The following is a 230,686-nucleotide window of genomic DNA, read 5'->3' as shown; positions in this document are numbered from 1 at the left end:
TATAGACCAAGTTACATTAATAATCCACATTACTACAGCATCTACTTTTCCGCCAAAATATCCAGCGAGACTCCCCATAAATATCCCAAGGATTAATGAGATAAAAACAGCTACAAAACCTATAAAAAAAGAGATTCGGGAACCTACAACAACACGACTTAGTAAATCACGCCCGTATTTATCAGTTCCAAATAAAAAAGATTTACTAGATATATATGGTGTAACATCATTGTTTGGGAAAACACTTAAAGCAATTGTTTTCTGTAAACCCTCCAAACCTTCACTTGCATATTCTACATACTCTAAAGTTGTATTTGAAACCTGGTAACTTGTAATAGGAATTTCGGTATCACTATTTATAGTTCCAAAAAAAGTTTTAGAGAAAAAAGACTGTTCATTAATAATTTGAGAAGGTACGGTTAACATCTGTACGTTAAAACCAGGACTTTTAGAGTGGATAGACAGATGCATTTGATTTGCGTTTTGCGAGTTATCTGGCGCGATAACGTAAGCAAAAACAGCTACCAATCCAATACAGATAATCATCCCCAAACTTAAAACGCCCCAAAAGTTCTTTTTAAACTTTTGGAGCGCTAATTGTGATAATGAATTGCTTTTTTTAGCCATTTATATTATTCCTTAACTGCAGATACTGTTTCTTGTTTTACAGTGTAAGTTGTGTTTAAATCATTTAAAACATTAACAGCTTCTTCCATGTACACATCTTTACTTAAACTCGTGTGCCAACGGTCTCTTTTTTGTTTTAATACAGAATCTTGAGCCATTAATTTGTTTTCATAGTTTAACGACTTGTATGTTAAGTTTGTTTTATATTCTGAAATTTTATCAAAACGCTTAGCCTCTTCTTCATTAACTGTTAAAGATGCTTTATAGTCTGAGTAGTTTAAAGAATATTCGTTTTTATCTCTAATTTTCTTTAACCATTGTGCATTGGCATCAATTAGTTTTAACTGTTCATTATTAGCCATACGCGCTTTACTTTTGGCAATCGTACCGTCATAATCATAAGAACTTTCCCAAGTACTATATTCAACAGCATCAATTTTATCCCAAGCTAATGGGTTTTCTTGATCTTTTTCACCAATATCAATATAGCTATAACGATCTGGAACAACAACATCACTTTTTACACCTTCTAGTTGTGTAGATCCACCATTAATACGATAAAACTTTTGAGTTGTAAATTTTAAAGCACCCATATCTCCGTTAGAGTTATTCTGAACCATACGGTTAAGATCTAATACATTTTGAACGGTTCCTTTTCCGTAGGTTTGTTTACTTCCAATGATAATTCCACGTTTATAATCTTGCATTGCTGCAGCTAAAATTTCAGAAGCAGATGCCGAAAGTTCATTAACAAGAATAACTAAAGGCCCGTTCCAAACTACAGATTTATCACGATCATTTAAAATTTCTTTAGGTTCTCCAGCAGTTTTAACTTGTACAACTGGGCCATCTTCAATAAATAATCCTGCCATATCTACAACTGTTTGCAGAGATCCACCACCATTATTTCTTAAATCTAATACCAATCCTTCCATACCTTCTTCCTTCAATCTTAAAATTTCTTTTTTGATATCTGAAGCGGCATTACGTTTGTTATAATTTTCAAAATCAACATAAAACTTAGGTAAGTTAATAACTCCAAAAGTTTTATCTTCTTTAACTACGATTGATGATTTTGCATATGTTTCTTCAAGTTCAACAATATCTCGTGTAATACTTACGTCTTCAATAGTACCGTCTACTTTTTTCAAAGTTAAAATGACATCTGTTCCTTTAGGACCTTTTATAAATTTAATAGCATCATCTAAACGCATACCAACAACACTTACAGCTTCTGGCTCATCACCTTGTCTTACTTTAAGAATTTGATCACCAACTTCAAGTTCATTTTGTCTCCATGCTGGACCACCACTAATAATTTCGTTAACAAGAATTCCATCCATTTTCTTTTGAAGTCTTGCGCCGATACCTTCAAAGTTACCAGACATAGCGACGTCAAAACGGTCTTTATCTTCTGGTGCAAAATAGAATGTATGCGGATCAAACTCTTCTACAATAGCATTGATATATACTGAAAACCAATCTTTACGTTGGCGATCATTAATATAATCATATAATTCGTTAAGTGAATTTTGAGTGGTTTCTCTAGCTTCTTCTTCAATTGCTTTTAGTGATTTCTTTTTAAATTTCACCTCACTATTTTCAGCAGCATTTTTTTCGTCTGTATTTTGAGTTTCAATTAAATCGTCATAATTTGCTATCGTTGAGAATTTAAGTTGTTGTCTCCAACGTTCTTTCATTTCTTTTTTAGAACTCACATATTCTAGATCTTCGTAATCTGCTAAAAAGGCTTCCTTTTTAGAAAAATCAAACGAATGTTTCAAAACCTCTTTATAAAGTACTTGAGATTCTTCAATACGTTTTAATAAACGATTATGTGTTAAGTTGAAAAATGCTAAATCGTAAGTTTTTATTTGATCATCTATTTGATCTTTATAAGCTGCAAACTCTTCGATATCTGAAGCATAAAAATAGCGTTTAAAAGGATCTAACTGATCTAGATAATCATTAAAAACATGTTCAGAAAAATCATCATTAATATCCTTCGGACTAAAATGACCTTGTTCTAAAACATAGCTAATTAACTGTATTAATAAACGGTCTTTATCTGGATCTTCAAATTTCTTTGATGTAAAACTACAAGACGCAAATGCAAGCATTAAAACGAGTAGTAAAATTTTATAATTCCTTTTCATAATATCTTTCATATTTTCAGCTAAAGTGGGGAAACCTTAAATGGCAGGTTATATTTTTCACTAAAGTAAAAGAAAAAACCATGCCAATAAAGTGTATCGCTACTAATTTTTTGTTAAACCCAATTTCATAAGGCTATAAAACGTATTTTATGTATTTTAGTGGTTGAAAAATTACACACAGATATGGCAAAAAAACCTCTTATCCTTGTTACTAATGACGACGGTATTACAGCACCAGGAATTAGAACTTTAATTGATGTTATGAATACTATTGGCGATGTTGTAGTTGTAGCGCCCGATAGCCCACAAAGCGGTATGGGACACGCTATAACTATAGACTCTACATTATTTGTACAAAAAGTAGTGATAGATAATAATAAACAAGAAGAATATAGTTGCTCTGGCACACCTGCCGATTGTGTAAAACTTGGGATTAAAGAAGTCTTAAAACGAAAACCAGATTTATGTGTTTCAGGAATTAATCATGGATCAAACGCCTCAATAAACGTGATTTACTCCGGTACAATGAGCGCTGCAATTGAAGCTGGTATTGAAGGTATTCCTGCTATTGGGTTTTCGCTGTTAGATTACAGTTGGAATGCTAATTTTGAAAGTTCTAAACCGTTTATAAAAACAATTGTTGAAAACACTTTAAAAGAAGGCTTACCAAAAGGCGTTGTATTAAACGTAAATATCCCTAATTTACCTATAACAGAAATTAAAGGGATTAAAGTTTGCCGACAAGCAAAAGCAAATTGGGAAGAAAAATTTGATAAACGCCAAACACCACAAGGCAGAGATTACTATTGGCTTAGTGGAAAATTTGTAAACTTAGATAAAGGTGAAGATACCGATGAATGGGCATTAAAAGAAGGTTATGTTTCTGTTGTTCCTGTTCATTTTGATTTAACAGCACATCATTTTATGCAACATTTAAACACCTGGAATTTAAATGACTAAAAAACACATTATTATTGGTTTTGCTTTAGGGCTTGCCACAACTATTTTAGGAAGTATCGTTGGAAGTTTAGTACTAGGAAATGGTGTAAACATTCCTGATATTATAAGACGTATTATCGCTAAAGGTCACATTACCAAACTTGCCAGTTTTGCAGCTGTTTTTAATATTGGGTTATTTTACTTTTTTATTACCAAACAAAAAGAGGACAAAGCTAAAGGTGTAATTATAGCAACTATCTTAATGGCTTTAATTACCTTTGCAATCAATTATTTGTAAGCTAAAACTAAAGATTAATGAAGTATTACATTATTGCTGGAGAAGCCTCGGGAGATTTGCATGGTTCAAACTTAATGAAAGCATTGCAAAATACAGATCCAAATGCCGAATTTAGGTTTTGGGGTGGCGATTTAATGCAAGCCGTTGGCGGTACTTTAGTGAAACATTATAAAGAACGTTCTTTTATGGGGTTTATTGAAGTGTTAATGAATATCACCGCGATATTTAAAGACATTTCATTATGTAAAAGCGACATTGAAAGCTACCAACCCGATGTTATTATTTTTATTGATAACTCTGGGTTTAATTTACGTATTGCTAAATGGGCAAAATTAGCTAATTATAAAACACATTATTACATTTCTCCACAAGTTTGGGCATCGCGAGCAGGTCGTGTAAAAGCGATTAAAAATGATGTAGATGAAATGTATGTGATTTTACCTTTTGTTGAAGCATTTTACAAGAAATATGATTACGATGTGAATTTTGTAGGTCATCCACTTATTGATGCCATTGCAAACCGAACTCAAGTTGATGAAGCTACTTTTAGAGCCGAACACCAATTGAGCGAAAAACCTATTATCGCTTTATTGCCTGGAAGTAGAAAACAGGAAATAAAAAACATGCTTTCGGTAATGCTAAGTTTAGTTAGTGATTATGAAGACTATCAATTTGTAATTGCTGGAGCGCCTAGTCAGGATTTTGAGTTCTACCAAACTTTTATGACTTCGGAAAACGTAAAATTTATTTCGAATAAAACCTACGATTTACTTAGCCTTTCTTATGCTGCTTTGGTAACTTCTGGAACAGCAACCTTAGAAACTGCTTTATTTAAAGTACCGCAAGTTGTATGCTACAAAGGAAGCGCAATTTCTTATCATATTGCAAAACGTATTATTACATTAAAATTCATCTCACTCGTTAATTTAGTGATGGATAGAGAGGTTGTTACCGAATTAATACAAGGTGATTTCAATAAAAAACGTTTAAAATCAGAATTAGAACGCATCTTGAATCCTGAAATTAGAACAGAATTATTTCTACATTATTTTGAATTAGAACAAGCTCTTGGTGGAGATGGAGCAAGTAAAAAAACAGCTGAATTAATTTATAATTCAATTAAACAGTCATAATATATTATATGAAAAAAATTATAATCCTTTTAATCGTCCTTATCAGTTTTAGTAGCTGTAAATCATCAAAACGTGCTAAAAGCAGATCTTCGAGAACGACTAAGATTATAACTAAAAAATCGACTAAAAAGAGTTCTAAAAGTTCAACAACAAATACAACACCAAAATCTGTTAATACTTCTAGCAGCAATACAACTAACACTTACAGCAATGCTACTGCAGATGCGGTTGTAAAAGAGGCTGAGAAATTTAAAGGCGTACGTTACAAATATGGTGGTACAACAAAAAAAGGAATGGATTGTTCTGGCTTAGTTGTTACCGCGTTTGGTAGTGAAAATATTTCGTTACCAAGAACTACAGGAGATTTATCTTCATCGGGAGATTGGATTGATTTGAAAACAGTAAAAAAAGGAGATTTATTATTCTTTGCCACTAGAAAAAACAGTCGACAGATAAATCATATTGGTATTGTGACCACCTCACGAGATGGTTATGTGGATTTTATTCACGCAAGTTCAAGTAAAGGTGTTATGATCTCTAATTTAGCCGAACGCTATTGGTATTTTGCATTCGTACAAGCAAGACGCGTACTGTAAATCATTTTATTTTAGTAACTTACTACATGAAGTTACTAAATTTTACATTTATAAAATTAACACTTTGCTTAACAATTGGCATCTGTATTGGCTATGCGTTTACAATTCCACTACGTTTATCTGTTTATATAAGTGGCTTACTTCTTTTTACGCTTTTTATAAGTTATTTAATAGCAAGACATCAATTTACTAAAACCATTTGGTTTGGACTTATCTGCTATATCACTACAATTAGTATAGGAATTTCTACCTGTAATCTTCATGACCAAAAACAATTTTTAAATCATTACACAAAATACATTGCTGTAGATGAATCGGTATCAAAACCTATTATGCTACGGGTAAGAAAACAGCTTAAATCTGGAACTTACTATCATAAATATATTGTTGATGTTTTACAAGTAGACGCACAAAACACACTTGGTAAAACCTTGTTAAATATACAAAAAGACAGCTTATTTAACAGACTTGAAGTTGATGAGATTATAATCACAGAAGCGACGATTAAAGATTTAATTTCACCATTAAACCCTAATCAGTTTGATTATAAAAATTATCTAAAAAAGCAATATATCTACCATCAAATTTTTGCTGAAAATTCTGCCTTGTATAAAGTTAAGAATAAGCCTCACACCATTTTTGGATACGCAGCAGCATTACGACAATTAATAAACATTAAACTAAAAGCCTACAATTTTAACCCCGATGAGTTGGCCATTATAAACGCTTTAATTTTAGGGCAACGACAAGATTTAAGCAAAGAAATTTACAATAATTACACAAATGCTGGAGCAGTACATATTCTAGCAGTTTCAGGGTTACATATTGGGATAATCTTATACATTCTCAACTTTCTTTTTAAACCTATTGAATATCTAAAACATGGTAAATTTCATAAAGCTGCATTACTCGTTCTCATCTTATGGGTATTTGCAATTATTGCAGGTTTATCGGCATCTGTAACACGAGCAGTAACCATGTTTAGCATCGTTACTATTGCGCTACATTTACAACGGCTCACTAATATTTATAACACTTTAGCCATTTCAATATTTGTATTACTACTGTTTAAACCTTTATTTTTATTAGATGTAGGGTTTCAAATGAGCTATTTAGCGGTTATTGCAATTGTATATATACAACCATTACTTTATAAATTATGGATTCCAAAATATAAAGCTGTCAATTTTATTTGGAATATTTTCACGGTAACTATTGCAGCACAATTTGGAGTTATCCCAATTAGTTTATACTATTTTCATCAGTTTCCGAGTTTGTTTTTTATTTCAAACCTATTAATCATTCCGTTTTTAGGACTTGTTTTAGGCTTCGGAATTTTAATCATTGCTTTAGCCTTATTAAACGCACTTCCTAATTGGCTTGCATATACTTATGAAACTATTATAAGTTGGATGAATTGGATTGTAAAATGGGTGTCGCATCAAGATGATTTTTTATTTAAAGACCTCCCTTTTAATCTACTACAAGTGATTTCGACTTATATTTTTATTCTATTTTTCATGAAATGGTATAAACACAAAAAACCTATCTATTTAAAATACACATTAGCGGCAACACTACTTTGCCAGGGTGTTTTCATTTATACAATGCATAAACATTCGTCTTCAGAATTTATAATTTTCCATAAAAGCAGATATAGTATGCTTGCTCAAAAAAGAGGAAGAAACTTAACCGTATTTCATAATTTAGATAGCGTAATAAAACCAAAAACTAATATTATTAAAAATTATAACGTGGGTAATTATATTGATACTGTTTCTGAACGCACAGTATCTTCAGTATATCTAATTTCAGAAAAACCACTATTAATTATTGACAGTTTGGGCGTGTATAATGTAAAGTCTTTTCAACCACATTATATCATGCTAAGAAATTCGCCTAGAATAAATTTAACCCGATTAATCGACTCCATAAACCCTAAAGTTATTATTGCAGATGGGAGTAATTACAAATCATATATTAAACGTTGGAAAGCGACTTGTAAAACAAAAAAAATCCCTTTTCATCAAACGAGTGAAAAGGGAGCATTTATTATAAAGTAAGCAATTATTAGCTTTTAAATTCTGGTTTAAAAGCTTCAAAATATGCATCAAAATCTTGTTGAGAATTCATATTTACATGTTGGTTATCTTTAAACAACTTTAAATATAATTCTAATTGTTGTGGTTGTTGATATCCTCTTAAAGGTGTTAAAACCTTAGCATCTTCACCAAAAAACACAATAGTAGGATAAGCATCAACCTGTAAGTAATTAGCTAATGGGTGTGCACTATTTCTACGGTTTGCTAATTCTGGTTTGTATCCTGTATTTTCAAAATCTTTACCATCGTAAGTTACTTTCTCATTACCTTCTCCATTAAACTTTACAGCGTAATAATGTTTGTTAACATAAGCTGCAACATCTTTATTTTGAAATGTATTCTTATCTAACATTTTACATGGACCACACCAATTGGTGTACACATCCATCATAATTTTCTTAGGTTCTTTTTTCTGAAGTTCTAAAGCTTCTTCAAAAGTTACCCAATTAATCTCCTGAGCGATACTATTAACCGTTGTTAATAGAGCTAATACTAATATAATTCCAAGTTTCTTCATAATTCTTTTGTAGCAAATGTTGGTCCGAACTTACAAAAAATGCACCAAAAGAGGTGCATTTTTAAATTACTTTAACGTTTTACGTACTATTTTACACCGTGCATTAATTTTTTAAGTAACGGATTTAAAACCATCGCTAGAAGTCCTATAGCCGCAGGAACAAGTGTAAATATTAAGAAGAAAGTACTCAGTGAGTATTCTGCTGTAATCTTATCAATCATACCTCCCATTGTACCGGCTGCTTTTTGACCAATTGCAATAGCTAAATACCAGATACCAAACATAAATCCAATCATTCTAGCTGGCACTAATTTACTTAAATAAGACAATCCTACTGGCGAAATACAAAGCTCTCCCATTGTATGGAGCAAGTATGCTAAAATTAAAAACGCCATGCTTACAGAGGCTGTTTTTGCGCCTTGAGGGATTCCTAAAGTTCCAAAAACTAAAACTCCAAAACCAAGTCCTAATAATATTAACCCAATACCGTATTTCATTCCGGCACTTGGATTGTACTTACTTTCCCACCATTTTGAAAAAACAGGCGCAAGCGTAATAATAAAGAACGAATTTAAAATACCAAACCATGTTGCTGGAACATCGGTAGAATCTTTACTAAATTCATTGCTAATTTTATAATATACAATGTACCATAAGAACGCAAATGATATGGCTAAAATGATATTTGAATATGGAATTTTTGAAAAGGTCTTTTTGAATAATAAGAATAATACCCAAGTGATAATTGCTAATGGTGTAACAGTTAAAATTAAATCGATAATTTTAAATATCATTGCTGAATTTCCTGTTAAAGCTCTATCTGTATAATCACGAGCAAATAAAGTCATTGATCCTAATGATTGCTCAAAAGCAGCAAAAAAGAATACTGTAAAAATTCCGAAAATAGAAACCGCAATAATACGATCTCTTACAATTCTTGAATATCTAGAAATTCTAGAAATAATTAAGAATAAAAATAGCGCTAAAGATGTTAAAACTACCACATTTGATCCATCTAAACTTCCTATTGAAAATGGCAATAAATTGATGTCACCAATTTTAGATAACGGATCATTAAACAAGTAAAGTACACCACCTAAAGCCGAAAGTATAATTAGAGCGACATCTACATTTGTAAAAGGGTTTAATTTTTCTTTTATAGAAGCTGTTTTTACTTCAGAATGTTCGTTGATATTTTGAGGTAATTCTACGTCATGAACTTTTGATGGTTTATCACCAATTTTTCCGAAGAAATCTTTAGATAACCAAAACTGAATTAATCCTAAAAGCATAAAAATACCTGCAAGACCAAATCCATAATGCCATCCCATATTTTCTGCTAAATAACCACAAAGCATCATTCCAAAAAAGGCTCCAGCATTTACACCCATATAATAAATAGTGTATGCTCCATCTTTTTTAGATTCTTTACCTTTATACATTTCAGAAATCATAGAAGTCATATTAGGCTTAAAGAAACCAGTACCTATAATTAATAAAGCTAATCCTAAATATAAAGACCAAGGCGTATCAAAAACCATAGCGGCATGACCAAGCATCATAATAAAGCAACCAATAATTACAGCCCATTTATATCCTGAAACTTTATCTGCAAACCAACCTCCTACAATAGGTGTTAGGTATAAAAGTGATCCATAAGTTCCAATTAACGCTAATGCATTTTCACTTGGCCAACCCCAACCTGGATTATCACCAAACATTGGAGCAGTAAGAAACAATACTAAAAGAATACGCATTCCGTAGAATGAAAAACGTTCCCACATTTCAGTAAAAAAGATGATAAACAATCCTGCTGGATGCCCAATCACCTTATCTTTAAATAGATTTTCAATATCAGTATTCATATAAAAAATGTTTAATTATAATTAAGAAAAACCCTCCAAAAGAGGGTTTTTCTTGTGTGTATTTGTTTTTTTAATTATCAGCTAATTCGTAACCTTCTGCTTCTTCAGTTGTCATTTCAACCTCATTATCTTCAGCTCCGTGAGTTAAACGTTTTAATGGTTTTAATAATGCAATTACTAAAAGACCAAAAGTTACTGTAAAGATTACAATTCCTGTGAAGATGGCATATTCACCAAATTCTGAAGATTTTTCACCTAAAATTCCTGCTACTTTTCCACCAAGTCCTGTTGCTGCAAAGTATAATCCCATCATTAATGAGGCATATTTTACTGGAGCTAATTTAGTTACAAAAGATAATGATACTGGTGAAGAAGATAATTCTCCAATTGTATGGAATAAATAAGCTAATACTAACCAGTACATTCCTGAACTTCCGTTAGCTTCATATTCTCTTACAGCAAAAATCATAAACACGAAACCTAATCCCATGATGATTGTTCCGGTAGCCATTTTAAATAATGATGATGCTTCTTTATTTTTAAGTTTACGTTTTGCCCAAATGTTAGCAACCCATACCGCTAATAAGATAATAAAACCGGCATTTAATCCTTGAAACATTGGTGTTGGTACTAACCAACCAAACAACATTCTATCTGTTTTTTGTTCTGTATAAACACTCATTAACCCTCCTGCTTGCTCAAAAGCTCCCCAGAAAACGATTACTAATAAAAATGATAATAATAAGACTAAGAAACGGTCTTTAAGAATTTGAGTTTCTAAGCTTTTAAAGATCATCATCATTAATCCTACCACAAAAGAAAGGAATATAAATAAGGCTCCGTAACCCCAATGATCAACACCATCTTTAGTAAATCCAACATATATTGAAAATGCTAATAGCACAACAAATATGGCTAACTGAACTGGTGATTTAAAAATATTAGAGAAGGTTTTCATTATAGAAACATCTTCTTTTTTATCTTCAAAAGTTGGTTTATTTCCAACGTGTGAAATATATTTTTGACCAAAAACATAAACTACAAGTCCTAATAACATGGCGATACCTGCGAGTCCAAAACCTGCATGCCATCCCCATTTTGCAACAACAACTCCTACAATTGAAGTTGCTAAAAGTGACCCTAAGTTAATTCCTATATAAAAAATACTAAATCCTTTATCTCTTCTAATGTCTCCTTTTTTGTAAAGTCCTCCAACCATTGTTGAGATATTTGGCTTTAAGCAACCAACCCCTAAAATGATTAATCCTAAACCTACAAAGAATGCCCAAGATGCTTCAATAGCTAAAGTTCCGTGCCCTAGCACCAAAATTATGGCTCCCAGCATGACGGTTTTCTTCTGACCTAAAACTTTATCTGCCAAAATACCTCCTGGAATAGAGACTACATATACTAACATTACATACCAACCATACAATTGGTAAGCTTCTAATTCTGTCCACCCTAAACCTGGTCCATCTTTATGATTTGCTTGTGCAATCATATAAATTACAAGTAGTGCACGCATTCCATAGTATGAAAAACGTTCCCACATTTCTGTGAAAAATAAAACATACAAACCTACCGGATGACCGAATAGTTCTTTTTGATGCGGCTTAACAGCTGTTCTTGACATAAAATTATAGTTATTTAGTTAGTTTAGTTTAGTAAGGCGTTTTTGATAAAACCTATTGGTTATCCCCTAGTGTTTTATGAATAAAATTCGTCATTTTTTTATATAAATGTAATCTAGTATTACCTCCATAAATTCCGTGATTTTTATCTGGATAAATCATCCATTCAAATTGTTTATCGGCTTGAATTAAGGCTTCAACCATTCGCATGGTATTTTGTACATGTACATTATCATCTCCTGTTCCGTGAATTAATAAAAAGTCACCTTTTAATTCATCTACATGATTAATTGGAGAATTTTCATCATATCCTGAAGCATTTTCTTGTGGCGTTGTCATATAACGTTCTGTATAAATTGAATCGTAAAACCTCCAACTTGTTACAGGAGCAACTGCAATTGCCATTGCAAACGTATCGTTTCCTTTAAACAATGCATTACTACTCATAAAACCACCATAGCTCCAACCCCATATACCAATTTTATCGGCGTCAATATACGATAATTCTCCTAATTGTTTTGCTGCAGCAATTTGGTCTTCAACTTCGTACTTTCCTAATTCATTTTGAGTTACCTTTTTAAAATCGGCACCTTTAAATCCTGTTCCTCTTCCATCTACACAAGCTACAATATAACCTTGTGCTGCCAAATGTTGATACCAATAATCGTTGGCGCTGTTCCAAGTATTTGCTACTTGTTGAGATCCTGGTCCAGAATATTGATACATAAATAATGGATATGTTTTAGTAGCATCAAAATTTGCAGGTTTAAGTACCCACATATTTAAATCGTTTCCATTTACGTTTATCGTACTGAATTCTTTTTTAGATAAATTATAGTTTTTTAATTTTTCTGTTAAGGTTTTATTATCCTTAATTTCTTTTATAAGTTTCCCCGTTTTTGTAGCATTTAAAGTATACTGTGGTGCTGTTGTAGCACTAGAAAAACTGTTTATAAAATACGTAAAATCTGCACTAAAAGATGCTGAGTTTGTTCCTATCTCGGTAGATAATCTTTTTTTACGTTTTCCGTTTAAGGCAATACTATATACGCTTCGGTTTATTGATCCATCTTCGGTAGATTGAAAATAAATACGTTTATTCTTATTACTATAACCATAATAACCAGTCACTTCCCAGTCGCCTGAAGTCACTTGATTAATAAGTTTTCCACTTTCAGCATAATGATAAATATGATTAAAACCATCTTTCTCACTCGTCCAAATAAAACTATTATCGTTTAAAAATGTTAAGTTTGAAGTGACATCTATATAGGCTTTATCTGTTTCTGCTAACACGATTTCTCCATTTAGAGTTTCGGCATTTACAAACCACAAATCTAGTTCGTTTTGATGTCTGTTCATGTATTGTGCGGTTAACACATCGTCTTTTTTAGACCATTCAATTCTTGGAATATAAAAATCAGAATAATTTTTACTTGGCATAAACTCTTTTGAAACTTCGCTATCTAAATCATAAATATGAAGTGACACTACTGCATTGGCTTCACCTGCTTTTGGATACTTAAATACATGTTGTGTTTGGTAAAGTCCGGTTCCATAAACATCCATTGAAAATTCTGGAACTTGCGTTTCATCAAAACGGATAAATGCAATTTTATCACTTGCTCCATTCCATTCAAAAGCACGAACAAAACCAAATTCTTCTTCATAAACCCAGTCTGTAATTCCGTTAATGATTTTGTTTTTATCACCATCAAACGTAATTTGAGTCGTTTTTCCTGAAATTAAATCTTTTACATATAAGTTATTATGAAGTCCGTAAGCCACCTTAGTTGCATCTGGAGAAAAAGTAGGTTCTTGTATTTTTTCTTCGGAAATAAGCGTTACACTTTTCGATTTTGTATCGTAAACATAGAAAGTTCCTAAAGACGAACGTCTAAAAATAGGCGTCACATTTGTAGCTAGCAACACTTTACTTTCATCATCACTAAAGGTGTAGTTTGAAAAACGATCAACCGCATCAATAGTATTAGAATTTAATAAAGTACGCTGTTTAGACAATGTTTTGTAATCGTAGATATCAATTTGAGAGGCACCGTCTTCAAAATTTAAAACCGAATATTGTTGTCCGTTTTGCATTGAGTGTAATGCAAACATACGTTCTGTCCTAAACGTACCATCCCAGATTTCTTCGAGAGAGATATCCTTATTTTGTGCTGATGTTAAAGCGGTTACACAATATAAAAATAGCGTGAAGAATTTTAATGTTTTCATAAAATTATTTTTTCAATAAAATAATGTCAAGTTTACTAAAAATTCAGCAAAAAACAGTAACAATTAACAGTTAAATACGGTTTATTAGGATACTCAAAGCTTTTTAAAACTAAGAATAGTATCTTTGTACGTCTAAATAAAAGTTAATGAACAAAACGATTAAAGGGTTTTCTAAATTATCTAAATCTCAAAAAACAGATTGGATTGTTGAGACGTATTTTACAAATAAAGAAGCTGCAAAAACAGTTTTAACCCAATATTGGAATTCTAACACTAAACTTCAACAGCTACATGATGAGTTTATTGAAAACACAATTACCAATTATTATTTACCACTTGGTGTGGCGCCAAACTTTTTAATTAACAATAAAGTGTACACCATTCCTATGGCTATTGAGGAAAGCTCAGTAGTTGCAGCGGCTAGTAAAGCTGCTAAATTTTGGTATGATCGTGGTGGTTTTAAAACCGAAGTGATTTCGACTGAAAAAATCGGACAAGTTCATTTTATTTATGAAGGTGATTTTAAAACGTTACAAGCTTTTTTTAATACTATAAAGCCTCAAATTCTTGAAGATGCAAAGCCATTAACCAAGAATATGGAAAAACGCGGTGGCGGAATTTTAGATATTATTCTGAAAAACAAAACAAGCGATATCCCTAATTATTACCAACTACACGCTACTTTTGAAACCCTAGATGCTATGGGTGCCAATTTTATTAATTCGTGTTTAGAGCAGTTTTCAAAAACATTAAAAACAGAAGCCGAACAACAATTAAGCGCGCCATTACAGGTAGTGATGAGTATTTTATCTAACTACGTGCCGCAATGTTTAGTACGCGCAGAAGTAAGCTGTACTGTTGAAGAATTAAACGACAACCCCAACATAACGCCACAAGCATTTGCTGATAAATTTGTACAAGCCGTACAAATTGCAGAAGTAGAACCTTACCGCGCCGTAACCCATAATAAAGGAATTATGAACGGTATTGATGCTGTAGTTTTAGCTACCGGAAATGATTTTAGAGCTGTTGAAGCTGGTGTACATGCTTATGCTGCCAGAAACGGAAGTTATAGTAGCTTATCGCACGCTAAAGTTGAAAATGGCATATTTACCTTTTGGATGGAAATACCTTTAGCATTAGGAACCGTTGGAGGTTTAACCAATTTACATCCGTTAGTAAAATTAGCTTTAGAATTGTTAGACAAACCTAGCGCAAAAGAACTCATGCAAATTGTTGCCGTAGCAGGATTAGCACAAAACTTTGCCGCTTTACGTTCACTAACAACTACAGGAATACAAGAAGGACACATGAAAATGCACCTAATGAACATACTGAACCAATTTGAAGCTACCGAAGCCGAAAAACTAAGTATTGTTACGCATTTTAAAACACATACCGTAACACATAGCGCCGTTGTGGAAGCTATTGAAAACTTAAGACGCTAATGGACACTTTTTTTAGCCACGGAAAATTATTACTTACCGGAGAATACGTTGTTCTAGATGGCGCACTTTCGTTAGCTGTACCAACTGAAGCAGGACAATCTTTAATTATTGAAGCTTTTGATGAACCTTTAATTATTTGGAAAAGCGTTGATGATACCGGAAAAACTTGGTATGAACATGAATTTGCTTTTGATGATATTGATACAAAATACAATACACGAGGTGATGAATTAACCGCACGTTTATTAGATATTTTTTATGGAGCAAAACAATTAAATCCTAAATTCCTTACAGGAAAAATGGGATATCAAGTCGCGACTTTATTAGATTTCTCAAGAGATTGGGGATTAGGAACTTCGTCTACATTAATAAATAATATTGCAAATTGGGCAGAAGTAGATGCCTATAAATTATTAGAACTCACTTTTGGCGGAAGTGGCTATGATATTGCCTGTGCCCAAAATTTTTCGGCATTAACTTATAAAATTGAAGCAGACAACTCAAAAACTGTGACTACGGTAGATTTTGATCCAGAATTTAAGGACAATTTATATTTTGTATATCTAAATAAGAAACAAAATAGTAGAGATGGTATTGCACAATACCGAAAAAACAGTACTGATAACGCTACAGCTATTGCTGAAATTTCGGCAATTACCACACAAATTACAACTTGTAAGACGCTCGAAACATTTAATAGTTTGATTGACAAACACGAAGCTATTATTGCAAAACTAATACAACAAACCCCTGTAAAAGAATTACTTTTTAGTGATTTTAATGGAAGTATTAAAAGTCTTGGTGCTTGGGGAGGCGATTTTGTATTAGCAACAAGCCAAACCAATCCAACTGACTATTTTAAAGCAAAAGGCTTTGAAACTGTAATCCCATATAATGAAATGGTTGTAGAAGATGATATTTTGAACCTCATTTAAACAGCTAAATATCAGAAAAATAGACTTGTATTTTGTTAATAGTTTTTTTTTTTTAAGTTTGACTTATCGATACTTATAAGTTATTTGCAAAAAACTTACAACAAAAACTAACTAGTCAATAAAAAACTTTACAACTATGACAAAAATTAAATTTTTAACACTATTAATTGTTGCTACTATTTTAGGAGCTACATATTCATGCACTACAGAAGATCAAAATACTCAAGATGACTTATCATTAAATGATATTTCATTTGATATTAACATAGACATGACAACAACATTAAAAAGAGAAGGCACAGACATTGATGCACTATTATCTGATATTGTTGATGAACTTTATAATACTGAATTATCAGAAGTAAATGCTTTAGCATATAGAGTAGATTCTAACACACAAGAACAACCTTATATTGAGTTTCAAGTTCTTATTAACAAAGATAACATAACAATTACCCCTATTGAAGGTACTGAGCCAGTTAATCCTGATGGTGACAATGAAGATTGTGGCGGAAGAAAAGGAGATGGATGGAAACTTTATGGGTCTTGCATGTCAGAAAGTTGTGTCAAGAAAAAAGCAGAAAAAGCTACAGCAGAATTAAAAGATGGATTAGGAACTGGAAAATGTCTTGACATTAGAGTTAAACGTAATGCTTTAAACGCAAAGGTTTGTGGAAGGATTATTAAATATTAAATATTTTTTTAGAATAAGTTTATTCTAAAAAACACTATAAACGTCTTATTTTAAATAAATAAGACGTTTTTTTTATGCCAAAATTTTATTGTAAGTTTAATGCACTAATCATAAAAAATATAGATCATGAAAAAACCAAGTCTATCTATGCTTCTATTTATAATCTTAATACTAACATTAATGACATCTTGTGGTGAAAACAAACAAGAAGAAAATACCAATACAGAATTGAATCTAGAAAACATGGATTTAAGTTTCGATTTTGACATCGATTTTAGTGAAACCTATAAACGTGAAAAAAATAACAAACAGGAGCTTTATAAAGAGCTAACTGAAGCCATATATCATGGAGATTTTTCTAAACGTGATGAAGATTCCAAAAACACACTGCCTTATTATGGGTTTGATATTGTTTTAACTACTGAAGATTTTACAGTAACACCTTTTGAAACTGAAAACTCAATAAGTGATGCTATTGAAAAATGGGAATTTAATACCAGTTGTGACACTAAAGACTGTGTAACTGATGCATTACAAATACTCACTAAAAAATTATCAGCAGAAATAACTAATAGTATTTGCGCAAGCATTAAAGTTGAACATAATGGCACACATACAAAACTATATAGCTTAACTAAATCATGTGAGTAATAAGATATTCAATACATAAAAAACGTCTTTAGAAAATGATCTAAAGACGTTTTTTTATTCTAACAAATGACCTTTAAAAGTAATTATAACCTAAAAAAGGGCCTAAAAAAAGCGTCTCACAACGTGAGACGCTTTATATTATATAAACCGTTTCTTATTAATAGAAAGCTGGTCTGTTATCTTCAATCTCAGCAGCTTCTTTAAGCGCGTTGTATGCTTTTGTTTGCACACCACTTGCTCTTGTTAAGCTTAATCTGTTTGCCATTGGTTGGTAGTTATCTAATTTTGCAGCTGGTGTAATTTTAGAAACTTGTACTAAATACACACCTTTAGTTCCAACAACTGGTTTAGACACTATTCCTTCTTCTAATCCAAAAGCAGTACCTACAACTTTAGGTTCAACACCTGCTCCAGATAAAGTTGGGTTTTGCATATTTACAGCTGCTGCTGATGATACTGAAACACCATTATTTGTAGCAACCTCTTCTAAAGTAGTTCCTGATATTTTATCTAAAATTAATTTAGCTTTCTTTTCGTTTCTAATTTCTGCAATTGCAGAAGCTGAAGCGTTTTCAGCAGACATTAATCCTGCTTTGTTAGCTTTCACTAATTGAATAACAGCATATCCTCCACCTGGCATTGGGAAACGTTTTGAATCTCCAACATTAGTTCCAGCTTCAAAAGCCCAACGAACAATTGTTCTTTGACTTCCTAATCCTGGGATATTTTCGTCTAATACTTTTAAACTAACTGGTTTTACAACGTAGTTGTTTTCTTTTGCTACATCTTGAAAATTTGCATCTTGTATAGCTACTTCAAATTTAGATGTTGTATTAAATACATTATCAATAGTACGTTCAGAAGGCTCAATTACTTGAGCAACTGTAGCTACTTTGATTGCTTTAGATTTATTTTTTTGATCTAAAATTTCAATAACGTGGTATCCAAAGATGGTTTCAATAACATCAACATCACCAACATTGTTTTCAAATTCAAAATCATTAAAAGCTTTTACCATTGTATTGTAAGGGTGAAAATCATATTCTCCTCCTTTATCTACACTTCCTGGATCTGCTGAATATTCAGTTACTAATTCTGCAAATTTAGAATTGTTGTTTTTTACAACACCTGCAATACTATCTGCTAATTTTTTAGCAACTTCTATAGTTTTAACTTCATCAGGTTGTGCGTTTCTTGCTCCTGCATAAGTTATTAATATGTGTCTTACTTTTACTGAATCTGGTATTTGTTTTACAGCAACAACTTTACTTAACTTGTAGTATCCGTTATCTTTATATGGTCCGTAAAACTCACCTTCGCTTAAGTTATAAATTTCATCTGCTGCTACCGTTGGTAAAGCTGATTTTGCAACAAAAGCATCGTTGTATTTAAGATCTGAATTTGAGTTTACAAATCCTTCAATGTCTTTAGTGTTTTTAAATCCTAAAATAGTTTCGTTTGCTTTAGTTGTATTATTAAACTCAACACGGTCTTCTAATAATTTAGCAACACTATTTTTAATTTCAGTTTCATCTTCAACAGTTGCAACTTCTTTAAATTCCACAAAAGCAATATCTCTAGTTGCTTCTACTTCATATTTGCTTTTGTTATCATTAATGAATTTTGAAATATCAGATTTAGACACTTCAACTTCACTATCAGGGATAGATGTAAAAGGAATATTTACATATTTCAAGTCTCTAGTATTTCCTTGTAATAAATAATCTGTTTCAGCTTCGTTAAGTGTACTATTTACACCAGCTCTAATCATTGTAAAGTATGATTGCTCATTTGCACGTAATGCAATAGCTTCTTCATTGTTTACCCATTCTGCATAGCTAATTTGGAAGCTTCCAAGAACGGCTCTGTTTTGAGCGGTATTTTGAATAGCTTTTAGGTTGGCAATAAATTCGTTTAGTTTATTTTCATCAAAAGTACCCGCTTCATTATTAAACTCTGCATAAGCTGAAAAGTTTGTTTTTAACAAAGCTCTCATTTGGTCTTGCTCTACGCTTAGACCTAAGTTTTCTAATTGCGCTTTTAAAATCGTATTTCTTACTTCTTGATCATAAACTCTGTTCATAACTTGAGTGGTAGATTGCCCTTGAGCTTGTCTTTGAGCGTTATCAACCTTAACCATAAAGTCTTGACGATTAATATCTGTACCATCTACTGAAGCTACTACATCTTGTGAAGCACCTGATAATGCACTACTGTTTCTGAATAGATCTGAAAGCACAAATGCGAATAATGCTAATGCAATGATTAGGATTAAGAAAAGTGAACGTTGTCTAATTTTATTTAAAACTGCCATTTTTGTTGTATAAGTTTATAAAATATAAGTGCGCGAAAATACCATTTTCTATCAAATAATAAAAGCCGATGCACACATTTTATTTGCAATATAGCGTTTATTCTTCTTCTAAAATCTTGAGAGACACAACATCTATTTTTGTTGAAGACACTTCGAGAATGGTAAATAGGAAATTTTGGATGATAATTTGAGTATTTTCTTGAGGAATTTCTTCGGCTTTATCTACAATCAATCCTCCTAAAGTTTCGTAATTTTCACTTTCTGGGAGGTTAATTTTATAAGTTTCATTAATATAATCTACTTCTAATCGTGCTGAAAAGGTATAGTTATTATCATCAATTTTTTCTTCAATTAAAGCAATAGTATCATGCTCATCTTCAATTTCTCCAAAAAGTTCTTCAACAATATCTTCAATAGTCATTAAACCCGAAGTTCCACCATATTCATCAATAACTACGGCAATACTTTTGCGTTTTTTAGTTAGAATACTCAACACATCTTTAACTAGCATGGTTTCCGGTACAAACTCAACCGGCATTGTAATTTCTTTGATGGTTTTAGGCTTTTTAAAGAGTTCAAAAGAATGTACATACCCAACAACATCATCAATACTATCTTTATAGATTAATATTTTTGACAATCCTGAAGCGATAAATAAACCACTAATATGTTTTACCGAATCGCTAACATCAACTGCAGTAATTTCGGTACGCGGCACCATTACCTCTCTTGATTTCACTTCGGAAAACTCTAAAGCATTTTGAAAGATTTGAATTTCGCTATCTACTTCATCGTCTTCTTCAACAGACTCCATTTGCTCGGTAATATAGTTTCCCAATTCTACCTTAGTCATCGCCAACTCTACATCATCACCTTCTGTTTTAAAGAATAATTTTAAGATATTGTTTGAAATCCAAAGTATAAATGAAGATAATACCCAGAATAAAATATAGAAGATGTATGCAGGTAAAGCAAATATTTTTAAAAATGAATTGGCATAGATTTGAAAAAACACTTTGGGTAAAAACTCTGCAGTAATAAGAATGACTATAGTTGAAATGATGGTTTGTGACAACAGACTTAAATCGGTTAGTAGATACTCTAAAACCGGATAATCAACAACTAAACTTGCAAACCAACTCACTAATACGTCTCCCATAACAAAACCGTATACTACTAGTGCTATATTGTTTCCAATAAGCATTGCAGCAATATATTTTGAAGGTTTCTCAGTAAGACGTTTAAGTATGTTTGCTAAAAAATCGCCTTGCTTCTTCTCTATTTCAATATGTATCTTATTTGATGATACATAAGCAATTTCCATTCCTGAGAAAAAAGCAGAGAGCAATAACGATAAAATAATAATCCCTAAATCCATTGGTTATTTAGAATTATCATTCATTTTTTTACGGAAACGTTTTCTAAAGAAAAACATAAATACTGCTAAAACCGCAAAGAAAAAAGACAAATAAGCTTTATTAGGTTCTTCTGCAAATTTTGTAATACCGTCATAAATAAATAGGATTGCAAAAATGAGATATGCGTATTGAAATACGTTTAAGATTTTCATTAAGTATAATTTAGAGTACAAAGATAACTAATTATTTATCTGTACTAATATGTATTTTAATTTTTGGTGAAGTTGTTTTAAACCTAAAGATTTAAAGTAATAGTAAGTGCTTTTCTACTCGTCTAGATAACGGATTGCAGTAGACTCAAATATTTGAAGATTGTTAAAATCTGAATCGGTATCTAAACCATTACCGTTAATTATTTCTGAACCCGAACGTAATGTAAAAGGTTTGTTTGTAAAAATCCATTCGCTTTTTTGATCGTAATATAATTGATCTGTAAATAGCGTATCATTTTCACTTGTTGCTAGCACAACATTTCCTTGTAAATCTACAAGGTCTGTAGCATTGTAAATAATAGCGTAGTCTGAAATGATTACCGTTTTATCCCCATTATCATCGTAAGTTGTGAGGTGAATACCTTGAGGGAATTCTGAAAACGCAAAATCTCTATTAGAATAATCTAACATTTCTGGGCTAACCAAATTGGCTTTCAATCTTGCTGTGTCTTGAAGTTTTTCGGTATATTTTAAATTAATATTTTCAGCTATACCTATAGGTTCGTTTTGAAGGATTCCTATTTTTTGAACTTCATTGTAATTATTTTTACATGAAAAAACCGTAGTCATAGCAAAAGCTACAACTACGGTTTTAATTATATGTAAATTTAGGTTGCTCATTATAAACTTGGTACAATTACACTACCACCAATCCAACAACCAATAGTGATTGTTTCTCCTGAGTTTCCTTCACTAAAAATCTCAGATCTTTGAGGTGCTCTACCATTATAGCTATCAGCTGTTTTTTGAGCTGTAGATTTTAATCTAGCATCCATTCTTCCTGCTTTTAAAGCTTCTTGAGCAGCATACCAGAACACGGCTCTTTTGTTAAAGTTTGTAGTACCACAACTGTTTGCACTTGCTGCATACATTGCTGCGATAGATAAATAAGGACTTCCATCAGATGGATTTAATTTTACAGCATTTCTGTAATATCCTCTAGCTTCACCGTAACGTCCTTTATTTTTTAAGATACCACCAATACGTTTTGCTAATTTTCCTTTTTTATAGTTATCAGATTCTAAATCGTAAGCTTGTTTTAAGTAGCTTACTGCTTCAGTATCTTTATTTTGTTTAAACAATACTGTTGCTACAAAATACTTAGTATCTGCAGATGGCGCTGTTGCATCATAAGCTTTTACTAATTCAACATATAAAGGATCGTCTGTACATTCTTTGTTAAACATTCTGCTTACAGCACGTTTTAACCAAACAGCATCGTTTTTATTTGCTTCAAAATCTTTAGTGTATAATGGAATTAAGTTTTCGCAATTTGCTAACTGACCTAATTTACTATCAATACTACCTCCAATTTTATCGTAATTTAATAAGTAAGAGTTATAAGATTTTTTACTTCTAGTTTCTTTACTACTTAAAGCTTGTCCTGCTTCTTCTTTTTCAGCTAATTTATTTAACTTCTCAGTATAGTTTTCTACTTCAGTATCAATTTTATCAGATACATCATCATACTTATCAAATACATTTTGAATTTCAATTGTTCCTTCATTAAATAAATCTACTGTTGAAGAAAAGTATAAGTATAACGCTTTTGGATGTGTAAAGTGACCTAAATCTTCTTTATACGCCACATCAAACATATCAAATAATTGTTGTTTTGTGGTTCCTAACTCATCTCTATAATCGTACATTAATAATCCTTTGTCTGTAATAACTCCAGATTTTGTGTACTTATTAGGGTAGTTTGCAACACCTTCATCCCAAACTTTCATTAAGTCGTTTATAAAAGCAATTTGCTCTGCTCCTGTTGCGTTTTTTATTTTATGTTTAAGAATTCTTTCACCATAAGCATAAATAGCATAACTATATTTAGGACATTTTGTTCTTACTGCCATCCAAGGCTCATATGCCTCATCGTATCTTTTGTTCTTTGCGTAATCGGAAAAGACAGTCCCATTAGTCATGCATTCTTCGTCTTGCTGAGCATAACCGAAATTTACGCTCAAAAATAAGGCTGCAATTATTAATGTAATTCTCGTTTTCATGTTGTATTATTTTTACCGTTAGTTATATTTTATTTTTTGGAACCATCTATCGTTTAAAGATAGACTTAACTGGAAGTTTACAAAGTTCTCTTGTATTAAGTTTTGGTTAGTTGTTCCACGTTTACCAAATTCTACACCTAGGTTTGCATTAGAGAATAAACCTCCCATTGGTAATCCTGTTCCAAAAGACATGCCAAACTCTCTTATGTCTTCATTATTTATTTTTAAACCGGTATGTTCAAAGTGAACACCCGCTCTATATGTTACTCTTTTCCAGTAGTTAGAGAACGAATCATACTCTGGAACAAAAAACCCACCAAGTTTAAAACTCGAGGCATCTACAAAGGTTGCATTGTCAATAGTAAAGATTGGATTAGAGAATTGACTTGTTTTTTGAGATGAATATTCAGCACCAACAAACCATTTTCTTGGTTGTCCAATACCTGCTCCAAAAGAAATTTTGGATGGTAATGTTAAATCTGTATTACTTAATTGTTCTACATCTAGCGTATTTACAACAAATTCTTCGCCACTAAAGCTATTAATAATTATTGTTGAATACTCTCTTGTGTTTTTTGACACTAATTCGCTTGATGGTGTGTAGGTAAATCCTGTTGTTAATTGTAATTTATCGCTAATCATAGTTTTGTATGATAGTCCTAAATTAACATTTAAACCACTTAAATCTGATCGGTTATTTTCGCGAGTTTGATATTGTACTAAGTTTCCGTCTTCATCATAAATAAATTCGACCACACTATTTTGAATGTTTCCAAAATTGTAGCTTGCCTCAGCACCAATACTTAATTCTTCGGTAATTTGATAACCTAAACCTAAAAAAGCACGATTTAATCCTCCATCACCAGTATATCGGTTAGTTAAAAGCTCTTCATCATTCATAGATTGTAATTTATACCCTACAGAGCTGTATGGCATTAATCCTAATGCTAAACCAAATTTACCCATTGGTACATTTAGTGCAAAATAATCAAAAGTTGTAGTGCTTGTTCTGTCACTAATATCTGAATTTTCAAGTTTTACACTTGAGTAAGTTCCTCCAACGGTAAACTTTACTGGTCTACTTTCGTTATTAAAACTTTTAAGATTGTTACCAGTATATCCTGCTGGATTACTTAAGTTAACATGGATGCTATCTGTATAAATACTTAGCCCACCCATACTTCGGTTTTCGACGGTTCCTTTAAATTTTAAACTTCCAATACCAAAAAAAGAATAAGGCGAAGCAGTTCCTTCTTGAGCGAATGATTGTAGAGTAAAAAAAGTTATGAAAACTATTACAAGTTTTTTTATCATTAGTTTGAATTAAATTCTAAAATAAAGTTTAAACCTTCTAAAAGAAAATTATAGTTGGCAAATATGCCATTTTTTAATTGCTTAGACAAGAATTTAGCATCACCTCCTGTTAAAATAACTGTTAAATCTGAATATTTTTCTTGATATTGGTTTACAATTCCATTAATTTCATTTAAAACACCATTAACAACTCCAGAGTGAATTGCATTTGCCGTAGAGTTACCTATCATACTATTAGGCAACTGCGTGTCTAATAACGGTAATTTTGCTGTTAAATTGTTTAAACTCTTATAACGCATTCTAATCCCTGGTGAAATTGCGCCGCCTAAATATTGATTATTTTTATTTATAAAATCGAAAGTCATACAGGTACCAGCATCAATAATAAGTACATTATTATCTGGAAATTGCGCTACCGATGCACAAACAAGTGCTATACGATCTACCCCTAAAGTTTTTGGAGTTTCGTACAAATTACTAAACGGCAAACTTGTATTATGGTTTAACTCTACTGTTTTTAAGCGGTTTTTAACCAAATTAATAGTGGTTTCTTTTAAAGCTCCAACAGATGAAATGATACTTTTATCAATTTTTGGATAGGTTTTTAAAATTTGCTGAAATTCTTTTTCAAAATCTTCAAGTTCAAAAACAAGCTTATATTCCATTTTATCTAACTGAAATACAGCAAATTTTACAAATGTATTTCCAATATCTATTATTAAGTTCATATTTAAATTTTAAAAAACAAAGGTACAAAATGAAATTTTTACATTTTACGTTTGGTAATATTAAAAAAGGTAGTATATTTGCAACCGCAATAAGCGACTGGTGCCTTAGCTCAGTTGGTAGAGCAAAGGACTGAAAATCCTTGTGTCCCTGGTTCGATTCCTGGAGGCACCACCAGCAACCCTCAATAACTTTTGTTATTGGGGGTTTTGTTTTTTATAGACTTTTCTACTTTTAGCCATTTAAAAAACAGCACACAATTTCCTTTTTACAAACCCCGGCAACTTAAAACAAGTTTCTTTTTAAAATTTATTTTTTATAAAAAGCATAACCGTTTGGTAATACTAAAAAAGCGTTTATATTTGCAACCGCAATAAGCGACTGGTGCCTTAGCTCAGTTGGTAGAGCAAAGGACTGAAAATCCTTGTGTCCCTGGTTCGATTCCTGGAGGCACCACCAGCAACCCTCAATAACTTCTGTTATTGGGGGTTTTGTTTTTTATAACACAAAGCAATCTTAATCCCTTAACTTTCTTTTTAGTTAAAGCTTATATATTAACTAAATTATACTTCATTTTTTTATTTAAAAAATCCTTTTGATAGTTGACAATAAAGTAAGTATATTGTTATCAATAAGTTGAGCACCTTATTAATATAATATAGAACATTCAATAATATATTATAACTAAGTTGTACATAATGTCACAAAATCGTAGAAAAACAAATGAAAAATCTGAGTGGAACTTGGTTAATATTAAAACAGAAGACAACTATTGTCCTCTCGAATTTATTGAATTCAATAATAACCAAATCATCCATTTTAAACTTGAATCAAAAAACGGAAATGAATTATCAAAAGCCAGAACCGAATGGAACGAGAAACTATCCGAATCAAAACACGAATTTGTAAACGACAATCGAATAAGAATATTCAGAATAGGAAAAACCCTATGAAATTAAAGCTGAATATGGAGTTTTTGAGAAAGTAAATGAAAAATAACAGTTTGAATTTAATACATACACTGAATAACACATGTAAAAATGAACAAATCAATAACAAACAGAACCTTTATAATTGCAAATTTTTCAATTGTATTATATTTTACACTCATTTGGTTAATTAACTTTTACAAGATAGATTTTGTCTTAATTGGAGTTTTTAGAGAAATATTCACGCTCCCCTTTTTGATAGCACAAATTGTATTTTTAGTTATAGGAATAGGCTATTTGATAAAAAACAAAAGAAATCTTCTGGTAATAATCAGTTTTTTATCATTAGTAATTTGTTCAGTTATTACAATTGGAAGTTTCTTTTAAATTTGAATTCAATAAAATCAGGACTGAAAACCTTTAAAATTTCATAAAACAAAACGCATTACAAATGAAGTTCACCACTAAATTCACTTTACTCCTAACAACACTATTTTTATTAAACTGTTCCCCTAAAAAAAATCAAATTTTACAAATTGATGGAAAAACTATTGGGACAGACACAAAATCAATCATTTTAGTAAAACCTAATCAAGACACAAGATTCGACTCTTTAATTGAAATTCCGGTTATAGACGGTAAATTTCATTATGAATCTAAACTTGAATATCCAGAAGCTGTAGATCTTTTTCTTACTAAAGAACTAGGACGGTTTATGCCTTTATTTTTAGAGAATGAAAAAATAGAATTAACTATTTATTCTGAAGATGAATTTGACAAAAATATAGTTGAAGGAGGAAAACTAAATGCTGAATACAAAAAATTTACTCGAAATTTTGAAGATACTTTTAATGACAGAATAAAACCACTACAAGACAGTATTGACAAACTCTCTAAAAACGACGAATACTTCAGTGATAAAGCAAAATTAATTTACACAGAATTAAAAGAAGCAAAGAATCAAGAAGCAAAAATAGTTATTTATAAAAAGCTGGAGGCTTTAAATGAATCAGGTGAGAACTTAAGCCCTAAAGTCAGAAAATTAGAGGATAAAAAACAACCTATATATAAAGAACAGAAAATATATCAGGAAAACTATATAAAAAATAACCCCACTATTGTATCTTATTCATTTTTACTAAGCAACTTAATTTACGATAAAGAAACAATTGATATTAATGCTGCGAAAAACAGTTTTCAAATACTTTCAAAGGCTAACCAAAATCATCCGTATAATAAATTAGCTTCTAATTTAATACATGCTATCGAAAATGTTAAAATTGGAAAAAAATTTATAGATTTTTCAGCACCAGACTTAAATGGAAACACCATAAAATTTTCAGAAAAAATAAAAGGAAAAATTACGTTACTAGACTTGTGGGCAACATGGTGTGGACCTTGCATAGCAAAAAGCAGAACAATGGTGCCAATATATAATGAATACAAAAACAAAGGTTTTACAATTATTGGAGTTGCTGGGGAATTTAAAAACACCGACAAATTAGTTAGGTTTCTTGATAACGAAAAATGGGAATGGTTAAATTTAGTAGAATTAGATAGACAAAATGCCATTTGGGAAAAATATGGTATTAATGGTGCCGGCGGAGGCCTATTTTTAATTAATGAAGAAGGAATTATTATAGCTAAAGACCCAACTGCAGAAGAAGTGAAAAAAGTATTAAAATCTTACCTGAAGTAAAAAAAACATAAACAACAACAACAACAACAACATACAGATTAATGAATCTATGAAAAAAATAGTATTAATAACACTTCTAGTCGCATCAAACGTCATTTTTGCTCAAAAAAATGAATGGATAGACTTTTCAAAAGAAAAAACAGAAAGATTAAAAATAGATAAAACAGGCATATATAAAGTACAAAATTACACATTTGACGTTATTTGGGATGAAAAATTAGACTACTCAAATAACATAGGTTATTATGGAGGAATTAAAAAAATGACAATTTATAAAGACAACAAACAGATACAAGTACTAAATGATATTGAAGACACTATTGCTTTAGGCGAGATTAATTTTTGTTTTTATGACTATAATTTTGATGGAGAATTAGACTTCACTATACCTATTAATTACAAATGGTTAAGGTATTATCTTTTTATTCCAAAATCGAATAAATTTGAAAACTTGAAAGATTGGGACTATCTAAAAATTCAAAAAGTAGATAAAAAAAATAAAAGGATTTTAACTCATCCTGATGGAAATGCCACTGTAGATAACAGAAAAACATATAAAATAAAAGGATTAGATATTATTAAAATATAGAAAAGCACTAACTAATGAAAGAAACAAAAGACAAAATCGCTCAGTTTAAAACAACTAAAACAGTAAGAATAATTGCTTTTTTAGGCGCGGTAATTTTCTCTTTAGCGCTTTCAATTGAACACCTACAGCATCTTGGTTTTTATTTTCTTGTAACTATATATTTTTGGGTTTATATAACTTTTCTATACTTTGAAAGGAAATATTATAAGCTAACTCAAAACAACTTTTTTAATTATTTATCAAAACACCCTTTATCAGCCATAAGTGGATTATTACCTATTGTAATTTTCACTTTATACAAACTAAAAACTATATAATTATACACTCAAATTAAATAACTCCCCCTTCTTTCTAAGGCTTAAACTCAGTTCTTTTTTAATTTTGTTTAACTTTAACTAAAAAAGATTAAACATTTTGTATCTTTATAAAAAAAAAGATGTTCGGACTATTCAAAAAGAAATCAGAAAAAGAAAAATTACAAGCACAATATCAATCACTTTTAAGTGAAGCACACCGGTTATCTAATACCAGTAGAAAAATGAGTGATCAAAAAGTTTTTGAAGCTGAAGAAGTTTTAAAAAAATTAGAAAAACTCACCTAATCACAACAATATGGACAAAAATAAAAAGCCAGATAATGTTGTTTTTAATACCGAAACTCAACAATACGATGCTGCATTAAAACCCTATGCAACCTCTGTAAATGCTCCCATTATTACAACAACAGATAGCATTGCTTGGAAAAACAGAAGCATTAATAAGGTAAACCATAAATTAAAATCGAGATATACCGAATTAAAAGCTGAGTACGAAAAAATGATGCAAGAGTTTGAATACAATAAACTTATTTTTAGTGCTAAATTCACTTTTGAACCTATTACTGGAGAGATTTATCATTTATACAAAAAGGATAATAACGAATCATTTCTTTCTATTATCGCACCAAACGAATGTAATTTTCATGCTTTAGGTAGCTTTTATTTAAATGCCGATCAAATTTGGGAAAAAATATAATCTCACTATGAAAACAGAAACCCCACAATTTACCGAAAGACAACTAGATCGTATTATAGAAATGGCTTGGGAAGATCGCACACCATTTGAAGCAATTTTATTTCAGTTTGATTTACCAGAAAAAGAAGTAATTAAATTAATGCGAACAGAACTTAAAACGGGAAATTTTAAGCGTTGGAGAAAACGTGTTAATAGCGGCGTAAGCACAAAACATTTAAAAAAGCGTAATACAGATATTACTAGATTTAAATGCAGTAGACAAAGTGCTATTTCAGGAAATAGAATAAGTAAAAGATAAGCAATTCATTTATAATCTAATTTTCTAAAAACTTCACAGAAATACACGATTTTTCACATATAAATAACATTTCATAATGATTTACACTAAAAAAGATATCAGTGAATTGGATCGTATTACGCGATTAAAAATCATAAATTCAGTAAGTGGTATTAAACCTGCAAATCTTATTGGTACGATAAACAACCAAGGTAAAACTAATTTAGCTATCTTTAGTTCTATAGTTCATTTAGGAAGTGATCCTGCATTATTAGGTTTTATTTCTAGACCTGAAACACCAGAAGTTGGTCATACATTACGTAATATTAAAGCAAATAAAGTGTACACCATTAATCACGTACATTCTAATTTTACAAAAAATGCGCATTATACTTCTGCTAAATTTGATGCTAATATTTCGGAATTTGAACGTTGTCATTTATCCGAAGAATATGTTAACAATTTTGAAGCGCCTTTTGTAAAAGAGAGTCATTTTAAATTAGGCATGCGATTTAAAGAAGCTATTGATATTAAACTTAACGGTACAACTTTAATTATTGGAGAAATAGAACAACTTATTATTCCGGATTCTGCAATTGTAGATGGAGATATTAATTTGGAAGCCACCGATAGCGTAGGGATTTCTGGATTAAACAGTTATTACAGCTTAAAAAAAATTGCAAATTATCCTTATGTGAGAGTACATGAGGTTCCAGAATTATAACGAATATAAAATGTAAGATATGGAAATTAAAAAGAAAATACTACTTACGGGAGCAACGGGATACATAGGTAAACGTTTTCTACCAACACTCATAAATAAAGGGTATCATGTAATTTGTGGCGTACGAGATATCAATCGGTTTTCTCCACCAAAAGCTTTAAAAGCTAATATTTCGGTTATAAAATTAGATTTATTAGACCCAAAAACATTACAAAATATCCCAAAAGATATAGATGGTGCATATTATTTAATTCACTCTATGTCTAATGCTAACAACTATGAAACACTAGAGTTGGAATGCGCTAAAAACTTCAGAAGTGCATTACAAAACACAAACATTAAGCACTTAATATATTTGAGCGGTATTGTAAATGATAAAAACTTATCTAAACACTTATCATCAAGAAAAAATGTTGAAAATGAATTAGCTAAAGGGGATTATCATTTTACAACATTAAGAGCCGGAATTATTATTGGATCAGGAAGCGCTTCATTTGAAATTATAAGAGATATCGTTGAAAAATTACCTATAATGATTACTCCAAAATGGCTAAACACAAAATGTCAACCCATAGGCGTTTCGGATGTGATGTCTTTTTTAGACCGTTCATTATTTAATGAAGCCGTTTTAGATAAAAGCTTTGATATTGGAGGCGCAGATATTTTATCTTACAAAGAAATGCTTCTTGAATTTGGACGTAAAAGACACTTAAAACGCACCATAATTACCGTACCAGTAATGACGCCAAAATTATCGTCTTATTGGTTATATTTTGTAACCTCAACTTCATATAAATTAGCTTCTGCGTTAGTGAGTAGTATGAAGGTAGAAGTAATTTGTGAGAATAATGATCTTGCAGAAATTTTAAACATCAAACCACTTTCGTATAGAGCATCATTAGATAGAGCATTTGTTAAAATAGAAAGTAATCAGATAGTATCTAGTTGGAAAGATGCTTTTATTAGTGGCGAAATGAATATCGAAATTTCAAATTTTATTGAAGTTCCAACTCACGGATGTTTTATTGATAAAAGAGCCAAAACCTTTAAAAACCGAGAAGAATCTTTATCCAAAATATGGCGTATAGGTGGCGAAAACGGATGGTATTATGCAAATTGGTTATGGAGATTACGAGGTTATATTGATAAAGTTTTTGGTGGTGTTGGCTTACGTAGAGGACGTACCAATCAAAATGCTTTAATTACTGGCGATTCAATAGATTTTTGGCGTGTATTATACGCTAATAAAGAAGAAGGACGCTTACTATTATTTGCTGAAATGAAACTTCCTGGAGAAGCTTGGTTAGAGTTTAAAATGGAAAATGACAAATTAGTACAAACTGCTACATTTAGACCATTAGGTTTATCTGGGCGTTTATATTGGTTTTCGGTATTGCCATTTCATGGTTTTATTTTTAAGGGAATGCTAAAAAAACTCACCTCTTAAAGCTAAAAGCTATAAAACTTATTATATTTTAAAAGATACAATTCCGCAATCCATTTCAAATATTTGTCCTGAAAATGCTGCAGCTTTATCCGATAATAAAAATTCAGCAGTTGCTGCAACTTCTTTAGGATTTAAAAATCGCTTTAACGGATGGCGTTGCGTGATATTTTCAACCATTTTATCATTTCGTAATAATTTTGAAGCCAAATCGGTATCAGTTACTGTTGGCGCAATTCCGTTCACTCTAATTATAGGAGCCAATTCTGCACCTAAGGATTTTATTAAACCTTCAATTGCCGATTTTGATGTTGCTACACTAGCGTGAAATGGCATTCCTAATTTTGATGCCACGGTACTGAATAATAAGATAGATGGATTATTACCTTGTTTTAGTTGTGGTAAATATTTCTGAACTGACTTAACAGCTCCTATAACATTAATTTCAAAATCTGATCTAAAATCATCTAAACTTAATCTCGAAATTGGTTTTAAATTTATACTTCCAGGGCAATACACTAAACCATCAACATGCTCTAAATCGGGTAATTCATCAGTAAGAATATCACAATTAAAATGAACTAAATTAGCGTGTAAAACATCAGGAGCAGTCCTACTTATATTAATCACTTTATGATGCGCCAACATGATGTTTACGATCTCTTTACCAATACCTTTACTTCCGCCTATTATCACTATAGTTTTCATCGCAATTGTTTTAAATTAATATTATCAGATGTTCTGAAATTAATTTTTAGTTATATTACAAATATACTATTTTGTTTATTATTTAACTTAAAAAGTTAAACAAAACTATTTACGTTTCACATAAACATTAAGTAATAACCCTAAAACAATTAGGACAACCCCAATAACACTCCATAAGGTGTAAATTTCATGAAACCAAATAACACCAACAATCATGGTAAAAATAACCTCAGCATATTTAAACGGCGCTACTTGATTGGTTTCAGCTAACTGAAATGCTTTTGTCATATACAACTGAGCAAAGTAACCAAAAGATCCAAAAGTAAGCAGTAATACCCACTCTAATCCTTCTGGATTTCTCCAATGATTTATAGCTAACACCCCTCCTACTATTGCTGAAATTACCATAAAATAGTTAACCACAACTACAGGATGTTCACTATCACCAATTTTTCGGAGTACATTATAAACTAAACCAGAAAACACTGCCGAACACAATGCTAAACTTAATCCAGTAATATTTATTTGGGTATCAAATCCTTTTAAAACTAACACACCTATAAAAGCAATTAAGAAACAAAGCCATTGGCTGTTTTTAATTTTTTCTTTTAAAATGAATATAGCAAAAACCGTTGCAAATATTGGGGCAATATAACGTATAGAAACTGCAGTTCCCATGGGCAAAAATTTTACAGATGCAATAAATAGTGTCATAGAAATTAACCCCACAACACCTCTTAAAAAAAGTAGTTTTTGATTATTCCCTAAAGGCGGAATTTTATGTTTTATTATAAATGGAATGGAGAAAAAAAGAGATCCTAAAGCTCTAAAAAAAACAATTTGATAGACGTTAAAATCAGAAAGATACTTTATACATGTATTTAATAATGTAAAAGCTAATGCACATATAAGCATGTACTGAATCGCTTTTTTAGGCATAATTTAGGGATAATATTACATGGCTTTTAAGAAATTTTCAAATCTATCAATGTAATGTGTGGTTAATAATTAAGTATTATCACTGCAAAATTACTCGTTTTTTGTTTCCTAAGCGCTGATGTAAAACAATTAGCTCATAATTATTAACACAGCAGTCTAAAATATGATTTCATTTTAACGTTCTTATTTTATAAAAATCCACACAACTACTACATTGTCAGTTTTTTAACAAACAACAATCCGTACTATAAAATTTACAAAAAAAAAGCCTACCAGTACGGTAAGCTTTTTTTTTAAAAAATATGTATTATAAAACTATTACATATCTGCTTTTAAAACTTTTAAAGTAGATAATAATAATTCTTCACTTAATCTTGTTTTGTAGTTAGGGCTGATATACTCAAATAAGATATCTCCTTTTTTGTTTAAAATCATTACAGTTGGTACAGGTAAAATTTCTGTAGCATCCATTTCTGTTTTCTTAACAATGTAAGATTTAGTTCCATCTCCTGTTTTAAAACCAATTCCAACTTCTTGAATTAATTTTGCTCCTGGATCAGAAAACACTTTATAGTTTACTTCGTTTTTTTCTTCAGTAGATTTTAATCCTTCGTAATGATCAGGACTTACTGCTACAACTTGGTAACCTAACTCAACAATCTCATCTGTTGTTGTTGCTAAAGCTGCTAATTGTTTATTACAGTATGGGCACCATCCTCCTCTATAAAACACAAGTACTGTTGGTTTTTCACTGATAATATTTTTTAATTCAACAGTTTTACCATTGCCATCTACCAATTCTGCATTAGGTAAAGTTTCTCCAATTAATAATGGACTTACGTTTTCTGGTTGGTCTGCTACTTGAGCGTTCATTGCAAATGAAGAAATGAATACTGCTAAGATTAATAATTTTGATCTCATTAGATGTGTTTTATTTAATTTTTAAACATTTATTTCCTCTTTAGTAAACAATACACACAAAACCTTACAAAATTTAACTTGATTCTTTATTTTAGTTTAAATACATTTGAGTCAGCATAAAAACAAAAACATTATGATTAACAATATAAACGAGACAGTAGACTATTTAAAAGATAAGGGTTTTGACACTCCTGAAGTTGGAATTATCCTTGGAACCGGACTTGGTTTACTTTTAAATGAAATTGAAATACTGAAAGAAGTTAGCTACAATCATATTCCTAATTTCCCCACAGCAACAGTAGAATTTCATAAGGGAAAACTTATATATGGAATGCTTGAAGGGAAAAAAGTGATTGTAATGCAAGGTCGTTTTCATCTATATGAAGGTTATACACTACAAGACATTACGTATCCTATAAGAGTTATGGAGAAATTAGGAATTAATACTTTATTAGTTTCAAATGCTTCTGGAGCTGTAAATCCTGATTATAAAAAAGGAGAATTAATGCTTATTGACGACCACATTAATTTACAAGGTAATTCGCCATTAGCATTTAAAGGCGTATCTTCTTTAGGAGAACGTTTTGCCGATATGAGCGCGCCTTACGATACTATATTGAATAAAACATTTAGTGATATTGCAAAAACCAATAATATTACATTACACAAAGGTGTTTACACAAGTGTTGTTGGACCACAGCTTGAAACTAGAGCAGAATACCGAATGCTAAGAATATTAGGTACAGATGCTGTTGGAATGAGCACTGTTCCAGAAATTATTGTGGCAAATCATTTAAAATTGAAAGTCGCTGCGATTTCTGTATTAACAGATGAATGTGATCCAGATAATTTAAAACCTGTTTCTATTGACGAAATTATAGCTACAGCTGCCATTGCAGAACCTAATATGATTACCTTATTTAAAGCACTTATTAAAGGTTTATAAAATTAAAAATCCAAATTGAGTTGTCTTATTATGAGACTATTCACTTTGGATTTTTTATATTTCTATATTAAGAAAACACGTAATATCAGCTCCCAAATAACCGCTATCACAATTAAAATTTGCAATAACTAAAGGGCTTCCTAAAACAAAAAACTACATATCGTCTTCCTCTTCTGCAATAGCATCAGGATCTTGCACGGCATCAGGATCATTATCTTCGAAATCTTCATAATCATCTTCGTCATAATTTTCCATCGTAACTTGAAGTTTTGTACTTACTTTTACTAAATACTTAGTGTCTTCAGTAGTTACCTCTACAGTCTCAACAATTTCATTTTTAGCATTTTTAAAAGCTATAATTTGATCGTCATCATATCCATCAGGATATTTTTCAACTAATAAGGCTAAAATTTCGGGAGTTAATTTTTTAAAATCAACGATAACTCTTTTTAAGTTTGCGTCTTTACGTTTCATTTTTTATAATAATTGAAGCTAATTAATTCTAAATATAATATTTATTTTTCTACACGAACAACATTATACATATCTTTTCTTCGATCTTTTAAATTTTTAACCGCACCAAAAGAATGAAGCTCTCTCAACAGACTCAGGTCCACGTCTGCAACCAATATCATTTCAGTATTAGTTGTTGCTTCTGCTTTTATCCCATTACTTGGAAAAGCAAAATCACAAGGTGTAAACACAGCAGATTGCGCATATTGAATATCCATATTATTTACGTTTGGTAAATTACCAACACTTCCAGCAATGGCAACATAACATTCGTTTTCAATAGCTCTTGCTTGCGCACATAAACGTACTCGAGAATAGCCATTTTGAGTGTCTGTTAAAAAAGGAACAAACAAAATATCCATACCTTCATCAGAGAGTAATCGTGATAATTCAGGAAATTCAGAATCATAACAAATTAATATTCCTATTTTACCAGCATCAGTTTCAAAAGTATTTAATTTATGCCCTGGTTGCATTCCCCAAACTTTAGCTTCATCTGGTGTAACATGTATTTTTTCGTAACGTTCAAAACTTCCATCTCTACGACACAAATACCCAACATTAAATAACTTATCATCAATTAATTCAGGCATACTTCCGCTAATAATATTAATATTATATGAAATTGATAATTGCTGCATTTTTTCAACAATAACCTTGGTATATTTTGCTAATTCTCTAATCGCATCTGGCTCGTGCATATGATTGTACTTCGCCATTAACGGAGCATTAAAAAACTCTGGAAATAACGCAAAATCCGAACGATATGCCGCTACACTATCTACAAAATATTCTACCTGTTGCATCAACTCATCCAAACTATTATAAGTTCGCATTTGCCATTGAATTAACCCTAATCTTACAATCGTTTTTACAGCACTTGCCTTTTTACTTTTTTTGGTATAATAAATATTATCCCATTCCATTAAAACAGCATATTCATGAGAAGCAGTATCGCCTTCCAAATACCCTTTTAAAACACGTACTGGATGAAAATCGTTAGATATCTGAAAATTTAAAACAGGATCATGAATTTCTTTACGCTTTACTTTTTCAATATATTCTTTTGGCGTTAAATCTTTATACTTGTGGTAATTTGGCATTCTTCCTCCAAATACAATACCTTTTAAATTTAAGTTTTCGCAAACTTCTTTTCGGTAATCATAAAGACGTCTTCCTAATCGTAATCCTCTATATTCTGGTTTAATAAACACATCAATTCCATAAAGCACATCACCATGCGGATCGTGATTTTTAAAAGAATCGCCTCTAATAATATCTGCATAAGTATGATTATCATCAATATTATCGTAATCTACAATAAGTGACAATGCACACCCAGCAATATTGCCATCAATTTTAATTACAACTTGCCCTTCTGGAAACATTGTTGTTAATCGTTGGATGTGATTTTTTTTCCAATAGGAATCTAAAACACCGCCATAAGATTCAAGAGTTGCCGATTTTAATTCCTCAAAATCAGCAACTGTTAAATACTTTAATTCTATATTTTTAATATGATGATCTTCCATTACATATCTAAAAGATAAGCAAAAATTAATGGCGCTACAATTGTGGCGTCACTTTCAATAATGAATTTTGGTGTATCAATATCTAATTTTCCCCAAGTAATTTTTTCATTTGGTACTGCTCCAGAATACGAACCGTAACTTGTTGTTGAGTCACTAATTTGACAGAAATAACTCCAAAATGGTGTTTCAGGTTTTTCCATATCTTGGTATAACATTGGTACTACACATATTGGGAAATCCCCTGCAATTCCTCCTCCAATTTGAAAGAATCCAATTCCGTTTTCAGAATTATTTGTGTACCAATCTGCTAAAAACGTCATGTACTCAATTCCAGATTTCATTGTTGAAGCTTTTAGCTCTCCTTTTAATACGTACGATGCAAAAATGTTACCCATTGTTGAATCTTCCCAACCCGGACAAATAATTGGCAGATTTTTTTCGGCAGCAGCATACATCCAAGAGTCTTTTAAATCAATCTCGTAGTATTGCTCTAAAACTCCAGATAGTAATAATTTGTACATATATTCATGAGGAAGGTAGCGTTCGCCTGCAGCTTCAGCATCTTTCCAAATTTTTACAATATGTTCTTGAATTCTTCTAAAGGCTTCCTCTTCTGGAATACAAGTATCTGTAACACGATTTAAACCTTTCTCTAACAAATCCCACTCATCTTGAGGTGTTAAATCACGATAATTAGGCACACGTTTGTAATGAGAATGTGCTACCAAATTCATGATATCTTCTTCTAAATTTGCTCCTGTACAAGACACAATTTGCACTTTATCTTTACGAATCATTTCTGCAAAAATCTTTCCTAACTCAGCAGTACTCATTGCTCCTGCTAACGATACTAACATTTTAGCACCATTATTAAGTTGCGTTTCATAGCCTTTTGCAGCATCAACTAACGCTGCAGCATTAAAATGTAAATAATACTTTTCTATGAATTGTGAAATTTGTCCTTTAGTTGTCATTGTCGTCATTAAATTTAGAAAATTTGTTTACTCCTGTGTTGTTATCTTTGAATTTGTTATCGTACTCCTGCTCTACATTTTCTTCTAGAAACTTATAAGTTAGCATTTTGTAATACAGTTTTGCAGCCAAGAAATCTGATGATTTATCAATGGTATTAGGACATAATTCCATAATATCAAAGCCAACCACATTACGTTCTGCAAATACTTGTTTTAAAAACTCTAATGTTTCATACCAAAGCATCCCTCCTGGTTCTGGTGTTCCTGTACTTGGCATAATTGAAGGATCAAAAGCATCTAAATCGAAAGTAATAAATACGTTTTCGGTCATTTGATCTATTGCTGAATCCATCCAAGTATCATCAACCGCCATTTCGTGAGCAAAATAGGTTTTTTCGGTATCCATAACGGTTTTTTCCATCACATCCATCGAACGAATTCCTACTTGGATTAAGTTGGTATTTTGACTTGCCTCATAAAGTGCACAAGCGTGATTACATGTTGAACCTTCGTAAGTTTTACGTAAATCGGCATGTGCATCTAATTGCAATACCGTTAAGTTATCGTAACACTCATTAAAAGCACGAATAGTTCCTATTGACACAGAGTGTTCGCCTCCAAAAACAGTAACAAATTTATTGCGTTTAATATATTTTTTTGTGGTTTGATGAACTGCTTCAACAACGGCTTCTGGAGATGAATTTTCAGTAATTGGATCCACCAAAAACACCCCTTGCTTATATACTTCGGTATCCGTTTCAATATCATAAAGCTCCATGTTTTCTGAAGCATTTAAAAAGGCATCTGGTCCTTTATCTGCTCCTTTTTGCCATGTACTTGTACCATCATAAGGTACCGGAATTAGCACAATTTTAGAATTGTCTAATTTAGAATACGCTTCTTGTATTCCAGCATATGTTTTAGTTTCCATAACCTAATATTTTAAGTAAGTCTTCACTTTTTTGTTGTTCGCTAAATAATTTTGTAGTGATGTTTCCATCGTCATCTTTTTCTATTAAAATATGTTTTGGTGAAGGAATTAAACAGTGTTGTAATCCTCCAAAACCTCCAATAGATTCTTGATATGCTCCAGTATTAAAAAACCCTATATATAAAGGTTTGTCTTTATTATATTTTGGTAAATAAATGGCATTCATGTGTTGCTCGCTATTGTAATAATCGTCACTATCGCAAGTTAACCCTCCCAATAGTACACGCTCATAACTTTCATGCCAACGGTTAATTGGTAACATCACAAAACGTTTATTTATCGCCCAAGTATCTGGTAAAGTTGTAATAAATGATGAGTTAATCATATTCCATTTTTCACGATCATTTTGTTGTTTTTGATACAACACTTCGTAAATAGCACCACCACTTTCTCCAACTGTAAAGCTTCCAAATTCTGTAAAAATATTTGGCACATCTACACCTTCTTCTTCACAGATAAGATTGATTTGATTAATGATTTCATCAACCATATATTCATAATCAAATTCAAACCCTAAAGAGTTTTTAATAGGAAAACCGCCACCAATATTAAGGCTATCTAATGTAGGACACACCTTTTTTAAGCTCACATATACACGTAAACACTTGGTTAACTCATTCCAATAATAGGCATTATCTCTAATTCCTGTGTTTATAAAAAAATGAAGCATTTTAAGCTCAACTTTTTCGTTATCTTTTATTTGCTTGTTGTAAAAAGGGACAATATTTTTATACCCGATTCCTAGTCTAGATGTATAAAACTCAAATTTTGGCTCTTCTTCCGAAGCAATTCTAATTCCTACTTTATATTTTCCGTTTATTTCTTCTGAAAGCAATTCAATCTCTTCGTAATTATCAATAACAGGAATACAGTTTTTATGTCCGTTATTAATTAATCGTGCAATATTAGTTACGTATTGCGCACGTTTAAAACCGTTACTAATTACGTAAGTATCGTCTGTTATTTTCCCTTCTGCTTTTAGGTTTTCAACAATATCAATATCAAAAGCCGAAGAGGTTTCAATGTGAATATCATTTTTTAAAGCTTCATTTAAAACATGTTTAAAATGCGAACTTTTTGTACAATAACAATAGTTATATGCGCCTTTGTAATCGTGTTTTTTAATCGCGTCTGCAAACCATTGCTTTGCACGATTAATGTTGTTTGAAATCTGTGGTAAATATGTAAATTTTAATGGTGCACCGTATTCTTCTACTAGTTTCATAAGATTTACATCATGAAATTCTAGTGTTTTTTCTTCTAGTTTGAATTCCGGTTGAGGGAAATCGAAAGATTGTTGAATGAGGTCAATATATTTGGTATTCATCTGTTATTGTATTCTTTATAGGATATAAAACGCTATGAACACTTTGTTTTTTATGAAAAAAAAAGCATACATATCCTGTTTTAAAAGTTTGTTTTAAATTTTAAAATCGTGAATTATACGGTAATTCGTTATTAAATTAATAACAAGAAAAGAATATCATACCTGCAGTTGAGGATGAGTTGTAGGGATAAAGCCATACAAATGTTGGCTAGATCTTATGTAGTAAGCGGAAGTTAGCTCTAAAATTCGGTTACTTAATCTATAAGCTGCTCTTGAATATGACTTCCTAATCCTCAAGTGCCCGAACATATAAACAGATTTCAATTGTTCAGCTAAAAAAGTGAGCAACAAATGTAATTTATTTTTTGACACGCAAAACTTTTTTGTGATTTTTTGAAAAAATATTTTTAAATCAACCACTTCACTCATCCAAAAGTAGCGTTCACTAACTCAAGTAAACCCTTTACTAGACTAGTATTGTAAGGGATACATAATGATAGTAAGTTTGATAGAAATAAAACTATAAATTATGAAAACACAAATCAAAACACCTCAAAAAAAGACATTAAACACCTTAAATTTTATTGGATTAATGGTCATTTTCCTACTTGGAAGTCCAATTATTAATGCACAAACTGAAAAAAATGTTTTAATTAAACAAGACGCAAATACCTTAACTGTGAAAGGGGTAATTAGCGATGAAACTGGAATATTACCAGGTGCAAATATCATATTACAAGGTACAAATATTGGAACTGCTTCAGATAAAAATGGCGCATACGTATTTCCACGTGCTTTAAAAGCAGGTGATATTTTACTAGTGAGTTATTTAGGTTACACTACGCAACAACTAAAAGTAAAAAATAACACTACAATTATGAATGTTTTTTTAGCTATTGATGCCCTCGATATGATTGGAGATTTAGCAACCGAAACAGTTTACAAATCTAAGCGTAGCGAATAAAATTTAACCTTGTATGAAATATTTAATACTTATCAATATCTTTATTTTTACTATATGTAGTAATGCACAATCTTCTGATTTTAAATCGATAAAATTTAAAACAGCAGATAGTATTGCTATGTTTTATAAAGGTGAAGATCTTGATAATTTACCACAACTCGCTTATAAATTGACAGCAAATTTAACTACAGATGTTGAACGTTTTAGAGCAATTTACATGTGGGTTTGTACAAATATTTCAAATGATTACAAATCGTTTTTAAAAAACAAACATAACCGAATTAAATATCAGAACGACAGTTTAAAACTACATACTTGGAATACTAATTTTAGTAAAACTCTTTTTAAAACCCTACAAAAAAGAAAGCGAACCGTTTGTACTGGTTACGCCTATTTAATACGAGAATTAGCCAATTTAGCACGTATAGAGTGTGAAATTGTACAAGGTTATAGTAAGACAAGTATTACAGATATTAAAGCCTTAAATAGCCCTAATCATTCTTGGAATGCTGTAAAACTTAATAAAAAATGGTATTTATGTGATGCCACTTGGGCTAGCGGTAATTCAAATCCTAAAACAAATGAATTTGAATTTCAATATAATGATGGGTATTTTTTAACCGCAGCAAATCTTTTTGCTTTAAATCATTTCCCTACAGATACAAAATGGTTATTAATAGCAAATAACAAACTTACTTTTCAAGAATTTATAAATACTCCAATTGTATACAGTGGCACATTTACTGAGCTAAAATCTTATGATTCACCTAAAAAATTTCATCAAGAAATTTTAATATATCAACCTATAAAATTTAGTTATCAGTTAAAAAAAAGCATATTAACTCATGGTGTTTATCTAGTTATTGATAATGGAGATTACTCTAAAAAAACAGAACCTTCAACACTTAAACAAGAACAAAACAAACTAGAATTCTCTTACCAATTTACCAAAATAGGTTTTTATGATGTGCATGTATTTATTAAAAACAAATTGATAGCTACACACACTTTTAATGTTAGCAATAGAGTAGCAGCTCTTAATTATTAGGCATAAAAAAATCCAATTGCGTAAACACGTCAATTGGATTTTTTATAAAAAGCTTTAAAGTTATTACAACATTTTAAGCGTATTAATTTCTTGGATTGTTAGGTGTTTCCAGTGACCTCTTGGAATATCTTTTTTAGTTAAATGTCCAATAGCAACACAGTCAATTTTAACAAGCTCATATTTTAAATGATCAAAAATTGAACGAATAATAGTATTACCAGTATTCTTTATTTTTAATCCAATATAGTTTTTACTTTCGCCTTCGATATAGCTGATTTCTTCAACATTTATCATTTTACCTTCAATTTTTATTCCATTTTGAATCGTTTTTAAGTCATCAAACTTAAGACTCTTATCTAATTCAACTTGAAATAACCTTGACACACCGTTTTTAGAATTGGTGAATTTCTTAGCAATAGATTCATCATTAGTAAACAATAATAACCCCATTGAGTTTCTTCCTAAACGACCTATTGGTTTAATTCTTGAAGTTGTTGAGTTAGCTACTAAATCCATTACCGTACGGCCTTTACCTTCACTAGTAGTGGTTGCAAAACCTTTTGGCTTGTTTAATAAAACGTAAGCTAATTTTTCTGGATTTACACGTGCACCATCAAAACGAACTTCGTCTTCAAGTTTTACACGGTATCCCATTTCTGTAATTATTTTTCCGTTTACACTCACTAAACCTACAGCAATATGCTCATCAGCTTCTCTACGTGAACACACACCAGAATTAGCGACATATTTATTTAAACGCATTTCTCCGGCAACGGCTACTCTTTTTACAGGAGCTTTCTTTACTGGTGCATCACTATCGCGTTTTACTGTTTTTTTATTAACAGGAGCATTTCCTCTTGCATTACTTTTTTTGGCATTTGTATTTCCACCACGTCCAGACGTCTTTCCTTTTTTGTTGCCTCCTTGTTGTCTCGTCATTACTTAATATTTTTTGCAAAGATAGTTGATAATTCGTTGCTTAGCTAATTAATACAATTTTATTAAGCACTAAAGAAATATCAATAAGAGGAATGCTCAATACACCCATTAAAATTATGAATTTCAATATATTATGCAGAATTAAATACTGTGATTTACTATTAGATTTCCATAGTAAAAATTGAAAAATAGCAAGAAATAAAATAGTTAAATAGAAAAAATACGCCATATTACCAACCTGAAACTTACAAATTAATAAAAATTGCGGAATTAAGGTTAAAAGCCCCAAAACAGTAAGCATAACCTTTGATGCGCTTTCTCCGTAAACAATAGGAATTGTATGATAATCATTAGCCAAATCACCTTTTATATTCTCTAAATCTTTAGTGAGTTCGCGCATAGAAATTATTAAAAATAAAAACATCGCGTGTACAAAAACTACATATTCGAAATTTTTGTAATGAATAAAAATTATAAAAAAGGGGGTGATTGTTAATATTGCTGAAGTAAAATTACCTATAAATGGTAGTTTTTTAAGCTTATGAGAATAAAACCAAATTGAAAAAATATAGATTGAAAAGAAAACTACAGCTTTAAAAGATACAGCACTAGCCAGAATAACTGCTGCAAAATTAAGCACAAAATAGAGTGACAATTTGGTATTTTGACTCACCAAACGATCTAACATTGATTTTTGTGGGCGATTAATTAAATCTTTTTCCGAATCATAAAAATTATTTATAATATATCCAGCAGCAATAGTTGCAGATGATGCCATAACAAGCAACAACAGATTAAGATCTGTGATAACTTTATTTACAGGAATATCATATGCTAAAATATATATTGAAGCTAAATATTGAGCCACAACTATAATAAGAATATTGTAACCGCGTACTACAGAAAACATACTAAAAAACTTTAGCAGAATGTGTTTTTGCTTACGGGTAAACATAACTTTTATGTTTTAGAAATTGTAAACAACTTCCAATTTATGAGCAGAAAGTGATTGTTGTGCTTTCTCAAAATCTTCAGTAAACCCTAAAATATAACCTCCACCACCAGAACCACAAAGTTTTAGGTAATATTCGTTAGTATCTAGTCCTTTTTTCCAAAGTTCATGAAATTGTGCAGGAATCATTGGTTTAAAGTGACTCAACACAACTTTTGATAATTGTTTTGTGTTTGTGAATAACGATTTTATATCTCCTTTTAAGAAATCGTCAACACAAGCATCGGTATGTTTTATAAATTGATTTTTAAGCATACTACGAAACCCTTCTTGTTTCATATTTTCCATAAAAATACTCACCATTGGAGCAGTTTCTCCTACAATGCCACTATCTAATAAAAATACAGCACCTTTTCCATCTGTTTTTTGAGAAGGAATACCAGCTGCTTCAATATTATCTTTTGAATTGATAAGAATTGGAATACTTAAATAACTGTTTAATGGATCTAATCCTGAAGATTTTCCGTGGAAAAAAGATTCCATTTCAGAAAAAACAACTTTTAATTGTAATAATTTTTCACGCGTTAAGTTTTCTAAAACGGTGATTTTATCTTGTGCATATTTATCGTAAATAGCAGCTACTAAAGCACCACTACTTCCAACCCCATAACCTTGAGGAATAGACGAATCAAAGTACATACCTTCGGCAACATCTTGCTTTAAGGTTGCAATATCAAAGGTTACTAACTCTGGGTTAATATTTTCTAGATAAGCGACATAACGTTGTAAACTCTCATTAGAATTTACAGCCGTTTCCGTATCTATATCTATCTTTTTTAAAGCGCCATTATAAAAGTTATAAGGAATTGATAATCCCTTAGAGTCTTTTATGATTCCGTATTCTCCAAAGAGTAAAATTTTCGAGTAAAATAAAGGTCCTTTCATATGCTTTTTGGGCGTTTGCGTATCAAATATACGATTTATTCTTGTATTTGGTTCGCACCAAACCCAATTTGGTCGCAAATATATTGTTCGTTTTGGCAATATGCAACTAACTCGTTCTTAATAAATTCAAGAATTTTAGGTGCTTCGTCTTCGGGATATAAAACATGAACATTAGCTCCGGCATCTAAAGTAAAACTAATATGTAATCCTGTTTCTTGTCTGAATTCCCATATTTTATTAATGATTTGCAACGTATTAGGTTTCATTAAAATAAAATAAGGCATGCTCGTCATCATCATAGCATGTAAAGTTAACGCTTCACTTTCAATAAGCGCGATAAACCCGTTAAGATCACCTGATGCTAATATTGGCTTTAACTTTTTAAGGTTATCATGAGCTTGTTGAAAACGATTTTGCGCATAAGGATGTCCGTGCATTAAGTTATGCCCAACGGTACTACTTACTTGTTTTTCGCCTTTATCAACTAATAAAATAGTGTCTTGATAATTTTTAAAAACAGCGTGAACTTCATAAGGGTATTTTACTCCAAATAAATCACTACTTCCTTCAACAGTCTCATTTTCTCCCCAAACAATGAGGTCGCCTTCAATACTTCGGCAAGCACTTCCTGACCCTAAACGTGCTAAAAATGAGGTTTTTTGGTTAAAAAATGTTTGGTTAGTAAGTAATATATCATCTGTTGCTACCAGCATTTTTTCAATACTCATTAAACATAATGCTAAAGCACTTAATCCGCTAGCTGAAGAGGCAATACCTGAACTATGTGGAAATGTATTTGACGTTTCAACCTTAAAATGATACAATTTTAAAAACGGTAAATATTTTTCAATACGTTTAAAAAAGGTTTCTATTTTGGGTTTAAATTCGTTTTTTTCTTCACCATCTAAAAACACATCTAAGCTAAATTTTGAAGTCTCGATTTTTTCCGTAAAGGTCAATTTTGTATGTGTTTTACAATTATTAAGCGTAAAACTTATAGAAGGATTTTCGGGAATTTGATATTCTTTTTTTCCCCAATATTTAACAAGTGCAATGTTACTTGGTGATTGCCAAGAAACGACTCCGTTATTAACGGTTATAGAATATGGTTTTGGAATAAATACTGTATCGTTCATACTATTTGTAGATCATCAATTGACAAAGATAACAACTTTACTATTTATTTTAATAATTGCACTAAAAACTTAACTACTCATGTTAAAATGAAATAATTATTCCTTTTTTTAAAAAAAATTGTAGTTTTACACGACCCATGTTTATCTAACATCACACCCTCTCTCTAATGCGCACTAAAAAAATAAAGTTAGTTTATACTCTATTAATCTTTTTCATAGTATTCACTGCTGCTTATAAAACATCTTTTAGCGCCCCTTTTTTAGTACAAAAAACAGCTAGACTAAGCAGTTTAATGGCTAATGACAGCGTATATAAAGCTACTGTTTTTATTAATCAAAACATTCAGAATGCATTAGAAAATAATGAAACCGAAATACTTGCCGATAATTATTACGCCTTAGGAAATGTATTTACAAAAATTGGAAGTCATACTATTGCTAATAACAACTACAACAATGCTTATAAGATTTATGAATCATTAGATGCGATAGAAAAAATAGATTTTGTACTAGCGCATTTAGCTGAATCTTACCTTTACAGCAAAAACTACACCGCTTTTGATAGTATTGCGCCTATTGCTTTAGCACACTCTAGATCAATAAACAGTGTTAATATTTTAGTTAATTTAGAATCCCTTGTTATAAAAAATTACTACGTTTTTGAGAGTGAAAAGGTTATTAAATATGCTGATGAAGCTTTAGCTATTCTTAATAATCCTGATTTTATCTATACAAACAATGAAGATAAACTTACAAAGGCACATTTAAAAACTCTTTTTAATTATTACAAAGGAATTTCGCTAACTAAAACTTCAAATAAAGCAGAAGGCTTTAAATTATTATTCGCTATTGATGACGGTTTATTATACAATAGATCCGAACAAAATCATAAACCTAAAAACAAACTTGCAACTTTAAACTATTACAAATATCTTTACTATACTACGGTTGAGAATAACTTAGATTTAGCTAACAAATTTTTATTAATTTCTGATTCTTACAAGTATTATGCTATTAGAGATCTTGAAATTAAGTCGGCTACAAATGGTGATTTAATTGCAAAAGTAATTAACACCGAAAAACAACTTAACCTCACTCATAAGCTTATAGAAAAGGATAAAAAAATCTATAAAAATTTCATCATTTCTACCATTATTTTTGGCTTATTATTTCTTGTTTTAGGAGGATTTTTATTTCACTATTACACTAATAGAATTAAAATTAAATTTATCAATTCTAAACTAAAAGCATCAAACAAAAAACTATTAGAAATAGATAAAGAACGCTTAGAGTTTTTCTCAATTTTGAGTCATGAGTTAAGAACCCCTATTTATGGTATTAGTGGTTTAGCAAATGTGATAAAGCAAGAACAGTCACAAGAAAAAAAGGAAGATTACCTCAATGCTTTATTATCATCAAGTAATTATATTTCGTTATTAATTGACAATGTACTTCAAGCTTCAAAATTAAAATTCGAAAAAAAGACCTTGCAATTAAAGTCTAATAAGCTTTCAGAGATTATAAAAAACACAACAAACACCATTAATATTTCGGCTATAAATAAAGGTTTGCAGCTTAAAACATCGGTTAATATTAAAGGGAGCGATTGTGTATTAATAGATAAAGTATTATTCAGTCAAATACTTATTAACCTAGCTTATAATGCCATTCGTTACACCAAAGAAGGTAATATTTCTATAAATGTAACAGAGAAAAAACGTACAGAAGAAGATCTTACTATACTTTTTGAAATTAAAGATACTGGAATTGGAATTAAAGAAGAGCACAGAGAATTAGTATTTAATGCTTTTGAAAACAAAACGTTTTTAAAGAATAATAGTAGCGGATCTGGTCTTGGCTTATACATTGTAAAAACACTCTTAAAAAGTCATGATTCTGATATCAATTTCACATCAAAATCGGGAGAAGGTACCAACTTCTTTTTTACGATAACATTCAAACTATCTGAAGGAATCGAAAAAAGTCATACATCTCTACTTTTAAAGAAAGAAGACAATTACAAAATACTAATTGTTGATGATAATAAAATCAACCTATTAGTGACTCAAAAGAATGTTGAAAAAATTAATAATTGCGTCTGTGAAACTACAAATAATGGTTTTGATGCCATTACAATTTTACAAAATAATCATTACGACCTTGTTTTAATGGATATAAATATGCCAGGAATTGATGGTTACAAAACCACTGAACTTATACGAGAGTTTAATAAAGAAATTCCAATTATTGCACTTACAGCATTAAACTCAAATGACACCAATGAAAAGATTTTTGTAAGCGGCATGAACCATATCATTACTAAACCTTATGATTTTAATGAATTTCAGGAAATAATATCTAGCTTATTAATGAAAAGTAGTGAGATATAGCATCGTTTTGTAATTTCTTGCTGTAGAATTTATTTTTAGCTTTTTCTCAAAAAAACGGTTATTAAATTTCGCTTTCCCATAAGCTACAGAGCTATAAAAATAAATACATTTTTCTCTAATTATTACAGTTTCATTAGGATGAGAAATTACCGAAAACTCTTTTACTAAATCTGCATTTGGAGTATTATAAAACAATATAAAATAGCTGTTTTGTTTCACCTCTTCATCAAAAGGACAATCATCTAAAACTGATTGCAACTCCTCAGTAGTAGTTATTAAAACAGGCACTTCAAAACCAAAATCACTTAAAATAATGTTATGAATATCCTGCTCTAATTTCTTAATATTTTTTTCTTCGGAAGTAAAAAACACATTCCCCGATTGTATATAGGTTGCTACATTTTTTAACCCAAAATCACTAAGTGCAGTTCGTAAATTGGCCATTTTAATCTTTTTATGACCACCAACATTTATACCTCGTAGTAAAGCGATGTAGTTTTTCATTATTTTGAAATAGCTTTGGCTGCAATAAAAGCACCAGTCCAAGCATTCTGAAAATTAAAACCTCCAGTAATGGCATCAACATTTAAAATTTCGCCAGCAAAATACAGGTTTGGTAATTTTTTACTTTCAAAAGTTTTAAAATTAATCTCTCGTAAGTTAATTCCTCCTGCAGTTACAAACTCTTCTTTAAATGTGCTTTTTCCATCTACATCAAAAACTGCCTCTGTACATTGTGATGCTAAGGCTTCTAATTGTTGTTTATTAAGATCTGCCCAACGGGTGTTTTCGTCTAGTTGTGCAGCTAAAACCAATTGATGCCACAAACGTTTTGGCAAATCAAATTGCGCTTGCTTAATCACTGTTTTCTTTGCAAAGTCAAGCTTAAAAGCCTTTAAAGACTCTAAACAGTTCTCAAAAGATTGTCGGATAAAATTCACTTCTATTTTAAATTTATAATCACGTTTTGCCAATTCAATAGCTCCAAAAGCCGAAAGTTTTAAAATTGCTGGTGCGCTCATTCCCCAGTGGGTAATTAACAACGGACCTTCACTCCATAAATCGGTATCAACTACTTTTATTTCGGTATTTAAAGCCACTACTCCTGGAATTTCTTTTATACGATCATCTTTTATATTGAAAGTAAAAAGCGACGGAACAGCAGGTGAAACCGTATGTCCAAATTCTTTAAGTAAACTCCAAACTTTGGCGTTACTTCCGGTAGCAATTAATAGTTTTTCGGTAGAGAACAGATCAGTTTGTGTTGAGACTTCAAAATTTGCATTTGGTACACCTGAAATAGATTTTACAGTCTGACTATACCATACATCAACCTTATGTTTTTTGGCTTCATTTAAAAAACAGTCAATAATAGTTTGCGAAGAATTAGACACCGGAAACATACGTCCGTCATCTTCAATTTTTAATTCTACACCACGCTTTTCAAACCACTCAATAGTATCTCCCGTCATAAATTGATGAAAAGGACCTAATAATTCTTTTTCACCACGCGGATAATTCAACACTAATTCTTGCGGAATAAATTCGGCATGTGTTACATTACAACGTCCGCCACCAGAAATTTTCACCTTTTGTAAACCTTCTTTACCACGTTCTAAAATGGCTACTTTAAGTTGAGGATTTTGTTCTGCAATGTTAATTGCTGCAAAAAAACCGGCAGCTCCACCACCTACTATTATTACGTTATATTGTGTCATATTTTGTCTGGGACATCCGAAATAATTCCGTTTACACCATAGCGTTTCATTCGTGCTATCGTTTCGGGATCATTTACCGTCCATGTATTTATTGCGTAACCTTCTTGTTGAGACAACTTTACGTTATCTTCGGTTAGTAATGCAAAATTAGGATGAATTATTTTAGATTCTATTGTTTTTGCAAATGTAATTGCATCGGCAACATTAGCTTTTGTTAAAACTGCCAATGGAATATTTTTATCAATTTGGTAAACTTTTTCTAATTCTTTCTGCTGAAAACTAGAGAGGATAAAATCTTTATAACTCCAATTATTTTCGGCAATTTCAAAAGCGATAACTTCACAGGTTTTTGCGGCTGTAAATTTTCCTTTTAATTCAATATTAAGAATACATTTTTTATTGATTACTCTTAAAACTTCGGTTAATGTTGGAATTTTATATCCACCAACAACTGTTAGCTCTTTTAATTGAGAAAGTGTAAATTTTGCGACTTCTCCCGAGCCATCGGTTATTCTATCTAAAGTAAAATCATGAAAAACCACCAACTCACCAGATGCACAAACATGCACGTCAATTTCTATAGCATCCACACCAAATTCTAGCGCCTTTTCAACAGATTGAATAGTGTTTTCTGTTACATAATTTTTAGCACCTCTGTGTCCTATTTTTAAAACTGAAGTTGCCATTTTTACTTTTTTATTGGTCGCATTAAGCCTTCTTGAGTTACTGATGCTACAAGTTTACCATCTCTTGTAAAAATATTACCACGTGCAAAACCTCTAGCGTTAGACATGTTTGGAGATTCAATAGCATATAATAACCAATCATCAAGATCAAAATCTCTAAAAAACCACATAGAGTGATCTAAACTTGCCGTTTGGGTATTTCCCCAATTAGCTTTACTTGCATGACGATTCATCGCTGCAGATAAAATATTATAGTCAGAAACATAGGTTAATATTTGCTGTTTTGCAGCTAAATCTAATCCGCTAGTATCGCCTTTCAACTTAAACCACATATTAGTAAATGGTGGTAAATCTTCTTTATTAAACGGGCTAACAACCTCAACAGGTTTAAATTCTATAGGTCGATCAATTTCAAGAAATGCTTTTGTAGCTGCCGGAAGTACGTCGCCAAATTTAGCCAATATATCCGTCCAACTTAATAACTCTTCGGGCAGTTTTACTGCATTCATTTCTATTTGATGATTATAACCTTCTTCTTTTTTATGAAATGAAGCCGATAAAATAAAAATGGTATTTCCATTCTGTTCGGCTGTAACACGTCTTACCGAAAAACTACCGCCATCTCTCACCAAACTCACATTATATGTAATAGGTAATTTTAAATTTCCTGCTTCCAAAAAATAAGCATGCATAGAGTGTAAAACACGATCGTTTGTAATGGTACGTTGTGCAGAATTTAATGCTTGCGCCAAAACCTGACCTCCAAACACTATAGGACTTCCAATAGTAACATTTTGTCCTTCAAATTGCGTTTCAGAAAGCGTATCTAAATGTAAATGAGATAATAAATCGGTTACTGTAATCATAGTCGTTTTATTTTATCATTCAAAACTATAAAATTACAAACGGTATAGCTACACATTTTATAAATAGTTTAAGATATAAAGTTTTAATTTTACAGCTTAAAGCGGTATACTTACTTTAACCAAAACTCTTACAGATGTCATTTCAAATTCATAGTTTTACACTTTTATTTTTAATATTTTTATCGTGTTCTACCGGAAAATTAAGCGTCATAGCAAACGCACCAAGTAGTTTAGAAGAAATTTCGGCAGCAGAAACAACTTCAAAATCTGCTTTAATTTGGGTAATTGAAGATGCCGGAAATAAAAATATTCTTTACGGTTTAGATACCTCCGGAACTATTAAAAAAGAACTTAAAATTACAAATGCCGAAAATAAAGATTGGGAAGATTTAACCTCTGATAGTTACGGAAACATTTACATTGGAGACATTGGAAACAATAAAGAAAACCGTAATACTTACACCATTTATAAAATTGCAAATCCAGAAAACAGTACTGAAACTACTACTGCAGAAATTATAGAGTTTAAGCTTCCAAAGAAAATGAAAGAGAAAGATTTTGAAGGTTTCTTTTTACACGACAACAACTTTTATTTGTTTAGTAAAGAGACTAAAAACTTTAAAGTATTCTCAGTACCAAATACTATAGGTTCACATAAAGCGACATTGGTTTCAGAATTTAATTTAGAAGGGAAAAACAACAAAATCACTTCTGCAGACATTAGTGATGATGGAAAAAAAATAGTGCTTTTAAACCATGAAAAACTTTGGCTACTAAGCAATTTTGAAGGTGACAACTTTTTTGAGGGTAAAATCACCCAAGTTCCTTTTAATCATGATACACAAAAGGAAGGTATTTGCTTTAAAAATGACACCACCGTTTTAATTACTGATGAGCAGCACAAAAACGATGGTGGTAATATTTATGAATTTAGTTTGAATTAAAACTTAAACCCTAACCCAAAAGCAAAACGAAGTCCGTCATTACTATTAAACAGTGAAAAGTCACCTGTAATAGTTTCGGCAGCCATCACTAAAAATCCACCTCCATAAGAGTTGTGCCATTTATTTGAAGGATCGTCTTTTAACCATACCCTACCGTAATCAAAACCTCCGTACATTCCTAAATTAACAGGAATTAACCCTGTTTTTTTCTTCTTAAACATGTAACGCACATCGGTAAGATTGTAGTAAGAATTTTTACCTGTAAAACGTTGATTTCTGTAACCTCTTAAGCCATCACTTGCACCAATTGATGCTGCTTGATAAAACTGAAAACCATCACCAATATTAAAATGGGCTTTAAATTTTGTTGCTAAAACCAATTTCCCTGAAGGCTCTAACCTGTAATTAAATGCAACACTAGGAATTATATATCCAAAATTATCAGCAGTATTAACATTGGTTTTATACCCAAAAGCTAAATCGGTTTCCACGCCTAATGTAGGGAATGCTTTGTTGTCTTTATTTTCAAAATGATGAGAAGCTTCCGCACCTATAAAACTGTCGCTATTTTCAATAAGTGTAGAGAGGTAATAGCTATTTATAAAACGTCCTGAAGTTTTTTCAACCTCAACAGATTCATAACTTACACCAAATTTCCACTCGCTACCTAAATCGCCTTTTAACACTAAACCGGGTGCAAATTTTAATCTACTTAATTTTACACGATTGTAATCTTTATCAAAAGCATCATCATTTTCTGCATTAGGATTTATAGTTTCGTTTCCGTAGCCAAAAAAGTTAACACTGTAATTAGGACTTGTAAATCGGGCGTCTAAAATAAGATTTAGATTCCCAACTACATTGGCAAATTCTCCGTTGTAACCAACATCAAATCCTCCTGTAGACGCATAATAAGATGCTGAAAATTCATGTTTTGAACGAAACGGATTTTCATTAAACCCATTTACGGTATAGGTATCTATAATTCCGAAGTTAACACCATCATCTGGATTAATTCCTAAAATTGGAAATACTTGATTACTGTTATATTTTAACTTCTTATAATTGTAAGTATTAATATCATAATCATCGGTTAAATGTATTTTACCAGCGTCGGTTTTAAACGTGTTTTTCTTCGACTTATAATCGTAAACATGCACTTTTTTACCGTTTTCAATAGTGTAAATATCATTATTTTGACCTCCAATTAATCGTAAAGTAATTAACTGATTGCCTTCACCAAAAACATGAATTTCATCATCGTCATCAAAAGCATAAATCCATAATTCTTTGGTATCTTTTTTAGAATATGTACGTTCATGAAATTTATCCTTTTTCTCGCCACCTTTAATACGATAAGCGGTCACTTTTGTTTTGCCATTAGGCAAACGTTCAATATCAAACCAATCATCTTTATCGGTTCCTTTTACTACGGTCGTTTTATTAACTACTTTAAAATAAGTATCAGAAATCTTTTGAAGATTAGAACGTCTTTCAATTAGTTTCGTTTTAATTTCGGTAATGGTTTCTTGGTTAAGTTCCTTCGGAAATTCATTAAAAGCAGCATCAATAACTTCATCTGTAAGTTGTGTTGTAATAATTTTTACCTGAGCATCCCAAACCGATTTATCCATCTGTCCCATTAAGGAAACATCTAACGGATAAGGTTCAAAATTAAACCATTTTACATCTTTTAAATCGCCATCATATCCTTTTAGCATACGCGCCACCGGAACAAGTTTTGTAGCAATATCAAATAACAAACCATCAGCCATATTTGAGAATACTTGATCACGATCTCTAGGAACCGGCTGGTATACGGTTTTTCCATCTTTTTTAGTTTCAGCCCAACGCCATTGATCATAATGACGATCCCAATCACCTAAAAGCATATCAAATAAACGCGCACGTACATAAGCCGCTTCGTTTATAATAACATCTTCATCCGATCTAATTTCAAGCAGCATATCATCTGTTCCAATTAATTCATTTGAATAAGCAAAACTCGCTTTATCACCGTGATCATCGCCAGTATGTGCTTCAATCATGTATAATTCGTCACCAAATGTATCATTGTATGGTTCAATAGTTTTTTGATGTGGCACATAATATAATTTAGGCGTGGTGTGCAATACATTAACAGCATCAGATAAAGTTGCCGTTACAAAAGGCGCATAAGGATACGAGCCTGTAAACACGTGAGCTACCAATTCTTGAGTTGCAGTATCGTTAAATTGCCCTTCTACATATTGGTCTTTAAACATGAAAAACTGAATGTAATTAAGTGCATTTTTTCTCAAACCTCGCATTACATATTCTTTTCCGTCAGCATCTTTTAATCGTAAAGAATTAGATTGTGTACCACCTCCTTTTCTTACCGGTGTTAATCCGCCCATAAGTGTATCTAACATTACGATTTTAGCTTTAATTTTTGCACTAAAATCTTCAGAATAACGTGCTCCCCAAAGCGTGTTATAAAACTTACTCTTGTTAGTTTCTTCTGAAGTATAAATTGATGTTGAAGTATAATTTGGAAATGATACTTGGTAATTTTTTTCCTCTTGAATACGTTTTGGATAGACTTCACTTCTAAATAAGACTTCTTTATTTTTAGCTGCTATAAAAACAACTTCAGATGAACCATCTTCAAAAACATCTAATCTAGAAAAACCAGGTTCACTTGATGAAAATAATCCACCACCTTTATTTCTTGTTGCTGTAGATTTTGACCCCGAACCACTAACAATTTGGGCTAAATTATCTTGAACAATGTATTGTAAATTATGATCGTGACCAGACACAAAAATAACACGATCATTTTCTTGAGCGATAGTAATAATACGTTTTCTAAGTTCGTTGTAACGTTTGTGCTGTGTATCTTCTGGACTAATTCCTGTAGTGCGACGCAATACATTTTTTAAAGTTCCTAAAATAGGTAACGGACTTAAATGGCTTTTCGCCGAATATTGCCCGCCATGAGATCCGTTTGTAAACATTGGGTGATGCATGGCTACAATAGTAGTTTTCCCTCTAGCCTTTTTTATTCTACTTTCAAATTCAGATAAAAAAGCTGCACGTGTTTTAATATCACAATCGTCATTTATTGTAGGGTGATTGTCCCAATTAGCAATATACCATTTGGCATCTACTAAAATCAGTTCAATATCATCATTAATAGTTTCGTTTTCAATACCACAACCATGTTCTGGTAAAAAAGAATTTTTCCCTAAAGCATCATCTATATAATCTTCTTGCCTTTTTAAACCTTTTAAACCTCCAGAATACCAATCGTGATTTCCGGGTAAGAAAATAGTTTTTCCTTTAAAATCTTTAACCGCATCAATTTGCACATCTAATTGATGTTTTGCAAATGTATAATCCTCACTATCTTCTTTTGGTAATCCGCTTGGATAAATATTATCTCCTAAAAAGAAAGCTGTACTATTTTTATCAGCTTTAGTTACACTTTCTTCAAAAGCTTTTAAGGCATCTGTTTTTGTTCCGATAGGTGAATTTCCCGCATCTCCAATTAAGTAAAAAGAATGTGCAACCGGTTTAGTTGAAGCTTCTTTTTTAAACTCAGCATTTTTGTATTGCGTTTTAAATGTTGCACAACCAAAAACGGTAAGCAATAACACCATCACATATATATTTTTAAAGCGCTTTCTCATAACAATAATCTATTATTTTAAAATTCTACAGTTGTAAATACCTTCTAAAATTTACTATTCTATTTTAATTTTACGAACTACAAGACAATGCAGAACATCCTACTTTATAACGTGCCCATTCAGGACGTTTAGCAAACCATTTTTGATATTCTGGCTGCTCATCATAAGGTTTTTTAAGTATTTTAAACAGCTCATCAATTAATGTATAATCGCCTTTATCGGCAGCATCAATAGCTAATTGTGATATATAGTTTCGTAATACATACTTAGGATTTATGGTATTCATTTTCAGTTGTCTTTCGCTATCGGTAATAGATTCTTTTTGTAATCTTTCGGCATAACGATTAAACCAAATATTCCATTTATCTTCAATAGCTCCCGAAACTTCAGATGGCATATAAAAAGCCTCAAAAATCTGTTTTACACCTTCGGAAGGGTTTTCTTTTTCAAAATCAGATAAATTTCTAAAGAAAATAGTCATATCTGTTTCTGTAAGTAATAGTAAATCTTCTAAATCTTGAATCAATAATTCGTCTAATTTTTCTTCAGAATTAAGTCCTAATTTACCACGCATCATTTGTAGCGATTGCTTATCGAAGTCGGTTTTATAAGTTTCTAAAATATCTTCAATAGGTGCCGCATCTTCAATTAAGGGATATAAAGCATTGGCAAGTTGGTATAAATTCCATAAGCCAATATTTGGTTGATTTCCGTAACGGTATCGTTTATGTTGATTATCTGTAGTGTTTGGTGTCCATCCGTAATCAAAACCTTCCAACCAACCATAAGGTCCGTAATCTATGGTAAGCCCAAGGATAGACATATTATCTGTATTCATTACACCATGCACGAAACCTACACGTTGCCAATGTACAATCATAGTTAGGGTACGTTGCGCAACTTCAGCAAAAAACTGCAAATATGTTGCTTTTGAAGGTGTTCCTAAATGTGAAAAATGCTGTTTTATAGTATAATCGACTAATGTTTTTAATGTAGTGATATCTTGTCTAGCTGCAAAAATCTCATAATTTCCAAAGCGTAAAAAACTTGGAGCCAAACGCGTTACAACAGCTCCTTTTTCGTAATCTGGATGTCCGTCATACAAAATATCTCTAAGTACATTATCTCCCGTTAAAGAAAGGGATAATGCTCTAGTAGTTGGCACACCTAAATGAAACATGGCTTCACTACATAGGTATTCTCTTACCGAAGATCGTAAAACAGCTAATCCGTCGGCAGTACGAGAATATGGTGTTGGTCCTGCGCCTTTAAGTTGTACAGCCCAATGTGTGTTGTCATGATTAATTTCAAATAAATTTATCGCTCTTCCATCACCTAATTGTCCTGCCCAATTTCCAAATTGATGTCCTGCATAACACATAGCATATGGCCTAGTGTTTTCAAAAACTTTATTTCCGGTGAATACTTTTAAAAATTCATCGGTTTTAGAATCGGTTTCTGTGAGGCCTAAATTTTTAAGCATCTCTGGAGATACGTGAAGTAATTTAGGCTGTTTTGTAGTTTTTGGAGTGACATAAGAAAAACAAGCATTTTCTACTTGTCTCCTGCTATTTTCTAGATTAAAATCGGCAGGTAATTCTTGTGTGAATGTATTATTTATATTTAATTTCATTGACGTATAAGTTAGGGAATTAAAAACATCTAATGCATCTTTATACTACTTTAATTTATTAGCATGCATATGTCGTAATTTTGCCAATTTTGGAGAAATCACCACATTACAATATCCTGCATTGGGGTTGTTTTCAAAAAAATCTTGATGATCATTATCGGCAGCATGAAATTTTTCTGCAGCAGTGATTTGTGTTACAATAGGACTTTCAAAATAAGGAGAAACTGCATCAACCACGGTTTTTGCTATTTGTTTTTGACTATCATCATGATAAAAAATCACCGATCGATATTGCGTACCAACATCTGCACCTTGACGGTTTAATGTTGTAGGATCGTGACTTGTTAAAAAAATAATGAGTAATTCTTTATATGAAATTTCATTAGGATTAAAAGTCACTTGAACCACCTCTGCGTGTCCTGTTAACCCAGAACACACCTCTCTATAAGTAGGAATTCCGGGAACGGTGCCCCCCATATATCCTGTTTCGGTTTTCTTAACACCTTTTACTTGATTAAAAATGGCATTGAAGCACCAAAAACAGCCACCGCCAATGGTCATTATTTCTAAATTATCTTTCATAATAATTACAATCTAACGAGTTGTTGTTTCTAAAATCATAGATTCTGAATTTACGCAATAACGTAAACCACTTGGTTCTGGTCCGTCAGGAAAAACGTGTCCTAAATGGGCATCGCAAGTGTTACATAAAATCTCTACGCGCACCATACCAAAAGTTACATCTTTATGATATTTTACCGCTTCAACCTGTATGGGTTGTGTAAAACTTGGCCACCCAGAACCTGAACTAAATTTTATTGTAGAATCAAATAATGGCGAATTACAACATACGCAATTATACTTTCCTGTTTCAAAAGCGCTACATAAATCACCTGTTCCAGCCATTTCTGTTCCTTTTTTACGGGTAATTCTAAATTGTTCAGCAGTTAAAATCGCTTTCCACTCTAGCTCAGTTTTCTCAACACGAGCCGCTGGTTTTGGGTTTCCGTTTACACTGAATGCAATAATATCTTTCCAAGTTAACATGACTTATTGTTTTGATTGTTAATAAAATAATAGGTTTATGAGTAAATGATTTTAAAGGCACATTTCTACTCATTTTTAAATAACTTACACACGTTGAAGCGCATGTTTTGTCGAGTTTTTTCTTTAAAACTTACAAGAATACAAACCGTAAGAACTCGTTTATTACGGTAATTTTTTAGTAATTTGTACGTCTAACTTTTCATAGTTTCAAATTTATGACAAATATTGTAGAAAAAGCCGAAGCATTTGTTTTTGATTTATTAAAAAACGAACTCGCCCCAACCTTTCTTTATCACAATTTTACGCACACCAAACGTGTATTAAAAAGTGTAAGAGAAATTATTGCAGACAGCACTATTAGTGCAGCTGATACTGAAATTTTAGAGCTTGCTGTTTTATTTCATGATACAGGTTACATTAAAGTTAGAGACGGCCATGAAGAAGAAAGTGTTAAAATTGCAACTGCTTTTTTAAAGGATGAAAATATAAACAGTGACACAATTTTAGCGGTTTGCGAATGTATTTTAGCGACTAAATTCTGCGGAACACCAAGCTGTGACCTTGGAAAAATCATTAGAGATGCCGATGCGTCTCACTTTGGAAAAATATACTTTAAAGAAACTAGTGAATTTTTAAGAAAAGAGTTAGAGCTACAAGGTGTCGCTAATTATTCACCTAAAAAATGGCGAGAAGAAAACATAAAAGTACTTACCGAAAAACATTGTTTCTATACTGATTATGCCTTAAAAAACTGGCAATCACAAAAAGAAACAAATCTTGCGAAACTTATAAAAAAGAAGAAAAAAAGCAAAGAAAAACTAAGTACCGAGAAGTTAAAAGCAAAATACAAGGCGCAATATAAAAATGAAAGTCCGGAGCGAGGCATACAAACTTTTTATCGTGTGGCTTTAAAAAACCATATTAAATTGAGTGATATTGCCGATACAAAAGCCAATATTCTACTCTCTGTAAATGCAATTATTATTTCGTTAGTGCTTTCAAATTTAATGTCTAAATTAGATAGTCCATCTAATGCATACTTAATAATACCCACAGCTATTTTTACTGCATCTAGTGTGATTTCAATGATTTTATCAATCGTAGCAACAAGACCTAATATTACCAGCGGGGAGTTTACTAAAGAAGATGTTAAGAATAGAAAAGTGAATTTAACGTTTTTTGGAAATTTCCATAAAATGGGACTAGATGAATACCAATGGGCAATTAATGAACTGATACAAGATAAAGAATACCTGTATAGTTCATTAACTAAAGATTTATATTTCTTAGGAAAAGTATTAGATAGAAAGTACCGTATTTTACGTTACACCTATACCATATTTATGGTTGGAATGATTATTTCTGTATTTGCTTTTGCTATTTCTTTTAAAACGCAACAGCCTAAAAAAGTAATAGGTGATATTATAGGAGGTGTACATACTCCACCTTCTTTATCTCACTCAAATACAGCAACTTATTATTGTTAATTTTTAAGTGTTTCCATTAAATCATCATAACTGTAAAAATTTTCACCGCTAGTTGTGTGATACAAAATATTTGCTCTTATGGCTTTTAATCCAGTAACACCTTGCAAATCTTCTAATTCTACAATTTCAACATCTCCTAAAACAGATTTAGATTGTAAGAAATTAATATAACGCATATATTCCATTTCGTCTTCTTTTTGAGAAAACACAATAGCAATTTTACCTTTATCGGTAACACGTTGTTGTGTGCCTTTTATATACGCTTTATCTACTCGTTTTTTTACAACTTCGTAACGTGCATTGTAAGTACCATCAACATCAAACTGTTTTTCATCCATTCTAAATCTGATAGATAATGACTGATTAAATACTAAAATCATAGACGCTACATCTAACGATAAAGGGTATTCGTGTTGATTATTATAAAATGCGTTTTCCATTTCGCACATTACTTGTAATTGCCACAATCTTAAATTGTATAAATAAATAGGATTAAAACTATTTTCTTTAGTTATAGATTCGCCAATATACATATTGTGCTCTACACCATCTGTTTTAAAACGTTCAAAGAAATGCGGATACATTTTCTGTGCTTCTACCTGCTTTTTATCTAACATGTTAGACATGTTTTTATTGATAAGCGTAATGGTATCGTCATAATTTTTTCTGTAGAAATAAATTACACCTACTTTATCATCTATTTTACTAAAATAATTATCAATATCATCAGATAACTTAGGGATAGATTTCTTTATAAATTTAAATAGAGGCTCAATATCATCATGAAAAAATGCTGCTATTTGATGTTCGCTATCTACTTTAAAATCTTGCTCTACTTCTTTAACATAATGTTCTACTTGAAATTTTATTTGTTCAAAAATTGGAAGATTTTTATTGTCGGTAATTTCATCAAAAATCTTTTTAATTAAAGATAATTGTAGCGATAAATCTTTTTGGGTAGAGAGATTTCTTGCTTCAGAAGACCCTTTAACATCAATTTGCCCAAATAAAGGATAGACGTTTTCAAAGATGATTTTATTAAAAGATGTTTTCTTATCCTGAAGTATATTTTCGTTAATAAATATCTCTGCAGCTTCTTTGAAACGCCAATGTACACTAGAGTGAATTGAAGTACATTCTTGTTGAATAACCGCTTCAATTAAATTTTCATGTTCTTTTTTTGATCGTTCAACAGCAGTTGCTATGTACGGCATGATATCTACCAATTTACTAGCATTTATACTGTTTAAAACTTTTGGTGTTTCAGAAACTAATTCCAAAATACCTAATAAACCATCGCGACTATTAATTGGTGCAAAAATGGCACTTTTAATACCTTGTTCATGTAGTATTTTAACATGAGGTATTTCGCCTTTTGTTTTTTCAAACATCTTATCAACATCAGAAATCGAAAAATATTTATTTTCCTTTAATAGTCTGTTATAAGACCATTTACAAAGTGCATCTGAGCAACTTGCTATTTCTAAATTATGAAGCAAAAAACTATGCATACCTTCTCCGTGTACCCGGTGAAAAGTATCATTAGTTTTACTATAGGTTGAAAATCCAACTTTTAAATCTGGAATATTAAAAAACGAGTTAAATATCTTTTGAAGATTTTCAATAAAATTCTCGTCCTTTCTTTTGCCTTCAGCTATTAAATTAGATTTGATTGCCGAAATTGTTTGATCGTCTGTAACATCAAAAATATTTGAAATAGCAAAGCCTTTAAATAAGTAACTATTTGCTGGAAATTTAGTTTTCCATAACTCTATATTTTCAAAATTATCTAAAAGGTGATCTATATCCTCATTTGTAATTTCGGGAGCATCGTCTGCTTTTGTAACATCAATAAAATCGGCATTATATAAAATTTTATAATACCGCAGAACTCCTTTTTCATCAGGAATTTCATAAAAAAACGGACGCTTAACATTCAATTCGTAACCGTAATAAGAATTAAGAATAGTGATACATGTAATAATATAACGATCGTTTTCTGGAAGGTTTTTTATTTTAAGTTCAAAACCTTCACCTGCATTTTTAATGATATTTTTAAATCGCTTTGAAGCATTAAATACTACATTTTCAAAAGGTATTGAGGCTATTTTTATTTCATTTTTAGTCAATACAGGACTAAAAGCATCACGTAAAATGATATCAATTTCTTTTTTGTAGACTTCTAATATTGAGTAATCCGTAAAACCTTCTCTTAAAACAGGATGCTTATTTCCTGCTTCTAAAACATACTTTGCTTTAGCAACTAAAAACTCATCATCACTATCTAACAGCGCTTCATAATGTCTTAATATGGCATCAAAACTAATTTGAAGCGCAAATGGCAATGCGATATTATCATTAATGTCTTTCATACTGCAAAATTACAAATTATAACTTTAGTCGTTATTACAACTTTAAAATTACATATATCAAAATTGTGTTATATCATATTACTTTTTTATTAAACTCATTGCAAGCCCTCCACCTGAAGCAAGATTAAATTCTATTTTTGAAGTGTTATCTACAGTAATTTCTTCAATATCTAAAGCTGTTGGATTTTTATCCCAATCGGCATCTTTTGCATCTTTATATATACGTGTTGTATATGTTTCTCCTGTATCTAAGAAACTAAAATCAATGGTGATAGTTCTATTTTCTTCATTAGTAATACTTCCTAAAAACCAATTTTCGGTTTCACGCTCTTTTCTTGCTATAGTAACATATTCGCCAACTTCACCATTTAAAACCTTCGTAGTTTCCCAGTTTACACCAACATCTTTTATAAATTGTAATGCTTTTGGGTTGGCTTCATAATGCTCTATCAAATCTGCTGCCATTTGTACCGGACTATAAATGACTACATATAAAGCCAACTGTTGAGCCAATGTAGTATTTACCTGATTATCGGGTTTGTACTCGTTAAATTTTATATTAAAAATCCCCGGAGTATAATCTATTGGACCTGCAAGCATACGTGTAAAAGCTACTATTGGTAAGTGTTCTGGCGGGTTACCTCCATCACTTGCCCAAGCATTAAACTCTTGTCCTCTTAAACCTTCGCGAGAAATTGTATTGGGATACGTGCGTCGTAATCCTGTAGCTTTAATAGGTTCGTGAGCATTAATTGCAACTTCATATTTAGCTGCTTTTTCAACCGCATTATTATATTGATTCACCATATATTGCCCGTGATGATATTCTCCTTTCGGAAGAATTTTACCCACATAACCGGTTTTTACAGTATGCATTCCTAAGCTTTGCATTAAAGCATAAGCTGTGTCTTGTTGTTTTTCATAAGTTTGGGTAGCTGCAGAAGTTTCGTGGTGCATAATAATTTGCACGCCTTTTTCTTTTCCGTAACGTACCACTTCATTAATATCGTAATCTGGATATGGTGTTACAAAATCGAAGACGCCTTCGCGGTCTTCAAAACCAATCCAATGTTCCCAACCAGTATTCCAACCTTCAACTAAAACACCTCCAATATTATTTTTGGCAGAAAAATCTATAAATTTCTTAACGTTTTCGGTAGTGGCACCGTGTGTTCCATTTGAGGTTCCTCCATCTGTCCAAGTACTCATGTTTTGTTTCATCCCATAATCCCAAGATGATTTTCCTAAATGCATTTCCCACCAAACACCTGTATATTTCATAGGTTTAAACCAAGAAACATCTCCTAGTTTGTTAGGCTCATTTAGATTTACAATTAAATTAGAAGTAATTAAATCTGGCGCATTATCGGCAATTTGGATGGTTCTCCAAGGCGTGTTAAACGGAACCGTTTTTGCGACTTTGAAATCTCTATTTTCAGAGCCTACTAAAACACTTTCAAAACTTAAGTTTTTGGTATCAACCTGTAAAGTCATTCCTGAATAATCAACCAAAGCGGCTTCATGAAAACTTAAATGTAATCCATTTTCTCCAACTAATGTTACTGGTGTATTTACGGCATTATTAGGAATATAAGTTTGTGCCAAATTGGGGTGATTTTGCTTACTTAAAGCATCAATTTCCGATAATTTAGTGGTGTTGTATAAATGCTCATAAATATCCCAATCTCCAGGAATCCAAAACGTTTTATAATCTTGAGTTAAGTTAAACTGTGTATGTTCTTCGGTAATTTCAACCGTTTTTAAATTGCTTTGTTCAGGAAATTCATATCTAAATCCAACACCATCATTATAAACTTTAAATACAATATTTAAAAACCGTTGTGACGCAGCTTGTTCTTGTAACTCAATTTTTAATTCGTTATAATGATTTACAACATCCAATTGTTCTCCCCACGGCATTTGCCAAGTTTCATTAAAAGTACTAACTGTTGTATTTTTTATTTTGAAATTCTTATCAAAAGCAGCAGCGTTTTTAAATTCAAACCCTAAATATGACGTGTCCACAATCACATTATTATTCAAAAATACTTGATAAAAAGGTGCTCCTAAATCGTTCACATTAAAATCGATTGAAATGGCCGCATCAGGAGAGGTTACTTTTATTATTTTTTCTTCGGAATTTTGGCAAGATACCAACCCTAAAAACACGAATAAAATAGCTAACTTTTTCATAATTTATTTACTTTCTAATAAAACAATATTAAAATCTGATGTGAAGGTAACCATTCCGTTTTCCACTACCATATCTTTATTAGAATATGCATCGTGAAGTGATGTTCCATCTTTAAAAACTGAAGATACATTTAGCGTTTTTTCACCTGCAACAAAATCTAAACCAATAACAACGTCATCTTTAAATTCGTCTTTTAAAAACGTACGACTAAACGTATAAGGTATTTCTGAAATCATATGATGAACTCCTGCTCCAACCGCTGGATGTTGCGCTCTAAACTGCCCTAATTTTTGCCAATGTTTTAAAACAGACTTTATATGTGCATCATTTTTTATGGCGTCCCAATTCATATTAGATCGCAATGTAGCGTCACCAACTGTACCGTCAATAATTAAAGAACGTGCAGACTCATCGCCATAATATACTTGAGAAGTTCCTGGTGACAATAATAGCATTGTAGCCGTTTCAAATGGTTTTTCCCGTGAAGCATCAAAAGGTTGTCCGTCATCATGAGAACTTAAATAATTAAGAATTCCATAATCTTTTAATGGGCCGTTTAAAGTATCTGAGTAGCGACTAAACACGTCCTCTTTTGTTTGCTGTGCTGCATTATATTTTAATTCAAAATTAATAAGACTATTAAACGCTTTATCAAAGTAGTTTACTTTCTTATCTCCAAAATCATAAGCTTTACCTGCCGAAATTCCGTAATTATAAACTTCACCAACTAAGTAAAACGCATTATCATCTAACACTTTTTCAGGATGTGCAGTTTTCCATTGTGCAAAAGCATAATCACATTCTACTTTAAATTCTTGCCATACAAATTCTTCGGTATGCTTTACGGTATCAACTCTATAACCATCAATTCCAAATTCCGAAATATAATCAGTAAGCCATTTCATAATATAAAAACGTGGTGCTCTTGGATGACCAGTTCGTTTAAAAAAGGCATCTAGTTCTGCTATTTCTTCATTATAACGTCCTTCGTTTTTCCATTTTTCAACCAATTGTTGTGGTAATGCTGTATCTGCATTACTTTCAGTTTTAATATCCGGAAGGTTTTTAACCAACGTACATGTTACTGTATTTTCATAAGAATCATAAGTACATTGAGGTTTGGTACGTACCCAATTTTCATCCCAAACAGGATCTTTTTCAGTTACAGGACCTGTATGATTTATTACAGCATCCAAAACAACACGAATCCCTTTACTATGTGCGACTTTTACTAAGTTTCTTAAATCTTCTTTAGTTCCAAAATTAGGATCTAAATTTGTCCAATCGCTTGTCCAATAACCATGAAAACCATAAGATAATCCGGTACCTTCATCTGTTCCACCATGAATTTGCTCAACAATTGGAGTCATCCAAATGGCGTTAATTCCTAAATCAGTAAAATATCCTTCTTCAATTTTTTGAGTGATTCCTTTAATATCACCACCTTCAAAACCACGAAGTTTTCCTGAGGTTTTAGTACGCTCAAAATTCACATCATTAGTCGTATCACCATTATTAAAACGGTCGGTAAGCATAAAGTATAAATTAGCACCTTCCCAAACAAAAGGCACTTCTGGTTTCTCAGCTTTAATTTCTTTTTTTTCTGTGGAATTACAGCTTAAAAACAAGCCGCATATAGTGATTAAAACAAGTAATTTTTTCATACTATTTTTTCAATTTTAAAATTAGAGATTGTAAAGGTTGCAAACTGATTTTGGCTGCTGCTTTATCAGTTTCAACAGTTATTTTGGTATTATATTTATGATATAACTGATCGTTTAGTGTATATGAAGTTCCGTTTTCTAAATTCCAAGTGGTGATAATATCCTGAGGAATTTTTAAGTCGAATTCATAACCGTTTTCAGCATCAAAATTAGAAATCACAATTAGTTTTTCGTCATCAGACCAACGTACAAAAGATAAAACTTTATCTGTATAATTATTAGTAGATTTTCTATTATAGGCATGTATATCTTGATACTCTCCCATCAATGCTGAACTGTTAATTGTAAAATTAAGCAGACGTTTATAAAAATCTCTAAGCGCTTTTTCATCATCGGTTAATTGGTCGCCATCAAATTGTTTATTATTTACCCAACGTTGTACGGTTGGCACTCCAATATAATCGAAAATTGAAGTACGACTTGGCGTTCCGTATCCTGCCATTTCCGATCCATCTTCCCCTAATTCTTGTCCAAAATACACCAAAGTTGGCGATGTACTTATGGTTGAAGATACTACCATTGCTGGTTTTCCTTTCATAGCGTTACCTGCAAATTCTGGACTAGCAATACGCTGCTCATCATGATTTTCTAAAAAGTGTGCCATATGATGTTCAATAGCTTTTAAATCGTCTTGAATTTGTGGAATATGATCTGTTTTCCCATGACCTTGCATGATATGTTTTATCGTATCGTACAACTGTACTTTATCATATAAATAATCCATTTTTCCTTTCTTTATATAATCGCGATATAAACTCGGATTGTACACTTCAGCTAAAAGAAAAGCATCTGGATTTTCCATTTTAATATGCGAATTCATATAGCTCCAAAATTCAACAGGTACCATTTCAGCCATATCATAACGAAATCCATCAACACCTTTTGCCGTCCAATACAAAGCAATATCTTTAAATTTTATCCAAGAATTTGGTACCGTTTTACCTTTCCAAAACTCAAAATGCACTTTATAATCTTCGGTATCATAACCTTCAGGCAATTCGTTAAAATCTTTTTTTCCGTCAGGAGAAATTCCGTAATTCACTTTTACAGTTTCGTACCAATCATACATATCCGGTTGTGCAGCACGCGAACCATTACCGGTCCATTTTGCTGGGTTTTCATCAAACTTACCATCAATCATAGCTAATTTTTCGCCACCTAAAACTTTATAATCATCTCTCCAATTTGGCACTTTAAAAGCTTCGTTTGGCGTGTAATAAAAATTATTATTTACATCGTAAACTACGTTAGTATTATCTTCTGCACCAAAATCTGTAGTTCCTTTTGGATGAGATAAACTTTTATAATTACGCGCCACATGATTTGGCACAATATCAATAATCACTTTTAATTTGGCGTTATGAGAACGCGCTATTAAACTTTCAAATTCTTGCAATCTGTTATCTACATTTTCGGCCAAATCCGGATTTACATTATAATAATCTTTCACCGCATAAGGCGATCCTGCGCGTCCTTTTACAATATCTGGATCGTCGTTTGAAATCCCATGTTCTGTATAATCTGTAATCACATCATGGTGCGGCACTCCGGTATACCAAATATGTGTAACTCCTAAATTTTCAATCTCTTTTAAAGCTTTATCTGTAAAATCATTAAACTTCCCAACACCATTTTCTTCAAGTGTTCCCCAAGGTTTATTTGTAGTATTTGTGTTTCCAAACAATCTTGTAAACACTTGATATACTACTTGTTTTTTAGGTAGGCTTTCTATTTTTTTATCTACTGAAGTTATCTTGACTTTTTCAACGTCATTTTTACAAGAAAAAAGAACAACTACAAGTCCTAGCAAAAGATATTTATATTGAAATGTCATAAGCTATTGTTTTAATTTTATTTGAATTTTTAAATCTTCGGAAATATTCCAAATCATAGGAATTGTAATAGTTTGGCGTGTTTGATTCCAAATTACATCTACTTTTTCACCATTAACTTTAATACGTTTTGGGTAATTTTTAATATTATGAATCACTAAATTTATTTGCTTTTTTGAAGTTGAATAATTCTGACCAACTTCAGCATTAAAGTTAAAATTCAACTTCTTTTTTTTGCTTTCAGCATTAAATTTTAAAATTTCGAAAGCCCTTTTTTCAAAAGCATTTGCTAAAAGTCCGTCATCATTATAAAGCTCATAATTACTTTTAGCCACCGTATCATCAAAATAGTAATGCATGTTTAAAACATTGCCTGAATATGCTTTTGTAGACTGCATTTTTTTGGCTAAAGGAATAAACGCTCCACCACGTACAAACGTAGGAATTGTACTTTTTGTAGTGGCGACTTGTTTGGTTTGTCCGCCTACAATTTTCTCATCAGTATAAAAATCAAACCAATTTGAGCCTTTTGGAAAACACACGGTTTGCGCGGTAATTCCTGCTTCTAAAATTGGAGTGATTAAAAATTGATTTCCCCAAAAATAAGTGCTCGAGACGGTTTGAAATTCCGCAGTATTATCTTCAAAAAACAACGGTCGCATTAATGGCGCTCCTGTTTGATTATTCTGAAATACTAAATTGTAATTATAGGGTAGTAATTTGTAACGTAATTCAATTGCTTTTTTTGCTAATCCTTTGGCTTTATCACTTCTAAAAACGGGTTCACTTGCCACATCTTCTTGTGCATGCGGACGATAAATAGGTTGAAAAACGCCATACTGTAACCAACGCGCATATAGCTCATCATCTAGATTTGCGCCTGCAAAACCACCTAAATCACTATGCATATATCCTAAACCTTGCATTCCCATTTGTAGGGCAATTTCTGGTTGACTTTGTAAACCTCCCCAAGTACGATTAACATCTCCAGACCACGGCACTAAACCGTAACGTTGCGATCCCGAATAACCAGCACGCATTAAAATAAACGGACGCTTATTTGGGTTGGAATCTTGGTTTGCTTCCATTACTAATTTTGCCCAATCGTGACCATAAATATTATGCACCTCATTGGCAGTTCCGGTAGCATGAATTAATTTTGAAGGATGCACTTCTGGTTCACCTAAATCTCCCCAAAAACCTGTTACACCAAGTTGCGATAAATTTTTATATATTTTTTTAAACCATGTATTTCCGGTGTCGCTATAAATATCTATAAGTCCTGTGTTTCCGAAGTAAAAATCATAGGTAAACAGATTTCCAATACTATCTTTTGCCAACACTTGTTTTTGCACCGCTTCGTCCCAACGTTTGGAAGTTGTCAATACAAAAGGCTCAGTAATTAAAATGGTTTCTACGTTATCATTACGCAACTCTTTAATCATTTGCTTTGGATTTGGAAACGAATCTTTATCAAACGCAAGATTTCCCATCGTGCCTTTTACAGTTTTTCCAAACCAATATAAATCTAGGATAATAGCATCAACAGGAATACTATCTGCTTTAAATTTTTGTATCGTTGCTAATGTTTCTTTTTGCGAATGATACCCAAAACGGCTAGAGAAATTTCCTAAAACCCAACGTGGTAACATAGGTTGTTTTCCTGTTAAATTGGTATAATTATCAACAATATCTAACCAAGAATCACCTACAATTATTTGATAGGTTTTGCGTCCAGAAATTGTTTGATAAGTTAATGTATTATCCTTTTTGCTATCTAAATCTAGATATCCAATTGGCGCATTATCAAAATGCACCATATATTTTTTTGACGACATTACAATTGGCAAAGTAAAGTTCATGAGTTCGCTATGCGTTTCATAACCATAATGCGCTTTATTGTAAAGTTGTAATTTGTATCCTCGGCGATTCATCCCTAAAGCTCTCGCTCCACCGCCATATAAAACTTCGTCTGGAGTGATATTGAATTGAATATTTTCTCCTGAATCGTCTTTTGAATAGCCTTCTTTTTCAGAAATTATAAGCTCATTTTTGTAGTAATAAGCAATCTGAAAAGGTTTTTTAGTGATAGAAACAGTAATTCCATCGGTAATAATTTTGGCTGTATTATTATCTTCTTTTAATAACGAATATTCAATATTAGAAGTTTTAATTACAGCATGAGAGTTGGTGTTTTCAGTTTCTCCTGTAGGAATAAAAGTAGTCTCGATAGTTTTTGCATCATAACGAGAAATCAGATATTTCCCATCATTAACATTTACCTGAAAGTATGTGTTTTTATCTTCAATATTTTTAAAAATACGATCTGAGTTTTGTGCAAAAGCATAAACCGTTAAAAAAAAAGCAGCAACTAAAAGTTTAAAACCCTTCATATTAATATTATTTTCTATTTAACTATGAATCACATTTTGGAGATGATTCCTTTTTTAAGTTATAAAAGAATAACGCTTCTCGTAAACAAATTTGAGAAGCGTTATCTAAATTATAATTCCTTAAATTTAAACTGTCGCTAAATTATTAGGTGTTATTGTTACTGTTTTCCCGTTCACTTTAATAGCTAAATCTTTGGTGCCTTCTAACTCAAAACTTGTTGTGTTTTGAGTAACATTTACTTTTACAACTTGACCTCTAAAGTTCACTTTAAAAGAGTAAGCATCCCATTGTTGTGGTATTTTGGGTTCAAAACTCAAGGTGTTTTCTTTCACACGCATTCCTCCAAAACCTTCAACAATACTCATCCAAGTTCCAGCCATAGATGTAATATGTAAACCTTCGTGAACTTCTTTATTATAGTCATCTAAATCTAAACGAGAAGTACGTAAATAAAATGTATACGCTTGTTCCATACGGTTTAGTTTTGCTGCCTGAATACTGTGTACACAAGGTGATAATGAACTTTCGTGAACGGTAAATGGTTCGTAAAAATCAAAATGACGTTCTAATTCTTCGGTTGAAAAATCGTCTTCAAAAAAGTAAAATCCTTGAAGTGTATCGGCTTGTTTTATATATGGCGAACGTAAAATTCTGTCCCAAGACCATTTTTGATTTATTGGACGATCTGCTTTTGGTAAATCGGCAACTGTGATTAATTCTTTATCTAAAAACCCATCTTGTTGTAAGTATACTTGATGTGCTTCGGAATATGAATAATACATATTTTCGGCAACGGCTTTCCATTTAGATAATTCGTCTTCAGATAATTTTACCTTATCCATAATACGTGTATAATCTGAAGTAAATTCTGTCTTTACTTTCTCTATATTTTCTAAAGCATATTTAATACACCATTGCGCAATATAATTGGTATAGAAATTATTGTTTATGTTATTTTCATACTCATTAGGACCTGTAACTCCTAGAATAACATATTTGTTTTGAGCTGTTGAAAACGTAGCACGTTGTTGCCAAAAACGAGCAATTCCTATTAAAACTTCTAATCCTTTTTCAGGAATATAGCTATAATCGTTGGTGTATCTGTAATAGTTAAAGATTGCAAAAGCGATGGCACCGTTTCTATGAATTTCTTCAAAGGTAATTTCCCACTCGTTATGGCATTCTTCACCATTCATGGTTACCATTGGATATAAAGCTGCTCCATTTTTAAATCCTAATTTCGCCGCATTTTCAATGGCTTTATCTAAATGATGGTAACGATATTCTAGTAAACTGCGTGCTACATTTTGATCTTTTGTCGCCATGTAAAACGGAATACAATAAGCTTCGGTATCCCAATAAGTACTTCCTCCATATTTTTCGCCTGTAAACCCTTTTGGACCAATATTTAAACGTGCATCGGTTCCTAAGTAGGTTTGATTGAGTTGAAAAATATTAAATCTAATACCTTGTTGTGCTTTAGTATCTCCATCAATAGTGATATCTGCTTTTTCCCAAATTTTAGCCCAAGCATTTTTTTGTTGTTCTAAAAGTGCTGCAAATCCTATTTTTTTAGCAGTTTCTAATACTGTTTTTGAAGCATCTACTAATTGTGTAGTTTCATGGTTTGTATCTACAGTATAACCACCAAACTTCTGAATTGTAAACGTTTGGTTTTGTTTAATTTCAGCAGTATATGTAAAAGTGATTTTAGATTCTTCTTTATTAATTTCTGGCGTAATATCACATACTTTTTCGTTGATAAAACATTGTGATTCCATAAACGTACAGGTTCCAAAATTGGTTTTCATAGTACGTGCTTCAATAAAAGCTTGATGCGAATTGTGAGAAACTTCGGTAGTATTCCAAAATTTATCATCCCAATTGGTATCTTCATTTGTAATTCCTGAATCTATATATGGCGAATAGCTAATTTTTGCATTGGCATTTAGCACTTCAATTTGATACTCAATAGCACCAACCTCATCAATATCTAAACTTAAAAAACGTTTTGTGTTCACTTTAACGTCCAATCCGTTTGGCATTGTTGCTATAAAACTTCGCGATAACCAACCTTCTTTCATGTTTAATTCGCGTTTAAAATTTTCCACCTTTTTACAGGTAAATAAATCTAAAACTTCGCCATTAACAGTTACGTTAATTCCTATCCAACTTGGCGCATTTAATACTTTAGCAAAATATTCTGGGTAACCATTTTTCCACCAACCTACACGTGTTTTATCTGGATAATAAACGCCGGCGATGTAACTTCCTTGAAATGTTGCACCAGAATAATGTTCTTCAAAATTAGCACGTTGCCCCATGGCGCCATTACCAATACTAAACAAACTTTCTGAAGATTTTACTCTACTCGCATCGAACCCCTCTTCGATGATTGACCAATTGTCTGGTTTTATATAATCTTGATTCATGTTGTGCTTTTATAAGATGTAGAACTTATATGTTCACCTTTTAGAAGTGAACTTATGTACGTTCTGTAATTTATTATTGTTGAATTAGTGCTATTGAATTGTCTTTAGATTTTAAAAAGACCTCTTAAGTATTCAATTTATTTTCACCAGTTCATTTATCTGTTTATTAATTCTTGTATAAATTCGATTGAAATTTCAGTAAAATCTGAAAACACATAATCTGCTTCATGTAAAGTTTCTTTATCTCCAATACCTATTGAAATCATATTGGCAGCATTTGCAGCTTTAACTCCAGCAACAGCATCTTCAAAAACGATACAATCTTTAGCTTCAATTTTCAATAATTTGGCTCCTGTTAAAAAAACTTCGGGATCTGGTTTACCTTTAGTAACACTATTTCCGTCAACAATCGTATCAAATTTTGAAAGCAGATTTACTTTTTCTAAAATTGGACCTGCATTTTTACTTGCTGATCCTAAAGCAATGCCTTGTTTATTTTCAATTAAATAATTTAATATTTTTGGAACATCAGGCAGAATTTCAGTTTCATTCATATCGTTTATATGTCCTAAATAATCATCGTTTTTTGATGCCATTAAACTTTCAAACTCATCTTTTGAAATTGTTTTTTGTCCCCAGTTTAATATTTTCTCTAATGATTTTACTCTACTTACACCTTTAAGTTGTTCGTTTTGAGTTTCGGTAAAATCTACACCTATGCTTTTAGCCAGTTTTTGCCATGCTAAAAAATGGTATTTTGCGGTATCAACGATAACACCGTCTAAATCGAATATAAATCCTTTTGTGTTCATTTTATAATTCTTCTGCTTGATATGTAATTGCGTTTTTGTTTGTAATTAACAGGTTACATAAACCAGCTATTATTAAGCTAATTCCTGCAACTGTCATGGCATTTATAGCCTCATCTCCTAATAATCCTGAGATGTAATTGATACCTCCTAGTGCTGCGATAATTTGCGGAATAACAATAAACATATTGAAGATCCCCATAATTACACCCATTTTTTTAGGGTCTACCGAACTTGATAGCATAGCATAAGGCATTGATAAAATACTTCCCCAAGCAAAACCTATTAATACAAAACAGTATTTAAGGTGCTCTGGAGAGGCGTAATTCATATATAAAAACCCTAAACCTCCTAACATTAAAGAAAACATGTGTACTAGTTTTCGGTTAATGCGGCGTTTTGAAGTATATAATACAAGTAGTAGAGCGAATGCCATTGATGATAATCCGTATACTCCCATTGCTGAACCTACAGCGTTTGATGATTCTTGAAATGCTGTATTGGCCACATTAAATGCTTCGGCTTGTACAGTATTTGCCATATCATATGCTGATTGAATTGGTGCTGGTGTGTGAAATACATGTTCGGTAAGTGCTGGATTTGCTAAACTCCACATCGTAAAAAAGGCAAACCATGAAAAGAACTGAATAAGTCCTAATTTTTTCATGGTAAGTGGCATATTTCCAATATTATTTAAAATATCAGGTATAAATTCATTTTTCTTAGCTTTTTCGGCATTAAATTCTTCCATATCCTCAGGAGGATATTCGGTAGTTGTAAACACTGTATACAAGATACTTATTAAAAATACAAATGCTCCAATTGCAAATGCGATTTTTACTGAATTTGGAATCACGCCAATATCGGCAGAATCACTCACTCCAAATTGCGAAACCAACCAAGGTAAATTACTTGCTACCCAAGTACCAATACCTATAATTAAAGTTTGCACAACAAAGCCGTAAGAGCGTTGCGAATTGGGTAATTTGTCTGCCACAAGCGCTCTAAAGGGTTCCATAGACACATTTATAGACGCATCTAAAATCCACAGAAAACCTGCTGCAACCCATAATGTTGGAGAATAGGGTACAAAAAACAAAGCGATGGAGCTTAAAATAGCACCTATTAAAAAATACGGACGTCTTCGTCCCCATTTTGGACTCCAAGTACGATCGCTCATATAACCAATAATTGGTTGCACGAGTAATCCGGTTAATGGAGCTGCAATCCATAATAATGGAATAGCATCTTTTTCGGCGCCGAGTGTTTGAAATATTCGAGACATGAAGCCTCCTTGTAGGGCAAAGCCAAATTGAATTCCTAAGAAACCGAAACTCATGTTCCAGATTTCCCAAAAACTTAGGGCACGCTTTTTCATCGTAATAGTATGTTTTAATTTATACTATTCTGATAAGCTTCTTTACTTATCAAAACTTAAAGGTGAGATGTGAAAATATAAGTTTTGATACTGCAAAGATATAAAAGATATTTAAATAAGCGTGTTAATTTTTTATTTGGTAGACTCGCGTTCTACTAATGTGGTTTCTAAAACGACGGTTTGGTATAGTTCTTCTTCGGTAACCTCTTCTAATTTATCTATAAGAAGTTCAGCAGCTTTTTCTCCCATTTGTTGGGCATGTTGACTTACTGTTGTAAGTCCTGGTGTAGCATGTTTAGACAACACTCCATCTGTAAAACCTACAACCTGAATATCTTCGGGGATACGCCTATTTAATTTTCGAGCTACTTTCATTGCGGTTAGCGCATAAAGTTCGTTCACTGCAAAAACAGCATCTATGTCTTTATTTTCAATAAGTAACTGCTCTACTTCTGCTTCTAAAGCATCTAAATGATCTTCGGAATCTAATTCTTCAACAATTTTCAAAATTAAATTAGATTGTGCTTCTATTTGATGATTTTCTAAAGCTTCCAAATACCCTTGAGTTCTTAATCTACCAACACTTACGTAATCTTTAGTAGTAATAATTGCGATATTTTTACAGCCATTTTCAATCAATTTTTCAACTGCTTTTTTAGAGCCTTTTAAATCATCAACAATTACTTTATCACAATTTACCTCGTTTACAACACGATCAAACATTACAATAGGCATTCCTTGATTGATAGTTTCATGAAAATGATGATAATCTTGCTGTGCTAATGTTTCTTTTGAAATTGATAAAATAAAACCATCAATACTTCCATTAGCAAGCATTTCCATATTAATAACCTCTTTATCAAAGGATTCGTTAGACAACCCTACAATTACATTATACCCTCTATTATTAGCAACTAACTCAATACCTCGAATCACTTTTGCGAAAAAATAATGTACAATTTCAGGTATGATAATCCCTATAGTTTTTGTCTTTCTATTTTTTAAACTTAATGCAATATTATTGGGACGATAGTTATAAAGTTTAGCAAATGCTTGAATTTTTTGTTTAGTATCATCACTAATTTCTGCACTATTCTTTAAAGCTTTTGAAACTGTAGAAATAGAGACATCAAGTTCTCTTGCAATTTGTTTTAAAGTAATTTTTCGTTTCATTATTGTAGATAGATTAGCTAATAAAATAGTAATTATAGGCTAAATTAAACTTTTTAAATATATAATCGAATTCAACACCTAATAATAAAGATGCTTTATTATTACATATTTGATAATTTGAGCTCTGTTTTAATTAATTTATATCATTTTTAAAAAAGTTTTTAACACGAAAACGTTTTCGTAACTTAAATAAATATGCTCATGTTAAAATCTATATAAAATTTACATAGATTTAACATCGAGAAGTGAAAATATAACTATAAAAGTTAACAAACTAATTTAAATGTATTGTATGAAAACAACGTTAAATGGCTTATTATTTCTGTTTTTTATTTTGCCAACATTTATGTTTGCACAAGTAAAAGTTTCAGGAACAATAACTGAACAATCCTCATCATTACCGTTACCTGGAGTAAATGTGATTATCAAAAACACAAGTACAGGAACAGCTAGTGATTTTAATGGAAAGTACCAATTAAATGCTAACAATGGAGATATTATTGTATTTTCTTACCTCGGTTATATTACTCAAGAAGTAACATATAAAGGACAAGCAACTATAAATATTAGATTAGCTGATGACGCTTCGGCATTAGACGAAGTTGTTGTAATTGGTTATGGTAGTGCAAGAAAAGAAGATTTAACAGGTGCTGCAGATTTAATTACAGCAAAAGACTTTAACCAAGGTCCTGTTGTATCTGCTCAACAACTTATTTCTGGTAAGGTTGCAGGGGTTTCTGTAACTTCTGGAAGTGGAGCACCTGGTGACGGGCAAAATATCCTTATTAGAGGAAATGGATCTTTATCATTAAGTAGTAGTCCATTAATTGTAGTTGATGGTTTCCCTCTTGATAATGGAGGTGTTGGTGGATCTCGTAATCCATTAAACATGGTAAATCCTAACGATATTGAAAGTATGGTGGTACTAAAAGATGCATCGGCAACTGCAATCTACGGATCTAGAGCTGCTAATGGTGTAATTTTAATTACAACTAAAAAAGGTAAAGACACAGGTTTTAAATTCAACATAAGTTCATCTGCAATGATATATACTCCTGTAGATTATGTAGATGTATTATCTGCTGAAGAATTTACTCAAATCGTAACCTCTCACCCAAATGCTACTGCAAGTACATTAGCATTATTAAAAGAAAACAATACCAACTGGCAAGATGAAATTTATACAAACGCTACAGGTTTTAACCACGCGGTAAGTGCTAGAGGTGCTGCTTTTGGTGTCCCAATGCGTTTATCTTTAGCGCATACAGACCAAGATGGTATTTTAAAACGTGATAACTTTACAAGATCTACCGGATCTTTAAATCTTATGCCATCATTTTTTGACGACCATTTAAAGGTTGAATTAAACGCAAAAGCATCTTATACCGAAAATAAATTTGCAAATAGAGACGCTATTGGAGCCGCAACTAGTTATGCGCCAACAGAAGCTGTATTTGATCCAACAAACACTCAAAATGGAGGATATTCTGGATGGTATAATTCAGCTGGATATTTACCAAACTTAGCCTCGGCTAATCCTGTTGCTCAATTAAATCTTAAAGATGATTTAGCTGAAGTAAGACGTTTAATTACTAATGCTAAGTTTGATTATAAGTTACACTTCTTTGAAGATATCACTGCAACAGTAAATGTTGGTTTTGATAAATCAAACAGTCATGGAAGAACATTAGTTTCAGAATTAATGCCAACATCAGATCCTACTTGGAATGGATCTAGAAGCACATACAGAAACGAATCTACAAGTAAATTATTTGATGCATATTTAACTTACAACACATCAGTAAACGAAATGCATAACTTTAAAGCTGTTGCAGGATACTCTTACCAATCATTTGAGTACAACAACTACAGTTATAATAGTGAAAATGAGGAAGATGGTGTAGATTTTGAATTTATTGATAAATCTAAAAACGTATTATTATCTTACTTTGGTCGTTTAAACTACGATTATGATGGTAAATATTTACTTACAGCAACATTAAGAGCTGATGCCTCTTCAAAATTAAATCCAGATGATCGTTGGGGAATTTTCCCATCTGTATCTGCTGCATGGAATATTGGTAAAGAAGATTTTCTTGCTAATACATTTGTAAACGACTTAAAATTACGTGTAGGTTACGGTCAAGTTGGTAACGTAAACGGTTTAGGAGATTATAAATTTTTAACACGCTACACAGGAAGTCAATCTTCTGCAAACTACCAATTTGGAAATTCATTTTACCAAACTTACAGACCAGACCCAATTAACACAGATTTAAAATGGGAAATTGGTAACACACTTAATGTTGGTGTAGATTACAGTATGTTTAATCGTCGTGTGTCTGGTTCTTTAAATGCATATATCAAGAAAACGAAAGACTTAATTGCTTTTTCTGATGTAGATCCATTTACAAACTTTGGAAGTTCTATTGAAAAAAACATTGGTGATATGGAAAACAAAGGAATTGAATTTCAATTAAACCTTATTCCTGTAAAAACTGATGATTTTGAATGGTCACTTAGCTATAACGTAGCATTTAACGATAATAAAATTACACGCCTACCATTTGATCAACAAACGGGAGGAATTACTGGTGGTACTGGTAATAATGTACAATTACATAAAGAAGGTTATGCACCATATAGTTTTTATGTATACCAACAAGTTTACAATGCAGAAGGCGCTCCAATTGAAGGTGTATATGTAGATCGTAATGACGATGGTACAATTAACGACGCCGATAAATACTTTAAAGGAAGTCCTTATGCTGATATCCTTATGGGATTAAACACAAATATTAATTATAAAAAATGGGATTTAGCCGTAGTAACAAGAGCAAACATAGGAAACTATGCTTACAACAATGTGGCTTCAGCAAATTCAGCTTTAACATCTGTAGTTCCTGCTACAGGAGATTTCTTATCTAACATTCATTCAGATTATTTAAACTCAGGCTTTGTCAATCAAACTGAAGGAAATTTCCTAAGTGATTATTACCTACAAGAAGCATCTTTCTTTAAAGTAGATAATATTACTATCGGATACACATTAGATGACGCTGTAAAAAACACCTCTTTCAGAATCTACGGTTCTTTACAAAATGTGGCAACTATTACAGATTACGACGGGTTAGATCCTGAAATTACAGGTGGTATTGACAATAGTTTTTACCCAAGACCTAGAACGTTTGTTTTAGGTGTTAATATTGACTTTTAAAAAATTTAAATATGAAAAATAGATTTAAACAACTCATTTTCATGGTAGCCATTTCATCATTTATGGTGTCTTGTCACGATGATTTAGATCAAAGTCCAATTGATCCAGATAGTTTTACTGAAGAAGACGTATTTGCAAATGCTACCGAAGCAAAAGGTGGATTAGCAAAATTATACGCTAGTTTAGCTTTAACAGGTCAAAATGGTGGAGATAGTGGAAATCCAGATATTAGTAATATCGATCAAGGATTCTCTCAATATACACGTATGCTTTTTAATCTTAACGAACTTACTACAGATCACGCAGTAGTTGGTTGGGGAGATTCTGGTTTACCAGATTTACACGGTATGTATTGGTCTGCTGGAAATGATTTTTCAGGAGCAATGTATTTACGTTTAGCACAAGAAGTATCATTCTGTAATTCATTTATAGAAAACGCATCACAATTAGAAGGAGAAGAAGTACAGTCTTTTATTGCAGAAGCGCGTTTTTTAAGAGCTTTTGCATACTATAATCTTATTGACTTATTTGGTAACGTACCTTTAGTAACTCAAATTACTACAGCATTACCAAGCCAAAGCCCAAGAGATATAACCTTCAATTTTATTGAAACTGAATTATTAGAAATTCAAGATTTATTACCAGAAAGTCAAGCTAATGAATATGGTCGTGTTGATAAAGTAGCAGCATGGGCATTACTATCTAAATTATATTTAAATTCTGAAGCTTGGACAGGTAGTCCAAAATACAATGAAGCTGTAACATTTTCAAACCATGTAATCAACTCTTCTTATAGTATTAATATGAATGACGCCAACGGTAACGGATCTGCTTATGATGAATTATTTTTAGCAGATAACAACAGTAACGGTGCCCAAAACGAATTTATATTCCCTATCAATTTTGATGGAGTACAATCTACCACTTACGGTGGAAGCACATTTTTAATCCATGCCTCTATTGGAGGAACAATGGATGCAGCTGCTTCTGGAGTAAACGGTGGTTGGGGAGGAATCCGTACTACTAAAAACTTAGTTAATAAATTTGCAGATATCAATTCATTAAACTCCAGCTTAGGTTCACTTTCAGATTGGGGTCTTGTTGGTGATGCTACTGAAAATGCTTGGGATGGTCCAGATATGGAAATGTACCAAACAGGAAGTAACCAATACGCACTTTATGCAAACTTAACTGCTGGAGAATTCAAGTTTCGTTTTAATGAAGATTGGGGACAAAATTATGGTGATGATAATGTTGATGGAACATTAGAATCTGGAGGACAAAATATGGCTATCACAGCCGAAGGCACTTATTATATCACTTTAGATTTAGCAACATTAACTTACACTGCAGATCTTTACGCAGGTGATAAAAGAGGTATGTTTTACTCAGACGGACAGAGTTTAGAAATTGAAACTATCCCTCCTTTTGAAAATGGATACGCTGTAACTAAATTTAAAAATATCGATTCTAACGGAAATCAAGGAAATGATTCTTCAGGAGACTTTACAGATCCAGATTTAGCAGTAATTCGTTTAGCAGAAATTTATTTAAACTATACCGAAGCAACCTTAAGAGGTGGTGCCGGTGATATGAATACTGCCGTAACATTAATTAACGAATTAAGAGTTAGAGCATACGGAAATACTTTAGGAAACATTAACGCCAGTGATTTAACTCTAGATTTTGTTCTAGATGAACGCTCAAGAGAATTATACTGGGAAGGACAACGTCGTACAGATTTAATACGTTACGATTACTTTACAACAGATAGTTATCTATGGCCATTTAAAGGAAACGAAGCTTCAGGAGTATCAGTTCCTAGCTACAGAAAACTGTTTCCTATTCCAAGTAATACGCTATCAACTAACCCTAACCTCATCCAAAATGACGGTTATTAATATCGAATTAATATGAAAAAAATAATTAACACATCAATTTTAGCATTATGCGCTTTGCTTGTTTTTACAGCTTGTGACGATGTTGAACTTGTACAAATAGATCCCAATGCAAATGTTACAGTAATGCTCTCTGAAACCACTGTAACACTTACCGAAGATACTGCTACAGATAACACTGTAGTTGTATCTTGGGATGAACCAGATTTTGGCTTTAACGCAGCACCTACCTACAACATTTTAATAGATGTTGAAGGTGGTGATTTTGCTAATGCTCAAATTATTCCTGTAGCAACAGCAACAGAGAAAACATTTACAGTTTCAGAATTAAACAATAAATTATTAACACTTGGCTTAACACCTAACACTGAAGATAATGTAAATATTAAAATTGAAGTTACTTTAAGTGATTCTCAAAAAATTTACTCTAACACAGCAATATTAGCAGTAACACCTTATTCTTCTCTTTTAGATTTAACATCTAGTTGGGGACTAGTAGGAAGTGCAACTCCTGGAGCTTGGGGAACCGAGAATATTCCAGATTTACCACTTTACACAACAGGTTCTGCTGGGGTTTTAGTTGCTTATGTTACGTTAAGAGATGGTGAAATTAAATTCAGAGAAAATAATGAATGGATTAATGATTATGGTGATACTGACGCCGATGGATCATTAGATGCTGGAGGAACAAACATTCCTGTAACTGCAGGAACTTATAAAATAACCATGAATCTTAACGACTTTACTTGGAGTATGGAAGATTATACTTGGGGACTTGTTGGAGACGCAACTACAAATGCTTGGGATGGTCCTGATATGATGTTAGCATACAATCCGTACCAAGACAATTGGAAAGCTGTAGTAACTCTTGGAGATGGTGAGTTTAAATTCCGTTTTAATAACGATTGGGGATTAAATTACGGTGATGATGGTGTTGATGGAACCCTTGATAATAATGGAACTAACATAACTGTTACTGCCGGACATTATCTTGTAACTTTAGACTTAAACGCACTTGAGTACACGTTAGAACCAATGGATGTTTGGGGACTTGTTGGAGATGGAACGGTTAACGCTTGGGATGGACCAGATCAAAAATTTGTACCAGATTTCGGAATTAATGAAGGTACATTTTACATTAACGGAGCTGTTTTAACTAATGGATTTGCAAAAGTACGTCAAAACGATGCTTGGGCTCTTAATTATGGTGACGATGGAAACGACGGAACATTAGAGGTTGGAGGAGCAGATATCCCTGTAACTGCCGGAACGTACAATATCACAGTAAATTTCGCTGTTGAACCACCAACAATAACAATGTATCAGTGGCAATAAAACACATATAATTAACTTAAAAACCTACAAGAAACAATTGCGTCTTGTAGGTTTTTTTTTCAAACAAATAAACGATATGAAAAAATTATTACTATTACTCATTCTAGTTATTTCTTCAAACAGTTTTGCTCAAGTATCATGGCAAGGAGGGGCAACACCTAATCAAACCGATTCAGCAACAATTTTATTTGATAAAACAGGTACTGGATTAGAGTCTTATACCGGAACAATTTACGCACATACAGGCGTTACAACCGATGACACAAATCCTTGGCAAAACGTTATTGGAGATTGGGGAAATACCAACCAACCAACACTAACATTAGTTTCAGGGAATATTTACAAGTTAGATTTAACACCAACAATTGAAGATTTCTACAGTAATCCTTCAGGAAGTATCACAGCAATAAACATGGTATTTAGAAGCGCTGATGGCTCTCAACAAACTACAGACTTAGAGATTAGCGTTGGTGCCTTTCAAGTCACAATGATTAATCCTTCGCCTAGCGAAAACGGTATTGTACTTGTAGGCAGCAGCAGTTCTACGCAAGTATTAGCACAAAACACTAACGGTCCTGCAGATTACGCTTTGTATGTAAACGGAAACACAATAGCTATTCATACACAAAACGGTACTACTTTTTACAACGGATATCAGTTTACAAATTTAACTGAAAATCAATATTGTGAATTAGTTATTACTCAAAATGGAACTTCTATTACACGCACATTTTTAATTTTAGTAAACGGTACAGAATTAGAAGATCTACCTTCAGATTTAGAAGACGGAATTAATTATAACACTACAGATACTACTAAAGCAACACTTGTTTTAGATGCACCAAACAAAGATTTTGTTTACGTTGCAGGAAGTTTTAACAATTGGACACCAACTTCTGGTTATGCCATGAAAAAAGATAATACTACAGGTAAATTTTGGTTAGAGCTAACAGGTCTTACCACTGGAGATATTGAAACATACCAGTATTGGGTAGCCGATTTATCTCCTATTATAAACTCACCTAAATTAGTTAAAACTGCCGATCCTTATTCAATACTAGTATTATCACCTTTTGATGATCCTTATATTTCTGCAGATACTTACCCAAACCTTCCTACATATCCTGCTGGTCAAGAACGTGAAGTTACCGTATTAGAAACTGGAAAAACAGCATTTGATTGGCAAGTAACAAATTTTGAAAAACCTAAAAAAGAAGATTTAGTAATTTACGAAGTACTCGTTAGAGATTTTGATGTTGATATGAACTTTCAAGATTTAATTGATAAAATTGCTTACTTCAAAAACTTAAATGTTAACGCTATTCAATTAATGCCAGTAATGGAATTTGAAGGTAATGAAAGTTGGGGCTACAACACCTCTTTTCATATGGCTTTAGATAAGTTTTACGGAACAGAGGACAAGCTTAAAGAATTTATTGATCTATGTCATCAAAATGATATTGCAGTCATTTTAGATGTCGCACTAAATCATGCTTTTGGTAGAAATCCTATGAACAGAATGTGGATGGATGATGCCGATGGCGATGGATGGGGAGAACCAAGTAGCGAAAATCCGTACTTTAATCAAGTGGCAACACATAGTTATAGTGTAGGTAGCGATTTTAATCATCAACAACCAAGAACACAATACTACACACAGCGGGTCATTAAACATTGGATTGAAGATTTTAATATTGATGGATTCCGTTGGGATTTAACAAAAGGATTTACTCAAAATTGTACAGGTAGTGATTCTTGTACCAACGCTTTCCAACAAGATCGTGTAGATATTTTAAAACAATATGCAGATTATTCTTGGAGTTTTGATCCTACGCATTATGTGATTTTTGAACATTTGGGACAAGATGACGAAGAACAAGAATGGGCAAATTACAGAGTTAACGAAACCCTTAGTAAAGGAATTATGCTTTGGGGAAAAATGACTAGTGAGTACAACCAATTAACCATGGGATACAATTCTAGTAACGATTTTACTCGTATGGGGCACCAAGCTAGAGGTTTCACAAAAGCACGCGTTGTTGGGTATGCCGAAAGTCATGATGAAGAACGTTTAATGTACAAAAATCTACAATATGGGAATGCCACAAATGCCGCACATAATGTAACCGATTTAAACACTGCTTTATCAAGAATGTCTGCTTTAGGCGCTGTAACACTTACAATTCCTGGTCCTAAAATGATTTGGCATTTTGCAGAATTAGGAATGGAAAATTCTATTTTTACGTGTAATAATGGTACCGTAAATACAGAAGATGGAACAGACGGTAATTGTAAGTTAGATACAAAACCTCAACCACAATGGTCAAACAACTGGTTAGCGGACGCCAATAGAAATCAGATATATAATGATTGGGCAAGATTAAATGCTTTAAAAATTAATGAAGCTGTTTTTGAAGGTGATTATACAATTACTTCTGGAAATTTAACACCTAGAATTGACATTTACGATACTTCTTTACCAACTACTGAATTAAGAAACGTAATTGTTTTAGCTAATTTTGATGTGATTGCACAAACAGTAAACACCAATTTTCCTACAACAGGAAACTGGTATGATTTAATGGATGATTCTGGAGCAACAACTTACAGTGCTGCAACTATTGAGCTTGCACCAGGACAATTTAGAATCTTTGGAAACACTTCTTCAACATTAGCTATTGAAGATGCTACGCTAGCTAATGCTTTTTCAATCTACCCAAATCCTGCAAATAATTCATTTTCTATTACTACTCAAATTACGCATTTACAAATTATAGATATCACAGGAAAACTAATTAAAGATATTAAAGGTGATTTCCAAAAAGGACATACTTTTGATATTTCAAGTCTTCCAAAGAGTATGTATATTGTAAAAGCCGAAAACAGTTTGGGAGCTACAGAAACCACAAAACTTATTAAGTTTTAATACGCTTACAATTTATATTCAAACAAAAAGGTTCAACATAATGTTGAACCTTTTTTATTATTCAATAGCTAATAACTATCACATTTTTAGTAGAAAACTCTTATTCTTACGTGATATTTGACAGCAACCATCTAAATAATTAAAGTATATTCTTTATTTAAGTATAAAACACAAAAAAAGCCTCTTATAAATAAGAAGCTTTCTGTTTGTACAGGCGGAGAGACTCGAACTCTCACACCTCGCGGCACTAGATCCTAAGTCTAGCGTGTCTACCAATTCCACCACGCCTGCAAAAGGACTGCAAATATATAAACATATTTTAATATACAAGCATTTATTTCAAATAAATTGTCACACTTTTTGTACTTTTGAATGAAATACAAACAATAGACTATGAAAAATATACAATCTTATGTTGAAGAACATAAAGACCGATTTTTAAGTGAACTTATCGAACTCCTTAAAATACCGTCTGTTAGCGCAGATTCAGCTTACAAAAATGATGTTTTAAAAACAGCAGATGAAGTAAAAATCAGCTTAGAAAAAGCAGGTTGTGATTTTGTTGAAATTTGTGAAACAGATGGCTATCCAATTGTATATGCTGAAAAAATAATTGATAAAAACCTTCCAACAATACTAGTTTACGGTCATTATGATGTGCAACCAGCAGATCCTATTGAACTTTGGACCTCTCCTCCATTTGAACCTGTAATTAAAAATACAGAAATTCATCCTGAAGGTGCAATTTTTGCACGTGGAGCTTGCGATGATAAAGGACAAATGTACATGCACGTTAAAGCCATGGAGCTTATGACCTCTACAAACCAATTGCCTTGTAACGTAAAGTTTATGATTGAAGGAGAAGAAGAAGTAGGAAGCGTTAACCTTGCAACTTTTGTAAAAAACAATCACGAGAAACTTAAAAATGATGTGATTTTAATTTCTGATACAGGAATGATATCTAAAGATGTACCGTCAATTACAACAGGTTTACGTGGTTTAAGCTACGTTGAAGTTGAAGTAACTGGACCAAACAGAGATTTACACTCTGGTTTATATGGTGGTGCTGTAGCTAACCCAATTAATGTGTTAACTAAAATGATTGCCTCTTTACATGATGAAAACAATCATATTACTGTACCTGGTTTTTATGATAAAGTTGAAGAATTATCAGCAGATGAACGTGCACAAATGGCAAAAGCGCCATTTTCTTTAGATAAATACAAAGAAGCTTTAGATATAGATGCTGTTTACGGTGAAGCAGGATATACTACAAACGAGCGTAACTCAATCAGACCAACATTAGATGTTAATGGTATTTGGGGTGGTTACACTGGTGAAGGTGCAAAAACGGTTATTGCTAGTAAAGCTTATGCAAAAATATCAATGCGATTAGTACCAAACCAAGAATGGGAAGAAATTACCGAATTATTTAAAACACACTTTGAAAATATCGCTCCAGAAGGTGTAACAGTTGTTGTAACACCTCATCATGGTGGACAAGGTTACGTAACTCCTATTGATAGTATTGGTTACAAAGCTGCAAGTAATGCGTATGCTGATACTTTTGGAAAAACACCAATACCACAACGTAGTGGAGGGAGTATTCCTATTGTAGCTTTATTTGAAAAAGAATTGAAAAGTAAAACTATATTAATGGGATTTGGTTTAGATAGTGATGCCATTCACTCGCCAAACGAACATTTTGGAGTATGGAATTACCTTAAAGGAATTGAAACTATTCCGCTATTTTACAAATACTTTACTGAGCTTTCTAAATAATATTAGAGCTTAAAAACAAAGATTAATCCACATAGTTATGTTCTATGTGGATTTTTTTTGGCTAAAAAACACGCTCTACATTTGTAGAACTTAAATATTTACTCTACATTCGTAGAACAAACTCTAAAATTGTAGAACATGCAACTTACAAAAACAGAAGAAGAGCTAATGAGCCACCTTTGGAAACTTGAAAAAGCTTTTATGAAAGATTTATTAGAAGCTTATCCAGAACCAAAACCAGCAACAACAACAGTCGCGACACTATTAAAACGCATGTCAGGAAAAGGATTTGTAGGTTACAAACTGTACGGAAAATCTAGAAAATATTATCCACTTGTAAAAAAACAAGACTATTTCTCAAAACATGTAAATGGTATCATTAAAAACTTTTTTAATGATAGTGCATCGCAATTCGCTTCGTTTTTCACTAAAGAAACCCATTTAACAAAAGCAGAATTACAAGATTTGAAAACTCTTATAGATAAAGAAATTAAAAACAAATAATTATGCTCATCTATCTTATAAAATTTAGCGCGTGTTTAACCATTTTTATGGTCTTCTACAATCTGTTTTTAGAGAAAGAAAACATGCATGTTTTTAAACGTATTTACTTATTATCTGTAATTATTTTAGCGTTTTCAATACCATTAATAACATTTATAACGTATGTAGATCCTGTTTATATTTCTGAAAATATTGAAGCAGCAACACCTCTTACGCTTTTAAATGCCAATGCAGAAATTACTAAACCTACAAATTATTTACCGCTAATATTATGGACATTATATACGCTTGGTGTTTTTATCTTCGGAATTAAATTTATTAGAAATTTAGCACTCATTATTTTAAAAATCAAAAGAAATCAAAAGCAGCAACAAGGTCAATTCACCAATGTATTATTAAATAATGAAAGTGTTCCTCACACATTTTTAAATTTTATATTTCTGAATAAAAACAGCTTTGAGAATCAATTAATTCCTACCGAAGTTATATTACACGAGCAAACACACGCTAAACAAAAACATAGTATTGATATTTTATTTATTGAATTTATACAAGTTGTATTATGGTTTCACCCATTGATTTATCTGATAAAAAAACAGATTAAATTAAATCATGAATTTCTAGCAGACCAAGCCGTGATAAATCAAGGAATATCAAAATCAAACTATCAAAATTTAGTACTAGCATTCTCATCAAGTGCGGCAAATACACCATTTGCAAATGCTTTTAATTATTCATCAATCAAAAAACGTTTTACAATTATGAACACACACACCTCAACACAGAAAATTTGGTTAAGAACATTATTGATTCTACCACTAATTACCATGTCACTTTATGGATTCAGTCAGAAAAAAGAAGTCGTAAAAGAAACTAAAATTACAGAACAGCAGATTAATTCGCTCACGACCACACAACAAACTCCTTTAGATTTTGTTATTGATTTGGCAAAACAGAATACAAAATTCTTTTATGCTGATAAAGAAATATCATCAGACAAAGCCATAGCATTAATTAAAGAAAATGAAGATTTATCTATCAATGCTCAAAAAATTAAGACGAAACAAATACTGGTTTACATCACAGAAACACCTGTTATAATTCCAAACAATGGTAAAAGTGATGATGCTATTTTTATTAACGGGACAAAAATAGATCCTACAAAAGAAATAATATTAAGTAAAACAGCGCTTTCAAACTGTAAAATAACCACTAAAAAAGGAGCTATTAATCAGTTTAAAATGAAGATTCCAGGGAAACCTACCGAAACAATAAACGGAAACAAGCTTACCAAGAAAATGAAAAAATTACTTGAATCATCAAAAAGTGGAGATGTGATACTTTTTTTCATGATTAAAGACAGTGAATCTTTTATGCTTTCTCCAATTAGAATAACAATAGAATAGCATAAAAAAAAACCCAAAAACAGCTATCCGTTTTTGGGGTTTTATATGTAAAATAGCTAAAATTTGCTATTATAATTTCTTAACATATTTAGTAATAATCACAATTTGTTGTGGCCCTACTTTACCTTCAATAAATTCTGCATTTTCATGATCAACACGAATATTTCTTACTGCAGTTCCTTGTTTTGCTACTAAACTAGATCCTTTTACTTTAAGATCTTTCACTAACACTACCGAGTCTCCATTTACTAAAATCACACCATTAACATCACGGTGAATAATTTTTTCAGAGTCATCTTTATCCTCTCCAGTTGCACGAGCCAAAGCAATAGCATCGTCATCTAGATACATCATATCTAATAAATCTTTTGGCCAACCTTCGTTACGTAATCTTTGTAACATTCTCCAAGACATAATTTGTACAGCTACATTTTCATTCCACATGCTGTCATTTAAACATCTCCAGTGATTTGGATCCATATCCACATTTTCTTCAATCTGATCTAAACAAACTTTACAAACCAACACATCGTTAGCTACGTTTTCGTTTAATGAAGGTGGAATTGTATATTGATTTAAATCTGTTGTTGAAGTACACATTTCGCAAGTTGAATTGCTTCGTGTTTGTAATGTTTCTAGTACGCTCATTATATTTATTTTTATACGAGCAAATATAGTAATTGCAACGTATTAAAAGCATAAAATGACTTTAGATTGTGGTTATAGCATTAAAAATCATTCCTTTTTAAGGATTATAATGTAGAATTGTAGCTTGGTTTTTTCCTCATATATTTTATAATTTTCTTCGGAATAAAAATCCCTGTGGTTGAAATAGATTGTTTTTCAGGAATTATATTAAGTGTCCAACCTGATCGATTAGCTTGTTTTGATACTTTACACTTTTTTAAAACCAAAAGTTTTATACAACCATTCCATTACAAAGCAAAAAACAATTATCCCTAAAGACACCGCAACACCTATTTTATTTGTTGAAAACTGCTGAACAATTAGCGTAAAAAAGGCAATTAAACAGAATACACTCGCTAAAGCGTGAATCCATTTTTTTGAACCTAATTCTTTATATTTTTTGAATCCTATAAAATTTACCAAACAGAAAATTAATAAAAACCCAGCACTTCCAGCGGTCGAAATACTTTCTAAATTAAACAGATTCACCAATATTATAGATAAAACAGCGGTAATTAAAAACCCAATAGGTTTACCCCAAAATTTATGACAAAAATATTTAGGCAATTCATCATCTTCAGCAATATCATAATTCACTCTTCCGCTTCCTAAAATGGTGGCATTTATAGCAGAAAACGTAGAAATCAATGCCGTTATTGTAATAATTGTAAATCCTATTTGCCCTAAAGTAGGTTGCGCAGCTTCAGCAAGCACATAATCTTTTGCACTCGCAATTTTTTCAAAAGGTAAAGAACCAACGGTTACAATAGCAATTAAAACATACAAAACAACTACAAAACCAACCGCTCCAAAATATGCTTTTTCGGTATTTTTCTCTCGGTCTTTTAAGTCGGAAATTGAATTAGCAATCAATTCAAAGCCTTCATAAGCAACAAAAATCACCATTCCTCCAGATAGAAGTAAAAACGGACTTTCCCAATTTGTGGGAGAAAGTTGCGAAAGGTTTTCGGGATGCAATGAAAACCCATAAAAACCAATTCCTATAAAGGCAATAAGTATTAATAATTTAATAATTACAGCTACAGATTCTATACGGCTCACCAAACTCACGCTCAAATAATTTATAGCTAAAGCCAAAATAATAATTCCTGTTTGGCTAATTCGCACATCTATCGCTTTATCTCCGCTTATATGAATTAGCTCCGCACCATAAGACCCAAATGCCGATGCATATAAAGCCAACATTACAATATAACTCACCCAAAGCAAGTTATTTATGCTTCCTGCAAATATTCCATTTCCATATTGCTGATGCACAAATCGTACTGTTCCACCATTTTCTGGAAACTTTTTTGAAAGTTTAGCATAAGAATAAGCCGTTAATAACGCGATAATTCCTGCAAAAAGAAATGCGATAGGTGTTCCTCCTTTTGCTAAGGAAACTGCAAGTCCTAAAACCGCAAAAATTCCGCCACCAACCATACCTCCTATTCCTATAGAAATAGCGTCTTTTAGTGATATTTTTTTATTCATTATCTTAATTTTAAATTTCAAAAACTATACAAATAACAACTAATTTTAAGAGGCAAACACATTATTATAAAGAATTATAACCGTTATTTGCACCCTAAATATTTTGTGTTCCCCTAATTGAGTTTAAAAACTTTGTTAAACTTAACATAAAAAACTTGCGAGAAACTCCTCACAAAAATAATTTTGTAGTCCAAATGAAAAAGGCTTTTGTAAAATATATACTTTCGGTAATCATCCTTCTAGGAGTGATGGCCAATTTGTATGCAAATGCCACTTTAAATCATTCGGCGTCTTCACATAAAACTAACGGAATACATCAATCAGATGTTATTAATTCTCATAACGAATTTCGTCCTTTAGATTCAAAAAGAGCTTTAGATTTTGAACAACTTTTAACCGAAGTTAGCGAAAATGAAGAAGTTGAAGACAACATTAACACCAATAAATACAATCCTTTTTCATATCACGACAGTCTTTCTGCTGTCTTTTTTCATGCGTTATTTTCGCGCCATACTCTTGAGCGTCAAACAACGTTAGCACAAAGCAAGCCTGTAAACTTTAACCGTTGCAAGCGCTATATTCAATTTGAAGTTTTTCGAATTTAAAATACACCTTCTTTAAAATATGATTGGAGTTTTTCTCTTCAACATCTCACGTTTATAATCATTTATAAGCGCAATTGGTCTGTTTATTATTTTAAAACACCAGACCTCACACTCACTATTTATTATTTTAAAAAATTCATTTTAATTATGAAAAAACTCCCTATTTACGTAGGTACATTTGCTATGCTTTTTGCTTTTAGCTGTAACTCACATAAGGAAGAAAAACACGAAGAAAGAACCTTTAAGGTTACTAATCCTATTTACAAGGATACTTCAATTACAAAAGGATATATTTCTCAAATTCATGCCATCAGACATATTGAATTAAGAGCAATGGAGAAAGGTTATCTTCAAAAAATAGCTATTGATGAAGGTCAGAAAGTAAAACCCGGACAATCATTATTTCAGATTATGCCTAACGTTTATCAAGCCGAATTACAAAAGGCTGCTGCCGAAAGTGATGCCGCTTCAATTGAATATGAAAACACCAAACTTTTAGCAGATAACGATGTGGTATCTCCAAATGAGTTAGCACTTGCTAAAGCTAATTATAATAAGGCTAAAGCCGAAGTTTCGCTTGCTAGTACACATTTAGGTTTTACAAGTATTAAAGCACCTTTTGAAGGTCTTGTGGATCATTTACATGTAAGAGAAGGTAGTATGCTAGACGAAGGCGAACTGTTAACTACACTTTCTGACAACAGCAAAATGTGGGTTTATTTTAATGTTCCGGAAGCAGAATATTTAGATTATATCATGAATGTTGACCGAACAGAAAATGAAGAAGTAGATTTATTATTAGCTAATAATAAAAAATTCAACCAAACAGGAATTGTTGAAACTATTGAAGGAGATTTTAATAGCGAAACAGGTAACATTGCCTTTAGAGCAACATTTCCAAACCCAGATGGTATTTTAAGACATGGTGAAACCGGAAGTGTTTTAATGACTATTCCGTTAGAACATGCCTTATTAATTCCGCAAAAATCAACATTCGAAGTTTTAGATAAACGTTTTGTGTTTGTTATTGGAGAAGATCACGTTGTAAGACAAAAAGAAATTACGGTCGCTGCCGAATTGTCTCACTTGTTTGCCATTAAAGATGGTATTACTGAAAATGATCATATTCTTTTAGATGGTATCAGATTGGTTAAAGACAATCAAAAAATTCAATTTGAAGTTGAAGATCCAAACGAGGTACTTTCTCACTTGGATATCTACGCCGAATAACCCCTAAAATCTCACATAATGTTTAAAAAATTTATAAAAAGACCGGTACTCGCTATCGTTATATCGGTTATTATTGTGTTTCTAGGGTTGTTAGCTATTAAACAATTACCTATTTCGCAATTTCCACAAATTGCCCCAACAACCGTAAATATATTTATTGCTTACCCAGGATCTAGTGCAGATGTATTAGTAAAATCAACATTAATCCCGCTTGAAACCGCCATAAATGGTGTACAAGGAATGCGATATATTGCTTCTGATGCTACAAGTGCTGGTGAAGGAACTTTACGTATTATTTTTGAACCTGGAACCGATCCCAATGATGCGGTGGTAAGGGTAAAAACGCGTGTAGATCAAGTAATGCCTTTACTTCCAGAATTGGTACAACGTGAAGGTGTTGTAATTACGCCCGTACAACCAAGTATGTTAATGTACGTTAACCTATTTAGTAAAGATAAAAATAACGACGAAAAATTCTTATACAACTATGCTTACACTCAAATTGTACCAGAAATACAACGTATTAACGGTATTGCAAGTGCTCAAATATTAGGGAGTAGAAAATTTGCAATTCGTGTATGGTTAAAACCAGATAGAATGCGTGCTTATAATATTTCGGCAGAAGAAGTATTAGAAGCCATGGAAGACCAAAGTATTTTGGCTAGACCAGGACGAATTGGACGTAGTTCGGGTAAAAAATCGCAAGCTTTAGAGTATGTATTAACCTATAGAGACCGTTATAGCGAACCCGACGAATACAAAAGTATTATTATTCGTGCCAATGCCGAAGGAGAAACCATCTCGCTTGGTGATATTGCCGATGTAGAATTAGGAAGTGAATTTTTTGATATCTACTCCAATTTAGATGGTGACCCATCTGCTTCAATTGTATTAAAACAAACCTTTGGAAGTAACGGTAGTGATGTTATAAAAGATGTAAAAGAAAAACTAAAAGAGATTAAAGAAAACTTACCTCCGGGAGTAGATTATAAAATTAGTTATGATGTTTCTACATTCTTAAACGCCTCAATAGATCAGGTAATTGATACTTTAAGAGATGCTTTTATTCTTGTAGCTATTGTAGTATTCTTATTTCTTGGAGATTGGCGTTCTACAATTATCCCTATTATCGCAGTTCCGGTATCTTTAATTGGATCCTTTTTTGTGATGCAATTATTTGGGTTATCTATTAATATTATTACCCTATTTGCTTTAGTACTCGCCATTGGTATTGTGGTAGATAATGCCATTGTGGTGGTAGAAGCGGTCCATGTAAAAATGGCCGAAGAAAACCTCTCACCTTACAAAGCATCATCTGAAGTTCTTGGAGAAATTGGAGGAGCAATTATAGCAATTACTTTGGTAATGGTTTCGGTATTTATACCTATTTCATTTATGTCTGGACCTGTAGGTGTATTTTACCGCCAGTTTTCAATTACTATGGCCGGATCAATTGTAATTTCAGCAATTGTAGCATTAACATTAACACCTGTGCTTTGTGCAATGTTACTTAAAAACACACACGGTAAACCTAGAAAGAAAACACCTATAAATCGTTTTATTGATTGGTTTAATGGTGGTTTTGAAAAACTTACCGGTCGTTATGTTGGTTTTCTTAAACACATTGTAAACAGACGTGTTATTACCTTCGGAATTTTAATCGCATTTTGTGCTGGTATTTTCGTAACTAATAAAGTACTTCCTGCAGGATTTATCCCAAGTGAAGATCAAGGGATGATTTATGCCATTATACAAACTCCTCCGGGAGCAACATTAGAACGCACTAATGAAGTAGCTCACAGACTGCAAAAAATTTGTGAAGAAATGGATGGTGTCGCCTCTGTATCGTCACTTGCGGGATATGAAATTATGACTGAAGGACGTGGATCTAATGCTGGTACATGTTTAATTAACCTAAAACCATGGTCAGACAGAGAACATTCTGTGCATGAAATCATGGAAGAATTAGAAGAAGAATCTAAAGATCTTGGTGCAGTTATTGAATTTTTTGAACCACCAGCAGTTCCAGGTTTTGGTTCTTCAGGAGGATTTTCATTACGTTTATTAGACAAAACTAACGGAACTGATTATCAAGAATTTGAAAGAGTAAATAATGAGTTTATTGCCGAGTTAAGCAAGCGTGAAGAACTTACTGGTTTATTTACATTCTTCGCAGCAAACTACCCTCAATATGAGTTAGTTATCAATAATAAAGCAGCAATGCAAAAAGGAGTTTCTATAGGAAAAGCTATGGAAAACCTAAACATTCTTATTGGTAGTACTTACGAACAAGGGTTTATTAAGTTTGGTCGTTTCTTTAAAGTTTATACACAAGCAGCTCCAGAATACAGAAGCTTACCTTCCGATTTAGAAAAGCTTTATGTGAAGAATGAAGAAGGCGAAATGGTACCTTATTCTGCGTTCATGAAAATGGAAAAACGTTTAGGTCCTAATGAGATTACACGTTACAACCTTTACAATTCGGCAGCAATTAGAGGACTTCCAGGAAACGGGTTTACAAGCGCAGATGCTATTCAAGCGATTAGAGAAGTCGCTAAAGAAAAACTTCCTAGAGGTTATGATATTGCATGGGAAGGTTTATCATACGATGAAGCCAATAGAGGAAACGATGCCATTTTAGTTTTTGGAATTGTACTCATATTTGTGTACTTCGTATTAGCGGCTCAATATGAAAGTTTCTTACTTCCATTCGCCGTATTATTATCACTTCCGGTTGGAGTTTTTGGGTCATTCTTACTCTTAAAACTTATGGGACTTTCTAATGATGTATACGCCCAAATTGGGGTCATAATGTTGGTAGGACTACTAGGTAAAAATGCCGTGTTAATTGTAGAGGTTGCCGTTCAAAAAAACAGGCAAGGTGCAACTATTTTAGAAGCCGCGATTGAAGGTGCTAAAATGCGTTTCAGACCAATTTTAATGACATCATTTGCATTTATTGCAGGATTAATTCCTTTAATTTTCGCTTCAGGAGCTGGAGCTATTGGAAACAGAACTATTGGAGGATCTGCACTTGGTGGAATGCTTATAGGAACTTTATTAGGGGTAATTATTATTCCAGGATTATATTATGTTTTTGGTAAAATGGCTGAAGGACGTAGTTTAATTAAAGATGAAGCTCAAGAACCTGTTTCAGAAGAAATAATGAGACATAGCGAAGCCGAAGATAATGTAGAGAAAAAACTGAATGTAATTAGCAGACAGTTAAAAAAACTAATGAAACGTAAAGACAATGAATAAATATAATATAAAATTCACAAGCTTTAAGGTGGTACTTGCTTCAGTATTAACAACCGTTGTATTTTATAGCTGTGTACCAACCCGAGAAATTAGAGATGAGAGTACTGTTTTACCAGGCAACTATCAAGAAGTTGCCGTAAAAGACAGTACAAATACTGCTAATATAAATTGGAAAGCCTTTTTTAACGACCCTAATTTAACCGCTATTATTGATACTGCATTGGTGAACAACCAAGAGTTAAATATTATGTTACAACAGGTAGATATGGCCAAAAATGAAGTCAAAACTAGAAAGGGAGAATATCTCCCTTTTGTTGGCGTACAAGCGGGTGCAGAGGTTGAAAAAGTAGGACGTTACACTAGCCAAGGTGCAAGTGATGCGAATACAGATATTAGACCTGGAGTAGAATTTCCGGAGCCACTTCCTAATTATAATGTTGGAATTTCGGCATCATGGGAACTAGATGTTTGGAAAAAACTACGCAACTCTAAAAAGGCGGCAGTTATGGAATATTTATCTTCTGTTGAAGGAAAAAATTTCATGATTACTAATCTTATTTCTGAAATTGCAGATTCTTATTATGAACTTCAAGCTTTAGATAGCAAATTGAATATCATTGAACAGAATTTAGAACTTCAGAATAATGGTTTAAGAATTATTAGACTTCAAAAACAAGCAGCAAGAGCAACAGAACTTGGTGTACAACGTTTAGAAGCCGAAGTATTTAAAAACCAAAGTGAACGTTTTGAAGTGAAACAAGACATTGTTGAAACCGAAAATAAAATCAACTTTTTAATTGGTAGAACACCGCAACATATCACTAGAAATTCTGAACAATTTATTGAAAAAGAAATCGATACTATGTTTGTTGGTGTGCCATCGCAATTATTAGTAAACAGATCTGATATCCGTCAAGCGGAATATGAGCTTGCTGCAGCCAAATTAGATACTAAAGTTGCTAAAGCTAATTTTTATCCATCATTCACTATCAAAGCTGGAGTAGGATTAGAAGCTTTTAAACCTAAATATCTTACCACCATGCCAGAATCTTTATTATACTCGGTAGTTGGAGATATGGCGGCGCCTTTAATAAACAGAAACGCCATTAAAGCGGAATATTATAATGCAAACGACAGACAATTACAAGCTATTTTTGAGTATGAAAAAACCATTTTAAACGCGTATATTGAAGTAGCAAACGAACTATCAAATATTGATAATCTTAAAAAAAGCTATAGACTAAAAGCGCAACAAGTTGAAGCGTTAACCAAATCTATAGAGATTACAAATAAACTTTTTAAATCGGCAAGAGCAGATTATATGGAGGTTCTTCTTACACAAAGAGACGCTCTAGAATCGCAAGTTGAACTTGTTGAGACTAAAAAAGACCAGTTATTAGCGCATGTTTCTATGTATCGTCACCTTGGTGGAGGTTGGCAATAGCAACAGCTAATTGTTTTTAGTGTTAAAGAAAAGCCATTTCATATATATTATGAAATGGCTTTTTGATTTATGTAATGTAAAGTGATTATTATGACAACTCTTCTCTCATTTTTTTAGGCATCCCTTTTACAACCATATCATAAGAATGATCAATAAGTTGAAACACTAATTGCGGCGTTAATTCTCCCTTATAAATGTAAAGTGAGTTCCAGTGTTTTTTACTCATGTGCCAACCGGCTTCAATACTTGGGTAAGTTTCACGAAGCTCTAAAGCATAATCTGGATCACATTTTAAATTCACCGATCCTTCTCCTTTTTCCCATTTTTCTAACGGAAATAAGGCAAACATTTTACCCAATACCTTAAACACAAGCGTATCTTTATCAAAAGGAAACGTTTCAGTAACTCCTTTTTTATTTAGGCAATACTCGTGTAATTGTGAGATGTTCATTTTAAAAGTTTTGTTGATTCCCCTTCTATTTTTAATGCTGAATAATCCAATTTCCACCCAATAGTTTCTACAATATTTTCTATAAGCGAAATAGCTTCTAAAGCTTCTCCTTGTGCTACTTTATACAACCCACTTTCCGGAACTTTATCCATTATATGAAGTTTTGCTTCATTGTGTAATCCTGTTAAATCGGAAGCCTCAAAACGATTAAAAACGCCATCGGTTTTATCATAATAATTTAAATTAGTTTCAATACTTAACACTTCAGGTTGCGGAAAATCTAAGAGTGTGATTGTTTTATTTTTTTGATTGGCTTCTAGTTTTACTTTGGCAAAATCATACCCTACATGTGCTTTCGCATTTATAATAACTAAGGCTTTTTTTCGACTAGAAATCAATTTCAAAAAACGTTCTTTTACATCTTCGTAATGGTAAATTTCTGCAAAATCACCTTCAACAGTAATAAATTTACAGACTTTTTTTATTTTATCTAATAAGATTACAGATTGTGTATTTGCTAGTTTTTTAGAGCGTTGATGTTTTAAATAACTCACAATACCTATGGTTACAATAATTCCTAAGATTAATCCAAAAATAATATCCATTAGTCTATAATTTTATACAACACCGGTTTACTTGGCGTTGCATCGTTTTCAAAAGGTGCTATTTGTATGTTTACAAAATACGTACCATCTTCAACATGATTAGGTACAAAAATGAATTCCGTTATGGTAGCATCTAATCGTAATTTCCCAGACGTATTCCAAAAGGCATTATGTGACACTAATTTTCCTTCATCCTTTTCTTTATCTACACTTGGCAAATCAATTAATAAATGTTTCACCCCTTTTTTCTTTAAATACTGCGCCGCTTCTTCAAGCATATACGTAGGATTTGTATTTGAATATTGCCTAGATAATTTATCGCTCATATTAGGTAACGTTCTAATAATAACGGCATCTCTTTTTTTATTTCCTAAAGCAAATTGCAGTTGTTTTTTTGAAATCACAAAATCGTCTCCCACTTTTTCTGGTGCGATAGTAATGACTTCTCCAAAGAAGAAAAACTGCTTTAAATTCTTATTTATTGAATATACTTTTTCGGTAATATGACCTACACATTCGGTATGCGTTCCGTGAGAATGAGGGTTAAAATAAATGTTATTAAAATTTACTGCTGAGCCTTCAGTAACACTTCCCACCCAATCATCGGCAGTAACAGGTTCAATTTTTGGCTCATCAATATACCAAGCATTGACATTGTTTTTTGAGGCGATTAAAGGGATTGAGATATCTAAAGGTTGTGATAAATCTATTTTATATTTTGAAGAATTACGTTGAATTGTTGCAATCATAAGTTTAATTAATTTTGAATAAATCTGAAGCTATTCCGTCGCTTAAAAATTTTCCTTTAGCGGTTACTAATAGCTTATCATTATCAATATACAATAATTGTTGAGTTATAAAAGTTTCTGAAGCGCTTAATATATAGTTGTGATATTTGGTGCCAAATTTTTCTAAAACGGTAGATAAAGAGACGCCCCAAATGGTTCGTAAACTTGTCATTACATATTCGTTATATTGATCGGCAGTACTTAAAACCTCCGAAGTACTTGGCAGCGTTTTTTCCGCGAAAGCGTTAATATATTTAGTATTATTTGCAATGTTCCAACTGCGGGTATTTTCAATAAAAGAATGTGCCGATGGACCAATACCTAAATAGGGTTTTCCTTGCCAATAACTGGTATTATGTTTTGAGAAATAGTCTGGTTTTCCGAAGTTTGAAATCTCGTAATGCACAAAACCATGCGCGGTAGTTTCGGCAATTAAATGGTTAAAATGTGCTAAGGCCAAAGCCTCGTCAATTGGAGGATAATCGCCTTTTGCTATAAAAGTATCAAGTGCAGTTTTAGGTTCTACCGTTAGTGCGTAACTTGAAATATGGTTAATACCAAAATTAAAAGCAATTTGTAAATTCTCGTTCCATTTTTGAAGACTCATATTAGGTATTCCGTAAATTAAATCGATCGTTATATTATCGAAAAACTGAGTCGCTTCTTGCAAACATTTTTTAGCTTCTTCAGCATTATGAGCGCGATTCATACTTTTTAAATCATCTTCAAAAAACGACTGAATTCCTATAGATAATCGATTAATACCGATGCTACGATAATTTTCAAAAATGGTTTCAGACTGCGATTTCACAGTCATTAAATCATCTGGATTTGCCTCGAGAGTAATTTCGGGCGTGTCGCAAACTGTATAATTTTTGTACACAGCATCAATAAGTAATTTTAACTCTGCAACAGACAGCATACTTGGCGTACCACCACCAAAATAAATAGTCTCCACCGTTTTATTTTGAAACGTAGATTTACGTAATTCTAGCTCGGTAATTAGAGCTTTAATCAATTGATCTTTCTTTTTTAAAGAGGTCGAAAAATGAAAATCACAATAAAAACAAGCTTGTTTACAAAACGGGATATGTATATAAATTCCTGCGATAATTTTTATATTTTAATTAATGAACCCTTATTTTTTTACTCGGCTTTCGTTTTGCTTTACAAAACTTGCCCAACCCGAATAATTTTTTCCTATTTCAACACGTCCGGCATTATAAAAATGACAAACTGCTGCAGCTAAACCATCCATAGAATCCAGGTTTTTAGGAAGCGTTTTTATGCCCAATAAACTTTGTAGCATTTTTGCCACTTGTTCCTTACTTGCGGCTCCATTTCCTGTAATTGCCATTTTAATTTTTTTTGGTGCGTACTCGGTAATTGGTACTTCCCTACTCAATCCGGCTGCCATGGCAACACCTTGAGCACGACCTAATTTTAGCATACTTTGTACATTTTTACCAAAAAAAGGCGCTTCAATAGCAATTTCGTCTGGATGATGTGTTTCAATAAGCTCAATGGTGCGTTCAAAAATGAGTTTCAATTTTAAATAATGATCGTCGTATTTTTTTAAATCGAGTTCATTAAGTTGCAAAAACTGCATTTTTTTACCAACAACTTTTATGAGTCCGAATCCCATAATTGTTGTTCCGGGATCGATACCTAATATAATTTTTTCGTTAGCCATTTTAACAATAAATTGATTTAATTTGCAGCATGCATTTTGAAACGCTTCCTCACAAAATTAAACAATTCTTTGCTCTACTTATTAAATTAAGCATAGTTGTTGGCGCTTTTTATTTTATATATTATAAACTGACTCAAAATGAAGACTTATCGTTTGGAGATTTTATAGCATTTACACACAAAAACAATGTGTTTTCAATTAAAAACGGCCTTATTCTTTCTGTTTTAAGCATTTTTAATTGGGTTTTCGAAATATTAAAATGGAAAACACTTGTTGATATTATACAACCAATTTCATTTAAAAAAGCTACCGAACAAAGTTTAGGATCACTCACAGCATCGTTATTTACTCCAAACCGCATTGGAGAATATGGCGCAAAAGCCATGTATTTTAAAAAAGAAGAACGCAAAAAAATTGTAGGTTTAAACGTAATAGGAAATACAGCGCAAATGCTAGTAACTACTTGTTTTGGAATGGTTGGTCTTTTTTATTTTGACAAAATATATCAACTGAATTTTGATAACGTAAAAATTTTAAAACTAGTAGTTTTTATAAGCGTATTACTTATTATAATTGGCATATTATTAAAGAAAAAAGTATTTAAAGTAAAATGGTTTTCTTTTGAAAAAACTCATGCTTTCTATAAGCTTATCAGTAAAAAAACAAAACTATTTACTGTTGTGTTTTCAATAATACGTTATGGTGTTTTTTCATTTCAATTATACTATTTACTTCTTATTTTTGGTGTAAATATCAGTTATACTAATGCGATGATAATTATTTGTAGCATGTACCTTTTAGCATCTATAATTCCGTCCATATTTATTTTTGATGTAGTTATAAAAGGAAGTATTGCAGTATATTTATTTGATTTTGCTGGTGTAAATCAACTCACCATTTTAAGTAGCATTACATTAATGTGGTTGCTTAATTTTGTAATCCCAAGTGTTTTGGGAAGTTATTATATACTTAATTTTAAGTTACCAAATTCTAAAACCATCTAATGTTTTACATTGCTTTTATAATCACTTTTTTATATGTTACACTTATTTTGAGTCTCATTTTTGGGTTTAATAAAGTGAGTGATTTCAAACTTAAAAACTTAAAACCAAAGACTAAATTTTCTATCATTATTCCGTTTAGAAATGAATCTAAAAACCTTCCTGAACTTTTAAAAACTATTGGTGAATTAAAATATCCGAAGGCAAATTTTGAAGTGATATTGGTAAATGATGCTTCCGAAGACAATTCTGCTACAGTCATTTCAGAATTTATAAAAACAGCATCTCAAAAACTAAATATTACAATTATAGATAATATTCGTATGAGTAAATCTCCTAAAAAAGATGCGATTACAACGGCAATTTTAAAAGCAAAATATGAATGGATAATCACTACCGATGCCGATTGTATTTTACCTAATTTATGGCTCCATACTTTTAATGAATGCATCATACAAAACACTTGCAATTTTATAGTTGCGCCAGTTACTTTCGCTAACGCAAGTACCACTTTTGAGCGGTTTCAAATTTTAGATATCTTAAGTTTACAAGGCGCGACAATTGGGGCATTTGGACTTAAAAAACCCTTTTTATGTAACGGTGCTAATTTAGCTTATAATAAAACATTTTTTAATACTTTAAACGGATTTAAAGGCAATAATAATATAGCTAGTGGAGATGATGTTTTTATGCTTGAAAAAGCGGTGAAATTTGCTCCCGAAAGTGTTACGTATTTAAAACATAAAGATGCTATTGTACAAACAAATCCTGAAGCTAATTTTAAACAATTGGTTTCACAACGCGTCCGTTGGGCTGCAAAAGCATCAAAATATGATGATTGGTTTTCAAAAATTGCAGGATTAACGGTTTTTATGATGAATTTACTCACCTTCGTTTTATGGTTTCTGTTAGCTTTTAGACTACTTCCTCTAACAACATTTAGTATGTTTTTTACTATAAAAATAGGTGTCGATTTTATATTAATAAATAAAACAGCACTGTTTTTTAATCAGAAAAAACATTTAACAAGCTACTTAATCTCTGGAGTTTCTTATCCATTTTTTAGCGTTTTTGTAGTTTTCATCTCTTTATTTAAAGACTATAATTGGAAAGGACGCCAGTTTTCAAAATAAGTAACTTATCATTTATTTTCACTAATTTTACAAGTACACAACATACTGTAGTCCTATGAAAAAATTTGCTTTAATTTTATGCCTTCTACTTAGTTATACTATAGTAAATGCTCAAGAATCATATACAATTGAAGGGGAAACACTTGATCTGAAAATAGATATTGAAGGCGACCTAGATTTACTTTGGGGAATTATTGATGGTGAATATCGCTATTTTGTAAGAACAAAAGAAGGTACAATTACCGAGTTGGTAAACACCAAAAATAAAGCGAAAAAATATCAAAAGGAATACATTACTTTACTAACATCACTCACAAATACATCTGCTGAAAAAGTAAACTTAACCTTATTTAATTTGCGTAATTTTATTGATGATTACAATGTTTTATCTGACTCTGATTATACGTCTTCTGTAAAACGTGCAAAAATGGAATTACGCTTAGGTCTTTTTGGAGGTGCTACTAACAGCCCGTTTGTGGGTAATCCTAATAATGTAATTGCACCTCAATTTGGTGCTGAATTTGAGTTTATTGAAACCAATAACTTATCAAGACATGCTATATTTTTACAAGCAAAACATGTTTTGGAAGCTGATGATTTTGACTATTCTACAACTGAAATTGCTTTAGGATATCGTTTTAGATTTATTAAAGCAGAAACCTTTAATATATACGCAAACATGAAATTTGCAGCTTTAAATATTACAAATGTAACTACCAATTATTTTGCTGAAGATAACACTACAATTATTAGCGAAGATATAAGTGAAACGTCTTTTGATGTACCGCTATCTTTTGGAATTGGAGCAGATATTAAAATATCATCACAGAGTTACATTACTATTGGTTACAACGAATTATTTGGTTTAATACTAGATAATGAAGGGAATTTCCCTACAAATATTACTCTTGGATATAAATTTGTTTTATAAAAAATAGCGATTAATTATCTGCTAATTAATATTTACAACTACAGGAAAGTTAAACTGAGTTGCCACTTGCTGACTGCGTTTTATAGCTGGATAAATTTTTGGTAACGAATCAAAACTATGCAATAATAAACTATCTAGTTGCGGAATTTGTTGCTGAGTTAATTCTTTTATTTCAATAGCATCAACAGTAAATACACCGGTTTTACTAATGGTGATTTTCATTTTTATAGTATCGTTAATATCTTCGGTAACAATAATATGTTGATTGGAGAGTTTTGAATTTAAGATAGAACGCAAAGTGCTTTCAAAACATATTTTTTTGTTCACTTTACCCGACGTCGTATCACAGGAAGCAAATGTTGGATATTCATCAACATCGTTCCAATTGAACGTTTGTAATTCGTCGTTAAGAATTTCCTGAGTGGTAATTTTCTTATTCTCAAAATAATTACAAGACGTCATTATTACAACACAAAAAACAAGTGATAAGCGCTTCATTTATATACTACTGAAACGGAAATGTACAATTTTTTTAGAATTTAATCTGCATTCATAAACTTTTCTTCCTTTAATTCGGCTAAACGCTGATCTGCAACCAAGATATAAAAGCTCTTTGGATACTTTATTTTGAAGTTTTTATATAACTTTATTTTAGTATCTATGTCTTTGTAATATCTATCTTTTGATGCTATTTCAAAAAAAGCAGCACTATCATTTTCAGGATTTTCTTTTACCGCAATTTTAAAACAAGAAATTGCCTCTTTGTATTTTTCTTGTCGGTTATAAATAGCTCCCAACATGGCATACTCAACATCAAGCGGTCTGTCGCTTAAAGCTAAATATTTTTTTATATAAGTTTCGGCAGTTTTAAAATCATTTAATTTCTCATAATAAGTTCCTAAAACATACAGCGCTCTAGCATTATGAGGGTCGTATTTTAAAGCTAATTTACGTTGAATAATAGCATTTTCATAATCGGATTGCTGTGCATAAGACAAACTCAATTTCTCGTGAATAAACTCAGATACTTCACCAAGGTTTATTAATTTTTCAAACCAAATTATAGCCGATTTATAATCATGTTGATTATAAAAATTTTGAGCTTTCAAACTTATAAGCGCAACATTGTTTTTATAACTCTCCAAGCCAATATTGATATAACTTTCGGCCGAATCATACTTTCGTTTTTTAACGTAAAATCGCGCCATTTTATAAATTGCTTTTTGGTGTGTTTTATCTAAATCATAAGCAGATTTAAAACGATTAAAAGCTGAAGAATCTTTTAACGCTTCTAAAGACAAGCCCAATTCGTAATGATAATTAGGGTTTTTATAATCTATATATACCAAATCATTAAATTTTTCGGCTGCCGCCTCATATTTTTTGGTTTTGTATAATAGTTTGGCATAGTCGTATTTTAGCAATGCATCATCTGGATATACAGCAATACTTTTCGCGTAAAAATTTAGTGCTTCATCATAATTCCCTAAAGCATAATACGCTTTTGCTATTTTAGATAACACCATATTGGTATTATTTAAACTTTTATAGCTTGTAATAGCTTTGCTATAATTTCCTGAGGTATATAAGCTATCTGCATAATTTAAAACTGCTATTTGAGCATTGGTTTTTACTGAAAAACATATTAAAATTATAAAAATCAGGTAACGCATATGGGTTTTGTTTCTAATTATTCTTTTACTAAATTAATAAAACCAAATTATATAATCTCTAAGCTTATTCTTTTTATTGGATTAGTAATTTTAATAGGCGCTTATAGAAATGTAACAAAAAACATTTTAGAACGTCTTATATAAGAACCTAAACAACAATTATATATGGATATTTTTTTACTCATCTTAGCAAGTATACTTATACTTTTGGGTGTTATTGGTAGTTTTTTACCCGTACTTCCAGGACCATTAACAGGTTGGATTGGTTTTTTAGTATTCTATCTTATAAAAGCAATTCCTATTAACTATACGTTTTTAATTATCACATTTATTGTCGCTTTAGGAATATGGATTTTAGACTACATTATTCCAGCCATGGGAACAAAACGTTTTGGCGGTAGTAAAGCTGGTATGATTGGAACAACAATAGGTTTAATTGTAGGGATTATCGCTCCTATTCCGTTTGGCATTATAATTGGCCCATTTGCAGGAGCACTTATTGGAGAGTTATTAAATAAAAGTGATTTTAATAATGCGTTGAAAGCTGCTTTTGGGTCCTTTTTAGGTTTTATAGCTTCAACATTTATGAAATTTATTGTTTCAATTATATTTTTAGGACTTTTTATAACAAAAGTTTACGAGCATGTACATCTTATATTTTAATAAAATTACAAACTGTTATAAATAGATAAAACCTAACAACTATAAAGATGTTAGGTTTTTTTCTTTGCTATTAACTCAACTAATTATTTTTTGAGGGATTATAAAAAAATTAATCGTTGCTGACTGCGCCAAAGATAATTAACATAAATAACTTTTAGATGCGGAAAAACCGTAAACTTGATGCGGAAAAACCGTACTTTCTAGTATTTACGGCACTTCAAAGACCATTACAAAAACACACAAATAGCTAATTTTAACATATTATTTTATAAAAACCCTTTTTTTCTTGCCTCGTCTAGCAAAGATTCATCCTTTCCGTCCGTAATTGAAAACAATAATTTCATCTGCTTTTTTCGTTTTTCAATGGCACTCATAGACAAATCTATATGCTCCCTTAAACTTCGCGTTTTAATTCCTTTTGATAATAAATGAAGAATTTTTCTATTTATATCATCAATATACACCTCGCTAGTAATGGTCTTTTTTAAATACTCATTTACAGTACTACTATAATATGGAGGTGATTTTAATATATGCTGAAATGCCTCAGCAAGCTCCATTGATGTAAGGTCACTTTTTATTAAAAAACCATCTGGACTCACTTCTTTTATAATATTATAAATACGAAACGACTCATTAAACATAGTAAGAATAATGATTTTTGTCTCGGGCATTATATCTCTTGTGATTTTAGCTAAATCCTCACCTGATGTAATTTGTCCATCGCTAGAACTAGGTAAACTAATATCGAAAAAACAGATATCATAAGGTTTATTTTTGGCTGCTTTTTGAAGTAAATCATTAGCAACATCACAGTTACCTGCGGTGTCTATTAATAAAACTTGGTCTTCATTTTTTGTGGCCATTAATGTGTTTTGATAGCCTTCAATAATCATTGGATGATCATCAACCATTAATATTTTAATCTCTTGCATAACTGCATCGTTTTTTTTTGATTCTTTTGATTAATATGGTGCTTTAATAGTAATCGTTGTGCCCTTATTTTCTTCGGAAGAAAAATCAACACTACCATTAATTTGATTAACACGAGAGGTTATGTTTTTTAATCCAATACCTTTTTTGCTTTTTGTAAGATCAAATCCTTTTCCATTGTCGGAAATTATCATTAAAATTACTGATTTTTCAAGTTGAATACTAATATTAATATCTTTAGCTTCAGCATGTTTATATATATTTTGAAGCGATTCTTGCACAATACGATATAGACTAATTTTAATTTTATTAGATACTATTTCCCAGTCTATATTATCAGTGTAATTAAACTTATATTTCAATTTATATGCGATTGATTGCTTATCAATAAGTTCACTTAAAATATCCATAAAACTAGATCCAGATACAAAATCGTTATTTAAATCGTGAGAAATACGTCTTATCTCCTCCTCTATTGTTTTTAGTTCAACCAGGTAATTGGCTCTTTTTTTAACAGCATCCATTCCTTCGTTAAAATTTAAACTATCTAAACTTAAGCGTGTACCAAAAAGTCGCCCTAAAATTCCGTCATGTAATTCTTGAGAAATACGTTTCTTTTCAGAGTGACGCACTTCATCTAATTTCTCTTGTTGCGATAACATGAGGTTATATATTTCTTCGTTAGCTTCTTGTTGGTTTTTCAAAAACACTAGTTCTTTGTTTTTGGCACGTTGCGTAATCACAATATACAATAACAACAGAGTAATTAACAAGGCAACTGTTGTGAATGACAACCATAAACGCTCTCTTGAAATACGTTCATTTTCTTCGGTAAGTAAATCGGTTTCAAACTCAATTCTGGCAAACTTATTTCTAACGTTTCGTTCATTATTTAATAAACTATCACTAAGCGCAATGTATTCGTTAAGGTATTTTTTTCCTTGATCACCTTTTTTAATTTCAGATAATAATTGCATTGATTCTAGCAAAATATCATACGAGCTAATCTCATTAGCCAAATTATAAGATTTTACAGCATAAACTAACGCAGAGTCTTTTTGCGTATTCTTTAAATAAAACTTAGCTAAATCAATACTTACCGCGAGTTGTGTAGTTGGATCACTTAAAGAATCACTTATCTGGTAAGCATCTTTAAGCATGTTTTCAATATTAATAATATCTTGGTGATTGGCTTCAAATTTAGTAAAGGCAAAGTTTTCTAAAACTAAAGGGTAAAATGTAGGATCTGTATCATTATAGCGGTCTTTATAATCCAAAACATTCGTATATAAACTTAATGCTTTTTCATAATCATGAAGTTTTCTATACGCAAAAGCCATATTATTAAGAGAGGTCATTTCTTGCATTAAACTCACCTCTTTTCGTTTAGCTATTTCATATGCTTTTTCATGATAAGCAAGCGATTCGTCATACATTTCTAACTTCAAATTAATAATCCCTAAAAGATTATACAGCACCCAAGAAGACAGTAAATTATCTTCTGTTTTTGGGAGATCATTTAAAATTTTAATCGCTTTTATAGCATTGGCTTCAGCTCCTAAATAATCTTTTTCAGTTTCTTGAATATCAGCCATATAAGACAATACCATAAACTGCCTATCATTTGCGCCTATCTTATCATAAATTTTAGCTGCCTCCGAGTAATACGCATAAGCGCTATCATTTTGTACCATCGTATAATGATGAAACCATCCCAAATTAAGATTAACAATCCCTATCACCAAAGAGTCTTTAGCTTGTACCGCTAAATCTAAGTTTTTAAAATTTACATCTCTAAATTTAACGTAATCTCCTCTATATAAATACACCGTTGATAATGCTCTATTAGAATTTATTAAAACGGTATCTACAGCAATTTCCTCAGATAACTTAACTGCTTCTAAGGCGTTTTCAAGGCGTTTATCCATCGATAACTCATTACTTTCAGATAAGGATCTTAACCTTTTAATATCTTTAAATTCTTGAGAATTTATGATATTCTGAGACATAACAGAGCTGTTACTCAATACGAGTAAGGATATAAAAATAAAGAAGCGTAACAATAGCACTTGGTTTATTATGGTTTATTCCAAATTTAGAATAAATTATTTAAAGCAAACGGTTTATTATCGTTTTAAAAAAACATATCCAGTGCAATAATTACAAAGTTTCTTCTGTAAGAAAATACAAATATTTTATAGCTATTGATTATCCGTTAGTTGGTAACTGTAAGTATTTTTTTGAATGTGCTAATGCATCAAATTTTGTTTCGCTTTTCTTGTAAGTATTTACGTCTTCTTTTTTCAACGTGTCGCTTGATTGACCTGAAAGTGTTAAGAATAATACGGCTACTAATAATGAGGTGATTTTTAAAGTTTTCATAAGGATGTTTTTAGAGATTATAAGGTATTTTGCTATTAGTTTTACGAAAGATTATCCGTTAGTTGGTAACTGTAAGTATTTTTTTGAATGTGCTAATGCATCAAATTTTGTTTCGCTTTTCTTGTAAGTATTTACGTCTTCTTTTTTCAATGTATCGCTTGATTGACCTGAAAGCGTTAAGAATAATACGGCTACTAATAATGAGGTGATTTTTAAAGTTTTCATAAGGATGTTTTTAGAGATTATAAGGTATTTTGCTATTAGTTTTACGAAAGATTATCCGTTAGTTGGTAACTGTAAGTATTTTTTTGAATGTGCTAATGCATCAAATTTTGTTTCGCTTTTCTTGTAAGTATTTACGTCTTCTTTTTTCAATGTATCGCTTGATTGACCTGAAAGCGTTAAGAATAATACGGCTACTAATAATGAGGTGATTTTTAAAGTTTTCATAAGGATGTTTTTAGAGATTATAAGGTATTTTGCTATTAGTTTTACGAAAGATTATCCGTTAGTTGGTAACTGTAAGTATTTTTTTGAATGTGCTAATGCATCAAATTTTGTTTCGCTTTTCTTGTAAGTATTTACGTCTTCTTTTTTCAATGTATCGCTTGATTGACCTGAAAGCGTTAAGAATAATACGGCTACTAATAATGAGGTGATTTTTAAAGTTTTCATAAGGATGTTTTTAGAGATTATAAGGTATTTTGCTATTAGTTTTACGAAAGATTATCCGTTAGTTGGTAACTGTAAGTATTTTTTTGAATGTGCTAATGCATCAAATTTTGTTTCGCTTTTCTTGTAAGTATTTACGTCTTCTTTTTTCAATGTATCGCTTGATTGACCTGAAAGCGTTAAGAATAATACGGCTACTAATAATGAGGTGATTTTTAAAGTTTTCATAAGGATGTTTTTAGAGATTATAAGGTATTTTGCTATTAGTTTTACGAAAGATTATCCGTTAGTTGGTAACTGTAAGTATTTTTTTGAATGTGCTAATGCATCAAATTTTGTTTCGCTTTTCTTGTAAGTATTTACGTCTTCTTTTTTCAATGTATCGCTTGATTGACCTGAAAGTGTTAAGAATAATACGGCTACTAATAATGAGGTGATTTTTAAAGTTTTCATAAAAGGGGGATTTAGTTTAAATGGTTATAAATTTTATATTTTTTTTAAATATATAAGCCCTTTTTAGTGTAACTAAAATCCATAAAAAACCAACGTATGCATAAAAACTTATACATACAAAATCGTGAAGTTAGATGAAACAATACATGAAAATATTGAACAAAAATGCTGCTAATCAATTGCTATTTTAAAGATTATAAGGGACTTAAATACTACTGTAAATTTATAGCATTTTTTATGAAATAAGAAAACATATTCGTTGAACTGCACTTTCTTAACAAAAAGGCAACAACAATAGGGTGTTTAAATAACACCTAATACAAATAATAAAATAAGATTTTTTAAACGATTTTTCTAGTAGAATTTCGTTCAATAATAGTGGTTTCAACCACCTTATGGATTGGCGTTTTAGTAACACCTTCAAGTTTTTCTAAAAGCGTCCTTACAGCTAATTTCCCAATGTTTTCAGCATGTTGACTTACCACAGTTAACGATGGTATTGAATGTTCTGACATTAACCCATTAGTAAAACCAATAACCGAAATATCATTAGGTACATCATATCCATTTAATCGGGCAATATTAATAGCTAAAACAGCCGAATATTCATCAGCAGCTAAAATAGCATCTACTTTTTCAGATTTTAAATGCTCTGTAAGTAATTTCTCAATACTCGTGTAATTTTCAACATTAATAATTAAAGGTTTTAACCCTAATTCATGAATCGCTTTTGTATAACCATCTTCTCGATACTGTCCAACGCTAATATCAGATATCGGGTTAATAAACAGAATGTTTTCACTACTTATATCAGATAAGAATTTAGTCGCTTTATACGCGCCCTCCAAATCATCTACAGTAACTTTATCACAATTCACCTCATCTACAACACGATCAAACATTACCATTGGTAATTCATAATTCATGCTTTTATGAAAATGTGAGTAATCTTTAATTTTTTGAGTTTCTTCTGCAACAGACAAAATAATACCATCAACACTTCCATTTATAAAAGTATCAATACTCTCACTTTCTTTTTTCTGAAGTTCGTTAGATAAGCATATAATAATTTTATAACCACGTTTTGACGCCTCACGCTCTATACCGTATAAGGCTTTACTGAAAAACTCCAATAAAATCGCAGGAATAATAACACCTATAGTTTTTGTTGATTTAGATTTTAAATTTTGAGCAACATTATTAGGGACATATTTATACGACTCAGCTAATTCCTTAACGCGAGTTCGTGTTTCCAAACTAATTTCAGGATTATCATTTAATGCTTTTGATACCGTAGAAATCGATACATTAAGAAGTTTTGCTAATCCTTTAAGTGTCATTTTTGTCCCCATACTATAAAATTACTAAATCTTTTAATTCAATATCGAATTTTAATCCGTTTTTTATCTAAAAATTAACTTACAAAAAATTAACCTTCTCTATTTTAAAATAGATAAAACAGCTATTAACTCAGAAGTCGAAAAATTTTCACTTCCTAAAGCTACATAGCTTCTTCTAAGAGCATATTTAAACCCCGTCTGTAGTACTTTTTAAAGACATCTACATAAATGTATCATATCCGTTTTAAACTCACGTTCTTTATAAGAACCATCTTAAGTATCACATCCCGGTTTTACAAACACAACAAGCTCGCCTCTGTAAGCTTTTAAAATTTCTGTCATCAATTTCCTAAAGCCATCTCAACAAATCCACGAGATGGACCATAATTGTTTGCTAAATCAAAATGAGTTATGCCATGATCAAAAGTCATATGCATAATAAATTTACCAGCTACATTAATCACCTACATCCCAAAACTAAAGCACATAAAGTAATAATTCAATTCTACACTTCATATGGAAGACATATTATCATAACGTTTTATAATGCTTTACACATTTACATTATCGTCTTTCCTATTAATATTATTAAAAGTTCAACTCAATTATTACTGTTATAAAATGAAACAATAAAAATAGATTATATCTAATATTTTAATTCGATATAAAAAAACACAACTTTTAAGATGAAATTATAATATCGTACGACTTATGAAGATTTAAACACCTAAGAAATGGCCTAAAACAAAAAAGCATCCCAATCTTCTATATAGAAAAAAGGAAAGCTTTCCATCGGTTTAACTACTTAAACCATTGATAGACTTTAACATCTATCAAACAACACAACTAATTTTTATTGCCAAAAAAAGCTTCTCCTAAGAGAAGCTTTTCGCAATTTTAGCGGTCTGGACGGGACTCGAACCCGCGACCCCCTGCGTGACAGGCAGGTATTCTAACCAACTGAACTACCAGACCGTTGCGTTATTGCGAGTGCAAATATAAGAACCTTTTTCGGTTATCCAAAACTTTTTGCAAACTTTTTTTGTTTTTTTTTCATTATTTAAATCGATTTCTTTCTATCATATACGTTTCCAGTACTTTATCGAAATTTAAATTTATATCACATTCCACATATTTTATTTGATACTGCACACATTTTAATTTTAAATATTTAAAATATTTTTTCACAGCTGCCGAATATGTTTCTTGAATTGCATCCGGATACAAATCTATAGTCTCATTTGTTTCAACATCTACAAACCGTTTAGGTGTATTATCAAAATTAAACCCCAACTCTTTATCCTTATCTACAACATGAAATAATACCACTTCATGTTTATTATGTTTTAAATGACGTAAGGCATCAAACAATTTTACATCATCAGTTTCGGTTTGAAACATATCGGTAAATAAAAACACTAAAGAACGTCTGTGTATCTTTTCGGCAATTTGATGTAAATAGGTATAGGTTTCGGTTTGCTTATTAAGAGGTCTCCTTATTATAGTATCACTTAATTGATGTAATAACATTTGATGATGACGCTCGCTCCCTTTCTCTGGTGAATAGTAATCATAAGCATCACTATATATACTTAATCCAACAGCATCACGCTGTTTTTTTAATATATGCATTATTGATGCCGATGCTAATGCCGAAAAAGCAATCTTATTAAGCTTGTTTAATGAGAGATCTTTTATTTGAGGATAATGCATAGAGCTGCTATTATCTACAATTAAATGACAGCGCAGATTGGTTTCTTCATCATAGCGCTTGGTGTACAACTTATCGGTTTTTGCAAAAAGCTTCCAATCTATATGTTTGGTACTTTCACCTTGGTTGTAAATTTTGTGTTCGGCAAATTCTGCAGAAAACCCATGAAACGGACTCTTATGCATTCCTGCAATAAATCCTTCTACCACTTGTTTTGCAAGAAGTTCTAGATTTTTGAATCCGCCTGTTTTGTTGAGTTCCTGTTGTAAATTCATTTAAATAAATTAAATTATGGCATCAGCAATACCGTATGCTACAGATTCTTCTGCTCCCATCCAATGGTCACGATTAAAATCTTTCATTACTTTATCATAATCTTGTCCACAGTTATCTGCTAATATTCTAGCACTTAACTCTTTTGTTTTCAAAATTTCTTGAGCCGTAATTTGAATATCACTTGCTTGTCCTCTTGCGCCTCCACTAGGTTGGTGAATCATAACACGTGCATGCGGCTGGATAAAACGTTTTCCTTTAGTTCCAACAGATAATAAGATTGATCCCATTGAAGCTGCTAATCCTGTACAAATTGTAGAAACATCACTATTAAGTGACTTAATACAATCATACATTGCAAAACCAGAAGTTACATAACCACCCGGACTGTTTATATATAAATGAATGTCTTTAGTTTCTAAAGCATCTAAGTATAATAATCTATCAATAACGTGTTTTGCTGATTCATCATCAACTTGTCCCCATAAAAACACTTTACGCTCGTTTAATAATGTACTATCTATTAAATCTTGAGTTTTTAATATTTTGCTCATATATGTATGTAATTTAAAAACGCTATAATAAGTCGTTTTTTTTAATTTTTAAAAAGTTTCCTCTAAAATAAAAAAAGGTTTGCTGTAATAGCAAACCTTTATCATTTCTTTTAGAAAGTATTTTTATAAAAGCGTATCAATAGCTTCTACGTATGCACTTTTTTGAGCTACACCAACTTGTCTTCCAACAACTTCTCCGTTGTGAAATATTAATACTGTTGGAATATTACGAACACTGTATTTTGCTGCAAATTCTTGATTAGCATCAACATCTACTTTACCTACAACGGCTTTACCTTCGTATTCAGTACTAATTTCATCAATGATTGGTCCAACCATTCTACATGGTCCACACCAAGCTGCCCAGAAATCAACCATTACTGGCTTATCACTTTTTAATACAGTTTCTTCAAAATTCGCATCTGTTATTTCTAATGCCATAATATTTATTTTTTAATGTGTTCTACTTCGTTATTGTTACAAAATTAGTCAAAAAAATCTCGAAAGCTTACACCTCAACAATTTGTTTTTTATATAATGGTATTGTTTTAAGGTATTAATAACTCCTTTTTTTTATTTTGACATTGAATTTTTAAGTACTTAAATCTTTTAATTCAACTTATATTTCAAGTTATTTGCATCTAAAGCCTCTAAAAGTTCTTGTGATATTTTAATTTTCTTTTTTCGACTTACCATGTTTAATTTAATCTTTTCTTCTAAATCATAAACCAAAAAGCTAAGAATTTGATCTCCAGAATGAATTTGTGTCAATTCATCTAAAACATCTATCTGATAAGGCTCTAATCCTGCTAAATCTAATTGAATAGATAATTTTCGTGCATAAGTTTCCATAATATCGTGTAGCAATTGAAAACTATTAAACTGAATTCTAGGATCACTCTTTTTACCTGTATCTTTATTTACCCACCCTTCTCTAATAAAAAGTTTAATATGCACAAAAGAGTTTGGAACTAAGAAATGTCTGAATTTTAAATATTCTTCTCCAAAAATTCTAAATTCATAACTATCATGATAATCATCAACCGTAAACATTGCCCAACCTTTTCCTTGTTTACTTACACGATGCTGCACATCGGTAACCACACAACCAAAAGTTAATTCGCGATTTACATAAGTTGCCAAATCCACTAACAGTGATAAATTAGCATTACAAAAGTTCTTCATTTCTATTTTAAAATCATCTAAAGGATGTCCCGAAATATAAATTCCTACAACCTCTTTCTCTCTAGCTAGTTTTTCCATAGTTCCCCACTCTTCACAAGGCGGCACTTCTGGTTCTGGTATTTGCACATCACTAGCCGCACCAAATAAACTTACTTGAGCTGAGTTTTCGTTTTCTTTATGCTTATGAGCGTATTTTATTGCTTTTTCTAAAAACGTAATACCATCGCCATCATCATGAAAATATTGCGCACGATGTGTATCTATAAAGCGATCAAAACCTCCTGCTAATGCTAAGTTTTCAAAAGCTTTTTTGTTGGCTGCACGTAAATCTATACGTTTTGCAAAATCAAAAATAGACTTATAGGGTCCGTCTTCTCTATTATTAACAATTGTCATTACCGCACCATGACCAACACCTTTTATGGCCCCCATTCCAAAACGAACCGCATTGTCTTGATTTACCGAAAACTTATAATAGCTCTCGTTAATATCTGGTCCAAGCACATTAAGTTTCATTCGCTTACATTCTTCCATAAAAAATGTAACCTGTTTAATATCATTCATATTATTAGACAGTACCGCCGCCATATATTCGGCAGGATAATGCGCTTTTAAATATGCTGTTTGGTAAGCAATCCACGCGTAACACGTAGAGTGAGATTTATTAAAGGCATAACTTGCAAAGGCTTCCCAATCTTTCCAAACCTTCTCTAAAATTTTAGCATCATGTCCTTTTGCACTTGCCTGTTCAATAAATTTAGGTTTCATTTTATCAAGAACTGCAATTTGCTTTTTCCCCATCGCCTTACGTAATACATCGGCTTCACCTTTTGTAAAATCGGCAAGACTTTGAGACAATAGCATTACTTGCTCTTGGTATACTGTAATTCCATAGGTTTCTTTTAAGTACTCTTCCATTGCTGGTAAATCGTACTCAATTTCTTCGTCTCCGTGTTTACGTTTTACGAAACTTGGAATATACTCCATTGGTCCCGGACGATACAAGGCATTCATAGCAATTAAATCCTCAAATACCGTAGGTTTTAAATCCCTAAGGTGTTTTTGCATTCCGGGAGATTCATATTGAAAAACTCCAACTGTTTCTCCTCTCTGGAATAACGCATAAGTTTCTTCATCATCTAGCGGAAAGGTCTCTGGATCGAGAACAATATCATGTTTTGCTTTTACAATTTTTACAGTATCCTTAATTAAGGTTAGTGTTTTTAACCCTAAGAAATCCATTTTCAGTAATCCTGCATCCTCAACAACCGAGTTATCAAATTGGGTCACATATAGATCGGAATCTTTTGCTACAGACACCGGAACGAATTTGGTAATATCATCGGGTGTAATAATCACCCCACAAGCGTGAATTCCTGTATTACGAACAGATCCTTCTAAAGTTCGGGCAAGATTAACCGTTTCGGCATCCAATCCATTTCCTTCAGAAATTCCAATAAGTTCGTTTACTTTTTCTAAGTCTTCAGCTCTAAACTTGCTACTTAATTCCTTTTCACTTAAACCAAAAATCTTATTCAGTTTAGACATATTAGGAATTAACTTCGCAATTCTATCGGCATCAAATAAAGGTAAATCTAGTACACGAGCCGTATCTCTAATAGAAGATTTTGCAGCCATGGTACCATAAGTAATAATTTGCGCCACTTGATTAGCACCATATTTATTAATTACATAATCCATTACTCGACTTCTCCCTTCATCATCAAAATCAATATCAATATCGGGCATACTTACACGATCGGGATTTAGAAAACGCTCAAAAAGTAAGTCGTATTTCATAGGATCAATATTTGTAATCCATAAACAATACGCAACTACAGATCCTGCAGCCGATCCACGACCAGGACCAACCGAAACATCCATTTTTCTAGCTTCTCTAATAAAATCTTCTACAATTAAGAAATACCCTGGATATCCGGTTTTTTCAATAACGCTTAATTCAAAATCTAAACGTTCCACAACCTCTTCCGAGAGTTCTTCCCCGTAACGTTTTTTTGCTCCTACATAAGTTAAATGACGTAAGAAAGCATTTTCACCTCGTTTCCCTTTATCAACCTGATCTTCTTCATGCATAAACTGCTCAGGAATATCAAAAGCAGGTAATAACACATCACGCGCTAAAACAAAGGGTTCAACCTTATCAACAACTTCCTGTACATTTGTAATTGCGTCTGGAACATCTTTAAAAAGGACTTTCATCTCTTTTGATGACTTAAAATAATACTCTTGGTTTGGTAAACCATACCGGTATCCACGTCCGCGTCCTATTGGTGTAGATTGTTTTTCACCATCTTTTACACACAATAAAATATCATGTGCATTTGCATCGGTTTGCTTACAATAGTATGTATTATTTGAAGCAATAAGTTTAATATCATGCTTTTTAGAAAAATTGATTAATACAGGATTAACTCTGTTTTCATCTTCCTGATTATGACGCATTAACTCAATATACAAATCATCTCCAAACTCTTCTTTCCACCATAACAAGGCTTCTTCAGCTTGATTTTCACCAACATTTAAAACCTTACTTGGTACTTCTCCATAAAGATTTCCTGTTAGGCAGATTAAATCTTCTTTATATTGCTGAATTAACTTCTTATCAATTCTTGGCAAATAGTAAAATCCATCCACAAAAGCATGTGATGATAATTTTGCTAGATTATGATATCCTTTTTTATTTTTTGCGAGTAAAACAATTTGATACCCATTGTCTTTTCTCGATTTATCGGCATGGTTTTCACACACAAAAAACTCACATCCTATAATAGGTTTTATGGTTTTTAACTTCGGAATTTCGCCACGTTCTTCAGCTTCTTTATTTTTAGCTTCAACACCTTTATTATGATTACTTACTGCTTTCACAAAATGAAAAGCCCCCATCATATTTGCGTGATCTGTTAAAGCTACAGCTGGCATATTATGCTCTGCAGCAGCAGCTACTAATTTAGGAATACTAATGGTAGATTGTAATACCGAAAACTGCGAATGATTATGAAGATGAGAAAACTCGGCAGATTCTAATTCAGAGAGATTTTCTTTGATTTCTGCTTCAGAAATTCCGCTAGATTTAGCTTTCTGTATGCGTTTATTTATTTTTTCACTTTCTCTTTTAAGATTAATATGTTTTAACCCTATAAGTTGAATTTCACTTGGATTTTCTTTAGTAAAATTTTGAAAATAATCTTCAGAAACATCTAGTTGTTCAAGCGTATATTCTTCGCGTCTTATCAATTCAAAAAAGCAACGTGTTGTTGCCTCAACATCGGCAGTTGCATTATGAGCTTCAGAAAATGGTTTGTGAAATAAAAATTCGTGTAATTCTGTTAATGTTGGTAATTTAAATTTCCCGTAACGTCCACCGGCTATCTTACATAAAGATGCCGTATGTTCGGTACATGTATCTAAAACTGGTAAGTCTTGTAATTGATTTTCTAGTTCACCTCTTACAAATTCAGCACCCATAATATTAAGGTCGAATTTTACATTCTGTCCAACCACAAACTTCGTCTTACCTAAAGCGGTATTAAATTTCTGTAAAACATCGGCTAAAGGGATACCTTGTTCTTTGGCAAGTTCTGTAGAAATACCGTGAATTTTTTCGGCATCATACGGAATATTAAAACCATCTGGTTGCACCAAATAATCTTCACTTTCTATACAGTTACCCATCTCGTCATGTAATTGCCATGCAATCTGTATACAACGAGGCCAATTATCTGTATCTGTAATTGGTGCGTCCCAACGCTTAGGTAACCCGGTAGTTTCGGTATCAAAAATTAAATACATATTTTTATAATCCCTTTAAATTAAGTATTTTACAAAGCAGAAGTGCTTTAAAAAGTAAGTGTATAAAAATACGATAAAAAAAAGGAGACTTAATAAAAAGGAACTTAAAAATATTTACACAAAAAAAAGCGACCCTTAGGTCGCTTTTTTCTATATAGTTATATCTTTAAACTTATATATTATCTAAATAATCAGGAATTCCATCTGCATCAGTATCTACTGCATCTGCAGGATTACCGTCGTTATTTGGATCTGCATCTTCATTAATTGTTAATATTAAATCGCCATCATCATCGCTATCTAAATAATCAACCATTCCGTCTCCGTCTGTATCTATAGGATTTCCATCTCCATCTTGTGCTTCATATATAGTTAGTACGCCATCTCCATCATCATCTGCATCCAAATAATTAGCGATTCCGTCACCATCAACATCATCATTAGTTAAATCACCATCATCATTAAAGTCTTCATATACATCTGGCACACCATCTGCATCAGAATCTTCACAGTTTAAAGTATCAATAACAGCTTGAATTGCTCCGGTAGCATCACCACAATATGTAATTTGTTCTTCTAAATAAAACTGATAGTTTTGACAAGCTACAATATGTGTTCCTAATGTAGACGCATCATAATTTGCTTGAGCAGTATTACGATTTTGAGATGCTAAATCACAAGGAAATACACACTCATTTAAACCGTTAATTGCTTGTTGAATTTCGCCACTTACATCTCCACAATATTCTTTTTGATTTTCTAAAGCTTCACGGTATAATTCACAAGCATCTATATAAGTAGATGCTGAGATATATTCCAAACTTGAATCAAAAGTCGCTTCATAAGCTAAACGTGCTGTTTCAACATCTGCTTCTGCATTATCACAAGTATAAACTACTGCAGGAATGCTCCCTGAAAGTAAAGGTACTTTAAAAAACACACCTTCGTTAAAACCTACTGAATTTAATCCTGAAGCATCAAAAGCTAAGAAATGAAATGTTCCTGTAAATGTATTATTACCTATTTCATCTAAAGATATTTCGCCATACTCTGGATATACAGATACACTTGCATCTGGAGAATTAGCTGTGCTATATTCAACGCCATTAACATCAATAAATTTGGCTTGCATTGAAGCAACATCACCTAAAGTATAAGTTCCAATCGCTACAGATGGAATAGTTAACACTACTGTTTCAATATTATTTCCGGCAGTAATAGTTAAATAGCCGTTAGCTTCAATACTAGCATTATAAAACTCAGCTTGCCAAAGTACGTAATCCTTATTTCCTTGAAATGCTGGAGAATTAAATTGAACATCGTCACCACAACTTACGAGAGTAACAATAGTTATTAAAAATAGAGCGATTTTTTTCATTTATCTTATGGTTTTTCGGCTTAAAAAAAGATATCTTTAAGTAAATTTAGGTATTAATAACGATTTTAGAATCTCAAAAGTATAATAAAAAATCAATAATACTTAATTTCAATTTAAATGTTTCGATATTAAATAAATATAGTATCTTTGCACCTTATTAATAATAGAGGTCGCGAACCTTACAAATTAATTTTTATGTCAGTTAAAATTAGATTACAAAGACACGGTAAAAAAGGAAAACCTTTTTACTGGATCGTAGCAGCAGATGCTAGATCAAAAAGAGATGGTAAATACTTAGCAAAATTAGGTATCTACAATCCAAACACAAACCCTGCAACTATTGAATTAAATGTTGATGGTGCTGTACAATGGTTACAGAATGGTGCACAACCTACTGATACTGCTAAAGCTATTTTATCTTATAAAGGAGCTTTACTTAAAAACCATTTAGCTGGAGGAGTTAGAAAAGGAGCCTTAACTGAAGAGCAAGCAGAAGCTAAATTTACTGCTTGGTTAGATGAAAAAGGAAACAAAGTACAAGCTAAAGCTGACGGATTATCTCAAGCTGAAGCTGATGCAAAAGCAAAAGCTTTCGCAGCTGAAAAAGCTGTAAATGAAGCAAGAATCGCCGCAGCAACACCTGCAGTTGAAGAAGCTCCAGAAGTTGAAGCAGAAGCATCAAACGAAGAAGAATAAAAAATATTTTTTTATACTTTTAAAAACTCCGATATATTTGTATCGGAGTTTTTTGTATTCTAAATCTACCGAACTATATCATACGCATACACAAAAAAAATTAGCTCGTAACATCCATTAATTATGAAAAAAGAAGATTGTTTCTATTTAGGTAAAATTGTAAAAAAATACAGTTTTAAAGGCGAAATATTAGTAAAATTAGATACTGATGAGCCCGAATTATATGACAACCTAGACTCTGTTTTTATGGAACTTAGAAATAACCTAATTCCTTTTTTCATTGAATCTTCTCAATTACATAAATCAGAATTATTACGTATTAAATTTGAAGAAGTGGATACTGAGCAAGATGCAGATAGTATTATGAAATGTGATTTATACTTACCTCTAGAGTTTTTACCAAAACTAGAAGGTAATAAATTTTATTTTCATGAAATAATCAACTTTAAAGTTGAAGATATCAATTACGGAACCGTAGGAATCTTAAAATCTGTAAACGATAGCACCGCACAATCTCTTTTTGAAATAGATCGTGATGGTATTGAAATTTTAATTCCTATGAATGATGAATTTATAGAAAAAATAGATAGAGAAAACAAAACCGTTTTTGTAAAAACTCCTGAAGGATTAATTGATTTATATTTAGAAGAATAATCCCATATTAAACCTTCCTTAACAGAAGAACTTTTTCACTTATGAACAAGCCATTTCAATTTAAAGAATTCTCAGTAAATCAAGATCGTTGTGCTATGAAAATTGGTACAGATGGTGTGCTTTTGGGCGCATGGGCAACCTTAGATTTCAATCCGTTTTCTATCCTTGATATTGGTGCTGGTACCGGTGTTTTAAGTCTTATGATGGCACAACGAAGTAACGCAGAAGTTATTGATGCTATTGAAATTGATGATGACGCTTACGAGCAATGTGTTGACAATTTTGAAAGTGCACCTTGGGGTGATCGTTTATTTTGCTACCATGCCGCATTGCAAGAATTTACAGAAGAGATTGATGATAAATACGACCTTATTATTTCAAACCCTCCCTTTTATTCTGAAGATTATAAAACCGAAGACAAGCAAAGAGATTTAGCACGTTTTCAAGATGCTATGCCTTTTGAACATTTAATTGAAGCAGTAACTAAATTACTTTCAAAAGAAGGTAAATTTGCAGTTGTTATTCCGTATTCAGAAGAAGAAAAATTCTTAAATCTAGCTTCAAAATCAGGCTTATTTGCAAATAACACCTTACACATACAAGGTCATGAAACATCAAACATTAAAAGAAGTCTTATTGAGCTTTCATTCCGCGAAAGCGAAATTTTAACAAAAAAATTGATTATTGAGACCTCAAGACATCAATATACTGAAGACTATATAAATCTAACTAAAGATTTTTATCTAAAAATGTAATTTTTATATTGGGCATAGAAATCGTTTTCGTTACTTTTGTTTTCAACTAAAACGATATTATGAAACCAGATTTATTTGAAGCTCCTGATTATTACAATCTTGATGAACTTTTAACAGAAGAACATAAATTAGTCCGTGACGCCGCAAGAGAATGGGTAAAACGAGACGTTTCTCCTATTATTGAAGACTATGCACAAAAAGCTGAATTCCCTACACAAATTGTAAAAGGATTAGCTGAAATTGGTGCTTTTGGACCATACATTCCTGAACAATACGGTGGCGCAGGATTAGATCAAATTTCTTACGGATTGATTATGCAAGAAATTGAACGTGGTGACTCTGGTGTTCGTAGTACAGCATCTGTACAATCTTCATTAGTAATGTACCCTATTTGGAAATACGGAAACGAAGAACAACGCAATAAATACTTACCTAAATTAGCTTCTGGAGAATGGATAGGATCTTTTGGTCTTACAGAACCAGATCACGGTTCAAATCCTGGTGGAATGGTAACCAACTTTAAAGATATGGGTGACCATTACCTTTTAAATGGTGCTAAAATGTGGATTTCAAATGCGCCTTTTTGCAACGTTGCAGTAGTTTGGGCTAAAGACGAAACAGGACGTATTCATGGTTTACTTGTAGAGCGTGGTATGGAAGGTTTTTCAACACCAGAAACACATAACAAATGGTCACTTCGTGCAAGCGCAACAGGTGAACTTATTTTTGATAATGTAAAAGTACCTAAAGAGAATTTATTACCTAACAAATCTGGATTAGGCGCACCGCTTGGTTGCCTTGATTCTGCACGTTTTGGTATTGCTTGGGGTGCAATTGGAGCTGCAATGGATTGTTATGACACCGCATTGCGTTACAGTAAAGAACGTATGCAATTTGATAAACCTATTGGGCAATTCCAATTACAACAAAAAAAGCTTGCTGAGATGATTACCGAAATCACTAAAGCACAATTATTAGCTTGGAGACTTGGTGTAATGCGTGAAAATGGAACCGCAACTTCTGCTCAAATTTCAATGGCTAAACGAAATAATGTAGATATGGCTTTAAAAATTGCTCGCGACTCAAGACAAATGCTTGGTGGGATGGGAATTAGTGGAGAATATTCTATTATGAGACATATGATGAACCTAGAAAGTGTTGTCACTTACGAAGGTACACACGATATTCATTTACTTATCACAGGATTAGACATTACAGGTTTAAACGCTTTTAAATAGTCATAAAATCTATTAAAAATATAACTTATAAAAAATGCTTCTCTTAATTGAGACGCATTTTTTATTTAAATTAGTACCATAAAGTAAAACCATGTCTTCAAAAACACGATTAGATCGCGCCTTTAAAAACGCAAAAACGATTCCTTTTAACGACGATTCTAAATTTATATTATTTAGCGATTGCCATAGAGGTGATAATAGTTTTGCAGATGATTTTGCTAATAATCGTAACATTTATTTTCACGCCTTAAAGCATTATTATACTGAAGGTTTTCAGTATTGTGAAATTGGTGATGGTGATGAACTTTGGGAAAACCTATCGTTTGAATCTATTTTTAATGCGCATAAAAACGTTTACATGCTCATGAAACAGTTTCATGATACAGAACGCTTACATATGATTTGGGGAAATCATGATATGGTATATCGCAACCCTAAATATGTAGAGAAACATTTATCTACTTTTTTTGATGCTAAAACAGGACAAGATAAAGATTTATTCTGCGGAATTAAATATCATGAAGGTCTGATTTTAAAACATACCGAAAGTAATCAAGAACTTTTTTTAACACATGGCCATCAAGCTGATTGGTGGAATTACACCTTTTGGAAATGGAGTCGGTTTTTAGTTAGAATACTTTGGAAACCCTTAAACGTAATGGGAATTGCAGATCCTACTACTCCTGCAAAAAACTACACAGAATTAATAAAGGTAGAACGTCGTACAAAAAAATGGATTAGCGAAAATAATAATCAAATTACTATTGTTGGTCATACGCACAGACCACGGTTTCCTAAGCCTGGTGATATTGCTTTTTTTAATGATGGTAGTTGTGTACACCCAAGAAGTATTACGGGTATAGAAATTGAACACGGTAAAATATCACTTATTAAATGGCATATTGAAACTACCGATGATGGTACTCTTAAAATTGTAAGGACCTTACTAGAAGGTCCCACAAAATTAATAGATTATAAAACGTCTGCTTCTTAAAGAGAATTAATAAAACTTAATAAGTCTTCACGTTCTGAAGTAGATAATGCTTTAAAGTTATTTTTAGCAGTTTCAGCCTCACCTCCATGCCATAATATAGCCTCTGTAACACTTTTTGCTCTACCGTCGTGTAATAAATCTGTATGACCATTAACTACTTGTGTTAAACCAATTCCCCAAAGCGGTCTTGTTTTCCACTCATTTCCATCGGCTAAAAAGTCAGGTCTATTATCTCCTAATTCATCACCCATATCATGTAACAACATATCTGTATAAGCATAAATTGTTTGATTTGAAATTGCATCAATACTATGATTAGAAGTATCCATACTTGGCACGTGACATCTAGCACATAAGGCATCTTCAAATAATTGAGCACCACGTCTTACGTTTTCATCTTCAATATTTCTAGGCGCAGGAACCGCAAGTGTTTGACAATAGGTTGCAACTTGATTCAAAATTTCTTCGGTAATTTCTGGATCATCACCTAAACCATCGTTTCCGTTGGTTTGACCATCTCCTGTTTCTGCAGTAAAAATATAAGTAGTAATTCCCATATCTCCTAAATATGCTCCTGCACATTGCTCTAAAATAGTTGCCGTATTAGCTTTCCAACCAAAACGACCTAATTTTGTGGTTCCTGAAATAGCATCGTAAACATAATTTGCTTTTCCTGAAATACCATCTTCATCACTATCATTAATATCTTGATATGCTATAATATCTTCTTCTGAAATGGCTTCTAATAAACCTAATCCAAAAACTGGAGGTGCAATACGAGGTGATAATAATATTGAACTTGGTACAGCCACATAAGTATCAATTAAATTATAGTCTGGTTTTTGAAGCGTGATCTGAGTACCATCGGCTAATGTTTCAACGAAAGTTGTATAATTAACTTGAAATTTTGCTTCAGGTTCATAACCAAAAATAGCTTGATTTTGAATTTGAAGTCCAAAGTTAGGCACTGCAACCGGACCACCATTCTCGTCAACACCAGGTATGCTTGCTCTTAAGAAAAAACCACTTAAGGCATTTATATTATCTGGAAAAGGAGCTCTACCATCTTTTGGATGACACGAAATACAAGATGTGTTATTAAAAATGGGACCAATACCTCCATTTATACTTGCTGGTGCGGTTACAAAAGCAGCTTCAAACTGAAAATCACCATCTAAATGCGTATCTAAATCTATACTATTAAGATTTGCTGCAGGCGTACTAAATGCGTTACTTGAGGTTAAGAATATGGTAGTCTCACCACCAGCCATTAAACGAGATTCTAGATTTGGTAAATTTTCGTAATTACTAGTCTCATCAGATTGACATGAAGATAATAACGCTGCTGCGGAAAGCAAGCAAAAATAAAGAGGAGATTTAAATTTCATTAGATATAAATTTTTAAACGAGAAAAAGAACATCAAAATCTGATGTTCTTTTTAATCACTTATTTATTATTTAAAAGGGAGACTATAAGTTTGAAATAAATGGTACTAATTCACTTTCTAAAACTACTAATAATTCAGCAACTTTGGTTTGAGCATTTTGTACAGCTGTTCTGTCATTTACAATAGCATCAGTGAATGTTCCTGAAATGGCTTCGATAGCTGTAATAGCATCTGAAATTGCACCTTTCACTGTAACATCTAAATCTGCATCTGTAAGAATTACAATATCTGTAAGACCTTTATGGTCTTCAGCATCAAAAGTACCTAAGTATATGTTTTGAATACTTCTAATATTATTAGCAAAATCTAATTTTGAGTTATTACTAAAACGAGATTCTTCAGCTTCTGGTTTTGCACCACCATTATTTCCATTTAACGGTTCTTCAATTTTACCATTTGCAACTTCATCAGCAATAATTGCTAATCCTTCTACAATTTCTTCTAAAGCACCTTTTTGAGATGTATAGATTGATCCAGATTCACCTGCATTAATAAAGTTAGCTGCAAAATTTCCTTGAGATGCTAACCATCCAAAGTATAAATCTTGAGTTTGAGCTTGTAAATTTTGAGTAGCAGCTACTAAGTATTCAAGTTCTCTAGCTGTTAATTCTGATGCTGCTTTATTTCCATCTAATCCCCAAACAAAATATTCAATAGTATGAAAACCTCTTGCTTCGTTATTACTTTCTAATAAAGTAGATGTAATAGCGTTACTACTACTTAAAATATTATCAATAGCATTAACATCAACTGGCCAAGAATCAATAGCTGGATCAATTCCGTCTGTATCTACTGGTCCGTATAAAAACCCTTCAGATTCTTCCCAAGGTGCTCTTGTATTTTGCCATGCTTCTTTAACTGCTTGTAATTGCGTTTCGTTTCCAATAGTAAGTGCTGCTGCAGCAGTTTCTAAAGTTTGTGCATTTGAATAAAGACTGTTGTAAGTTTCTGTAATTACATCAACAGATAGATCTGTTAAAACTTCTGTATATATTCCTGCGTTTGGATCTTCAACTTCTGTTGAATCATCATTATCACTACAACTTGTAAGACTAACTGCAGTTAATGCTAATGCGCTTAAAATTATTGAACGTTTTTTCATTGTGTATGTATTTATATGTATTAAAATTTGAATCCTATTCCTGTTGAGAATGTTCTGTCATGCTGTTTTTCACCTGTATATTCTAAGGTAGATAAGTCGTAGTTTTCTGAGCCTAAACGTCTGTCTGAATATTGTGCTTTAACTACAATTTGCGGATGAACAAACCAGTTAATTCCTCCTGTAATTGTACTACGTTCCCAACGTGGGTTATCAATAATACTACCTTCAACATCTTGCATAGTATCGTAATAATCGTAACGCATAAAAGGGTAAAGCATTTGAGTAGATTTTCCTTTTAATAGCGGTAAAATATTGTATCCTATTTCTGCCGAAAGTCCTAAAGCATTTTTACCAACTGGTGTTCTTTTTACACCTAAATTGTTTGATAAATTAGCATTTCGGATAGAAACAATGTTTGAGTTTTCTAAATTTCCGTAAAGACCAATAGCATTAAAACGTAAATTATTTTCGTTATAGGTAACATGTCCTTCAACAATGGTAACATAAGCGCTCTCGCTCATATCATTTTTTGGACGGTTAGCAGCAGCATCATTAATGTAAGCCGCAATACCAACGTATGAATCTTTATGTGTACCAAATTTGTAATCTAATCGTGCTGAAAATGCTAACGATTGTGCGTTTGCCATTTCAAAACGTTGTTGATATCCGTCTTTTATCCAACCTCTTGAAGAAAATCCTGAGGCATCTAATCCGCTTACAATATAAGCGCGATAGTTAAAGCGTTTTGCAAATGTACCGTAAAACTCAATTCCTGTTTCGTACCAACCTAGAGGTAAGATGGCATTTTCCATTTCCTGACGTGTAGTGGTAAAATATTGTACGGGTGTATCTAAACTTTGATGAAGACCGAAATACATTTTCATTTTTCCGGCACGAATGTTAAAATAAGGCGCTATTTGGAAGTTAATATGAACTTGCTCTAGCTTTACGCCTCCTCCAGTTTCAATTTCGTCTTCAAATTCACCAAATTCTTCTTGAGTGTCTAATCCTATTGCTGAAGCTGTTCCTCCGTGTTCGTATTCAATTTCAGTTTTTAAACTTATCTTATCAGTAAATTTATATTCTAAATATAAATTTAAACGTTCAGCATCAAATTTGTCTTTTAATTCTGGATCAGTATCATAATCGTTATTATAATAATTAACAACACCATATCCTCGTAAGCTGAATCTGCTAACATCAACTAAAGGCTTTTTTTGAGATTGTGCTTTAGCTTCAAATTCTGCTCTAAGCTCTTGCTTAATTTCTTCCTTAAGCTGTTTTAAAGCGATTGAATCGTTTTTTACTTGCGCATTTACACTAGCAGAAACAATCACTAGTAGTATACATATTACTTTTTTCATTATATCATTATAAATAAGACTGCAAATCTATTCTTATTTAGACTTAATACAAATAAAAAAACGAATTTATTTTAAGAAAATTTTATGATTTTAAAAAAAGAGTGTTTTTAGGCTTAACTTTCAGGTGCTAATTCTACCTTAAGTCCTTCCATTTCGGGAGTCATTTGTATTTGGCAACCTAGACGTGAGTTATCTTTAACATTAAAAGCTTCAAAAAGCATTGCTTCTTCATCGTCTTGCATTTCAGGTAATGGTGTGTCACTTTGCACATAACATTGGCAAGACGCACACATAGCCATACCGCCACAAATACCAATAGTACCTTCGGGTGCTAGTTCGTAAGAGCGTACAACTTCCATAAGATTCATAGCCATATCTGTAGGTGCTTCAATATCGTGAGAAACACCATCTCTATCTATAATTGTTATGTTTATGTCTTGTTCCATTTTAAAAAATATTTCTATTTTGTAGGTATTCCGAAGTAATCTAAAAAAATAATATTCAACTGAATATTATTTTCTCTTACTCAATTTTCTTTACAACTGCTTTTGGCGATTCTTTTCTTGTACCATCAAAACCATCAATTCCGGCAACGGTAGTATATTTTAATACATAGCGTTTTCCTGGATTAATAATTTGATATGCAGATTGACACATTAATGTTGCTTCATGAAAACCACATAAAATCAGTTTTAATTTACCTGGATATGTATTAACATCTCCAATGGCATAAATTCCTGGAATATTGGTTTGATAATCTAAAGCATTATTCACTTTAATGGCATTTTTTTCAATCTCTAGTCCCCAATTTGCAATGGGTCCTAATTTTGGTGACAATCCAAAAAGCGGAATAAAGTGATCACATTCTAACTCTGTTTCTGTTTCAATATGTTGTGCTTGTTTTACCACAACACCTTTTACGTGTTTATCCCCAAGAATACCAACAACTTCTCCAGGAGTGATTAAATTAATCTTTCCTTGATTTTTTAATTCTTGTACTTTCTCAACAGAATCTAAATGTCCTCTAAATTCACTACGTCTGTGAATTAAAGTTACACTACTAGCAATATCACTTAAAAAGATACTCCAATCTAATGCAGAATCTCCTCCTCCAGCAATCACCACTTTTTTACCGCGATATATTTCTGGATCTTTAATCATGTATTCCACACCTTTATCTTCAAAATCCGAAAGATTATGAATTAAAGGTTTACGTGGTTCAAAACTACCAAGTCCACCAGCAATTGCTACAACTGGTGCTTGATGTTTTGTTCCTTTATTTGTGGTTACTATAAACGACCCGTCTTCTTGTTTATCTATAGTTTCGGCACGTTCACCAAGTGTAAACCCAGGTTCAAACTGCTTGCATTGTTCCATTAATTTAACCGTTAAATCATCGGCTAAAATTTCTGGATATGCAGGGATATCATAAATAGGTTTTTTTGGATACAACTCCGAACATTGACCACCAGGTTGCGGTAAAGCGTCAATTAAATGACATTTCAATTTTAAAAGACCAGCTTCAAAAACGGTAAACAATCCTGTTGGGCCAGCGCCTATAATAAGTATATCTGTTTTAATCATGAGTTTTAATTTGTGGGGACAAAGTTAAAGATGAAAATATTACTTTAATATGATAAAAATCACATTTTAAGCTTCTACATTTATAACTTTTTCAATTTGTGGAGCGTACTTTTTCACAGTCATTTCAACGCCAGATTTTAGTGTCATTTGATTCACACTACACCCAACGCAAGCACCGTGTAATTGTACTTTTACAAATTTATCTTCTTCAATAGAAACAAGAGAAATGTTGCCTCCATCACTTTCTAAAAAAGGACGGATTTCATCCAATGCTTTTTCTACATTTAATCTAAGTTCTTCTGAAGTCATTCTTATTTATTTATCTAGTAATTCATTTTTTTAAAGAACGAATTACTGCGGAATTATTATTTTTTCACTGCTGAACAACCAGCCATTGTTGTAATTTTAATAGCCTCTGTTGGAGGTAAATCGTCATTACGTTTTACAACTTCGTAAACTACATTTTGAGTGATTTTCTCAAAAGCCTGACTTAACACAGTATCTTCTTGTAATGCTGCTGGACGACCAATATCTCCTGCTTCGCGAATAGATTGTATTAAAGGAATTTCGCCAAGGAAAGGTACTTTTAAATCTTCCGACAGGTTTTTAGCACCCGCTCTTCCAAAAATATAATATTTATTATCTGGCAACTCATCTGGAGTAAAGTAAGCCATGTTTTCAATAATTCCTAAAACAGGCACATTAATGCTCTCTTGTTGAAACATTGCAACTCCTTTTTTAGCATCTGCTAAAGCAACATTTTGAGGTGTACTTACTACAACTGCTCCTGTAATAGGTAGCGATTGCATGATACTTAAATGAATATCTCCTGTTCCTGGAGGTAAATCAATAAGCATAAAATCTAGTTCTCCCCAGTGTGCATCAAAAATCATTTGGTTTAATGCTTTTGCAGCCATTGGTCCTCTCCAAACTACAGCTTGATCTGGTTTTGTAAAAAATCCGATAGATAACACTTTTACACCGTAATTTTCAACTGGTTTCATTTTAGATTTCCCTTCTACATTTATTGCTAAAGGTTTCTCGTTTTCAACATCAAACATAATTGGCACTGATGGTCCGTAAATATCGGCATCTAAAATCCCAACATTAAAACCCATTTTAGCTAAAGTTACCGCAAGATTTGCTGTTACTGTAGATTTACCAACACCACCTTTTCCTGATGCTACAGCTACAATATTTTTAATTCCAGGGATATTTTTCCCTTTAATTTCATTTTTTGGAGCTGCTGGAGCGTTAACTTTTACATTAACTTTTATTTTTGCTTTTTCGTAAACCTTTTCATGAATTGTTTTCATGATTTCAACTTCGGTTTTCTTTTTAGCCTGTAAACTTGGGTTTGTGATTGTAATATCTACAACAATCTCATCTCCAAAAGTAATTATGTTTGTAACGGCTCCACTTTCTACCATATTCTGTCCTTCACCAGGTGCAGAAATAGTTTCAAGTGCTTTAAATATATCTTGTTTATCTAACTTCATATCTACTGATATTAAATATTTTAGTCGTAAAAATCGTTCTTATTTACATGAGCGATTTCACGGTTTAAGTCTGTTTGTTTTATTCTTTAATTAAGAATCATTCTATTATGCAAATATACTGCAAAAGGTTTACAATTAGAAGTAGAATAATTGAAATGATGAATCGTGTAATTGAAGATGGAAATACGTTAAAAAAAGCACTTAAATTTCTTTATTTTTAACTTCCGAAGAAAAAACGAGCTTATAGTTCTTGAGAAGGATCCCAATACACAGACGGTAAATCTACAATCTGAAGCTCTTTTACTTTAATCCCTTCGCTTTCTAAAAGCTGTTGCATAAGATTGGTACCATCAAAATGATGTTTTCCTGTAAGTAAGCCTTTCCTGTTTACCACACGATGCGCAGGAACATCTTTTCCGTGCGAACCATTCATGGCATATCCAACCATACGAGCACTTCTTGCTGCACCTAAATAGGTTGCAATAGCGCCATAGCTGGTAACACGACCAAAAGGAATTTGTTTAGCGACCTCGTATACTTTATCGTAAAAATTTAATGTTTCGGGCTTCATGTTTCTTATAACGATCTAATAATATTTACCAAAGTTACAATAGCAATTAAACCTGTAATGGAGCCAATAATACGGTTCATGTTTTTTTGAGATGTAAATGTGCGATCTTTAATTTTATCAAAGAAAAACATATACAGATACAGCATTACAAAAGTTCCGGTAGCAGCTCCGGCAACGTAAGATAAGATACTTATACGCTCAAACTCTAACCATCCTAAAGACGATAATGTAACCGTCATATAAGCTTGATACGGAACTGGAAACACGTTTAACCCAGATAAAAGCATCCCTTGAAAAAAACGGGATTTTTTACTTTTAGTACGTGGCTTAATTTCTTTTTTTGGTCCTGACTTTGCAATCAATAAAAAGTAAACTGTAATAAGTACAAATAATACAAAAGCGACACGCTGCAACACAGCAACTACATCTTGATGATTACTTAAATAACGTGCAAAAAGTGCTGCAATATAAGTTTGTAAAAACACAATACAACAAGCACCTATTGAAAACATTATACCACGATTAGCACCTTCTTTAAGACTAATTTTAGCGGCAGTCATATTTAATAAACCTGGAGGTACAACACCTACAAGCGCAATAATTAATCCTAGAAAAAAAACAAGCGTGATATTCAAAACTATTTGATTTTAAATCTAATATACGTAATTGCTTTATCATGCACTAAATACTGACTTTCGTAAAATGTTTGTATACTAGTCACTTCTTCAGGGCTTCCTTCTTGTTTGTATACATCGTGGTTAGCGTATAATACTTCGTGACCTGCACCATGTAATAATCCTAAAGTATAACCGTGCATAAACTCGCTATCGGTTTTTAGGTTCATTACACCATCTGGTTTTAATATAGATTTATAACGTGCTAAAAAATCGGCATTTGTCATACGGTGTTTGGTACGTTTGTATTTTATTTGAGGATCGGGGAATGTAATCCAAATTTCATCGACTTCGTTTTCTGCAAAGGCGTGATCTATTAATTCAATTTGTGCTCTTAAAAACGCAACATTAGGAATACCGTCTTCAATAGCGGTTTTAGCACCTCTCCAAAAACGTGCACCTTTAATATCTACGCCTACAAAGTTTTTGTTTGGATATTTTTGCGCTAATCCTACTGAATATTCACCTTTACCACAACCTAGCTCTAAAACTAAAGGGTTGTCGTTTTTAAAAAAGGTTTTGTTCCATTGTCCTTTTAATTCGAAATTGCCTTCAACCAATTCTTCTCTTGAAGGTTGAAATACGTTATTGAAGGTATCATTCTCTCTAAAACGTTTCAGTTTATTTTTACTTCCCACAGTTGTAATTTAATGTTTATTATAAGATTCGGTAAAATTAAGGAAATATATCATAGCGATATAATACTTATCTTTGATATTATTGAAAAATGCGTGAGGGATTGAAGCTTTGTTGGAGCTCTTATTTTTTTTAAGAAAAATAAAGCGACTGCTGAAAGCCCGACTTGAGGTAACGAAAGGCACGCCCAAAAGCTTATGAAAAAACGAATTTTAGTTGCGCCGCTTAATTGGGGTCTTGGTCATGCTACACGTTGTATACCTATTATACAAGGATTAATTGCCTGTGATTACGAACCAATTATTGCGAGTGATGGAATTGCATTGGAACTTTTGAAAAAAGAGTTTCCGCAACTTATTACTGTAGAATTACCGAGTTATGGGGTAACTTATGCTAAAAAAGGAAAATGGTTTAAGCTGAAAATTATTGCAAATTCGCCCAAAGTAGCGAAGGCGATTAAAAACGAGAAAAAAGCCACAAAAGCCATTGTTAACACTTATAGTATTGATGGAATTATTTCTGATAATCGCTTAGGTGTACACTCTAAATTAGTGCCATCGGTTTTTATTACGCATCAATTACAGGTTTTGAGTGGCTCTACGACTTGGTTGAGTACTAAAATTCATCAGAAATTTATTTCAAAATTTAATGAATGTTGGGTGCCGGATAATTCGGGAACTCCAAATTTGAGTGGAAAATTGGGGCATATCAATTTTTTAGATATTCCTATTAAATATATTGGACCGATAAGTCGTTTTGAGAAAAAAACACTTCCTAATCGTTATGATTTTATGATTTTATTATCGGGACCAGAACCTCAGCGTACACTTTTGGAGGAAAAAATGTTATTGCTTTTTAAGGATTTTAACGGTAAAGTTATGTTTGTAAAAGGGGTTATTGAAGACAAACAACATATTGAGCAGTTTGAAAACATGACGGTTTACAATTATATGAAAAGTGATGAACTGGAAACGGCTATTAATGAGAGTGCTTTTGTTATTTCGAGATCTGGATATACTACTGTTATGGATTTGGCAAAATTGGATAAACGTGCCTTTTTTATTCCAACTCCTGGGCAATTTGAACAAGAATATTTGGCTAAAAAGCTAGATGAACAACAACTTGTTGCACATTGCACACAGGATGAATTTAGTTTAGAACAACTTAATAATATATCTAATTATAAGGGTTTGAGTGATATTCATTATGAGTTAAATTACAAGAAATTATTCAACCTTTTCCAAGGTAAATGAGAATTCACTTCCTACACCAAATTCACTTTCAATATAAATTTTTTCGTCGTGAGCTTCAATAATATGTTTAACAATAGCGAGTCCTAATCCTGACCCTCCTTCTTTTCGCGACCCACTTTTATCTACCCTATAAAAGCGTTCAAATAGTCTTGGGATATTCACTTTTTCAATCCCTTCTCCATTATCGGTAACTCGAACGATAACTTTGTTTTTTATAAGATTTTCAATACTAACCTCGGTAGTTCCTTTTTCGCGTCCGTATTTAATAGAGTTTACAATAAGATTGGTTAGTACTTGTTGAATGCGCTCTTTGTCACCGTTCACCAAAATTGGCTGTTTATATTCCATATCAAAAGTAAGGGTGATGCGTTTTTTTGCGGCTTTCATTTCTAATAATTCGAACACGCTATCTACGAGTTCTACAATATCAAAAACATCTACATTAAGACTTAAATCTCCAACTTCTAGTTTTGTAATCATATCTAAATCGCGTACAATATAAATAAGGCGCTCTACGCCTTTATTGGCTCTTTCTAAATATTTTTCTCTTATTTCTTGGTTATTTTGTGCGCCATCAATAAGTGTCTCCAAATAACCTTGAACAGTAAAAAGAGGTGTTTTTAATTCGTGAGAAACGTTTCCTAAAAACTCTTTTCTGTATTCTTCTCTTACTTTTAGGGTTTCTATTTCAAGTTTTTTATCTTTTGCATACTTATCAATTTCTCTGGTAAGTGTTGCCATATCTGTTGTTATGGGTTGCTTACGCAAAGAACGTGCTTCTAGAAGTGTAAGATCATCGTATATTTTTTTTACACGACGGTATATAAATCGTTCAACTCGGTATTGAATAATTAAAAATGAAATGACGTAACATATTGGCACAAAAAGCATTGGAAACAACCATTGCAATTCTGCTGTTACGTATAAAAAAACACTCGTAAAGAGCGTTAAAAAAATGGTGATATACAATGAAGTTCGGATAGCGAACTTGTATGTTTTTTTTAATTTTTTCTGCATTTATTCTACAAACTTATAGCCAACACCTTTTACAGTTTTAAAGCTTTTATCTCCTATTTTTTCTCTAAGTTTTCTAATATGAACATCAATAGTACGACCTCCAACAACAACTTCATTTCCCCATACTCTATCTAAAATTTCTTCTCTTTTAAATACTTTTCCTGGTTTTGTAGCTAATAAAGATAATAATTCAAATTCTTTACGAGGTAAGATAATTTCTTCTCCTTTTAAAGTAATTTTATATTCTTCTCTATTAATAATAAGGTGTCCTATTTTCATGATACTTTCTGAAGCATCATCTTCTTTTAATCGTCTTAAAAGAGCCTTTACTTTACTTACTAATACTTTTGGCTTAATTGGTTTTGTGATATAATCATCGGCACCAGCATCAAATCCTGCTACTTGAGAATAATCCTCACCTCTTGCGGTTAAGAATGTAATAATAGTTTCGCTTAAATCTGGAATTTTTCTAATTTGCTCACAAGCTTCAATACCATCCATTTCTGGCATCATCACATCTAAAATGATTAACTGAGGACGTTCTTTTTTTGCTTTTTTAACAGCTTCAAATCCGTTTTCAGCAGTAATTACCTGATAGCCTTCAGAAGATAAATTATAACCAACTATTTCTAAAATGTCTGGCTCATCATCTACCAATAATATTTTAATATCCTTTTTTTTCATTTCTAATGTTTTGAGAAATTTTGATGTGTAAAGGTAAACTTAATGAAAAAATCTAAGACTAAGGTAAAACAATAATAACATTATGATAACCTATAACTTACAAAGTAATAACTATTAATCAACGTTTACAGTAACAGATTACAGTTTAAACAGCAGTCATTTAATTGCTAATAAGCTACATAACATTCAATTAACACAACTAGCAAAACGGTGTTATCATATTGTAAAATAGACAAGTATTGATTTCTATTTTAGTAATTATCACAAAAACTCATTATATTTGTATACTAATTTAGACAAATTAATTATGAAGAAAATTTACTTTTTATTATTCACATTCATTGCAACTACAGCATTTAGCCAAGAGCTAATGCTTAATGGTAGTTTTGATAGTTGGGATGACGCAACAACGCCAACAAGTTTTTCAAAAATTGAAAGCACTGAACAAGAGTCTACTGAATTTCATAGCGCACCTTACTCTGCAAAACAGACAGGAGGAACTAGTGATTTAGGACAAACTATTACAGGAATTAACCCTGGAACATCTTACACAATATCATTATGGTATAAAGTTGACGCAACTGGAGCTGATGGTACTGATGCTAGAATATGGAGTTACTGGAAAAATGGTTCGTCTAATGTTTCTGATAACGCTAGTGAATTAAGAGGACCTGAAAATGCTTATTTTGACAATAACGGAAATGTTTGGACAGAATACACAACAACAGTAACAGCTCCTGCTACTGCAGATTCTTTTTACTTTGAAGTAAGAACTTACGGTAGTGCAGTTGTATATTGGGATGATTTTTCAGTTGTACAAGAAGCTGGAACTGTACCTACTTTAGGAGTAGTTTCTCCTGCTAATAATAGTAATGTTGCTGGTCCTGATGTAAGTATTGAACTTAGCGTACAAAATTTTGATGTAGATGTAACTACTGGATCTGGTGACGGACACATACACTATACTGTTGATGGTGGAACACCTGTAATGAAATTTGACACAGACCCAATTGCTTTAACAGGATTATCTACTGGTGAGCATACTGTAGATTTACAATTAATGGACAACTCTCATACTGCTATTGATCCTGCTGTAACTGCTTCAGTTACATTTATCGTTTACGAAACACAAACACTTCCTTTCACAGAATCTTTTGATTATACTGAAAATGAAACTTTAGCTTCAAACGCCCCATGGACAAACTATTTTTCTGGTGACGATGTAATGGTAGTAGCTGATAATTTATCTTACTCTACATTAACTGGTAATGGTAATGCAATCTCTTTTGATGGTGATGGTGTTGACCCTGTTGTTGATTATACACCAACTGCTAGTGGAACAATTTACGCTTCATTTATGTTAAAAGTAACGTCTTTATCAGAAAGTGCTATAGATGGTTATTTTGCAACTTTAAGAACAGATAGTGGTGGTTACGAATCTAGATTATGGATCAACCCAACTGGAGCTACATCTTACAGAATAGGAATTAGCAACGGAGGAACTCTTACACAAATTGATGCGCCAACTACAGATTACCAAATTGGTGAAACTATATTTATTGTATTTAACTACGATATAGATAACAATACAGTTAGTGCATGGGTAAATCCTACTTTAGGAGGTACTGAACCAACTGCTGATATCACTGAAGCTTCTGGAAGTACAGATAATACTTTTTCTCAATTTTTAATCCGTCAAGATAGTACTAACGAAACTCCAGGAATTGTAATGGATGAGTTAAGAATTGCTACATCTTGGGCATTAGTTACTCCAGGAACTTTATCTGTAAACCAATTTGAAGCTAATAACTTTAAACTTTATCCTAACCCAACAGCTACAGGATCTGTAAACATTATTTCAGCTCAAGCTGGAACTGTTGAAGTATCTGTATTTGATATCTTAGGAAAACAAGTGATTTCTCAAACGGTAAACAATAATACATTAAACGTTTCTCAATTAAACGCTGGTGTTTATATCGTGAAAATATCTCAAAATAATTCTTCTGTAACTAAGAAGTTAATTGTTAAATAATATAATTCACATATTACTTAAAAGCGCTACCAACCGGTAGCGCTTTTTTTTTATGGCTTTATTTAAATATATGTTAACAAATTGTTTCGCCTTTTTTACCTCTCATAATCAGTTAAATAATTGATTGTATAAAATATAGCAAATTCATTTTTTCTATTATTTTTGTGCTATTAAAATCTAACAAAAAAATACATGAAACAAATTTACTTATTCCTTTTTGCTTTAACAGCACTTAATGCTTCGGCACAAACAACTATCGACTTTGATACTGCAGAAAACTGGTCTTCTGGATCGTCATATGATTCATATACTTACTCTGAAGGATTATTCTCTTTCGCTAGTGAAAACAACTATCAAGAATCCGGTTCAAGAACATTTGGAAACGAAGGATTAGCATCTAGATTAAATAAAAGTTCTAATTCTGAATTAACTGCTACTATAGCTTCTGGAGGTGTTAATACATTTTCAGTACTAATTAGTGCTTGGGATAATAGTCCTTCTCCAAATTTCAACTTAGATTACTCTGTTGATGGTGGTACAAGTTGGACAGATGTTGCAACAATAAATAATGAAAGCTTAAACGACGACACAGAATATGTAAGTTTTGGAGCTACAATTGCAAATGCTGCAGATAACATTATGGTTAGAATTAAATCTAATGGAACTACAGAAAGAATTATAGTAGATAACTTTACTTGGACAGGATTTAGTTCAGACTGCGAGGTTACTTTTAACACGGCAACTTATGCTTGTGAGACTAATACTATTGGTGATGATAATGATACAGTAACAATTAGCATCCCTTACTCTGGTGTTGATGCTAATATTACTAGCGTTACTACAACTACTACAGGAACTGTTGCTGGAGATAACCCTGCTACGGTTGAAAACGGAACGGTTACAATTTCTGGTTTATCAGAAGGAGATAGTTGGAATGTTAATTTAGTAGGTGGAGACTGTGGTGCAATTAGCGCATCTGGAGTTGTGCCAGCTGATAACTGTGACCCAACACAAAACACATGTTTTGATATTAGTAACGGTACTGAAAAATTCGAAATATTTGATGCTGAAACTACTACTTCTTGGGAAGAAACCAACGGTACTTACTCTGCAAACGGTTACTGTGGTGGCGGTTGTGAAAACGCAATTGATGGTTGGTTAGTTTTTGGTCCTTTAGATGTTACTGGAGTTTCTGATTTAGCTTTAAAATTTGATGCTATTAAAGCATACTCTGAAACAGCATTAACTGTAAACTACACAAGTAACTATATTGGTTGTCCTACAAACACAACTTGGTCAGTTGCTCAAACTTTAACATCTTCAGATAGCTATGAAATTGATTTATCTGCAGCTACAGGAACACAAATTTATGTTGGTATCCAATATCTTGATGATGGTGCAGATGGATATTCTGAATGGGATTTATCTAATGTAGAATTAGCAACTTACGGAGCTTGTCCAGTATTAGGAACAAGAACTGTTGCTGACTGTTCAACATTATCTAATATTGATGTTGAAGCTACTAACTTTGCAATTTACCCTAATCCAACAACTACAGGATCTGTAAACATTATTTCAGCTCAAGCTGGAACCGTTGAAGTATCTGTATTTGATATCTTAGGAAAACAAGTAATTTCTCAAACAGTAAATAACAACACTTTAAACGTTTCTCAATTAAACGCTGGTGTTTATATCGTAAAAATATCTCAAAACAATACTTCTGTAACTAAGAAGTTAATTGTTAAATAATATAATTTACATACTATTAAAAAGCGCTACCAATTGGTAGCGCTTTTATTTTTTATATACTTTTGTAGCTATGATACACACTGCCGATATTTTTAACATAAAGACACCTCAAGAATTTGAAACCACAGCACTCAACATGTTTAAGTTTCAGTTTGAAAACAATCGCGTGTATCGTTCTTACTGCGATTTACTTTACATCCACCCAAGTGATATAAGTCAGGTTAAAGACATTCCTTTTTTACCAATTCAGTTTTTTAAATCACACAGTATTGTAAGTACAGAAGAACCTATTGAAAAAACATTTTCAAGCTCAGGAACTACAGGAAGTATTACTAGTAAACATCATGTCACAGATATTTCGATTTATGAAGACAGTTTTAGAGCAGGTTTTAAAGCCTTTTATGGCGATATTTCAGATTATGTAATATTAGCTTTATTACCTTCCTATTTAGAACGTGATGGCTCGTCATTAATCTACATGGTTGATGATATGATAACACAATCGAAACATAAAGAAAGTGGCTTTTATCTTCATAATTTATCCGAATTAAAAAACACACTTTTAAGATTAGAATCTGAAGGCAAAAAAACACTACTCATTGGCGTTTCATTTGCATTATTAGACCTTATTGAGTCGCACCAATTTCAGCTTAAAAACACCATCGTTATGGAAACCGGTGGTATGAAAGGTCGCCGAAAAGAATTGGTAAGAGATGAACTTCACGATTTACTTAAAGAAGGTTTTGGTGTTGATGCGATACATAGCGAATATGGAATGACCGAATTATTAGGTCAGGCATATTCAAACGGACACGGACGCTTTAAATGCCCAAATTGGATGGCCGTTTTAACACGCGATCCAGAAGATGCATTAACACTTTTAGATACAAATAAAACAGGAGGTATAAATATTATTGATCTTTCTAATAAAAATTCTTGCGCATTTATTGCAACACAAGATCTAGGCAGAGTCGAGGATGACGGCACTTTTGAGATTATTGGCCGCTTTGATAATTCAGATATTAGGGGTTGTAATTTAATGGCGTTGTAAGGAATGAAAAACAACTACGTCTAAACTATCACTAAGAAAAAGAAAGATTATTTTTAGTTTATTGGTTTTTTAAAAAACGCCTGATTTCGATCAGGCGTTTTTCTATTTATAACAAGTACTAAAAACTATATTTAGAGTTATACTACTTTAATAATGTAGGTATTTTTCTTTCCTTTATTAAGGATAATATATCTGTTGTTAATTAAATCTTCAGATGATAAGATATAATCTTCTTTAACTTTTTCTTTATTTACAGATACGGCATTTTCTTTAAGTGCACGTCTTGCTTCACTATTAGAGGCTAAAAAATTTGTTGTTGCAGAAAGTGCTGCAATCATATCTAAACCTTCTAAATCTGCCTGAGCAATTTCCGCTTGCGGTACACCTTCAAAAACATCTAAAAATGTTGTTTCATCTAAGGTTTTAATATCTGCTTTAAACGTTTTACTAAATAAGATATTTGATGCTTTTTCTGCATTTTCAAAATCTCCTTTTGAGTGTACAAAAGTAGTTACTTCTTCGGCTAAACGTTTTTGTAATAATCTTAAATGAGGCGCTTCCTGATGTGCTTTTACAAGGGCTTCAATAGTTTCTTTATCTAAGAATGTAAATATTTTAATATATTTTTCGGCATCTACATCTGTACTATTCAACCAAAATTGGTAAAATTTATATACTGAGGTTTTATCGGTATCCAACCAAACGTTTCCACCTTCACTTTTTCCAAATTTAGAACCGTCTGCTTTTGTAATTAACGGACATGTCATAGCGTAAGCTTTTGCTTCTTCTCCAACATTCATACGTCTTACAAGCTCAGTTCCGGTAGTAATATTACCCCATTGATCACTTCCTCCCATTTGTAACACACAGTTGTGGTGTTTGTATAAGTGGTAAAAATCGTAACCCTGTATTAATTGGTAAGTAAACTCTGTAAATGACATTCCAACATTTCCATCATCACCTGATAAACGTTTCTTTACAGAATCTTTAGCCATCATATAATTAACGGTAATACGTTTACCTACATCACGGGCAAAATCAATGAAAGAAAAGGTTTTCATCCAATCGTAATTATTTACTAAAACTGGCGAATTTTCTGACTCAGAATTAAAGTCTAAAAAGCGAGATAACACACTCTTTATTCCTGCCACATTATGATTTAAAGTTGCTTCATCCAAAAGATTACGCTCATCACTTTTTCCTGAAGGATCACCAATCATTCCAGTTGCTCCTCCTACCAAAGCGATAGGTTTATGTCCTGATTTTTCTAAATGTACCAATAAAATAATAGGCACTAGACTTCCAATATGTAATGAGTCTGAAGTTGGATCAAAGCCTATATAAGCAGTTGTCATCTCTTTATTTAATTGGTCTTCAGTACCAGGCATGATATCATGCACCATCCCTCTCCATTGCAATTCTTCTACAAGCTTATTTGCCATAATATATAATATTGAAAATTTATTTACACAAAGATAAAAATCAATGCATAATTACTAAGCCTTTATGAATAATTCTTTACTTTAGTTGCATGATTTTAGTTACAGGAGGTACAGGATTAGTTGGGTCGCATTTACTACATAAACTTGTTAGTGATAACAAAAAAGTAAGAGCTACTTACAGAACAGACGATAAATTGCAGGCGGTAAAACGTGTTTTTGGATATTATTCTAAAAATATTGAAGTGCTTTTTAATCGTATTGAATGGGTAAAAGCAGATATTACAGACGTTACCACTTTAATTCCTATTTTTAAAAATATTACGCATGTATATCATTGTGCGGCGTTAGTATCTTTTGATCCTAATAAATATTATCAACTTCGAAAAATAAATATTGAAGGCACCGCAAATATTGTAAACCTATGTATATCTAATAGCATTAAAAAGCTTTGTTATGTAAGTTCAATTGCTACTATTGGAAGCAAACAAATTGATACCAATTTAATTACCGAAAGTACGCACTGGAATGCAGAAGATGATAATAATGTATATGCGATTACAAAATATGGTGCTGAAATTGAAGTTTGGAGAGCTACCCAAGAAGGTATTGATGCTGTGATTATAAATCCTGGAGTTATTATTGGACCTGGTTTTTGGGATGGCGATGGCAGTGGAAGTCTGTTTAAAAAGATACATAATCGCTTGCCATTTTTTACTAACGGAATTACAGGTTACGTAGGTGTTTGGGATGTCGTAAAAGCAATGCAGCAACTTATGGATAGTAATATTATTAATGAAAATTATATTGCTGTAGCAGAAAATTTAAGTTTTAATGAATTTCAAACTCAAGTAGCAAAACATTTAAAAGTAAGTCCTGCCAAAAAAGAAGCGAGTTCTTTTATTTTAGAAACAGGTTGGCGTTTAGATTGGTTAAAACAAAAATTAATAAGAAAGCCAAGGTTGTTCACAAAGCAGATGGCTAAATCAGCACGCACAAAAACACTTTATAGTAATAAGAAAATTGTAACTGCTATAGATTTTAAATTTTCTAATATTGAAGATAATATCGCTAAAACATCTGCTTTATATATTAATGATTTAAATAATAAGAGAGACTAATTAGCCTCTCTTATATTTATTCTTTTACTGGTTTTTCAGCTTTAGTATCGAGTTTTTTCACTGCTTTTTTAAAAGAATCTCTTTTTACTTTGCGTAAATTTTCTTCTTTTTCTTTTTCAGCTTCATAAACTTTTTTCTCTTTATCTACCCGTTTTTTAACAGCTTCTAAAATAGCTCTATACGTATCTGTATCATGTGCATAATAGTTATTATTCTGAATAAACTGCACACTATCTATATTGTGTTTTTTAAAAATATAGGTTTCAGGTAATACACCATTCTCTTCTAATGTTTTCTTTTTTATTCCTTTTGCCGAATTCAACAAAAAAACATCAAATAAAACGTCTGCCATTTTTTCTTCAGACATGAGTTTATCTGGTTCTGGAGGCATATCATGAGCACATCCAAAAAAACAAACCACTATAAGTATGAGTATTACTGATTTTTTCATCTATTAAAAGTTAATCTTTTTGCTGCTTTTTCGTTTAAAAACTTAAAGTTATTATATACTAAAGTTCCGTTTACAAATGTGTGTGTAATACGCGATTTAAATGTTGTGCCTTCAAAAGGAGACCATCCGCATTTGTATATAATATTGTCTTTTTTAACGGTCCAAGGACTGTTAATATCTACAACAACAATATCAGCAAAATAACCTGGTTTGATATAACCACGTTTTTCAACCTGAAATAATATTGCTGGATTGTGACACATCTTCTCTACAATTTTCTCTAATGAAATTTGCTCTTTATGAAATCCTTCAATCATAGCAACTAATGCATGTTGCACTAATGGTCCACCAGACGGCGCTTTTGTATATACATTATTTTTTTCGTCTAATGTATGTGGCGCATGATCTGTTGCAATAACATCAATACGGTCATCTAAAAGTGCTTTCCATAATGCTGCTCTGTCATCTGCAGATTTTACAGCTGGATTCCATTTTATTAGTGTGCCTTTTTTATCATAATCTTCATCACTAAACCAAAGATGGTGTACACAAACTTCGGCAGTAATTTTTTTATCTTTTAAAGGTAATTTATTACTAAACAGTTTGGTTTCTTTTGCTGTTGACACGTGAAAGATATGTAATCTCGCACCTGTTTTTTTAGCCAATTCAATAGCTTTAGATGATGAAATATAACAAGCATCTGCACTTCTAATTGTTGGGTGAAATTTAACTGGAATATCGTCACCGTATTCTTCTGTAAATTTTTCTAAATTAGCTTTTATTGTTGCTTCATCTTCACAATGTACAGAAATTACCATATCTGTACTTGAGAAAATTTTCTCTAATACTTGAGGATCATCAACAAGCATATTTCCTGTTGAAGAACCTAAAAATAGTTTTAATCCGGCAACAGCTTTGGGATCTACTTTTAAAATTTCATCTAAATTATCATTAGTTCCACCAAACATAAATGAATAATTAGCGTGAGAAGTATCTGCAGCTATTTGAAATTTTTCTTCAAGTTTCTCAACAGTTGTAGTTTGCGGGTTGGTATTAGGCATTTCAATAAATGACGTAATTCCTCCTGCAATTGCTGCTCTAGATTCTGTTTCAATAGTAGCTTTGTGAGTTAATCCTGGTTCTCTAAAATGCACCTGATCGTCAATAACTCCAGGAAACACATAATTACCTTCTACATCTACCACTTTTACATCGGCAGTTTTTGCACTTATAGAATCTGAAACTTCTTTAATATAATCATCTTCAATAAGGATGTCTCCTTCAAAGATTCGTCCTTCATTAACGATTTTGGCATTTTTAATAAGCACCGTCTTTGTTCTCATATATATTACCTAAATAGGCTTTTTATTTTCATGTTTATAACTCCAAAAATGGCTTCGGAAATAATTCCGCTACTCATTTTAGATTTTCCTTTAGCGCGATCTGTAAAAATCACCGGAATTTCATTAATTTTAAATTTATGTAAGTATGCTTTAAATTTCATTTCTATCTGAAAAGCATAACCAACAAACTTAATAGCATCTAAATTTATAGTTTGTAAAACCTTACGCTTATAACATACAAAACCAGCTGTGGTATCATGAATTTTCATACACGTAATAATACGTACATACCTTGAGGCAAAGTAAGATAGTAAAACTCTACTCATTGGCCAATTTACAACATTTACACCAGTTACATAACGAGATCCAATAGATACATCGGCTCCCTCATGTTTGCAATCATTATATAACTTGATTAAATCATCTGGATTGTGTGAAAAATCAGCATCCATCTCAAAAACATAATCGTATGAACGTGCTAACACCCATTTAAAACCGGCTATATATGCGGTTCCTAATCCTGTTTTATCTTCTCTTTCTAATAAAAATAATTGGTCGCCAAATTCTTTTTGAAGACTTTTCACTTTTAAAGCAGTTAAATCTGGAGAATTATCATCTACTATCAAAACATCAAAAGCTATATCTTGATTAAATACGGCTCTAATAATGTTTTCGATATTTTCTATCTCATTATATGTAGGTATGATGACAACGGCATCTCTCATTAAATAAAATTTTAGCAAAAGTAAGTTTTTTAACCGACTATTTTTATTGAAATCACCTTAATTAAAAGTTAAACAGGTAAAAAATTCTTCATAATTTTACAAAATGTTACGCGAAATAGTTTTAAACGAATGGTATACAATTTTTATGATGTTAGGCTTGGTATTTATAACCCTGTCTAAACATATATTTGCGCACAGATTTACCGATTTTATTCAGGTTATAGGAAACTCTAAGTATCTTAAAATCTATGTGAAAGAACAAAAAACTATTGATGGTTTTAATCTTTTACTTTTTTTAAACTTAATAATTTCTCTTACTATTTTTACCTGTATCGCTTTAGGTGTTTTTACAGAAACGACTACTTTCAACTTTATATTGTTTGTCAAACTCCTTATTGTGTTTGGAGGCCTTTTAACTGTAAAAACATTAATTGAGCGTTTTATTGGTAAATTATTTGATGTAGAACCGCTTATTGATGCTTATCTGTTTGAGAAAACCAGTTTTAAAAATTATAGCGGTATTGTTTTACTTCCTATAAATGCATTGTTATTATTTACAGTAACTCCCTCAAAACCTATAATTTATTGTATAGCCACTTTTATAATAATAATAAATATAATTGGTTTCATAACTTCAATTAGAAACCATCAAAAACTCATAATTTCCAACTTTTTCTATTTTATTTTGTATCTTTGCACTCTCGAAATCGGACCTTATCTGATTTTGTATAAGTTAATTATAGAAAACGAAGCTTAATCTATTACCAACAGCCTATGAAAGTGAAAACAATTTTAGTGTCGCAACCAGAACCTAAAATCGAAAATTCGCCTTATTTTGATCTTCAAGAGAAGCAGAAAGTGAAAATTGATTTCAGACCTTTCATTCACGTTGAAGGTGTTCCCGCAAAGGAAATTAGACATCAAAAGGTTGATTTAAGCCAATATACAGCAATTATTTTAACAAGCAGAAACTCTGTAGATCACTTTTTTAGAGTGGCAGATGAAATGCGTTTTAAAGTGCCAGATTCATTAAAATATTTTTGCCAATCTGAAGCTGTAGCCTATTACCTACAAAAATACGTAGTATATAGAAAACGTAAAATTTATGTTGGAAAACGTACGTTTACAGAATTAGCTCCATCAATTAAGAAGTATAAAGACGAAAAATTTCTTTTACCTACAACTGATAAATTAAAACCAGAAGTTCCTGAAGTATTAAATGGATTAGGTGTAGATTGGAAAGAATCGGTATTTTACAAAACTGTAATTAGCGATTTATCTGATTTAGAAAACGTAACTTATGATATTTTAGTATTCTTTAGCCCAAGTGGTATTGACTCTTTATTTCAAAACTTCCCAGACTTCAAACAAAACGATACACGTATTGCTGTTTTTGGTAATACAACTATTAAGGCCGTTGAATCTCGTGGATTACGTGTAGATATTGCTGCACCAACTCCAGAGACACCATCAATGACTATGGCTTTAGAGAAATACATAGACAAATCAAATAAAGGGAAATAAACCTTTTATTTTTTACATTACATAAACAAAAAAGCGATTCTAAATTTAGAATCGCTTTTTTTATTAACACTTATTTACTGTCTTACTAAAACTCATATCGTTGTGGTCCACCACGTCTAATATCTTCGTTTGCAAACTCTTCAAATTGTTTAAAGTTAGCTTTAAAAGCATTACTTAACTTAAATGCTGCTTTATAATATGCATCTTTATCAGACCAAGTTGATCTAGGACTCAACACTTCGGTTGGTACACCTGGACACGTTCTTGGTTGTGCTACTCCAAATACAGAGTGAATATGATAATCCTCATAAGTATATGCGCCTAAATCACCATTTAAAACAGCGTTAATCATAGCACGTGTGTATTTTAGCTTCATACGAGAACCAACACCGTAAGGACCACCGGTCCATCCTGTATTTACTAACCATACATTTACACCAGATTCTTTCATTTTTTCACTTAACATCTCAGCATATTTTGTTGGATGTAACGGCATAAATGGCGCTCCAAAACAAGCAGAAAATGATGGTTGTGGTTCTAAAACTCCAGCTTCAGTTCCAGCTACCTTAGCAGTATAACCTGAAATAAAGTGATATGCAGCCTGACTAGAGGTTAATTTTGAAATTGGAGGCAATACTCCAAAAGCATCTGCAGTTAAAAAGAAAATATTTTTTGGATTCTTTCCTGTTGATGGCTTTTGAATATTATTAATATGATAAATAGGGTAACTAACTCGTGTATTTTGAGTAATTGAAGTATCTTCAAAATCTACCTCACCTTTATCATTTAAAATAACATTCTCTAAGATTGCTCCTGGTTTAATAGCATTAAAAATATCTGGCTCATTTTCTTCAGATAGGTTAATTACTTTTGCGTAACATCCACCTTCAAAATTAAACACTGTATTCTCGTTAGTCCAACCATGTTCGTCATCACCAATTAATTTACGATTAGGATCTGCAGATAATGTTGTTTTTCCTGTTCCTGATAATCCAAAGAAAATAGCGGTATCTCCATCTTCACCAACATTAGCACTACAGTGCATTGGCAAAGTATTTTTAAATACAGGTAATATAAAGTTTAAGGCTGAAAAGATTCCTTTTTTAATTTCTCCAGTATATCCTGTTCCTCCTATTAAAGCAATTTTTCTTGTAAAATCTAAAATAGCAAAGTTATGTTGACGTGTTCCATCAACTTCTGGATCTGCCATAAATTCAGGTGCATTAACAATAGTCCACTCTGGTGTAAAGTCTTTTAGTTCTTCTTCCGTAGGGCGTAAAAACATGTTATGTGCAAACATATTAGTCCATGGATGTTCGTTAATAACACGAATGTTTAATTTGTAATTATCGTCTGCACAAGCATAACTATCCCTTACAAAGACTTCTTTGTTTGATAAGTAATCCGTAACTTTATCATAAAGTTTTTGAAACTTATCAGACGAAAAAGGGATATTGATATCTCCCCACCAAACTTTGTCTTCTGTAATACTATCTTTTACAATAAAGCGGTCTTTAGGCGAACGCCCAGTAAACTCACCAGTATTAACCGCCAAAGTCCCGTTTGAGGTTTCTACTCCTTGTTCTTTTGCAATAGTTGCCTTCTGTAACTCTTCAGAAGATAGTTGATATTGCACTTTAGCATTTTTGATTCCGTAGCTCTCCAACGAAATCGTTTTCGTAATTTGAGTATGATCTACCATAATATTGTTTGTGTTGTTTATAATGCAAAACTAAAACAATATTTTAAAGAAAGGACTTTATTTTAAAAATTCTATTTTTTTAGCTTCAAAAAACTCACTAACATCACTAACCATGAAGCAATTAAAAACAAACCACCAATTGGAGTTATCAATGCAATTGCTTTAAAGTTGAATGCTGTTATTGTATTTGTTGCTAATCCATAAATAGATCCTGAGAAGAAAATTACACCAATTATAACCAAATATAAAATCATCTTTTTTTGAGTTACTTTAAGGTAAGATGTACTTCCTGCAAAAAGTAACATAATAGCATGATACATTTGATATTTCACACCAGTTTCGAAAGTTTTTAGAGCTTCTTCCGAAATTAATTCTTTCAATCCATGAGCTGCAAAAGCACCAAGTATCACTGATAAAACACCTAATATTGTAGCGGTTATTAATAGCTTCTTATCCATATAAATATCGTATTGGTTTTTATTGACCTTTCTATTTCTTACTTTCGTAGAACACAAAATTACTTAACAAATCTCATTATGCGAAAGATTTTAGTCATAGGTTCAGGAAAATCTGCATCTTATCTTATAAAATATTTATTAGAAAAATCAGATTCTGAAAACCTATTAATTATTGTAGGTGATATTAACTTCACTAATGCAAAAAAATTAATTGGAAACCACAAAAATGCACAAGCCATTGCGCTTGATGTATTTGATAAACACTCTAGAGAGAATGCCATTAAAAATGCAGATATTATTATCTCTATGCTACCAGCACGTTTTCATATAGAAGTTGCAAAAGACTGTATTACTTTCAATAAAAATATGGTTACAGCATCTTACGTTAGTAACGAAATGCAAGCTTTAGATAAATCGGCAAAAGACAAAGGTTTAATTTTTATGAACGAAATTGGTGTAGATCCAGGAATTGATCACATGAGCGCCATGAAAGTTATAAATACTATTAGAGCTAAAGGCGGAAAAATGATTTTATTCGAATCATTTACAGGCGGTTTAGTTGCTCCCGAAAGCGACAACAATTTATGGAATTACAAATTTACTTGGAATCCTAGAAACGTAGTAGTTGCAGGACAAGGTGGTGCCGCAAAATTTTTACAAGAAGGCACTTATAAATACATCCCTTACAACAGACTTTTTAGACGTACAGAATTTTTAGATGTTGAAAATTTTGGACGCTTTGAAGCTTATGCTAACAGAGATTCTTTAAAATACCAAAGTGTATACGGGTTAAATTCTATTGAAACTCTTTACAGAGGAACCATGCGACGTGTAGGATTCTCAAGAGCTTGGAACATGTTTGTTTTATTAGGAATGACAGACGATAGTTACACAATAGATGATAGCGAAAACATGAGCTATCGCGATTTTGTAAACGCCTTTTTACCTTACAGTCCTACAGATTCTGTAGAGTTAAAGTTCAGACATGCTTTAAAAATTGATCAAGATGATATTGTCTGGGACAAACTTTTAGAATTAGATCTTTTTAGCCAAACTAAAATGGTTGATCTTAAACAAGCTACACCTGCTCAAATTCTTCAAAAAATATTGATGGATAGTTGGACGCTTGCCGAAGATGATAAAGATATGATTGTAATGTATCATAAATTTGGCTACGAATTAGACGGCAAAAAATATCAAATAGATTCTACTATGGTTACCATAGGTGAAGATCAAACATATACTGCGATGTCTAAAACTGTTGGGCTTCCAGTAGCGATGGCAACCTTAGCTATTTTAAATGGAAAAATTAAAACTCCTGGAGTTCAAATTCCTATAACTGCCGAAGTTTATGAACCCATCTTAAAAGAACTTGAAGATTATGGTATTGTATTTAAAGAATATAATATGCCGTATTTAGGGTACAATCCATTAAATGTATAACCGATAAATATAATAGTGCTGCATGAAGGTTATTAACCAGAATATTCAAATAGATGGTATCGATAAAAAGATATTAAGAGCCTTAATGGAAGATGCACGTACACCAATTTTAGAAATTGCGCGTCAGGTAGGTATTTCGGGAGCTGCAATTCACCAGCGATTACGAAAACTTGAAAAATCAAAATTAATTTCGGGATCAAAGTTTATCATTAACCCTAAAGTTTTAGGCTACATGACCATGGCATTTGTTGGGATTTACCTAGACAAAGCCGTAAGTAATCCTGAAGCTGTGAAACAACTTAAAAAGATACCCGAAGTTATAGAGTGCCATTACACCACAGGAAATTGGAGTATTTTCATTAAAGTACTTTGTAAAGATAACGAGCATTTAATGCATTTATTAAATAAAGATATTCAATCTATTACAGGAGTTTCAAGGACCGAAACGTTTATGTCACTACAACAGCAAATAGATAGACAAATAAAAATATAAATTGAAGTATTAAAACTTCCGAAGACAAAAAGCATCCAATTACGGATGCTTTTTTTAGTATAAATAAATATTTGTTTTTTAATCTCTAGACATGAAAATAGAAAGGATATACCAAAACAATAACATTAACGATGCAAACAAGCCTAATGCTGCCGGAATATAATCGTTAGTAGTGTACTTGTTAACCAAGTTTGAGGTTTGATATAAAATAGATCCTCCAGCTAATAAACACATAGCTACAGAAAACCATAACCCTAAATTAAATCCAAATAATGTTCCCGCTAAAATAAGACCTAAAGCAATAAAGAACCCAATTGTTAATCCAGTTTTTAAAAATGAAAAGTCTTTTTTAGTTACAAACACCACGGCAGATAATCCTGTAAATAATGCTAAAGTAACAATTGCTGCTTGATTTAAAATTTCAGGACCAGACTCCATATAAGTTGCCGCAACATAAATCATTGGCACAAAAATAAAAGCTTCTGCTAAAATATATAGTCCGTAAGCGAGATATTGCGTTTGCTTACTTGTCGATTTTAAAGCCATTCGCTCAGCGTAATTGGTAATAAACATAAATCCACCTAACATAATAAGCCACTTATAACCATCGGTCATTGATAAAGCAAAGTTTACAATAGTTTCACTTTGTAATAGTAAATATTCAAATAACACAAAAAGTAAAACACCACCAGCTACATGACTGTACGTTTTTTTATAAAACGCAACACGCTCTACATCTGAAACTTGATTAAGCAGAACTTGTGATTGAAATTGTTGTTCCATAATAATTTTTAAATTGATTGATTAGAAATGTAATAAAAAAGTTAGACAGTTTACCTATCCAACTTTTTTATTTTTATATTGAAATAGAAATTAGCGTCTTCCTCCAAACACCTGAAGTGCCCAGTATAATAAAGAAGCTAAAGACCCTATTGCGGCAACTAGATAAGTTCTTGCTGCCCATTTAAGCGCGTCTTCTGCACCTGCATATTCTTCTTGTGATAACATGTGCTTTCCTTTTAACCAAGCCAAAGCTCTGTTACTCGCATCATATTCTACCGGTAAGGTAATAAAACTAAACAACGTTGCTGCTCCCATAAATACTACACCAGCAACAGCTATCCAATATCCAAGTCCTACACCTGCGGCAGCACCAAGAATTAAACCACCAATTACCAACCATTGAGACATCCCAGAGGTAACACTTACAATTGGCACTAATGCCGAACGCATTTTTAAAGCACCATAAGCTTTTGCATGTTGTACCGCATGACCACATTCGTGAGCAGCAACGGCAGCAGCTGCAGCATTACGTTGGTTATAAACAGATTCACTTAGGTTTACTGTTTTATTTTTTGGGTTGTAATGATCTGTAAGTTGTCCTGCAGTCGAAATAACTTGTACATCTTTAATACCGTTATCTAATAACATTTTTTCGGCAATTTCTTTACCGCTCATGCCGTTTCTTAATTGTATTTTAGAATACTGTGCAAACTTCTTCTTTAATTGGCTACTTACTAACCAACTCACCAGAGCAATCGCCCCAATTAATATATAATATCCAAATCCTATTCCCATAGCTTATAATTTTTTCTGTCTTGTAAATTTACTATTAAAACTACAAAAAATGAGCCAAAAATAAGTTAAGAAATATTGTCAGGATAAAAGCAACTCATAAGCTTACACAACCCCAACCTCCCAGTTAAACGCCTCTGCTATTTCGTCATATACAATACGTCCGTTAACAATATTTAGACCTTTTGCAAGTGTTTTATCGGTTTTACAAGCTTTTTCCCAACCTTGATTTGCTAAACGTAACACATAAGGTAATGTTACATTTGTTAATGCTAAAGTTGATGTATATGGAACTGCTCCGGGCATATTTGCCACACAATAATGCACCACATCATCAATAATAAAAGTAGGATTTTCGTGCGTCGTTGCTTTTGTAGTTTCAATACAACCTCCTTGATCTACTGCAACATCTACTAAAACAGTTCCGGGACGCATATCTTTAAGCATATCTCTAGTAATTAATTTTGGAGCAACAGCACCTCTTACTAAAACACCTCCAATAATTAAATCGTGATCTTTTATACGTCTTCTAATATTATATTCGCTTGAAAATTCGGTCACCACATGACTTGGCATCACATCATTTACATAACGTAATTGCTTCATATTAATATCCATAATGGTTACGTGAGCTCCTAAACCTGCGGCCATTTTTGCAGCCTGAATTCCTACAACTCCAGCACCTAAAACTAATACACGTCCTGGAGGAACTCCTGGAACTCCTCCTAATAATACGCCACGACCTTTAATTGGTTTTTCTAAATATTTTGCCCCTTGCTGAATTGCCATTCTTCCGGCAACTTCAGACATTGGTGTTAATAATGGTAGCGAACCATCTTCATCTTCAACAGTTTCATAAGCAATACAAACCGATTGACTTTTTAGCATCGCTTGAGTTAAAGGCTTGCTAGATGCAAAGTGAAAATACGTAAACACCACATGATGCGGTTTAATTAAAGCATATTCCTCTTCAATAGGCTCTTTTACTTTTACAATCATATCACTAGCAGCGTACACTTCTTCAATAGTTTCAATAAGTATAGCACCCGCATTTACATAATCTAAATCAGAGAAACCACTACCAAAACCAGCAGATTTTTGCACATAAATGGTATGATTATTTTTTGCTAATTCGAAAACTCCAGATGGGGTCATTCCCACACGGTTTTCATTGTTTTTAATTTCCTTTGGAACTCCAACTTTCATTGTTTTGTAGATTTTGAGATTCGTAAACAGTAAGAAAGTACCGCCAAAAAAACAAGCTATCCAAATGCATCACAGAGGATAAATTCATTTTTATGAAATTGTTATTTTGAAGCTTTTATTTTATAAACTTCTAAAAAATAGATCTTATTTTGAGTGTAATCTGATATTTGATGACATTAAAAATAGTTTCAATAGAAATCTGTTCTTGGAGTAACGATCACTTTATAAACACGATTGTTTTCAAAAATTAAAGTGAGTTGTTTCACTTTATTGTTAGAAAATCTTGCTCTGTTACCAATATGGTAATTAAATAGATCTATTTCTTCGGAAGAAGAATCGCTTGGTTGCCCTAATTGATTAATAATTTCAGACTTAGTATCATTAATAAAAAGTTCTCTATCTATGATATCATCTAACATTTGATAACGTCTCATTGTACTTTCGTTCCAGCGAGATTCGCTAAATCTATTTTCAAAAAAGTAATGTAAAGATGTACTAATTACAAATGCCGAAAACAGTATTAAGCCAATTTGATTGGTCTGATTATTTTTAAAATCGAAGTAATCTTTAAACACTTTTCGTTTTTTTGGAGCAGACTGTTTTTTAGTCCTTTTTTCTTCTAATGAAGGTTTTCCTACTGACGTTTTATCTGATGATGATGAATCTAAAGACATATAATTACTTTTTTACGATTTCAAAAATAGCTTAAAAAAATAGCCTTTCCGAATAAACGAAAAGGCTTTATAATATAAATTGAAGGTAAAATTAACCTACAATATTTACAATTTTACCTGGTACAACAATCACTTTTTTAGGTGCGCGTCCTTGTAATTGTTCAATTGTTTTTTCGTGAGCTAAAACAGTAGCTTCAATATCAGCTTTACTCATATCCATTGGTAACTCTAAAGTAAAACGCATTTTACCGTTAAATGATATTGGATAATTCTTGCTGCTTTCTACTAAATGACTGGCGTCAAATACTGGATATGCTGCTGTTGAAATTGATGTTTCATGTCCTAACATGCTGTATAATTCTTCAGTAATATGTGGCGCATAAGGCGATAATAAAACTAATAAAGGTTCTAAAACAACTTTACTTGTACATTTTTGTTGTGTAAGTTCATTTACCGCAATCATAAATGTAGATACTGATGTATTGAATGAAAAGTTTTCAATATCTGACTCTACTTTTTTAATGGTTTTGTGTAATGTTTTAAGATTGTCTTTAGTTGCTTCGGCATCGTTTACATTCAGTCCGTTTTCACCAACATACAATTTCCAAAGTTTTTTAAGAAAACCATGAACACCTGTAATACCAGCAGTGTTCCAAGGTTTAGCTTGTTCTAATGGTCCTAAAAACATTTCGTATAAACGTAAACTATCGGCACCATAATCTGCTACAATTTGATCTGGATTAACAACGTTGTATTTTGATTTAGACATTTTTTCGACCTCGCGAATAACTTTTAAATCTTTTTCTTCTACAACTTCATTATCTCTAAACACAGAAGCTCCTTGCAAAAATTTATATCTTTCATCAGGAGTTATTTCATCTAAGTTTATTTCATTTTTTAAATTAACAAACTGAACATCTATAGCTGATTTAAAACAAATAAATTTCTTTAATAAGCCTAAAGCATTTTTATTGAAATCTAAGAAAAGATCCATTCTCTTATTAAGAAATTCAAATAATGGCTTCGGTAAATCTTTTAATTCTCCTCCATCTTTAATATCATCGTAAAGATCTTTACTTATTATTATTTGAGAATCTGAATTAATATTTTTACTTCCATTTTCATCTGAAAAATTAGCTTGAAGAATATATAAAAAAGCACTTTCACCAAGTATCATTCCTTGGTTAATTAGTTTTTTGAAAGGCTCTTCAACGCCTACAAATCCGCGATCTTTCATAAACTTCACCCAGAAACGAGAATATAATAAATGTCCGGTAGCATGCTCACTTCCTCCAATATATAAATCTACATTTTCCCAATAGTTAAGTGCATCTTCACTTGCAAAAGTATCTTGGTTTAAGGCATCCATATATCTAAAGAAATACCATGAACTTCCTGCCCAACCTGGCATTGTATTAAGTTCTAGAGGGAAAATTGTTTCATTATCAATTTTATCGTTTGCAACAACTTCATTATTTTTTGTATCCCAAGCCCAAACATCTGCACGACCTAATGGCGGCTCACCTGTTTCGGTTGGTAAATATTTTTCAACTTCTGGAAGTCTGATTGGTAAGTGTGTTTTTTCAATCATTTGCGGCATACCATTTACATAGTATACAGGAAATGGCTCTCCCCAATAACGTTGACGCGAAAATACAGCATCACGCAAACGGTAATTGGTTTTTCCTTCACCTTGACCTAGTTTTTCTAGTTCGTAGATAGCCCGTTTTGAGGCTTTTTTATAATTAAGACCGTTTAAGAAATCACTATTATCAATTTTCACATTGTCTTTTGAAACAAAAGCAGCTTCAGAAATATCGGCACCTTCAAAAATGTTTGGGATATCAATATTAAAGTATTTTGCAAAATCATAATCACGTTGATCACCACATGGTACTGCCATAACAGCTCCGGTACCGTAGCTTGCTAAAACGTAATCACCAATCCAAATTGGCACAGGTGTTTTACTAAAAGGATGCTCTGCATAAGCTCCTGTAAACACTCCCGAAATGGTTTTAACATCTGCCATACGATCGCGTTCGCTACGTTTTGCTGTTGCTGTAATATAAGCTTCAACATCGGCTTTTTGTTCTGCTGTTGTAATTTGAGATACCAATTCGTGCTCTGGAGCTAAAGTCATAAAACTTACTCCAAAAATAGTATCAGGACGGGTTGTAAAAACCTCAATAACCTCATCGTGATTATTCACATTAAAAGTTACTGAAGCTCCAACAGATTTTCCAATCCAGTTACGCTGACTTTCTTTTAAAGAATCTGTCCAATCAATAGTATCAAGACCTTGTAATAAACGTTCAGCATAAGCTGAAATACGCATACTCCATTGGGTCATTTTTTTACGCATTACAGGATGTCCACCACGTTCGGAAACTCCGTTTACAATTTCGTCGTTAGCTAAAACGGTTCCTAATGCAGGACACCAGTTAACTTCTGTTTCTGCTAAATACGTTAATCTGTATTGTAAAAGAATTTCTTGTTGTTTTTCCGTAGAAAAAGCGTTCCACTCTTCTGCTGTAAAAGGGATTATATTATCGTCACATACGGCGTTTACATTGGCATTTCCTTCCGAAGAAAATAAAGCTATTAATGTAGAAACGTCTTCTGCTTTTTGAGTATTATTATTATACCAAGATTCAAATAATTGAATAAAAATCCATTGTGTCCATTTGTAATATTCCGGACTACTAGTTCTTACTTCACGACTCCAATCGAAAGAAAAACCTATTTGGTCTAATTGTCTTCTGTAAGTTGCTACGTTAGTCTCAGTAGTTACTGCGGGATGTTGCCCTGTTTGTATGGCATATTGTTCGGCAGGTAATCCAAAACTATCATAACCTTGAGGATGCAACACATTAAATCCTTTATGACGTTTGTAACGCGCATAAATATCACTAGCAATATATCCTAATGGATGACCAACGTGTAATCCTGCTCCCGAAGGATAAGGAAACATATCTAGCACATAATATTTAGGTTTATCACTTGTATTTGAGGCTTGAAATGTTTGGTTTTCTGCCCAATATTTCTGCCAGTTCTTTTCTATTGTATTAAAATCGTATTGCATCGTGGTGTGTATCTACATGTAAAGTCACAAATTTACGGCTAATTATACGATTGTAAAAGGAAGTATTATCAAAAAAGCAAGTGCCGTATTTTAATATAAATTAGTTACTAAAACGCTACTGTTTTCAACCTTTTTTGGACTTCGGAAATTATAATTTTTAAAAATATACATACCTACAATGAAATTTAAACGTTGTAAAATCAACACTAAACAAATTTCTTTTATATTTTTACATCTTCAACCTAATATATTTATGAGTTCATCTTTTGACAGGTACCAAAAACGTAAACTAATTTCTTCATACTTTTCTGTTGTGATTAGTATTGGATTAGTGCTTTTTCTTTTGGGATGTTTGGGGTTATTGGTATTAAATGCTAATAAAGTTGCCGATCATTTTAAAGAACAAGTTGTAGTTACAATCTATTTAAATGACAGCGCTAAAGATGTTGAAATAAATCAGCTACAAAAAAGTTTGGCTATGGCCGAATACACCAAAAGCACGGTGTACGTCTCTAAGGAAGAAGCTGCTCAATTTTTAAAGGCTGAAACTGGCGAGGATTTTATGGACTTTGTAGGATACAATCCGTTACAAAACTCTATTGATATTCACCTAAAAGCAGATTATGTTACTAATGAAACTTTAGATGGCATTACCGAAGAATTAGCTAACAAAAAATTTATTGAAGACATAAGATACGATAATGATCTTGTAGAATTAATGAATGATAACGTAAAGAAAATTACCTTTTGGGTACTTATTGTAAGTGTGTTATTTACGCTAATTGCTGTGTTGTTAATTAATAGCTCAATCCGTTTAGCAGTTTACTCTAAGCGTTTTATTATTAAAACCATGCAAATGGTAGGTGCTACAAAACGTTTTATTAGAAGACCTTTTGTTTTTAAAAGTGTACAATTAGGTATTATTGGTGCATTAGTAGCACTTATAGGTATGGGAATTGTTTTATATTACCTCAACCAAACCTTCCCAGAATTAGAGTTATTACGCCAGCCATTATTAATTGGTGCTTTATTTTTAGGCATCTTTTTACTAGGAATTATTATTACATGGTTTAGTACATTTATAGCTACACAACGCTTTTTAAACTTAAAAACAGACCAACTTTATTATTAATTTAGAAACTCTTAACAGACCTTTATAAATTAAAACAGTTACTTTGTGGCTGCATTGAAAGCCTTATAATTATGGGAGAACAAAAACGAAAAGAAGACGCAAAAACCGAATTTATATTTGGTAAGAAAAACTACAAGTTTATGCTTATTGGATTGGCATGTATAGCTGTAGGATTTATTTTAATGTCTGGTGGTGGTAGTGACGACCCTAACGTTTTTAACCCAGATATTTTTAGCTTTAGACGTATTAGATTAGCGCCAACGCTTATTTTAATTGGTTTTGGTATTGAAATTTATGCTATTTTATTAAACCCTAACAAGAAATAAAAACACACTTTTAAAGTGTTTTTACAAAGTTTTTAGCCATTTCGGTGACATACTTATAACTATTTTTCATAGCGTCATCTAGATTGGTAGCGTAATTTAAAACAGCATCTGAATAAGAGATCCCAAAGTTTTTAATTGTTTTTTCGTCTAAAGAAATAGCACCACAAAAAGCAGCGACTTTAATATTTTTTTCTTCGGAAGACTGCATTACACCTTGTATTGTTTTTCCTGAAAATGTTTGTTGATCTAGTTGTCCTTCTCCAGTGATAATCCAATCGGTATTTTTAATCTTTGTATCAAAATCTGCCAACTCTTTAATAAGCTGATTTCCGGTTTCTAGTATACCGTTTAAAAATAATTTTGAAGCAATACCAACACCTCCTGCTGCTCCTGCTCCAAGAATTTCTTGAGGATCGATATTAAAGGTCGTTTTAAGTACTTTAGCAAAATCTTGCAACCCTTTATCTAACATTTCAATGTCGTCTTGTGTCGCCCCTTTTTGAGGTCCGTACACATAAGCCGATCCATTATTACCGTGCAAAGGATTATTAACATCACAGGCAATCTTAAAACTTACGGTATGTAATTTTGGGTGTACTTCGCTCTTATCAATAGAAACAATATCTGATAAACAACGTCCAATTGGTGAGACTTCATTTCCGTTGGCATTTAAAAATTTATAACCTAAAGCTTTTGCCATACCAATACCACAATCGTTAGTTGCGCTTCCTCCAATTCCTAAAATAATGGTTTTGGCTCCTTTTACAATAGCATCAACAATCATTTCTCCAGTTCCTAGAGTTGTGGCATTTTTACAATCAAAATCTTTGGGATCTAATAATTTTACTCCAGAAGCTTCAGCCATTTCTATAAATGCCGTTTTTGAAGTTTCAGCATATAAATAAGTTGCGGTAACAGGTTTAAAAAATGGATTGTTTACTGTAACCGTAATTTCTTCACCGTTTAAGTAATAATTTACCACCTCAATAGTACCATCTCCACCATCGGCAAGTGGGAGTTTTACAATATTAAAATTTGAATGTGATTGCTTAAAACCTTCTTCAACAGCATTACAAAATTGCAATCCTGTTAAAGAGTTTTTAAATTTATCTGGAGCTATAACTATTTTCAAAAAGGTAGGTTTTAACTAAAAAAATTAACTAAGAATGTTGCAAATACGCAAATGATCACAAAGTAGGTAAGTAAGATAATAATCTCTTTTTTTCCGCCTTTATAAAACACAACGCCAAGTCCTTCTTTTGCTTCTCTTTTTATTAATAAACTAATTGTGTATGCCACAACCATAGTTACTAAACATCCAATAGCATTCCACCAGAACCAGAAAATATTTGGCACATAAAGCCATAAATACATATTAAAAAGCACCCCAACAACAATACCAATATTAGCACCTAAAGCGTGTGTACGTTTTGTAAAAATTGCTAGTATAAATGCGGCTAAAATTGGTCCATAAAATATTGAACTAATTTTATTAATTACTTCAATAACGGTTCCTTCAATACTTCCTGCAAAAAAGGCAAAGAATAAACAAACTAATCCCCAAAAGATAGATAATAATCGCGAATAAGACACGTATTGTTTATCGGACATGTTTGGCTTGTAACGTTTAATAAAATCTTCTAAAGTTACCGCAGAAAGTGAATTTACTGTAGAACTTAATGATGACATTGCTGCCGACATTATTGCAACAATTAAAATTCCTATAATTCCGTTAGGTAAATAATTCATAATAAATACTGGTACCATTAAATCGGCTTTTTTACCTTCTAAAGTTCCAATATTAGCTTGGTAAACGCTATCCATCATATCTTGAAAACCTACATCTTGTAATAATAAGGTTCCTAAAACAAGTCCCATTACACAGTAAGTTAATGTAATTGGAAAACGAAATAATCCGTTAGCTAATAATAATTTCTTAATGGTTGGCATACCGTCTGCAGAGAGTAAACGTTGTGATTGAGTTTGATCTGTTCCGTAGTAAGAAGCATATAAGAAAAACCCACCAATTACCATTGGCCAGAATCCGAATTCATCATTTTTATCGGCATTACTAAATCCCCATTTACTAAAATCTACTGCGGTTAAACGGTCTTTATCTACAAGCGTTATAAAATTATCAACCCCTCCAAGTTCGCTAACTCCGTAAACTAGACAGATAATTATTCCGAAGAATAAAATACACATTTGTATTACATCTCCCCAAATAACGGCTTTCATACCACCTTGAAACGAGTAAATCATGGTAATTACTCCAATAAGTAATATGGATACCCAAAACTCAATACCAATAGTTGCTTGTAAAATTAGCGCCATAGTATATACCATAACTCCGGTTGCTACCGAACGACTAATTTGAAATACAAAACTAATTAGTAAACGAGAAGAGGCATCAAAACGTTTTTCTAGGTATTCGTAAATACTGATAACGCCCGAATTGTATAAGGTTGGAATCACTGCTATTAACAAAAATGCCATAGCAAGCGGCACACCAAACTCGTAAGTTAACCATTGTAAACCTCCACCTTCTTTTAATCCTACAAACGCTGGCGCGGAAATAAAACTAATTGCGGACAATTGGGTTGCCATGGTAGACAAACTCAAAGGAAACCAACCCATAGATTGTCCGCCTAAGAAATAATCTTTAGAGTTTTTATTTTCTTTAAAGAAATAACCTATTCCTAAAAAACCTAATAAATAAACGACTATAATAATGTAATCTATATAATTCATAACTCTAAATTAGTGGTATTTTAATTGCTATTATGTGTGTATGCTAATCGTAATTATTCATTTATTAAATCTAAAAGAAGTGCTGCAGACCATGAGAAATTTTTTCCACCGTAACCTGCATGACCTTCTTTATGTGCTGATTTTCTTGGATCAAAGTACTCATAAAAACCATTGTTTTCAATAATCTCAAGCGTATCGTTTTTTAAGCGTTTGGCAACAGTATCATATCCATAATCTTTAGCGCCTTTATAAAGCATCCAGTTTAAGTTAATCCAAACGGGACCTCTCCAATATTTTTTTGGATTGAAACGTTCACTTGTTGGATCAAAAGAAGCACAAAGATACATATCGTCATTTCCAAATTTATCCATTAAAACTGCTTTCATATCATTAGCACGTTCCTTACTTGGGATATTAGCAAATAATGGTGTAAATGAAGATGAAGATAAGTGTCTTAATGGTTTTTCATTTCTTAAATCGTAATGAATATAACCACCAACCTCAGCATCATATAATTTTGTGTTTACTGCTGAAATGGCTTTTTCTTGCCATAATTCTAGTTGCTTAATCTTATCATCGCTGTTTCCTATAAGTTTATATAATGCAATTAAACTTTGGTTAGATTTTATTAAAACCGAATTAAACAACGGGTCTTGAACTAAAAATGGCGAAAACTCAGCAATTTTAGCATCGTCATAATTATGTGCTTTTGCAACATCAATAACGTGTAAATAATGTTCGTATTCTCTATGAGTTGGACGTTGAGAAGCATCTACATGTGTAGTATCGCGACGCTCAAAAGTATATTCTGGTGAGTCTACATTTTTCCATATATCATCCCAAATTGGTGAATTATCTGTCCCAGATTCCCAGTTATGGTAAATATATACTAATCCTTCATTTTGAGGATCTCTATGATTGTAAAAGTAAGCGTGGTTATTGTAAACCTTATCTATTTGAGATTCAATAAATTTTAAGCTTGCTTTTTTATCTTTACTTATGCGGTACATTTCTTCTAACACAAAACCGGTTACTGGTGGTTGTGTCATTCCTGTTGATTTGTATTCTGGTGAAGATTCTGGGTGTAAATCTGCACGATGAAAATCTGGTCCTGGAAAATAACTATCGCTTTCTACATGAAATACAATATGCGGTATAAATCCGTTACTCCATTGTGCTTTTAATAATGTTTCAATTTCAGCTTCAGCTTTACTCATATCATAATGCGCAAAACCAATAGCTATAAAACCTGCATCCCAAAACCATTGGAACGGGTATAAATTTTCGCAAGGAATTGTATATTTTCCTTCAGGTTTAAAATTAGTATTCAGTATCTGTTGAGCTTCTGCTTGTAATTTTTCTTTGTTCATTTAAAAATAAATAAAAGACACATCATTATCGTTTATAAATAATGATGCATCTTAATTAAAACTAACTTAAAATTGTATTGTAATTAACTTTAGAAGTTAAATGTTGCATTTAAGAATACTCTTGTTGGTAAAACTGGACGTCCTACAAAATATTCTTCTTCAGTTTGATTGTTTCCTAATCTTGGTGAACCTTCTGTTACACCATCAGAATTAAATAAGTTAAAGGCTTGCGCTCCTAATCTTAAAGTTTCTCCGCCTTCGCTTAACTCAAAAGTATAACCAAGGTTTAAACTTGCCATTCCTATAGCGTCTAACTCAATAGTATTAGCATCGTTTGAAAATTTATCTCCTGTATAATTATATACAAAACTTGCATCGTACTTTTCGTTAGCATAATCTAAAGACCATGTAGAAATAAAGTTTGGTTGTCTTCTTAATTCGTTGCCTTCAATAGTTGGATCTGCAGACGATTTAGTAATTTCATGTACTTGGTAAGTTAAAGAACCTCCAAAGTTTAAGTTTTTTACAAAGTTCCAGTTCCAAGTTCCTTCAAATCCAAAAGTACTTGTATCTTGAGTATCTACTTCTTCGGTAAATCCTCCTCCTGGTGCATTTACAAATGATATCGAACGTCTGTCATTTAAGTTTACACTGTATAATGCTGCGGTTCCAGAAAATTTATCTTTTGCATATTTAACACCTAATTCTCCTTGTAATATTTTTTCTGTATCGTAAGATGATGGATTACCTAAAGCATCAAATTGTGTTCCTCTTAACTCTGGAAAGAAATACCCTCTAGAGAAGTTACCATAAACACTTAAGTTATCGTTTACTTTATAAAGTCCTGCTACAACTACTGCAAAATCATCTGCAGAAACGTGACCTCTGTTGTAACTTCCATTACCCCAAACTACGTTATCTAAATTTGTAATTCCTGTATTATCTACATTATAAACTTCTGTTCCTTCAACTTCAATATCTCCCGAAGCACGTTCGTAACGTACACCAAAATCAAAGTTCCAACGGTCTAATTTTATTTCATCAGCAATAAAAAGTGCAATTTTATTACTTGTAATATTTCTGTTTGTATATCCTGTCCCTCTATTAGTAACTCCATTTACTGAGTATCCAGATACGTTAATTAATTCTGGTTGATCATTATACTCACCTAAATAAGTCGTGGTTACATTAAAATCTCCTGCACTAGAGCGCGACATAAAAGTTCCTAAAGTAATGTTGTGGTTTCCTGCAGTTTTTGTGAATTTAATATCGGCCATAATTTCCTGTAAAGGTCTACTACGATCTAATATTCTGTTTTCATATAATAAAGCATCATTTGCTAATGGTTGCCCATTTAGATATGTAAAGTTTCCACTTGCTAAACCTCTAGCATCTAAATATTCTTGTTGCGTTTCAACAGCTTTTGCTCCTGTAACTCCACTTCCATCTAAGAATAAGTTAAATTCATGCTTGTATTTTGAGTATCTTAATTTAGCATCTACTTTAAGTTCGTCATTAAAACGGTGTTTAAAGTTGGTTAAAAAATACCCTCCTTTAGTTACAACACCATCTTCAATTGGTGAGTTGTAAATACCATCTGGTGTTGCGTAAGAAATATCAGATGCTGCAGCCGTTTGTAATGTGTAAATAGTTTCACCGTCATTTCCTTTTGGTCTAGATCTAGAACCACCTTCTAATGGGTAAGGTAAATAAAACTGTACGCTATCATCAATCCATTGTCCTGAAAAGGTAATTGATCCTTTATCAGTTAATTGTTTAATATTTCCTCTTAATTGAAATCCTTCTGTAGCTAAACCTGTTTTTATTGGACCATCATCATAACGATAAAATCCTGATAAAGCATAAAATGTATTTGAATCCTCTCCTCCTAATGGTCCACTAGTAACAAAATCCGCTTTGTATCTTGAGTTTGAAGCAACTTCAGTTTTTAATGTTGTTTTTTGTTGACTACCACCAGTAACACTGTTGTAGTTAATAATTCCGGCAACCGATCCTACTCCGTAAAGAATAGATGATCCTCCTCTTACAAACTCTAAACTTTTCATTCCAATATCATTTCTAAAATAAACATCATGCGCAGATGAGTTTAAACCAAAAGTTCCTAATACTGGCATTCCATCTATTTGTAATGGATTAAATTGGTATTGACCTCCAGAAGGTAAACCTCTAACAAAAATATTTGATGCTACTTCACCACCTCCACCTTCGGCAGTAATTCCTGGTACACTTCTTAAAACATCTGCTTGACTACTCGTATTAATTGTTGCTAATTTTTTTGCTCCAATTGATGTAATAGACATTGGTGTTTCTTTTTGAGAACGTCGTGTAGAAGTTCCTGTTAAAAGTACTTCATCTAAAGTATTACCTCCTTCTTGAAGCGTCACAGTTAACGTTATTACACTTCCTGTTAAAGTCACTAATTTCTCAAATGTTTCGTAACCTAAGTAAGACACTTGTACGGTTTGCGCGCCGTCTAAACTTACTGTAAAATTAAATTTACCATCAAAATCTGTTGTGGTTCCTGTTGCAGTGTTCTTAATAAGTACATTCGCTCCTGGTATTGGGACTCCGGAGCCATCTAAAACGGTTCCGTTAATTTCCGTTTGCGAAAAAAGAGTAGCTACACTAAGTAAGCATGTGAACAATAGTAGTATTTTCTTCATTAGATTGTTATTTTGTTATATTTTTGATAAATCTATTACCGTTTTGTTAATTTCAGGTTAAAAAACTATCAAAATATCAACGCAAACGTTTGCGGTAACGTTTGTTATTTAAAATTTCTATTGTGAAGAGAAAAATTACAACATTAAAAGAGTTGGCGCGTCAACTAAAACTTTCTATTTCAACGGTATCAAGAGCTTTAAATGATCACCCAGATATTAGTGAAGCTACAAAAGAAAAAGTACAACGACTTGCAGACGAACTTAATTATGTTCCTAACATTTTTGCAAAAGGATTTAGAAGCCACAAAACAAACATATTAGGTGTAATTGTACCAAACATTGCACACTACTTTACCTCTACAATATTAAAAGGTATCTTGGCAGAAGCCTCTTTAAAAGGCTATCGGATCATTATTTCGGAATCAGATAACGATACCGTAAAACAAACCGAAATGTTAAGAACAATGGTGCAGTTTGGAGTGGATGGTATACTAATGTCACTCTCCAAAAAAACACAAAATATTGAAAGTATTATTCAAATGAAAAATACATTACCGTTAGTATTGTTTGATAAAGTATCTAGTAAAATACCATGTACCCAAGTAGTTATTAACGAAGAAGAAGCTTCTTTTCACGCTATTGAACATTTAATTAATACTGGTAAAAAACGGATCGCGATTATTAAAGAATCTGAACATTCCTATAATTCCGAAAAGCGATATACAGGTTATCTTAGAGCTTTAAAGGAATATAATATTGAGTTCGATGATAAAATTGTTTTGAGTTGTAGTGATATTTCAATGAAACAAGGACGTCGCATGACCAGCTTATTGTTAAGTATGAAAAAACGCCCCGACGCTATTTTTGCAATTACCGATAGTGCAGCGATTGGTGTTATTAAAACATTAAAAAAATTTAATATAAAAATCCCCGAAGATATCGCCGTTATAGGATTTAGTAATTCAATTAACTCCACAATAATAGAACCTCATTTAACCACCGTAGACCAACCAGGAGAACTTATTGGAGCAACAGCCGTAAGATATCTAGTTAATGAAATAGATACTCCCACCGAAAACTTTATCAATAAAACTATTGAAATTAAAACAAACCTCATTATTAGAGAATCTACCTTTAAAGCTTAGTAAAAATTACAAGTTTTTCAGGTATTGATTATTCTATTTTGATACATTTGCCACATGGATATTATAAACGCAATCATATTAGGTATCATTCAAGGACTTACAGAATTCCTTCCGGTATCATCTAGTGGACATTTGGAACTTGGTAAAGCTATTCTTGGAGATCAATCTGTACCTGAAGAAAGTTTAATGTTTACAGTGGTATTGCATTTTGCTACTGCATTAAGTACGATTGTTATTTTCCGTAAAGATATTTTTAGCCTTCTTAAAGGCATCTTCCAATTTAAATGGAATGAAGACCTTCAATTTGCATCAAAAATTATACTCTCAATGTTACCAGCTGTTGTGGTTGGTTTATTTTTTGAAGAACAACTTGAAAGCCTATTTGGTGGAAACATTATGTTAGTCGGTTTTATGCTTTTAATAACTGCCGCCTTATTATTTCTAGCAGACAAAGCCAAAAACACCAATAAAAAAGTAAGTTTTAGTAATGCCTTTTTAATAGGAATTTCGCAAGCCATTGCAATGCTCCCAGGAATTTCACGCTCTGGAGCAACAATCTCAACATCGGTATTATTAGGTAACGATAAAACCAAAGCCGCACGATTTTCATTTCTTATGGTAGTGCCATTAATATTTGGGAAAATTGCAAAAGACGTTTTAGGTGGTGATCTAAATTTTGAAAGCCACACCATTGTACCACTAACTGCTGGTTTTATTGCTGCGTTTGTAGCAGGATTATTTGCCTGTACTTGGATGATCGCCTTAGTAAAGAAAAGTAAACTCTCATATTTTGCAATTTACTGCGCTATCGTAGGACTTATTGCTATCATTTTTTCTATTTTAAATTAATATGAAAACAGCCGAAGACTATCAAGCAGGTCAAGTATTACTAATTGACAAACCGTTAAATTGGACCTCTTTTCAAGCCGTAAACAAATTACGATGGGAAATTCGTCAAGCCTTTAATATCAAAAAAATTAAAGTCGGTCACGCCGGAACATTAGATCCATTAGCTACAGGATTACTAGTGATTTGTACAGGAAAAATGACCAAGCAAATTGACACTTTTCAAGGACAGATAAAAGAATACACCGGAACTTTTGTTTTAGGAAGCACAACCCCTTCTTATGATTTAGAAACCGAAATTGATGCGACTTTTGAAACCGCTCATATTACCGACACATTAATCCATGAAACTACAAAACAGTTTATTGGAGAAATAGATCAGTTTCCACCAGTATTTTCAGCATTAAAAAAAGAAGGAAAACGTTTATACGAGTTTGCTAGAGCTGGAGAAAAAGTAGATATCCCTTCTCGTAAAGTGAGTATTGCCGAATTTGAAATTACAAAAATTGATGGTAATAATGTAGATTTTAGAGTAGTTTGTAGCAAAGGAACTTACATAAGATCTTTAGCCTTTGATTTTGGAAAAGCACTAAACTCTGGAGCGCATCTTTCAGCATTAAGACGTACCAGAATTGGTGATTTTAAAGTTACAGACGGCGTATCTCTAGAAGAATTTATCAATCAGTTTGCTACAAAAGAAGACTAAGTTTTAGTCTCAAAAAAAAAACTTTCATCCCTTTATACACAACAGATATTGCTTTTTATAATCTAACAATCAAATTACAACGTATATATTATAACAAGCAATACTAATTTTTGAAATTTACAGATACATACAAAGCATTACTTATTACAGCTCTAATTTCGGGGATTGTAATTATGGCTATGTTTAGTTTTCACATTACAAAAAAGGCAGAATTAATTACAGAAAGTTACTTTGAAATTACGCCTCCTACTCCCGAAGAAGAAAAGCTATTAGAAACTTTGGAGGCTTTAGAAAAAGCGTCTTCCAAAACAAATAAAGCTTATAATGAAGATGAAGAGTTTAAAAAATTAATGAAAAACTTTAAATCATTAAGTAACAACGATTTTAAAAATAACACCAAAACACCTCAAAAAACTTCAGCTTCAGAAAGTGAAACTACATCAAGTTCACAAAGCGTGCTAACTTCTAATTACGAAGAACAATCTATCTCTGAAAAAGAATTAAATGCCTATAAAAAAGCAAAAGCTATTTTAGCCATGCACTCTGACAAAGAAGAAGATAAAAACGAGAAAGGAAATTCAGCAAGTACATTAACTTACTCTTTAAAAGGGCGCGAATTAATAAGATATAATACGCCACGTTATTTATGCGAAGACAGTGGAAAAATTGTGGTAAATATCACAGTAAATACTTCAGGTAAGGTTACAGATACTTATATTAACACTTCGTCTTCTACAGATAATCAATGTTTAACCCAACACGCTTTAGAATATGCCGAATCGGTTATATTTGACTCGGCAACTCTAAAATCGCAAATAGGTACTATTACATTCTATTTTAAGGGAAAATCTTAAAGACTTAACGCAGCAAGCATATCATTCACTACTGCTTGTCCTTTATTTTTATTGTACCAATGTTGTAACTCCTCCTTAAATTCTGGAGTAAGCGCACCATGTTTGGCTTTATAATCGTTAACCATTGCTGTTGCTTCAGTTGGTCTTGGACCGTAACTTCCTACAACTTCTCCGGTAGTATTGTTTAACATTATTAACTTAGGAATTGATTTTCCGCCATTAGTTAAAAATTGATCCATGAGTGCTTCATTTTCATCTCTCAGTACAATTTTTAAATCAATATTTTCATTAAGTTCTGCTACTTTTTGTATTACTGGAACTACATGAGCCGCATCACCACACCAACTTTCCGTAAGTACAACCCAAGTAAAATCGCCTTTAAAATCTGCTATTTTTTGTTTTGCGTCTTCAGTTATTTTTATTGTTTTATCCCAACGTTTCATACGTTTATCATTAAGCATGGTGTAATTTGCCATAGCTTCAGATTGATCTGGTCCTGTTGCACCATTTGTAGCTACCAAATCACTTACTAATGTTCGGTATTCAGGATATGTATAGCTTTTTTTTAAGCTTTCAGTAATTGTATTTAAAACGGGTGTTTGATCTAGTGTGTTCATAATTTTAATTCCTTTCTAACAAAAATACTATTTAACAGCATATATTTAGGTAACTGTTGTTACATTAGTAGTATCAATTTAAAAACCTTACAAAATGACAAAGCACAGATGCGGATGGTGTAAAGGAGATAACCTTTATGAAGCTTATCACGATCAAGAATGGGGAATTCCTGTTTATGATGACGCTACGATTTTTGAGTTTTTAATTTTAGAAACCTTTCAGGCAGGTTTAAGTTGGATTACCATTTTACGTAAACGTGATAATTTCCGTAAAGCCTTTGATTTTTTCGACTATAAAACCATAGCCAATTACAATCAGGATAAAATTGATAGCTTATTACAAGATGCCGGTATTATTAGAAATAAACTAAAAATAAACGCCACTATAAGTAATGCAAAAGCATTTATGCTTATACAGGAAGAATTTGGAACGTTCTCAAAATACATTTGGGATTTTGTGGGTGGAAAACCTATAAAAAATAAAGTTGATGTTTATAAAAATGCCCCAGCAAGTACAGCCATAAGCGAAGCATTAAGTAAGGATTTAAAAAAACGAGGATTTAAATTTGTAGGCCCAACCGTGGTTTATGCTCATATGCAAGCTACTGGAATGGTGAACGATCATGAGATGGATTGTTATAGATATGATGAAGTGTAACGTTTAACTTAAATAGCTTAAAAATTCATCTCGAGGAATATCTTGCGCTCCTAAACTCTCCAAATGACTTGTGTAAACTTGACAATCTATAAGTTTGTAGTTTGTATTCTGAATAAATGTGATAAAACCAACCTTACTCGCGTTACTCACTTTGGCAAACATGCTTTCACCACAAAAAACGCCATTCCCTAAATCTACACCATATAAACCACCAACAAGTGTCTCATTTTGCCATACCTCAACAGAAGTTGCGTAGCCCATTTCATGCAATTCAATATAGGCATTTCTCATGGTATTGGTTATCCATGTTCCTGCTTGACCATCGCGCTTAATTTTTGAACACGCATCAATAACATATGCAAAAGCAGTATTTACAGTGACTACAAAATCGGAATTTCGTAACACTTGTTTCATGCTTTTAGAGACTTTTAATTCCTCTGGAAATAAAACAAACCGAGGGTCTGGACTCCACCATAAAATAGGCTCGTCTGCTTCAAACCACGGGAATATACCACACTTATAAGCTAAAAGTAAACGCTCCACACTCAAATCGCCACCAAAAGCTAAAACACCTTCAGGAGAAGCTAACTCATGGTTAGGAAAGCTAAGATCGTCTGTAAGTAAAATCATGTGTTTAATATTAAAAAATTAAGGGAAATAAAAAACCCCAATGTAAAGATACATTGAGGTTTTAATATAAAAAATTTCTTTTTTTATAGCTTAAAAAGGAAGATCATCATGATCCTCAGAATTTAAATTTCCAGCTGGTTCAAATGCTTGAGCAGGAGGAGTTGCAGGCATACTTGCAGATTCTGCTTGAGCTGCTTCTATTCTCCATCCTTGGATTGAGTTAAAATATTTAGTTTCTCCTTGTGGATTAACCCATTCTCTACCTCTTAAGTTGATGCTGATTTTTACAGGTTGACCTACTTGAAAGTTGTTAAGTAAATCTGTTTTATCTTGCACGAACTCTACCATTATATGTTGTGGATATTGCTCTTCTGTTGTTACAACAACTTCTCTTTTTCTAAACCCATTACCTCCAAAAGTTTGAGTTTCTCCTACCATTTTGATTTTTCCTTGTACTTCCATATCCTATTTAATTTACTTTACTTTACTTTACTTTACTTTATAATAATAATAATTTCCACGCACTGTTTACATCACCAAGACTTAGGTAATTACGTGCAATTGTATGTTTTTCTCTATGAGACATCTCCTTTATATTTGGATAACGTTCACTAATCTTATTTAAAAATAACTCAATTTCTTCTTCATTTGGTAATGCCTCAACATTTCCTAACATTCCTAAATCATTTCCAGTAAAAATCATACTGTTTTTTATGTATTCAGGCATTGCATCTACACCAATTCCACGAGTTTGTAATGGCTTAGGTATTTCAAAGAAACTATCTTTAGCACGGTTATAATAACTCCCACCAGCTCTAGCTACGAGATCTAGTTTTATTTGATCAATCGCTCCATTTTCATCTAGTACACTATCGTCTATATGTAATTTTACAACTTCACAAATCACTAAATTTCCTGCGCCTCCTTCTGTTCCTAATTTTACAATTTCATTCACCTTACACTCAAATTGTACTGGTGACTCAGCAACTCTAAAAGGTTTTATCAAATCTGATTTCAACATGGTTAAACCTGCTTTATCAAATTCGTTTACACCTTCGGCATATTCTGTACTACTTAAAGATGCTTGATGCACCAAATCGTAATTCACAACGTTAATAACCACCTCTTTTACGCGCTCAACATTTTCTAAAGTATGCTTAGTTGTATTATCTCTTACACGTCTTGCCGGTGAAAAAATAAGGATTGGCGGGTTAGCACTAAACACATTAAAAAAGCTAAATGGAGACAAATTAGGATGTCCTTCTTCATCAATAGTACTAGCAAATGCAATAGGTCTTGGTGCCACCGCACTTAGCAGATAACCATGTAGTTGCGCCGTTGAAATGTCTTTGGGTTTAAAAGATGCCATCTAAAAATAATTTTGTTTTATGCAAATGTAGTTATATTAGTAGTGTTATAAAAATGATTTGCCTTATCGCCAAACAATATTATTAACAGTTTGACATTATATATATAATTAATTTCTCATAATGACATTTACCAAAAATCAAAACGTATTACGTTGGACTATTATTTTAGTTTCATTTTTTACTATTTCTTTAATTTTATGGAATACATATATCTTTTTTCAGAATTTTAAAGATGAAGAACGCAGCAAGATGCAAAATTGGTCTTTTGCCCAAAAAGAACTAAGTAAATCGTCTAATTTAGATATAAATATTGGAGAACTTCCGCTGGTAATTCTTAAAAGCAACACTACAACTCCCATGATAAATGTGAGTGCAAATGGCAGAATGAATGCCAATAATATTTCTGAAGAAAAAGCAAAAGACACTACTTATTTACGCTCGCTTATTACAAAATTTAAAAGTGAAAACGAACCTATAGAAATTCGTTCAAACGGAAAAGTTTTATCTACTTTATACTACGGAAATTCACCACTATTAAACAAATTAAAATATTACCCTTTAGCACTTTTACTTATCATTTTACTTTTTGCTGCTGTAGCTTATTTCTTTTATAGAAGTACAAAAAATGCTGAACAAAACAAATTATGGACAGGAATGGCTAAAGAAACGGCCCATCAAATTGGAACGCCTTTATCTTCATTAATTGGTTGGACCGAAATTTTACGTTCCGAAGATGTAAATCCCGAGTATATAAAAGAGATTGAAAAAGATATTGATCGTCTACTTACTATTACCGACAGATTTAGCAAAATAGGATCAATACCTACCTTAAAAAAATGCGACATTATTGCCGAAACTTTTGAAACTTATGATTACTTAAAAGCGCGTTCATCAAAACTTATTGATTTTGAAATTGTAACACCAAATACGCCTCTTTACGTTAATTTAAATAAGCAATTATACAGTTGGACCATTGAGAATTTGGTGAAAAATGCTATTGATGCTATGAAAGGAAAAGGGAAATTAACCCTTAATATTGTAGACGATCATAAGTATGTGAAAATTATGGTTACCGATAACGGAAAAGGGCTTCAAAATCATTTACATACTAAAATTTTTAAACCCGGTTATACTAGTAAAAAACGCGGTTGGGGTTTAGGCTTATCTCTAGCCAAACGTATTGTTGAAGATTACCATAATGGGAAAATAAAAGTTTTAAATTCTGAAGTAGAAAAAGGAACTACAATGCAAATTTCATTAAAAATAATTGAGTAAATTTGCCGAATGCAAGAATCGTTTTTTACACTAAAAGAAGTTGCCCTAAATAACAACTGCCCTGAATGCTACTCCAAAGAAGGGTTACAACTTACTTTTAAACAAAAGTTTGTAGAAAACCGTTTTTATAAAGCAATTACAGAAGAAACAGCTCATGCTATTTTTTGTAACACCTGCAAAACTGATATTTTTCCTGTACAATGGACCGATGATATTGAGCGTGTATTTGAATATCAAAAAAAAGCAACACCTGCAAAACCTAAATCTGTAAAACTAAAACAGATGTCTTGGATTTTAATAAGTGTTAGCGCACTCATTATTACTGCAATCGTACTGTATTTCTTAGGAATTTTTAATGCTTTATAAGTGAGAGGCAATTTTAGTTGCAATAGCTTCAAACTCTTCTTTATCTAAAGTTACTTTATCAATAAATTGAATATCTCCCATGGTATTTAACGGCACTAAATGTACGTGAACATGTGGTACTTCTAGTCCAATAACCGACATTCCTACACGTTTACAAGGCAATGATTTCTCTAAAGCAATAGCTACTTTTCTTGAAAACTCCATTAGAGCCGTATAAGTTTTAGCATCTAAATCAAAAATTTTATTCACCTCCTTTTTTGGTATACAAAGTGTATGTCCTTTTGCGTTAGGATTAACATCTAAAAAAGCTAAAAAATCTTCAGTTTCTGCGACTTTATAACATGGAATTTCCCCGTTAACTATTTTTGTAAAAATTGACGCCATGATATGTGTTTAAAAAGTTATACTTGTAAATATAAAAAGATTCCCCTTTTGGAGGAATCTTTTTACTTATTTTATTGAAATACTATGTGTGTGACACGTGTATTATCTTGTGATTTCTAAGACATCAAATTTCATTACACCATTAGGCACTTGCACTTCTGCAACTTCACCAACAGCTTTTCCTAATAATCCTTTTCCTATTGGAGAGTTTACAGAAATTTTACCGGCAGCTAAATCTGCTTCACCATCTGCTACTAATGTGTAAAGTAACTCCATACCATTAGTTTGATTTTTAATTTTAACCGTAGATAACACTAATGCTTTTGAATTGTCTAATTGAGATTCATCAATTACTCGTGCTCCAGATAAAATTTCTTCAAGTTTAGAAATTTTCATTTCCAACATTCCTTGAGCTTCTTTTGCTGCATCATATTCAGCATTTTCACTTAAATCCCCTTTATCTCTAGCTTCAGCAATTGCTTGTGACGCACTTGGACGCTCTATATCTTTGAGTTGTCTTAACTGGTCTCTTAATTTTTTTAACCCTTCAGGCGTATAATAAGATACTTTACTCATAACTTTATCGTTTATTAATAATAAAAACAGCCGACTACATGTCAGCATAAAAAAATCCCGCTCACACGAGATCTATATTACAAATATACAATTTTTTTAATGCAACATTTATTTTATTGTAAATTGCATCTCAATTTTTAAAGACCTATGAAACACTTCTTTTTTCTTCTATCGTTAACACTATTAACTGCTTGCAGTAAGACAGACACATTAAACAACTGTAACTTTTTACTAGATCTTGGTGTTGGTGTTACTGTAAACTTAAACTTACCTCAATTTAGTCAGCTTCAATTTACCAGCAATTCAGTATATATTGCTAATCAAGGAAATGGAGGATTAATTGTTACTAATGTAGGATCGGGCCTACGTGCATGGGATGCAGCAGACCCAAATCATACATTTACAAATAGTTGCGCTATTTTAACCATAAATGGTGGAAACGCAACTTGTAGTTGTGGTGATGATAATGAATACAGTTTATTTACCGGGCAATCACTAAATGATCCTTTACCTTGTGGGTTAAAAGAATATCGTGTAGCGCTTACTGGAAGTAATACATATTATATTAGCAATTAAAACTTAAGGGTTGCGCCTACTAAAAAGTTGGTAGTTGCTTGCGGATAATACCCTGTACCTTCAATAGTTGTTATTGATCCTGGTACAGACCAATCATCATCGTAAGTATAATAATACCCATTAGACTCGTATTTTTCTCCAAAAACATTGTTCACTAAACCAGATAACACAATCGATTTAAATATCGATTTTGTTTTTATTTCATAAGTAACATTAAAATCGTTTACAAAATAGCTCTCTAATTTTGACGCTTTAGCATCTGTATTTCCCATAAATTGTTCACCTACAAATTTGCTTAAAAATGAGATTTGAATATTTTCTTTAGGCTGAAAAACAAAAGCATTAGCTGCTACAAATTCCGGAGAAAATGAAATATTTGTTTTTCCAAAGTCAGTTAATTCTCCATCAAAAGAAGCAAAGGTTGATTTGTTTTTGTTTGAACTTATGGTAAAATTAGGTTGTACTGAGAATTGCTTAGTAATTGCAATTGCAGATTCTACCTCTAATCCTAAACGGTAACTATCTCCGCTATTTGTACGTACTGGGTTTCCAACATTATCCAAAGCTCCTGTTAACACTAACTGTTCGTTGTATAACATATAATATGCATTTACGTTGATACGAAATTTTGGTGTATTATGTCTCCATCCTAACTCAAAATCATTAAGTTGCTCTGGTTTTACGGTGTCGTTATTTTCAAAATCATCTCTATTTGGCTCTCTATTTGCTCTCGCATAAGAAAAGTAAAGATTATTTTTAGCATTCATAGTATATGTGATTCCTGCTTTAGGGTTGAAAAAATTGTAGTTTTCATCAATAGCAAGTGGCACACGATCTGAAGTTAATCCAGTAGTTTTATAATCTACATTTCTAAGTTGTAAATCTCCGTATAAACTAATGTTTTCATTCAGTTTAAAAGTGGCTTTTGTAAATACACTGAAATCTTTTTTCTTTCCATTACTCGTGTAGTATCTGTCGTTAATTTCACTATTACTAGCATATTGAGCCCAGATAATTTCACCAAAATGATCACCATCATAATCACTATAAGATGTTCCGAAGGTGAAATTTAAAGCATCAGTTTTGTAATTTGCATTGGCATTAATAACGTAAAAATTATTATCTAACCAACGGCGTCTTATTAAATCTGTAGTATTAATAGTTTCGCCTCCAAGCGTAATTTCATCTAAATTATAATCTGCAAAATCCTCATCTTCTTTATACTGTTCAAAATAGCCAGAGCCTTTAGTGTAGTTTAATCCTAGGTTTGTAGACCAGTTATTATTGTAACGTTCATTCCAGTGCAATTGGTAGTGATCTTGACTGTAATTATCTACTTCATTATTATGAAAACGCGTATTTCCATCTTCGTCAGTATACATTCCAGCAGTATTGAAAGTACGGTCGTCTTTCAATTTTTCTAAATCTTCAAGACCATTCCAAGATTGGTAAGTCACTTCTTTTCCTCCAAAAGCAATGGCTTTAATTAAGGTATTATCATCTACATAAGATGCTTGTAAATAATACGATTTAAGATCAGAAGTTGCTCTATCAATATAACCATCTGAAGCGATTTTAGATAATCTACCTGCAATTTCAAAATGATCATTAAGTGTTCCTGTACTAAATTTTACCGTGTGTTTTCTGGTATTAAAACTTCCAAAACTATTAGAAATTTCTCCATTTGCTTCTTTAGAAATCGCATCGGTAAGCACATTAATACTTGCCCCAAAAGCTCCAGCTCCATTAGTTGATGTACCAACACCACGCTGCAGTTGTAAACTTTCTACTGAAGATGCCATATCTCCTAAATTTACCCAAAATGTTCCTAATGATTCGGCATCATTATACGGAATTCCATTAATAGTTACATTTGTAGATTGTGCATTAATACCACGCACTCTAATACCGGTGTACCCAACTCCTGCGCCACCATCGGAGGTGGTTACAACAGATGGCAAATAGTTTAACAACACTGGAAGATCTTGTCCTAAATTGCGTTTTTCTAATTGTTTTTTGGTAATATTACTGTGTGTAATTGGTGATGTTGCCTCAACGCGTACAGCTTTAACGAGGACTTCGTCTAGTTTTTCAACAGTGGTTGAATCTTTTTGTTTTTCTTGAGAAAACGCACTAACACTTAGTGCAAAAAGGCTTAAAAAAGCGAATAAATTTTTCATTACGATTATAGTATAATCGAATAAAAAGAGGTCATTATTCTTCGGTTAATAATATTATTTTTTGAACCCTAAAACATGTTAAGTAACGTCGTCACGCTACTCTTATTTTTAGTGTTCGTTTCCCTAAACAGCATTATCTGTTCTAGGTTCATTGGGTATGATCTCAGCCTCTTGTTTGTTGGAAAGTTAAAAATTAAACTGCAATTATTATAAAAACAACCTCATCTAACTCATGACTGCCAACTTAAAAAAGCACCCCTTTTTTGAGAACGCTGCAAATGTATTATAGATTTTTTAAATTTACTTTAAAAACAGCTACTTTTTTTATTCTATTTTAGGACGTTTTCTATTTGCTTTCTTTTCAGCCTTTTGCTTCTTTTTCTTTAACACTTTTAGTTTAACTGAATAAGGTACTTTAGTTTTTTTTCTTGGTTTTTGTACAATAAGAGCTTTAGAAATAAGCTCAAAAAACCGATCAATCACGAGTGCTTTATTTTTATGTTGACTTCTATTTTCACCACATTGTAGAATAATTAATTGCTCTTTTGTGATGCGTGAACTTAAATTTTTACTTAAAAGTGCTTTTTGTGTTTCATTAAATACCTGAGAGGTTTCTAAATTAAAAGTCAGTTCTACTTTTGAAGCCGTTTTATTAACATGTTGTCCTCCTGCTCCAGAGCTACGAATACCTTTAAAATCAAGTTCGGTAATTAAAAGTGTTTTACTAAACATCACTTTTCATTTGATGAGTAGTTTTCAATAAATCATTTACTGTTTTTACAGGATTGAAAGTAATTAATGGTACTTCAATAAAAATAGTATTCCAATTTGCCATACTACCATTCCAAAGCCCTGGTAATTCAAGTGCTTTAAGCTCTTTACCATGTTTTGTTTTTTGGGTAATAAAAGCGGCTTTTGGATCAACAAAATCTCCTAAATCAAACTTATTGCCTTTATAATCTTTTACACCACAAACTAAGTCTACTGGATTAAAATGAGTCGCCGATTTTATAATATGTTTTTGTTGTTTATTTTTAGAATTAATCTGAGCTGATTCTACAATTTGAAGCGATACACGGTACCCTTCGCCTTTCACCCAAAAAGGTCCTCCACCGGGTTCACCCTCATTTTTAACCATTCCACAAACACGAATTGGACGGTTTAATTTATCTCTTAAATATTCGATTTGATATTTATCTTTATATTTTTCAAATTCTGGAGAGATTCTTACCTGAAGTTTATTTAATAAAAATTCTGCAATTTCAATTAACTCACTACACGAAATTTCATCATCTTCTAAACGTTTTAAATAATGAAATGCGCGTTCTTGCACATCTAAAAGCACACCTGCTAATACTTTTTTATATTTAGCAACCTCTTCTTTAAAACTATATACTACAACATTATCAATATTTTTAACAAAGATCACATCGGCATTTAAATCATTTAAATTTTCAATAAGTGCACCATGACCTGAAGGTCGAAATAAAAGCTTTCCATTTGCTTCTCTAAAGGGTTTATCTTTTGGAGTTACCGCAATAGTATCTGTTAACTCTTTTTGGTATGAAAATGAAATATCAAACTGAACACCTGTTGCCAATTCAACCAACTCTTTTATACGTGTAAACTCAGCTTTAAATTTGGTATCATGTTGTTCTGAAATTGTAAAATGAAGCGTCGCTTTATTATTTGAAGATGCGTATAAGGCCGCCTCAAACAAATGCTCTTCAAAAGCTGTTACTGCTCTATTATTTTTATAGGTATGAAAAGGCAACAACCCTTTAGGAAAGTTCCCGTAGTTAAGTTTATCTTCATCCAACATTGTTTTTACAAACAGTACTATTTTTTTTTCAATTGATAATTTCTTATAATTAAGCTGCGTTTTTTCTATATGATTTATCACTTCCGAATAAAAAGGTAATTTTTCAATACCAACTAAAAAAATTGATAAATCTTTATTTTTAAACCTATTAAGATAAGAATTAAGAGTTTCATTTTCTTGAGAAAACTCTTCTATAAATGAGAATAAAAACTTAAACATTCTAGTTGCCGCACCAGAAGCTGGTACAAATTTCAACATAGAAACAACGTTACGTTTAGCTTCAAAATAAGCTATTTTTTTCTTTATTTCTTTTTCAGACAACCTCACAACACCATCGTTGATTGTAGCTGCCGCGATTAAATTTGAAAATGGCAATCCTGATTTAAAAGTCTCGATTTGAGCTTTTACTTTATTTACGGTTAATCCTTTTTTTTCTATTTGCTTTATATCTGAATTTGAAAAACTCATTCTTTTTTTTGTAATAAATTATCAATATGTTCTATCGCGATTTTTAAACGTTCCTCTTTATTTCCTTTTACTAAAACATAAGGTCTGTTATATTTTTTTAAAGCCGTTTCAAAAGCTTTAAACATGTTTTCACGTTCGTGGGGCTTATCTCTTAAATCATCTGCTTCCCAAGGGGTGTCAATATAGGTTAAAAAATATAAATCGTAAGTATTTTCTAATGCATATTTTTCAAGAACAGGATCACAAGTTCCTGAATAATAAGCTTCCGAATACACTTTAGTTTCTAAAACATTGGTATCACAAACTAGTACTGAGTTGGTTTTTTGGGCTAAAGTATTTTCAAGTTTCATCTGCCCAATAGCTATAGGAAGTAAATCTTTAGGTTCGCAAATTTTATGTTCATTGTTCCATTTATCTTGCAAATAATCTCGTGCAAATTCAGGAACCCATAATGATTTATAATGGGCCGCCAATTGCCTTGACAATGTTGTTTTACCTGTAGATTCGGGTCCAAATAAAACAACTTTTATACAATTTGCGGGGTGTTGTTTAAGTGCTTTTTCCATGCTAAATATCCAAATATTGCTATCACTGTAAATCCTAAATATTGAAAACTAGTAAAGGTAAATCCTTTATAAAAATACAAAGGCACCGAAATAATATCCCCAACTATCCAAAAGATCCAATTTTCTACTTTTCGTTTCGCCATTAACCACATTCCTACAAAAAATATGGCTGTAGTAACGGTATCAACCATTGCTACCCAACTGGTCCATCTATCAAAAAATGTGTACACAACATACACAAAAGCTATAGTTGCAAAAAAAATGGCGACACTTATTTTTTTCTCTTTTAGCGTCATAGCTGCAATTGGTGTTACATAAGTATCATCTACTTTTCGTGTCCAAATATACCAACCATAAACACTCATAATAAAATAGTAAGCGTTTATCATCATGTCTCCCAATAACCCCCATTTTAGTAGTAAATACACAAAAATACTTGTACTTATTATTCCTGTTGGAAATACTAAAATATGATTTTGTTTTGAAAACCAAACTGATAAAAATCCAAAAATAACGGCTACTATTTCTAGAGTGATATCTAATATACTATAAGTAGCGTATTGACCAAAAAGGAAATCAAAAATGTGGTTCATAAGCGCTACGATCGGTTTTTACAATTTTCATTTGCAATACGGCAATATCAATATCTTCAAACGAACGCTTAATTTCTTGTGTTAAAAATGGCATCACCTTATCAAAATCTCCAAAAATTTGAGTACTCAAAGGGTTTTCTAAAACGGTAAAGTCTGAAGCTCGTAAATGTTTTATAAAATCAATAATATGTGGTTCGTAATCATCTTTTAGTGGTGATAATTGTAGTTCTACTGATATTTTCATGTTTTTTTATTTTATTAATCTAATATTTTAATTCTTCAAAAAACGAGTCGTCGTCTTCAAAAGCAGTTCCAATAACTACCAAATCTGCTCCAGCTTTATAAGCCTTTTTTAAATCTTTAATATTTTTAATTCCACCTCCAACAATCAATGGAACTTGGATATCTTTTTTTACTCCGGAAATAATATCTGCCGACACTGGTTTTACCGCGCCACTTCCGGCTTCTAGATAAATTAATTTCATTCCTAAAAGCTCTCCTGCTTTTGCGGTATCCACAATATGTTGCACATTGTTTTCCAACATAGGTTGCGTTTGAGTAACGCGTTGTACTGCGGTTTCTTTTCCGTTTTCAATAAGAAGATAACCTGTTGAAATCACCTGTAAATTAGTGGTTCTTAATTTCGCTACAGAAGCTATATGTTTACCAATTAAATAGTCGGGATTTGTTCCTGAAATCAAGGATAAAAACAACAAAGCATCGGCTTTATCAGTTATTTGAGTAACATCTCCAGGAAAAATAATCACTGGTAAATGCGTGAGTTTTTTAAGTGTATCAACTAAAGTATCGGTAACTAAATCTTCAACCGTACTTCCGCCTACAAAAATATGAGTTGCTACAGATGTATGCAGCTTTTTTATAAATGAAGGCAATGCTTCGAGTAACATTTTATCGGGATCAATTAAAACCGCTAATAATTTTTCACCTTCAGCAATAGCTGTAATTATATTTTGATATATCTTGGTCATTTTTATGTGGTAACGTAAGAGCAAGTAAAGTCTTCAAATTCTAAAAAGTGAGAGGTATAACGGTATTTTTTGCCTTCATAATCTATCCAAGCTACCGTATTTTGATCTTCTAACATAAAAGGAATTACTAAAAAATGTTCCTTAAACAACATCCCTGGTGTAGCAAAAAGTTTGTATAACGATTCTTTAATTCCCCAAATAATCGTTAGTTTTTTAATATAATCTTCGGCTTCTGTTTGGAGATATTTAAATTCATAATCCACAAATTTACGAGCTATAACAGCAATTTTATCACGCTGTTTTTCTATATCAATTCCTACTTCATTATCACTAATAATTACTCCCGAAAAGGTAAATGAATGCGTAATAGAAATTTGTTTTCCATCTTTTAAATGCGGTTTTCCGTTAGCGTCATAAAACAAATCTGCATCGGTGTAACCAAATTCGGCAAGCAAATGTCTCACGCTCAAAAAACCACGTTGGTGCAATTCGCTTTTCATACCTAAAACGCGGTTCAAACTTTTTTCTTCAAGGGTAATTGGCTGAAACAAATCGTTATACGACTCTGTAATCTTCCAGACTTTAACAATAGTTTGTGAGTTGACAATAATGGTTTTATAGAGTGGCATTTAATATTCTGAAAGTTATTAGTTATCTTTGCATTGCCTAAGGCACGTTTTACAATTCTGGTAAGCGAATTTAACTATTTTAAGCGCTATAGCCAAAGTTGTTTGACGATAAAAATTATAAGAAAAAAATTAAATATGAGTACAAAAACTGTTGCTTACGTACCTAACAAGGTGAAGGATATGTCGCTTGCGGCTTGGGGAAGAAAAGAAATTAAATTAGCTGAAGCAGAAATGCCAGGACTAATGAGTCTTCGTGAAGAATACAAAAACGAACAACCTTTAAAAGGTGCTCGTATTGCAGGATGTTTACATATGACGATTCAAACTGCTGTTTTAATTGAAACATTACAAGCTTTAGGTGCTGAAGTAACTTGGAGTTCTTGTAATATTTTCTCTACACAAGATCAGGCTGCAGCTGCAATTGCTGAAGCAGGAACTGCTGTATATGCTTGGAAAGGTTTATCTGAAGAAGAATTTGACTGGTGTATTGAACAAACATTATTTTTTGGAGAAGACAGAAAACCATTAAATATGATTCTTGATGATGGTGGTGATTTAACAAATATGGTTTTAGATCGTTACCCTGAATTAGCTGATGGAATTAACGGTTTATCTGAAGAAACTACAACAGGAGTTCACAGACTTTACGAACGTGTGAAAAATGGTACTTTAACAATGCCAGCAATTAACGTTAACGATTCTGTAACTAAATCTAAATTTGATAACAAATACGGTTGTAAAGAATCTGCAGTAGATGCAATTCGTCGTGCAACAGATATTATGTTAGCAGGAAAACGTGTTACTGTTTGTGGTTACGGTGATGTTGGAAAAGGAACTGCAGCATCTTTTAAAGGCGCAGGTTCTATTGTAACAGTTACTGAAATTGACCCAATTTGTGCACTACAAGCTGCAATGGACGGTTTTGAAGTTAAAAAATTAGAAACTGTTGTTGGAAATAGCGATATCGTTATTACAACTACAGGAAATAAAGATATCGTTCGTGCTGAACACTTTGAAGCAATGAAAGATAAAGTTATCGTTGCAAATATTGGTCACTTTGATAACGAAATTCAAGTAGGTTGGTTAAACGAGAAATACGGTGATACTAAAGATACTATTAAGCCACAAGTTGATAAATACAACATTAATGGTAACGATATTATTTTACTTGCAGAAGGACGTTTAGTAAACTTAGGTTGTGCAACTGGTCACCCTAGTTTTGTAATGAGTAACTCATTTACAAACCAAACTTTAGCACAAATTGAACTTTGGAATAACAAAGCAGCATACGGAAACGATGTATATATGTTACCAAAATATTTAGATGAAAAAGTTGCAAAATTACACTTAGAAAAAATTGGTGTTGAGCTTACTGAATTAAAATCTGATCAGGCTGAATATATTGGTGTAACTGTTGAAGGTCCTTACAAACCAGAACACTACAGATACTAATACATTTCTTACTATAAGAAATTATATATTATTAAAAATCCCAAACAGCAATGTTTGGGATTTTTTTTGGCTTGAAAAATAAAAATATTCTCGATACAAAGTTGCTAAAAACACTATTTCACTTGAGCTGACTTACGTACTTAAACCACAATAACGCTTTACTAAAATCTTACTTCAAGTGATTTTTGAGGTACGAAAAACTGTATAGAGAAATATATAAATGTAAATCAATAAAAAAAGACCTCACAAGTTTTAATACTTGTGAGATCTTTTTTTTTCTATTAAATAAATACTAATTCCCTTTCTTAGGATGTACTAATTTCATCTCGTCTATTAAACGTGTTGCTCCCGCATATTTATCAACAATAAATAATACATAACGTACATCAACCATAATGTTACGGCAAATTTCTGGATCATAATAAATATCACTCATGGTACCTTCCCATACACGGTCAAAATTTAACCCTACAAGATTTCCATTCGCATCAATTGCAGGACTTCCAGAATTACCTCCTGTAGTATGATTTGTTCCTATAAAACATACTGGTAGTTTTCCGTTAGCATCAGCATAATTTCCATAGTTTTTAGTACGATATAATTCTTGTAATTTTTCAGGAACATCAAACTCATAATCGCCTGGTACATATTTTTCAATTACACCATCTAAGTATGTTACAGGTTGGTAATACACAGCATCTCTTGGCGCATATCCTTTTACTTTACCATAAGTTACACGAAGTGTACTGTTAGCATCTGGAAAATAACGTGCTTCTGGCAACACTTCCATAAGCGCTTTCATATAACGCTTTTGATATGCATTAATTTCTAAATTAAGTCCGCTATATTTTGGGTCTAAATCATTATAATAAGCTTCAATAAAAGGTTTAGCATATTTATATGCTGCATCTTTATTTAGTTTTTTCAATACTTTTTTAGCATCACCTTCTAAAAGATTCATAGCATCTTCAAGATTTGTAAATGCTGTTTTCTTATAAATTGACGCATCAACATTATCAGTATACAATGGCATTACTGCTTCAAAAACACCTTGATCCACAGTTGCATCATAATTTTTATATACTGCTTTTAATTGTGATTGTACATTTGTTCTTGCACGCTCAAAAGCATCATCACCTTTAGCTGCATATTGTTCAAATTGGTACAATCTAAAACTCATTTTCATTAACTCATTGGTACGATAAAAGACTTCAAAAAAGTTACCTCTTTTTACTTTAGTCGCTTCAATTTCGTTGTATAAACGCTCTAATTCTGGTAAAATATCACCATAAACAGCTTCTAAATTTTGAGCTTTTAACTGTGTTTCAAATTCCGACTCAAACTCACGCTTAATCGCAATAGCACCACTTTTTTCAATTCCTAAATTCTGCCCAATCCACTTTTTCCATGCATTAGCAATACCTGCTTGTTTTGAAGCATATTTAATTCTAATTTCATCATCAGCTTTCATACTTGCATCAATTACTTTAAGAGCAGCTTCTCTAATAGCGATATTTGATGGATTAATTTTAGATACAATTTGCTCAATCGCAACAGCTGGTAAATATTCATCTGTAGTTCCTGGGAAACCAAAAACCATTGTAAAATCATTTTCACTTACCCCGTCAAGAGATACTGGTAAAAAGTGTTTTGGTGTAAAAGGCACATTATCTTTGGCATATTTTGCAGGACGGTTATTTTTATCAGCATAAATTCTGAACATTGAAAAATCTCCAGTATGACGCGGCCAAACCCAGTTATCTGTATCACTACCAAATTTCCCAATACTACTTGGTGGCGCACCTACTAATCTGATATCTTCATAACGCTCAGTTACAAATAAAAAGTACTGATTACCTTTATAAAACGACTTTATTTTTGTGTTTTGCCAAGCTTCTTTTGTTGCTTTTTTTTGAGTGGCAGCACTATTCTTATCTATTTTAGATTGCTGTTCTTTTGCAGACATTTCATCAGTAACACCAGCTAAAACTTGCGTAGTTACGTCTTCAATTCTTACAATAAATTCAACATATAAACCTTCATTTGGTAATTCATCTTTTAAATTCATTGCCCAAAATCCATCTTTTAAATAATCATTTTCTAAAGACGAATGTGATTGAATTTGGCTAAACCCACAATGGTGATTAGTCAATAACAACCCTTGTGACGAAATAACCTCACTTGTACAACCTCCATTAAAATGCCCAATCGCATCTTTAAGGCTAGAATTATTAACATCATAAATATCTTGTGCTGAAAGTTCACTGCCTAACGACTGCATTTCATCTTCATTCATTCCTTGTAAAAGCGACGGAATCCACATGCCTCCCTGTTGCGCAGACATTTGTATGGTGACAAAGAATAAAAGTAATTTTAAAAATTTCATAGTTTCTTTTTTTTAGTGCTAACAAAGATAAAAAAGCAGCGTCATATCTTTAAATCTTAACTCATTTTATATTGCTTTTAACATCGCTTTAAATGTTAAAACTATTATAAAGCCGTTACTTTGCAAATTATTGTGTGTCTAAACAATAAACCCGAAACTTATTAATTATGAAATTCAAATATTTATTACTTACTTTATCTAGTGTTGCTATTTTTTCTTGCGGAAGTACAGAACGTGTAATTACTAATGAAGGAAAGGTATACGAAATTAAAAAAGATCAATTTTTTAACAATAGTGAAGATGTTACCGATATTTTAACTGTTGAAGAAAAAGAAAATATTATGACCACGCTTAACGAACGTTTAGCTGCAGAAAGATTAGCCGAAGAAAAGCAAGAAGCTTTAGATAAAAAACAAGAAGAGCTTGAAGCGCAACAAGAGAAAGTTGAAAAAGCTAAAGAGAAAGCAGAAAAAGAACAAGAACGTATTGAAAAAGAAATAAAAGCTAAAAAAGATGCTAGAGAAGATCTTTTTGACGCTAAAGATAAGTTTTCAGATCAACAAAAAAAATACAATAAGCTTCACGAAAAAGGTGAATTATCTCCAAATGACGAAGCTAAATGGGCTGAAAAATTAAGTAAATTACAAAAAAAAGTAACTAAAGCTGAAAAAGCGTTAAAAAAAATATAGGTGAATAACCAATTAAAAATTGCTTACATCCAAACCCATCTCGAATGGGAAAATCCTGAACAAAACAGACAAAATTTTGAAGAAAAAATCACAACAATCTCAACAGAAGTTGATGTGATTATTCTTCCAGAAATGTTTACAACCGGTTTTACCATGAATGCTTCTTCACTTGCTGAAGACATGACTGGTAAAACCGTTTTTTGGATGAAAAATTTAGCACATAAAACATGTGCTGCAATTGTTGGTAGCCTAATTATAAAAGAAAATAACACGTATTATAACCGTTTACTTTTTGTTTTACCTAATGGTGAAATTAAAACCTACGATAAACGACATGCATTTACCCTTGCTGGTGAAGATAAAACGTTTACTTCTGGAACTAAAAAACTTATAATTGATTATAAAGGTTGGAAAATTTGTCCGTTAGTATGCTATGATTTACGTTTTCCGGTGTGGTCTAGAAACACAAATACTTACGATATACTATTATATGTGGCCAATTGGCCTAAAAAACGCATTACTGCATGGGATGCTCTTTTAAAAGCAAGAGCTATTGAAAACATGACGTATTGCATAGGTGTTAACCGAGTAGGTATTGACGGTAAGGGTTTTGAATACAACGGAAACTCTGTAGTATATGATGCCTTAGGAACAGCATTAAACACCAATAATTCTGATAAAGATTATACACAAATAGTAACCTTAAATCGCGACACTCTTAACAAACATCGCGATAGGTTTAAGTTTTTAAATGATGGTGATCAATTTACTCTAAAGTAAACTCTTCAACCCAATCCCAACCAGCTCTTACATCAATAACTTCTGGTGAATAACTAATACGTTCGGGTTGCTTTTGATTTAGATAATCTCCAGTATCCCAAATTTCATTTTTATTTCTATCAAATATAACACGTAAGTAATACTTACCTGGTATTAAATTACTAAAATCAAACGGTTGTGATTCTGTAGCGTACTGTTCGTATTTTACTTCATCTTTATCGTTTGTTAGCTGAATAATAACTGGATAAATGGCGTTGTTTAATTTTACACGAACATTACCAAATTCAGAAAATGTTTTGGTTTTAAAATTATATTGTAAAGTATCATTAACATCACCAAAGAAATCTGTTATCGCTTCTGGTAACAACTGTATTTTATAACTATTAGCTTCTGTTTTATCAAACTTAAAAGCGTAGGTGTTTTTTAAGCTATCAAATTCTGTTTTAAAAGGAACATCTAAAGAATCTTTATCTATAATTGACACTTTATTAAGATTCAATTTATCAAAAGGCGTACTTCCTTCTAATACAAAATCATCATTAAAACCTACGGTCCCAGATTGGCCGCTACGCACTACCATAGTATCTTTATCTAAAGTTCTAAAACGTACTTTAAAAGTGTCTAAATATGTTTTATGAGAAACTATAAATTGAGTAGAGTCTATTAGTAAACTTGGTTTATACCAATAATATAAAGTATCTGAACTTTTATCTTTTGTTAATCTGCTTTGATAACCTTCAGGCGTGTTTTCTAAAATTTTAACTCGCATAGCTTCATAACTCCCTTCATAACCAAAAGCTATTTTTTGACCTGATACTTGTCTTGGTTTTACAGCTTTAAATTTAGGGGTTTCCTTAAATAAATTTAAAGAATAAATAGTATCTGTTGGTACCATAATATGCTTACGATGAAACCCAATTTTATCTGTTTTTTGTTGAAACGTGTAATTGTTACTTTCTTCTTTTAAAGCAACCATTAAATATTTTCCCGCCTTTATGTTTTCTACACTAAACGTGGTAACACTATCTAAAGTGTTGGTAATATATTTTGGTTTTTCTTTATAAACTATAGAGTCCGTAAAGGTGTCATTAATTTCATATAACATCACAGACACAAAAGTTTCGGGAATACGTTTTTCGGCATCAAAAATAATTCCTTTTACAGATAACGAGTCAATATGATTTCCGGTAGAAAACACATATTTATAATATGAAAACGGATTTTCTTCATGGTTATCTACAATACTTTGCCCAAAATTAAAAGCGTAAGTTGTATTAGGTTTTAATGTATCGTTAATTACAATTTTTATATATTTATTAGCCGTACTTAACGGTGTAATTGTTGGAGCAGGATCCATTGGAGGCGATACAATTAGTTGTTTTTGTACGTTTTTAATCTTTACATATTCATCAAAATAAATACGAATTTCATTTCCTTTAAAGTTTGTTGTAAAATTTTCAGGAACAGACTTTACAATTTTTGGAGGTGTTTCATCTTTATCTCCACCTGTTGGCGTACCGCGATTAGCACAACTTAAACAAAATAGTATGGTTGCGAGTAGGCTTATATTTTTAAATAAATTTTTAGGCATTGTAAGTCTCAAATTTTAGGCAAATTAACAACATATTTGATATACAAACGACATGTAGACTATAAAAATTGCAGTAACACATGCGCATTTAAACGTTAAATTTAATAAAAAATACATTGTTCAAATAGTAATTGCCATTGTTGCGATACTAATCTTAAGATCTTCGGTTTGTAATAACACATTTGCACAAGACTCTAAAGTAGCTCCAGTAGTAATAATATCATCTACTAATAAAACATGTTTTCCTTTTAAATGATTAAAGTCTTTAAGTTCAAAAACTGCATCATTAGGCTCCGTTCGGGTAAGTCGGTTTTTAAAAACTTGCGTTTTAGTATTGGTTACTTTTTGTAAAACAGACGTATTATACTCACAGTTTAAAGCTTTTGCTATTTCCTTGCCAAATTTATCAACTTGATTATACCCCCGTTTTCTTAATTTAAATTTATGAAGCGGTACCGGAATTACTACATCAATAGTTGCAGCATATTTTGGAATAGTTTTTAATTCGCCACCCAACCATTGCCCTAAAAACACGCCAACATCTTCTTGTCCTCTATATTTTAAATTATGTAATAACTGTTGTACTATTCCTTTCTTAGAAAACTCCAATAAAGCTGTCGCCTCTTCAAGCTTAACTCTTCCGTAAAGAACATTTTTAACCGCATCACTATTAGTAAAATGGTATTCGGTAACAGGAAAATTATGTCTGCATGTCGTACAAACATATACTTCACAATCTGTTAAGTGCACTAGGCAAGCTAAACAGACATTAGGAAAGAATAAATTTAACAGATTTCTTATCATTTTCACTTAAAAATTACCTATAAGTCAATAAGATACAAAAAACAACACTAAATAAATAACAGCTTTTTAATTTTTAAAAGACAATACAAATCTTTCACTTATAATTTAGATAAATATATTTTTAAAAACCACTCCATTAATTGTAGCGGTTTTTTATTTTTGCAGTATGGCAAATCAAGACGATCAATTTAAAAAAGTAATCTCACACGCAAAAGAGTACGGTTATGTATTTCAAAGTAGTGAAATATATGACGGTTTAAGTGCGGTTTACGACTACGCTCAAAATGGAGCAGAATTAAAGAAAAACATTCGCGACTATTGGTGGAAAGCCATGGTGCAAATGAATGATAATATAGTAGGTATTGATGCTTCTATTTTTATGCATCCTACCACTTGGAAAGCTTCAGGACACGTAGATGCCTTTAGCGATCCATTAATAGACAATAAAGATTCAAACAAAAGATATCGTGCAGATGTTTTAGTTGAAGACTATTGTGCTAAAATTGAAACTAAAATAGAAAAGGAAGTTAAAAAAGCTGAAAAACGTTTTGGTGACACCTTTAATAAAGCAGAATTTGTAGCTACAAACGGAAGAGTTTTAGGGTATCAAGAAAAAATAGACACGATTTTAAAACGTCTAGGAAAATCTCTTGAAGCCGAAGATTTAGCTGATGTAAAAGCGCTTATTGAAGAATTAGAAATTGCAGATCCATTAACAGGATCTCGCAACTGGACAGAAGTAAAACAGTTTAACCTAATGTTTGGGACTAAACTTGGTGCTTCTGCAGAAACAGCAATGGATTTATATTTACGTCCAGAAACTGCTCAAGGAATTTTTGTAAACTTTTTAAACGTTCAGAAAACTGGACGTATGAAAATACCATTTGGAATTGCACAAACAGGAAAAGCTTTTAGAAACGAAATTGTTGCAAGACAGTTTATTTTTAGAATGCGTGAGTTTGAACAAATGGAAATGCAATATTTTATTAAACCAGGAACACAAAAAGAATGGTTTGATAAATGGAAAGAAACACGCATGAAATGGCACAAATCGTTAGGAATGGGTGAAGATAATTACCGTTTCCACGATCATGAAAAATTAGCACATTATGCTGATGCCGCTACAGATATTGAGTTTAAATTCCCATTTGGTTTTAAAGAATTAGAAGGAATTCACTCTCGTACAGATTTTGATTTAAAACAACACGAAGAATTTTCTGGTAAGAAATTACAATATTTTGACCACGAAGAAAACAAAAGCTACACGCCTTACGTTTTAGAAACTTCAATTGGTTTAGACAGAATGTTCTTAGCTGTGTTTTCAAACTCTCTTGTTGAAGAAGAATTAGAAAACAACACTACGCGTACTGTTTTAAAATTACCTGCGGTTTTAGCACCTGTAAAAGCAGCTGTTTTCCCACTTGTTAAAAAAGACGGTTTACCAGAAGTTGCAAAACAAATTATTGAAGACCTTAAATGGGATTTCAATGTGTTTTACGATGAAAAAGATGCTGTTGGAAAACGTTACCGTCGTCAAGATGCAAACGGAACTCCATTTTGTATCACTGTAGATCACGATACATTAAACGATAACATGGTAACTATTCGTCATAGAGATACTATGGAGCAAAAACGTGTTAAAATTGAAGATTTAAGAAGTATTATCGCTCAAGAAGTTGATGCGAAACATTGGTTAAAAAAGATGGTGTAATTCCTTCTTAAAATTATATATAAAAACACCCAAGCTAATTAGTTTGGGTGTTTTTTTTATGTTTATTTTTTTTTAAAATCTATAGCCTAAAGTAACACCTAATTTACCAACAAGATCACTGTCGCTATAATCACTATCTAACAAATTACGCCCAACACCTAAACTTAGTTCTCCAACAAAACCGCTTTTGGTCACCCATTTTCCACCAATCCCAATTCCTAAAGCAAAGTTAACTTCATCTTTAGTTTTACTAATTAATATGGGATTTTCACCTTCTGTAAATCTATAAGTATCATGTACAGTAGAATTTAACATTCCAAATCCTTCTAAGAAAAATCCAGCAGCATATTTTTCACCAAAGTAAAACCTGTAATAAGGGGAAATATAATATTTAAGATCTTCCCTTATATCTTCTTCAAACGGTACAAAAAGCTCAATACCAACACCAGATTCTTCATTTAATAAACGTTCGTAAGTCACATCAAAAGCACCAATAACCATAAAAAGCGCATTGATTTTAACCTCATTTTTCTTTTTATGAACATCGTCATTTTCTGTATCATCTTGAGCAAACAAACTCATAGAAAACGACATTAAAATTCCCATTAGAATTATTTTTTTCATATTCTGATATATTTAAAGCAAATTATTTTTTAAATATAGTGAAAATTTTATCAGTCAATAAAAATTAAAAATAAGCCTTAAGTTGAACTGTGCCAGTATGGATCGTGTTTGAAGTTTCTGTTTTTCTACCAAAATAACTCAGGTTTAAATCTAAAAATTTAGTCAGTTTTTTTTGGGCTATTAACGTCCATGTAAAATTCTTTCCGGCTTGTAAACCTTCTAAAATTTGATATGATACTGGCGTATTTTCTAATCCGTCAAACGTGTTTTCAAAAAAGTCTAGACTTCCTGTTAAAGCTATTTTTTGAGCATTATTATACGTAAAAGACATGCCATAATTGTTTTGAAGCAACTCTTCCATATCTCCTGTAGTATTTGCCTTTTTAGTATATTGGTAAGACAAATCAAAACGGGCGTTTTCGTTAAATAAGTAAGATATTTTAGGCTGAAAACGAAGCTCGTCTATTTTATAATTTCTAGAAGAATAATTTTCACTCAAACTTTCGTTCTCCTCAATACTAGATTGTAAGTTAACCAACCAACTCACACCTAATTTATGATTAAAATTAAATTGATGACTGTTCAATTTATTTTCCTGAAATCCTATAGATAAAACCGTGCGCGCTGTATTTGCTAAAAACGTATATGACGTGGTGTAACGCTGTTTACCACGATTAAAAAACAGCACATTACGTACACTTTTATTAAGCGCTAATTGATTATCCTCATCAATTTTAAACGGATTAAGATTAAATCCGCTACCTTGACGTTCGTTTTCTTGGTTAATTAAATATGAGGTTTGATTATAAAAATGAGAGAAAAACAACTTGGTTTTATTTTCAGATCTACTCCATTGTTGCGGATTAATAGTCACTGTTTGACTCAATTTATTTTGATGCGTTTTCACATACACCTGACTTGGCAATAGCACCCGAATATAATTTCCTTGATCTTGAAATTGCGCCAATTCAAACTCGTTAAGTTCTTGTATGGTGTTCAAATTATAGTCAATCCAAGTGTACGAACCTTGGCCCGCTTCCACTTCCACGTAAGTGAAATCTTGTTGTGCTAAACTCCCCGAACTGGTTTCAAAAAGGGTATTCCAAATGACTAAATTGTTTAATAATTTTTGATTGTAAGTAACTCTAGAATTTAAAGATTCCTCGCTTTCAATAGCATCATCAGCCGAATTTAACTCTCTGTAATTGACATAAACGCCTAAATTAGTATTTTGATTCTGAATTAATTTTGAATTTATCGCATAGGTATTTGACGTACTCACACGCTGTAAACCTGAAGTTCGTAAACTATCATTTACACGATATTTATATCCAATTTCAACAAAAACATTTGTACTATCTCCCACTCCTGTAAAAAGTTCGTAGGAAGAAAATTTCTGACTCACATCTGTAAAATTTCCAGTTTCTTTTACACGTTGTTTATTTTCTTCGGAAGCAAATTTACCACCCACCCATTGCTTATTAAAACCATACGAAACACGATTAAAAGTCCTAAAAAAGCGAGAGGTAGAGACATCGCTATTACTTTTTAGTAAGCTAGAATTTGTAAACACATTAAATTTTTCAAAATTTAAATTCGCTAATAAATTATGACGATTCCCGTTAAAATTCTCCGAGTAATTAAGATGCTCAAATTTATAAGTTGCCACACCATGTTTGGGATGCATTAACTCAAAACCACCCGTCACTAAACTTTGATCTCCCAAAGGGATTTCTAAATTCCAATCTCTATCAAATTCTGCATAATACAAACGTTCTATGGTTTCAAAATTAGCTTCAATTCTATCGGCATCTACAAAAGCATTTAAATTCCAAAGGCTATCGGTTTTTATAAGCTGATGTTTTACGCTTAATTTGGCTGCAAATCCATTATTATCGGCATCATCTTCCGAAGAAAATAAATTTAAATCATTTTTACTTCCTGCTAATTCAAAATAAATATTGGTGTTTTCAGTAGGTTTATAAGTTCCGTTAAGTACAGCAATTTGTAATTTTACAGGCGCAACTAATTGTACAATTGGCGCATAACTTCCTTGTGGAATACCCGAAATTGGTGCTACATATTGGTAAATATTTGAAATTGCATCACTATTTGAAATGATATAATCGCCAAGATTATCTCCAACTAAAGTAAAATTTACGCTATATAATTCGTCATCAGGATTAGATGAAAACACAAAAACCTCTTCTCCTCCAATAATTTCTTTTCGGTATAAAATTCTGTTTTCGCTATAACTTTCAGACACATCAGACGGCGATACCATAAGCTCATTATCATCTCCAGCATCTGCCAAAATTTGTTTTTGCTCGTTAGATAAACTCTGTTGAAGTTGTTGGTTTTTAGAATCTACTTCGGAATACACCGATACACCTAGTTGCAATTTATCGGTTTCATAACTTCCACCAGCAAAGGTTGTAAATCGCGAATAATTACGATCGCTATATTGATAATCTACCGTAACCCGCATTTCGGAAGTCACCGGATACGTTGCATTAAACGTTACTTCACCGGCATTATAATCTATAATATAATCATTACTTTCACCACGCTCCAAAGGAATTCCGTTTACATAAACGGTTTCACTTCCCGACACCACAAGCACGTACAATTCATTATTTGGACCTTGTAATTTATACGGACCTTGATTTCCTTCTTGCGCTGTAAATTGACTAGTGGTAAACTGCCCACGTACTAACGCTCCAGAGGCAAACATATTGGTTTTAGAAACTTCTTTATCAATATTCACATTCACCAATAATCCTTGAACACGCTTACTAAAACTCGCAAAATAACTGTTGGTATTTACCAAATCAATATCTCCTGCTCTAATATTCCAGTGTTCTCCAAATAGCTCGATAAACACCTGATCAAACTCATCTAATCGTTGCGAATATCCACTTTCTTGTAATGGAACATTTGCATCTTGAATAGACGCTCTCAAGGATACTTTATTACTCAATTTTCCCGAAATTTGTAAATCGAGTTCACTATTTAAAACTGAATTTTGATTACTACCAACGGTAACACCACGTGAAATACTTCCGGAAGTTGTTAAACCATCAAAAGGTGTAAATTGATTTTGAATTGTAGATTGCTGAAGTCGGTAAAGCTGCTGCGTACCTTCGTTACTTTCAACAATTATATTTTTATCGAGTTGAAAGTATTTCCGTGTTAAAAATTCAGGATATTTTAAATATTCAATAGTAATAGAATCATTTTCAATAGGCGAATTAAAGACTAAAAGTGCTGTAGAAAAATCTATATGATATTGAGACGGATTAATAATAACATTATTTTTCCCTTTCACTATAAATTTACTCGAATTGATACTTACCGAATCTACTTGAATAGAATCTCGCACAGCCACACGTTTTGTTTTGTACGCAGATGGCTCTGTTTGCGCAATAGCACAAAACGACATCAAAAACACCATACAACACAAAACAACTTTCATTAGTAACTAAACTCCATTTACAGGAAAATATTTTATCGTTAAAACCTCCATAAATTATAGCGTAAAAGTACAGTATTATTTATTTTAGCTGAAATTCTTATTTATCACTATGAAAATTATTTCTTACAACGTTAATGGCATTAGAGCTGCAATAAAAAAAGACTTCATTGGATGGCTTAAAAGTGCAGACCCCGATGTGATTTGTCTTCAAGAAATTAAAGCTCAAGAAGACCAATTAGACCTTTCTCTTTTTGAAGATGCAGGTTACAAATATAACTATTGGTATAGTGCTCAAAAAAAAGGATATAGCGGTGTTGCAATTTTAAGTAAAACCAAACCTAACCATGTAGAATATGGTACAGGAATTGAATCTATGGATTTTGAAGGCCGAAATATTCGTGCAGATTTTGATGGTATTTCAGTAATGAGTATGTATTTACCTTCCGGAACAAATGCTGCAAGATTAGAGCATAAGTTTGAATATATGGATTTAATTCTGGAGTATTTAACCAATTTACGCAGTACACATCCTAACCTAGTGGTTTTAGGAGATTACAATATATGTCATGAAGCTATAGATATTCATAACCCAAAAATGAAAGGTGTTTCGGGATTTTTACCTGAAGAACGCGAATGGTTAAGTAAATTTATTGCCAGTGGTTTTGTAGATGCTTACAGAACTTTACATCCTGAAAAACAAGAATTTTCATGGTGGAGTTATCGCGCCAATTCTAGAGCTAATAATAAAGGTTGGCGATTAGATTACGCAATGGTTACCGCACCATTACAAGAAAAACTAAAACGCAGCGTTATCCTAACGGAAGCGGTACACAGTGACCACTGCCCGATTTTAGTAGAAATAAATTAATAAACCCCACATCAATTAAATAGAATATAGTATGATTAAAAAATTGTCTGTAATAGCACTTACACTTGTATTATCAACCTCTTGTGTTTCTAAAAAAATATATACCGACTTAGAAAACAAGTACGCTAATTTAAAGAAGGAAAACAGAAAACTATCTGATAATAACAAAACACTTTCTAAAGATTTAAATACATCATCAAACGGTTTAGATGAACTTCAAAAACAATATGATGAAGCCATCGCACAACGTAATAAGTTACAAAGTGACTATGATGCTACAAAAACAAACTTAGATAACTTAACGGCATCTTATGATGCTTTAGAAAAAAATAGCTCTTCTGCATTGGCTCAAAACTCTAAGAAAAACAGAGAACTTTTAGCACAATTAGAAGCTAAAGAGCAAGCACTTGCAGCAGAAAACGAACGTTTAGCAAAACTAAAAGAAGAGTTAGAAAGCAGATCGCAACGTGTTGCAGAATTAGAAAACGTAATTGCCACTAAAGATGCTGCAATGACAAAATTAAAAGATGCTATCTCACAAGCTTTAACAAATTTTGAAGGTAAAGGATTAACTGTTGAACAACGTAACGGAAAAGTGTACGTTTCAATGGAGAATAAATTATTATTTCAATCTGGAAGTTGGGCTGTAGGAACTAACGGAAAACAAGCTGTAAAACAATTGGCTAGTGTACTTGCCGAAAATCCTGAAATTGCTATTTTAATTGAAGGCCATACCGATAATGTACCGTACACTGCAAAAGGACAATTAACAAGCAACTGGGATTTATCAACCAAACGTGCCACTTCAATTGTAACTTTATTAAGAGAAAACGAAGGGATCAATCCTGAAAACTTAACAGCGGCCGGTCGTGGAGAATACGCACCAATTGCAAGTAACGATACGCGTGAAGGAAAAGCTAAAAACCGTCGTATTGAAGTGATTTTAACTCCAAAATTAGATGAAATCACAAAATTACTGACTGACAACTAATTATATTAAGATATAAAAATCTTAACATTTTACATAAAAAGAAGACCCTTCAAAACTTTAAAACCTTGAAGGGTCTTCTTATATTTATAGTACACAAAAAAGCATCATAATACTTACACCATGAAATATACTACACTCCCTAACACCAATATTAAAGTAAGTAAACTTTGTTTAGGTACCATGACTTGGGGAAACCAAAACACACAAGACGAAGGTTTTGAGCAAATGGATTATGCCCTTGAAAAAGGCATTAACTTTTTTGATACTGCCGAATTATACCCTGTTCCTGCTGAAGCAAAAACTTATGCCGAAACAGAACGTATTATAGGAAACTGGTTTCAAAAAACAGGACAAAGAGATAAAGTTGTTTTAGCCAGTAAAATTGCTGGACCCGGTGATTACACAGCTCATATTCGCACCAATGGTTTTTCTGCTGAAGCTATAGAAGACGCGGTAAACCAAAGCTTAAAACGCTTAAAAACCGATTATATAGATCTTTTTCAACTGCATTGGCCAGAACGCAACACCAATACTTTTGGAGTTAGAGATTACAAACATGATACTAGCGACCAATGGGAAGATAATTTTCAGTCTATTTTACAAACTTTAGATGGCATTATTGCTTCAGGAAAAGTAAGACACGCAGGAATTTCGAACGAGAAAGCTTGGGGAACTATGCGTTTTTTAGAAGAATCTAAAACTCATAATTTACCACGAATGAAAACTATACAAAATGCCTATTCTTTAATAAATCGTGTTTTTGAAGGTGATATGGCAGAAGTTGCTATGCGTGAAAACATTGGGCTTTTAGCCTATTCGCCAATGGCATTTGGTGTGCTTTCAGGGAAATATATAAAAGGATTGGATGATGAAACTTCGCGCTTAAACCTTTTTCCAAGATTTGCAAGATATAGTAATGATCGTGCTAACGAAGCCACTAAACGTTATTTAAAAATTGCAGAAGCTCACAACATGACTTTAGCTCAAATGGCTTTAGCTTTTGTAACACAACAACCTTTTGTAACGAGTAATATTATTGGAGCAACTAATTTAAAACAACTAAAAGAAAATATTGAGAGTATTAATATCACATTAAGTGATGCTATTTTAAAGGAAATAAATGCAGTACATGCCGATATACCAAACCCTGCGCCTTGATGATTATAAAGTGATATTTATTACAAATAAGCGTGTATCTTTTTAAGAATATGATAATTTATTGATATATTTAACACTTTAAATCCATATATTCTAAAATAACATGAAACAAAGCACAAAGCACAAAGCACAAAGCACAACTAAAGCAACTTACTAAGTTATTTATAATGGTTTTTACACTAACCTTTATGAATTGCCAAAAAGAAGATATTCAAAAAGAAAGTTCTACTAATGTAGAGGACACTAACAGTACTTCAGATATAAAAGGATTAATTATAAAAACAGATTCGGTTTTTATAGCCAATAATTTTTTAAGAGAACAGATAAGCAGTAAATTCTCAACAACAAACAATAGTAATGCAAGAACTATAACGTCTAGTACTTACGGGTTTAGTATTGATACAACAAGAGTACAAGTTTTAGCTTCAGACACTTTTGAGAGTTATACTTTTGTAATAGAAAGAGATGAACCAAATAATGATATTTTAGAAAACTATATCCTTACTCGATTTAATGATGGTAGTTTTAGTCAAATGTTATTAAGTTACCCTATAGTTACCATAGATGGAAATTTTTCTTATGATATTTCAAATATAAACGGACAATACATTAATGATATTAGCTTATTAACAGCTAGGTCTTCACCATGTAGTTGGAGTGGTGATGAAGTGATGGCATGGGATCCAAACGGAGGAGATTCTATAGAATTTTCTTGTGGAGGTGCAACAGGAAATGGAAAACACGGCTATGGACAATCTGGATGTAAAGCTCAAGGTGATGACAGAGCGAGTCAAAGATGTACAGGTGCATATGTAGCTATTGATTGTATTTTTGGAGGACCTGGATCAAGTACAGGAACTACAAATCCTGTAGGAGGCACGACTACAAACCCAATCCCTAACCCAACACCAGAGCCTACACCTGTACTCGTGGTACCTGTTGAAGCTCCTTTAGAAAGTGCAATATTAAATTTCTTATATGGCTATAATATGGAGTTTCTTAATCAAAATTATGATAATACACCTGTTAGAGAGGAAATGTTACAAAACTTAACAGATGAGCAAAAACAGAGTATCTATAATTACACAAGAAAATTTGGTATTTCTGATGCTGATAAAAAAGAATTTATTGAAATTGCTGTTGAGGCAATGGAAGAGGGTGCAATCGTATATTTTGATGATTTACTTATGTTAGACCCAACTTTTTTAGCAAATCAAAAAGTTAAATGCGTATATGAGAGACTCTCACAAATCTCTGATAGTTATTTTTCTAGCATCTTAGAAAGTTTTGACAACAATAAAGTTAGTAAATTAGCATTTAAAGTTGCTAACATTCCGCAAAACAATCCAACAGTCTATTATAATGCAAAAACTTTGCCTACATATGGAGGTGGAGGATCTATAAGAACTATAGATATTTATTTAGATCAAAATTTCATACAAAACTCATCATTAATTGAAATTGCTTTCGCTTTAATTCATGAATCAATACATGCAGAAATTATGGAGCGTTGCTTTCAGCTAGGTATTATTACTTCAATGACTTCTTCGGGATTTGGAGTAACAACTATAACATATTCAAATGGACAAGTCATATCTTCAGACATCCCTGATTATATTTTTGCATCTTTAATTAGTCAATATGTTAATACTTCTAACCCAAACCCAAACTGGCAACATGAAATATATTCTCCTTTAAATTATATCACAAAAATTTCTGAAGATTTAGAGCAAGCACACCCTCTATTAGACGATACTACAAATCCTTTCGAAAATAATCTCAATACAAACTCGTTACTAAATTTAACTATGGATGAATATTTTGAATCAATGTCATGGCTAGGTTTACAGAATACTCAAGAATACAATAATCTAGATCCTTTAAGCCTATCTAAAATATCACAATCACACCAACAAACTCAAGCACATTATAATCAAAACTGTAATTAATATGAAAAAATCATTTTTAATATTCACTATAATCTTTTGCTTAAATATTAATATGAGAGCACAAGTAAATGATACATTGTATATTGAATACCATAAATACATGACCATTTTAGAACTTAACAAAGAAGAAATCACATTAGATTTTACTTTAAAGAACCCTGAAGATTCAAATCTTAACAGCTATATCTTTTTTTTCGATAATTTAATGCCAGATTTTAAACGTCATCCTTTTAAAGATTTAAAAGACACCATTTCAAAAAAAGAGTTAAACACCTTTAAAATGAAAACATTACAGGATCTTTCGCAAAAAACATCTTGTGACTTACATAATTTTTTAAGCGATACAAAACCAATCTATTTAATAAAAAAAGAAAAAAGCATGTATTACAGGTATAAACTACTATACAGAAGTACACAGCGCGGAGGTATAAGATCTTATAATCATCAGTAAACAAACTTATTTAACCAAAAAAAAGCCTTTCCACTAAGTGAAAAGGCTTTTTTGATATTATTTGATTTCTTTACCATCTTTGTCAACAAAGTGGTATTCTAGATACGTGTAAGCATCTCTAGGCATAACTTTCACCCATTTCTTATGTTCTAAAAACCATTTAGAACGTATTGATGGGAAACCCTTAGTTAAAAAGGCTGCTATAAAAGGATGTGTGTTTAATGTCACCTTTTTATAGTCTTTTTTAAGAATTCTTTCTAGGTCTTGAGTGATTTTTTGCACAACTTTAATTGGTGCTTCAATTTCATTCCCCGATCCGTTAGGATTTTCTTCTTTAGTTTTAATATTCCTTTCCGGGCGAACGCGTTGTCTAGTAATTTGTATTAGACCAAATTTGCTTGGAGGTAATATTTTATGCTTTGCTTTATCATCTTGCATTTCGTCGCGTAGATGATTATACAGTTTTTTTCGGTTTTCGGCTTTACCCATGTCAATAAAATCGACAACTATAATTCCTCCCATGTCACGTAAACGCAACTGACGAGCAATTTCTGATGCTGAAATTAAATTCACTTCTAAAGCGGTGTCCTCTTGGTTAGTTTCTTTATTAGATCTATTTCCACTGTTAACATCAACAACATGAAGGGCCTCTGTGTGTTCAATCACTAAATACGCTCCTTTTGCCATTGATACTGTACGTCCAAAAGATGTCTTAATTTGACGCTCTATCCCATGTTTTTCAAAAATGGGTACGCCGTTTTTATGCAACTTTACTATGGACTCTTTCTTAGGTGCAATTTCTTGCACATAATCTTTAATTTGCACGTAAAGCTCTTCATTATCCACTACAATACTAGAGAATGAATCGTTAAAGATGTCTCTTAAGATAGAGGACGCTTTATTCATTTCTCCCAGTACTTTACTTGGATGATGGGCTTTATTTAATTTTTTACACATTGTTGTCCATCTGTCCAACAAGTTTTGTAAATCTTTATCTAGCTCAGCAACTTTTTTGCCTTCTGCTACAGTACGAACAATAACCCCAAAACCTTTAGGTGCTATACTTTTTACCAATCGTTTTAAACGATCTTTTTCTTCTTTAGATTCAATTTTTTGAGAAATTGAAATTCTGTCAGAAAATGGCACTAATACAATATAACGACCTGCAATAGACAGCTCGCTACTAATACGAGGTCCTTTGGTTGAGATAGGTTCTTTTACTATTTGTACTAAGATTGATTGATTTGATTTTAAAGCGTCAGCAATACTTCCGTTTTTATCAATATCTTTTTCAAACTGAAAATTTTTAAGTAAAAAATCTGTGTGCTTACCTGTACTTACACGTTTTACGAATTTTAAAAGAGAAGGTAATTTTGGTCCTAAATCATGATAATGCAAAAATGCATCTTTCTCATAACCTACATTTACAAATGCAGCATTTAGTCCCGGAACCGCTTTTCTTACTTTGGCTATAAACACATCACCAACAGAAAAGTTGTTATCATCTTCATCTTTGTGCAATTCAATAAGTTTTCCATCCTTTAACAAGGCAAAATCAACAATATCAGAACTCGATCTTATAATCAATTCTTTATCCATATTGAAAATTTATATCTATTTCTAATTAAAGAAACAGATGGATTACACTATATTTTTTGATACAGGATGTAATATCCATTAAATTTAGGTATTACGAAGTTTTTCGTAATACATCATAAATTAAATATCAAAGAACGTTGTTTTAAAAAACTAAAAAAGTAGTTTTAAAAACTACTTTTTTATACTATTTTTTCTTGTGGCGGTTAGCGCGTCTTCTCTTCTTACGCTTGTGCGTAGCCACCTTATGTCTTTTTCTTTTTTTACCACTTGGCATAGTATTATCTTTTTAAATTAATATTCGTTTTAGTTAACTTCAACGTTAGTTTTAACACCTTCTACAAATACTTTAGCAGGTTTAAATGCTGGAATATTGTGAGCTGGTATTTTAATTGTTGTATTTTTAGAAATGTTTCTTCCTGTTTTTTCAGCTCTAGTTTTAATTATAAAACTACCAAAACCTCTTAAGTATACGTTATCTCCACCTTCTAAAGAAGTTTTTACTTCTTCCATGAAAGTTTCAACCGTTGCTTGTACGTCTCCTTTTTCAATTCCTAACTTGTCAGAAATTTTAGCTACTATATCAGCTTTTGTCATTTTTCTATTTTTTGGGTTACTATTAATTATAAGGGATGCAAATATAGTTAATTTAATTTCAATATTTCAAGCCTAATTAATTAAAATTTAACGTTGTAAAGAATTATTTTTGCAGCCATATAAAAACTAAAATGAATTTTAACAAGATATTAACTAATTGGTACTCAGTAAATAAGAGACAACTACCTTGGCGTGAGACCAAAAACCCTTACTATATTTGGCTCTCGGAAATAATTTTACAACAAACACAAGTTAAGCAAGGGTTACCTTATTATGACAATTTTGTGAAAAACTTCCCAACTATTTTAGACTTAGCCAATGCCGAAGAAAGCCAAGTTTTAAAGCTTTGGCAAGGTTTAGGCTACTACTCTAGAGCTAGAAATTTGCATTTTTCGGCAAAATATATTGTAAATGAGTTGAACGGAGTGTTTCCAAACACCTATAAAACGCTACTACAACTTAAAGGTGTTGGCGATTATACTGCTAGTGCTATTGCTTCTTTTTGTTATAAAGAACCTACCGCAGTGGTTGATGGAAATGTATATCGTGTATTATCACGTTATTTTGGAATTGCTACTCCTATAAACACAACTCCCGGAATTAAGGAATTTAAAAATTTAGCAGATCAACTTATAGATAAAAAGCATCCTGATGAATACAATCAGGCTATTATGGAGTTTGGCGCTTTACAATGCAAACCTAAAAACCCTAATTGTGATACTTGCCCATTAAATACAAGTTGTGTGGCGTTAGAAAAAAATAGTATTGGAGAACTGCCTGTAAAATTGAAGAAAACTAAAGTGACTAAAAAGCATTTTAACTTTTTGGTATTTTTGTCTTCCGATAAGGAAACAAGATTTGAAAAACGTGTAGGAAAAGGTATTTGGGAAAATTTATATCAATTTCCACTTATTGAAACTGAAAATATATTAAATACCGAAACCTTTACTGAACACCCATTAATTAAAGAAAGCTTAAACGGCTTAAATTTTGAATTCTCCTTATATAATGACACCGATATTGTACATAAATTATCACATCAACATTTATATACTAAGTTTTGGATTATAGAGGTTGATAAAATAAACGGCAACTCCACTCCTACTAGTGACATAAAACAATACCCAACACCTATATTAATTAGTAATTTTTTAGACGAATTTAATTTTCCTATATAAAAGAGTCACAATTTTTTATTACTTTTAATAATAGTTAATTTTGCAAACTTAAACGATACAATAATATTATGGCTGGAACCTTAAATAAAGTAATGCTAATTGGGCATTTGGGAGACGACGTTAAAATGCATTATTTTGATGGCGGAAACTGCGTAGGCCGTTTTCCGTTAGCAACAAACGAGACGTATACTAACAAACAAACCAATGAACGTGTTACTAATACAGAATGGCATAATATAGTTGTACGAAATAAAGGTGCCGAAATTTGCGAGAAATACCTTACTAAAGGTGACCGTATATATGTTGAAGGTCGTATTAAAACAAGAAAATGGCAAGACGACAAAGGTATTGAGCGTTACTCATCTGAAATTCAATGTACAGATTTTAAGTTTTTAACGACTAAAAGCGAGTCTCAAAACGATACTGCTCAAAAAACAGAAAATACACCTAACGAAGCATCAACATCCTCTGCAAAAGGAGATGATCTTCCATTTTAATACTTAAACTAAATCTATCTAAATTGGACCCCGAACCCACGAGTTTACTAATATCAATATCCGACTTTAACATTCCACTAATCTCTGGAATTATACTCCTTGTTGTGTTACTTATTTGTTCTGCACTTATTTCTGGTGCCGAAGTTTCTTTTTTCTCTTTAACACGTTCTGATATCAATACAGGACTAGAAAACAAACCAAATAAATTTAACATCATAGCTAAACTTTTAGAACGTCCAAAAAAACTATTAGCCACCATTCTTGTTGCTAATAATTTTATAAATATTGGTATCGTTATTCTCTTTGCTTTTCTTGGCGAATACTTTTTTAAAGATATAGAGTTAGCTTGGTTACGATTCACTCTAGAAGTTGTAGTGGTTACCTTTTTAATCTTACTTTTTGGTGAAATTATTCCAAAAGTTTATGCGAGTAGAAATCGTGTAAAATTTTCGGAGTTTATGACTATGCCTTTAAACTTTTTAGATATTATTTTTTCACCAGTAAGCTTACCTATGCGTTATGCAACGATAATGCTTCAAAATAAACTAGGAAGACAAAAATCGAATATTAGTGTTGATCAACTTTCGCAAGCTTTAGAGTTAACCAGTGAAGAAGACACCACTAGTGAAGAACACAAAATACTACAAGGTATTGTCTCTTTTGGAAACACAGATACCAAACAAGTAATGCGCCCAAGAATGGATATTTTTGCTTTAAATACCGAGCAGAAATACAAAGATATTATCCCAGAAATTATTAAAAACGGATATTCTAGAATTCCTGTTTATAAAGATAGTATTGATAGTGTTATTGGCATTTTGTACGTTAAAGATTTATTACCTTATATAGATAGAAAACAATTTGATTGGACGTCTTTATTAAGAGCACCATTTTTTGTTCCTGAAAACAAGAAACTAGATGATTTAATGGTAGAATTTCAAACCAAAAAAGTTCACCTTGCAGTTGTTGTAGATGAATATGGTGGAACATCTGGTCTTGTATCTCTTGAGGATGTTATTGAACAAATTGTAGGAGATATTACAGATGAATTTGATGATGATGATTTAGTGTACACTAAAATTGATGATAACAATTATTTATTTGAGGGTAAAACCCAATTAAAGGATTTTTATAAGATTATAAACATTGAAGACGATACTATTTTTGAAGACCATAAAGGCGAAGCAGAAACCATTGCCGGATTTGTTTTAGAGATTTCAGGGTTATTCCCAAAGCGACTTAGTAAAATAAATTTCAAAAATTACGTTTTTACTATAGAAGCCTTAGATAAAAAAAGAATTAAACAGGTAAAGTTTACGATACTCAATTAATGAAAAAAATTATAGCGCCACTACTTGCAAGTCTTTGTTTGGCTTGTGGTAACGATCCCATCCCAAAACCTAAAGCATATTTGCGTTTAGATTATCCTAACGCAGATTATAAAACAGTAGAAAGTGCTTTGCCTTTTACGTTTGAAAAAAACGAACTTTCAAATGCTATTACAAATATTAAAGTAGATGAACGCAACCAAACTTATGGGATAGATATTAAATACCCAAGTTTAAAAGGAACCATTTATTTAACTTACAAAAAGGTAGATGACACCAATTTAATACCGTTAATAAAAGACGCACAAAACATTACACAAAAACACACTATTAAAGCAGATGGTATTGAGGGTGATTTATATGAAAATCCAAAACACAAGGTTTTTGGAATGTTTTACGAAGTAGATGGTAACGCTGCATCACAAGCACAGTTTTATGCTACAGATAGCGTTAATCACTTTTTAAACGGTGCTTTATACTTTTATGCTAAACCTAATTTTGATTCTATTTATCCGGCAGCAGAATATCTTAAAAAAGATATTAAGCATATTATGGAAACGTTAAAATGGAAATAACATATTCCTTTTATTTTTTAAAATAAACACATAAAAAAAGCCTCTGAAATTTCAGAGGCTTTTTTAGTATATTATGTTAGATTAGTTTTGGTAAACCCAAACACCTCCTGTTTTAATAACTGCAAAATCTTCGGTAGTATTACTACCGTTATAAACCTCAGCAGTTACCACATATTTTTGCTCTTCTTCTGCATCTGGTGCGATATTATCTAATACCACATTAATTGCTTCAAGAACCATTGGATTTGTCCATTCTGCTACATTTCCAGCTCTTCTGTCCATGTTACCATAATTAATCATACTTGCGGTAGCTGTTTCATAAGTCGCAGATAAAGCGGTATTAATAGCAGCATAATCATCAGCAGTAAAAGTATGTCTGATTGTGTTATCTGGAACCCAGATACCATTATCAAATCCAAATTGTAATGTTGAAGAAATTGTAGACTCATGTCCTGTAAATTCTCCACCAATTACAGTATAGAAGTCTCCTCTTATTTGAGCTCCACTACTACTTGATATGTAATCATAAATAACAAATAACTCTTCATCTTCTTGAGCGTAAGGGAAATTTATACTTAAAAATGCAGGTAAATAGTTATCTGGAGAAATTGAACTTCCAAAGCTATTATAAGCTCCTGGTTGATCTTCGTTTTCACCCATTGCATCATAATCCATAGAGCTTAAGTAGTACGTACCTTCAACAGCTTCCCAATTTGACCCATTATACATAAAGTATACACCTTTTGAATTCACATCTCCTGTAAGTCCTGGAATTTTAATTGCTACACTTTCAACTCTCCATCTTCCAGAATCACCTTCATCAATATCTGTAGTTAACTCATCATCAGCTATAGAAGTATATTTTAAAGCCACGTTTATAGTTTGACCATCGTAAGCTGAAAAATCATAATCTTCTGAAGCTGCCATATTTCCTGTTGCTGGATTTGCTAAAGTAATTTCATCCCAAGTTGCTGTTAATACATCATTCGTATAATTCGTTGAAACTAATATTTTAACTAAAGACGCATCATTTGCGAAATCTAATTCTTGAGTAATTTGAAATTTAAGATCACTTTCATCAGTTAAATCTATTGCTGGTGACACCAACCATTCTGTATTAGAAGTTGCTCCTCCAAAGAAACCACTTGCTTGTACATATCCTTCTTCTGAAACCCAAGTTTCATCAGCTCCAAATTCTTCAACAACATTCCACCCTTGCATAGATCCGAAGAAATCAAAAGTAACTACATCTGCTAAGCCAGTTTGTGGGGCTTGTAAAAATTGGTCGTATTTTACTAATACAACTTGTCCATCAACTGGGCCAACTACTTGTGCATCTAAAACAGATGGAATAGCACTTACCGCATCTTCATTTGGATAAAAACCAAAAGCATCACTTCCTATAGTTGCATAATCTGCATTAGAAAACTCATAAATATCTGCTCCAGCAAAATCACTTACACCTTCAGCACTACCAACATATAAATCGTAAGTTACAACTACCGATGATCCTTCTCCCCAAAATGGGTATTTGTTTGCTAAGAAACCTGGTAATAATGCTCCTGCTTCATCAGCAGAGTTAAAACTTCCGTAACCTAACTCTAATTCAGTATAATCATCACTAGTTAGTGTGTATGATTCAGTTCCAACAATAGGAGCTGTTCCTGCATCTGTTTCATCATAGATATCTTCTAAAGGATTACAACCTACAAAGGTTAACCCTAGAACTGCTAAGCAATAAATTATTTTTTTCATTTTAATTTTTTTTTAAAATTTAACTTTTAATCCTACACTATACGTTCTTCCTGATCCAAAATAAACTTGAGCAGTAGATGATGTTCCATCTATATCATCAGCATCAGATACATATTCAGTATTTAACGCGTTGTTTACTTTACCAATTAAAGTTGCTTCAAAACCTCCCATAGCGAAAGAGTGACTTAAACCAACATCAAATAAACCAAAATCAGGTAATTTCCATACGTTAGGTAAATCATTACTTCCTCTATTTGTAACATCGTAAGATGCGTAGTTATCTCCAGCGAAGTTATAATCTACATAAACTTTAGATTTTGTAGCAATTTTATAGTTTGCACCTAAAGCAAATGTTGTTTGAGCTGCATCACCAACTTTTAAGTCTTTTGCAAACACTTCAACAACATCAACAACGTCACCTTCTTGGTTTCTAATATCTGCTGACACGTTACTATCCCATTTCCAGTCTCCAATAGAAGCCATACCTGTTACAGTTAACTTATCAGTAGCTTTATATTTAAAATCAACCTCTACACCTTTGTGTAATGCATCAATACCTAATAAGTTGTAAAAGAAAATATCTTCACCTGTTCCTATTGATCCACTAAGTGTTTTATCTAACCATTTTGTGTAGTACACATTTACGTTAGCGCTAAATTTTTCGCTACGGAAACCGTATCCTATTTCTGCACTAAATACTTTTTCATTTACTGCATCTTCGTTAGCTACAAGCGTATCATCATCTAAGAATACAGAATCTAAAAATGGAGCTTTAGAGAAGTAACCTACATTTACAAATACATTATGATTTAAATCAAGGTTGTAGTTACCTCCTCCTTTAATACCATATCCTAGGTAATTAACAGCTTCAGATGTTCTGCTTCCTACAATAGTATTATTCATAAATTCTTTTTGTTTGTAGTTACTATTAGAGATATCTCCAGCAACAAATACATTAAATTCGTCTGTTACTTGATATTCAGCTTGACCAAATAAACCACCTCTTATAACAATTCCTTGGTTATCTTTATTGTATTTATCTCCTACTTTAAGAGGACGTCCAAAAGCATAAGTATCATCTTCATTATCTAAATAGAATTGTCCTCCTAATAAATCATCAACTTCATACCAGTGAGATCCTATGTAGTAACGAGCATCTAATCCTCCAGATACTGTTAAGTTATCATTCACTTTGTTTTTATAAGTAGATAAAACTCCATACCACTCATGTGAGTTTCTTGAAGAAGACAAGATATCTGTAGATCCACCAACACCGTTAGCTGTATTTTCTTCAACAACTTTATCAAAATCGATAGGTTGTAATCCTGAAGTTCCTAATCTATAATCATCAGATCCAATTTTTGAACCTTCATCTCTACGTCCTCCTCCTGAACCGAAAGAAGCATAAACAGATGTAGATAAATCTGATTTTTCATCAATATTCCATAAATGGTTTAAAGAGATTTGAGGTTTGTTGTAGAAATTATATGATTGGTGATAAACTTCACCATTTTTATAACCCCAATCTTTATTTGCTTTTTGTGGTCCTGCATCAGTTGCTCTTAATTCAGAAATTGTAGAACGGTTGAAACGTTGACCGTGTTCTTGTTGTGATCCGATAGCAGTAAATGATAATCTGTGATCATCACTTAATTGTTGAGATAAACTAAGGAAGTAATTGTATCCAGAAAACTCAGTTCCATCAACATAACCATCTCCAGAAATTTTTGAAGCACTTACTGTTGCAGCAAATCCTTTTTCATTTAATCCTGTAGAATACGTCATTCCGTATTTTAAATATCCATCGTTTGCAATACTTGTAGAAACATTACCACCTTTAACTGCATCTGTTGTTTTAGTAATAACGTTAATTGTACCACCTACAGAAGCTACAGCTACTTTAGAAGCTCCTAAACCTCTCTGTACTTGTAATGTAGAAGTCACATCTCCTAATCCAGCCCAGTTACTCCAGTATACTGCTCCGTTTTCCATATCATTTACAGGAATACCGTTAATCATTACAGCAACGTTTTCTGAACTAAACCCTCTAAGGTTAATTCTTCCGTCTCCATAACCACCACCAGCTTTAGTAGCGTATACACCAGGTGTAGACTTTAAAATCTCAGGAAATTCTTGAGTACTTAATTTTAATGAAATGTCTTCAGCTTTAATTGTAGATACCGCAACTGGCGTTTTTCTATCTACTGCAACCGAAGCAATAATCATAACCTCATCTAAACCTACTTCACTAGATTTTAATGATATAACACCAAGATCTAAATCACCAGTATAGGCAACTGTTTGGCTAATGTACCCTACGTAAGAAATTACAACTTCACCTGAACCGGCTTTTGTAGTAATAGTAAAGTTACCATCAAAGTCTGTAGTCGCTCCGTTTGAAGTTCCTTTTTCAATGATGTTGGCTCCTGGTAAAGGTTCATTCATGTCTGAACCTACAACCTGTCCTTTAATCGTGCTTTGCGAAAAAGCGACTGTAGCAATTAACATTACCGCAGTTGAAAATAAAAATTTTGAAATTTTTTTCATACTGATCAATTAAAAATTGTTTTTAGTTTGTGCAAAATTACGCATTATTAAAAATGCAATATTAACTAAACGTTAAGATTTAGTTTGCTCTAATTTAACTAAAAAAACTGATAATTAACTCAGTATGAAATTAAAAGTATTAACAAGCTCTTAACATATATTATGTTAAATCTTTGTAATACTCTAAAAGATTAGACGTAGAAGCGTCATGTTTGTTAATAATGTTAATAGCATTTATATCATCAAGAATTGTACTAGCTAGTTGTTTTCCTAACTCTACACCAAATTGATCGTAGCTAAAAATGTTCCAAACTATACCTTGAACAAAGATTTTGTGTTCATATAGTGCGATTAATTTACCTAAACTTTCTGGTGTTAACTGCTTAATTAATATAGATGTTGTTGGTTTGTTTCCTTCAAATACTTTAAAAGGCACTAAACTTTCTTTTGCACCTTCTGCTTCAACTTCTGCTTTAGTTTTTCCGTTTAATAAAGCTTCAGTTTGCGCAAAATAATTAGACATCAATTTATCTTGATGATCTTTATTACCATGTAACGATTTTCCGAAGCCAATAAAATCGGCAGGAATTAACTTAGTTCCTTGATGTATTAATTGAAAAAATGCATGTTGTGAGTTTGTTCCTGGCTCTCCCCATATTACAGTTCCGGTTTGGTAGTTTACAGGTTTCCCAGAACGGTCAATACTTTTCCCGTTACTTTCCATTATACCTTGTTGCAGGTAAGTTGCAAATTGGTTTAAGTATTGTGTATAAGGAATTACTGCTTCGGTTTCAACCTTAAAAAAGTTATTGTACCATACGCTTAATAAAGCGGTAACTACAGGAATATTTTTATTGAAAGATTCAGTTTTAAAATGTTCGTCCATTTTATGAGCACCTAATAATAGGTTGTCGAAGTTTTCAAATCCTACAGATAAACTGATAGATAGCCCTACAGCACTCCATAAAGAGAAACGACCTCCAACCCAATTCCACATTGGAAAAATATTAGCTTCATCAATACCGAAACCTTTTACTTTTTCAATATTAGTTGATACAGCTACAAAGTGTTTTGCGACAGCTTCGCTTGGTGCATCTTTTAAAAACCAATTTCTAATAGTGGTTGCATTAGATAAAGTTTCTTGTGTTGTAAATGTTTTTGAAACAATAACAAAAAGTGTTGTTTCTGGGTTTAATTTTTTAATCACTTCATTTACATGATCTCCATCTACATTACTTACAAAATGTGTGGTTAAGTGATTTTTATAATAGGTTAAAGAATCTACAACCATAGCTGGTCCTAGATCAGATCCTCCAATTCCTATATTTACAATATCTGTAAATGCTTTGTTTGTATATCCTTTTAATTCACCTGAAACAACTTGATTTGTAAAGGCTTTTATTTTAAACTTTACTTCATATATTTCTGGAACCACGTTTACACCATCAATAAAAACCTCTTTATCTTCAGCAGTTCTTAAAGCCGTGTGCAATACGGCACGTTCTTCAGTTTCATTAATAACATCACCATCAAAATATTTTGAAATAGCATCTTTTAATCCTACTTCTTCAGCTAATTCTAAAAGTAAATTTAAAGCCTCGTCTGTGATTCTATTTTTAGAAAAATCTACATAAAAGTCATCCCATTTAATTGTCATTTCATTGGCTCTCTCATTATTTTGAGCAAACCAATCTTTCATATGTACATCCTTAATCTCGTTAAAATGTTTTTGTAATTTTTTCCAAGAATTAGTAGTCGTAGGGTTGATTGCTTGTAATGCCATTATGAAATTGGGTTATTATTTGGTGTTGTGTCTATAGAAATTTTTTCTTCTTCAAACTGAATCACATCTAATTGCGTTCGTATTGGTTTTATAAACTCTAAGTATTTTATTTTTAAACTATCTGAAATGGGTTCAGCTGCTGGCAACTTTTCTTTTAGCGGATCTACTTGCTTTCCATTTTTCCAAAAACGGTAACATACGTGAGGTCCTCCAGAATTACCTGTCATACCAACCCATCCAATAACATCTCCTTGTTTTACAAACTGTCCTTTTTTAACATTTTGTGCTTTCATGTGAAGGTATTGCGTTTCGTAAGTTGCGTTATGTCTTATTTTTACAAATTTACCGTTTCCTCCACGTCTTGTAGATTCGGTTACGGTTCCGTTTGCGGTTGCTAAAATTGGTGTTCCGATAGCTGCGGCAAAATCTGTTCCTTTATGCGGACGCAACTTATAACCGTAATAAGCAATACGGCGGTTTAGGTTGTAACGTGATGAGATTCGGCTAAATTGAACCGGTGCTTTTAAGAAGGCACGACGTAAGTTTTTAGCTTCTTCATTAAAATAATCTGAAATTCCTTTTACACTATCACTTTCAAACTCAAAAGCATAAAAAGGTTCTTTATTATGTTCAAAATAAGCTGCTTTAATATTGGCAACTCCAGCATAAATGGTATCATCAATATATTTATCGGTATAAATCACTTTAAAGCGATCTCCCTTTTGAAGACGTCTAAAATCGATAGTCCACGCATAAATTTCATCGGCCATTTTATAAGCTAATCTAGAACTTAAGCCTTGCGCTTCTAGAGTTTCAGAAATATTACTATTAATAACCCCTACAGCTGATTTTTCAACATAAGTAATTGGTTTTCTAGAGGTGTATGCGTGAATAGAATCTTCAAAATTAATGACTACATATTCCTCTTTATTTGGTTGATAAATAAAAGTATTTGGAATTTCTAGTGAATCTTTTGAGCACAACAAAGTATAAGGTTTCCCAATTTGAAGTTTTCTAATATCAAAAGTGTCTTTTGCTATTTCGGCAATATTATAAACCGTTGAGTATCCTACGCTATTACGCTGCATGATAGCTCCAAAACTATCTCCAGATTTTATAGTATCTCTTTTTACAATATAATCATTAAGTTTAAAGCCGAATTCTACAATTCCTTCAGGTTCTACAAAGGTTTCTATTGGCTCAACTTCTACTTGTACTTTTTCTTTACACGACCATAGTGTAATTATTAAAGTAATTGCTATTATTGTTTTTAATTGCATTAGATATTCTAAATTTTAAAGGTCTTTTCCCCAGTTTTCTAATTCTTGCTCACTCCATAATTCTGGAAAAAATATGCGTCTTTGATATCTTGGATGCATGTATTTTTTCCAATCACTTCCTCCTGTTGCTTCTCCATCACCTGTACCGCTTTCAATATAATGTTTGGCAGCATTGTAATGTGCCATTACCCAAGTAACATTAACAGTATAATCATAATGACGCATGGCTTTTACAAGACTTTCATCTTTTTGATCTTCTTCGGGCAACTCTTTAAATCTTGTCCAAAGGTTTTTGGTATTATAGGTTTCCATAAATCTTAAAAACTCGTCTTTGTAGCGGTTTTCAAAATTCACTAAAAGTGTTGATTTGTCTCCCGTTTTATAATCCTTTCCTGCAGCTTGCCAATATAAATGTTCAAAAGCATGTGTGTAAGGCGTATTACGATCTATATCCTTACGGAATCTGTAATCAATAAGATTAATAAGTTCTGTTGAAGCAAATTCTATTTGGCGGTATTGTGCGCTTTGAAATCCGCTTGCTGGAGTAAGTGTATATCTAAATTTCATATACTGCTCTACATCCATTCCTTCTCTCATAATATTGAAAGAGGTGGTTAGCATATCAAAATAACGACTAATACGCATAATGCGACTTTCAAAGAAATCTACTTTTAAACCTTTGCTATCTGCAACCTGTTCAATTTCCCACAAAATCATTTTAAAAATCAATTCGTTGATTTGATGGTATGCAATAAACACCATTTCGTCTGGCAAAGTGGTACGTTGAATTTGAAGTCCTAAAAGGGCATCGGTTTGTATATAGTCCCAATATGTAATTGGCTTACTGTGTAGTAAGCCATGTAAATGATCTTCGGTATTTTGACCTATTGCGGCGAACTTTTTTTGAAGTTCTTGTATAATAGCGTCAAAGTTGTGCTCGTTAGACATAGTTAATCAAATTGTATTTCAAAAGGATGTTTTAATCCTTTAAAAGCTTCTAAGTCTGCTCGTAGTGAACCAACAGCTAAGTCTGCTTTTATTTTTAATGGTATTTTATTTTCATCTCCGCTTACCCATAAGGTTAAGCTTTCTTGTTCTTTAAACACACGACCAGCCATAACGTATGGTCTAAACTTTAATGTTTTTACGTTTCCAAACTCGGTATCAATAGTTTCTCTTCCTAAGAATTTTAGTTTGAATTTATAATTTTCTTCATCAAAAAACATATTCATTTCAACAACATCACCTTCTTTTATTTTTTCTGTATCGTAGTGATTACGCAGATAATAAAATGCTGATACCATATCCTGAACATCTTTTTCGGTAGCTACAGTTGTGATTTTATTTTTCTTCTTATTCTCGACAATCGCTTCTTTTTTAACATGATCAAAATCTATTTCAATATCTTTTGTGTGACCACCTTCATCAATTTTTCTTACAAATTTATAAGGCTTTCCTGTTTCCATATCAAAATAACTCTCGTAACGGTCTTTCACTTTAAAAAACCATTTTATAGCACCGGTTGTCCATCCTTTTCCAATAACATGAAATACTTTCTTTCCGTTTAGATTGGCATCTTTAACTTCTAGCGTTGCATTTCCTGCTTTTAAAAAGCCACTATAACTCATTCTGAATTTAAACCATTCTCCTTCTTGGAAGGCTGATTTTTCTTGTGCAAACGATGTTTGTACAGTAAAAAAAATAGCGATTATAAATAGTAGTTTTTTCATAAAATAAAGCATTGCAAATGTAGTTTTTTAAATCACATTTAATTGTTGAAAAACATGATTTGCAATTACTATTCCAAAAGTATGAAAAAACAAAAAACTCCATGGTTATATCATGGAGTTTTTTAAGTATGATTTAGTTAAATATTTGTTATAACGTTCCTCTTTTTTCTTGTTCGCGTTCAATAGACTCAAATAAGGCTTTAAAATTACCTGCTCCAAAACCTCTTGCACCCATACGTTGAATGATTTCGAAAAACAATGTTGGACGATCTTCAACTGGTTTTGTAAATATTTGTAATAAATATCCTTCTTCATCGGCATCAATCATGATACCTAATCCTTTTAATTTCTCGATATCTTCTTGAAGTTCGTGACTGTGTTCTTCTAAACGTCCCGGAACTGATTTGTAATATGCTTCTGGTGGTGTTGATAAAAACTCTACTCCTCTTGATCTTAAATCTGATACGGTAGTAATAATATCATCGGTAGCCACAGCAATATGTTGTACTCCAGAACCTTCGTAAAAGTCTAAATATTCTTCAATTTGAGAACGTTTTTTTCCTTCTGCTGGTTCGTTGATTGGGAATTTTATACGTCCGTTACCGTTACTCATCACTTTACTCATTAGTGCTGAATATTCAGTATGAATTTGTTTATCATCAAACGATAGGAAATTCACAAATCCCATAACGTCTTCGTACCATTTTACCCAAGTATCCATTTCTCCCCAACCTACATTACCAACCATGTGGTCAATAAATTTAAGTCCGGTTGGTTCTGGGTTATAATCTGATTTCCATGCTTTAAACCCTGGCATAAAAGTACCAGTGTAATTTTTACGTTCAATAAACATATGTACTGTTTCACCGTAAGTGTATACTCCAGCTTTTACAATTTCACCATGCTCATCGGTTTCAACGGTTGGTTCTAGGTATGATTTTGCACCACGTTTTGTAGTTTCTTCGTAAGCGCTTCTAGCATCATCTACCCATAAGGCAACAACTTTTACACCGTCTCCGTGTTTTACAATGTGGTTATTTATTGGTGATTTACTGTTTAGCGGTGTGGTTAATACTAAACGTATTTTATCTTGTTTAAGCACGTAACTTACGTGATCTTTACTTCCGGTTTCTAAACCTTTGTATGCGTAAGATTGAAAACCGAAGGCTGTTTTGTAAAAATGCGCTGCTTGTTTAGCATTACCTACGTAAAACTCTACGTAGTCTGTTCCTAAAAGTGGTAAGAAATCTTCTGCACCTTCAAATATTTTTTCTAATCCGTATTCTACGTTTTTAATATTTTTTGCCATGTTGTTGACGTATTTTTTATGTGTTTAATTGTATTTTGATTGTGCTATTTGCTAGCAAGTATGTTTAGCCCTGATGGAAACGACATCCTTTTTTTTGTTTTTGAAAAAAGATATAGTGTACAGCAGGATTGGCTTCTAATAATTAATGTTCTAACCAAGATTTATAGTAATCTTCATCGGCAATTTTCATGGCTTCTTCGGTTACTTTTAGTGGTTTAAACGTATCTACCATTACGGCAAGTTCATCGGTTTTTTCTTTACCTAAACTGCGCTCGGTTGCTCCCGGGTGTGGACCGTGAGGAATTCCGGCGGGGTGTAATGAGATGTGTCCTTGATCAATATCGTTACGACTCATAAAATCGCCATCAACGTAGTACAACACCTCATCTGAATCAATATTACTGTGATTATATGGTGCTGGAATACCGTTTGGATGGTAGTCGTAAAGGCGTGGTACGAAACTGCAAATTACAAAGGCTGCAGTTTCAAAAGTTTGGTGTACTGGTGGCGGTTGGTGGATGCGTCCGGTGATGGGCTCGAAATCGTGAATTGAAAAGGCGTACGGATAGTTGTAACCGTCGTATCCTACAACATCAAAGGGATGTGAGGCGTAAACCATTTCGAAAATATCGTCTTGTTTTTTTACTTTTATTAAAAAATCACCTGTTTCGTTATGAGTTTCTAGTTCTTGTGGCTGACGAAGATCGCGTTCGCAGAATGGTGAATGTTCTAACAGTTGCCCAAACCAGTTACGGTATCGTTTTGGTGTATATATTGGGTGACGCGACTCGACAATAAATAGACGATTGTCTTGGGTGTCGAAATCCATTTTATAAATAATTCCGCGTGGTACAACCAGATAATCTCCGTATTTAAAGTCGAGATTCCCTAACATTGTGCGGAGTTTCCCTGTGCCTTTATGAACAAAAATAAGTTCATCGGCATCTGTATTTTTATAAAAATACTCTCTTGTAGATTCTTTTGGTGCTGCCAAAATTATACTACAATCGCTATTGGTAAGTACGGTTTTACGACTCTCTAGATAGTCGTTTTCTGGTGGTACTTGAAATCCTTTTAAACGGTAGGATTGTATACTGTTTTCTTTAGCAATTTTAGGTTTTACGCTGTATTGCTTTTTTATTTCTTTTACTTGTGTTGGGCGTTGCTCGTGATAGGAGTTTGTAGACATCCCATCAAAACCTATGGTTCCAAAAAGCTGCTCACTGTAAAGGCTTCCATCTGGTTTTCTAAACTGCGTGTGGCGTTTAGGTGGAATTTTCCCTAGTTTATGATAAAATGGCATTGGCTTTACTATTTTAAGGTTGTTAAACGTTGTTTTGTTTTTGAGTTCTCGATTCTGCTCGAACTAATAATTGAACTCTGCTTTAATTAACAACTTAATGTTAATGTTGCTAGAGTTTTAAATTATTATGTTACTGCGAGAATTAAATATTGAATTTACTCAAACTGATAATTAGCATTTTTATACTGATACCTTGTTTTGTTTGTCTTGAAAATACAAAAAAGGAATTGAAACTTATATTTTAAACCTTCTCATTATTAACACGTAAACACGATTATCTTATTATAAAGGTACAAAATATGCGTACTACTCTGGATTTCTTTTTATAAGAAATTGAAGAAAGGATAATAAATCTGTCCAAAATAGTTTCATAGAGTTACAAATATCGGAATAAATTTCAATAAAAAAAATAGAGTGGTTTTTTTGAGTTAAAAATTAATTACGAGAAAAAAACGACAACATAACTAACTAAAAATTAAATTTTTATAAATTTTATTTATAGATTAGTCTGTATATTATTTGAAATAAATGAAATCAATTACAATTTTATTACTCATCTTTTTAATATGAAAAACCTCTTATCCATTTCACTATTACTATTCATAAATTTAAGCTTTTCACAAATTAAATCGGGGACAGTTACATATCATATACAAAACAATAATAATACTTTAACAAGCAACGACTTACGAGAACCATTATTATCCATTAATAAAGAGGTTGGTAATATAGAACTCATTTTAAACTTTAATAGAACCTCTTCTTCTTTTGGAATTAAAAAAGAGTTACTTAATGACAGTAAAAACGATTATTACAGACATTTGGCTTTATTAGTTACAAAATCTGACAAAGTGTTTTATGTTGACTCTAATAAAAAAGAAATTATAGAAAAATTCTCTCCTTTTGGAGAAGAAATAAGGCTAAAAAGCAATTATAAAACAAAACAATGGACATTAAGTAATATCTCTAAAAAAATAAATAATTACACTTGCTACAAAGCGTCTATTACTATTGATTTTTGGAAAGAACAAGAACAAAAATTCATAAAACTACATTATACGGCTTGGTATTGCCCCCAGCTAAACTTTAATTTTGGCCCACTAGATGCCGTTGGATTACCCGGTTTGGTTTTAGAGTTTTCAAATAAGAAACTCACTTACTACGCGACCAAAATCACACTAAGTGATGAAGATGCAACAATTACACCTCCAAAAGAAGGAAAGTTAATAACTAAAGACGAATACGACACATTAGCAAAAAAAATGTATTTAAACACACAAAACTAAATAACATATTTTCTTGTAAAACTCCTCCTACAAACACAAAAAAAATTTGTCGTTACGGTTTTTCCGTAGTCTCTAGGATACATCACTTGCGAGGACATCAAAAAACACTAAAATACGCATAAACAGTAGATTGCGACCAAAAAAAAGTACTTATATTTTTTGGAGTTTAGTTTTTTTTTTTTTTTTAGATTAGCCTATCTTTAATTAGCATTAGGTTATTTACAAGGTGGCTTTTTATTTTTTTTAGATACCAAATTGACGTCTTTTTAAAACTAGTACTAGTTTATTTTAACCTTGTAACCTTGTTATTTTCACACCTTGTTATTTTTAATTAATAACCAACCTAATATTTAGGTTTTAAAACAAAACATTATGAAAAAATTATTTAATGTAATGGCTGTGATGCTGTTTGTAGGAAGTTTAACAAGTATGTCTCCTGCCATGGAACAAGAGGAGTATGGAAAAGCATCTGATTGTGCTCAATATTCTAGGAATATTATTTTAAATGCTGCTCAAACATATAATTTAGACATCAGTAGAGAAGGTCAACACTTCAACTTAATGATGGAATTCTATCATGATATTTATTTAGATTGCCTTAATGATTAATATTTTCTATGAAAAACATTTTTTACATAATTATATTAGTTAGCTCAATTACTATGTATTCACAAAACCCGATATCGGGTTTTGTTGAATACACTATAGTATCGACATTAGCACCAGACACTTTAAAGGTTTCAAAAAACAAAAAGCTACAAGACCTACTTACCAAAGAGGCTTACTTTAAATTAAACTTTACCAACAAAGCCTCACTTTATCAACATAAAGGCACTAAAAAAATGGCATCTGATACAGAAAACGCCTTGCAAATAAGTTTTTTAAAATCGTTTGGAGGTGGTGATGGTATTTTTTATTATCACAGAGATGATAAAAAAACAGAAGTGCAAAAACATATGCTTGGCGACTTATATTTAATATCTTACAATTTACCTGATTGGAAATTACTAAACGAAACAAAAAAAATAGGAAACTACACTTGCTATAAAGCTATACAAAACCTTAAATCACCTATAACTGCATGGTATACTCCAGAAATTCCTGTGCCTTTTGGACCTAAAACTTACAATGGTTTACCAGGTATGATTCTTGAGGTTATTATGGGCGATATTAGAATTTTTGCATCGCATGTGTCTTTAAATCCTACCGAAATACAAAATATACAAAAACCCGAAAAAGGAATTAAAATAAGTGAAGAAGCATTTAATAAAAAACTAAGCGAGTTTGCTAGTGATATTGGCTTTTAAAAAACAACCTATTTTCTTGTAAAAATCCACCTACAAGCACAAAAAAAACACAATTACGGTTTTTCCGTAGTCTCTAGGATACATCACTTGCGAGAAACACAAAAAACAGTAAAAACCGCACAAACACCACATTACACAAAAAAATACTTGTTAAAAAATTTGGTGTCTAGTTTTTTTTTTTTTTTTTAGATTAGCCTATCTTTAATTAGTATTAAGTTATTTACAAGGTGGCTTTTTATTTTTTTTAGATACCAAATTGACGTCTTTTTAAAACTAGTACTAGTTTATTTTAACCTTGTAACCTTGTTATTTTCACACCTTGTTATTTTTAATTAATAACCAACCTAATATTTAGGTTTTAAAACAAGAACATTATGAAAAAATTATTTAGTGTAATGGCTGTGATGCTGTTTATGAGTACAAATGTATTGAATGCTAAAAACGCAGAACAAGAACTTACAAAATGTGAGATACGTGCTTTAAATGTTCACTGTGCTTTACTAGAAGAAGGGTATTCCCATGCAGAGGCATATCTTATATCTGGCATTGTAGAAAAACTATGTGAAAAAGAAGGGAAGCTAGAAACTAAGAAAGATACTATATCAGATAAAGCAAATTAATTTTTAACAGCCATTTTATGATAAACAACTCAAAATCTATAAAACAAACACTCTTAGTAATACTCATTACTTTTAGCACACAGATCTTTGCTCAAAAAAGAGAAGGTGTTATTACTTATAAAAGTAAAATCATTAAACCTATGGATAATGATACAAAAAGTAGCAGTATTCAATTTCTAAATGATATTATAATCAATAATGATTTTATAGATTTTGAGTTAAGTTTTAATAACACCGAATCAGTTTTTAAAATCACAGAATCTTTAGAAGAAGATAATAATTTAAAATTTTCAATAGGTCTTCTTGGTGGGTATGAAATATACTATTATAATACCTCAACCAAAGAAAACATATACCAAACCGAATCTTATGGTGAATTTTTTATTATTACAGACCATGAAAACTATAAATGGACTTTAACTAAAGAAAGTAAAAAAATTGAAAACTATACCTGCTACAAAGCCACTACTATTAAAGAAATCAAAAATTCGGTAGGGGTTTTTAAACGAAAAGTAGTAGCTTGGTACACCCCACAAATCCCTTTACAAATTGGACCTGCAGGATATAATGGGCTTCCTGGGCTAATTTTAGAGCTGCAAGAAAAAAATAAACTTTACGTGGCTCGTAAAATAGATATTAACGCCTTAGAAACTGAAATTAAAAAACCAACAAAAGGTAAAAAAATAACTTATCAAGAATTTCTTAAAATTGGAGAACGTATTGAGTCAGGTCATTAAAAAAACAACACTATTAACTTTAAAAACTCTACTACTTTTAGTAGGGTTTTCATCATACGCGCAAAATATTTTGGTATCGGGTACGGTTTCTGATAGTTTAAAAGCACCTTTAGCTTATGCCAATATTTTAGCAATACCAACTAGTAACGACCAAGATATTCGGTTTGCTGTTACCATAGAAAATGGGAACTATAAACTAGGTTTAGCAAAGCACCAAACTTACAATATTACCGTAAGTTATTTAGGCTACACATCTCAAGAGATACAGCTTAACACTACAGACCAAAATATTACAAAAAACTTTATACTTGCAGAAAACCCAAACCAACTAGACGAGGTTACACTTAACTACACACCTCCAATTACCGTAAAAAAAGATACTACTACCTACGATGTTAGCAAATTTGTAACAGGTGAAGAACGTAAACTACGAGAAATCCTAAAAAAACTACCTGGTGTAGAAGTCGATAAAGCGGGTAACGTTACCTCAAATGGAAAAAAAATAACCAAAGTTTTAGTAGAAAATAAAACCTTTTTTACAGGAAATAGTAAACTAGCCGTTAATAATATTCCTGCCGATGCAGTAGATAAAGTTGAAATATTAGATAATTACAACGAAACCACCATGTTAAAAGGTTTGGAGGACAACGAAGATATGGCAATGAATATCAAACTAAAAGAAGACAAAAAGCAATTTGCTTTTGGTGATATTGAAGTTGGTGCAGGGATTAAAGACCGCTATCTTATACATCCTAATTTATTTTATTACAGCCCAAAAACTAATGTCAATTTTATTGGCGATCTTAACAACCAGGGTATAAAAAGCTTTTCGTTTAATGATTATATAGAATTTGAAGGTGGTTTTGGTCAACTATTTAAAGATCCAGGAGCTTATTTTGATCTTTATAATAGTGATTTTGCACGCTATTTAATTAATCAAGATTACACTTCAAATATTAATCAATTTGGAGCATTAAACATTAGGCAATCTATTAATAAACACACCGATATTAGCGGATATATTATCACTTCAAACAGTAAAACAACTACAGAAAGCAATACTATAAACGAGTATATAAATGACACGCCTTTTATTGAAAATAGAACAAACACCAATACCATAAACAACTTTTTTACCATAGGGAAATTCACTATTGATTACGATCCAACGCTTGAAGAAGATTTTGCTTATAATAGTTTTATAAAATTGACTAACAACAACTCAAACGGACTTATTTCAACATTAAGTACAGCACAAAACAATGCTATTACCACCATTAATGATATTAAAGGACTTAACCTTAAACAACATATAAAATACAGCAGAAAACTCTCTAAAAAACACACCGCAACTTTAGAAGCTAATTATAATTACCAAAACGACAAGCCTATTACCGAATGGTTAACCAATCAGCAAATTTTACAAGGTTTAATTCCTTTAGAAAATGATGCCATTTACAATATTTTACAAACCAAAACCACCAAATCACACACGGTAAATGCGGCAATAAAGGAGTATTGGGTCATTAATAATTTTAATCATTTGTATACTAGTTTTGGAGTCAATTCATCATTTACAAATTTTAAAACCGAAGACCTACAACAACATAGTGATGGGAGTATTAACAACTTTAATTCGGCAGGTTTTGGTAACGATTTTAACTACAATTTTATAAACACCTATTTAGGCTTAGAGTATAAATTTCAAATAGGAATTACCACATTTAAACCTATGGTATATGCACAGTTTTACAACTGGTCAACCGCACAACAAACAGAAAAAAATACTTATAACAAAACCTTAATCTTACCAAAATTCACGGTTGATACCGAGTTTAGTAGTAGCGAAAAACTAAGTTTTAATTATGATTTAGAAGCTAGTTTTTCGGGGATTAACAGGTTAGCAAATAATTTTGTACTTTCTGGTTTTAATGGTGTGTATAAAGGGAATAGTGAATTAGATAATCAATTATATCATTCGGCGAGATTGAGTTATTATAAATTCAGTATATATAAAAACTTAAATCTTAATTTTAGCACCAGTTACAGACGAAAAACAAAATCTTTTAAAAACACTACTGTATTACAAGGTATTGATCAATACAGCACACCAATACTATTTAACTTACCTGAAAACAATTGGAGTTTAAATGGAAGAATTTCAAAGAAAATTCATAAAATTAAATATAATTTAAGCAGCAGATTTAGTTATAATGACTTTTATCAAATTTTAAATGAGGAAACTAACTTAAATATTTCAAAAAATATTTCATCTACATTTAGCATGGAAACCTCTTTTAAAGAACATCCAAATGTAGAAATTGGCTACACAAAAAGCTTTAATAACTACAGCGCAACGAACGGGATCACAAAATTTGAAAACGATAAATTATTTATAGATCTTGAATATGATTTTTTAAAACATTTTATAATAAAAGCCGATTATAGTTTTGATACTTATATCAACAAAACAACCGCAGTAACTAATAAATTTGACACTGCAAATGCCTCATTATTTTATCAAGTAGAAGATAGCCCGTGGGGTTTTGAAGTGAATGCTACAAACTTATTTAATGTTACTTTTAAACAACAAAATAGCTTTAGCAGTTTTTTAATTAGCGATAATAAAACCTATATTTTACCAAGAATTATCATGTTTAAAGTTGCTTATAAACTCTAAGAGCTTAAAACCAAAACCCTAAATTAAAAAACCAAATACCTTTATTAGTTTCTGGAGACCAGGTGTATTTTGCTTCCACCGGACCAATAAAAGTTTCAACAGCATAACCTAAAGCGTAACCTGTGTAATCTGGAACTTTAAACCACTCACCTTCTTCAAAAATATTATTATCAATATTTGCAAAGTTTGCTGCTGCGGTAATATGTTGCTTTTTAAAAACCTCATAATCGGCAGTAATAGTTCCTTTTACAAAGCTATTTCCAATAAGCGAGATACTATCATAACCATAAAAAGAAATAAAGTTATTTATAAAATTATTACCATAACCTCCAAGTGAAAAATCTAATGTGGTAGTGGAGTTATCTCCTAATTTAAATCCTCCTTGTGTAAGTAAATTCATTGCAAAT

The 230,686-nt window shown here is 32.0% G+C and carries 204 protein-coding genes and 4 tRNA genes (2 of these 208 only partly in view); 84 read left to right on the top strand and 124 right to left on the bottom strand.

Translation table 11 applies throughout. From position 1 onward, the window contains the following. Nucleotides 1-627, bottom strand: the 5' portion of a protein-coding gene (locus ACU4C5_RS07475; RefSeq protein WP_446843569.1) for an ABC transporter permease. 468 nt of this gene lie to the left of the window's left edge; 627 of the gene's 1,095 nt are visible here — the first part of the coding sequence; its start codon is at nucleotides 625-627; its stop codon lies beyond the left edge, outside the window. A 5-nt stretch (nucleotides 628-632) separates the two neighbouring features. Next, complete coding sequence (locus ACU4C5_RS07470) at nucleotides 633-2,783, bottom strand: carboxy terminal-processing peptidase (RefSeq protein WP_446846438.1); 2,151 nt, start codon at nucleotides 2,781-2,783, stop codon at nucleotides 633-635. Nucleotides 2,784-2,966: 183 nt separating this feature from the next. Here ACU4C5_RS07470 and surE point away from each other — a divergent pair, with 183 nt between their 5' ends. From surE to ACU4C5_RS07445, 5 genes are read left to right on the top strand one after another with little or no spacing between them, the layout of a single operon-like run. Further along, complete coding sequence (gene surE / locus ACU4C5_RS07465) at nucleotides 2,967-3,743, top strand: 5'/3'-nucleotidase SurE (protein WP_446843568.1); 777 nt, start codon at nucleotides 2,967-2,969, stop codon at nucleotides 3,741-3,743. Then, the gene (locus ACU4C5_RS07460; protein WP_446843567.1) at nucleotides 3,736-4,020 is read left to right on the top strand and encodes a hypothetical protein; all 285 of its coding nucleotides are present in this window, start codon (nucleotides 3,736-3,738) and stop codon (nucleotides 4,018-4,020) included. The genes surE and ACU4C5_RS07460 overlap by 8 nt, the downstream gene beginning before the upstream one ends. Before the next feature lie 17 nt (nucleotides 4,021-4,037). Then, the gene (gene lpxB, locus ACU4C5_RS07455; protein ID WP_446843566.1) at nucleotides 4,038-5,153 is read left to right on the top strand and encodes a lipid-A-disaccharide synthase; all 1,116 of its coding nucleotides are present in this window, start codon (nucleotides 4,038-4,040) and stop codon (nucleotides 5,151-5,153) included. A gap of 8 nt (nucleotides 5,154-5,161) precedes the next feature. Then, nucleotides 5,162-5,749 (top strand): C40 family peptidase, encoded by a 588-nt coding sequence (locus tag ACU4C5_RS07450; RefSeq protein WP_446843565.1) that lies wholly within the window; start codon nucleotides 5,162-5,164, stop codon nucleotides 5,747-5,749. 26 nt (nucleotides 5,750-5,775) lie between these two features. After that, entirely contained in the window at nucleotides 5,776-7,812 is a 2,037-nt protein-coding gene (locus ACU4C5_RS07445) for a ComEC/Rec2 family competence protein (RefSeq protein ID WP_446843564.1), read from the top strand. Between the two features lie 7 nt (nucleotides 7,813-7,819). Here the strand turns inward: ACU4C5_RS07445 and ACU4C5_RS07440 are convergent, their stop codons facing one another. From ACU4C5_RS07440 to ACU4C5_RS07425, 4 genes are all read right to left on the bottom strand, one after another. Beyond that, a complete protein-coding gene (locus tag ACU4C5_RS07440; RefSeq protein ID WP_446843563.1) occupies nucleotides 7,820-8,368 on the bottom strand; it encodes a thioredoxin family protein in 549 nt (182 codons plus the stop codon). 86 nt (nucleotides 8,369-8,454) lie between these two features. Continuing rightward, the gene (locus ACU4C5_RS07435; RefSeq protein WP_446843562.1) at nucleotides 8,455-10,233 is read right to left on the bottom strand and encodes a peptide MFS transporter; all 1,779 of its coding nucleotides are present in this window, start codon (nucleotides 10,231-10,233) and stop codon (nucleotides 8,455-8,457) included. Nucleotides 10,234-10,303: 70 nt separating this feature from the next. After that, the gene (locus ACU4C5_RS07430; protein WP_446843561.1) at nucleotides 10,304-11,866 is read right to left on the bottom strand and encodes a peptide MFS transporter; all 1,563 of its coding nucleotides are present in this window, start codon (nucleotides 11,864-11,866) and stop codon (nucleotides 10,304-10,306) included. A 52-nt stretch (nucleotides 11,867-11,918) separates the two neighbouring features. Continuing rightward, nucleotides 11,919-14,099 carry a S9 family peptidase gene (locus tag ACU4C5_RS07425; RefSeq protein ID WP_446843560.1) on the bottom strand — a complete coding sequence of 727 codons (2,181 nt, stop codon included), beginning with the start codon at nucleotides 14,097-14,099 and terminating at the stop codon, nucleotides 11,919-11,921. Between the two features lie 146 nt (nucleotides 14,100-14,245). Here ACU4C5_RS07425 and ACU4C5_RS07420 point away from each other — a divergent pair, with 146 nt between their 5' ends. From ACU4C5_RS07420 to ACU4C5_RS07405, 4 genes are all read left to right on the top strand, one after another. After that, a complete protein-coding gene (locus tag ACU4C5_RS07420; protein ID WP_446843559.1) occupies nucleotides 14,246-15,547 on the top strand; it encodes a hydroxymethylglutaryl-CoA reductase, degradative in 1,302 nt (433 codons plus the stop codon). Further along, nucleotides 15,547-16,482, top strand: coding sequence for a GYDIA family GHMP kinase (locus tag ACU4C5_RS07415; protein WP_446843558.1), 936 nt, complete (start codon nucleotides 15,547-15,549; stop codon nucleotides 16,480-16,482). Before ACU4C5_RS07420 ends, ACU4C5_RS07415 begins: the two co-directional genes overlap by 1 nt. A 136-nt stretch (nucleotides 16,483-16,618) precedes the next feature. Further along, nucleotides 16,619-17,176, top strand: coding sequence for a hypothetical protein (locus ACU4C5_RS07410; RefSeq protein ID WP_446843556.1), 558 nt, complete (start codon nucleotides 16,619-16,621; stop codon nucleotides 17,174-17,176). Between the two features lie 126 nt (nucleotides 17,177-17,302). After that, nucleotides 17,303-17,827 (top strand): hypothetical protein, encoded by a 525-nt coding sequence (locus ACU4C5_RS07405; protein WP_446843555.1) that lies wholly within the window; start codon nucleotides 17,303-17,305, stop codon nucleotides 17,825-17,827. A gap of 157 nt (nucleotides 17,828-17,984) precedes the next feature. On the opposite strand, the gene ACU4C5_RS07400 is transcribed toward ACU4C5_RS07405, so the two are convergent. The 7 genes from ACU4C5_RS07400 to ACU4C5_RS07370 all read right to left on the bottom strand — a co-directional run bounded on the left by ACU4C5_RS07400 (nucleotide 17,985) and on the right by ACU4C5_RS07370 (nucleotide 25,816). Continuing rightward, on the bottom strand, nucleotides 17,985-20,141 hold the full coding sequence (locus tag ACU4C5_RS07400) for a peptidylprolyl isomerase (protein ID WP_446843554.1): 2,157 nt from the start codon (nucleotides 20,139-20,141) through the stop codon (nucleotides 17,985-17,987). A 97-nt stretch (nucleotides 20,142-20,238) separates the two neighbouring features. Further along, nucleotides 20,239-21,519, bottom strand: a complete 1,281-nt coding sequence (locus ACU4C5_RS07395; RefSeq protein WP_446843553.1) for a hemolysin family protein — start codon at nucleotides 21,517-21,519, stop codon at nucleotides 20,239-20,241. Between the two features lie 3 nt (nucleotides 21,520-21,522). After that, a complete protein-coding gene (locus ACU4C5_RS07390) occupies nucleotides 21,523-21,711 on the bottom strand; it encodes a hypothetical protein (RefSeq protein WP_446843552.1) in 189 nt (62 codons plus the stop codon). A 114-nt stretch (nucleotides 21,712-21,825) separates the two neighbouring features. Continuing rightward, complete coding sequence (gene lptC / locus ACU4C5_RS07385; RefSeq protein ID WP_446843551.1) at nucleotides 21,826-22,392, bottom strand: LPS export ABC transporter periplasmic protein LptC; 567 nt, start codon at nucleotides 22,390-22,392, stop codon at nucleotides 21,826-21,828. Continuing rightward, nucleotides 22,392-23,774, bottom strand: a complete 1,383-nt coding sequence (locus tag ACU4C5_RS07380) for a tetratricopeptide repeat protein (protein ID WP_446843550.1) — start codon at nucleotides 23,772-23,774, stop codon at nucleotides 22,392-22,394. Before ACU4C5_RS07380 ends, lptC begins: the two co-directional genes overlap by 1 nt. A gap of 18 nt (nucleotides 23,775-23,792) precedes the next feature. Continuing rightward, a complete protein-coding gene (gene bamG, locus ACU4C5_RS07375) occupies nucleotides 23,793-25,088 on the bottom strand; it encodes a BamG family beta-barrel-assembly machinery protein (protein WP_446843549.1) in 1,296 nt (431 codons plus the stop codon). Then, nucleotides 25,088-25,816, bottom strand: a complete 729-nt coding sequence (locus tag ACU4C5_RS07370) for a type III pantothenate kinase (RefSeq protein WP_446843548.1) — start codon at nucleotides 25,814-25,816, stop codon at nucleotides 25,088-25,090. Before ACU4C5_RS07370 ends, bamG begins: the two co-directional genes overlap by 1 nt. A 99-nt stretch (nucleotides 25,817-25,915) precedes the next feature. On the opposite strand from ACU4C5_RS07370, the gene ACU4C5_RS07365 reads away from it, so the two are divergent. From ACU4C5_RS07365 to ACU4C5_RS07315, 11 genes are all read left to right on the top strand, one after another. Continuing rightward, a tRNA-Phe gene (locus ACU4C5_RS07365) sits at nucleotides 25,916-25,991 on the top strand. A gap of 206 nt (nucleotides 25,992-26,197) precedes the next feature. Beyond that, a tRNA-Phe gene (locus ACU4C5_RS07360) sits at nucleotides 26,198-26,273 on the top strand. Nucleotides 26,274-26,512: 239 nt separating this feature from the next. Continuing rightward, nucleotides 26,513-26,767: a hypothetical protein gene (locus ACU4C5_RS07355; RefSeq protein WP_446843547.1), complete on the top strand. Its 255-nt coding sequence runs from the start codon at nucleotides 26,513-26,515 to the stop codon at nucleotides 26,765-26,767. Nucleotides 26,768-27,194: 427 nt separating this feature from the next. Next, on the top strand, nucleotides 27,195-28,442 hold the full coding sequence (locus ACU4C5_RS07350) for a redoxin domain-containing protein (protein ID WP_446843546.1): 1,248 nt from the start codon (nucleotides 27,195-27,197) through the stop codon (nucleotides 28,440-28,442). 49 nt (nucleotides 28,443-28,491) lie between these two features. Next, on the top strand, nucleotides 28,492-29,031 hold the full coding sequence (locus ACU4C5_RS07345) for an XAC2610-related protein (protein ID WP_446843545.1): 540 nt from the start codon (nucleotides 28,492-28,494) through the stop codon (nucleotides 29,029-29,031). A 14-nt stretch (nucleotides 29,032-29,045) separates the two neighbouring features. Next, nucleotides 29,046-29,348 (top strand): hypothetical protein, encoded by a 303-nt coding sequence (locus tag ACU4C5_RS07340; RefSeq protein ID WP_446843544.1) that lies wholly within the window; start codon nucleotides 29,046-29,048, stop codon nucleotides 29,346-29,348. Between the two features lie 119 nt (nucleotides 29,349-29,467). Beyond that, complete coding sequence (locus ACU4C5_RS07335) at nucleotides 29,468-29,632, top strand: Lacal_2735 family protein (protein ID WP_446843543.1); 165 nt, start codon at nucleotides 29,468-29,470, stop codon at nucleotides 29,630-29,632. A gap of 10 nt (nucleotides 29,633-29,642) precedes the next feature. Beyond that, the gene (locus tag ACU4C5_RS07330; protein WP_446843542.1) at nucleotides 29,643-30,044 is read left to right on the top strand and encodes a DUF2452 domain-containing protein; all 402 of its coding nucleotides are present in this window, start codon (nucleotides 29,643-29,645) and stop codon (nucleotides 30,042-30,044) included. 7 nt (nucleotides 30,045-30,051) lie between these two features. Continuing rightward, nucleotides 30,052-30,342, top strand: coding sequence for a TIGR03643 family protein (locus ACU4C5_RS07325; protein ID WP_446843541.1), 291 nt, complete (start codon nucleotides 30,052-30,054; stop codon nucleotides 30,340-30,342). Nucleotides 30,343-30,418: 76 nt separating this feature from the next. Beyond that, on the top strand, nucleotides 30,419-31,045 hold the full coding sequence (locus tag ACU4C5_RS07320; RefSeq protein ID WP_446843540.1) for a flavin reductase family protein: 627 nt from the start codon (nucleotides 30,419-30,421) through the stop codon (nucleotides 31,043-31,045). A gap of 19 nt (nucleotides 31,046-31,064) precedes the next feature. Beyond that, nucleotides 31,065-32,492, top strand: a complete 1,428-nt coding sequence (locus tag ACU4C5_RS07315) for an SDR family oxidoreductase (RefSeq protein WP_446843539.1) — start codon at nucleotides 31,065-31,067, stop codon at nucleotides 32,490-32,492. A gap of 21 nt (nucleotides 32,493-32,513) precedes the next feature. Here the strand turns inward: ACU4C5_RS07315 and ACU4C5_RS07310 are convergent, their stop codons facing one another. The 3 genes from ACU4C5_RS07310 to ACU4C5_RS07300 all read right to left on the bottom strand — a co-directional run bounded on the left by ACU4C5_RS07310 (nucleotide 32,514) and on the right by ACU4C5_RS07300 (nucleotide 35,057). Further along, the gene (locus ACU4C5_RS07310) at nucleotides 32,514-33,197 is read right to left on the bottom strand and encodes an SDR family NAD(P)-dependent oxidoreductase (protein WP_446843538.1); all 684 of its coding nucleotides are present in this window, start codon (nucleotides 33,195-33,197) and stop codon (nucleotides 32,514-32,516) included. 105 nt (nucleotides 33,198-33,302) lie between these two features. Beyond that, a complete protein-coding gene (locus ACU4C5_RS07305; protein ID WP_446846409.1) occupies nucleotides 33,303-34,136 on the bottom strand; it encodes a DMT family transporter in 834 nt (277 codons plus the stop codon). Between the two features lie 318 nt (nucleotides 34,137-34,454). Continuing rightward, complete coding sequence (locus ACU4C5_RS07300) at nucleotides 34,455-35,057, bottom strand: peroxiredoxin-like family protein (RefSeq protein WP_446846408.1); 603 nt, start codon at nucleotides 35,055-35,057, stop codon at nucleotides 34,455-34,457. 133 nt (nucleotides 35,058-35,190) lie between these two features. On the opposite strand from ACU4C5_RS07300, the gene ACU4C5_RS07295 reads away from it, so the two are divergent. Continuing rightward, nucleotides 35,191-36,003: a purine-nucleoside phosphorylase gene (locus ACU4C5_RS07295; protein WP_446846407.1), complete on the top strand. Its 813-nt coding sequence runs from the start codon at nucleotides 35,191-35,193 to the stop codon at nucleotides 36,001-36,003. A gap of 153 nt (nucleotides 36,004-36,156) precedes the next feature. On the opposite strand, the gene ACU4C5_RS07290 is transcribed toward ACU4C5_RS07295, so the two are convergent. Genes ACU4C5_RS07290 through ACU4C5_RS07270 form a run of 5 tightly spaced genes read right to left on the bottom strand, consistent with a single transcriptional unit; the run spans nucleotide 36,157 to nucleotide 41,340 of the window. After that, complete coding sequence (locus ACU4C5_RS07290; RefSeq protein ID WP_446846406.1) at nucleotides 36,157-36,477, bottom strand: hypothetical protein; 321 nt, start codon at nucleotides 36,475-36,477, stop codon at nucleotides 36,157-36,159. Between the two features lie 41 nt (nucleotides 36,478-36,518). Continuing rightward, nucleotides 36,519-38,048 carry a bifunctional GNAT family N-acetyltransferase/carbon-nitrogen hydrolase family protein gene (locus tag ACU4C5_RS07285; protein ID WP_446846405.1) on the bottom strand — a complete coding sequence of 510 codons (1,530 nt, stop codon included), beginning with the start codon at nucleotides 38,046-38,048 and terminating at the stop codon, nucleotides 36,519-36,521. Continuing rightward, the gene (locus tag ACU4C5_RS07280) at nucleotides 38,048-39,022 is read right to left on the bottom strand and encodes a deoxyhypusine synthase family protein (protein ID WP_446846437.1); all 975 of its coding nucleotides are present in this window, start codon (nucleotides 39,020-39,022) and stop codon (nucleotides 38,048-38,050) included. Before ACU4C5_RS07280 ends, ACU4C5_RS07285 begins: the two co-directional genes overlap by 1 nt. Then, on the bottom strand, nucleotides 39,012-39,953 hold the full coding sequence (gene speB / locus ACU4C5_RS07275) for an agmatinase (protein WP_446846404.1): 942 nt from the start codon (nucleotides 39,951-39,953) through the stop codon (nucleotides 39,012-39,014). The genes ACU4C5_RS07280 and speB overlap by 11 nt, the downstream gene beginning before the upstream one ends. Then, the gene (locus ACU4C5_RS07270; protein ID WP_446846403.1) at nucleotides 39,943-41,340 is read right to left on the bottom strand and encodes a type III PLP-dependent enzyme domain-containing protein; all 1,398 of its coding nucleotides are present in this window, start codon (nucleotides 41,338-41,340) and stop codon (nucleotides 39,943-39,945) included. Before ACU4C5_RS07270 ends, speB begins: the two co-directional genes overlap by 11 nt. 529 nt (nucleotides 41,341-41,869) lie before the next feature. Here ACU4C5_RS07270 and ACU4C5_RS07265 point away from each other — a divergent pair. After that, complete coding sequence (locus ACU4C5_RS07265; protein ID WP_446846402.1) at nucleotides 41,870-42,304, top strand: carboxypeptidase-like regulatory domain-containing protein; 435 nt, start codon at nucleotides 41,870-41,872, stop codon at nucleotides 42,302-42,304. 13 nt (nucleotides 42,305-42,317) lie between these two features. Further along, nucleotides 42,318-43,352, top strand: a complete 1,035-nt coding sequence (locus ACU4C5_RS07260) for a transglutaminase domain-containing protein (RefSeq protein WP_446846401.1) — start codon at nucleotides 42,318-42,320, stop codon at nucleotides 43,350-43,352. Between the two features lie 63 nt (nucleotides 43,353-43,415). Here ACU4C5_RS07260 and ACU4C5_RS07255 read toward each other — a convergent pair whose 3' ends face one another. The 4 genes from ACU4C5_RS07255 to ACU4C5_RS07240 are packed head-to-tail and all read right to left on the bottom strand — an operon-like array spanning nucleotide 43,416 to nucleotide 47,324. Then, nucleotides 43,416-44,291 (bottom strand): pseudouridine synthase, encoded by an 876-nt coding sequence (locus ACU4C5_RS07255; protein WP_446846400.1) that lies wholly within the window; start codon nucleotides 44,289-44,291, stop codon nucleotides 43,416-43,418. A 40-nt stretch (nucleotides 44,292-44,331) separates the two neighbouring features. Beyond that, entirely contained in the window at nucleotides 44,332-45,246 is a 915-nt protein-coding gene (locus ACU4C5_RS07250) for a geranylgeranylglycerol-phosphate geranylgeranyltransferase (RefSeq protein WP_446846399.1), read from the bottom strand. 12 nt (nucleotides 45,247-45,258) lie between these two features. Continuing rightward, nucleotides 45,259-46,188, bottom strand: a complete 930-nt coding sequence (locus ACU4C5_RS07245; protein WP_446846398.1) for a mevalonate kinase family protein — start codon at nucleotides 46,186-46,188, stop codon at nucleotides 45,259-45,261. Nucleotides 46,189-46,223: 35 nt separating this feature from the next. Then, nucleotides 46,224-47,324, bottom strand: a complete 1,101-nt coding sequence (locus ACU4C5_RS07240) for a diphosphomevalonate decarboxylase (RefSeq protein ID WP_446846397.1) — start codon at nucleotides 47,322-47,324, stop codon at nucleotides 46,224-46,226. 293 nt (nucleotides 47,325-47,617) lie between these two features. Here ACU4C5_RS07240 and ACU4C5_RS07235 point away from each other — a divergent pair, with 293 nt between their 5' ends. Continuing rightward, a complete protein-coding gene (locus ACU4C5_RS07235) occupies nucleotides 47,618-49,714 on the top strand; it encodes a hybrid sensor histidine kinase/response regulator (RefSeq protein ID WP_446846396.1) in 2,097 nt (698 codons plus the stop codon). Here the strand turns inward: ACU4C5_RS07235 and ACU4C5_RS07230 are convergent. From ACU4C5_RS07230 to ACU4C5_RS07215, 4 genes are read right to left on the bottom strand one after another with little or no spacing between them, the layout of a single operon-like run. After that, nucleotides 49,691-50,218: a DUF1697 domain-containing protein gene (locus ACU4C5_RS07230; protein ID WP_446846395.1), complete on the bottom strand. Its 528-nt coding sequence runs from the start codon at nucleotides 50,216-50,218 to the stop codon at nucleotides 49,691-49,693. The genes ACU4C5_RS07235 and ACU4C5_RS07230 overlap by 24 nt on opposite strands. Further along, nucleotides 50,218-51,432, bottom strand: coding sequence for a BaiN/RdsA family NAD(P)/FAD-dependent oxidoreductase (locus ACU4C5_RS07225; protein WP_446846394.1), 1,215 nt, complete (start codon nucleotides 51,430-51,432; stop codon nucleotides 50,218-50,220). Before ACU4C5_RS07225 ends, ACU4C5_RS07230 begins: the two co-directional genes overlap by 1 nt. Beyond that, a complete protein-coding gene (locus ACU4C5_RS07220; protein WP_446846393.1) occupies nucleotides 51,429-52,118 on the bottom strand; it encodes a glycerophosphodiester phosphodiesterase in 690 nt (229 codons plus the stop codon). Before ACU4C5_RS07220 ends, ACU4C5_RS07225 begins: the two co-directional genes overlap by 4 nt. A 2-nt stretch (nucleotides 52,119-52,120) precedes the next feature. Further along, a complete protein-coding gene (locus ACU4C5_RS07215) occupies nucleotides 52,121-52,984 on the bottom strand; it encodes an acyl-CoA thioesterase (RefSeq protein ID WP_446846392.1) in 864 nt (287 codons plus the stop codon). A gap of 134 nt (nucleotides 52,985-53,118) precedes the next feature. Between ACU4C5_RS07215 and ACU4C5_RS07210 the strand changes: the two genes are divergently transcribed. Beyond that, a complete protein-coding gene (locus tag ACU4C5_RS07210; RefSeq protein WP_446846391.1) occupies nucleotides 53,119-53,928 on the top strand; it encodes a hypothetical protein in 810 nt (269 codons plus the stop codon). Here the strand turns inward: ACU4C5_RS07210 and ACU4C5_RS07205 are convergent. The 4 genes from ACU4C5_RS07205 to msrB all read right to left on the bottom strand — a co-directional run bounded on the left by ACU4C5_RS07205 (nucleotide 53,925) and on the right by msrB (nucleotide 60,279). Continuing rightward, nucleotides 53,925-57,599: a metallophosphoesterase gene (locus ACU4C5_RS07205; protein WP_446846390.1), complete on the bottom strand. Its 3,675-nt coding sequence runs from the start codon at nucleotides 57,597-57,599 to the stop codon at nucleotides 53,925-53,927. The genes ACU4C5_RS07210 and ACU4C5_RS07205 overlap by 4 nt on opposite strands. Before the next feature lie 70 nt (nucleotides 57,600-57,669). After that, nucleotides 57,670-59,232 carry a protein adenylyltransferase SelO gene (locus tag ACU4C5_RS07200; RefSeq protein WP_446846389.1) on the bottom strand — a complete coding sequence of 521 codons (1,563 nt, stop codon included), beginning with the start codon at nucleotides 59,230-59,232 and terminating at the stop codon, nucleotides 57,670-57,672. Nucleotides 59,233-59,277: 45 nt separating this feature from the next. Further along, nucleotides 59,278-59,814 carry a peptide-methionine (S)-S-oxide reductase MsrA gene (gene msrA, locus ACU4C5_RS07195; protein WP_446846388.1) on the bottom strand — a complete coding sequence of 179 codons (537 nt, stop codon included), beginning with the start codon at nucleotides 59,812-59,814 and terminating at the stop codon, nucleotides 59,278-59,280. A gap of 12 nt (nucleotides 59,815-59,826) precedes the next feature. After that, nucleotides 59,827-60,279, bottom strand: a complete 453-nt coding sequence (gene msrB, locus ACU4C5_RS07190) for a peptide-methionine (R)-S-oxide reductase MsrB (protein WP_446846387.1) — start codon at nucleotides 60,277-60,279, stop codon at nucleotides 59,827-59,829. Nucleotides 60,280-60,494: 215 nt separating this feature from the next. Between msrB and ACU4C5_RS07185 the strand changes: the two genes are divergently transcribed. Beyond that, the gene (locus ACU4C5_RS07185) at nucleotides 60,495-61,766 is read left to right on the top strand and encodes a Pycsar system effector family protein (protein ID WP_446846386.1); all 1,272 of its coding nucleotides are present in this window, start codon (nucleotides 60,495-60,497) and stop codon (nucleotides 61,764-61,766) included. On the opposite strand, the gene ACU4C5_RS07180 is transcribed toward ACU4C5_RS07185, so the two are convergent. From ACU4C5_RS07180 to ACU4C5_RS07140, 9 genes are all read right to left on the bottom strand, one after another. Continuing rightward, nucleotides 61,763-64,138 carry a GAF domain-containing protein gene (locus tag ACU4C5_RS07180; protein WP_446846385.1) on the bottom strand — a complete coding sequence of 792 codons (2,376 nt, stop codon included), beginning with the start codon at nucleotides 64,136-64,138 and terminating at the stop codon, nucleotides 61,763-61,765. The genes ACU4C5_RS07185 and ACU4C5_RS07180 overlap by 4 nt on opposite strands. A gap of 78 nt (nucleotides 64,139-64,216) precedes the next feature. Next, complete coding sequence (locus ACU4C5_RS07175; protein ID WP_446846384.1) at nucleotides 64,217-66,331, bottom strand: glycoside hydrolase family 97 protein; 2,115 nt, start codon at nucleotides 66,329-66,331, stop codon at nucleotides 64,217-64,219. A 3-nt stretch (nucleotides 66,332-66,334) separates the two neighbouring features. Beyond that, nucleotides 66,335-67,996, bottom strand: coding sequence for an alpha-amylase family glycosyl hydrolase (locus ACU4C5_RS07170; protein WP_446846383.1), 1,662 nt, complete (start codon nucleotides 67,994-67,996; stop codon nucleotides 66,335-66,337). Between the two features lies 1 nt (nucleotide 67,997). After that, the gene (locus ACU4C5_RS07165) at nucleotides 67,998-69,890 is read right to left on the bottom strand and encodes an alpha-amylase family glycosyl hydrolase (protein ID WP_446846382.1); all 1,893 of its coding nucleotides are present in this window, start codon (nucleotides 69,888-69,890) and stop codon (nucleotides 67,998-68,000) included. A gap of 3 nt (nucleotides 69,891-69,893) precedes the next feature. Further along, nucleotides 69,894-72,281 carry a glycoside hydrolase family 31 protein gene (locus ACU4C5_RS07160; protein ID WP_446846381.1) on the bottom strand — a complete coding sequence of 796 codons (2,388 nt, stop codon included), beginning with the start codon at nucleotides 72,279-72,281 and terminating at the stop codon, nucleotides 69,894-69,896. A gap of 126 nt (nucleotides 72,282-72,407) precedes the next feature. Then, nucleotides 72,408-74,714, bottom strand: a complete 2,307-nt coding sequence (gene mdxK, locus ACU4C5_RS07155; RefSeq protein WP_446846380.1) for a maltose phosphorylase MdxK — start codon at nucleotides 74,712-74,714, stop codon at nucleotides 72,408-72,410. Between the two features lie 155 nt (nucleotides 74,715-74,869). Continuing rightward, complete coding sequence (gene pgmB / locus ACU4C5_RS07150; RefSeq protein ID WP_446846379.1) at nucleotides 74,870-75,526, bottom strand: beta-phosphoglucomutase; 657 nt, start codon at nucleotides 75,524-75,526, stop codon at nucleotides 74,870-74,872. Nucleotide 75,527: 1 nt separating this feature from the next. Then, nucleotides 75,528-76,901 carry an MFS transporter gene (locus ACU4C5_RS07145; RefSeq protein ID WP_446846378.1) on the bottom strand — a complete coding sequence of 458 codons (1,374 nt, stop codon included), beginning with the start codon at nucleotides 76,899-76,901 and terminating at the stop codon, nucleotides 75,528-75,530. A gap of 132 nt (nucleotides 76,902-77,033) precedes the next feature. Further along, a complete protein-coding gene (locus tag ACU4C5_RS07140) occupies nucleotides 77,034-78,074 on the bottom strand; it encodes a LacI family DNA-binding transcriptional regulator (RefSeq protein ID WP_446846377.1) in 1,041 nt (346 codons plus the stop codon). Nucleotides 78,075-78,366: 292 nt separating this feature from the next. On the opposite strand from ACU4C5_RS07140, the gene ACU4C5_RS07135 reads away from it, so the two are divergent. The 4 genes from ACU4C5_RS07135 (at nucleotide 78,367) to ACU4C5_RS07120 (ending at nucleotide 87,450) form a co-directional block, all read left to right on the top strand. Beyond that, a complete protein-coding gene (locus ACU4C5_RS07135; protein WP_446846376.1) occupies nucleotides 78,367-81,291 on the top strand; it encodes a SusC/RagA family TonB-linked outer membrane protein in 2,925 nt (974 codons plus the stop codon). 11 nt (nucleotides 81,292-81,302) lie between these two features. After that, nucleotides 81,303-83,192, top strand: coding sequence for a RagB/SusD family nutrient uptake outer membrane protein (locus ACU4C5_RS07130; protein ID WP_446846375.1), 1,890 nt, complete (start codon nucleotides 81,303-81,305; stop codon nucleotides 83,190-83,192). A gap of 12 nt (nucleotides 83,193-83,204) precedes the next feature. After that, complete coding sequence (locus ACU4C5_RS07125) at nucleotides 83,205-84,524, top strand: SusE domain-containing protein (protein ID WP_446846374.1); 1,320 nt, start codon at nucleotides 83,205-83,207, stop codon at nucleotides 84,522-84,524. Nucleotides 84,525-84,600: 76 nt separating this feature from the next. Continuing rightward, nucleotides 84,601-87,450 carry an alpha-amylase family glycosyl hydrolase gene (locus ACU4C5_RS07120; protein ID WP_446846373.1) on the top strand — a complete coding sequence of 950 codons (2,850 nt, stop codon included), beginning with the start codon at nucleotides 84,601-84,603 and terminating at the stop codon, nucleotides 87,448-87,450. 209 nt (nucleotides 87,451-87,659) lie between these two features. Here ACU4C5_RS07120 and ACU4C5_RS07115 read toward each other — a convergent pair. Beyond that, nucleotides 87,660-87,741: transfer RNA gene (locus ACU4C5_RS07115), tRNA-Leu, on the bottom strand. Between the two features lie 102 nt (nucleotides 87,742-87,843). Between ACU4C5_RS07115 and ACU4C5_RS07110 the strand changes: the two genes are divergently transcribed. From ACU4C5_RS07110 to ACU4C5_RS07100, 3 genes are all read left to right on the top strand, one after another. After that, the gene (locus tag ACU4C5_RS07110) at nucleotides 87,844-89,232 is read left to right on the top strand and encodes a dipeptidase (protein ID WP_446846372.1); all 1,389 of its coding nucleotides are present in this window, start codon (nucleotides 87,844-87,846) and stop codon (nucleotides 89,230-89,232) included. 138 nt (nucleotides 89,233-89,370) lie between these two features. Beyond that, complete coding sequence (locus ACU4C5_RS07105; RefSeq protein ID WP_446846371.1) at nucleotides 89,371-89,736, top strand: BlaI/MecI/CopY family transcriptional regulator; 366 nt, start codon at nucleotides 89,371-89,373, stop codon at nucleotides 89,734-89,736. Between the two features lie 2 nt (nucleotides 89,737-89,738). Next, the gene (locus tag ACU4C5_RS07100) at nucleotides 89,739-91,142 is read left to right on the top strand and encodes a M56 family metallopeptidase (protein ID WP_446846369.1); all 1,404 of its coding nucleotides are present in this window, start codon (nucleotides 89,739-89,741) and stop codon (nucleotides 91,140-91,142) included. A 69-nt stretch (nucleotides 91,143-91,211) separates the two neighbouring features. On the opposite strand, the gene ACU4C5_RS07095 is transcribed toward ACU4C5_RS07100, so the two are convergent. Both ACU4C5_RS07095 and ACU4C5_RS07090 read right to left on the bottom strand, forming a co-directional pair. Further along, nucleotides 91,212-91,790, bottom strand: coding sequence for a PhnA domain-containing protein (locus ACU4C5_RS07095; protein WP_446846368.1), 579 nt, complete (start codon nucleotides 91,788-91,790; stop codon nucleotides 91,212-91,214). Between the two features lie 246 nt (nucleotides 91,791-92,036). Next, nucleotides 92,037-93,323, bottom strand: a complete 1,287-nt coding sequence (locus tag ACU4C5_RS07090; protein ID WP_446846367.1) for an APC family permease — start codon at nucleotides 93,321-93,323, stop codon at nucleotides 92,037-92,039. 194 nt (nucleotides 93,324-93,517) lie between these two features. Between ACU4C5_RS07090 and ACU4C5_RS07085 the strand changes: the two genes are divergently transcribed. The 4 genes from ACU4C5_RS07085 to ACU4C5_RS07070 all read left to right on the top strand — a co-directional run bounded on the left by ACU4C5_RS07085 (nucleotide 93,518) and on the right by ACU4C5_RS07070 (nucleotide 99,863). After that, nucleotides 93,518-93,928 carry a hypothetical protein gene (locus ACU4C5_RS07085; protein WP_446846366.1) on the top strand — a complete coding sequence of 137 codons (411 nt, stop codon included), beginning with the start codon at nucleotides 93,518-93,520 and terminating at the stop codon, nucleotides 93,926-93,928. 147 nt (nucleotides 93,929-94,075) lie between these two features. After that, on the top strand, nucleotides 94,076-95,158 hold the full coding sequence (locus tag ACU4C5_RS07080; protein ID WP_446846364.1) for an efflux RND transporter periplasmic adaptor subunit: 1,083 nt from the start codon (nucleotides 94,076-94,078) through the stop codon (nucleotides 95,156-95,158). 18 nt (nucleotides 95,159-95,176) lie between these two features. Beyond that, nucleotides 95,177-98,419 carry an efflux RND transporter permease subunit gene (locus ACU4C5_RS07075; protein WP_446846363.1) on the top strand — a complete coding sequence of 1,081 codons (3,243 nt, stop codon included), beginning with the start codon at nucleotides 95,177-95,179 and terminating at the stop codon, nucleotides 98,417-98,419. Then, the gene (locus tag ACU4C5_RS07070; protein WP_446846362.1) at nucleotides 98,412-99,863 is read left to right on the top strand and encodes a TolC family protein; all 1,452 of its coding nucleotides are present in this window, start codon (nucleotides 98,412-98,414) and stop codon (nucleotides 99,861-99,863) included. The genes ACU4C5_RS07075 and ACU4C5_RS07070 overlap by 8 nt, the downstream gene beginning before the upstream one ends. Before the next feature lie 88 nt (nucleotides 99,864-99,951). On the opposite strand, the gene ACU4C5_RS07065 is transcribed toward ACU4C5_RS07070, so the two are convergent. The 5 genes from ACU4C5_RS07065 to ruvC are packed head-to-tail and all read right to left on the bottom strand — an operon-like array spanning nucleotide 99,952 to nucleotide 103,400. Beyond that, nucleotides 99,952-100,314, bottom strand: coding sequence for an MmcQ/YjbR family DNA-binding protein (locus ACU4C5_RS07065; RefSeq protein ID WP_446846361.1), 363 nt, complete (start codon nucleotides 100,312-100,314; stop codon nucleotides 99,952-99,954). Then, nucleotides 100,311-100,919, bottom strand: coding sequence for a DUF4230 domain-containing protein (locus ACU4C5_RS07060; protein WP_446846360.1), 609 nt, complete (start codon nucleotides 100,917-100,919; stop codon nucleotides 100,311-100,313). Before ACU4C5_RS07060 ends, ACU4C5_RS07065 begins: the two co-directional genes overlap by 4 nt. Continuing rightward, nucleotides 100,919-101,668, bottom strand: coding sequence for a cyclase family protein (locus tag ACU4C5_RS07055; RefSeq protein ID WP_446846359.1), 750 nt, complete (start codon nucleotides 101,666-101,668; stop codon nucleotides 100,919-100,921). Before ACU4C5_RS07055 ends, ACU4C5_RS07060 begins: the two co-directional genes overlap by 1 nt. A 4-nt stretch (nucleotides 101,669-101,672) precedes the next feature. Beyond that, nucleotides 101,673-102,797, bottom strand: coding sequence for a radical SAM family heme chaperone HemW (gene hemW / locus ACU4C5_RS07050; protein ID WP_446846436.1), 1,125 nt, complete (start codon nucleotides 102,795-102,797; stop codon nucleotides 101,673-101,675). 48 nt (nucleotides 102,798-102,845) lie between these two features. After that, on the bottom strand, nucleotides 102,846-103,400 hold the full coding sequence (gene ruvC, locus ACU4C5_RS07045) for a crossover junction endodeoxyribonuclease RuvC (protein WP_446846358.1): 555 nt from the start codon (nucleotides 103,398-103,400) through the stop codon (nucleotides 102,846-102,848). Nucleotides 103,401-103,429: 29 nt separating this feature from the next. Here ruvC and ACU4C5_RS07040 point away from each other — a divergent pair, with 29 nt between their 5' ends. Genes ACU4C5_RS07040 through ACU4C5_RS07030 form a run of 3 tightly spaced genes read left to right on the top strand, consistent with a single transcriptional unit; the run spans nucleotide 103,430 to nucleotide 106,465 of the window. After that, a complete protein-coding gene (locus ACU4C5_RS07040; protein WP_446846357.1) occupies nucleotides 103,430-104,404 on the top strand; it encodes a hypothetical protein in 975 nt (324 codons plus the stop codon). Further along, the gene (locus tag ACU4C5_RS07035; RefSeq protein ID WP_514132399.1) at nucleotides 104,404-105,534 is read left to right on the top strand and encodes a glycosyltransferase; all 1,131 of its coding nucleotides are present in this window, start codon (nucleotides 104,404-104,406) and stop codon (nucleotides 105,532-105,534) included. Before ACU4C5_RS07040 ends, ACU4C5_RS07035 begins: the two co-directional genes overlap by 1 nt. Before the next feature lie 55 nt (nucleotides 105,535-105,589). Further along, entirely contained in the window at nucleotides 105,590-106,465 is an 876-nt protein-coding gene (locus ACU4C5_RS07030; RefSeq protein ID WP_446846355.1) for a hypothetical protein, read from the top strand. A 21-nt stretch (nucleotides 106,466-106,486) separates the two neighbouring features. On the opposite strand, the gene ACU4C5_RS07025 is transcribed toward ACU4C5_RS07030, so the two are convergent. Further along, nucleotides 106,487-106,963: a hypothetical protein gene (locus tag ACU4C5_RS07025; protein ID WP_446846354.1), complete on the bottom strand. Its 477-nt coding sequence runs from the start codon at nucleotides 106,961-106,963 to the stop codon at nucleotides 106,487-106,489. A gap of 41 nt (nucleotides 106,964-107,004) precedes the next feature. Continuing rightward, complete coding sequence (locus ACU4C5_RS07020; protein ID WP_446846353.1) at nucleotides 107,005-108,138, bottom strand: tetratricopeptide repeat protein; 1,134 nt, start codon at nucleotides 108,136-108,138, stop codon at nucleotides 107,005-107,007. 165 nt (nucleotides 108,139-108,303) lie between these two features. Between ACU4C5_RS07020 and ACU4C5_RS07015 the strand changes: the two genes are divergently transcribed. Beyond that, the gene (locus tag ACU4C5_RS07015) at nucleotides 108,304-108,801 is read left to right on the top strand and encodes a DUF456 domain-containing protein (RefSeq protein ID WP_446846352.1); all 498 of its coding nucleotides are present in this window, start codon (nucleotides 108,304-108,306) and stop codon (nucleotides 108,799-108,801) included. A gap of 266 nt (nucleotides 108,802-109,067) precedes the next feature. Here the strand turns inward: ACU4C5_RS07015 and ACU4C5_RS07010 are convergent, their stop codons facing one another. The 15 genes from ACU4C5_RS07010 to ACU4C5_RS06940 all read right to left on the bottom strand — a co-directional run bounded on the left by ACU4C5_RS07010 (nucleotide 109,068) and on the right by ACU4C5_RS06940 (nucleotide 123,492). Further along, nucleotides 109,068-109,736: a response regulator gene (locus ACU4C5_RS07010; protein WP_446846351.1), complete on the bottom strand. Its 669-nt coding sequence runs from the start codon at nucleotides 109,734-109,736 to the stop codon at nucleotides 109,068-109,070. Between the two features lie 30 nt (nucleotides 109,737-109,766). Continuing rightward, nucleotides 109,767-111,743, bottom strand: a complete 1,977-nt coding sequence (locus tag ACU4C5_RS07005; RefSeq protein WP_446846350.1) for an ATP-binding protein — start codon at nucleotides 111,741-111,743, stop codon at nucleotides 109,767-109,769. 199 nt (nucleotides 111,744-111,942) lie between these two features. Then, nucleotides 111,943-112,116, bottom strand: coding sequence for a hypothetical protein (locus ACU4C5_RS07000; RefSeq protein ID WP_446846349.1), 174 nt, complete (start codon nucleotides 112,114-112,116; stop codon nucleotides 111,943-111,945). A gap of 51 nt (nucleotides 112,117-112,167) precedes the next feature. Further along, nucleotides 112,168-112,341 carry a hypothetical protein gene (locus tag ACU4C5_RS06995; protein ID WP_446846349.1) on the bottom strand — a complete coding sequence of 58 codons (174 nt, stop codon included), beginning with the start codon at nucleotides 112,339-112,341 and terminating at the stop codon, nucleotides 112,168-112,170. A gap of 51 nt (nucleotides 112,342-112,392) precedes the next feature. Then, nucleotides 112,393-112,566: a hypothetical protein gene (locus tag ACU4C5_RS06990; RefSeq protein WP_446846349.1), complete on the bottom strand. Its 174-nt coding sequence runs from the start codon at nucleotides 112,564-112,566 to the stop codon at nucleotides 112,393-112,395. Between the two features lie 51 nt (nucleotides 112,567-112,617). Next, nucleotides 112,618-112,791, bottom strand: a complete 174-nt coding sequence (locus ACU4C5_RS06985) for a hypothetical protein (RefSeq protein ID WP_446846349.1) — start codon at nucleotides 112,789-112,791, stop codon at nucleotides 112,618-112,620. Nucleotides 112,792-112,842: 51 nt separating this feature from the next. Then, nucleotides 112,843-113,016 carry a hypothetical protein gene (locus tag ACU4C5_RS06980; RefSeq protein WP_446846349.1) on the bottom strand — a complete coding sequence of 58 codons (174 nt, stop codon included), beginning with the start codon at nucleotides 113,014-113,016 and terminating at the stop codon, nucleotides 112,843-112,845. 51 nt (nucleotides 113,017-113,067) lie between these two features. Beyond that, entirely contained in the window at nucleotides 113,068-113,241 is a 174-nt protein-coding gene (locus tag ACU4C5_RS06975) for a hypothetical protein (protein WP_446846349.1), read from the bottom strand. Nucleotides 113,242-113,582: 341 nt separating this feature from the next. Beyond that, nucleotides 113,583-114,593: a LacI family DNA-binding transcriptional regulator gene (locus ACU4C5_RS06970; protein WP_446846348.1), complete on the bottom strand. Its 1,011-nt coding sequence runs from the start codon at nucleotides 114,591-114,593 to the stop codon at nucleotides 113,583-113,585. An 889-nt stretch (nucleotides 114,594-115,482) separates the two neighbouring features. Further along, a tRNA-Asp gene (locus tag ACU4C5_RS06965) sits at nucleotides 115,483-115,556 on the bottom strand. An 81-nt stretch (nucleotides 115,557-115,637) separates the two neighbouring features. Beyond that, entirely contained in the window at nucleotides 115,638-116,567 is a 930-nt protein-coding gene (locus ACU4C5_RS06960; RefSeq protein WP_446846347.1) for a DUF58 domain-containing protein, read from the bottom strand. 9 nt (nucleotides 116,568-116,576) lie between these two features. Further along, entirely contained in the window at nucleotides 116,577-117,119 is a 543-nt protein-coding gene (locus ACU4C5_RS06955) for a ClpP family protease (protein WP_446846346.1), read from the bottom strand. Nucleotides 117,120-117,242: 123 nt separating this feature from the next. Next, nucleotides 117,243-117,560, bottom strand: a complete 318-nt coding sequence (gene trxA / locus ACU4C5_RS06950) for a thioredoxin (RefSeq protein WP_446846345.1) — start codon at nucleotides 117,558-117,560, stop codon at nucleotides 117,243-117,245. Nucleotides 117,561-117,728: 168 nt separating this feature from the next. Beyond that, nucleotides 117,729-122,114: a DNA polymerase III subunit alpha gene (gene dnaE, locus ACU4C5_RS06945; RefSeq protein ID WP_446846344.1), complete on the bottom strand. Its 4,386-nt coding sequence runs from the start codon at nucleotides 122,112-122,114 to the stop codon at nucleotides 117,729-117,731. A 172-nt stretch (nucleotides 122,115-122,286) separates the two neighbouring features. Beyond that, entirely contained in the window at nucleotides 122,287-123,492 is a 1,206-nt protein-coding gene (locus ACU4C5_RS06940; protein WP_446846343.1) for a DUF6252 domain-containing protein, read from the bottom strand. Nucleotides 123,493-123,687: 195 nt separating this feature from the next. Between ACU4C5_RS06940 and ACU4C5_RS06935 the strand changes: the two genes are divergently transcribed. From ACU4C5_RS06935 to ACU4C5_RS06915, 5 genes are all read left to right on the top strand, one after another. Continuing rightward, on the top strand, nucleotides 123,688-124,188 hold the full coding sequence (locus ACU4C5_RS06935; RefSeq protein WP_446846342.1) for a 30S ribosomal protein S16: 501 nt from the start codon (nucleotides 123,688-123,690) through the stop codon (nucleotides 124,186-124,188). 123 nt (nucleotides 124,189-124,311) lie between these two features. Next, nucleotides 124,312-124,842, top strand: coding sequence for a ribosome maturation factor RimM (rimM, locus tag ACU4C5_RS06930; protein ID WP_446846341.1), 531 nt, complete (start codon nucleotides 124,312-124,314; stop codon nucleotides 124,840-124,842). 41 nt (nucleotides 124,843-124,883) lie between these two features. Next, nucleotides 124,884-125,597 (top strand): tRNA1(Val) (adenine(37)-N6)-methyltransferase, encoded by a 714-nt coding sequence (locus ACU4C5_RS06925; RefSeq protein ID WP_446846340.1) that lies wholly within the window; start codon nucleotides 124,884-124,886, stop codon nucleotides 125,595-125,597. A 59-nt stretch (nucleotides 125,598-125,656) separates the two neighbouring features. Next, nucleotides 125,657-126,835, top strand: a complete 1,179-nt coding sequence (locus ACU4C5_RS06920; protein ID WP_446846339.1) for an acyl-CoA dehydrogenase family protein — start codon at nucleotides 125,657-125,659, stop codon at nucleotides 126,833-126,835. A gap of 91 nt (nucleotides 126,836-126,926) precedes the next feature. Beyond that, nucleotides 126,927-127,829 (top strand): metallophosphoesterase family protein, encoded by a 903-nt coding sequence (locus tag ACU4C5_RS06915; protein ID WP_446846338.1) that lies wholly within the window; start codon nucleotides 126,927-126,929, stop codon nucleotides 127,827-127,829. Here ACU4C5_RS06915 and ACU4C5_RS06910 read toward each other — a convergent pair. From ACU4C5_RS06910 to trmB, 10 genes are all read right to left on the bottom strand, one after another. Beyond that, entirely contained in the window at nucleotides 127,826-129,217 is a 1,392-nt protein-coding gene (locus tag ACU4C5_RS06910) for a di-heme oxidoreductase family protein (protein WP_446846337.1), read from the bottom strand. The genes ACU4C5_RS06915 and ACU4C5_RS06910 overlap by 4 nt on opposite strands. 82 nt (nucleotides 129,218-129,299) lie before the next feature. Continuing rightward, nucleotides 129,300-130,379: an imelysin family protein gene (locus ACU4C5_RS06905; RefSeq protein ID WP_446846336.1), complete on the bottom strand. Its 1,080-nt coding sequence runs from the start codon at nucleotides 130,377-130,379 to the stop codon at nucleotides 129,300-129,302. 20 nt (nucleotides 130,380-130,399) lie between these two features. After that, the gene (locus ACU4C5_RS06900) at nucleotides 130,400-131,743 is read right to left on the bottom strand and encodes a porin (protein ID WP_446846335.1); all 1,344 of its coding nucleotides are present in this window, start codon (nucleotides 131,741-131,743) and stop codon (nucleotides 130,400-130,402) included. 113 nt (nucleotides 131,744-131,856) lie between these two features. Beyond that, complete coding sequence (locus ACU4C5_RS06895; RefSeq protein WP_446846334.1) at nucleotides 131,857-132,189, bottom strand: 2Fe-2S iron-sulfur cluster-binding family protein; 333 nt, start codon at nucleotides 132,187-132,189, stop codon at nucleotides 131,857-131,859. A 76-nt stretch (nucleotides 132,190-132,265) separates the two neighbouring features. Continuing rightward, complete coding sequence (locus tag ACU4C5_RS06890) at nucleotides 132,266-133,327, bottom strand: NAD(P)/FAD-dependent oxidoreductase (protein WP_446846333.1); 1,062 nt, start codon at nucleotides 133,325-133,327, stop codon at nucleotides 132,266-132,268. Nucleotides 133,328-133,393: 66 nt separating this feature from the next. Next, nucleotides 133,394-133,636 carry a NifU family protein gene (locus tag ACU4C5_RS06885; RefSeq protein WP_446846332.1) on the bottom strand — a complete coding sequence of 81 codons (243 nt, stop codon included), beginning with the start codon at nucleotides 133,634-133,636 and terminating at the stop codon, nucleotides 133,394-133,396. A gap of 56 nt (nucleotides 133,637-133,692) precedes the next feature. After that, complete coding sequence (locus ACU4C5_RS06880; RefSeq protein ID WP_446846331.1) at nucleotides 133,693-134,826, bottom strand: Mrp/NBP35 family ATP-binding protein; 1,134 nt, start codon at nucleotides 134,824-134,826, stop codon at nucleotides 133,693-133,695. Between the two features lie 241 nt (nucleotides 134,827-135,067). Further along, nucleotides 135,068-135,397, bottom strand: coding sequence for an MGMT family protein (locus ACU4C5_RS06875; protein ID WP_446846330.1), 330 nt, complete (start codon nucleotides 135,395-135,397; stop codon nucleotides 135,068-135,070). Nucleotides 135,398-135,402: 5 nt separating this feature from the next. Next, nucleotides 135,403-136,032 (bottom strand): LysE family transporter, encoded by a 630-nt coding sequence (locus tag ACU4C5_RS06870; RefSeq protein WP_446846329.1) that lies wholly within the window; start codon nucleotides 136,030-136,032, stop codon nucleotides 135,403-135,405. 2 nt (nucleotides 136,033-136,034) lie between these two features. Further along, nucleotides 136,035-136,709 (bottom strand): tRNA (guanosine(46)-N7)-methyltransferase TrmB, encoded by a 675-nt coding sequence (trmB, locus tag ACU4C5_RS06865; protein ID WP_446846328.1) that lies wholly within the window; start codon nucleotides 136,707-136,709, stop codon nucleotides 136,035-136,037. A 195-nt stretch (nucleotides 136,710-136,904) separates the two neighbouring features. Here trmB and ACU4C5_RS06860 point away from each other — a divergent pair, with 195 nt between their 5' ends. Beyond that, nucleotides 136,905-137,960, top strand: coding sequence for a glycosyltransferase (locus ACU4C5_RS06860; RefSeq protein ID WP_446846327.1), 1,056 nt, complete (start codon nucleotides 136,905-136,907; stop codon nucleotides 137,958-137,960). Here the strand turns inward: ACU4C5_RS06860 and ACU4C5_RS06855 are convergent. Both ACU4C5_RS06855 and ACU4C5_RS06850 read right to left on the bottom strand, forming a co-directional pair. Further along, nucleotides 137,934-138,977: a sensor histidine kinase gene (locus ACU4C5_RS06855; protein WP_446846326.1), complete on the bottom strand. Its 1,044-nt coding sequence runs from the start codon at nucleotides 138,975-138,977 to the stop codon at nucleotides 137,934-137,936. The two genes, ACU4C5_RS06860 and ACU4C5_RS06855, sit on opposite strands and share 27 nt — an antisense overlap. Continuing rightward, nucleotides 138,978-139,661, bottom strand: coding sequence for a response regulator transcription factor (locus ACU4C5_RS06850; RefSeq protein ID WP_446846325.1), 684 nt, complete (start codon nucleotides 139,659-139,661; stop codon nucleotides 138,978-138,980). Nucleotides 139,662-139,968: 307 nt separating this feature from the next. On the opposite strand from ACU4C5_RS06850, the gene ACU4C5_RS06845 reads away from it, so the two are divergent. The 3 genes from ACU4C5_RS06845 (at nucleotide 139,969) to ACU4C5_RS06835 (ending at nucleotide 144,493) form a co-directional block, all read left to right on the top strand. Then, complete coding sequence (locus tag ACU4C5_RS06845; protein WP_446846324.1) at nucleotides 139,969-141,693, top strand: T9SS type A sorting domain-containing protein; 1,725 nt, start codon at nucleotides 139,969-139,971, stop codon at nucleotides 141,691-141,693. A gap of 192 nt (nucleotides 141,694-141,885) precedes the next feature. Further along, entirely contained in the window at nucleotides 141,886-143,442 is a 1,557-nt protein-coding gene (locus tag ACU4C5_RS06840) for a T9SS type A sorting domain-containing protein (protein WP_446846323.1), read from the top strand. Nucleotides 143,443-143,512: 70 nt separating this feature from the next. Then, a complete protein-coding gene (locus ACU4C5_RS06835; RefSeq protein WP_446846322.1) occupies nucleotides 143,513-144,493 on the top strand; it encodes a LuxE/PaaK family acyltransferase in 981 nt (326 codons plus the stop codon). Nucleotides 144,494-144,630: 137 nt separating this feature from the next. On the opposite strand, the gene tyrS is transcribed toward ACU4C5_RS06835, so the two are convergent. Beyond that, nucleotides 144,631-145,935, bottom strand: a complete 1,305-nt coding sequence (gene tyrS / locus ACU4C5_RS06830) for a tyrosine--tRNA ligase (RefSeq protein WP_446846321.1) — start codon at nucleotides 145,933-145,935, stop codon at nucleotides 144,631-144,633. A gap of 89 nt (nucleotides 145,936-146,024) precedes the next feature. On the opposite strand from tyrS, the gene ACU4C5_RS06825 reads away from it, so the two are divergent. Further along, nucleotides 146,025-147,053, top strand: a complete 1,029-nt coding sequence (locus tag ACU4C5_RS06825) for an NAD-dependent epimerase/dehydratase family protein (protein ID WP_446846320.1) — start codon at nucleotides 146,025-146,027, stop codon at nucleotides 147,051-147,053. Between the two features lie 16 nt (nucleotides 147,054-147,069). Here ACU4C5_RS06825 and ACU4C5_RS06820 read toward each other — a convergent pair whose 3' ends face one another. Genes ACU4C5_RS06820 through ACU4C5_RS06810 form a run of 3 tightly spaced genes read right to left on the bottom strand, consistent with a single transcriptional unit; the run spans nucleotide 147,070 to nucleotide 149,572 of the window. Further along, on the bottom strand, nucleotides 147,070-147,504 hold the full coding sequence (locus tag ACU4C5_RS06820) for a DUF4296 domain-containing protein (protein ID WP_446846319.1): 435 nt from the start codon (nucleotides 147,502-147,504) through the stop codon (nucleotides 147,070-147,072). Next, nucleotides 147,501-148,847, bottom strand: a complete 1,347-nt coding sequence (locus tag ACU4C5_RS06815; RefSeq protein WP_446846318.1) for a dihydroorotase — start codon at nucleotides 148,845-148,847, stop codon at nucleotides 147,501-147,503. The genes ACU4C5_RS06820 and ACU4C5_RS06815 overlap by 4 nt, the downstream gene beginning before the upstream one ends. 5 nt (nucleotides 148,848-148,852) lie before the next feature. Continuing rightward, nucleotides 148,853-149,572 carry a polyprenol monophosphomannose synthase gene (locus ACU4C5_RS06810; RefSeq protein ID WP_446846317.1) on the bottom strand — a complete coding sequence of 240 codons (720 nt, stop codon included), beginning with the start codon at nucleotides 149,570-149,572 and terminating at the stop codon, nucleotides 148,853-148,855. Nucleotides 149,573-149,675: 103 nt separating this feature from the next. Here ACU4C5_RS06810 and ACU4C5_RS06805 point away from each other — a divergent pair, with 103 nt between their 5' ends. Beyond that, entirely contained in the window at nucleotides 149,676-150,329 is a 654-nt protein-coding gene (locus ACU4C5_RS06805) for a DUF4271 domain-containing protein (protein ID WP_446846316.1), read from the top strand. A 17-nt stretch (nucleotides 150,330-150,346) separates the two neighbouring features. Then, on the top strand, nucleotides 150,347-151,096 hold the full coding sequence (locus tag ACU4C5_RS06800) for a uroporphyrinogen-III synthase (protein WP_446846315.1): 750 nt from the start codon (nucleotides 150,347-150,349) through the stop codon (nucleotides 151,094-151,096). A gap of 85 nt (nucleotides 151,097-151,181) precedes the next feature. Here ACU4C5_RS06800 and pckA read toward each other — a convergent pair whose 3' ends face one another. Both pckA and ACU4C5_RS06790 read right to left on the bottom strand, forming a co-directional pair. After that, nucleotides 151,182-152,798 (bottom strand): phosphoenolpyruvate carboxykinase (ATP), encoded by a 1,617-nt coding sequence (gene pckA, locus ACU4C5_RS06795; RefSeq protein WP_446846314.1) that lies wholly within the window; start codon nucleotides 152,796-152,798, stop codon nucleotides 151,182-151,184. A 71-nt stretch (nucleotides 152,799-152,869) separates the two neighbouring features. Then, on the bottom strand, nucleotides 152,870-153,256 hold the full coding sequence (locus ACU4C5_RS06790; RefSeq protein WP_446846312.1) for a DUF423 domain-containing protein: 387 nt from the start codon (nucleotides 153,254-153,256) through the stop codon (nucleotides 152,870-152,872). Between the two features lie 78 nt (nucleotides 153,257-153,334). On the opposite strand from ACU4C5_RS06790, the gene ACU4C5_RS06785 reads away from it, so the two are divergent. Then, nucleotides 153,335-154,699, top strand: coding sequence for a saccharopine dehydrogenase family protein (locus ACU4C5_RS06785; protein WP_446846311.1), 1,365 nt, complete (start codon nucleotides 153,335-153,337; stop codon nucleotides 154,697-154,699). 22 nt (nucleotides 154,700-154,721) lie between these two features. Next, on the top strand, nucleotides 154,722-155,192 hold the full coding sequence (locus ACU4C5_RS06780; protein ID WP_446846310.1) for an Lrp/AsnC ligand binding domain-containing protein: 471 nt from the start codon (nucleotides 154,722-154,724) through the stop codon (nucleotides 155,190-155,192). Between the two features lie 78 nt (nucleotides 155,193-155,270). Here ACU4C5_RS06780 and ACU4C5_RS06775 read toward each other — a convergent pair whose 3' ends face one another. From ACU4C5_RS06775 to ACU4C5_RS06755, 5 genes are all read right to left on the bottom strand, one after another. Beyond that, complete coding sequence (locus ACU4C5_RS06775) at nucleotides 155,271-155,975, bottom strand: Bax inhibitor-1/YccA family protein (protein WP_446846309.1); 705 nt, start codon at nucleotides 155,973-155,975, stop codon at nucleotides 155,271-155,273. A 90-nt stretch (nucleotides 155,976-156,065) separates the two neighbouring features. Next, entirely contained in the window at nucleotides 156,066-156,770 is a 705-nt protein-coding gene (locus tag ACU4C5_RS06770) for a zinc metallopeptidase (RefSeq protein ID WP_446846308.1), read from the bottom strand. 102 nt (nucleotides 156,771-156,872) lie between these two features. Continuing rightward, on the bottom strand, nucleotides 156,873-157,973 hold the full coding sequence (ald, locus tag ACU4C5_RS06765) for an alanine dehydrogenase (protein ID WP_446846307.1): 1,101 nt from the start codon (nucleotides 157,971-157,973) through the stop codon (nucleotides 156,873-156,875). Nucleotides 157,974-158,161: 188 nt separating this feature from the next. Further along, nucleotides 158,162-158,647 carry a hypothetical protein gene (locus tag ACU4C5_RS06760; protein ID WP_446846306.1) on the bottom strand — a complete coding sequence of 162 codons (486 nt, stop codon included), beginning with the start codon at nucleotides 158,645-158,647 and terminating at the stop codon, nucleotides 158,162-158,164. Between the two features lie 91 nt (nucleotides 158,648-158,738). Continuing rightward, nucleotides 158,739-161,729, bottom strand: coding sequence for a leucine--tRNA ligase (locus tag ACU4C5_RS06755; protein WP_446846305.1), 2,991 nt, complete (start codon nucleotides 161,727-161,729; stop codon nucleotides 158,739-158,741). 253 nt (nucleotides 161,730-161,982) lie between these two features. On the opposite strand from ACU4C5_RS06755, the gene ACU4C5_RS06750 reads away from it, so the two are divergent. Both ACU4C5_RS06750 and ACU4C5_RS06745 read left to right on the top strand, forming a co-directional pair. Further along, nucleotides 161,983-162,861, top strand: coding sequence for a cell division protein FtsX (locus ACU4C5_RS06750; RefSeq protein ID WP_446846304.1), 879 nt, complete (start codon nucleotides 161,983-161,985; stop codon nucleotides 162,859-162,861). Nucleotides 162,862-162,932: 71 nt separating this feature from the next. Beyond that, complete coding sequence (locus ACU4C5_RS06745; protein WP_446846303.1) at nucleotides 162,933-163,187, top strand: DUF3098 domain-containing protein; 255 nt, start codon at nucleotides 162,933-162,935, stop codon at nucleotides 163,185-163,187. Between the two features lie 10 nt (nucleotides 163,188-163,197). Here ACU4C5_RS06745 and ACU4C5_RS06740 read toward each other — a convergent pair whose 3' ends face one another. The 4 genes from ACU4C5_RS06740 to ACU4C5_RS06725 form a co-directional block, all read right to left on the bottom strand. Continuing rightward, nucleotides 163,198-164,319 (bottom strand): glycerate kinase, encoded by a 1,122-nt coding sequence (locus ACU4C5_RS06740; RefSeq protein ID WP_446846302.1) that lies wholly within the window; start codon nucleotides 164,317-164,319, stop codon nucleotides 163,198-163,200. A gap of 11 nt (nucleotides 164,320-164,330) precedes the next feature. After that, nucleotides 164,331-165,938 (bottom strand): sodium:solute symporter family protein, encoded by a 1,608-nt coding sequence (locus tag ACU4C5_RS06735; protein ID WP_446846301.1) that lies wholly within the window; start codon nucleotides 165,936-165,938, stop codon nucleotides 164,331-164,333. Nucleotides 165,939-165,991: 53 nt separating this feature from the next. Continuing rightward, complete coding sequence (locus tag ACU4C5_RS06730) at nucleotides 165,992-167,308, bottom strand: MGH1-like glycoside hydrolase domain-containing protein (protein ID WP_446846300.1); 1,317 nt, start codon at nucleotides 167,306-167,308, stop codon at nucleotides 165,992-165,994. 89 nt (nucleotides 167,309-167,397) lie between these two features. Beyond that, on the bottom strand, nucleotides 167,398-169,992 hold the full coding sequence (locus tag ACU4C5_RS06725; protein WP_446846299.1) for a TonB-dependent receptor: 2,595 nt from the start codon (nucleotides 169,990-169,992) through the stop codon (nucleotides 167,398-167,400). 122 nt (nucleotides 169,993-170,114) lie between these two features. Here ACU4C5_RS06725 and ACU4C5_RS06720 point away from each other — a divergent pair, with 122 nt between their 5' ends. The 4 genes from ACU4C5_RS06720 (at nucleotide 170,115) to ACU4C5_RS06705 (ending at nucleotide 173,543) form a co-directional block, all read left to right on the top strand. Next, complete coding sequence (locus ACU4C5_RS06720) at nucleotides 170,115-171,137, top strand: LacI family DNA-binding transcriptional regulator (protein ID WP_446846298.1); 1,023 nt, start codon at nucleotides 170,115-170,117, stop codon at nucleotides 171,135-171,137. A gap of 54 nt (nucleotides 171,138-171,191) precedes the next feature. Then, nucleotides 171,192-171,986, top strand: a complete 795-nt coding sequence (locus ACU4C5_RS06715) for an undecaprenyl-diphosphate phosphatase (RefSeq protein ID WP_446846297.1) — start codon at nucleotides 171,192-171,194, stop codon at nucleotides 171,984-171,986. Nucleotide 171,987: 1 nt separating this feature from the next. Next, complete coding sequence (gene truB / locus ACU4C5_RS06710) at nucleotides 171,988-172,689, top strand: tRNA pseudouridine(55) synthase TruB (RefSeq protein ID WP_446846296.1); 702 nt, start codon at nucleotides 171,988-171,990, stop codon at nucleotides 172,687-172,689. Between the two features lie 110 nt (nucleotides 172,690-172,799). Then, nucleotides 172,800-173,543: a hypothetical protein gene (locus ACU4C5_RS06705; protein WP_446846295.1), complete on the top strand. Its 744-nt coding sequence runs from the start codon at nucleotides 172,800-172,802 to the stop codon at nucleotides 173,541-173,543. Here ACU4C5_RS06705 and ACU4C5_RS06700 read toward each other — a convergent pair. Further along, nucleotides 173,540-174,160 carry a thioredoxin family protein gene (locus tag ACU4C5_RS06700; RefSeq protein WP_446846294.1) on the bottom strand — a complete coding sequence of 207 codons (621 nt, stop codon included), beginning with the start codon at nucleotides 174,158-174,160 and terminating at the stop codon, nucleotides 173,540-173,542. The genes ACU4C5_RS06705 and ACU4C5_RS06700 overlap by 4 nt on opposite strands. A 94-nt stretch (nucleotides 174,161-174,254) precedes the next feature. On the opposite strand from ACU4C5_RS06700, the gene ACU4C5_RS06695 reads away from it, so the two are divergent. After that, nucleotides 174,255-174,818, top strand: a complete 564-nt coding sequence (locus ACU4C5_RS06695) for a DNA-3-methyladenine glycosylase I (protein ID WP_446846293.1) — start codon at nucleotides 174,255-174,257, stop codon at nucleotides 174,816-174,818. Between the two features lie 3 nt (nucleotides 174,819-174,821). Here the strand turns inward: ACU4C5_RS06695 and aat are convergent, their stop codons facing one another. The 3 genes from aat to ACU4C5_RS06680 all read right to left on the bottom strand — a co-directional run bounded on the left by aat (nucleotide 174,822) and on the right by ACU4C5_RS06680 (nucleotide 176,817). Then, nucleotides 174,822-175,448 carry a leucyl/phenylalanyl-tRNA--protein transferase gene (gene aat / locus ACU4C5_RS06690; protein ID WP_446846292.1) on the bottom strand — a complete coding sequence of 209 codons (627 nt, stop codon included), beginning with the start codon at nucleotides 175,446-175,448 and terminating at the stop codon, nucleotides 174,822-174,824. Between the two features lie 90 nt (nucleotides 175,449-175,538). After that, nucleotides 175,539-175,910, bottom strand: coding sequence for a DUF3127 domain-containing protein (locus ACU4C5_RS06685; RefSeq protein ID WP_446846291.1), 372 nt, complete (start codon nucleotides 175,908-175,910; stop codon nucleotides 175,539-175,541). A gap of 37 nt (nucleotides 175,911-175,947) precedes the next feature. Further along, nucleotides 175,948-176,817, bottom strand: a complete 870-nt coding sequence (locus tag ACU4C5_RS06680) for a flavin reductase family protein (protein WP_446846290.1) — start codon at nucleotides 176,815-176,817, stop codon at nucleotides 175,948-175,950. A 121-nt stretch (nucleotides 176,818-176,938) separates the two neighbouring features. Here ACU4C5_RS06680 and ACU4C5_RS06675 point away from each other — a divergent pair, with 121 nt between their 5' ends. Then, nucleotides 176,939-178,093 (top strand): sensor histidine kinase, encoded by a 1,155-nt coding sequence (locus ACU4C5_RS06675; RefSeq protein ID WP_446846289.1) that lies wholly within the window; start codon nucleotides 176,939-176,941, stop codon nucleotides 178,091-178,093. Nucleotides 178,094-178,102: 9 nt separating this feature from the next. After that, nucleotides 178,103-178,459, top strand: coding sequence for a hypothetical protein (locus ACU4C5_RS06670; RefSeq protein WP_446846288.1), 357 nt, complete (start codon nucleotides 178,103-178,105; stop codon nucleotides 178,457-178,459). On the opposite strand, the gene ACU4C5_RS06665 is transcribed toward ACU4C5_RS06670, so the two are convergent. Next, entirely contained in the window at nucleotides 178,454-178,843 is a 390-nt protein-coding gene (locus ACU4C5_RS06665; RefSeq protein WP_446846287.1) for an HIT family protein, read from the bottom strand. The two genes, ACU4C5_RS06670 and ACU4C5_RS06665, sit on opposite strands and share 6 nt — an antisense overlap. A 102-nt stretch (nucleotides 178,844-178,945) precedes the next feature. After that, complete coding sequence (gene greA / locus ACU4C5_RS06660; RefSeq protein WP_446846286.1) at nucleotides 178,946-179,419, bottom strand: transcription elongation factor GreA; 474 nt, start codon at nucleotides 179,417-179,419, stop codon at nucleotides 178,946-178,948. 147 nt (nucleotides 179,420-179,566) lie between these two features. Between greA and ACU4C5_RS06655 the strand changes: the two genes are divergently transcribed. After that, nucleotides 179,567-179,995, top strand: coding sequence for a Rieske (2Fe-2S) protein (locus ACU4C5_RS06655; protein ID WP_446846285.1), 429 nt, complete (start codon nucleotides 179,567-179,569; stop codon nucleotides 179,993-179,995). On the opposite strand, the gene ACU4C5_RS06650 is transcribed toward ACU4C5_RS06655, so the two are convergent. The 8 genes from ACU4C5_RS06650 to ACU4C5_RS06615 form a co-directional block, all read right to left on the bottom strand. Further along, the gene (locus ACU4C5_RS06650) at nucleotides 179,992-182,175 is read right to left on the bottom strand and encodes a TonB-dependent receptor (protein WP_446846284.1); all 2,184 of its coding nucleotides are present in this window, start codon (nucleotides 182,173-182,175) and stop codon (nucleotides 179,992-179,994) included. The genes ACU4C5_RS06655 and ACU4C5_RS06650 overlap by 4 nt on opposite strands. Nucleotides 182,176-182,499: 324 nt before the next feature. Beyond that, on the bottom strand, nucleotides 182,500-182,907 hold the full coding sequence (gene arfB, locus ACU4C5_RS06645; RefSeq protein WP_446846283.1) for an alternative ribosome rescue aminoacyl-tRNA hydrolase ArfB: 408 nt from the start codon (nucleotides 182,905-182,907) through the stop codon (nucleotides 182,500-182,502). Further along, nucleotides 182,900-184,465, bottom strand: a complete 1,566-nt coding sequence (locus ACU4C5_RS06640; protein WP_446846282.1) for a DUF4301 family protein — start codon at nucleotides 184,463-184,465, stop codon at nucleotides 182,900-182,902. Before ACU4C5_RS06640 ends, arfB begins: the two co-directional genes overlap by 8 nt. After that, nucleotides 184,462-185,031 carry an ATP/GTP-binding protein gene (locus ACU4C5_RS06635; RefSeq protein ID WP_446846281.1) on the bottom strand — a complete coding sequence of 190 codons (570 nt, stop codon included), beginning with the start codon at nucleotides 185,029-185,031 and terminating at the stop codon, nucleotides 184,462-184,464. The genes ACU4C5_RS06640 and ACU4C5_RS06635 overlap by 4 nt, the downstream gene beginning before the upstream one ends. Continuing rightward, complete coding sequence (gene pnuC / locus ACU4C5_RS06630; protein WP_446846280.1) at nucleotides 184,992-185,624, bottom strand: nicotinamide riboside transporter PnuC; 633 nt, start codon at nucleotides 185,622-185,624, stop codon at nucleotides 184,992-184,994. The genes ACU4C5_RS06635 and pnuC overlap by 40 nt, the downstream gene beginning before the upstream one ends. Then, the gene (locus tag ACU4C5_RS06625) at nucleotides 185,608-185,868 is read right to left on the bottom strand and encodes a hypothetical protein (RefSeq protein WP_446846279.1); all 261 of its coding nucleotides are present in this window, start codon (nucleotides 185,866-185,868) and stop codon (nucleotides 185,608-185,610) included. Before ACU4C5_RS06625 ends, pnuC begins: the two co-directional genes overlap by 17 nt. 19 nt (nucleotides 185,869-185,887) lie before the next feature. Next, entirely contained in the window at nucleotides 185,888-186,613 is a 726-nt protein-coding gene (locus ACU4C5_RS06620) for a phosphoglycerol geranylgeranyltransferase (RefSeq protein WP_446846278.1), read from the bottom strand. A 2-nt stretch (nucleotides 186,614-186,615) separates the two neighbouring features. Beyond that, nucleotides 186,616-187,242 carry a 4'-phosphopantetheinyl transferase family protein gene (locus tag ACU4C5_RS06615; RefSeq protein WP_446846277.1) on the bottom strand — a complete coding sequence of 209 codons (627 nt, stop codon included), beginning with the start codon at nucleotides 187,240-187,242 and terminating at the stop codon, nucleotides 186,616-186,618. A gap of 135 nt (nucleotides 187,243-187,377) precedes the next feature. On the opposite strand from ACU4C5_RS06615, the gene ahcY reads away from it, so the two are divergent. Beyond that, the gene (ahcY, locus tag ACU4C5_RS06610) at nucleotides 187,378-188,694 is read left to right on the top strand and encodes an adenosylhomocysteinase (RefSeq protein WP_446846276.1); all 1,317 of its coding nucleotides are present in this window, start codon (nucleotides 187,378-187,380) and stop codon (nucleotides 188,692-188,694) included. Nucleotides 188,695-188,986: 292 nt separating this feature from the next. On the opposite strand, the gene ACU4C5_RS06605 is transcribed toward ahcY, so the two are convergent. After that, entirely contained in the window at nucleotides 188,987-191,080 is a 2,094-nt protein-coding gene (locus ACU4C5_RS06605) for a S46 family peptidase (RefSeq protein WP_446846275.1), read from the bottom strand. Nucleotides 191,081-191,247: 167 nt separating this feature from the next. Between ACU4C5_RS06605 and ACU4C5_RS06600 the strand changes: the two genes are divergently transcribed. Then, nucleotides 191,248-191,769, top strand: coding sequence for a hypothetical protein (locus ACU4C5_RS06600; protein WP_446846274.1), 522 nt, complete (start codon nucleotides 191,248-191,250; stop codon nucleotides 191,767-191,769). Beyond that, on the top strand, nucleotides 191,770-192,549 hold the full coding sequence (locus tag ACU4C5_RS06595; protein WP_446846273.1) for an amidohydrolase: 780 nt from the start codon (nucleotides 191,770-191,772) through the stop codon (nucleotides 192,547-192,549). Here the strand turns inward: ACU4C5_RS06595 and ACU4C5_RS06590 are convergent. Both ACU4C5_RS06590 and ACU4C5_RS06585 read right to left on the bottom strand, forming a co-directional pair. Then, the gene (locus ACU4C5_RS06590; protein ID WP_446846272.1) at nucleotides 192,536-194,140 is read right to left on the bottom strand and encodes an Ig-like domain-containing domain; all 1,605 of its coding nucleotides are present in this window, start codon (nucleotides 194,138-194,140) and stop codon (nucleotides 192,536-192,538) included. The two genes, ACU4C5_RS06595 and ACU4C5_RS06590, sit on opposite strands and share 14 nt — an antisense overlap. 120 nt (nucleotides 194,141-194,260) lie before the next feature. Continuing rightward, the gene (locus ACU4C5_RS06585) at nucleotides 194,261-194,890 is read right to left on the bottom strand and encodes a ComF family protein (RefSeq protein WP_446846271.1); all 630 of its coding nucleotides are present in this window, start codon (nucleotides 194,888-194,890) and stop codon (nucleotides 194,261-194,263) included. A 220-nt stretch (nucleotides 194,891-195,110) separates the two neighbouring features. On the opposite strand from ACU4C5_RS06585, the gene ACU4C5_RS06580 reads away from it, so the two are divergent. Next, entirely contained in the window at nucleotides 195,111-196,655 is a 1,545-nt protein-coding gene (locus ACU4C5_RS06580; RefSeq protein WP_446846270.1) for a glycine--tRNA ligase, read from the top strand. Between the two features lie 72 nt (nucleotides 196,656-196,727). On the opposite strand, the gene ACU4C5_RS06575 is transcribed toward ACU4C5_RS06580, so the two are convergent. Beyond that, on the bottom strand, nucleotides 196,728-197,279 hold the full coding sequence (locus ACU4C5_RS06575; RefSeq protein WP_446846269.1) for a DUF3575 domain-containing protein: 552 nt from the start codon (nucleotides 197,277-197,279) through the stop codon (nucleotides 196,728-196,730). Nucleotides 197,280-197,343: 64 nt separating this feature from the next. Next, nucleotides 197,344-200,661, bottom strand: coding sequence for a DUF8818 domain-containing protein (locus ACU4C5_RS06570; protein ID WP_446846268.1), 3,318 nt, complete (start codon nucleotides 200,659-200,661; stop codon nucleotides 197,344-197,346). Between the two features lie 202 nt (nucleotides 200,662-200,863). On the opposite strand from ACU4C5_RS06570, the gene ACU4C5_RS06565 reads away from it, so the two are divergent. The 5 genes from ACU4C5_RS06565 to ACU4C5_RS06545 all read left to right on the top strand — a co-directional run bounded on the left by ACU4C5_RS06565 (nucleotide 200,864) and on the right by ACU4C5_RS06545 (nucleotide 206,171). Further along, nucleotides 200,864-201,622, top strand: a complete 759-nt coding sequence (locus ACU4C5_RS06565) for an exodeoxyribonuclease III (RefSeq protein WP_446846267.1) — start codon at nucleotides 200,864-200,866, stop codon at nucleotides 201,620-201,622. Between the two features lie 31 nt (nucleotides 201,623-201,653). After that, the gene (locus ACU4C5_RS06560) at nucleotides 201,654-202,613 is read left to right on the top strand and encodes an OmpA/MotB family protein (RefSeq protein WP_446846266.1); all 960 of its coding nucleotides are present in this window, start codon (nucleotides 201,654-201,656) and stop codon (nucleotides 202,611-202,613) included. Between the two features lie 120 nt (nucleotides 202,614-202,733). Then, nucleotides 202,734-203,771 carry an aldo/keto reductase gene (locus ACU4C5_RS06555; protein ID WP_446846265.1) on the top strand — a complete coding sequence of 346 codons (1,038 nt, stop codon included), beginning with the start codon at nucleotides 202,734-202,736 and terminating at the stop codon, nucleotides 203,769-203,771. Between the two features lie 188 nt (nucleotides 203,772-203,959). Further along, the gene (locus ACU4C5_RS06550; RefSeq protein WP_446846264.1) at nucleotides 203,960-205,720 is read left to right on the top strand and encodes a hypothetical protein; all 1,761 of its coding nucleotides are present in this window, start codon (nucleotides 203,960-203,962) and stop codon (nucleotides 205,718-205,720) included. Nucleotide 205,721: 1 nt separating this feature from the next. Next, complete coding sequence (locus tag ACU4C5_RS06545; RefSeq protein ID WP_446846263.1) at nucleotides 205,722-206,171, top strand: hypothetical protein; 450 nt, start codon at nucleotides 205,722-205,724, stop codon at nucleotides 206,169-206,171. 57 nt (nucleotides 206,172-206,228) lie between these two features. Here the strand turns inward: ACU4C5_RS06545 and ACU4C5_RS06540 are convergent, their stop codons facing one another. Continuing rightward, nucleotides 206,229-207,770, bottom strand: a complete 1,542-nt coding sequence (locus ACU4C5_RS06540; protein ID WP_446846262.1) for an Rne/Rng family ribonuclease — start codon at nucleotides 207,768-207,770, stop codon at nucleotides 206,229-206,231. A 303-nt stretch (nucleotides 207,771-208,073) separates the two neighbouring features. After that, nucleotides 208,074-208,364 carry an HU family DNA-binding protein gene (locus ACU4C5_RS06535; RefSeq protein WP_446846261.1) on the bottom strand — a complete coding sequence of 97 codons (291 nt, stop codon included), beginning with the start codon at nucleotides 208,362-208,364 and terminating at the stop codon, nucleotides 208,074-208,076. Between the two features lie 131 nt (nucleotides 208,365-208,495). Between ACU4C5_RS06535 and mutY the strand changes: the two genes are divergently transcribed. The 4 genes from mutY (at nucleotide 208,496) to gldD (ending at nucleotide 211,942) form a co-directional block, all read left to right on the top strand. Continuing rightward, complete coding sequence (mutY, locus tag ACU4C5_RS06530) at nucleotides 208,496-209,542, top strand: A/G-specific adenine glycosylase (RefSeq protein WP_446846259.1); 1,047 nt, start codon at nucleotides 208,496-208,498, stop codon at nucleotides 209,540-209,542. 68 nt (nucleotides 209,543-209,610) lie between these two features. Continuing rightward, entirely contained in the window at nucleotides 209,611-210,039 is a 429-nt protein-coding gene (locus ACU4C5_RS06525; protein WP_446846258.1) for a single-stranded DNA-binding protein, read from the top strand. A gap of 23 nt (nucleotides 210,040-210,062) precedes the next feature. After that, entirely contained in the window at nucleotides 210,063-211,370 is a 1,308-nt protein-coding gene (locus ACU4C5_RS06520) for a gliding motility-associated protein GldE (RefSeq protein WP_446846257.1), read from the top strand. Next, entirely contained in the window at nucleotides 211,370-211,942 is a 573-nt protein-coding gene (gene gldD / locus ACU4C5_RS06515; protein ID WP_446846256.1) for a gliding motility lipoprotein GldD, read from the top strand. Before ACU4C5_RS06520 ends, gldD begins: the two co-directional genes overlap by 1 nt. Before the next feature lie 81 nt (nucleotides 211,943-212,023). Here the strand turns inward: gldD and ACU4C5_RS06510 are convergent, their stop codons facing one another. The 8 genes from ACU4C5_RS06510 to ACU4C5_RS06475 all read right to left on the bottom strand — a co-directional run bounded on the left by ACU4C5_RS06510 (nucleotide 212,024) and on the right by ACU4C5_RS06475 (nucleotide 223,649). Continuing rightward, complete coding sequence (locus ACU4C5_RS06510; protein WP_446846255.1) at nucleotides 212,024-213,697, bottom strand: choice-of-anchor J domain-containing protein; 1,674 nt, start codon at nucleotides 213,695-213,697, stop codon at nucleotides 212,024-212,026. Nucleotides 213,698-213,709: 12 nt separating this feature from the next. Further along, nucleotides 213,710-216,244 (bottom strand): TonB-dependent receptor, encoded by a 2,535-nt coding sequence (locus tag ACU4C5_RS06505; protein WP_446846254.1) that lies wholly within the window; start codon nucleotides 216,242-216,244, stop codon nucleotides 213,710-213,712. Between the two features lie 160 nt (nucleotides 216,245-216,404). Further along, nucleotides 216,405-218,027, bottom strand: coding sequence for a glucose-6-phosphate isomerase (pgi, locus tag ACU4C5_RS06500; protein WP_446846253.1), 1,623 nt, complete (start codon nucleotides 218,025-218,027; stop codon nucleotides 216,405-216,407). Continuing rightward, on the bottom strand, nucleotides 218,027-219,307 hold the full coding sequence (locus tag ACU4C5_RS06495; protein WP_446846252.1) for a M23 family metallopeptidase: 1,281 nt from the start codon (nucleotides 219,305-219,307) through the stop codon (nucleotides 218,027-218,029). The genes pgi and ACU4C5_RS06495 overlap by 1 nt, the downstream gene beginning before the upstream one ends. A 15-nt stretch (nucleotides 219,308-219,322) precedes the next feature. Further along, nucleotides 219,323-220,255, bottom strand: a complete 933-nt coding sequence (locus ACU4C5_RS06490) for a tryptophan 2,3-dioxygenase family protein (RefSeq protein ID WP_446846251.1) — start codon at nucleotides 220,253-220,255, stop codon at nucleotides 219,323-219,325. A gap of 2 nt (nucleotides 220,256-220,257) precedes the next feature. Then, nucleotides 220,258-221,037 (bottom strand): DUF3108 domain-containing protein, encoded by a 780-nt coding sequence (locus tag ACU4C5_RS06485; RefSeq protein WP_446846250.1) that lies wholly within the window; start codon nucleotides 221,035-221,037, stop codon nucleotides 220,258-220,260. Nucleotides 221,038-221,185: 148 nt separating this feature from the next. Beyond that, the gene (gene hppD / locus ACU4C5_RS06480; RefSeq protein WP_446846249.1) at nucleotides 221,186-222,346 is read right to left on the bottom strand and encodes a 4-hydroxyphenylpyruvate dioxygenase; all 1,161 of its coding nucleotides are present in this window, start codon (nucleotides 222,344-222,346) and stop codon (nucleotides 221,186-221,188) included. 142 nt (nucleotides 222,347-222,488) lie between these two features. Then, nucleotides 222,489-223,649 (bottom strand): homogentisate 1,2-dioxygenase, encoded by a 1,161-nt coding sequence (locus ACU4C5_RS06475; RefSeq protein WP_446846247.1) that lies wholly within the window; start codon nucleotides 223,647-223,649, stop codon nucleotides 222,489-222,491. A gap of 566 nt (nucleotides 223,650-224,215) precedes the next feature. Between ACU4C5_RS06475 and ACU4C5_RS06470 the strand changes: the two genes are divergently transcribed. The 6 genes from ACU4C5_RS06470 to ACU4C5_RS06445 all read left to right on the top strand — a co-directional run bounded on the left by ACU4C5_RS06470 (nucleotide 224,216) and on the right by ACU4C5_RS06445 (nucleotide 230,279). Then, a complete protein-coding gene (locus ACU4C5_RS06470) occupies nucleotides 224,216-224,935 on the top strand; it encodes a GLPGLI family protein (RefSeq protein WP_446846246.1) in 720 nt (239 codons plus the stop codon). A gap of 372 nt (nucleotides 224,936-225,307) precedes the next feature. Beyond that, nucleotides 225,308-225,544, top strand: coding sequence for a hypothetical protein (locus ACU4C5_RS06465; protein WP_446846245.1), 237 nt, complete (start codon nucleotides 225,308-225,310; stop codon nucleotides 225,542-225,544). 8 nt (nucleotides 225,545-225,552) lie between these two features. Continuing rightward, complete coding sequence (locus ACU4C5_RS06460; RefSeq protein WP_446846244.1) at nucleotides 225,553-226,242, top strand: GLPGLI family protein; 690 nt, start codon at nucleotides 225,553-225,555, stop codon at nucleotides 226,240-226,242. Between the two features lie 374 nt (nucleotides 226,243-226,616). Further along, nucleotides 226,617-226,862, top strand: coding sequence for a hypothetical protein (locus ACU4C5_RS06455; protein WP_446846243.1), 246 nt, complete (start codon nucleotides 226,617-226,619; stop codon nucleotides 226,860-226,862). Between the two features lie 17 nt (nucleotides 226,863-226,879). Further along, on the top strand, nucleotides 226,880-227,599 hold the full coding sequence (locus ACU4C5_RS06450) for a GLPGLI family protein (protein ID WP_446846242.1): 720 nt from the start codon (nucleotides 226,880-226,882) through the stop codon (nucleotides 227,597-227,599). After that, on the top strand, nucleotides 227,583-230,279 hold the full coding sequence (locus tag ACU4C5_RS06445; protein WP_446846241.1) for a TonB-dependent receptor: 2,697 nt from the start codon (nucleotides 227,583-227,585) through the stop codon (nucleotides 230,277-230,279). Before ACU4C5_RS06450 ends, ACU4C5_RS06445 begins: the two co-directional genes overlap by 17 nt. Nucleotides 230,280-230,283: 4 nt before the next feature. On the opposite strand, the gene ACU4C5_RS06440 is transcribed toward ACU4C5_RS06445, so the two are convergent. Then, nucleotides 230,284-230,686 carry the 3' portion of a patatin-like phospholipase family protein gene (locus tag ACU4C5_RS06440; protein WP_446846240.1) on the bottom strand. The gene runs 1,832 nt beyond the window's last position, so only the last 403 of its 2,235 coding nucleotides appear in the window; its start codon lies beyond the right edge, outside the window — the gene reads right to left on this strand; the stop codon is at nucleotides 230,284-230,286.

It is taken from the genome of Lacinutrix undariae, assembly GCF_052934785.1.
This window is presented reverse-complemented; position numbering and strand designations above follow the sequence as displayed.

Coding starts and splice junctions, on each gene's coding strand:
- ACU4C5_RS07015 (WP_446846352.1), top strand. CDS start 108,304: ATGGATATTTTTTTACTCATCTTAGCAAGTATACTTATACTTTTGGGT.
- ruvC (WP_446846358.1), bottom strand. CDS start 103,400: ATGGCTAACGAAAAAATTATATTAGGTATCGATCCCGGAACAACAATT.
- msrA (WP_446846388.1), bottom strand. CDS start 59,814: ATGAAAGATAATTTAGAAATAATGACCATTGGCGGTGGCTGTTTTTGG.
- ACU4C5_RS07315 (WP_446843539.1), top strand. CDS start 31,065: ATGGAAATTAAAAAGAAAATACTACTTACGGGAGCAACGGGATACATA.
- ACU4C5_RS06810 (WP_446846317.1), bottom strand. CDS start 149,572: ATGAGAGATGCCGTTGTCATCATACCTACATATAATGAGATAGAAAAT.
- ACU4C5_RS07330 (WP_446843542.1), top strand. CDS start 29,643: ATGGACAAAAATAAAAAGCCAGATAATGTTGTTTTTAATACCGAAACT.
- ACU4C5_RS06905 (WP_446846336.1), bottom strand. CDS start 130,379: ATGAAAAAACGTTCAATAATTTTAAGCGCATTAGCATTAACTGCAGTT.
- ACU4C5_RS07325 (WP_446843541.1), top strand. CDS start 30,052: ATGAAAACAGAAACCCCACAATTTACCGAAAGACAACTAGATCGTATT.
- ACU4C5_RS06505 (WP_446846254.1), bottom strand. CDS start 216,244: ATGAAAAAAATTTCAAAATTTTTATTTTCAACTGCGGTAATGTTAATT.
- ACU4C5_RS06525 (WP_446846258.1), top strand. CDS start 209,611: ATGGCTGGAACCTTAAATAAAGTAATGCTAATTGGGCATTTGGGAGAC.
- ACU4C5_RS06910 (WP_446846337.1), bottom strand. CDS start 129,217: ATGAAATTTAAATCTCCTCTTTATTTTTGCTTGCTTTCCGCAGCAGCG.
- ACU4C5_RS07160 (WP_446846381.1), bottom strand. CDS start 72,281: ATGAAGGGTTTTAAACTTTTAGTTGCTGCTTTTTTTTTAACGGTTTAT.
- ACU4C5_RS06915 (WP_446846338.1), top strand. CDS start 126,927: ATGTCTTCAAAAACACGATTAGATCGCGCCTTTAAAAACGCAAAAACG.
- ACU4C5_RS07140 (WP_446846377.1), bottom strand. CDS start 78,074: ATGAAACGAAAAATTACTTTAAAACAAATTGCAAGAGAACTTGATGTC.
- ACU4C5_RS06775 (WP_446846309.1), bottom strand. CDS start 155,975: ATGGAACAACAATTTCAATCACAAGTTCTGCTTAATCAAGTTTCAGAT.
- ACU4C5_RS06560 (WP_446846266.1), top strand. CDS start 201,654: ATGATTAAAAAATTGTCTGTAATAGCACTTACACTTGTATTATCAACC.
- ACU4C5_RS07265 (WP_446846402.1), top strand. CDS start 41,870: ATGAAAACACAAATCAAAACACCTCAAAAAAAGACATTAAACACCTTA.
- ACU4C5_RS06470 (WP_446846246.1), top strand. CDS start 224,216: ATGAAAAACCTCTTATCCATTTCACTATTACTATTCATAAATTTAAGC.
- ACU4C5_RS07005 (WP_446846350.1), bottom strand. CDS start 111,743: ATGTCTCAGAATATCATAAATTCTCAAGAATTTAAAGATATTAAAAGG.
- lpxB (WP_446843566.1), top strand. CDS start 4,038: ATGAAGTATTACATTATTGCTGGAGAAGCCTCGGGAGATTTGCATGGT.
- ACU4C5_RS06565 (WP_446846267.1), top strand. CDS start 200,864: ATGAAAATTATTTCTTACAACGTTAATGGCATTAGAGCTGCAATAAAA.
- ACU4C5_RS07290 (WP_446846406.1), bottom strand. CDS start 36,477: ATGAAACGTAAAGACGCAAACTTAAAAAGAGTTATCGTTGATTTTAAA.
- ACU4C5_RS07285 (WP_446846405.1), bottom strand. CDS start 38,048: ATGGAAGATCATCATATTAAAAATATAGAATTAAAGTATTTAACAGTT.
- ACU4C5_RS06715 (WP_446846297.1), top strand. CDS start 171,192: ATGGATATTATAAACGCAATCATATTAGGTATCATTCAAGGACTTACA.
- ACU4C5_RS06890 (WP_446846333.1), bottom strand. CDS start 133,327: ATGATTAAAACAGATATACTTATTATAGGCGCTGGCCCAACAGGATTG.
- ACU4C5_RS06990 (WP_446846349.1), bottom strand. CDS start 112,566: ATGAAAACTTTAAAAATCACCTCATTATTAGTAGCCGTATTATTCTTA.
- ACU4C5_RS06750 (WP_446846304.1), top strand. CDS start 161,983: ATGAGTTCATCTTTTGACAGGTACCAAAAACGTAAACTAATTTCTTCA.
- ACU4C5_RS06820 (WP_446846319.1), bottom strand. CDS start 147,504: ATGAAAAAATCAGTAATACTCATACTTATAGTGGTTTGTTTTTTTGGA.
- ACU4C5_RS07260 (WP_446846401.1), top strand. CDS start 42,318: ATGAAATATTTAATACTTATCAATATCTTTATTTTTACTATATGTAGT.
- ACU4C5_RS07080 (WP_446846364.1), top strand. CDS start 94,076: ATGAAAAAACTCCCTATTTACGTAGGTACATTTGCTATGCTTTTTGCT.
- ACU4C5_RS07220 (WP_446846393.1), bottom strand. CDS start 52,118: ATGGCAACTTCAGTTTTAAAAATAGGACACAGAGGTGCTAAAAATTAT.
- ACU4C5_RS07110 (WP_446846372.1), top strand. CDS start 87,844: ATGAAAAATATACAATCTTATGTTGAAGAACATAAAGACCGATTTTTA.
- ACU4C5_RS06970 (WP_446846348.1), bottom strand. CDS start 114,593: ATGGGGACAAAAATGACACTTAAAGGATTAGCAAAACTTCTTAATGTA.
- ACU4C5_RS06850 (WP_446846325.1), bottom strand. CDS start 139,661: ATGAAAAAAAAGGATATTAAAATATTATTGGTAGATGATGAGCCAGAC.
- ACU4C5_RS07250 (WP_446846399.1), bottom strand. CDS start 45,246: ATGTTTACCCGTAAGCAAAAACACATTCTGCTAAAGTTTTTTAGTATG.
- ACU4C5_RS06665 (WP_446846287.1), bottom strand. CDS start 178,843: ATGGCGTCAATTTTTACAAAAATAGTTAACGGGGAAATTCCATGTTAT.
- ACU4C5_RS07020 (WP_446846353.1), bottom strand. CDS start 108,138: ATGCGTTACCTGATTTTTATAATTTTAATATGTTTTTCAGTAAAAACC.
- ACU4C5_RS06925 (WP_446846340.1), top strand. CDS start 124,884: ATGAACAAGCCATTTCAATTTAAAGAATTCTCAGTAAATCAAGATCGT.
- ACU4C5_RS07300 (WP_446846408.1), bottom strand. CDS start 35,057: ATGAGATCAAAATTATTAATCTTAGCAGTATTCATTTCTTCATTTGCA.
- ACU4C5_RS07240 (WP_446846397.1), bottom strand. CDS start 47,324: ATGAACGATACAGTATTTATTCCAAAACCATATTCTATAACCGTTAAT.
- ACU4C5_RS06575 (WP_446846269.1), bottom strand. CDS start 197,279: ATGAAAAAAATAATTCTAATGGGAATTTTAATGTCGTTTTCTATGAGT.
- ACU4C5_RS07095 (WP_446846368.1), bottom strand. CDS start 91,790: ATGAGCGTACTAGAAACATTACAAACACGAAGCAATTCAACTTGCGAA.
- ACU4C5_RS07320 (WP_446843540.1), top strand. CDS start 30,419: ATGATTTACACTAAAAAAGATATCAGTGAATTGGATCGTATTACGCGA.
- msrB (WP_446846387.1), bottom strand. CDS start 60,279: ATGTTAACTTGGAAAGATATTATTGCATTCAGTGTAAACGGAAACCCA.
- ACU4C5_RS06655 (WP_446846285.1), top strand. CDS start 179,567: ATGAAACACTTCTTTTTTCTTCTATCGTTAACACTATTAACTGCTTGC.
- ACU4C5_RS07405 (WP_446843555.1), top strand. CDS start 17,303: ATGAAAAAACCAAGTCTATCTATGCTTCTATTTATAATCTTAATACTA.
- pgi (WP_446846253.1), bottom strand. CDS start 218,027: ATGGCATTACAAGCAATCAACCCTACGACTACTAATTCTTGGAAAAAA.
- ACU4C5_RS07070 (WP_446846362.1), top strand. CDS start 98,412: ATGAATAAATATAATATAAAATTCACAAGCTTTAAGGTGGTACTTGCT.
- truB (WP_446846296.1), top strand. CDS start 171,988: ATGAAAACAGCCGAAGACTATCAAGCAGGTCAAGTATTACTAATTGAC.
- ACU4C5_RS07230 (WP_446846395.1), bottom strand. CDS start 50,218: ATGAAAAACTACATCGCTTTACTACGAGGTATAAATGTTGGTGGTCAT.
- ACU4C5_RS06495 (WP_446846252.1), bottom strand. CDS start 219,307: ATGCAATTAAAAACAATAATAGCAATTACTTTAATAATTACACTATGG.
- ACU4C5_RS06450 (WP_446846242.1), top strand. CDS start 226,880: ATGATAAACAACTCAAAATCTATAAAACAAACACTCTTAGTAATACTC.
- ACU4C5_RS06620 (WP_446846278.1), bottom strand. CDS start 186,613: ATGACCAAGATATATCAAAATATAATTACAGCTATTGCTGAAGGTGAA.
- ACU4C5_RS07410 (WP_446843556.1), top strand. CDS start 16,619: ATGACAAAAATTAAATTTTTAACACTATTAATTGTTGCTACTATTTTA.
- ACU4C5_RS07470 (WP_446846438.1), bottom strand. CDS start 2,783: ATGAAAAGGAATTATAAAATTTTACTACTCGTTTTAATGCTTGCATTT.
- ACU4C5_RS07245 (WP_446846398.1), bottom strand. CDS start 46,188: ATGAAAGGACCTTTATTTTACTCGAAAATTTTACTCTTTGGAGAATAC.
- ACU4C5_RS07215 (WP_446846392.1), bottom strand. CDS start 52,984: ATGATTACAGTAACCGATTTATTATCTCATTTACATTTAGATACGCTT.
- ACU4C5_RS07350 (WP_446843546.1), top strand. CDS start 27,195: ATGAAGTTCACCACTAAATTCACTTTACTCCTAACAACACTATTTTTA.
- ACU4C5_RS06920 (WP_446846339.1), top strand. CDS start 125,657: ATGAAACCAGATTTATTTGAAGCTCCTGATTATTACAATCTTGATGAA.
- ACU4C5_RS07335 (WP_446843543.1), top strand. CDS start 29,468: ATGTTCGGACTATTCAAAAAGAAATCAGAAAAAGAAAAATTACAAGCA.
- gldD (WP_446846256.1), top strand. CDS start 211,370: ATGAAAAAAATTATAGCGCCACTACTTGCAAGTCTTTGTTTGGCTTGT.
- ACU4C5_RS07055 (WP_446846359.1), bottom strand. CDS start 101,668: ATGATTGCAACAATTCAACGTAATTCTTCAAAATATAAAATAGATTTA.
- ACU4C5_RS07040 (WP_446846357.1), top strand. CDS start 103,430: ATGCATTTTGAAACGCTTCCTCACAAAATTAAACAATTCTTTGCTCTA.
- ACU4C5_RS06885 (WP_446846332.1), bottom strand. CDS start 133,636: ATGACTTCAGAAGAACTTAGATTAAATGTAGAAAAAGCATTGGATGAA.
- ACU4C5_RS06460 (WP_446846244.1), top strand. CDS start 225,553: ATGAAAAACATTTTTTACATAATTATATTAGTTAGCTCAATTACTATG.
- ACU4C5_RS07170 (WP_446846383.1), bottom strand. CDS start 67,996: ATGAAAAAATTACTTGTTTTAATCACTATATGCGGCTTGTTTTTAAGC.
- ACU4C5_RS07450 (WP_446843565.1), top strand. CDS start 5,162: ATGAAAAAAATTATAATCCTTTTAATCGTCCTTATCAGTTTTAGTAGC.
- ACU4C5_RS07280 (WP_446846437.1), bottom strand. CDS start 39,022: ATGACAACTAAAGGACAAATTTCACAATTCATAGAAAAGTATTATTTA.
- ACU4C5_RS06700 (WP_446846294.1), bottom strand. CDS start 174,160: ATGAACACACTAGATCAAACACCCGTTTTAAATACAATTACTGAAAGC.
- ACU4C5_RS06745 (WP_446846303.1), top strand. CDS start 162,933: ATGGGAGAACAAAAACGAAAAGAAGACGCAAAAACCGAATTTATATTT.
- ACU4C5_RS06650 (WP_446846284.1), bottom strand. CDS start 182,175: ATGAAAAATTTATTCGCTTTTTTAAGCCTTTTTGCACTAAGTGTTAGT.
- ACU4C5_RS07225 (WP_446846394.1), bottom strand. CDS start 51,432: ATGACACAATATAACGTAATAATAGTAGGTGGTGGAGCTGCCGGTTTT.
- ACU4C5_RS07105 (WP_446846371.1), top strand. CDS start 89,371: ATGCAACTTACAAAAACAGAAGAAGAGCTAATGAGCCACCTTTGGAAA.
- ACU4C5_RS06760 (WP_446846306.1), bottom strand. CDS start 158,647: ATGTCTTTAGATTCATCATCATCAGATAAAACGTCAGTAGGAAAACCT.
- ACU4C5_RS06800 (WP_446846315.1), top strand. CDS start 150,347: ATGAAAGTGAAAACAATTTTAGTGTCGCAACCAGAACCTAAAATCGAA.
- ACU4C5_RS07200 (WP_446846389.1), bottom strand. CDS start 59,232: ATGAAATTAAATATAAATAATACATTCACACAAGAATTACCTGCCGAT.
- ACU4C5_RS06535 (WP_446846261.1), bottom strand. CDS start 208,364: ATGACAAAAGCTGATATAGTAGCTAAAATTTCTGACAAGTTAGGAATT.
- rimM (WP_446846341.1), top strand. CDS start 124,312: ATGAAAAAAGAAGATTGTTTCTATTTAGGTAAAATTGTAAAAAAATAC.
- ACU4C5_RS06735 (WP_446846301.1), bottom strand. CDS start 165,938: ATGAATTATATAGATTACATTATTATAGTCGTTTATTTATTAGGTTTT.
- ACU4C5_RS06490 (WP_446846251.1), bottom strand. CDS start 220,255: ATGTCTAACGAGCACAACTTTGACGCTATTATACAAGAACTTCAAAAA.
- ACU4C5_RS06805 (WP_446846316.1), top strand. CDS start 149,676: ATGTTACGCGAAATAGTTTTAAACGAATGGTATACAATTTTTATGATG.
- ACU4C5_RS07460 (WP_446843567.1), top strand. CDS start 3,736: ATGACTAAAAAACACATTATTATTGGTTTTGCTTTAGGGCTTGCCACA.
- ACU4C5_RS06980 (WP_446846349.1), bottom strand. CDS start 113,016: ATGAAAACTTTAAAAATCACCTCATTATTAGTAGCCGTATTATTCTTA.
- ACU4C5_RS06550 (WP_446846264.1), top strand. CDS start 203,960: ATGAATTGCCAAAAAGAAGATATTCAAAAAGAAAGTTCTACTAATGTA.
- ACU4C5_RS06685 (WP_446846291.1), bottom strand. CDS start 175,910: ATGGAAGTACAAGGAAAAATCAAAATGGTAGGAGAAACTCAAACTTTT.
- ald (WP_446846307.1), bottom strand. CDS start 157,973: ATGAAAGTTGGAGTTCCAAAGGAAATTAAAAACAATGAAAACCGTGTG.
- ahcY (WP_446846276.1), top strand. CDS start 187,378: ATGAGTACAAAAACTGTTGCTTACGTACCTAACAAGGTGAAGGATATG.
- ACU4C5_RS06880 (WP_446846331.1), bottom strand. CDS start 134,826: ATGAAGTTAGATAAACAAGATATATTTAAAGCACTTGAAACTATTTCT.
- ACU4C5_RS07400 (WP_446843554.1), bottom strand. CDS start 20,141: ATGGCAGTTTTAAATAAAATTAGACAACGTTCACTTTTCTTAATCCTA.
- ACU4C5_RS06485 (WP_446846250.1), bottom strand. CDS start 221,037: ATGAAAAAACTACTATTTATAATCGCTATTTTTTTTACTGTACAAACA.
- ACU4C5_RS06855 (WP_446846326.1), bottom strand. CDS start 138,977: ATGCAGAAAAAATTAAAAAAAACATACAAGTTCGCTATCCGAACTTCA.
- ACU4C5_RS07100 (WP_446846369.1), top strand. CDS start 89,739: ATGCTCATCTATCTTATAAAATTTAGCGCGTGTTTAACCATTTTTATG.
- lptC (WP_446843551.1), bottom strand. CDS start 22,392: ATGAGCAACCTAAATTTACATATAATTAAAACCGTAGTTGTAGCTTTT.
- ACU4C5_RS07120 (WP_446846373.1), top strand. CDS start 84,601: ATGAAAAAATTATTACTATTACTCATTCTAGTTATTTCTTCAAACAGT.
- tyrS (WP_446846321.1), bottom strand. CDS start 145,935: ATGGCAAATAAGCTTGTAGAAGAATTGCAATGGAGAGGGATGGTGCAT.
- ACU4C5_RS07295 (WP_446846407.1), top strand. CDS start 35,191: ATGATTAACAATATAAACGAGACAGTAGACTATTTAAAAGATAAGGGT.
- ACU4C5_RS06545 (WP_446846263.1), top strand. CDS start 205,722: ATGAAAAAATCATTTTTAATATTCACTATAATCTTTTGCTTAAATATT.
- ACU4C5_RS06510 (WP_446846255.1), bottom strand. CDS start 213,697: ATGAAAAAAATAATTTATTGCTTAGCAGTTCTAGGGTTAACCTTTGTA.
- pckA (WP_446846314.1), bottom strand. CDS start 152,798: ATGGTAGATCATACTCAAATTACGAAAACGATTTCGTTGGAGAGCTAC.
- ACU4C5_RS07390 (WP_446843552.1), bottom strand. CDS start 21,711: ATGAAAATCTTAAACGTATTTCAATACGCATATCTCATTTTTGCAATC.
- ACU4C5_RS06455 (WP_446846243.1), top strand. CDS start 226,617: ATGAAAAAATTATTTAGTGTAATGGCTGTGATGCTGTTTATGAGTACA.
- ACU4C5_RS06780 (WP_446846310.1), top strand. CDS start 154,722: ATGAAGGTTATTAACCAGAATATTCAAATAGATGGTATCGATAAAAAG.
- ACU4C5_RS07205 (WP_446846390.1), bottom strand. CDS start 57,599: ATGAGAAAGCGCTTTAAAAATATATATGTGATGGTGTTATTGCTTACC.
- trxA (WP_446846345.1), bottom strand. CDS start 117,560: ATGGCATTAGAAATAACAGATGCGAATTTTGAAGAAACTGTATTAAAA.
- ACU4C5_RS06940 (WP_446846343.1), bottom strand. CDS start 123,492: ATGAAAAAAATCGCTCTATTTTTAATAACTATTGTTACTCTCGTAAGT.
- ACU4C5_RS07380 (WP_446843550.1), bottom strand. CDS start 23,774: ATGAAAACGAGAATTACATTAATAATTGCAGCCTTATTTTTGAGCGTA.
- ACU4C5_RS06875 (WP_446846330.1), bottom strand. CDS start 135,397: ATGAAGCCCGAAACATTAAATTTTTACGATAAAGTATACGAGGTCGCT.
- ACU4C5_RS06475 (WP_446846247.1), bottom strand. CDS start 223,649: ATGCCATTTTATCATAAACTAGGGAAAATTCCACCTAAACGCCACACG.
- ACU4C5_RS06815 (WP_446846318.1), bottom strand. CDS start 148,847: ATGAGAACAAAGACGGTGCTTATTAAAAATGCCAAAATCGTTAATGAA.
- ACU4C5_RS06845 (WP_446846324.1), top strand. CDS start 139,969: ATGAAGAAAATTTACTTTTTATTATTCACATTCATTGCAACTACAGCA.
- ACU4C5_RS06635 (WP_446846281.1), bottom strand. CDS start 185,031: ATGGAAAAAGCACTTAAACAACACCCCGCAAATTGTATAAAAGTTGTT.
- ACU4C5_RS07030 (WP_446846355.1), top strand. CDS start 105,590: ATGAAAAAATTTGCTTTAATTTTATGCCTTCTACTTAGTTATACTATA.
- ACU4C5_RS07000 (WP_446846349.1), bottom strand. CDS start 112,116: ATGAAAACTTTAAAAATCACCTCATTATTAGTAGCCGTATTATTCTTA.
- ACU4C5_RS06695 (WP_446846293.1), top strand. CDS start 174,255: ATGACAAAGCACAGATGCGGATGGTGTAAAGGAGATAACCTTTATGAA.
- aat (WP_446846292.1), bottom strand. CDS start 175,448: ATGATTTTACTTACAGACGATCTTAGCTTTCCTAACCATGAGTTAGCT.
- ACU4C5_RS06755 (WP_446846305.1), bottom strand. CDS start 161,729: ATGCAATACGATTTTAATACAATAGAAAAGAACTGGCAGAAATATTGG.
- ACU4C5_RS06835 (WP_446846322.1), top strand. CDS start 143,513: ATGATACACACTGCCGATATTTTTAACATAAAGACACCTCAAGAATTT.
- ACU4C5_RS06670 (WP_446846288.1), top strand. CDS start 178,103: ATGCAAGAATCGTTTTTTACACTAAAAGAAGTTGCCCTAAATAACAAC.
- ACU4C5_RS06730 (WP_446846300.1), bottom strand. CDS start 167,308: ATGAACAAAGAAAAATTACAAGCAGAAGCTCAACAGATACTGAATACT.
- ACU4C5_RS06770 (WP_446846308.1), bottom strand. CDS start 156,770: ATGGGAATAGGATTTGGATATTATATATTAATTGGGGCGATTGCTCTG.
- ACU4C5_RS07090 (WP_446846367.1), bottom strand. CDS start 93,323: ATGAATAAAAAAATATCACTAAAAGACGCTATTTCTATAGGAATAGGA.
- arfB (WP_446846283.1), bottom strand. CDS start 182,907: ATGTTTAGTAAAACACTTTTAATTACCGAACTTGATTTTAAAGGTATT.
- ACU4C5_RS07125 (WP_446846374.1), top strand. CDS start 83,205: ATGAAAAAAATAATTAACACATCAATTTTAGCATTATGCGCTTTGCTT.
- ACU4C5_RS06895 (WP_446846334.1), bottom strand. CDS start 132,189: ATGGAACAAGACATAAACATAACAATTATAGATAGAGATGGTGTTTCT.
- ACU4C5_RS06580 (WP_446846270.1), top strand. CDS start 195,111: ATGGCAAATCAAGACGATCAATTTAAAAAAGTAATCTCACACGCAAAA.
- ACU4C5_RS07025 (WP_446846354.1), bottom strand. CDS start 106,963: ATGAAGCGCTTATCACTTGTTTTTTGTGTTGTAATAATGACGTCTTGT.
- ACU4C5_RS07085 (WP_446846366.1), top strand. CDS start 93,518: ATGAAAAAGGCTTTTGTAAAATATATACTTTCGGTAATCATCCTTCTA.
- ACU4C5_RS06995 (WP_446846349.1), bottom strand. CDS start 112,341: ATGAAAACTTTAAAAATCACCTCATTATTAGTAGCCGTATTATTCTTA.
- pgmB (WP_446846379.1), bottom strand. CDS start 75,526: ATGAACACAAAAGGATTTATATTCGATTTAGACGGTGTTATCGTTGAT.
- greA (WP_446846286.1), bottom strand. CDS start 179,419: ATGAGTAAAGTATCTTATTATACGCCTGAAGGGTTAAAAAAATTAAGA.
- ACU4C5_RS07075 (WP_446846363.1), top strand. CDS start 95,177: ATGTTTAAAAAATTTATAAAAAGACCGGTACTCGCTATCGTTATATCG.
- ACU4C5_RS07305 (WP_446846409.1), bottom strand. CDS start 34,136: ATGCCTAAAAAAGCGATTCAGTACATGCTTATATGTGCATTAGCTTTT.
- mdxK (WP_446846380.1), bottom strand. CDS start 74,714: ATGAATCAAGATTATATAAAACCAGACAATTGGTCAATCATCGAAGAG.
- ACU4C5_RS06615 (WP_446846277.1), bottom strand. CDS start 187,242: ATGCCACTCTATAAAACCATTATTGTCAACTCACAAACTATTGTTAAA.
- ACU4C5_RS07185 (WP_446846386.1), top strand. CDS start 60,495: ATGACAAATATTGTAGAAAAAGCCGAAGCATTTGTTTTTGATTTATTA.
- ACU4C5_RS07430 (WP_446843561.1), bottom strand. CDS start 11,866: ATGTCAAGAACAGCTGTTAAGCCGCATCAAAAAGAACTATTCGGTCAT.
- ACU4C5_RS07165 (WP_446846382.1), bottom strand. CDS start 69,890: ATGACATTTCAATATAAATATCTTTTGCTAGGACTTGTAGTTGTTCTT.
- ACU4C5_RS07415 (WP_446843558.1), top strand. CDS start 15,547: ATGGACACTTTTTTTAGCCACGGAAAATTATTACTTACCGGAGAATAC.
- ACU4C5_RS06900 (WP_446846335.1), bottom strand. CDS start 131,743: ATGAAAAAAGTAATATGTATACTACTAGTGATTGTTTCTGCTAGTGTA.
- ACU4C5_RS07425 (WP_446843560.1), bottom strand. CDS start 14,099: ATGAAAACATTAAAATTCTTCACGCTATTTTTATATTGTGTAACCGCT.
- ACU4C5_RS06790 (WP_446846312.1), bottom strand. CDS start 153,256: ATGGATAAGAAGCTATTAATAACCGCTACAATATTAGGTGTTTTATCA.
- surE (WP_446843568.1), top strand. CDS start 2,967: ATGGCAAAAAAACCTCTTATCCTTGTTACTAATGACGACGGTATTACA.
- ACU4C5_RS06590 (WP_446846272.1), bottom strand. CDS start 194,140: ATGCCTAAAAATTTATTTAAAAATATAAGCCTACTCGCAACCATACTA.
- ACU4C5_RS07340 (WP_446843544.1), top strand. CDS start 29,046: ATGAAAGAAACAAAAGACAAAATCGCTCAGTTTAAAACAACTAAAACA.
- ACU4C5_RS06860 (WP_446846327.1), top strand. CDS start 136,905: ATGAAAAAACGAATTTTAGTTGCGCCGCTTAATTGGGGTCTTGGTCAT.
- bamG (WP_446843549.1), bottom strand. CDS start 25,088: ATGATAAAAAAACTTGTAATAGTTTTCATAACTTTTTTTACTCTACAA.
- ACU4C5_RS06540 (WP_446846262.1), bottom strand. CDS start 207,770: ATGGATAAAGAATTGATTATAAGATCGAGTTCTGATATTGTTGATTTT.
- ACU4C5_RS06625 (WP_446846279.1), bottom strand. CDS start 185,868: ATGAAAATATCAGTAGAACTACAATTATCACCACTAAAAGATGATTAC.
- ACU4C5_RS07145 (WP_446846378.1), bottom strand. CDS start 76,901: ATGAAAAAGCGTGCCCTAAGTTTTTGGGAAATCTGGAACATGAGTTTC.
- ACU4C5_RS07035 (WP_514132399.1), top strand. CDS start 104,404: ATGTTTTACATTGCTTTTATAATCACTTTTTTATATGTTACACTTATT.
- ACU4C5_RS07010 (WP_446846351.1), bottom strand. CDS start 109,736: ATGCAAGAGATTAAAATATTAATGGTTGATGATCATCCAATGATTATT.
- ACU4C5_RS07135 (WP_446846376.1), top strand. CDS start 78,367: ATGAAAACAACGTTAAATGGCTTATTATTTCTGTTTTTTATTTTGCCA.
- ACU4C5_RS06725 (WP_446846299.1), bottom strand. CDS start 169,992: ATGAAGAAAATACTACTATTGTTCACATGCTTACTTAGTGTAGCTACT.
- ACU4C5_RS06975 (WP_446846349.1), bottom strand. CDS start 113,241: ATGAAAACTTTAAAAATCACCTCATTATTAGTAGCCGTATTATTCTTA.
- ACU4C5_RS07130 (WP_446846375.1), top strand. CDS start 81,303: ATGAAAAATAGATTTAAACAACTCATTTTCATGGTAGCCATTTCATCA.
- ACU4C5_RS06600 (WP_446846274.1), top strand. CDS start 191,248: ATGAAATTCAAATATTTATTACTTACTTTATCTAGTGTTGCTATTTTT.
- ACU4C5_RS07440 (WP_446843563.1), bottom strand. CDS start 8,368: ATGAAGAAACTTGGAATTATATTAGTATTAGCTCTATTAACAACGGTT.
- ACU4C5_RS06605 (WP_446846275.1), bottom strand. CDS start 191,080: ATGAAATTTTTAAAATTACTTTTATTCTTTGTCACCATACAAATGTCT.
- ACU4C5_RS07420 (WP_446843559.1), top strand. CDS start 14,246: ATGAACAAAACGATTAAAGGGTTTTCTAAATTATCTAAATCTCAAAAA.
- ACU4C5_RS06955 (WP_446846346.1), bottom strand. CDS start 117,119: ATGAGCAAAATATTAAAAACTCAAGATTTAATAGATAGTACATTATTA.
- ACU4C5_RS07065 (WP_446846361.1), bottom strand. CDS start 100,314: ATGAACATCTCACAATTACACGAGTATTGCCTAAATAAAAAAGGAGTT.
- ACU4C5_RS07310 (WP_446843538.1), bottom strand. CDS start 33,197: ATGAAAACTATAGTGATAATAGGCGGAAGTAAAGGTATTGGTAAAGAG.
- ACU4C5_RS07345 (WP_446843545.1), top strand. CDS start 28,492: ATGAAAAAAATAGTATTAATAACACTTCTAGTCGCATCAAACGTCATT.
- pnuC (WP_446846280.1), bottom strand. CDS start 185,624: ATGAACCACATTTTTGATTTCCTTTTTGGTCAATACGCTACTTATAGT.
- ACU4C5_RS06785 (WP_446846311.1), top strand. CDS start 153,335: ATGCGAAAGATTTTAGTCATAGGTTCAGGAAAATCTGCATCTTATCTT.
- ACU4C5_RS07395 (WP_446843553.1), bottom strand. CDS start 21,519: ATGGATTTAGGGATTATTATTTTATCGTTATTGCTCTCTGCTTTTTTC.
- ACU4C5_RS07370 (WP_446843548.1), bottom strand. CDS start 25,816: ATGAACTTAATAATAGATATTGGAAATACATTTGTAAAATTTGCTGTA.
- ACU4C5_RS06680 (WP_446846290.1), bottom strand. CDS start 176,817: ATGGCATCTTTTAAACCCAAAGACATTTCAACGGCGCAACTACATGGT.
- ACU4C5_RS06840 (WP_446846323.1), top strand. CDS start 141,886: ATGAAACAAATTTACTTATTCCTTTTTGCTTTAACAGCACTTAATGCT.
- mutY (WP_446846259.1), top strand. CDS start 208,496: ATGAATTTTAACAAGATATTAACTAATTGGTACTCAGTAAATAAGAGA.
- ACU4C5_RS07255 (WP_446846400.1), bottom strand. CDS start 44,291: ATGACGAGACAACAAGGAGGCAACAAAAAAGGAAAGACGTCTGGACGT.
- hppD (WP_446846249.1), bottom strand. CDS start 222,346: ATGGCAAAAAATATTAAAAACGTAGAATACGGATTAGAAAAAATATTT.
- ACU4C5_RS06825 (WP_446846320.1), top strand. CDS start 146,025: ATGATTTTAGTTACAGGAGGTACAGGATTAGTTGGGTCGCATTTACTA.
- ACU4C5_RS06675 (WP_446846289.1), top strand. CDS start 176,939: ATGACATTTACCAAAAATCAAAACGTATTACGTTGGACTATTATTTTA.
- ACU4C5_RS07180 (WP_446846385.1), bottom strand. CDS start 64,138: ATGAAAGACATTAATGATAATATCGCATTGCCATTTGCGCTTCAAATT.
- ACU4C5_RS07355 (WP_446843547.1), top strand. CDS start 26,513: ATGTCACAAAATCGTAGAAAAACAAATGAAAAATCTGAGTGGAACTTG.
- ACU4C5_RS06960 (WP_446846347.1), bottom strand. CDS start 116,567: ATGAATTTACAACAGGAACTCAACAAAACAGGCGGATTCAAAAATCTA.
- ACU4C5_RS07270 (WP_446846403.1), bottom strand. CDS start 41,340: ATGAATACCAAATATATTGACCTCATTCAACAATCTTTCGATTTCCCT.
- ACU4C5_RS07435 (WP_446843562.1), bottom strand. CDS start 10,233: ATGAATACTGATATTGAAAATCTATTTAAAGATAAGGTGATTGGGCAT.
- ACU4C5_RS06555 (WP_446846265.1), top strand. CDS start 202,734: ATGAAATATACTACACTCCCTAACACCAATATTAAAGTAAGTAAACTT.
- ACU4C5_RS07210 (WP_446846391.1), top strand. CDS start 53,119: ATGTCATTTCAAATTCATAGTTTTACACTTTTATTTTTAATATTTTTA.
- ACU4C5_RS06985 (WP_446846349.1), bottom strand. CDS start 112,791: ATGAAAACTTTAAAAATCACCTCATTATTAGTAGCCGTATTATTCTTA.
- dnaE (WP_446846344.1), bottom strand. CDS start 122,114: ATGTATTTAATTTTTGATACCGAAACTACCGGGTTACCTAAGCGTTGG.
- ACU4C5_RS06465 (WP_446846245.1), top strand. CDS start 225,308: ATGAAAAAATTATTTAATGTAATGGCTGTGATGCTGTTTGTAGGAAGT.
- ACU4C5_RS06640 (WP_446846282.1), bottom strand. CDS start 184,465: ATGAGTTTTTCAAATTCAGATATAAAGCAAATAGAAAAAAAAGGATTA.
- ACU4C5_RS06935 (WP_446846342.1), top strand. CDS start 123,688: ATGTCAGTTAAAATTAGATTACAAAGACACGGTAAAAAAGGAAAACCT.
- speB (WP_446846404.1), bottom strand. CDS start 39,953: ATGGAAACTAAAACATATGCTGGAATACAAGAAGCGTATTCTAAATTA.
- ACU4C5_RS07175 (WP_446846384.1), bottom strand. CDS start 66,331: ATGAAAAAGTTAGCTATTTTATTCGTGTTTTTAGGGTTGGTATCTTGC.
- ACU4C5_RS07235 (WP_446846396.1), top strand. CDS start 47,618: ATGGCTAATGACAGCGTATATAAAGCTACTGTTTTTATTAATCAAAAC.
- ACU4C5_RS07445 (WP_446843564.1), top strand. CDS start 5,776: ATGAAGTTACTAAATTTTACATTTATAAAATTAACACTTTGCTTAACA.
- ACU4C5_RS07060 (WP_446846360.1), bottom strand. CDS start 100,919: ATGGATATTATTTTTGGATTAATCTTAGGAATTATTGTAACCATAGGT.